The organism is Neobacillus sp. 114 (genome assembly GCF_030127045.1).
GTDB classification, from domain to species: domain Bacteria; phylum Bacillota; class Bacilli; order Bacillales; family Cytobacillaceae; genus Neobacillus; species Neobacillus rhizophilus.
Genome location: NZ_CP126144.1, coordinates 910,857 through 1,141,542 on the forward strand (window position 1 = coordinate 910,857; position 230,686 = coordinate 1,141,542).

The 230,686-nt window shown below is 38.2% G+C and carries 233 protein-coding genes and 10 pseudogenes (2 of these 243 only partly in view); 163 read left to right on the forward strand and 80 right to left on the reverse strand.

The window, feature by feature from the left end; translation table 11 throughout:
* The 4 genes and pseudogenes from QNN06_RS04390 to QNN06_RS04405 form a co-directional block, all read right to left on the reverse strand.
* Positions 1 to 162 carry the 5' portion of a GNAT family N-acetyltransferase gene (locus QNN06_RS04390; protein ID WP_284037093.1) on the reverse strand. It extends 12 nt beyond the left edge of the window, so the window shows 162 of its 174 coding nt (coding positions 1–162); it begins with the start codon at positions 160 to 162; the stop codon falls past the left edge of the window.
* 303 nt (positions 163 to 465) lie between these two features.
* Positions 466 to 1,317, reverse strand: a complete 852-nt coding sequence (locus QNN06_RS04395; protein ID WP_249366708.1) for a polysaccharide deacetylase family protein — start codon at positions 1,315 to 1,317, stop codon at positions 466 to 468.
* A gap of 70 nt (positions 1,318 to 1,387) precedes the next feature.
* Positions 1,388 to 1,468, reverse strand: a pseudogene (locus QNN06_RS04400) (YrzO family protein); the annotation flags it as partial.
* Between the two features lie 23 nt (positions 1,469 to 1,491).
* Positions 1,492 to 2,460 (reverse strand): DMT family transporter, encoded by a 969-nt coding sequence (locus QNN06_RS04405; protein ID WP_284037094.1) that lies wholly within the window; start codon positions 2,458 to 2,460, stop codon positions 1,492 to 1,494.
* A gap of 134 nt (positions 2,461 to 2,594) precedes the next feature.
* Between QNN06_RS04405 and QNN06_RS04410 the strand changes: the two genes are divergently transcribed.
* The 8 genes from QNN06_RS04410 to QNN06_RS04440 all read left to right on the forward strand — a co-directional run bounded on the left by QNN06_RS04410 (position 2,595) and on the right by QNN06_RS04440 (position 8,465).
* A complete protein-coding gene (locus tag QNN06_RS04410) occupies positions 2,595 to 3,479 on the forward strand; it encodes a LysR family transcriptional regulator (protein ID WP_284037095.1) in 885 nt (294 codons plus the stop codon).
* A 154-nt stretch (positions 3,480 to 3,633) separates the two neighbouring features.
* Positions 3,634 to 3,942 (forward strand): cyclic-phosphate processing receiver domain-containing protein, encoded by a 309-nt coding sequence (locus tag QNN06_RS04415; protein ID WP_307852080.1) that lies wholly within the window; start codon positions 3,634 to 3,636, stop codon positions 3,940 to 3,942.
* A 219-nt stretch (positions 3,943 to 4,161) separates the two neighbouring features.
* Positions 4,162 to 4,554: an Rrf2 family transcriptional regulator gene (locus QNN06_RS04420; RefSeq protein ID WP_213118618.1), complete on the forward strand. Its 393-nt coding sequence runs from the start codon at positions 4,162 to 4,164 to the stop codon at positions 4,552 to 4,554.
* A gap of 79 nt (positions 4,555 to 4,633) precedes the next feature.
* Positions 4,634 to 5,536 (forward strand): NAD(P)/FAD-dependent oxidoreductase, encoded by a 903-nt coding sequence (locus QNN06_RS04425; protein WP_213118908.1) that lies wholly within the window; start codon positions 4,634 to 4,636, stop codon positions 5,534 to 5,536.
* A 255-nt stretch (positions 5,537 to 5,791) separates the two neighbouring features.
* Positions 5,792 to 6,025 carry a YrvL family regulatory protein gene (locus QNN06_RS31340; protein ID WP_213118617.1) on the forward strand — a complete coding sequence of 78 codons (234 nt, stop codon included), beginning with the start codon at positions 5,792 to 5,794 and terminating at the stop codon, positions 6,023 to 6,025.
* Positions 5,979 to 6,206: a hypothetical protein gene (locus QNN06_RS04430; protein ID WP_284037096.1), complete on the forward strand. Its 228-nt coding sequence runs from the start codon at positions 5,979 to 5,981 to the stop codon at positions 6,204 to 6,206. Before QNN06_RS31340 ends, QNN06_RS04430 begins: the two co-directional genes overlap by 47 nt.
* Before the next feature lie 967 nt (positions 6,207 to 7,173).
* The gene (gene ltrA / locus QNN06_RS04435) at positions 7,174 to 8,088 is read left to right on the forward strand and encodes a group II intron reverse transcriptase/maturase (RefSeq protein ID WP_284037097.1); all 915 of its coding nucleotides are present in this window, start codon (positions 7,174 to 7,176) and stop codon (positions 8,086 to 8,088) included.
* 5 nt (positions 8,089 to 8,093) lie between these two features.
* Positions 8,094 to 8,465 carry a group II intron maturase-specific domain-containing protein gene (locus QNN06_RS04440; protein WP_249366705.1) on the forward strand — a complete coding sequence of 124 codons (372 nt, stop codon included), beginning with the start codon at positions 8,094 to 8,096 and terminating at the stop codon, positions 8,463 to 8,465.
* 272 nt (positions 8,466 to 8,737) lie between these two features.
* Here QNN06_RS04440 and QNN06_RS04445 read toward each other — a convergent pair whose 3' ends face one another.
* Positions 8,738 to 9,037: a putative quinol monooxygenase gene (locus tag QNN06_RS04445; protein WP_284037098.1), complete on the reverse strand. Its 300-nt coding sequence runs from the start codon at positions 9,035 to 9,037 to the stop codon at positions 8,738 to 8,740.
* Positions 9,038 to 9,169: 132 nt separating this feature from the next.
* Complete coding sequence (locus tag QNN06_RS04450) at positions 9,170 to 10,180, reverse strand: NADP-dependent oxidoreductase (RefSeq protein ID WP_284037099.1); 1,011 nt, start codon at positions 10,178 to 10,180, stop codon at positions 9,170 to 9,172.
* A gap of 117 nt (positions 10,181 to 10,297) precedes the next feature.
* On the opposite strand from QNN06_RS04450, the gene QNN06_RS04455 reads away from it, so the two are divergent.
* Positions 10,298 to 10,867, forward strand: coding sequence for a TetR/AcrR family transcriptional regulator (locus QNN06_RS04455; protein WP_284037100.1), 570 nt, complete (start codon positions 10,298 to 10,300; stop codon positions 10,865 to 10,867).
* Between the two features lie 1,291 nt (positions 10,868 to 12,158).
* Here the strand turns inward: QNN06_RS04455 and QNN06_RS04460 are convergent.
* Complete coding sequence (locus tag QNN06_RS04460) at positions 12,159 to 12,827, reverse strand: NAD(P)H-dependent oxidoreductase (protein ID WP_213118607.1); 669 nt, start codon at positions 12,825 to 12,827, stop codon at positions 12,159 to 12,161.
* Between the two features lie 40 nt (positions 12,828 to 12,867).
* Positions 12,868 to 13,329 carry an Rrf2 family transcriptional regulator gene (locus QNN06_RS04465; RefSeq protein WP_284037101.1) on the reverse strand — a complete coding sequence of 154 codons (462 nt, stop codon included), beginning with the start codon at positions 13,327 to 13,329 and terminating at the stop codon, positions 12,868 to 12,870.
* 459 nt (positions 13,330 to 13,788) lie between these two features.
* Between QNN06_RS04465 and QNN06_RS04470 the strand changes: the two genes are divergently transcribed.
* From QNN06_RS04470 to nagZ, 3 genes are all read left to right on the forward strand, one after another.
* Positions 13,789 to 14,175, forward strand: coding sequence for a BlaI/MecI/CopY family transcriptional regulator (locus tag QNN06_RS04470; protein WP_213118605.1), 387 nt, complete (start codon positions 13,789 to 13,791; stop codon positions 14,173 to 14,175).
* 17 nt (positions 14,176 to 14,192) lie between these two features.
* A complete protein-coding gene (locus tag QNN06_RS04475) occupies positions 14,193 to 15,977 on the forward strand; it encodes a M56 family metallopeptidase (protein WP_284037102.1) in 1,785 nt (594 codons plus the stop codon).
* Positions 15,978 to 16,199: 222 nt separating this feature from the next.
* On the forward strand, positions 16,200 to 17,981 hold the full coding sequence (gene nagZ / locus QNN06_RS04480) for a beta-N-acetylhexosaminidase (RefSeq protein WP_284037103.1): 1,782 nt from the start codon (positions 16,200 to 16,202) through the stop codon (positions 17,979 to 17,981).
* 206 nt (positions 17,982 to 18,187) lie between these two features.
* Here nagZ and QNN06_RS04485 read toward each other — a convergent pair whose 3' ends face one another.
* The gene (locus tag QNN06_RS04485; RefSeq protein ID WP_284037104.1) at positions 18,188 to 18,637 is read right to left on the reverse strand and encodes a MarR family winged helix-turn-helix transcriptional regulator; all 450 of its coding nucleotides are present in this window, start codon (positions 18,635 to 18,637) and stop codon (positions 18,188 to 18,190) included.
* Positions 18,638 to 18,824: 187 nt separating this feature from the next.
* On the opposite strand from QNN06_RS04485, the gene QNN06_RS04490 reads away from it, so the two are divergent.
* The 5 genes and pseudogenes from QNN06_RS04490 (at position 18,825) to QNN06_RS04510 (ending at position 23,392) form a co-directional block, all read left to right on the forward strand.
* Complete coding sequence (locus QNN06_RS04490) at positions 18,825 to 19,679, forward strand: alpha/beta fold hydrolase (protein WP_284037105.1); 855 nt, start codon at positions 18,825 to 18,827, stop codon at positions 19,677 to 19,679.
* Between the two features lie 298 nt (positions 19,680 to 19,977).
* The gene (locus tag QNN06_RS04495; protein WP_284037896.1) at positions 19,978 to 20,778 is read left to right on the forward strand and encodes a DUF427 domain-containing protein; all 801 of its coding nucleotides are present in this window, start codon (positions 19,978 to 19,980) and stop codon (positions 20,776 to 20,778) included.
* Positions 20,779 to 21,057: 279 nt separating this feature from the next.
* A pseudogene (locus tag QNN06_RS04500) lies at positions 21,058 to 21,801 on the forward strand (ABC transporter ATP-binding protein); the annotation flags it as partial.
* Positions 21,802 to 21,854: 53 nt separating this feature from the next.
* The gene (locus tag QNN06_RS04505) at positions 21,855 to 22,490 is read left to right on the forward strand and encodes an ABC transporter permease (RefSeq protein ID WP_249366704.1); all 636 of its coding nucleotides are present in this window, start codon (positions 21,855 to 21,857) and stop codon (positions 22,488 to 22,490) included.
* Positions 22,487 to 23,392: an ABC transporter substrate-binding protein gene (locus tag QNN06_RS04510; RefSeq protein ID WP_284037106.1), complete on the forward strand. Its 906-nt coding sequence runs from the start codon at positions 22,487 to 22,489 to the stop codon at positions 23,390 to 23,392. The genes QNN06_RS04505 and QNN06_RS04510 overlap by 4 nt, the downstream gene beginning before the upstream one ends.
* Positions 23,393 to 23,472: 80 nt before the next feature.
* Here the strand turns inward: QNN06_RS04510 and QNN06_RS04515 are convergent, their stop codons facing one another.
* The gene (locus QNN06_RS04515; RefSeq protein WP_284037107.1) at positions 23,473 to 24,318 is read right to left on the reverse strand and encodes a sulfurtransferase; all 846 of its coding nucleotides are present in this window, start codon (positions 24,316 to 24,318) and stop codon (positions 23,473 to 23,475) included.
* Between the two features lie 122 nt (positions 24,319 to 24,440).
* Between QNN06_RS04515 and QNN06_RS04520 the strand changes: the two genes are divergently transcribed.
* The 7 genes from QNN06_RS04520 to QNN06_RS04550 all read left to right on the forward strand — a co-directional run bounded on the left by QNN06_RS04520 (position 24,441) and on the right by QNN06_RS04550 (position 32,505).
* Positions 24,441 to 24,611 carry a LysR family transcriptional regulator gene (locus tag QNN06_RS04520; protein WP_213118907.1) on the forward strand — a complete coding sequence of 57 codons (171 nt, stop codon included), beginning with the start codon at positions 24,441 to 24,443 and terminating at the stop codon, positions 24,609 to 24,611.
* Positions 24,612 to 25,676: 1,065 nt separating this feature from the next.
* Positions 25,677 to 25,850, forward strand: coding sequence for a GntR family transcriptional regulator (locus QNN06_RS04525; protein WP_213118595.1), 174 nt, complete (start codon positions 25,677 to 25,679; stop codon positions 25,848 to 25,850).
* A gap of 783 nt (positions 25,851 to 26,633) precedes the next feature.
* Positions 26,634 to 29,384 (forward strand): DUF3289 family protein, encoded by a 2,751-nt coding sequence (locus QNN06_RS04530; protein ID WP_284037108.1) that lies wholly within the window; start codon positions 26,634 to 26,636, stop codon positions 29,382 to 29,384.
* Complete coding sequence (locus tag QNN06_RS04535) at positions 29,377 to 29,895, forward strand: hypothetical protein (protein ID WP_213118593.1); 519 nt, start codon at positions 29,377 to 29,379, stop codon at positions 29,893 to 29,895. Before QNN06_RS04530 ends, QNN06_RS04535 begins: the two co-directional genes overlap by 8 nt.
* A 507-nt stretch (positions 29,896 to 30,402) precedes the next feature.
* A complete protein-coding gene (locus QNN06_RS04540; protein WP_213118592.1) occupies positions 30,403 to 30,696 on the forward strand; it encodes a hypothetical protein in 294 nt (97 codons plus the stop codon).
* A gap of 46 nt (positions 30,697 to 30,742) precedes the next feature.
* Entirely contained in the window at positions 30,743 to 31,705 is a 963-nt protein-coding gene (locus tag QNN06_RS04545) for a S8 family peptidase (protein ID WP_284037109.1), read from the forward strand.
* Positions 31,702 to 32,505, forward strand: a complete 804-nt coding sequence (locus tag QNN06_RS04550; protein WP_284037110.1) for an endonuclease I family protein — start codon at positions 31,702 to 31,704, stop codon at positions 32,503 to 32,505. The genes QNN06_RS04545 and QNN06_RS04550 overlap by 4 nt, the downstream gene beginning before the upstream one ends.
* A gap of 90 nt (positions 32,506 to 32,595) precedes the next feature.
* Here the strand turns inward: QNN06_RS04550 and QNN06_RS04555 are convergent, their stop codons facing one another.
* Both QNN06_RS04555 and QNN06_RS04560 read right to left on the reverse strand, forming a co-directional pair.
* On the reverse strand, positions 32,596 to 32,757 hold the full coding sequence (locus QNN06_RS04555; protein WP_213118589.1) for a hypothetical protein: 162 nt from the start codon (positions 32,755 to 32,757) through the stop codon (positions 32,596 to 32,598).
* A gap of 13 nt (positions 32,758 to 32,770) precedes the next feature.
* Positions 32,771 to 33,610, reverse strand: a complete 840-nt coding sequence (locus QNN06_RS04560) for a hypothetical protein (protein WP_213118588.1) — start codon at positions 33,608 to 33,610, stop codon at positions 32,771 to 32,773.
* Positions 33,611 to 34,099: 489 nt separating this feature from the next.
* On the opposite strand from QNN06_RS04560, the gene QNN06_RS04565 reads away from it, so the two are divergent.
* From QNN06_RS04565 to QNN06_RS04575, 3 genes are all read left to right on the forward strand, one after another.
* Positions 34,100 to 34,237 (forward strand): hypothetical protein, encoded by a 138-nt coding sequence (locus tag QNN06_RS04565; protein WP_284037111.1) that lies wholly within the window; start codon positions 34,100 to 34,102, stop codon positions 34,235 to 34,237.
* On the forward strand, positions 34,231 to 34,524 hold the full coding sequence (locus tag QNN06_RS04570) for a VanZ family protein (protein WP_284037112.1): 294 nt from the start codon (positions 34,231 to 34,233) through the stop codon (positions 34,522 to 34,524). Before QNN06_RS04565 ends, QNN06_RS04570 begins: the two co-directional genes overlap by 7 nt.
* 332 nt (positions 34,525 to 34,856) lie before the next feature.
* Positions 34,857 to 35,060, forward strand: coding sequence for a cold-shock protein (locus tag QNN06_RS04575; protein ID WP_284037113.1), 204 nt, complete (start codon positions 34,857 to 34,859; stop codon positions 35,058 to 35,060).
* Positions 35,061 to 35,340: 280 nt separating this feature from the next.
* On the opposite strand, the gene QNN06_RS04580 is transcribed toward QNN06_RS04575, so the two are convergent.
* Entirely contained in the window at positions 35,341 to 35,613 is a 273-nt protein-coding gene (locus tag QNN06_RS04580; protein ID WP_213118585.1) for an HU family DNA-binding protein, read from the reverse strand.
* Positions 35,614 to 36,312: 699 nt separating this feature from the next.
* Between QNN06_RS04580 and QNN06_RS04585 the strand changes: the two genes are divergently transcribed.
* Entirely contained in the window at positions 36,313 to 38,145 is a 1,833-nt protein-coding gene (locus QNN06_RS04585; protein WP_284037114.1) for a sigma-54-dependent Fis family transcriptional regulator, read from the forward strand.
* Between the two features lie 171 nt (positions 38,146 to 38,316).
* Here the strand turns inward: QNN06_RS04585 and QNN06_RS04590 are convergent, their stop codons facing one another.
* Positions 38,317 to 39,408: an LLM class flavin-dependent oxidoreductase gene (locus QNN06_RS04590; protein WP_284037115.1), complete on the reverse strand. Its 1,092-nt coding sequence runs from the start codon at positions 39,406 to 39,408 to the stop codon at positions 38,317 to 38,319.
* 629 nt (positions 39,409 to 40,037) lie between these two features.
* Between QNN06_RS04590 and QNN06_RS04595 the strand changes: the two genes are divergently transcribed.
* From QNN06_RS04595 to sigJ, 7 genes and pseudogenes are all read left to right on the forward strand, one after another.
* Positions 40,038 to 40,424 (forward strand): VOC family protein, encoded by a 387-nt coding sequence (locus QNN06_RS04595; protein WP_284037116.1) that lies wholly within the window; start codon positions 40,038 to 40,040, stop codon positions 40,422 to 40,424.
* Positions 40,425 to 40,496: 72 nt separating this feature from the next.
* Positions 40,497 to 40,742: a cytoplasmic protein gene (locus QNN06_RS04600; protein WP_284037117.1), complete on the forward strand. Its 246-nt coding sequence runs from the start codon at positions 40,497 to 40,499 to the stop codon at positions 40,740 to 40,742.
* Between the two features lie 196 nt (positions 40,743 to 40,938).
* Positions 40,939 to 41,376, forward strand: coding sequence for a YybH family protein (locus QNN06_RS04605; protein ID WP_284037118.1), 438 nt, complete (start codon positions 40,939 to 40,941; stop codon positions 41,374 to 41,376).
* Between the two features lie 393 nt (positions 41,377 to 41,769).
* Positions 41,770 to 42,302, forward strand: a pseudogene (locus QNN06_RS04610) (cysteine hydrolase family protein).
* 181 nt (positions 42,303 to 42,483) lie between these two features.
* Entirely contained in the window at positions 42,484 to 42,930 is a 447-nt protein-coding gene (locus QNN06_RS04615) for a GNAT family N-acetyltransferase (protein WP_349654932.1), read from the forward strand.
* Between the two features lie 383 nt (positions 42,931 to 43,313).
* Positions 43,314 to 44,615, forward strand: a complete 1,302-nt coding sequence (locus tag QNN06_RS04620) for a phytoene desaturase family protein (RefSeq protein ID WP_284037120.1) — start codon at positions 43,314 to 43,316, stop codon at positions 44,613 to 44,615.
* Positions 44,593 to 45,456, forward strand: a complete 864-nt coding sequence (gene sigJ / locus QNN06_RS04625; RefSeq protein WP_284037121.1) for an RNA polymerase sigma factor SigJ — start codon at positions 44,593 to 44,595, stop codon at positions 45,454 to 45,456. Before QNN06_RS04620 ends, sigJ begins: the two co-directional genes overlap by 23 nt.
* Positions 45,457 to 45,733: 277 nt before the next feature.
* On the opposite strand, the gene QNN06_RS04630 is transcribed toward sigJ, so the two are convergent.
* Entirely contained in the window at positions 45,734 to 46,012 is a 279-nt protein-coding gene (locus tag QNN06_RS04630) for an HU family DNA-binding protein (protein ID WP_213118581.1), read from the reverse strand.
* Positions 46,013 to 46,256: 244 nt separating this feature from the next.
* Positions 46,257 to 46,682 (reverse strand): SRPBCC family protein, encoded by a 426-nt coding sequence (locus QNN06_RS04635; RefSeq protein WP_213118580.1) that lies wholly within the window; start codon positions 46,680 to 46,682, stop codon positions 46,257 to 46,259.
* Positions 46,683 to 47,285: 603 nt separating this feature from the next.
* Here QNN06_RS04635 and QNN06_RS04640 point away from each other — a divergent pair.
* Positions 47,286 to 47,519: a dihydrofolate reductase family protein gene (locus QNN06_RS04640; RefSeq protein WP_284037122.1), complete on the forward strand. Its 234-nt coding sequence runs from the start codon at positions 47,286 to 47,288 to the stop codon at positions 47,517 to 47,519.
* Positions 47,520 to 47,543: 24 nt separating this feature from the next.
* On the forward strand, positions 47,544 to 47,849 hold the full coding sequence (locus QNN06_RS31345; protein ID WP_217034842.1) for a dihydrofolate reductase family protein: 306 nt from the start codon (positions 47,544 to 47,546) through the stop codon (positions 47,847 to 47,849).
* 256 nt (positions 47,850 to 48,105) lie between these two features.
* Here QNN06_RS31345 and QNN06_RS04645 read toward each other — a convergent pair whose 3' ends face one another.
* Complete coding sequence (locus QNN06_RS04645) at positions 48,106 to 48,498, reverse strand: hypothetical protein (protein ID WP_213118578.1); 393 nt, start codon at positions 48,496 to 48,498, stop codon at positions 48,106 to 48,108.
* An 821-nt stretch (positions 48,499 to 49,319) separates the two neighbouring features.
* Complete coding sequence (locus QNN06_RS04650) at positions 49,320 to 49,664, reverse strand: winged helix-turn-helix transcriptional regulator (protein ID WP_284037123.1); 345 nt, start codon at positions 49,662 to 49,664, stop codon at positions 49,320 to 49,322.
* Between the two features lie 111 nt (positions 49,665 to 49,775).
* On the opposite strand from QNN06_RS04650, the gene QNN06_RS04655 reads away from it, so the two are divergent.
* The 5 genes from QNN06_RS04655 (at position 49,776) to QNN06_RS04675 (ending at position 53,357) form a co-directional block, all read left to right on the forward strand.
* Positions 49,776 to 50,438, forward strand: a complete 663-nt coding sequence (locus QNN06_RS04655; protein WP_213118577.1) for an MBL fold metallo-hydrolase — start codon at positions 49,776 to 49,778, stop codon at positions 50,436 to 50,438.
* A gap of 357 nt (positions 50,439 to 50,795) precedes the next feature.
* Positions 50,796 to 51,332 (forward strand): GNAT family N-acetyltransferase, encoded by a 537-nt coding sequence (locus tag QNN06_RS04660; RefSeq protein WP_213118576.1) that lies wholly within the window; start codon positions 50,796 to 50,798, stop codon positions 51,330 to 51,332.
* 196 nt (positions 51,333 to 51,528) lie between these two features.
* Complete coding sequence (locus QNN06_RS04665) at positions 51,529 to 51,816, forward strand: DUF4440 domain-containing protein (RefSeq protein ID WP_249366703.1); 288 nt, start codon at positions 51,529 to 51,531, stop codon at positions 51,814 to 51,816.
* 190 nt (positions 51,817 to 52,006) lie between these two features.
* Positions 52,007 to 52,780 carry an alpha/beta fold hydrolase gene (locus QNN06_RS04670; protein ID WP_213118575.1) on the forward strand — a complete coding sequence of 258 codons (774 nt, stop codon included), beginning with the start codon at positions 52,007 to 52,009 and terminating at the stop codon, positions 52,778 to 52,780.
* Between the two features lie 343 nt (positions 52,781 to 53,123).
* The gene (locus tag QNN06_RS04675; RefSeq protein WP_249366702.1) at positions 53,124 to 53,357 is read left to right on the forward strand and encodes a hypothetical protein; all 234 of its coding nucleotides are present in this window, start codon (positions 53,124 to 53,126) and stop codon (positions 53,355 to 53,357) included.
* Between the two features lie 205 nt (positions 53,358 to 53,562).
* On the opposite strand, the gene QNN06_RS04680 is transcribed toward QNN06_RS04675, so the two are convergent.
* Positions 53,563 to 53,877, reverse strand: coding sequence for a hypothetical protein (locus tag QNN06_RS04680; protein WP_284037124.1), 315 nt, complete (start codon positions 53,875 to 53,877; stop codon positions 53,563 to 53,565).
* A gap of 173 nt (positions 53,878 to 54,050) precedes the next feature.
* Positions 54,051 to 54,206 carry a sporulation histidine kinase inhibitor Sda gene (gene sda, locus QNN06_RS04685; protein WP_213118573.1) on the reverse strand — a complete coding sequence of 52 codons (156 nt, stop codon included), beginning with the start codon at positions 54,204 to 54,206 and terminating at the stop codon, positions 54,051 to 54,053.
* Between the two features lie 447 nt (positions 54,207 to 54,653).
* Between sda and QNN06_RS04695 the strand changes: the two are divergent.
* Positions 54,654 to 54,971, forward strand: a pseudogene (locus QNN06_RS04695) (alcohol dehydrogenase catalytic domain-containing protein); the annotation flags it as partial.
* A 125-nt stretch (positions 54,972 to 55,096) separates the two neighbouring features.
* Here QNN06_RS04695 and QNN06_RS04700 read toward each other — a convergent pair.
* Positions 55,097 to 55,195, reverse strand: a pseudogene (locus QNN06_RS04700) (transposase); the annotation flags it as partial.
* 674 nt (positions 55,196 to 55,869) lie between these two features.
* On the opposite strand from QNN06_RS04700, the gene QNN06_RS04705 reads away from it, so the two are divergent.
* The 6 genes from QNN06_RS04705 to QNN06_RS04730 all read left to right on the forward strand — a co-directional run bounded on the left by QNN06_RS04705 (position 55,870) and on the right by QNN06_RS04730 (position 61,835).
* Positions 55,870 to 58,452, forward strand: a complete 2,583-nt coding sequence (locus tag QNN06_RS04705) for a PBP1A family penicillin-binding protein (RefSeq protein WP_284037125.1) — start codon at positions 55,870 to 55,872, stop codon at positions 58,450 to 58,452.
* 221 nt (positions 58,453 to 58,673) lie between these two features.
* Positions 58,674 to 58,868 (forward strand): hypothetical protein, encoded by a 195-nt coding sequence (locus QNN06_RS04710; RefSeq protein ID WP_213118570.1) that lies wholly within the window; start codon positions 58,674 to 58,676, stop codon positions 58,866 to 58,868.
* A gap of 68 nt (positions 58,869 to 58,936) precedes the next feature.
* Positions 58,937 to 59,587 carry a nitroreductase family protein gene (locus tag QNN06_RS04715; RefSeq protein ID WP_213118569.1) on the forward strand — a complete coding sequence of 217 codons (651 nt, stop codon included), beginning with the start codon at positions 58,937 to 58,939 and terminating at the stop codon, positions 59,585 to 59,587.
* Positions 59,588 to 60,293: 706 nt separating this feature from the next.
* The gene (locus QNN06_RS04720) at positions 60,294 to 60,605 is read left to right on the forward strand and encodes a hypothetical protein (RefSeq protein WP_284037126.1); all 312 of its coding nucleotides are present in this window, start codon (positions 60,294 to 60,296) and stop codon (positions 60,603 to 60,605) included.
* Positions 60,606 to 60,791: 186 nt separating this feature from the next.
* Complete coding sequence (locus QNN06_RS04725) at positions 60,792 to 61,301, forward strand: GNAT family N-acetyltransferase (RefSeq protein ID WP_213118568.1); 510 nt, start codon at positions 60,792 to 60,794, stop codon at positions 61,299 to 61,301.
* A gap of 201 nt (positions 61,302 to 61,502) precedes the next feature.
* Positions 61,503 to 61,835: a cupin domain-containing protein gene (locus QNN06_RS04730; RefSeq protein ID WP_213118567.1), complete on the forward strand. Its 333-nt coding sequence runs from the start codon at positions 61,503 to 61,505 to the stop codon at positions 61,833 to 61,835.
* A 273-nt stretch (positions 61,836 to 62,108) separates the two neighbouring features.
* Here QNN06_RS04730 and QNN06_RS04735 read toward each other — a convergent pair.
* A pseudogene (locus QNN06_RS04735) lies at positions 62,109 to 62,615 on the reverse strand (SDR family NAD(P)-dependent oxidoreductase); the annotation flags it as partial.
* Between the two features lie 192 nt (positions 62,616 to 62,807).
* On the opposite strand from QNN06_RS04735, the pseudogene QNN06_RS04740 reads away from it, so the two are divergent.
* The 3 genes and pseudogenes from QNN06_RS04740 to QNN06_RS04750 form a co-directional block, all read left to right on the forward strand.
* Positions 62,808 to 63,284: pseudogene (locus QNN06_RS04740) on the forward strand (DinB family protein); the annotation flags it as partial.
* A gap of 259 nt (positions 63,285 to 63,543) precedes the next feature.
* Entirely contained in the window at positions 63,544 to 63,963 is a 420-nt protein-coding gene (locus tag QNN06_RS04745) for a VOC family protein (protein WP_213118565.1), read from the forward strand.
* Positions 63,964 to 64,114: 151 nt separating this feature from the next.
* Positions 64,115 to 64,552, forward strand: a complete 438-nt coding sequence (locus QNN06_RS04750; RefSeq protein ID WP_284037127.1) for an ester cyclase — start codon at positions 64,115 to 64,117, stop codon at positions 64,550 to 64,552.
* A 556-nt stretch (positions 64,553 to 65,108) separates the two neighbouring features.
* Here QNN06_RS04750 and QNN06_RS04755 read toward each other — a convergent pair.
* Positions 65,109 to 65,576 (reverse strand): VOC family protein, encoded by a 468-nt coding sequence (locus QNN06_RS04755; protein WP_284037128.1) that lies wholly within the window; start codon positions 65,574 to 65,576, stop codon positions 65,109 to 65,111.
* A gap of 318 nt (positions 65,577 to 65,894) precedes the next feature.
* Here QNN06_RS04755 and QNN06_RS04760 point away from each other — a divergent pair, with 318 nt between their 5' ends.
* The 5 genes from QNN06_RS04760 (at position 65,895) to QNN06_RS04780 (ending at position 70,388) form a co-directional block, all read left to right on the forward strand.
* Complete coding sequence (locus QNN06_RS04760) at positions 65,895 to 66,326, forward strand: SRPBCC family protein (RefSeq protein ID WP_213118562.1); 432 nt, start codon at positions 65,895 to 65,897, stop codon at positions 66,324 to 66,326.
* Between the two features lie 272 nt (positions 66,327 to 66,598).
* Positions 66,599 to 67,117, forward strand: coding sequence for a YfiT family bacillithiol transferase (locus QNN06_RS04765; protein WP_284037129.1), 519 nt, complete (start codon positions 66,599 to 66,601; stop codon positions 67,115 to 67,117).
* Positions 67,118 to 67,559: 442 nt separating this feature from the next.
* Complete coding sequence (locus tag QNN06_RS04770; protein WP_284037130.1) at positions 67,560 to 68,093, forward strand: cysteine hydrolase family protein; 534 nt, start codon at positions 67,560 to 67,562, stop codon at positions 68,091 to 68,093.
* A gap of 207 nt (positions 68,094 to 68,300) precedes the next feature.
* Positions 68,301 to 68,897 (forward strand): DJ-1/PfpI family protein, encoded by a 597-nt coding sequence (locus QNN06_RS04775; RefSeq protein WP_284037131.1) that lies wholly within the window; start codon positions 68,301 to 68,303, stop codon positions 68,895 to 68,897.
* Between the two features lie 327 nt (positions 68,898 to 69,224).
* Positions 69,225 to 70,388 (forward strand): acyltransferase family protein, encoded by a 1,164-nt coding sequence (locus QNN06_RS04780; RefSeq protein WP_213118558.1) that lies wholly within the window; start codon positions 69,225 to 69,227, stop codon positions 70,386 to 70,388.
* Positions 70,389 to 70,716: 328 nt separating this feature from the next.
* Here QNN06_RS04780 and QNN06_RS04785 read toward each other — a convergent pair whose 3' ends face one another.
* Positions 70,717 to 71,049 (reverse strand): hypothetical protein, encoded by a 333-nt coding sequence (locus tag QNN06_RS04785; RefSeq protein WP_213118557.1) that lies wholly within the window; start codon positions 71,047 to 71,049, stop codon positions 70,717 to 70,719.
* Between the two features lie 264 nt (positions 71,050 to 71,313).
* Here QNN06_RS04785 and QNN06_RS04790 point away from each other — a divergent pair, with 264 nt between their 5' ends.
* From QNN06_RS04790 to QNN06_RS04805, 4 genes are all read left to right on the forward strand, one after another.
* Positions 71,314 to 71,799 carry a DinB family protein gene (locus QNN06_RS04790; protein WP_213118556.1) on the forward strand — a complete coding sequence of 162 codons (486 nt, stop codon included), beginning with the start codon at positions 71,314 to 71,316 and terminating at the stop codon, positions 71,797 to 71,799.
* A gap of 400 nt (positions 71,800 to 72,199) precedes the next feature.
* A complete protein-coding gene (locus QNN06_RS04795; protein WP_213118555.1) occupies positions 72,200 to 72,904 on the forward strand; it encodes a hypothetical protein in 705 nt (234 codons plus the stop codon).
* Positions 72,905 to 73,230: 326 nt separating this feature from the next.
* The gene (locus QNN06_RS04800) at positions 73,231 to 73,671 is read left to right on the forward strand and encodes a cell wall hydrolase (RefSeq protein WP_213118554.1); all 441 of its coding nucleotides are present in this window, start codon (positions 73,231 to 73,233) and stop codon (positions 73,669 to 73,671) included.
* Positions 73,672 to 73,881: 210 nt separating this feature from the next.
* Positions 73,882 to 74,220: a DUF5655 domain-containing protein gene (locus QNN06_RS04805; RefSeq protein ID WP_213118553.1), complete on the forward strand. Its 339-nt coding sequence runs from the start codon at positions 73,882 to 73,884 to the stop codon at positions 74,218 to 74,220.
* A 517-nt stretch (positions 74,221 to 74,737) separates the two neighbouring features.
* On the opposite strand, the gene QNN06_RS04810 is transcribed toward QNN06_RS04805, so the two are convergent.
* Positions 74,738 to 75,727, reverse strand: coding sequence for a DUF3231 family protein (locus QNN06_RS04810; RefSeq protein ID WP_213118552.1), 990 nt, complete (start codon positions 75,725 to 75,727; stop codon positions 74,738 to 74,740).
* Positions 75,728 to 76,106: 379 nt separating this feature from the next.
* Here QNN06_RS04810 and QNN06_RS04815 point away from each other — a divergent pair, with 379 nt between their 5' ends.
* Together QNN06_RS04815 and QNN06_RS04820 are read left to right on the forward strand one after the other, a co-directional pair.
* Complete coding sequence (locus tag QNN06_RS04815; protein WP_284037132.1) at positions 76,107 to 76,547, forward strand: SRPBCC family protein; 441 nt, start codon at positions 76,107 to 76,109, stop codon at positions 76,545 to 76,547.
* A gap of 369 nt (positions 76,548 to 76,916) precedes the next feature.
* A complete protein-coding gene (locus QNN06_RS04820) occupies positions 76,917 to 77,321 on the forward strand; it encodes a VOC family protein (protein WP_217034862.1) in 405 nt (134 codons plus the stop codon).
* Positions 77,322 to 77,534: 213 nt separating this feature from the next.
* Here the strand turns inward: QNN06_RS04820 and QNN06_RS04825 are convergent, their stop codons facing one another.
* Positions 77,535 to 78,119 carry a DUF6241 domain-containing protein gene (locus tag QNN06_RS04825; RefSeq protein ID WP_284037133.1) on the reverse strand — a complete coding sequence of 195 codons (585 nt, stop codon included), beginning with the start codon at positions 78,117 to 78,119 and terminating at the stop codon, positions 77,535 to 77,537.
* Positions 78,120 to 78,611: 492 nt separating this feature from the next.
* Between QNN06_RS04825 and QNN06_RS04830 the strand changes: the two genes are divergently transcribed.
* Together QNN06_RS04830 and QNN06_RS04835 are read left to right on the forward strand one after the other, a co-directional pair.
* The gene (locus QNN06_RS04830) at positions 78,612 to 79,004 is read left to right on the forward strand and encodes a hypothetical protein (protein WP_213118548.1); all 393 of its coding nucleotides are present in this window, start codon (positions 78,612 to 78,614) and stop codon (positions 79,002 to 79,004) included.
* Positions 79,005 to 79,197: 193 nt separating this feature from the next.
* Positions 79,198 to 79,803 (forward strand): hypothetical protein, encoded by a 606-nt coding sequence (locus QNN06_RS04835; protein WP_284037134.1) that lies wholly within the window; start codon positions 79,198 to 79,200, stop codon positions 79,801 to 79,803.
* 914 nt (positions 79,804 to 80,717) lie between these two features.
* Here QNN06_RS04835 and QNN06_RS04840 read toward each other — a convergent pair.
* Together QNN06_RS04840 and QNN06_RS31350 are read right to left on the reverse strand one after the other, a co-directional pair.
* Positions 80,718 to 82,646, reverse strand: coding sequence for a fructose-1,6-bisphosphatase (locus QNN06_RS04840; protein ID WP_284037135.1), 1,929 nt, complete (start codon positions 82,644 to 82,646; stop codon positions 80,718 to 80,720).
* Between the two features lie 1,353 nt (positions 82,647 to 83,999).
* Positions 84,000 to 84,155, reverse strand: a complete 156-nt coding sequence (locus QNN06_RS31350) for a hypothetical protein (protein ID WP_481819241.1) — start codon at positions 84,153 to 84,155, stop codon at positions 84,000 to 84,002.
* Between the two features lie 716 nt (positions 84,156 to 84,871).
* Between QNN06_RS31350 and QNN06_RS04850 the strand changes: the two genes are divergently transcribed.
* Positions 84,872 to 85,018: a group II intron maturase-specific domain-containing protein gene (locus tag QNN06_RS04850; RefSeq protein WP_249366753.1), complete on the forward strand. Its 147-nt coding sequence runs from the start codon at positions 84,872 to 84,874 to the stop codon at positions 85,016 to 85,018.
* A gap of 282 nt (positions 85,019 to 85,300) precedes the next feature.
* Here the strand turns inward: QNN06_RS04850 and QNN06_RS04855 are convergent, their stop codons facing one another.
* Positions 85,301 to 85,747, reverse strand: a complete 447-nt coding sequence (locus QNN06_RS04855; RefSeq protein WP_213118902.1) for an exosporium protein C — start codon at positions 85,745 to 85,747, stop codon at positions 85,301 to 85,303.
* A gap of 732 nt (positions 85,748 to 86,479) precedes the next feature.
* Between QNN06_RS04855 and QNN06_RS04860 the strand changes: the two genes are divergently transcribed.
* Positions 86,480 to 86,851 carry a hypothetical protein gene (locus QNN06_RS04860; RefSeq protein ID WP_284037136.1) on the forward strand — a complete coding sequence of 124 codons (372 nt, stop codon included), beginning with the start codon at positions 86,480 to 86,482 and terminating at the stop codon, positions 86,849 to 86,851.
* Between the two features lie 92 nt (positions 86,852 to 86,943).
* On the opposite strand, the gene QNN06_RS04865 is transcribed toward QNN06_RS04860, so the two are convergent.
* On the reverse strand, positions 86,944 to 87,123 hold the full coding sequence (locus QNN06_RS04865; RefSeq protein ID WP_213118541.1) for an aspartyl-phosphate phosphatase Spo0E family protein: 180 nt from the start codon (positions 87,121 to 87,123) through the stop codon (positions 86,944 to 86,946).
* 440 nt (positions 87,124 to 87,563) lie between these two features.
* Between QNN06_RS04865 and QNN06_RS04870 the strand changes: the two are divergent.
* From QNN06_RS04870 to QNN06_RS04880, 3 genes and pseudogenes are all read left to right on the forward strand, one after another.
* Positions 87,564 to 87,674: pseudogene (locus QNN06_RS04870) on the forward strand (SMI1/KNR4 family protein); the annotation flags it as partial.
* A gap of 265 nt (positions 87,675 to 87,939) precedes the next feature.
* Positions 87,940 to 88,686, forward strand: a complete 747-nt coding sequence (locus QNN06_RS04875; protein WP_284037137.1) for an alpha/beta fold hydrolase — start codon at positions 87,940 to 87,942, stop codon at positions 88,684 to 88,686.
* 390 nt (positions 88,687 to 89,076) lie between these two features.
* Positions 89,077 to 89,298: a cyclase gene (locus tag QNN06_RS04880; RefSeq protein ID WP_213118539.1), complete on the forward strand. Its 222-nt coding sequence runs from the start codon at positions 89,077 to 89,079 to the stop codon at positions 89,296 to 89,298.
* 208 nt (positions 89,299 to 89,506) lie between these two features.
* Here QNN06_RS04880 and QNN06_RS04885 read toward each other — a convergent pair whose 3' ends face one another.
* Together QNN06_RS04885 and QNN06_RS04890 are read right to left on the reverse strand one after the other, a co-directional pair.
* Positions 89,507 to 90,421, reverse strand: a complete 915-nt coding sequence (locus QNN06_RS04885) for an NADP-dependent oxidoreductase (RefSeq protein ID WP_213118901.1) — start codon at positions 90,419 to 90,421, stop codon at positions 89,507 to 89,509.
* Between the two features lie 101 nt (positions 90,422 to 90,522).
* On the reverse strand, positions 90,523 to 90,861 hold the full coding sequence (locus QNN06_RS04890; RefSeq protein ID WP_213118538.1) for a VOC family protein: 339 nt from the start codon (positions 90,859 to 90,861) through the stop codon (positions 90,523 to 90,525).
* Positions 90,862 to 91,103: 242 nt separating this feature from the next.
* Between QNN06_RS04890 and QNN06_RS04895 the strand changes: the two genes are divergently transcribed.
* Positions 91,104 to 91,988, forward strand: a complete 885-nt coding sequence (locus tag QNN06_RS04895) for a LysR family transcriptional regulator (protein WP_284037138.1) — start codon at positions 91,104 to 91,106, stop codon at positions 91,986 to 91,988.
* 433 nt (positions 91,989 to 92,421) lie between these two features.
* Positions 92,422 to 92,784, forward strand: coding sequence for a GNAT family N-acetyltransferase (locus QNN06_RS04900; protein ID WP_284037139.1), 363 nt, complete (start codon positions 92,422 to 92,424; stop codon positions 92,782 to 92,784).
* Between the two features lie 149 nt (positions 92,785 to 92,933).
* On the opposite strand, the gene QNN06_RS04905 is transcribed toward QNN06_RS04900, so the two are convergent.
* The 5 genes from QNN06_RS04905 to QNN06_RS04925 all read right to left on the reverse strand — a co-directional run bounded on the left by QNN06_RS04905 (position 92,934) and on the right by QNN06_RS04925 (position 97,116).
* On the reverse strand, positions 92,934 to 93,086 hold the full coding sequence (locus QNN06_RS04905; RefSeq protein ID WP_284037140.1) for a hypothetical protein: 153 nt from the start codon (positions 93,084 to 93,086) through the stop codon (positions 92,934 to 92,936).
* Between the two features lie 14 nt (positions 93,087 to 93,100).
* The gene (locus QNN06_RS04910; RefSeq protein ID WP_284037141.1) at positions 93,101 to 93,763 is read right to left on the reverse strand and encodes a DUF3995 domain-containing protein; all 663 of its coding nucleotides are present in this window, start codon (positions 93,761 to 93,763) and stop codon (positions 93,101 to 93,103) included.
* A 19-nt stretch (positions 93,764 to 93,782) separates the two neighbouring features.
* The gene (locus QNN06_RS04915) at positions 93,783 to 94,853 is read right to left on the reverse strand and encodes a hypothetical protein (RefSeq protein ID WP_481819242.1); all 1,071 of its coding nucleotides are present in this window, start codon (positions 94,851 to 94,853) and stop codon (positions 93,783 to 93,785) included.
* A 537-nt stretch (positions 94,854 to 95,390) separates the two neighbouring features.
* Positions 95,391 to 95,834 carry a hypothetical protein gene (locus tag QNN06_RS04920; protein ID WP_284037143.1) on the reverse strand — a complete coding sequence of 148 codons (444 nt, stop codon included), beginning with the start codon at positions 95,832 to 95,834 and terminating at the stop codon, positions 95,391 to 95,393.
* Positions 95,835 to 96,492: 658 nt separating this feature from the next.
* Positions 96,493 to 97,116: a CGNR zinc finger domain-containing protein gene (locus QNN06_RS04925; RefSeq protein WP_284037144.1), complete on the reverse strand. Its 624-nt coding sequence runs from the start codon at positions 97,114 to 97,116 to the stop codon at positions 96,493 to 96,495.
* A gap of 175 nt (positions 97,117 to 97,291) precedes the next feature.
* Between QNN06_RS04925 and QNN06_RS04930 the strand changes: the two genes are divergently transcribed.
* Together QNN06_RS04930 and QNN06_RS04935 are read left to right on the forward strand one after the other, a co-directional pair.
* Positions 97,292 to 97,759, forward strand: coding sequence for a hypothetical protein (locus tag QNN06_RS04930; protein ID WP_284037145.1), 468 nt, complete (start codon positions 97,292 to 97,294; stop codon positions 97,757 to 97,759).
* A gap of 72 nt (positions 97,760 to 97,831) precedes the next feature.
* Complete coding sequence (locus QNN06_RS04935; RefSeq protein WP_213118531.1) at positions 97,832 to 97,972, forward strand: YrzI family small protein; 141 nt, start codon at positions 97,832 to 97,834, stop codon at positions 97,970 to 97,972.
* Between the two features lie 184 nt (positions 97,973 to 98,156).
* On the opposite strand, the gene QNN06_RS04940 is transcribed toward QNN06_RS04935, so the two are convergent.
* The 3 genes from QNN06_RS04940 to QNN06_RS04950 all read right to left on the reverse strand — a co-directional run bounded on the left by QNN06_RS04940 (position 98,157) and on the right by QNN06_RS04950 (position 101,492).
* On the reverse strand, positions 98,157 to 99,497 hold the full coding sequence (locus QNN06_RS04940) for a sensor histidine kinase (RefSeq protein ID WP_217034867.1): 1,341 nt from the start codon (positions 99,495 to 99,497) through the stop codon (positions 98,157 to 98,159).
* Entirely contained in the window at positions 99,494 to 100,168 is a 675-nt protein-coding gene (locus QNN06_RS04945; protein ID WP_213118529.1) for a response regulator transcription factor, read from the reverse strand. Before QNN06_RS04945 ends, QNN06_RS04940 begins: the two co-directional genes overlap by 4 nt.
* Positions 100,169 to 100,529: 361 nt before the next feature.
* Positions 100,530 to 101,492 carry a helix-turn-helix transcriptional regulator gene (locus QNN06_RS04950; protein ID WP_213118528.1) on the reverse strand — a complete coding sequence of 321 codons (963 nt, stop codon included), beginning with the start codon at positions 101,490 to 101,492 and terminating at the stop codon, positions 100,530 to 100,532.
* A gap of 108 nt (positions 101,493 to 101,600) precedes the next feature.
* Between QNN06_RS04950 and QNN06_RS04955 the strand changes: the two genes are divergently transcribed.
* Positions 101,601 to 102,080: a GyrI-like domain-containing protein gene (locus QNN06_RS04955; RefSeq protein ID WP_213118527.1), complete on the forward strand. Its 480-nt coding sequence runs from the start codon at positions 101,601 to 101,603 to the stop codon at positions 102,078 to 102,080.
* Between the two features lie 220 nt (positions 102,081 to 102,300).
* Here QNN06_RS04955 and QNN06_RS04960 read toward each other — a convergent pair whose 3' ends face one another.
* On the reverse strand, positions 102,301 to 103,218 hold the full coding sequence (locus QNN06_RS04960; RefSeq protein ID WP_284037146.1) for a LysR family transcriptional regulator: 918 nt from the start codon (positions 103,216 to 103,218) through the stop codon (positions 102,301 to 102,303).
* A gap of 235 nt (positions 103,219 to 103,453) precedes the next feature.
* Between QNN06_RS04960 and QNN06_RS04965 the strand changes: the two genes are divergently transcribed.
* The 4 genes from QNN06_RS04965 (at position 103,454) to QNN06_RS04980 (ending at position 107,254) form a co-directional block, all read left to right on the forward strand.
* Positions 103,454 to 104,662: an MFS transporter gene (locus QNN06_RS04965; protein WP_284037147.1), complete on the forward strand. Its 1,209-nt coding sequence runs from the start codon at positions 103,454 to 103,456 to the stop codon at positions 104,660 to 104,662.
* A gap of 138 nt (positions 104,663 to 104,800) precedes the next feature.
* A complete protein-coding gene (locus QNN06_RS04970) occupies positions 104,801 to 105,265 on the forward strand; it encodes a DinB family protein (protein ID WP_284037148.1) in 465 nt (154 codons plus the stop codon).
* A gap of 141 nt (positions 105,266 to 105,406) precedes the next feature.
* Complete coding sequence (locus QNN06_RS04975; RefSeq protein WP_213118523.1) at positions 105,407 to 105,970, forward strand: glycine/sarcosine/betaine reductase selenoprotein B family protein; 564 nt, start codon at positions 105,407 to 105,409, stop codon at positions 105,968 to 105,970.
* 360 nt (positions 105,971 to 106,330) lie between these two features.
* A complete protein-coding gene (locus QNN06_RS04980; protein WP_284037149.1) occupies positions 106,331 to 107,254 on the forward strand; it encodes an RNA polymerase sigma-70 factor in 924 nt (307 codons plus the stop codon).
* A 253-nt stretch (positions 107,255 to 107,507) separates the two neighbouring features.
* On the opposite strand, the gene QNN06_RS04985 is transcribed toward QNN06_RS04980, so the two are convergent.
* Positions 107,508 to 107,813, reverse strand: a complete 306-nt coding sequence (locus QNN06_RS04985) for a hypothetical protein (protein WP_284037150.1) — start codon at positions 107,811 to 107,813, stop codon at positions 107,508 to 107,510.
* A gap of 139 nt (positions 107,814 to 107,952) precedes the next feature.
* Positions 107,953 to 108,744 carry a YwqG family protein gene (locus QNN06_RS04990; RefSeq protein WP_213118521.1) on the reverse strand — a complete coding sequence of 264 codons (792 nt, stop codon included), beginning with the start codon at positions 108,742 to 108,744 and terminating at the stop codon, positions 107,953 to 107,955.
* Positions 108,745 to 108,973: 229 nt separating this feature from the next.
* On the opposite strand from QNN06_RS04990, the gene QNN06_RS04995 reads away from it, so the two are divergent.
* The gene (locus tag QNN06_RS04995; RefSeq protein ID WP_213118520.1) at positions 108,974 to 109,309 is read left to right on the forward strand and encodes a hypothetical protein; all 336 of its coding nucleotides are present in this window, start codon (positions 108,974 to 108,976) and stop codon (positions 109,307 to 109,309) included.
* A gap of 543 nt (positions 109,310 to 109,852) precedes the next feature.
* On the opposite strand, the gene lspA is transcribed toward QNN06_RS04995, so the two are convergent.
* Both lspA and QNN06_RS05005 read right to left on the reverse strand, forming a co-directional pair.
* Entirely contained in the window at positions 109,853 to 110,290 is a 438-nt protein-coding gene (gene lspA, locus QNN06_RS05000; protein WP_284037151.1) for a signal peptidase II, read from the reverse strand.
* 287 nt (positions 110,291 to 110,577) lie between these two features.
* Positions 110,578 to 112,038: a S8 family serine peptidase gene (locus QNN06_RS05005; protein ID WP_284037152.1), complete on the reverse strand. Its 1,461-nt coding sequence runs from the start codon at positions 112,036 to 112,038 to the stop codon at positions 110,578 to 110,580.
* 230 nt (positions 112,039 to 112,268) lie between these two features.
* Here QNN06_RS05005 and QNN06_RS05010 point away from each other — a divergent pair, with 230 nt between their 5' ends.
* Positions 112,269 to 112,544, forward strand: coding sequence for a group II intron maturase-specific domain-containing protein (locus tag QNN06_RS05010; RefSeq protein ID WP_284037153.1), 276 nt, complete (start codon positions 112,269 to 112,271; stop codon positions 112,542 to 112,544).
* Between the two features lie 715 nt (positions 112,545 to 113,259).
* On the opposite strand, the gene QNN06_RS05015 is transcribed toward QNN06_RS05010, so the two are convergent.
* Entirely contained in the window at positions 113,260 to 113,838 is a 579-nt protein-coding gene (locus QNN06_RS05015) for a CBO0543 family protein (protein ID WP_213118517.1), read from the reverse strand.
* A gap of 289 nt (positions 113,839 to 114,127) precedes the next feature.
* Here QNN06_RS05015 and QNN06_RS05020 point away from each other — a divergent pair, with 289 nt between their 5' ends.
* On the forward strand, positions 114,128 to 114,466 hold the full coding sequence (locus QNN06_RS05020) for a DUF5655 domain-containing protein (RefSeq protein ID WP_284037154.1): 339 nt from the start codon (positions 114,128 to 114,130) through the stop codon (positions 114,464 to 114,466).
* Positions 114,467 to 114,623: 157 nt separating this feature from the next.
* Positions 114,624 to 115,736 carry an L-dopachrome tautomerase-related protein gene (locus tag QNN06_RS05025; protein WP_284037155.1) on the forward strand — a complete coding sequence of 371 codons (1,113 nt, stop codon included), beginning with the start codon at positions 114,624 to 114,626 and terminating at the stop codon, positions 115,734 to 115,736.
* A 142-nt stretch (positions 115,737 to 115,878) separates the two neighbouring features.
* Here the strand turns inward: QNN06_RS05025 and QNN06_RS05030 are convergent, their stop codons facing one another.
* Genes QNN06_RS05030 through QNN06_RS05050 form a run of 5 tightly spaced genes read right to left on the reverse strand, consistent with a single transcriptional unit; the run spans position 115,879 to position 118,194 of the window.
* Complete coding sequence (locus tag QNN06_RS05030) at positions 115,879 to 116,178, reverse strand: spore coat protein (protein ID WP_213118515.1); 300 nt, start codon at positions 116,176 to 116,178, stop codon at positions 115,879 to 115,881.
* A gap of 18 nt (positions 116,179 to 116,196) precedes the next feature.
* The gene (locus QNN06_RS05035; protein ID WP_213118514.1) at positions 116,197 to 116,391 is read right to left on the reverse strand and encodes a hypothetical protein; all 195 of its coding nucleotides are present in this window, start codon (positions 116,389 to 116,391) and stop codon (positions 116,197 to 116,199) included.
* Positions 116,392 to 116,408: 17 nt separating this feature from the next.
* Positions 116,409 to 117,545, reverse strand: coding sequence for a zinc-dependent alcohol dehydrogenase (locus QNN06_RS05040; protein WP_213118513.1), 1,137 nt, complete (start codon positions 117,543 to 117,545; stop codon positions 116,409 to 116,411).
* Positions 117,546 to 117,563: 18 nt separating this feature from the next.
* Positions 117,564 to 117,932: a spore coat protein gene (locus QNN06_RS05045; protein ID WP_213118512.1), complete on the reverse strand. Its 369-nt coding sequence runs from the start codon at positions 117,930 to 117,932 to the stop codon at positions 117,564 to 117,566.
* A gap of 16 nt (positions 117,933 to 117,948) precedes the next feature.
* Entirely contained in the window at positions 117,949 to 118,194 is a 246-nt protein-coding gene (locus QNN06_RS05050; RefSeq protein ID WP_213118511.1) for a spore gernimation protein GerQ, read from the reverse strand.
* A gap of 326 nt (positions 118,195 to 118,520) precedes the next feature.
* Here QNN06_RS05050 and QNN06_RS05055 point away from each other — a divergent pair, with 326 nt between their 5' ends.
* From QNN06_RS05055 to QNN06_RS05105, 10 genes and pseudogenes are all read left to right on the forward strand, one after another.
* Entirely contained in the window at positions 118,521 to 119,639 is a 1,119-nt protein-coding gene (locus QNN06_RS05055) for a GerAB/ArcD/ProY family transporter (RefSeq protein ID WP_284037156.1), read from the forward strand.
* 188 nt (positions 119,640 to 119,827) lie between these two features.
* Complete coding sequence (locus QNN06_RS05060; protein WP_284037897.1) at positions 119,828 to 121,276, forward strand: spore germination protein; 1,449 nt, start codon at positions 119,828 to 119,830, stop codon at positions 121,274 to 121,276.
* 59 nt (positions 121,277 to 121,335) lie between these two features.
* A pseudogene (locus QNN06_RS05070) lies at positions 121,336 to 122,484 on the forward strand (Ger(x)C family spore germination protein).
* 20 nt (positions 122,485 to 122,504) lie between these two features.
* Positions 122,505 to 122,729 carry a hypothetical protein gene (locus QNN06_RS05075; RefSeq protein WP_213118507.1) on the forward strand — a complete coding sequence of 75 codons (225 nt, stop codon included), beginning with the start codon at positions 122,505 to 122,507 and terminating at the stop codon, positions 122,727 to 122,729.
* 5 nt (positions 122,730 to 122,734) lie between these two features.
* A pseudogene (locus QNN06_RS05080) lies at positions 122,735 to 123,061 on the forward strand (Tn3 family transposase); the annotation flags it as partial.
* Positions 123,062 to 123,364: 303 nt separating this feature from the next.
* Positions 123,365 to 123,670, forward strand: a complete 306-nt coding sequence (locus QNN06_RS05085; RefSeq protein WP_213118506.1) for a DUF4870 domain-containing protein — start codon at positions 123,365 to 123,367, stop codon at positions 123,668 to 123,670.
* A 71-nt stretch (positions 123,671 to 123,741) separates the two neighbouring features.
* Entirely contained in the window at positions 123,742 to 124,200 is a 459-nt protein-coding gene (locus QNN06_RS05090; RefSeq protein ID WP_213118505.1) for an NUDIX hydrolase, read from the forward strand.
* A 174-nt stretch (positions 124,201 to 124,374) separates the two neighbouring features.
* On the forward strand, positions 124,375 to 124,806 hold the full coding sequence (locus QNN06_RS05095) for a MarR family winged helix-turn-helix transcriptional regulator (protein WP_284037158.1): 432 nt from the start codon (positions 124,375 to 124,377) through the stop codon (positions 124,804 to 124,806).
* A gap of 287 nt (positions 124,807 to 125,093) precedes the next feature.
* Entirely contained in the window at positions 125,094 to 126,464 is a 1,371-nt protein-coding gene (locus QNN06_RS05100) for a DJ-1/PfpI family protein (protein ID WP_284037159.1), read from the forward strand.
* Positions 126,465 to 126,586: 122 nt separating this feature from the next.
* Positions 126,587 to 127,093: a hypothetical protein gene (locus QNN06_RS05105; protein WP_284037160.1), complete on the forward strand. Its 507-nt coding sequence runs from the start codon at positions 126,587 to 126,589 to the stop codon at positions 127,091 to 127,093.
* A gap of 190 nt (positions 127,094 to 127,283) precedes the next feature.
* Here the strand turns inward: QNN06_RS05105 and QNN06_RS05110 are convergent, their stop codons facing one another.
* Positions 127,284 to 129,350 (reverse strand): cation:proton antiporter, encoded by a 2,067-nt coding sequence (locus QNN06_RS05110; RefSeq protein ID WP_217034895.1) that lies wholly within the window; start codon positions 129,348 to 129,350, stop codon positions 127,284 to 127,286.
* 331 nt (positions 129,351 to 129,681) lie between these two features.
* Here QNN06_RS05110 and QNN06_RS05115 point away from each other — a divergent pair, with 331 nt between their 5' ends.
* Positions 129,682 to 129,840, forward strand: a complete 159-nt coding sequence (locus tag QNN06_RS05115; protein WP_156431331.1) for a hypothetical protein — start codon at positions 129,682 to 129,684, stop codon at positions 129,838 to 129,840.
* A 265-nt stretch (positions 129,841 to 130,105) separates the two neighbouring features.
* On the opposite strand, the gene QNN06_RS05120 is transcribed toward QNN06_RS05115, so the two are convergent.
* On the reverse strand, positions 130,106 to 130,726 hold the full coding sequence (locus QNN06_RS05120; RefSeq protein ID WP_213118499.1) for an NAD(P)-dependent oxidoreductase: 621 nt from the start codon (positions 130,724 to 130,726) through the stop codon (positions 130,106 to 130,108).
* A gap of 343 nt (positions 130,727 to 131,069) precedes the next feature.
* Here QNN06_RS05120 and QNN06_RS05125 point away from each other — a divergent pair, with 343 nt between their 5' ends.
* From QNN06_RS05125 to QNN06_RS05175, 11 genes are all read left to right on the forward strand, one after another.
* Positions 131,070 to 131,279 (forward strand): YjcZ family sporulation protein, encoded by a 210-nt coding sequence (locus tag QNN06_RS05125; protein ID WP_213118498.1) that lies wholly within the window; start codon positions 131,070 to 131,072, stop codon positions 131,277 to 131,279.
* Between the two features lie 231 nt (positions 131,280 to 131,510).
* On the forward strand, positions 131,511 to 131,933 hold the full coding sequence (locus QNN06_RS05130) for a collagen-like protein (RefSeq protein WP_284037161.1): 423 nt from the start codon (positions 131,511 to 131,513) through the stop codon (positions 131,931 to 131,933).
* Between the two features lie 232 nt (positions 131,934 to 132,165).
* Positions 132,166 to 132,513, forward strand: coding sequence for a VOC family protein (locus QNN06_RS05135; RefSeq protein ID WP_213118898.1), 348 nt, complete (start codon positions 132,166 to 132,168; stop codon positions 132,511 to 132,513).
* A 719-nt stretch (positions 132,514 to 133,232) separates the two neighbouring features.
* Positions 133,233 to 133,877 carry a GntR family transcriptional regulator gene (locus tag QNN06_RS05140; RefSeq protein WP_213118496.1) on the forward strand — a complete coding sequence of 215 codons (645 nt, stop codon included), beginning with the start codon at positions 133,233 to 133,235 and terminating at the stop codon, positions 133,875 to 133,877.
* Between the two features lie 49 nt (positions 133,878 to 133,926).
* Positions 133,927 to 135,126, forward strand: a complete 1,200-nt coding sequence (locus tag QNN06_RS05145) for a CaiB/BaiF CoA transferase family protein (protein ID WP_284037162.1) — start codon at positions 133,927 to 133,929, stop codon at positions 135,124 to 135,126.
* A 65-nt stretch (positions 135,127 to 135,191) separates the two neighbouring features.
* Entirely contained in the window at positions 135,192 to 136,094 is a 903-nt protein-coding gene (locus QNN06_RS05150) for a hydroxymethylglutaryl-CoA lyase (RefSeq protein WP_284037163.1), read from the forward strand.
* A 148-nt stretch (positions 136,095 to 136,242) separates the two neighbouring features.
* Positions 136,243 to 137,301 (forward strand): TRAP transporter substrate-binding protein, encoded by a 1,059-nt coding sequence (locus QNN06_RS05155; protein ID WP_284037164.1) that lies wholly within the window; start codon positions 136,243 to 136,245, stop codon positions 137,299 to 137,301.
* A gap of 89 nt (positions 137,302 to 137,390) precedes the next feature.
* Positions 137,391 to 137,897, forward strand: a complete 507-nt coding sequence (locus QNN06_RS05160; RefSeq protein ID WP_284037165.1) for a TRAP transporter small permease — start codon at positions 137,391 to 137,393, stop codon at positions 137,895 to 137,897.
* Positions 137,894 to 139,174: a TRAP transporter large permease gene (locus QNN06_RS05165; RefSeq protein ID WP_217034909.1), complete on the forward strand. Its 1,281-nt coding sequence runs from the start codon at positions 137,894 to 137,896 to the stop codon at positions 139,172 to 139,174. The genes QNN06_RS05160 and QNN06_RS05165 overlap by 4 nt, the downstream gene beginning before the upstream one ends.
* 310 nt (positions 139,175 to 139,484) lie before the next feature.
* Positions 139,485 to 139,685 (forward strand): cold-shock protein, encoded by a 201-nt coding sequence (locus QNN06_RS05170; protein WP_027322326.1) that lies wholly within the window; start codon positions 139,485 to 139,487, stop codon positions 139,683 to 139,685.
* A gap of 290 nt (positions 139,686 to 139,975) precedes the next feature.
* On the forward strand, positions 139,976 to 140,116 hold the full coding sequence (locus tag QNN06_RS05175) for a DUF3934 domain-containing protein (RefSeq protein WP_213118490.1): 141 nt from the start codon (positions 139,976 to 139,978) through the stop codon (positions 140,114 to 140,116).
* 242 nt (positions 140,117 to 140,358) lie between these two features.
* Here QNN06_RS05175 and QNN06_RS05180 read toward each other — a convergent pair whose 3' ends face one another.
* Entirely contained in the window at positions 140,359 to 140,571 is a 213-nt protein-coding gene (locus QNN06_RS05180) for a YkvA family protein (RefSeq protein WP_372447608.1), read from the reverse strand.
* Between the two features lie 284 nt (positions 140,572 to 140,855).
* On the opposite strand from QNN06_RS05180, the gene QNN06_RS05185 reads away from it, so the two are divergent.
* Positions 140,856 to 141,242 carry a hypothetical protein gene (locus QNN06_RS05185; RefSeq protein ID WP_213118489.1) on the forward strand — a complete coding sequence of 129 codons (387 nt, stop codon included), beginning with the start codon at positions 140,856 to 140,858 and terminating at the stop codon, positions 141,240 to 141,242.
* Positions 141,243 to 141,477: 235 nt separating this feature from the next.
* Here QNN06_RS05185 and QNN06_RS05190 read toward each other — a convergent pair whose 3' ends face one another.
* The 3 genes from QNN06_RS05190 to QNN06_RS05200 all read right to left on the reverse strand — a co-directional run bounded on the left by QNN06_RS05190 (position 141,478) and on the right by QNN06_RS05200 (position 144,793).
* A complete protein-coding gene (locus QNN06_RS05190; protein ID WP_284037166.1) occupies positions 141,478 to 142,701 on the reverse strand; it encodes an IS110 family RNA-guided transposase in 1,224 nt (407 codons plus the stop codon).
* 1,038 nt (positions 142,702 to 143,739) lie between these two features.
* Positions 143,740 to 144,045, reverse strand: coding sequence for a heterocycloanthracin/sonorensin family bacteriocin (locus tag QNN06_RS05195; RefSeq protein WP_213118488.1), 306 nt, complete (start codon positions 144,043 to 144,045; stop codon positions 143,740 to 143,742).
* Between the two features lie 214 nt (positions 144,046 to 144,259).
* On the reverse strand, positions 144,260 to 144,793 hold the full coding sequence (locus QNN06_RS05200; protein WP_284037167.1) for an alpha-helical endospore appendage domain-containing protein: 534 nt from the start codon (positions 144,791 to 144,793) through the stop codon (positions 144,260 to 144,262).
* 472 nt (positions 144,794 to 145,265) lie between these two features.
* Here QNN06_RS05200 and QNN06_RS05205 point away from each other — a divergent pair, with 472 nt between their 5' ends.
* Entirely contained in the window at positions 145,266 to 145,445 is a 180-nt protein-coding gene (locus QNN06_RS05205; protein ID WP_213118487.1) for a hypothetical protein, read from the forward strand.
* Positions 145,446 to 145,606: 161 nt separating this feature from the next.
* On the opposite strand, the gene QNN06_RS05210 is transcribed toward QNN06_RS05205, so the two are convergent.
* From QNN06_RS05210 to QNN06_RS05225, 4 genes are all read right to left on the reverse strand, one after another.
* Positions 145,607 to 145,774 (reverse strand): hypothetical protein, encoded by a 168-nt coding sequence (locus QNN06_RS05210; RefSeq protein ID WP_213118486.1) that lies wholly within the window; start codon positions 145,772 to 145,774, stop codon positions 145,607 to 145,609.
* 377 nt (positions 145,775 to 146,151) lie between these two features.
* Entirely contained in the window at positions 146,152 to 146,748 is a 597-nt protein-coding gene (locus tag QNN06_RS05215) for a dienelactone hydrolase family protein (RefSeq protein WP_284037168.1), read from the reverse strand.
* A 95-nt stretch (positions 146,749 to 146,843) separates the two neighbouring features.
* Positions 146,844 to 147,413 carry a histidine phosphatase family protein gene (locus QNN06_RS05220; RefSeq protein WP_284037169.1) on the reverse strand — a complete coding sequence of 190 codons (570 nt, stop codon included), beginning with the start codon at positions 147,411 to 147,413 and terminating at the stop codon, positions 146,844 to 146,846.
* A 150-nt stretch (positions 147,414 to 147,563) separates the two neighbouring features.
* A complete protein-coding gene (locus QNN06_RS05225; RefSeq protein ID WP_213118483.1) occupies positions 147,564 to 148,172 on the reverse strand; it encodes a TetR/AcrR family transcriptional regulator in 609 nt (202 codons plus the stop codon).
* A gap of 194 nt (positions 148,173 to 148,366) precedes the next feature.
* Here QNN06_RS05225 and QNN06_RS05230 point away from each other — a divergent pair, with 194 nt between their 5' ends.
* Both QNN06_RS05230 and QNN06_RS05235 read left to right on the forward strand, forming a co-directional pair.
* Complete coding sequence (locus QNN06_RS05230; RefSeq protein ID WP_213118482.1) at positions 148,367 to 149,104, forward strand: SDR family NAD(P)-dependent oxidoreductase; 738 nt, start codon at positions 148,367 to 148,369, stop codon at positions 149,102 to 149,104.
* A gap of 122 nt (positions 149,105 to 149,226) precedes the next feature.
* Positions 149,227 to 150,012 carry an SDR family oxidoreductase gene (locus QNN06_RS05235; protein ID WP_213118481.1) on the forward strand — a complete coding sequence of 262 codons (786 nt, stop codon included), beginning with the start codon at positions 149,227 to 149,229 and terminating at the stop codon, positions 150,010 to 150,012.
* 193 nt (positions 150,013 to 150,205) lie between these two features.
* Here the strand turns inward: QNN06_RS05235 and QNN06_RS05240 are convergent, their stop codons facing one another.
* Entirely contained in the window at positions 150,206 to 150,478 is a 273-nt protein-coding gene (locus QNN06_RS05240) for a DUF4190 domain-containing protein (protein ID WP_213118479.1), read from the reverse strand.
* A 320-nt stretch (positions 150,479 to 150,798) separates the two neighbouring features.
* Here QNN06_RS05240 and QNN06_RS31355 point away from each other — a divergent pair, with 320 nt between their 5' ends.
* The 5 genes from QNN06_RS31355 to QNN06_RS05260 all read left to right on the forward strand — a co-directional run bounded on the left by QNN06_RS31355 (position 150,799) and on the right by QNN06_RS05260 (position 161,752).
* Complete coding sequence (locus QNN06_RS31355) at positions 150,799 to 151,032, forward strand: GNAT family N-acetyltransferase (protein WP_213118478.1); 234 nt, start codon at positions 150,799 to 150,801, stop codon at positions 151,030 to 151,032.
* 14 nt (positions 151,033 to 151,046) lie between these two features.
* Positions 151,047 to 151,280 (forward strand): hypothetical protein, encoded by a 234-nt coding sequence (locus QNN06_RS05245; protein ID WP_213118477.1) that lies wholly within the window; start codon positions 151,047 to 151,049, stop codon positions 151,278 to 151,280.
* A gap of 694 nt (positions 151,281 to 151,974) precedes the next feature.
* On the forward strand, positions 151,975 to 159,324 hold the full coding sequence (locus QNN06_RS05250) for a glycoside hydrolase family 2 TIM barrel-domain containing protein (RefSeq protein WP_284037170.1): 7,350 nt from the start codon (positions 151,975 to 151,977) through the stop codon (positions 159,322 to 159,324).
* Positions 159,325 to 159,829: 505 nt separating this feature from the next.
* Positions 159,830 to 161,005, forward strand: a complete 1,176-nt coding sequence (locus QNN06_RS05255) for a GNAT family N-acetyltransferase (RefSeq protein WP_284037171.1) — start codon at positions 159,830 to 159,832, stop codon at positions 161,003 to 161,005.
* A 192-nt stretch (positions 161,006 to 161,197) separates the two neighbouring features.
* A complete protein-coding gene (locus QNN06_RS05260) occupies positions 161,198 to 161,752 on the forward strand; it encodes a GNAT family N-acetyltransferase (RefSeq protein WP_213118474.1) in 555 nt (184 codons plus the stop codon).
* 189 nt (positions 161,753 to 161,941) lie between these two features.
* Here QNN06_RS05260 and QNN06_RS05265 read toward each other — a convergent pair whose 3' ends face one another.
* From QNN06_RS05265 to QNN06_RS05275, 3 genes are all read right to left on the reverse strand, one after another.
* Positions 161,942 to 162,949, reverse strand: a complete 1,008-nt coding sequence (locus QNN06_RS05265; protein WP_213118473.1) for a DUF3231 family protein — start codon at positions 162,947 to 162,949, stop codon at positions 161,942 to 161,944.
* A 187-nt stretch (positions 162,950 to 163,136) separates the two neighbouring features.
* Positions 163,137 to 164,153, reverse strand: a complete 1,017-nt coding sequence (locus tag QNN06_RS05270) for a DUF3231 family protein (protein WP_284037172.1) — start codon at positions 164,151 to 164,153, stop codon at positions 163,137 to 163,139.
* A gap of 280 nt (positions 164,154 to 164,433) precedes the next feature.
* Entirely contained in the window at positions 164,434 to 164,658 is a 225-nt protein-coding gene (locus QNN06_RS05275) for an SHOCT domain-containing protein (RefSeq protein ID WP_213118471.1), read from the reverse strand.
* 384 nt (positions 164,659 to 165,042) lie between these two features.
* On the opposite strand from QNN06_RS05275, the gene QNN06_RS05280 reads away from it, so the two are divergent.
* From QNN06_RS05280 to QNN06_RS05290, 3 genes are all read left to right on the forward strand, one after another.
* A complete protein-coding gene (locus QNN06_RS05280; protein ID WP_284037173.1) occupies positions 165,043 to 166,509 on the forward strand; it encodes a sensor histidine kinase in 1,467 nt (488 codons plus the stop codon).
* Complete coding sequence (locus QNN06_RS05285; protein ID WP_213118469.1) at positions 166,487 to 167,179, forward strand: response regulator transcription factor; 693 nt, start codon at positions 166,487 to 166,489, stop codon at positions 167,177 to 167,179. Before QNN06_RS05280 ends, QNN06_RS05285 begins: the two co-directional genes overlap by 23 nt.
* A 164-nt stretch (positions 167,180 to 167,343) precedes the next feature.
* Positions 167,344 to 167,967 (forward strand): DUF2306 domain-containing protein, encoded by a 624-nt coding sequence (locus QNN06_RS05290; RefSeq protein WP_284037174.1) that lies wholly within the window; start codon positions 167,344 to 167,346, stop codon positions 167,965 to 167,967.
* A gap of 93 nt (positions 167,968 to 168,060) precedes the next feature.
* On the opposite strand, the gene QNN06_RS05295 is transcribed toward QNN06_RS05290, so the two are convergent.
* Both QNN06_RS05295 and QNN06_RS05300 read right to left on the reverse strand, forming a co-directional pair.
* Complete coding sequence (locus QNN06_RS05295; RefSeq protein ID WP_213118467.1) at positions 168,061 to 168,519, reverse strand: CBO0543 family protein; 459 nt, start codon at positions 168,517 to 168,519, stop codon at positions 168,061 to 168,063.
* A complete protein-coding gene (locus QNN06_RS05300; RefSeq protein WP_217034929.1) occupies positions 168,519 to 169,013 on the reverse strand; it encodes a CBO0543 family protein in 495 nt (164 codons plus the stop codon). Before QNN06_RS05300 ends, QNN06_RS05295 begins: the two co-directional genes overlap by 1 nt.
* A 268-nt stretch (positions 169,014 to 169,281) precedes the next feature.
* On the opposite strand from QNN06_RS05300, the gene QNN06_RS05305 reads away from it, so the two are divergent.
* A complete protein-coding gene (locus QNN06_RS05305) occupies positions 169,282 to 170,271 on the forward strand; it encodes a glycine-rich domain-containing protein (RefSeq protein WP_284037175.1) in 990 nt (329 codons plus the stop codon).
* 63 nt (positions 170,272 to 170,334) lie between these two features.
* Here QNN06_RS05305 and QNN06_RS05310 read toward each other — a convergent pair whose 3' ends face one another.
* The gene (locus QNN06_RS05310; protein ID WP_284037176.1) at positions 170,335 to 171,351 is read right to left on the reverse strand and encodes a DUF4179 domain-containing protein; all 1,017 of its coding nucleotides are present in this window, start codon (positions 171,349 to 171,351) and stop codon (positions 170,335 to 170,337) included.
* Positions 171,348 to 171,917 (reverse strand): sigma-70 family RNA polymerase sigma factor, encoded by a 570-nt coding sequence (locus QNN06_RS05315; protein ID WP_284037177.1) that lies wholly within the window; start codon positions 171,915 to 171,917, stop codon positions 171,348 to 171,350. The genes QNN06_RS05310 and QNN06_RS05315 overlap by 4 nt, the downstream gene beginning before the upstream one ends.
* A gap of 342 nt (positions 171,918 to 172,259) precedes the next feature.
* Between QNN06_RS05315 and QNN06_RS05320 the strand changes: the two genes are divergently transcribed.
* From QNN06_RS05320 to QNN06_RS05330, 3 genes are all read left to right on the forward strand, one after another.
* A complete protein-coding gene (locus QNN06_RS05320) occupies positions 172,260 to 172,598 on the forward strand; it encodes a PadR family transcriptional regulator (protein ID WP_213118462.1) in 339 nt (112 codons plus the stop codon).
* Entirely contained in the window at positions 172,588 to 173,265 is a 678-nt protein-coding gene (locus tag QNN06_RS05325; RefSeq protein ID WP_284037178.1) for a DUF1129 family protein, read from the forward strand. Before QNN06_RS05320 ends, QNN06_RS05325 begins: the two co-directional genes overlap by 11 nt.
* Before the next feature lie 153 nt (positions 173,266 to 173,418).
* Positions 173,419 to 174,336, forward strand: coding sequence for a ketopantoate reductase family protein (locus tag QNN06_RS05330; protein WP_284037898.1), 918 nt, complete (start codon positions 173,419 to 173,421; stop codon positions 174,334 to 174,336).
* Positions 174,337 to 174,584: 248 nt separating this feature from the next.
* On the opposite strand, the gene QNN06_RS05335 is transcribed toward QNN06_RS05330, so the two are convergent.
* Positions 174,585 to 174,887 carry a winged helix-turn-helix transcriptional regulator gene (locus tag QNN06_RS05335; protein WP_284037179.1) on the reverse strand — a complete coding sequence of 101 codons (303 nt, stop codon included), beginning with the start codon at positions 174,885 to 174,887 and terminating at the stop codon, positions 174,585 to 174,587.
* Positions 174,888 to 175,058: 171 nt separating this feature from the next.
* Between QNN06_RS05335 and QNN06_RS05340 the strand changes: the two genes are divergently transcribed.
* The 5 genes from QNN06_RS05340 to QNN06_RS05360 all read left to right on the forward strand — a co-directional run bounded on the left by QNN06_RS05340 (position 175,059) and on the right by QNN06_RS05360 (position 179,689).
* Complete coding sequence (locus QNN06_RS05340; protein WP_284037180.1) at positions 175,059 to 175,466, forward strand: DoxX family protein; 408 nt, start codon at positions 175,059 to 175,061, stop codon at positions 175,464 to 175,466.
* Between the two features lie 15 nt (positions 175,467 to 175,481).
* The gene (locus QNN06_RS05345) at positions 175,482 to 176,330 is read left to right on the forward strand and encodes a VOC family protein (RefSeq protein WP_213118458.1); all 849 of its coding nucleotides are present in this window, start codon (positions 175,482 to 175,484) and stop codon (positions 176,328 to 176,330) included.
* A gap of 35 nt (positions 176,331 to 176,365) precedes the next feature.
* Entirely contained in the window at positions 176,366 to 177,430 is a 1,065-nt protein-coding gene (locus tag QNN06_RS05350; RefSeq protein WP_213118457.1) for an LLM class flavin-dependent oxidoreductase, read from the forward strand.
* A gap of 25 nt (positions 177,431 to 177,455) precedes the next feature.
* Positions 177,456 to 178,055 carry an NADPH-dependent FMN reductase gene (locus QNN06_RS05355; protein ID WP_213118896.1) on the forward strand — a complete coding sequence of 200 codons (600 nt, stop codon included), beginning with the start codon at positions 177,456 to 177,458 and terminating at the stop codon, positions 178,053 to 178,055.
* A gap of 287 nt (positions 178,056 to 178,342) precedes the next feature.
* The gene (locus tag QNN06_RS05360; protein WP_284037181.1) at positions 178,343 to 179,689 is read left to right on the forward strand and encodes an amino acid permease; all 1,347 of its coding nucleotides are present in this window, start codon (positions 178,343 to 178,345) and stop codon (positions 179,687 to 179,689) included.
* 139 nt (positions 179,690 to 179,828) lie between these two features.
* Here the strand turns inward: QNN06_RS05360 and QNN06_RS05365 are convergent, their stop codons facing one another.
* Complete coding sequence (locus tag QNN06_RS05365; protein ID WP_213118455.1) at positions 179,829 to 180,044, reverse strand: spore germination protein; 216 nt, start codon at positions 180,042 to 180,044, stop codon at positions 179,829 to 179,831.
* Positions 180,045 to 180,261: 217 nt separating this feature from the next.
* Between QNN06_RS05365 and QNN06_RS05370 the strand changes: the two genes are divergently transcribed.
* Entirely contained in the window at positions 180,262 to 181,149 is an 888-nt protein-coding gene (locus tag QNN06_RS05370) for a YitT family protein (RefSeq protein WP_213118454.1), read from the forward strand.
* A 476-nt stretch (positions 181,150 to 181,625) separates the two neighbouring features.
* Here the strand turns inward: QNN06_RS05370 and QNN06_RS05375 are convergent, their stop codons facing one another.
* On the reverse strand, positions 181,626 to 182,414 hold the full coding sequence (locus QNN06_RS05375; protein ID WP_213118453.1) for an HAD family hydrolase: 789 nt from the start codon (positions 182,412 to 182,414) through the stop codon (positions 181,626 to 181,628).
* A gap of 252 nt (positions 182,415 to 182,666) precedes the next feature.
* On the opposite strand from QNN06_RS05375, the gene QNN06_RS05380 reads away from it, so the two are divergent.
* Together QNN06_RS05380 and QNN06_RS05385 are read left to right on the forward strand one after the other, a co-directional pair.
* A complete protein-coding gene (locus QNN06_RS05380) occupies positions 182,667 to 183,038 on the forward strand; it encodes a MerR family transcriptional regulator (protein WP_213118452.1) in 372 nt (123 codons plus the stop codon).
* Positions 183,039 to 183,053: 15 nt separating this feature from the next.
* Positions 183,054 to 183,365: a thioredoxin family protein gene (locus tag QNN06_RS05385; RefSeq protein ID WP_213118451.1), complete on the forward strand. Its 312-nt coding sequence runs from the start codon at positions 183,054 to 183,056 to the stop codon at positions 183,363 to 183,365.
* Between the two features lie 468 nt (positions 183,366 to 183,833).
* Here the strand turns inward: QNN06_RS05385 and QNN06_RS05390 are convergent, their stop codons facing one another.
* Positions 183,834 to 184,694, reverse strand: coding sequence for a polysaccharide deacetylase family protein (locus QNN06_RS05390; RefSeq protein ID WP_213118450.1), 861 nt, complete (start codon positions 184,692 to 184,694; stop codon positions 183,834 to 183,836).
* A gap of 355 nt (positions 184,695 to 185,049) precedes the next feature.
* On the opposite strand from QNN06_RS05390, the gene QNN06_RS05395 reads away from it, so the two are divergent.
* The 15 genes from QNN06_RS05395 to QNN06_RS05460 all read left to right on the forward strand — a co-directional run bounded on the left by QNN06_RS05395 (position 185,050) and on the right by QNN06_RS05460 (position 199,712).
* Complete coding sequence (locus tag QNN06_RS05395) at positions 185,050 to 185,607, forward strand: DUF4240 domain-containing protein (RefSeq protein ID WP_213118449.1); 558 nt, start codon at positions 185,050 to 185,052, stop codon at positions 185,605 to 185,607.
* A 4-nt stretch (positions 185,608 to 185,611) separates the two neighbouring features.
* Positions 185,612 to 186,139, forward strand: a complete 528-nt coding sequence (locus QNN06_RS05400; protein WP_284037182.1) for a hypothetical protein — start codon at positions 185,612 to 185,614, stop codon at positions 186,137 to 186,139.
* The gene (locus tag QNN06_RS31360; RefSeq protein WP_481819258.1) at positions 186,079 to 186,207 is read left to right on the forward strand and encodes a VanZ family protein; all 129 of its coding nucleotides are present in this window, start codon (positions 186,079 to 186,081) and stop codon (positions 186,205 to 186,207) included. Before QNN06_RS05400 ends, QNN06_RS31360 begins: the two co-directional genes overlap by 61 nt.
* A 233-nt stretch (positions 186,208 to 186,440) precedes the next feature.
* Positions 186,441 to 187,139, forward strand: a complete 699-nt coding sequence (locus tag QNN06_RS05405; protein ID WP_284037183.1) for a GntR family transcriptional regulator — start codon at positions 186,441 to 186,443, stop codon at positions 187,137 to 187,139.
* A 144-nt stretch (positions 187,140 to 187,283) separates the two neighbouring features.
* Positions 187,284 to 188,252 carry an aminopeptidase gene (locus tag QNN06_RS05410; protein ID WP_284037184.1) on the forward strand — a complete coding sequence of 323 codons (969 nt, stop codon included), beginning with the start codon at positions 187,284 to 187,286 and terminating at the stop codon, positions 188,250 to 188,252.
* 104 nt (positions 188,253 to 188,356) lie between these two features.
* Positions 188,357 to 189,463 carry an extracellular solute-binding protein gene (locus tag QNN06_RS05415; RefSeq protein WP_284037185.1) on the forward strand — a complete coding sequence of 369 codons (1,107 nt, stop codon included), beginning with the start codon at positions 188,357 to 188,359 and terminating at the stop codon, positions 189,461 to 189,463.
* 31 nt (positions 189,464 to 189,494) lie between these two features.
* The gene (locus tag QNN06_RS05420) at positions 189,495 to 190,604 is read left to right on the forward strand and encodes an ABC transporter ATP-binding protein (RefSeq protein ID WP_213118445.1); all 1,110 of its coding nucleotides are present in this window, start codon (positions 189,495 to 189,497) and stop codon (positions 190,602 to 190,604) included.
* Positions 190,568 to 191,500 (forward strand): ABC transporter permease, encoded by a 933-nt coding sequence (locus QNN06_RS05425; RefSeq protein ID WP_213118444.1) that lies wholly within the window; start codon positions 190,568 to 190,570, stop codon positions 191,498 to 191,500. The genes QNN06_RS05420 and QNN06_RS05425 overlap by 37 nt, the downstream gene beginning before the upstream one ends.
* The gene (locus tag QNN06_RS05430) at positions 191,500 to 192,285 is read left to right on the forward strand and encodes an ABC transporter permease (RefSeq protein ID WP_213118443.1); all 786 of its coding nucleotides are present in this window, start codon (positions 191,500 to 191,502) and stop codon (positions 192,283 to 192,285) included. The genes QNN06_RS05425 and QNN06_RS05430 overlap by 1 nt, the downstream gene beginning before the upstream one ends.
* Before the next feature lie 1,239 nt (positions 192,286 to 193,524).
* The gene (gene ftsZ, locus QNN06_RS05435; protein ID WP_213118442.1) at positions 193,525 to 194,706 is read left to right on the forward strand and encodes a cell division protein FtsZ; all 1,182 of its coding nucleotides are present in this window, start codon (positions 193,525 to 193,527) and stop codon (positions 194,704 to 194,706) included.
* A gap of 360 nt (positions 194,707 to 195,066) precedes the next feature.
* The gene (locus QNN06_RS05440; RefSeq protein ID WP_213118441.1) at positions 195,067 to 196,251 is read left to right on the forward strand and encodes an ABC transporter substrate-binding protein; all 1,185 of its coding nucleotides are present in this window, start codon (positions 195,067 to 195,069) and stop codon (positions 196,249 to 196,251) included.
* 155 nt (positions 196,252 to 196,406) lie between these two features.
* A complete protein-coding gene (locus tag QNN06_RS05445) occupies positions 196,407 to 197,285 on the forward strand; it encodes a branched-chain amino acid ABC transporter permease (protein WP_284037186.1) in 879 nt (292 codons plus the stop codon).
* Between the two features lie 10 nt (positions 197,286 to 197,295).
* Positions 197,296 to 198,231, forward strand: coding sequence for a branched-chain amino acid ABC transporter permease (locus QNN06_RS05450; protein WP_213118439.1), 936 nt, complete (start codon positions 197,296 to 197,298; stop codon positions 198,229 to 198,231).
* Position 198,232: 1 nt separating this feature from the next.
* Positions 198,233 to 199,012, forward strand: a complete 780-nt coding sequence (locus tag QNN06_RS05455) for an ABC transporter ATP-binding protein (protein ID WP_213118438.1) — start codon at positions 198,233 to 198,235, stop codon at positions 199,010 to 199,012.
* Complete coding sequence (locus QNN06_RS05460) at positions 199,005 to 199,712, forward strand: ABC transporter ATP-binding protein (protein WP_213118437.1); 708 nt, start codon at positions 199,005 to 199,007, stop codon at positions 199,710 to 199,712. Before QNN06_RS05455 ends, QNN06_RS05460 begins: the two co-directional genes overlap by 8 nt.
* 180 nt (positions 199,713 to 199,892) lie before the next feature.
* Here QNN06_RS05460 and QNN06_RS05465 read toward each other — a convergent pair whose 3' ends face one another.
* On the reverse strand, positions 199,893 to 206,654 hold the full coding sequence (locus QNN06_RS05465) for a DUF4350 domain-containing protein (protein WP_284037187.1): 6,762 nt from the start codon (positions 206,652 to 206,654) through the stop codon (positions 199,893 to 199,895).
* A gap of 281 nt (positions 206,655 to 206,935) precedes the next feature.
* On the opposite strand from QNN06_RS05465, the gene QNN06_RS05470 reads away from it, so the two are divergent.
* The 9 genes from QNN06_RS05470 (at position 206,936) to QNN06_RS05510 (ending at position 213,346) form a co-directional block, all read left to right on the forward strand.
* Positions 206,936 to 208,168 (forward strand): HupE/UreJ family protein, encoded by a 1,233-nt coding sequence (locus QNN06_RS05470; RefSeq protein WP_284037188.1) that lies wholly within the window; start codon positions 206,936 to 206,938, stop codon positions 208,166 to 208,168.
* 18 nt (positions 208,169 to 208,186) lie between these two features.
* Positions 208,187 to 209,218, forward strand: coding sequence for a permease (locus QNN06_RS05475; protein ID WP_284037189.1), 1,032 nt, complete (start codon positions 208,187 to 208,189; stop codon positions 209,216 to 209,218).
* 37 nt (positions 209,219 to 209,255) lie between these two features.
* Positions 209,256 to 210,200, forward strand: a complete 945-nt coding sequence (locus tag QNN06_RS05480; protein WP_213118434.1) for a TIGR03943 family putative permease subunit — start codon at positions 209,256 to 209,258, stop codon at positions 210,198 to 210,200.
* A gap of 29 nt (positions 210,201 to 210,229) precedes the next feature.
* On the forward strand, positions 210,230 to 211,093 hold the full coding sequence (locus tag QNN06_RS05485; RefSeq protein WP_284037190.1) for a hypothetical protein: 864 nt from the start codon (positions 210,230 to 210,232) through the stop codon (positions 211,091 to 211,093).
* 144 nt (positions 211,094 to 211,237) lie between these two features.
* A complete protein-coding gene (gene bacA / locus QNN06_RS05490) occupies positions 211,238 to 212,041 on the forward strand; it encodes an undecaprenyl-diphosphate phosphatase (protein ID WP_213118429.1) in 804 nt (267 codons plus the stop codon).
* 207 nt (positions 212,042 to 212,248) lie between these two features.
* Complete coding sequence (locus QNN06_RS05495; RefSeq protein ID WP_213118428.1) at positions 212,249 to 212,530, forward strand: hypothetical protein; 282 nt, start codon at positions 212,249 to 212,251, stop codon at positions 212,528 to 212,530.
* A 3-nt stretch (positions 212,531 to 212,533) separates the two neighbouring features.
* Positions 212,534 to 212,764 carry a hypothetical protein gene (locus QNN06_RS05500; protein ID WP_213118427.1) on the forward strand — a complete coding sequence of 77 codons (231 nt, stop codon included), beginning with the start codon at positions 212,534 to 212,536 and terminating at the stop codon, positions 212,762 to 212,764.
* A 44-nt stretch (positions 212,765 to 212,808) separates the two neighbouring features.
* Positions 212,809 to 213,042 (forward strand): hypothetical protein, encoded by a 234-nt coding sequence (locus QNN06_RS05505; protein WP_213118426.1) that lies wholly within the window; start codon positions 212,809 to 212,811, stop codon positions 213,040 to 213,042.
* A 67-nt stretch (positions 213,043 to 213,109) separates the two neighbouring features.
* Positions 213,110 to 213,346: a spore germination protein gene (locus tag QNN06_RS05510; protein WP_213118425.1), complete on the forward strand. Its 237-nt coding sequence runs from the start codon at positions 213,110 to 213,112 to the stop codon at positions 213,344 to 213,346.
* A 139-nt stretch (positions 213,347 to 213,485) separates the two neighbouring features.
* On the opposite strand, the gene QNN06_RS05515 is transcribed toward QNN06_RS05510, so the two are convergent.
* Positions 213,486 to 214,844 (reverse strand): Nramp family divalent metal transporter, encoded by a 1,359-nt coding sequence (locus QNN06_RS05515; protein WP_284037191.1) that lies wholly within the window; start codon positions 214,842 to 214,844, stop codon positions 213,486 to 213,488.
* A gap of 360 nt (positions 214,845 to 215,204) precedes the next feature.
* Between QNN06_RS05515 and QNN06_RS05520 the strand changes: the two genes are divergently transcribed.
* Complete coding sequence (locus tag QNN06_RS05520; RefSeq protein ID WP_213118424.1) at positions 215,205 to 216,191, forward strand: NAD(P)-dependent alcohol dehydrogenase; 987 nt, start codon at positions 215,205 to 215,207, stop codon at positions 216,189 to 216,191.
* A gap of 78 nt (positions 216,192 to 216,269) precedes the next feature.
* On the forward strand, positions 216,270 to 216,659 hold the full coding sequence (locus QNN06_RS05525; protein WP_213118423.1) for a YybH family protein: 390 nt from the start codon (positions 216,270 to 216,272) through the stop codon (positions 216,657 to 216,659).
* A gap of 271 nt (positions 216,660 to 216,930) precedes the next feature.
* Here QNN06_RS05525 and acpP read toward each other — a convergent pair whose 3' ends face one another.
* The gene (acpP, locus tag QNN06_RS05530) at positions 216,931 to 217,161 is read right to left on the reverse strand and encodes an acyl carrier protein (RefSeq protein ID WP_213118422.1); all 231 of its coding nucleotides are present in this window, start codon (positions 217,159 to 217,161) and stop codon (positions 216,931 to 216,933) included.
* A 402-nt stretch (positions 217,162 to 217,563) separates the two neighbouring features.
* On the opposite strand from acpP, the gene QNN06_RS05535 reads away from it, so the two are divergent.
* Positions 217,564 to 218,589, forward strand: coding sequence for an SDR family oxidoreductase (locus tag QNN06_RS05535; RefSeq protein WP_213118421.1), 1,026 nt, complete (start codon positions 217,564 to 217,566; stop codon positions 218,587 to 218,589).
* Positions 218,590 to 218,639: 50 nt separating this feature from the next.
* Here QNN06_RS05535 and QNN06_RS05540 read toward each other — a convergent pair whose 3' ends face one another.
* Complete coding sequence (locus QNN06_RS05540; RefSeq protein ID WP_284037192.1) at positions 218,640 to 219,521, reverse strand: PhzF family phenazine biosynthesis protein; 882 nt, start codon at positions 219,519 to 219,521, stop codon at positions 218,640 to 218,642.
* Between the two features lie 78 nt (positions 219,522 to 219,599).
* Positions 219,600 to 220,046, reverse strand: a complete 447-nt coding sequence (locus QNN06_RS05545; RefSeq protein ID WP_213118419.1) for a GNAT family N-acetyltransferase — start codon at positions 220,044 to 220,046, stop codon at positions 219,600 to 219,602.
* Between the two features lie 228 nt (positions 220,047 to 220,274).
* Here QNN06_RS05545 and QNN06_RS05550 point away from each other — a divergent pair, with 228 nt between their 5' ends.
* The gene (locus QNN06_RS05550; RefSeq protein ID WP_284037193.1) at positions 220,275 to 220,808 is read left to right on the forward strand and encodes a hypothetical protein; all 534 of its coding nucleotides are present in this window, start codon (positions 220,275 to 220,277) and stop codon (positions 220,806 to 220,808) included.
* 17 nt (positions 220,809 to 220,825) lie between these two features.
* Here QNN06_RS05550 and QNN06_RS05555 read toward each other — a convergent pair whose 3' ends face one another.
* Complete coding sequence (locus QNN06_RS05555; RefSeq protein WP_284037194.1) at positions 220,826 to 222,625, reverse strand: alpha-hydroxy-acid oxidizing protein; 1,800 nt, start codon at positions 222,623 to 222,625, stop codon at positions 220,826 to 220,828.
* 385 nt (positions 222,626 to 223,010) lie between these two features.
* A complete protein-coding gene (locus QNN06_RS05560) occupies positions 223,011 to 223,574 on the reverse strand; it encodes an HAD-IA family hydrolase (RefSeq protein WP_249366696.1) in 564 nt (187 codons plus the stop codon).
* A 333-nt stretch (positions 223,575 to 223,907) separates the two neighbouring features.
* On the opposite strand from QNN06_RS05560, the gene QNN06_RS05565 reads away from it, so the two are divergent.
* The 6 genes from QNN06_RS05565 to QNN06_RS05590 all read left to right on the forward strand — a co-directional run.
* Complete coding sequence (locus tag QNN06_RS05565; protein WP_284037195.1) at positions 223,908 to 225,776, forward strand: V4R domain-containing protein; 1,869 nt, start codon at positions 223,908 to 223,910, stop codon at positions 225,774 to 225,776.
* A gap of 963 nt (positions 225,777 to 226,739) precedes the next feature.
* The gene (locus QNN06_RS05570; RefSeq protein WP_284037196.1) at positions 226,740 to 227,924 is read left to right on the forward strand and encodes an acyl-CoA dehydrogenase family protein; all 1,185 of its coding nucleotides are present in this window, start codon (positions 226,740 to 226,742) and stop codon (positions 227,922 to 227,924) included.
* 33 nt (positions 227,925 to 227,957) lie between these two features.
* Positions 227,958 to 228,437 carry a flavin reductase family protein gene (locus tag QNN06_RS05575; RefSeq protein WP_284037197.1) on the forward strand — a complete coding sequence of 160 codons (480 nt, stop codon included), beginning with the start codon at positions 227,958 to 227,960 and terminating at the stop codon, positions 228,435 to 228,437.
* A 21-nt stretch (positions 228,438 to 228,458) separates the two neighbouring features.
* Positions 228,459 to 229,274: an FAD synthetase family protein gene (locus tag QNN06_RS05580; protein ID WP_284037198.1), complete on the forward strand. Its 816-nt coding sequence runs from the start codon at positions 228,459 to 228,461 to the stop codon at positions 229,272 to 229,274.
* A 30-nt stretch (positions 229,275 to 229,304) separates the two neighbouring features.
* The gene (locus QNN06_RS05585) at positions 229,305 to 230,288 is read left to right on the forward strand and encodes a DODA-type extradiol aromatic ring-opening family dioxygenase (RefSeq protein ID WP_284037199.1); all 984 of its coding nucleotides are present in this window, start codon (positions 229,305 to 229,307) and stop codon (positions 230,286 to 230,288) included.
* 45 nt (positions 230,289 to 230,333) lie between these two features.
* Positions 230,334 to 230,686: the start of an alpha/beta fold hydrolase gene (locus QNN06_RS05590; RefSeq protein WP_213118412.1), read on the forward strand. The gene runs 538 nt beyond the window's last position; 353 of the gene's 891 nt are visible here — the first part of the coding sequence; its start codon is at positions 230,334 to 230,336; its stop codon lies beyond the right edge, outside the window.

Sequence of the window (230,686 nt, forward strand, 5' to 3'; positions counted from 1 at the left end):
TTCTAATACAAAAACGAGCATTGTGTTAATACCCATAGCTTCAAGTTTTCTGATTACTAATTCAACGAGTAATTTTTTTATCCCTTGTCCCTGATACTCTTTTAAAATATAGATAGAACTTAATTTTTCGGGTTTTCCCTGTAGGGAAAATCCGAAAAACAAACAAACTTGTACAAGCTTGCATTGCTTGCAAGTTAACTTGAAGCGCCAATCACTCTCTTGCAGGTTGATTATTTACAAATAGCACCTTTGTTTTGTTCGGATAGCCGTATATAATTATTTCATAAGTTTTGGAAGGGTGCGCACACATGACAGAATATATGTGCCCTGGAAGCGGCAAAAAAATGGGTCATTTCTGAAAGAAGGTACAGAAACTTTGTGAAGAATAACGGATACCGGGTATTACAAAGTTTAGTCGGATGTGGCTTATTCCAAAAAGTGCAGAAAAGCCCTTTGATAAAAGGCTTAAAATGATTTAAACTGAAACGGACTCATCGAATGATTCAGGGGTTGCATGTCATATCCATTATCATGATAATACTTCAACAATGGCTCTAAATGTTCAAAAGTTGACAATTTCTCATGCAATAGTACAATTAGTGGGGATTTGCCTGCCAGCTTCTCCGTTTGCAGTTCTACATTTTGCAAATATTCCCCATTTCTTAATTTCCAATCCAAAGAGTCGATGGTCCAATCCCAAAGTAACAAATTCTCATTGTCCACTGCTTCTTTAAATGAAGGTGTAATATATGGAACTGAACCATATGGGGGCCGAATTAGTCTAGTTTCTTCACCAGTCAATTCCAGCACACATTTAATTCCCTGATTCATCTCCGAAACAAAGCTTTCTGGTGAATGATAAACTTTAGATACCTCATGTGTAACTCCATGAACCCCAACAGCATGTCCATCACGAACCATTTGCTTAACAACTTCTGAGTACGTTCTCATATTTGGTTCCATCATAAAAAACGTGGCCTTTGCATTATACTTTTTTAATAGATTTAAAATGTCATATGAAAATGGACGCGGACCATCATCAAAAGTTAAATAAACGACTTTTCCAGTTTTCAATGGCACTTTTTCATTCAACACACTTTTTGAATGAATTTCCTTGAAATTCTTATGATTCGATACTTCGTGCTCTCCAGTAGTAATAGATTGTGAATTGCTTTTTTTAACTTTTGCCTCCTTTTCATCTATGCTACCAATAATTAAATAGAATAATAGCACGAAGAGTAGAATCAGAGTTCCAACCATTAATTTCCCCAAATGATTTAATTTACGCCGTCTCTTTGGTGTAGATAGTACTAACAATTAATATCAACCTCTCAATATATTCCTATTACTCACCTAAAAAGATTTATCATTTCATCTTGCTATTAGACTTCTTTCGAGCATTTCGATTTATTGCCGCAAGCTCACAGACTATCCCAGTGGCTAATAAAAACAATAAACTTTCGACCATGAAAAATCCTCCCGAATAGTGATTTAGACAACTTTTTGCATCTGTTCATCTTGTAGCATCTGGCTTTTTTGGTTTTCTTCTTTACGCTGACATAGATTATTTTGAATGAGAGCTGCAATGACTAGTAGGGTTCCTACTATATCAAAAATGGTTATTTTATATCCTTGTATCATCATAATGATCAATGTAGTAATTGGAACAAAGTTAATAAATAGAATTCCATTAATAGATGATAAAATTTTCACACCATAGTTCCAACTAAGTAATGCCACAATTCCTGGTAGTACTGCCATAAATACTAGATCATATTTAATATAAGAAATCGTCCCCACACTTGGAGCTGACACAAGCCCTAGCATTGTAAGGATTATCGTAATGATACCTGTGACAAATGTTCCGAATACACAAGTTAATGTAGAATAGCGGAGCGTAGACCAATTAGGAAAAGATTGTCCGCCCATCGTATAAATTACCCACCCTACAACACCAAGGAAAATAAATGCAATAGGAAAAATACTATTTTTCAAAGTAAGAAAGAAAGTCATATCCCCTTTTGTAATAACAAAAAGAGTTCCAACAAATGCAATGATCATACTAATAATCATATACTTTCGTGGTTTCACATGTTTATAACCCCATAGAATGGCAATTGAAATTATTGGCATAAGTGCCTCCATAATTGACGCTACCATTACACCAGCTTTTCCTAATAACATTTGGCCTAAAAAAACAAGTACGTTGTAAACAGTAAAAGCCATGATTCCGAAGAAGACGAGTAACCTTCCTTTTCCTTCTAAATGAAATGCTTCCTTACCTTCTTTCATCCATAAAAGAACAATTAATACTATGGATACTGCTCCATATCGAATAATTGAAAAATAGAATGGATTTATATATTCTAGAGCATGATCGGCAACAGGAAACATTGCTCCCCATGACATACTTGCAATTAAACATGAGATTACTCCCACAATCATTTGCCCTTTTTTCATAAAAAATTCCCCGTTTCTATATAGAGATATATTTAACACTTTGAAATTATAAGAAAGAAGGATGTTTATGTAAAATGATTGAAAGTGATGTAATCCATCACTTATAATGATATTTCAGAAAGGGGGAGGGCTTTTTGGAACTAAGAGACTTACAAATTTTCCAAAGCGTCGCAAGTCAAGGAAGCGTCAGCCAAGCAGCAAAGGAATTAAATTATGTCCAATCCAATGTAACAGCACGTATCAAGCAATTAGAAAAAGAACTTAAAACGCCCTTTTTTTATCGCCATAAAAGAGGAATGACTTTGAATGCGGAAGGCCGGAAAATGCTTAAATACGTTAATAAAATTTTGCAGGACGTCGAAGAACTGGAGCAAGTATTTTTAGATAGTGATTCACCAGCAGGAATGTTAAAAGTAGGCACAGTTGAAACAGTAAGTGAATTACATACGATTCTTGCTTCTTACTATAAGGAATACCCCAATGTGGATTTATCCCTACAAGCAGGTTTAACTGAGGAGCTTATTCAAAAAGTAGCAGATTACCAGTTAGATGGTGCTTTTATAACTGGACCTATTAAACATCCACTTTTAGAACAATATGATGTAAGTACTGAAAAGCTTGTTCTTGTTACACAAAATCAAACTTTTCATTTAGAGGATATTATCACAACACCACTTCTTGTTTTTAATAAAGGATGTGGATATCGTTCTAAGCTAGAACAATGGTTAAAAGACGAAGGCCTAATGCCAAAGAGAATTATGGAATTTAACATATTAGAAACAATTTTAAACAGTGTTTCAATTGGCCTTGGGGTTACACTTGTTCCACAATCTGCGGTTGAACATCTTTCTACGACAGGCAAAGTTCATTGTCATCCGATTCCAAGTGAGTACGGTAATTTTTCGACCATCTTTATACGTCGGAAAGATGTATACATGACAAATTCAATGCAAAGTTTTTTGGAAATAATTTCAGAGCATCGTCGTATAAATAGTGTTGTAGAGGCTAAAAATTATTAAGCAAAATGTACTAGATTAAATACCATTAAAAATGATGTTAATTTAAGAATGGACAACAAGCATCTCCTCACGTTGCAGAGGCACATGAGGCCCCCTTCTACTCGACTAGTAAAAAAGTAATAAAAAGTTGGAAGATGCTTGGGGGGGTGCTCGAATGGCTATTGAAATCATAAATCTATATGTGGATGATTTAAGGGATTGCCCTGACGGATATATAAACATTAAAGAAGCAATACGTTACATAAAAAAATTTAAGGTTCATATTCTCTCTTTAGACCACGATTTAGGTGAAGATATTGATGGAAACTTACTTCCAACAGGATATGATTTGGTCAAGTATATCTGTGAAAAGGGGTTACGTGCAGATAAAATCTACCTTCATACAGATAATGTTGTAGGAAGAGAAAATATGTATCAGACGCTAAAAGCCGCCCAAAGAAGGGAATTATTGAGAAGGATATAGAGATATATCATTATTCAATTACACCCAATAAATACTCAGGATAATTTAGTTACATCTCATCCTTATTCAGCTTAACGGGTGCATTTCAACAATAGGTGGTGACGTTTTTTTACTAACATGGAGTTGAATAAAGCATGTATCTTGACAATCGTTTTTACACAATTATAATGGATATTAGAGAGTCTTATAGTCTTTAATAGATAGGAAGGGATTAATACATTGAAGTACTCAAAAGCAACTAATTATGCTCTTCATACAATGTTAAATTTAGCCTTGTCAAAATCAAGCAAACCAATAGGGGTACAGACACTAGCAGAAAAGCTGAATGTTTCACCAACTTACTTATCTAAAATCCTAACCAAGCTTGTAAAAGAAGGAATGGTATCTTCTGTGTCAGGAGCAAATGGTGGATATTCATTGACAAGAGGCTGGGAATCCATTTCTTTTCTTGATATTATTTTTGCGATTGAGGGAAAGTCATCATTGTTTGAGTGCGGATTAGACCATGGACCTCAATGTCAGATCCAAAAAGTAATGTTGAAGTCCGAAAAAAAAATGGAAGAAGAATTAAGGAGGCAAACCCTGGCTGATTTAGCTAAGACATCTGAATAATTTAATTGATGTCTTTTTTTATCCTGCTATTATAGATAATAAAGGTCTTGAATGTATTTAATTAAAAGGAGTGTATATTATTATGTTAGATTGTGTAATTGTAGGTGGAGGTCCAGCAGGTTTAAATGCTGCACTTGTATTAGGTAGGGCAAGAAGAAATGTGATTTTATTCGACAATAGCTCTCCAAGAAACGCAGTTACCCAAGAGTCGCATGGATTTATTACAAGAGACGGAATTAAACCAAGAGAATTTAGAGAAATTGCTCATCAGGACATAGCCAAATATCCTTCTGTAATGATTAGAAATGAAAAAATTACTGACATTAAAAAAAAGGGAATAATATTTGAACTCGTAACAGAAGAAGGGGAATGTATTCAAACAAAGAAAGTTATTTTAGCAACTGGTCTAAAGGAAATCCATCCGTCCGTGGAAAACCTTATGGATTATTACGGAAAAAGTCTTTTTAGTTGCCCTTATTGTGATGGCTGGGAGTTGAAAGACCGTCCGCTAATAGTGTTATCTGAACTCCCATCTGTGTTTCATATGGTAAAAACTGTTTATAATTGGAGCAAAAACTTAATCGTTTGTACTAATGGACACAAGGTTTTAACTACGGAGCAAAAAGACGTGCTTCAAAGAAAAGAAATAAAGGTATTTGAACAAAAAATTAAAACTCTTGTTGGTGAAAATGGGTTTTTAGAAGCTGTAATTTTTGAGGATGATGAAAAAGAAAAGAGGGATGGTGGATTTGTGACTCCCGAATGGATTCAGGCTTCACCTTTTGGAAAATCTTTAGGTTGCGAAATAAACCAGCTTGGTGGAATCATTACAGATGAGTTAGGCAGGACAAATATTGAAGGTGTTTATGCGGCAGGTGACACATCCGTTATCGCTCCTTCACAAGTGATTATTGCGGCGGCTCAAGGAAGTAGAGCCGCAATTGGAGTGAATACAGATTTAACTCTGGAGGATTTTAATTAAAACATTGTGAAACAATGTACTTAAATGTAGTGTAGTGCTTCATTAAGTGAATACGTCATTTTGAAGTTATTTTTAAATATTGTCGAACCCTCTACTGGAAGTAAGTACAGGCAATTTGTCACTTTACTTGGAGCCTCTGCGGGCATGATTATAAGCCATGAAGCCAGGTGTATCAAGGATTCTGGCTCAGCCAAAACAGGCTATCATGCCCGTCACTCCAAATAAAGTGCACGTCTCTACAAGAACGACTGCACTTTGACGTGGTTAGCTTTACATACAGTAGATGAATATATGAATAGCATTACAATACCATTGAAAACAGAATTTGTCGCCGCTTTATTATTATTCTTTATCGAAATTCCATTTGATAATAGAAAAAACAGTAATTCAACGGTGTATTCTTCAGCTAACGAGTGCAATTGTAAAAAACAATGGAGGACTTATGAAAATAGGAGAAAAAGACGACCTAGTTATTATAGATGGATTTGAAATAGAAGGTTTTATTGATAAATCACAACGTTGTTCTATTTGTAATTTCAACTTGGTTTACTATGAAGATTTTGATGCTTATCTTTGTCCGTATTATAACAACTGGACTGAATCTCAATGCAGTGACCCTAACTGTCATTATTGTCCTAATCGACCTGATAAACCTTTACCAGTTAAATAAAGTCCTTGATCTAACAGGGGCAAGAGTTTAGAACGGTTCTGCTTCCGCAGTTTATTCTTCCTACAAACCTTTAATAATATATGGAGAAAATAAGATATGACACTTTTATATGTAGGAATTAGTTGTATTATTATTGGATTTGGTTTTAGTTCACTTAGTTTTTATGAAGTTAAAGATGGTTTGAAAATTCTATTTGAAGAACGAAGTAAAATAAGGAAGGCTGCTTTTTTTTGGGTTAGACAATAAAATTCACTCCTTAAATATTTTAAATTGGTTTTTATAATTTACTCAATAAAATATTATGTGGACAATACTCTTGTCCATGTTAAAGGTAATAAATGTTGTAAGGATAAAGTGGAAATGAACTGGTCTCTTCAACTTTGTGAAGATTTTCACTTAAACTATCGGGTGCAAGAGTTCAAGATCAAAATGAGTTGCCGCCGCAACTCATTTTCTTATGTGCGCCCGGCATGGGCGATAACTTGGTGGTGAAAGTCCACTACAGGCTTGGCAGTAGGAACTGTTAGCCAATAGCAAGGGTGTCCACCGTGAGGTGGAATCTGAAGGAAGCTGGAGGCAAATTCTCGAACTGACGAACAGAAACTATATACAAGGCTGAATTGGGGCGGATGAATCTGCATAGCAAGATAAAGTCCAATACTGCCCGAGTCCCATACAGTAAATATAGCAGTTACATGAGAAGAAGGTTATCGCCCTTACCCGGGGAGGTCTCACGGACGAGCAAACTCGCTCGGTTGAAACAAGATTTATCGTGAGAAGTCAGCAGAGGTCATAGTAGTTTCCTATGGAAATGAAGGACTGAACAATCTTAAATCTTGGGAAACAAGGAGGTGTAGGCACCCCGCCTAATCGCAGAAAACATCGCGGTATACACCAAAAAGATGGCTACCTATGATGAAATAGGTTGGAAACCGAATGATTCATAGGAGTGCGTAGGGATGCCAACATGGGTATGAAAGAACAAGATGGTATCAAATTGATCAACAAAGTTATCGCAAACGAGAATCTTTGGAATGCATATGAAAAAGTGAGAAGTAACAAAGGCGCTCCCGGGATTGATGGAATTACCGTATATCAATTGAAATCACATATGGAAAAATACTTTCAACCTCTTAAACAGAAACTTATGGAGGGGACTTACCAGCCCCAACCGGTCAAAAGGGTTGCAATTCCAAAACCAGATGGTTCCAAAAGATATCTGGGAATACCTTGTGTATTGGATAGAGTGGTACAACAAGCCATTCTCCAAGTAATTGAACCAATCATAGACCCATACTTCTCTGAGAATAGCTTTGGTTTTCGTAAAGGCAGGAATGCTCACCAGGCAATCCAACTTGCCGAAAAGTATTATCAAGAAGGATACAGAGTAGTAGTGGACTGCGACTTGAAAAGTTATTTTGACACAATTCACCACCAAAGAGTTAGAGCGTATTTGGAGGAGTTCATTTCGGATAAAATTGTCCTTAAACTGATTTGGAAATTTCTTCGTTCAGGCATTCTCGACAAAGATATTTATATTGAAACCAAAGAAGGTGCACCGCAAGGTGGTCCATTATCGCCCATTTTAGCAAATGTATATCTAAACAAACTGGATAGAGAACTAGAAAAGAGAGGACACCGTTTTATTAGATATGCGGATGACTTCGTCATCTATGTCAAAAGTAAACGAGCGGGCGAAAGGGTAATGGCTAGTATCACTGGTTACATCGAAAATGACCTTGGTTTAATTATTAACCAAAGGAAAAGCAATATCTGTGGTGCAACCTCAGCTACATTCCTTGGATTCAACTTACATAATCTCTTGGGAAAGTCGGGTGCCGACCAAGCGAGTCGGCAAAACAACGATTTAAGGATAAATTAAGAAAGTTGACTAGTCGTAAACAGCCAGGAACTTTTGAGGAAATCATCAAAAAATTAAACCAAGTAACCACTGGATGGATTAACTACTATGGGATAACACGAATGAAGAGATTTATCATAAAAACCCAACAATGGTTAAATCACCGACTTAGGCAACTCATCTGGAAAAGATGGAAAAAGCCCAAGACTAGATACAGGATGCTTAGAAAATATGGAATCAACCATGAAGATGCAAGGAAACTAGCTAATTCCCGTAAGGGATATTGGCGAACATCAAGAAATGAAATCCTGCACCGAGCGATAACAAAAGAAAAACTCACAAAGTGGGGATTGAAAGATATCTCCCAACTTTATGAGTTACGATACTTAAAAGATTGAACCGCCGTATACGGAACCGTACGTACGGTGGTGTGAGAGGTCGGGGACTAAAATTCCCCTCCTACTCTATTGAGCAAAAGTTAAGTTCAATGAGCCGATACTTTAGTTCAATACAAAGCAGAAGGATCCGCCTCGGCGGATCCTTCTTACTTCTGTTGCCAAGAGCAGCCCTTATCTCTTTTACCAGAGGCAAATAGGGCTACTGCACGCGATTGGATAACAAGAGCCGAATGAAGGGAGACCTTCACGGTCTGTTCTTTGAGAGACCTCTTTTACTCCATGAACGAGCGCTCGTTAGAGATATCGTATTTTAGAATGTCCATTCTCATCCTGTTTCCCCACTTTTTTAAAAACGGCGCCGACTCATGTCTTTCAACATGGGCCGTCAGCAATTCTTGATCTTGCCACCGCTGGACAGTCAGCATGCGTCCGGCGCGCGCATCTTCCAAAGTAAAGGCATAAAAGAGGCATCCCTTTTCAGCTCTCGTGCTGGAAACGACAGCCTGAACGTCTGCAGTGAACTCATTCACATCAGACGGTTTTAGGTGAACGTAACCCATGAGTATAATCATTGTTGTTCATCCTTTTTTTCTTAATTAAGTTAGCAAATTTCTTCAAAGCTCATTCGCGGTCCTCGCTCTTGGAACGTCGCAAAGTTTTGCGACGTTCCAAGAGGAGTGCGATAATCATTCGAGCTGTCGTCCTTACACGACCGTGAGCACAATCTTGCCTTGAATGTGCCCACCGACGGCTCGTTCATGCGCCTTGCGAGCATCGGCAAGTGGAAACGTGCTGTCGATGGCGACGCGAACCGTCCCGGCATCAAGCAAGCGCCCTAATTCCGCCAGCTGTGGGCCGTTCGAGCGCACTTGGGTCATTGAGACCGTTACGCCCAGTTTCGCGGCCTCCTCGGCGTCGGAGAAGCCTAAGAACACCGGGAACAAAGCGCCGCCACGATTAAGAATACGCAAGAAACGACCAGTGGTGGGACCGCCAAGGGTATCGAGGACGAGATCAACGTCATGCGCGGCGTCCTCAGGAGGGCTCTTGGTGTAGTCGATGAATTCGTCGGCACCGAGCTCGCGCAGGAACGACTCATGCTTCCCCGATGCCACCGCGATGACGTGCGCACCCTTCCATTTAGCCAGCTGCACCGCGAAGTGCCCCACGCCGCCCGCGGCACCATTTATGAGCACCGTCTTGCCGTTGAGCGGCACCGGGAGATGCATCTCCGGTTGAAGCGGGTTCGGTTCACTGTGCCCCAGCTCGATCAGGAACTGCCACGCGGTGAGGCCTGCCATCGGCGCCCCTGCGGCGTGCACGTGATCGATGCCTGCCGGCTTGAGTGCAAGGTCCGATGCTGGCGCGGCGACGTACTCGGCATAAGCAGCGCTCTCCCCAAAGCTAGGAAAGCGAACCATGCCGAAAACTTCATCGCCGACGGAGAAGCCCAGCACATCCGTGGCTACCGCCTCGACGACTCCCGACACGTCCGACCCCAAAATGACGGGAAAGGGCACCTGCGGCCGCCACTCAGGAGGAAGATCCTTATACCCCTCGCGCAGGTACCAGTCGGGGGGGTTGATGCCAACCGCGTGAACGCGGACAAGCACCTCACCCGGTTTCAGTTCGGGAAGCGGGGCCTCCTCGTAACGCAGTACATTAGGGCCGCCGAATTCGTGCAGCCGAATCGCCTTCATTGTGTTTGTAGACATCGCTTTCTCCTTTCACACAAATGTGTTATCCTTATAAGAGCAGTGCTCCACTTAAACGGAACACTGTTCCATTTATTATTATACGGAGCGCCGCTCCGATTGTCAAGGAGGAATCTTATGCGAGCCGATGCGAAGAAAAACTATGAGCACATACTCGCAGTCGCGAGCGTCGTTGTAACCGAGCAAGGCGTCGATGCATCGCTGCGCGAAATAGCTCGCAGAGCTGGTGTCGGGCTCGGCACACTGTATCGTCATTTCCCGACGAGAGAGGCGCTGCTCGAAGCTTTGCTCCGCGCAAGCTTCGACGAGTTTACGACAAAGGCACGTGAGCTCGAAACTGCGAGTTCACCCGATGATGCACTCGTGTCGTGGCTACGCGACGTCGTTGCATTCACGGGCAAGTATCAAGGTGTTGTGGACGCGATGATGGCAGCCAAGGAGGACACAGAGTCCGCACTCCACACTTCATGCGTCACGATGCGCACGGCAGGCACGCGACTTCTCGCTCGCGCTCAGGTCAGGGGTCTGGCGCGTACCGACATGGATGGTGATGACCTGTTCTCGCTAGCTGCTGCGCTTGGGTGGCTCAGCAACCAGCCCTCGTCCGCGCCACGGGCTGAGCATCTCTTCAGCATTATCGCGAGCGCGATCTTGACGAATCGATCGAGCAGCAATTTCAGGGCGTAGCTAAAGTAGTACTACCCTAATAGGGGACTCTAGCACAACGATATCATGCTTAGCTTACAAAAGATTGAACTACCATGGAAGAACGGTTTAAAATTCCATCCTTTGTGGTGAAGCTGTACTTCATGGATGGCTAACGGGATACGATAGTTCAACTTCACTTGCTGCTATGACGAGAACCGGATTCCCTTGTAAGGGTCCGGTTTTTTCTGCAACGCATTGCTTAGCGTACGATTTTTTCCGTTTCGTGAGGTGCCCCCTAAAAGATAGTAAAAGAAAAATTCTTATTATAATTAGTGAAAAAAACAATTATTGTGAAGATTTTCATTTAAACTACCATGAAAATTAACTTCGGTAACCCCGTAAAAAAGCAATACTAAATAGGACGTGGCCCAATCGTTTTTAAAAATGGGGAGAGCGCCTGATTTTGGATTTTTAGATTCGAGTTGAATAGACTTTTGGTTCTTGTAACGTAACTGTGTATCCTAACCTTCTAGTCGTCGTAAAGAATGCAGAACAGTGGATTGCAGTCTCTGCTTATCAAAGAGGGAAACATTTCTTTATATTCGTTCCGATTTCAGCAAATATTTGATTAGCCAAAATCTAATAACACCACATCTTTCTGATAGGCGATACTTTTAGGAGCCTTGAGGCTCTTTTCCTTTTTTGTATGGAAAACTTCGGCGTTTATTGAATGAATTGTCAGGGATTACTAAATGAGTTTTTCGTCTTATTTACGGTAAACAGGCGGGGGATTGTTATTCCTAATCAACAAGAAGGGTTGTGAAATATTTTACTTAAAGTAATGGGGGCGTTAGTGGAAGAACAATTAAGTGATTTTAGGATTCAGACATATCTTAGTTATTCCATTAAAGGGCCAGATTGTTGTATAACTCATTAGAAAAAATCGTTAAAGGTGAAGAGATTGTGAGGATTTTCATTAAAACAAAAGGGAGCAATAGTTTAATAAAAAAGGATAAAACTTTATTATGAAAAATTGATATTTAATCAGACAGGAACCGTCATTTTGATCAATCTATTTTTCAAAATAACGGTTTTTAATACAGCTGTTGTATATGGAAAGAATGGAGTTTTTAATCAATATTTATTTGAAATCTTTAACCATGCCTTTTATATGTATACTTAAAATGAACAATCTCAAAATGTGTAATAAAGCTACATGCAGTAATTGCAACGGAAGATATAGAAAAAACTGATTATTTATAAAAAAATAATTAAGGTAACTCAAAAATGGAGTTACCTTAATCTTTAGCTATCTTTTTATAGTTATTCTTTATACAAATTCTATAATTTCATCTAAATTTCTTCTGGTTTTAGCGCGTTTGGGATCTTCCTTTCTATAGCCAAAAGCTACCATTACTGAAGGCTTCCAATTTTCTCCTTTTATTAATTTTTGTTCTTTTAGGATATTTTCCACTTCATCATAATTAAAGCCTTCCATTGGACAAGAATCTATTCCAATAAGAGCAGCAGATGTCATCATATTAGCCATAGCAATATAACTTTGTTTAGAAGACCAATCGTATAATGCTCGTTCGTTGTTTATAATTCCACGGGCGTCTTGCGTATCTTTTAGAGCATTGGATATAAACTCCATAATTTCATCTGGCATCTTTTGAATGTCTTTCATATGTTTAAAAATATAATCAGAGTCATATCTAACATCAGTGCGACTTAGTATGATTATAAAATGACTTGCGGTATCAAGTTGACTTACTGCACCCAAAGAAACTTCTTTGAGTCGTTCCCTTAATTCAGCATTTTGCACAATTAAAAATTTCCAAGGTTCAAAACCTAATGAGCTTGGAGATAACCTTCCCGCTTCAAGTATAAAGTTAAAATCCTCTTCTGAAATTTTTTTGCTGTTATCGAAATTTTTAGTTGCATGTCTAAACTGTAAAGCATTAATTACTTGTTCTTTTACTAGAAAATCTGTATTCATGATTATTTTCTCCATTCTATGGTTAATTCTGGTTGTTGGTTTATTGGACTAAATTTTGTTTTACCCAATCTTGCAATTCTTTTTCTTTATGCAACTCTGTAAATAGAGAGGAAATAGTCTCACTTTTTAAGACTGTTATCCAAGAAGTTTCCGCTCTTTCCATTAAGTCACTTAGCACACATGCTTCTTTGTCCTTCTTTGGAACCATTTCTCCTAAAACATTATTGGAATAGTACAATGCTTGTTGTCCCTCGATTGCTAGGAAAATATCATATATCCTTATTTCACTAGGGGACTTTTTTAGTTTAAATCCCCCTTTTTTACCAGGAACTGAAGCAATTAGATCAGAATCTGAAAGCTTCCTTAATATTTTTTGAAAATAAGTCGGAGAAGCTCCTATCTGGTTACTTATTGCTTCGCCTGGCAAAACGGACTTAGCAGGTAACATACTAAGTAAACATATGGCATATACACTTTGTTCGAATCCATTTTTAATTTGCATAACAACCTCCTCTTTTCTATAACGAATAAAATACGATAAACAGGATAATGATTATCCTGTTTATCGTATTTTATAAAACAATAATAAAAAAGTAAAGAAAAAAGTGCGGAAATAAAAAAGGAATTGGTTTTTTTACATTATATCGTTATTCACCCTGTCTTTTATGACCCAAATTAGAAACAGCAGCAGCCTTGGAACGATTACTACCCATTGCAGCGAGTTTGCAGAGTTTGCTGCATCTTTTGGAACGCTTTACTACGTTAGTTTAATAAGAATAATTATTTCTTCAAAAAATACGCACTAAAAGTGTGCGTGCTGAGTAGTGTTAAAGGCAAAATAAACTGGCTAAGTTGGAAGGTTCGATTAATTTTTATGATGAGTAAAAAAAGGGACGTTGACAACTCCGTCCTACAAGTGTAGTCTTTATTGTAGATTACACTTGTAGGATGGAGGAGAAAGATGAAGAAAGCAGAGTGCAATATATCTGATGCAGAGTGGATTGTAATGAAGGTGCTATGGGAAGAAACTCCATCTCCATTAACTTCTGCGAAGATAGTAGAGGCTGTAAGTTCTAATAAGAAATGGAGTCCCAAAACAATTCATTCATTAATAAGTAGACTGGTAAAGAAAGGTGCTATAGGTGTAAATAAGGAGATGCCTCTTTATGAGTATTATCCTTTGGTAGATAAAAGAGACTGTGTACTGGAAGAAACAAGGTCGTTTATTCAAAAGGTATACGATGGTTCTATCCACCTTATGCTCGCCAATTTTATAAAAGAAGAGAAGATTTCTGAGAAGGAAATAGAAGAACTGGAAAGATTGCTTCATAAAAAAAATAACGATTAAAAGGCAGGTAATGGGACATGGTTTTATCTGCAGTATTTAAAGAAGTCTTATTACTGTCACTTATGGGTAGTATTCTTGCATTGGGGATACTTGCCGTAAAGGCGATTTTTAGACAAAGGCTTAGTGCAAAGCTTCATTATTATATTTGGATTTTGCTTGTACTTAGGCTAATAGTGCCAATAGACATTCAAAGTCATATAAGCTTTATGAACTTTATTCCAATTGAACAAAAGGAACTTGATCCTCATTTTATAGCAGAACAATATGTTCCTAACATAATACCAAACAGTACTATCACAACCGGAAATACACCGTCTATAGAAGAAAGTAACGCATTAGCTGATCCAGGAATTATAAGTGCTATTTTTAGTTATGATACTGCAGCGGTGCTGTGGATAATAGGTGTTTCATCAATTTTACTGTATATTCTATGTCTAAATATCTTGATGATGGCTAAATTGAAAAAGTGTTCAGCCTGTGATAGAGAAGACCTACTTGAAATTTTAGAAGCAGAAAAAACAAGACTTAAAATAAATTCAAAGATAAAAATTATTTATAGTAATTACTCGAAATCGCCTGCAGTTTACGGGATAATCCGTCCTAAAATATTAATTTCAGAGGAGCTTATAGACAAATTAACCCCAGAAGAGTTTAAGTTTGTGATAAGCCATGAGTTAAATCATATTAGGAATAAGGATTTAGCGGTAAACACCCTGCTTTTGATTGTTAAGGCAATCTATTGGTTCAATCCGTTAATTTGGTATTCACTTAATCAAGTAAAACAAGACTGTGAAGTGGCTTGTGATGCAGCTGTCCTCAGCACTTTAAAGAAAGAAGAAGTCAAAAAATACGGTCAGACTATGATCAATATGCTTAGATTATTCTCAGAAAAAAGGAGTACTACTGGCACACTAGGATATGCAAATAAATACAATAAACGGAGAATTATTATGATTACACGATTTAAAAAAAGTTCGGCAATATCTGCAGTTTTAGCTGTATCTCTTACAATTATGGTAGGCTGCTCAAGCACCATTAAACCAGGTAGTTCAGATGTTATCCCAAATGAAACCAGTGATACAAAAAGTTCTTCTCTGTCAGTGGAAAAAAAATCTCAAGATGAAGCATCACCTAGTAATACAACGCAAGGCAATATAAGCCAAGCATCACAAAGCAATTCAACGCAAGGCAATATAAGCCAAGCATCACAAAGCAATTCAACGCAAGGCAATATAAGCCAAGCATCACAAAGCAATTCAACACAAGTCATCACAAGCAAAGCGACAGCATCGAATAACAATACCACTGCTTCATCATCTAATGGGGATACTCAGAGAAAGCTTCTGTCAAGTATCATGCAATTGGCAAAGCAGGGTAAAATCATAAACTCAGAGTTTCCTGTTAAAACTACTGTTATAGAAGACGTAGAGACAAAGCTAGGAAATCCGGATAAGGTTGATTGGGTACCTAATGCTAAAGGGAATTATGCTGTATTTTCGAAATACAATGTGGTATTTGGATTCAACAAAGGGTCACGAATTTTTGAGGCGAGATCCTTTGATAAGAAATTAAATGAATTATCACTCTCTATGGTAAAGAAAGTATTTGGAATTCCAGCATATGACGTGAAAAGTAAGGATGAGGAAATTATAGGGTATGTTGCAAATTCGGAATACAACATTTTGTTAGTATTTCCTAAGACTTCAAATAGTAATCCGGACCCGGTAATGGACCACTATTCTGTGCTTTACCCTAAGGGTACGGTTAATAATATGTCAAATGATCCGGGAAGACAATGGTGATAAAATATGAAACAAAAAAGCAACGACTGCGGACGAGTTCTGTTATAGGTGCAAACATTATAATTAAAAACTTAAATAGAGGATGAAATGATCATGATTTCATCCTCTTGATTGTTAAAGACTTTCATGAATGGTTTAAAAACAAGAAATAAATAGCGGATGATGAACTCGAAAAAACGTCATAAAAGCTAAAAACGAAAAGTTAGAAAGGGGAATTGGAGTATGAAAAGACATAGGAAATCACGAAATAAACTACTTATTTTTACGATTCCACTTTTAATTTTAGCCTTAATCATTGGCGTTTATTATTATGCAACCAAAGAAAATAGTAGCGAACAGACGACGAAAGGTAAAGAAAGTCCAATTATAACCCAACCCTCCGAAACTCAATCTTCCGGAAAAGTGGATTCGAAGAATGATCAGAATTCAAATCTTGAGAAATTAGTAGAGGAAACGTTTTCCTTATCTAAGGAAGGTATGGTTCAGAATATTCCCTTTGTTTCCGGTAAAACAGAATGGAAGGAAGTAAACAAAGAGTGGGGAAAATCAGATCATATTTCGGAAACGGCTAAAGGCAGGTATGAGGAATACAAAAGTCATCATGCTACAATCGGCTATGCCGATCAGACTGTAAATGATATACGGTCATATGATTCTGAACTGCAAAATATCTCGTTAAATGAAATTAAGAAAACTGGTGGACAACCCGATGCCATTCGATACTATAAAAGTTCAACTGTTGACCAAATGATACTTGTCTATCATGCAACGTCTTCTACTGATTTATTATGGGTTTTACCAGTAAAAACAGAACAGGAGCCCAATCCTAAAGTTGACCATATTTCACTCTTTACACAGCTTGAAAAAACACCAAATCAACAAGCAAAAAAGCCGAATCAACAAGAAAACCAAACCATTTCAGAAGTAATTTCTAAAATGAGTTTAGAAGATAAAATAGGGCAGATGATTCTTGCTGGGGTTTCCGGGACTACAATGGATGCAAGCGCAAAACAATTAATAAGCCAAATCCATGTCGGAGGAATTATTTTTTACAAAAATAATTTTGAAACCCCTGCACAAGCCGTTCAATTTGTGAATCAACTGAAAGCTGGAAATAGTTCAAGTCTACCGCTTTTACTAGGTGTTGACCAAGAGGGTGGACGTGTGACAAGATTGCCGGGTGGACTTGTTAACTTTCCTCCAAATAAACAGATTGGACAAGTAAATAATCCTGATTTTTCTTTTAAAGTCGGAACACTTTTAGGGCAAGAATTAAAAGAATTTGGTTTAAATCTCGATTTTGCACCTGTTCTCGATATTAACAGCAATCCGAATAACCCAGTAATCGGGGATCGATCCTTTGGGAACAATGCGGAAATAGTAAGTAAACTTGGGGTTCAAACGATGAAAGGGATACAGTCTCAGAACGTTATCACGACAATTAAGCATTTTCCTGGTCACGGAGATACATCGGTTGATTCCCATCTGGACCTTCCCATTGTAAATAAAAGCTTTAAGGAACTTAAAGAACTAGAGTTAATACCGTTTGAACGTGCGATTAATCAAGGTGCAGATGTTGTGATGGTCGCTCATATCTTATTGCCTCAATTAGATAAAACGAATCCAGGGACCATGTCAAAAGCTGTCATGACGGATCTTCTTAGAAAACAACTTGGTTTTACAGGAGTAATCATAACGGACGATATGACAATGGGAGCGATAACAGAACATTTTGATATTGGTAAAGCATCGGTAGAATCAGTAAAGGCAGGAAGCGATATTATTTTAGTAGGGCATGACTATAATAATGTTGTAAAGATTATCTCCTCTTTAAAAACTGCTGTTCAAAATGGGGAAATCTCTGAACAAAGATTAAATGAAAGTATAGAAAGAATTATTCAATTAAAAAGGAACTATAGCATTAACGATATGAAAGTAGAAAATCCTAACATAAATGAAATAAATCACTCAATCAATAGTCTTCTGAATAAATATTTACATTAATTATTCATATTGGTTTGTGGTTAACCTTATAATACGAACGGTGCGTTGATCCAAGAAGGATTAATGCACTTTTTTGTTGAAGTTATTTAACTAATGGAGCAGGTTTCTTTAAGAAGAAGTGTAATTGTTTTTAAGGTATCAAAATAGTTATTACATCGTACATAGAAAAAATCCACTCTTATTAGAGTGGATTTTTTCTATTGCCTCTATTTCTCCGAGGTTTTATTCAGTTGATGTAACAGGCGCATGATTGTTTCGTTTATTTCATCCAATTCCTTTTTATTCATGCCAGTAGCGCCGAATAAGGATTGTGGAACACACGATGCCTTTTCCTGTAGGGCTTTACCAGCTTGCGTTATAAAAATGTTCATGACGCGCTCGTCCACTGTGTCACGACGACGCTCGATGAGACCGGCAGCTTCCATACGTTTGAGTAGGGGAGTCAGTGTACCTGTATCAAGATCAAGCACTTCACCCAGCTCTTTAATTGTTCTTTTTGGTTTCTCCCACAGGGTAACTAAGACTAGATACTGAGGATAAGTGAGCTGAAGTTCATCTAGGTAAGGGCGATAAAGTCGTAAGATGGCCCGTGAACAGGCATACAATGAGAAACATAAGTGGTCCTCTAATTTAAGATTATGTGGGTTAGTTTCCATGGTTACACCTCTAATAATAAGTATTTCTCTCATTAATAATTTAACATACCTTCTGAATAAGAAAAAGTGTTTTGCAAAATTTAATTGTTGACAACATTTTAAAATGAAGGTAAGATGAACTTACAAATTAAGTTTTGCACAATACAATTTTGCGAAACTTAAAATAAAAATAATGGAGGAATTTAAAATGAGTAAACTTACAGTAGGATTTGAAAATGGTGCACCGATTGATCTTCACATTGAGGATGTAGGATCTGGAAAACCAGTAGTGTTAATCCATGGTTGGCCACTTAGTGGGAGATCTTGGGAAAAACAAGTACCAGCATTAGTTGAGGCTGGTTACCGAGTAATTACGTATGATCGTCGTGGATTCGGTCAGTCTTCACAGCCATGGAATGGGTATGAATATGATACGTTTGCGGCAGACCTACACAAAATACTGGAGCATCTTGATCTTCGTGACGTAACATTGGTTGGCTTCTCGATGGGTGGAGGCGAGGTTTCTCGTTACATTGGTACTTACGGAACAGAGCGTGTATCAAGAGCTGTACTAGCAGGGGCAGTACCTCCGTATCTTTACAAAACTGAGGATAATCCGGACGGCGGATTTGACGATGCATTAATCAAAGGCTTACAAGATGGAGTAAAGGCAGATCGAATTGCATTCCTCGATAACTTTACGACGAACTTCTTCGCATCTGGGGACAAAACGGATTTAGTGAGCGAAGAATTCCGATTATACAATCGTGACATTGCAGCATTTGCTTCACCAAAGGGCACGCTTGACTGTATCGCAGCGTTTAGTAAAACAGACTTCCGTGGTGATTTAGATAAGTTCAACGTACCAACACTAGTTATTCACGGTGATTCAGATGCCATCGTTCCATTGGAAGTCAGCGGACAAAAGGCGCATGAACGCATTCCGAACAGTCAGCTTGTGGTAATTAAAGGTGGACCTCATGGGTTTAATGTGACGCACGCCGAGGAGTTCAACGCGGAACTGATTCAATTTTTAAATACTACGGAATCAGATTCTAAATAATAAATTTTAATATAAATGAAGGCATCAAATTGCGTGCCTTCATTTATATCAAAATGTATAGCCCCAAAATTCATAGATGTATTCATCTTTGAGTTTTGGGTTTTTTTGCGTTTTTATGTGTATTAAGTTATCTGTTACATACTTATTTTAAAATTTAGGTCCTTTTTTTAATTCTTATTTTTGGTAAAATATACAAATAGTCTTTTTCCTAGGGGTGGCTCAATGTCATTACCTAAAGAAAATGAGGTTTATACTTATGCAAATTTATTCAAAAAGGGTGAAGAGAATGACAGATGACATGGATTCTAAGGCTTGTGAAATTCCCGGAACTGATTGGCATTTTCGAGTGGAACCATCTCCTAGATGGGTAAGGGTGAAGTTCGGAGGGGAAACCATTGTGGACAGCAAACGGGCAGTGTTGGCCTTTGAAGCTGGAAGGTTTCCCGTTTATTATTTTCCCCAAGAAGATGTCCGAATGGATTTGTTGGTAGCATCTGATAATCAAACGGTTTGTTCGCATAAAGGTACGGCCTCCTATTGGTCTATAAAAGTAGGGGATAATATTTCCGAAAATGCAGCATGGAGTTATTTAATTCCTAAACCTGTGGCGCAAGATATCAAAGGATACATCTCATTTTACTGGAGTAAAACAGATGCTTGGTTTGAAGAAGAGACAGAAGTTTTTGTCCATGCCCGTGATCCTTACTGGCGCGTGGATGCAATCCCAAGCTCCCGTCATGTACAAGCTCTTGTAGGTGGTGAAGTGGTTGCTGATAGTCACCGTCCTGTACTTGTTTTCGAAACGGGCTTAGTTACACGTTACTATCTTCCTTTTGAAGATATAAATCAAGATGTTTTATTGCCATCTGAAACTGAAACACACTGTCCTTATAAGGGAATTGCCAATTATTATTCTGTGAAAATTGGCGATGAGCTATTTGAAGATATCATTTGGACCTATAAAGACCCACTTCCAGCGGTTCAAGAAATTAAAGGTCTTTTATGTTTTTATAGTGAGCGAATTGATGCCTTATACATTGATGGGGAAAAGTGGGAGCTGCCTGAAACTAAAAGCTTACCCTATAAAAAGATCGAGTAATAATAGTTAGGCTTGAAATAGAAACGATTATAAGTATGCCCATAAATCCTAAAAACTGCTTCGGCAGTTTTTTTACTACCCGAATAAGGTACAACAGGAAGGTTTAACATTCAAAAAATAGATAGAAACCTTTCGATTGGTTAGATAGATTGAATGGAACAATCCATAAGGTTAATGGTAAAATTTAAAATGCATGTAAGAAATTTTTGAATTAAACGAATTGTAGCGCTTTGTCAGTAAAAATAATGGTTAATTCAAATGAGAGGATATTATGTAAATATGAAGAGCACAGCGGCGGTGGAGTTTGTTAATATCAGTAAATTATTTGAATCTAGGTATGCCATAAAAAATTTAAATTTAACTCTGCCAAAAGAAAAAATTACAACCATTATCGGACCGTCCGGATGCGGGAAATCAACCACACTGAAAATGATTAACAAGCTGATTGAACCCAGTGAAGGAAAAATCCTTATTAATGGACAGGATATCAGTCAAATGGATTCTGTGAACCTTCGAAGAAATATAGGATATGTCATTCAGCAAATTGGACTTTTTCCTCATATGACGATTGAAGAAAATGTTTCACTGGTTCTTCGTTTAAAAGGTGAAAAAAAAGACGAAAAAATGAAAAATAAAGTGACTGAACTTTTAAATCTAATTGACCTTGAGGCCGAAGAATATCGAGATCGCTATCCACATGAACTGAGCGGAGGCCAGCAGCAAAGGATCGGAGTAGCCAGAGCACTCTGTGCCGATCCCTCTATCATCTTAATGGATGAACCCTTCAGTGCTCTTGATCCCATTAGTCGTATCCAATTACAAGATGAGCTTATTCACTTACAAAAAAAGGTGAAAAAGACGATTATTTTTGTTACTCACGATATGGATGAAGCATTAAAAATCTCGAATCAAATGGTTTTACTTAAAGATGGTGAATGTATTCAAAGTGATACACCAATAAACCTGCTTCGCCATCCAAAAAATGAATTTGTCCGCGAATTTATTGGAGAAAAACACTTCAAAGATTCCTTTATCCAACAAATGAATTCACTAGACCCTAACGAGGGTGCACAATGATGAATTGGGTAGAAATTTTAGCCAAAACCGGAGAACATCTTTATTTATCTTTTACGGCACTCTTGATGGCTTGTTTCATTGCGATTCCATTGGGAATTTATTTTGCGAATCACGACCGTCTTGCAACCCCGGTAATTAGAGTTGTACAGGTGATTCAAACTATTCCCAGTCTAGCTTTATTAGGGTTTATGGTCCCTATTTTTGGTATTGGGACACTGCCGGCGATCATCGCGTTAATCCTCTACTCCCTATTACCAGTTCTCCAAAATACCTTTACTGGAATTCTTGATGTAGACAAGTCGCTTATTGAAATTGGAAAAGGTATGGGGATGACAAAGAGACAGATTCTTTGGTTAGTCCAATTACCGATGGCAAGAAGCGTCATTTTAGCAGGTATCCGAATGGCTGCTGTTCAAACCATTAGTATAGCCACGATTGCCACTTTTATTGGAGCCGGTGGATTAGGCGATATCATTATGAGAGGAATCGGAACGCTTGACAATACAACCATTTTAATCGGTGCGATTCCAACTGCTTTACTCGCCATATTTTTAGATCGATTCCTTCTCTATATTGATGAGAAATTAACCCCTAAAGGGTTACGTAAAAAGAATTTGAGGAGAATGAAACAATGAAAAGAAACCTTTCAAAATTCACTCGCCATATATTTGTGGCGATAGCTGGATTAGCCCTGCTTCTTAGTATTGCCGGATGCAGTACTAAATCAGATACAATTACGATTGGCGGAAAAGATTTTGCTGAATCCAAGATTCTTTCCAATATGATGAAACTATTAATTGAAAATAACACGGATGTAAAGGTTAAATTAAAGACCGGGCTTGCGGCCAATATCACTTGGGAGGCCTTAAAAAAAGGAGATATTGATGGCTATGTAGAGTATACAGGTACAGGACTCATTAATATTTTAAAACAAGCGCCTGTAACCGATTCAAAACAAGCCTATAACATCGTAGCGAAAGAATTTCCTAAACAGTACGAAATTAAATGGCTAAAGCCGCTGGGATTTAATAATACGTACGTCGTGACAATGCGTAAAGACCAGGCTGACCAATTGGGTATCAAGACAGTTTCCGATTTAGCAGCGAAATCAGATCAATTAATATTTGGTACGGGCCAAGAATGGCTTGGACGCAAGGATGGCTTCCCTGCTTTTGAAAATACGTATCATGTATCCTTTAAAAAGGTTGTCACCATGGATTATGGATTATGGTATCCTTCCATTTTAAATAAAAAAGTGGACGTGATTATCCCTTACTCAACAGATGGGATGATTGCTAAATATGATTTAGTTCTGCTTAAAGATGATAAGCATTTATTCCCTCCTTACGATGCAGTACCGATTTTTAAAGAGAAAGTGCTTAAAGATCATCCTGGATTGGAAAAGGCAGTCAATGAATTAGCCGGCAAAATTAATGAAAAAGAAATGCAGAAATTGAATGCAAAGGTTGATATCGATAAGGAAGATCCGGCAAAAGTAGCACAAGATTGGTTAAAAGCAAAAGGTCTTATTAAATAAGAACGGCCAATAAGAAGATAGGCATTTGCCTATCTTCTTTGATATTATTGGGATCTCAATACTAGTCGATGGAGCTTGCATTATTTATTGGATTGACTCCATTCCATCCATCCGCCATCATATACACTAATATTTGGCCATCCCAACAGATGCGCAATAAAGAATGCTTCGCTGGCTCTCCATCCGGTACCACAATAAAAAATAACTTTTTTCTCTGAGGTAATTCCTGACTCTCCCCACAAGTTTTCAATTATGTCAAGGTCTTTGAGAACTCCATTTTCCTCATAATCTTCCATGTGGTGGGGATCAGAACCAGCATAGCCCCATACCGAATTGGGGATACGGCCCTTCTCTTTCATATAAGCATAACCAGCAGTTTTACCAGAAAATTCATTCCAAGAACGAACATCAACCACAATGGTGTTTTGATCTTGAATATTTTTTTCAAGATCATTCATTGTCGAAAGATAGTTTGCTTTTGGTAGAAAAAGTTTAAAACTATCCTTGCATTCTTGTATATTTGAAGGATGCTCTTCTAAGCTATATCCAAGAGCTTTCCAAGCATCGATTCCTCCATTAAGTAAACGAACATCTTCTATACCTGCATACATGAATGCCCATGCTGCTCGAGCAGCGGCCATTATTTTTTTTCCGTAAACAATAACGGTTGTTTCATAACTTATTCCCAATTCATTTATAACCTTTTCTAATTGTTCGTTGGAAACAAGATTCCATAAAGGCCCATCTTCTATCGAATTTATATCTAAATACAGTGAACCTGGAATAAATCCATCCCTATATTCAGACTGTTGACCAAACTCAACAAAGACCATAATTAACTTTTGGTTAGATTGATATTTAGGATCATTGATAAGTTCCTTAAGCTCCACGGGTGAAAGTATCTTATGTTGATTTTTATATGGCATGTAAAACTCACCTCTGAATAGTAGCTTGATCGCTATACGATAAAAGCAGGCTTTTCTAAATTAAACAAACAAAACCCTTTAAACAATCATATCCAAACGGATAAAACGGTGCAAATTTATTAATCAGAAATCACTGCCATGGGGCTGCCCTTGGCCAAAAACACAAGGCAGCAGAGGATCTATTCTTGAGTCAATCCACCATAAGCACGCCTATACAATCATTAGAAAAATCCTTGAATATGAAACTGTTTGATCGGGTCGGGCCTGGGTCCGTGAGGGTTCGCTTTTTTTAGTTGGGTAGGAAGCAGAATAATGAAGAAGAGGATGGAAAAAATTCTAGTTGAAGAAAGCTGTTTTTGGTCACGAAATAAGCGGAGAAATTTCTCTTAATTTGGAAATCGCACTGAAAATACCTTAAATAGACGGAAGGATTCCGACTATTGATTCAAAATGGGTAATTTTGCTTTGCTTAATCGGAAAACCTCCGCTTATATCCCCCGAACCGAGCTTTATTCTGCTGTCTAACCGGAAAATCTCCGCTTATTAGCAAAACTAAAGCAGCCCGCAATCGCCTCACATAACCCCTAAATCCTCTTCATCGGAGTCGATTTGGAACAATATTAACGGTTCCTTTTCGTCGACAAATAGATCTTCAAACACATCGTTTTGAACATTAAATGGTTCTCCTCAGAGTATGAAGCTTGTTGAAACAAGATTTATCGGAGAAGTCAGCAGAAGCCATAGTACGGAGATGTTCTAGACATCGGTAGAATCGCTATTTTTGCTAAAGATCAGGTTCCTGTTTAACAAGAGATATTTTGCATGTTTCAAGTGCCTAAATTGTCACCCGGCAGTCACCGTAGAGTCATTTTAGGCAGATATACTGAAGGCAACATAAAAGTCTAGTCACTTTTTAGAAAGGAGAACATATTAGATAAATGGATAAACGAAGAAATCACGCTAGAAAGAGAACGGTAAAAAAGCTATCACTGATAATCGTCTTTCTTATTATTTTTGCAATATGCGGATCGATATTTAGTGGAAGAACGGTCCCATTCATTTAAAATTAATGGAACTATTGGAAGATGGACGGTTTCATGTTTTTGAAAAGAATCTTTTATCTGTGCCCTTGATAAAACAAAAGCCAAAACATCAGAAAGCTGCTTAAAACTTTAAATGAAGAAGGAAAAACCATTATATTAACAGCCATAATAATGAGGATATAGAGATTCTCTGCCAGCATGTGTTTAGAATTCGAAATTATAATTTAGAGCAACTTAAATAATCGAAAAATATTGCTTTTGATCAAGTACCGTTTAAACAGCCACCCCCAATAATCAAGATAATGGAGAGGTTATATGATTAAAATTAAATTAGATGAGCGAAGTAGAATCCCGAAATACGAGCAGCTAGTTGAAGAAATAAAAGATTTGATTTTTAGTAAAGTAATAAAATCGGATGAGAAAATGCCGTCAATTAGAGCGCTATCAAAGGAAATTATGATTAACCCGAATACAGTACAAAAATCATAATCTCAACTTGAAAATCAAGGATATTTATATTCTATAAAAGGAAAAGGTTATTATTTTTCACCTATTGATATAATTCCAATAGAACAAAGAATCGAGAATGAGTTAAAACCACAGATTTAATTCATAAGTCTGATAAAAATAAATAGGAAATTTTTACCTTATAATCCATATTTTTAATCTGTAAACTAATACGTAGTTGATAAGATCATTTTTTAGGGAGAAAAAGGAAAAAATGAATTTATCCCTCAAGGATCTATAAGAGCTGTTTCTGTTTATTTTATGCTCTTCAATGCTTTTTGCATTTTCGGCACAGTCTAAGACCAAAAAGCATCATCCCCCTAACACGTTTCATATTAACGGTTGGGGAGCGAAACGGGATTCATTCATTGGTTTACAGGCAGAAAATATATTGTGTCAAAGATTCATTTATTTTCGGTAAATTTAAAAAGACAAGAAACTTAAATATTAGGTGTCTTTCTGATTTGACATATTTTCGGAAAATTCAGTCTATACATTGTTTAGGATATATTACCATCATTTACTTGTGATAGGTACCAACTAGTCGCTAATAGAAAAATAACACTTGTAAAGGAGGCGATTTAATGACATTATCTCAAGGATTTTGACAATATATATTTGGATGGGAACCATTATTTCGTATGTCTCGATCATTAAACCAAATAAGTTTTATTAGTATCCAGCATAGTAAATGCATGCAGCTTCTCTCAATATCGTTATATTTTTATAGGTTAAATTAATATTTTTATAGAGGAGATTTTTATTTTGAAAAATAAAATAAAAAGTATGCTGAGTATTTTATTGAGCTTTGCAATTGTTTTCGGCGGAATTGGGCAAACAGTGGTGGCTAAGGGTATTAACGATGCTAATCAAGGCCAACAAAAGAATTCTAGTGAGGAAAGTGTAAAACAGTGGTTAAGTGAATATGAATTCTATGAAGATACCAGAGATGGAAAAATCTATGATAAGGTGGCAATAAATGAATTAAAGCGTTTCACAAAAGTAATAAAAGATACGAATGCTAAGTTTGATTCAAATGCACTAAGAGGAGAATTTGATAAAACCGGTGACTTAAAGCAAACAGGTATGAATGACCTTGATAGGTTTGAACAATTGATTAACCAATATGAACAAGCAGTTCAAGAGGAGTATATAAAAGAAGTGGTTCTTAAAAGTGATCTGCTCTTGGAAATCAAACATAGTTTAACAGTATATCTATGGGGGTATATCTCAAAAAACGATTTTAATAAACCAACTGAAGTATTACTTGCGGATATACTCTTTAATTTTTATTTATCGGATAAAATTGTCAATAAAAATGCGATTGGCATCTTAAAGGATATCGCCGATCAATCAGATGACCAAGGAAATAGAATAAAAGCTCATTTGAATAACGCAGTAAAAATGACTGAAAAAGGGAATGAGTTTCTAGAAAAGGATCTAGCTATCCCTGCAGCAAAATCCTATCAAAATGCATATAAACAAGCGTTATTCGGACTTGAAAAAGCAGGCTATTCATTTAACACAGAATTCTTTGATTCTACCTCTGACACGGATGGTGACACGATAACAGATGGAATAGAATTCCTAGAGGGAATGAATCCATTTAAAAAGGATACAGATGGTGATGGATTAAAGGACAATATTGAATATGAAGTTAAATCATTTATTTCCCCGACAAAATATGATACAGATGGTAATGGCATAAGTGATGCAGATGAAGATATCGATAAAGACGGCCTGAGTAATAAAGACGAGCAAGCTAATCAAACAAATTTGATGAAAGGAGATTCAGACCAAGATGGTTTAACGGACGGATTTGAAGTACATCAGTTTAAATCATTACCTACTAAGTATGATACAGATGGCGATGGATTAAGTGATGGAGATGAATATGCGTTAAAGACAAATCCGAATGCTGCAGACAGTGACAATGACGGAATCGAGGATTCACAAAAACTCTATAAACAATCGATTAGTAAATCATTGATTCAGCCTGATAAATCAGAAATTAAAAGCGTAGAAGTTGAGTTTAGTGCAAAGGGTAATATTAATAATACCACTAGAATTAGCAGCACAAACAACGTTAAAACAACTAATTTACACGGTATTATTGGTTCTCCTGTAAGCATCACAACCAAATCAGAATTTGAGAAAGCAAGTATTACGTTTACTTATGATGAAGCGAAGCTAGGAGACACAGCGGAAAATGATTTAGGCATCATTTGGTACAATGAAGAGAAGGAAATGTATGAAGGCCTTAACGCTGTGTTAGATGCAAGTAAAAATACAATAAGTGTGGAAGCTGATCACTTTGGCGAATTTCTGGTGGTTGATAAGAAAAAATGGCTGGAGCTTTGGAGCAGGGAAATAGACTACTCAAGGACGCATGGAAAGAATGATCAAGCTGCAAGCAATGATAAGTTGAATGAGTTTGTCGCTAGCGATGATCCAGGTGATGGAGGGATCGATACAACAGATTCCGATGGGGATGGCCTATACGATATCTATGAAATTAACGGAATGAAAACACCATACGGTATCATCTACTCAGATCCTAACAAGAAAGATACTGATGGAGATGGATTAACCGATGGGGAAGAAATGGGTCCGTTCAAATCATTCACGGCAACCATTTTTGGCGTTACGATTCATTTTGAAGGTTTCTTTCCAACGAGTTTTCCTGACCGAAAAGATAGTGACGGAGATGGAAAGTTAGATAATGTGGATTCAAGACCGTTGGACGCTAATTTTTCCGATACAGTCATTTTCCAATCAGCTCGGCCAGAAGGCTATGATGCAAATGGAAATGTAGCGAATGATATGAAAACAAATGATTACACAGAAGATGAAATCAAAGACCTTAGCTGGATGTTCAGACTCCAATTACTTGAATCTTCTTTCCCAAATATTCTCTTTTATGAGTTCGAGGATATGTCAACAAGCTTGTTTGCCATGGGAGATATGGAAGATGTAATTTTAGATATGATCAATCATTTTAGAGATGGAACTGGAACAGAGTACAGAAACCAGACTTTAACAAAAGAAGCAAGTGAGCATGAAACAACGAAAGCTTATGTTGAATTTGTCAAAACGGCCTTAGTGGATGAGCTAAAGAAAAATGGAGGTAATTTGGCAGCACTTCAGTTTGATAAAAGTACAAAGGAAACTAATCAATTTTATCAATATATACAGGATAAAGCTAGTTACCCGACGTTTAGCACTTGGAGTGATCGAATAGGCGGACTTACCATTACAGTAAATGATACTTGGGGAAATACGGTATCCGTAAAAGATTTTTCAGTAGAGAAGAATCACTTTAAAGGAGTCATGCATGTTCGTTTATATGATCATTTTGGGTTGGATCAGCCAGATGTAGAGAAGGTGTATAAGAACTTAGCAGGATTCCGCTCCTGGTTTGTCCTACAGCATTATGATGAATATAATAGTAAATATAAGCCCTTTGTTACTGTAATGGAAATGGATATACCATTTGAAGGAGATTTGAGTGATTAAAGTTAATGTAAAAATAATCGTTTTGATGATTTGTATACTCTTCATTTCACTAAACTTAATGGGATGTACCAAGAATGAGGAATCAAGCGGGGAAACAAAGATTTTCGAAATTGCCAATACAGAAGAGGTCATTGGTAAAAAGGATGAAGGAGTGGTGACTCTTAGAAAGCATTATATGATTCTAAATCCACCAAAAGATTTAATAGAATTGAAAGAATTAGTTGAAAAATACAGTAAGGATCATCCAGTTGAAGGAGAAATGAAAGTAATAGAAGGAAAAAACAGGACTTTTTATATGTCCTTCTATAGGGAAAGTGACGATTTGCCGAGAGACTGGCAGCCTGATGAAGGTTACATGAATACAGATCGGATAGAACACCATAAGGCTAATCTAATTGCATCTATAATTTGGTCTGATGCTGAACCACAAAAAGAATACAATGTTTATGGTGAAAGTAAAGAAGGAAAAATTAAGCGGATGCGTTTTATTGAGGATCAGCTTGTTGAGTGATACACTATCATACACTAAAAAATAAAGAAATGGAAATTGTTAGAAACTACAACAGGAACACTACATGATAGACTAGGGATCACTATGAATGTTTCCCATAGTGGCCCTCATTACTCGAATCGTTTCCATACCCTATTAAAACTTTAATATTCCCTAATACCAGCTAATATAATTTTTTCTTTGTTCCGTTAAAGGGCGTGTTGAAGTTCATTAGTCTAATTCCTTGGAAAAAATGCAGAGGAATTAGACTTTTTTTATCTCTCTATATCCCTAACGTTGTAAATCCATACTTTTTTTACATTACACCATTGGTAAACACGTTGGCCCCAAGTGGTGAATCTTGTGGCAATCGGCGGGAAAAAACATGGCAGAGTGGTACATTCCTATGGCCGTAATCACACTAGATTACTTATCTAGTGTTTATTTTATTTAACGGATCAAGTGGAATACTAAAGTTGCTTTCATTAGGATAAAAGCTTAGATTGTAAGTAGGAATTGGGGATTTATATGGAAAAATCAAAAAATAATCAAATTAAAATAACTGCTGGCTTGGTGGCTGTATATTTATTTGTATTAACATGGATGATCCTCTTTAAAATGCATTTTTCATTTCAAGACTTGCGTCATTTCACGGATTTTAGGGGAATCAACTTAATCCCTTTTGCTGGTTCAGTTAGTAAAAACGATCAAATAGATACAACTGCCATAGTAGTCATCAAAACTGAGATAAAGCATAACGGCTCAACCGAAAACACTCCAAAAGTATCTATTAAAATAAAGTCGCAATTGTTAAACTATTAACAACATCACGGGTTGGCTTCAATTTAATCCTATAGGAGGGAAGAAAATGGAGCGAAAAGTACAAGTGATTCCGTTTCAAGTGGTAGAACAAGTAGAAAAAGTCAACGAAATTCCCAAAGGGATCGAAATGATCCAAGCGCCGAAAACCTGGAACCAAACAAAGGGAGAAGGAATAACAATTGCCATTTTGGACACCGGCTGTGATTTAACCCATCCGGACTTAAAAGAACGAATTGCCGGCGGAAGAAACTTCACGAATGATGATAACGGAAACCCTGATGTCTATCGGGATTACAATGGACATGGCACCCATGTTGCCGGGACAATTGCCGCTATACAAAATAATAGCGGGGTTGTAGGTGCAGCTCCTGAAGCAAATCTACTTATTATCAAGGTACTGGACAAGAATGGTTCAGGACAATATGAATGGATTATTAATGGGATTTATTATGCCATCGAACAAAAGGCAGATATTATCTCCATGTCGCTTGGCGGCCCGGAGGATGTCCCTGAACTGCATGAAGCGATACAAGAAGCGGTTGCCAATAACATTCTTGTGGTTTGTGCCGCAGGAAACGGGGGTGACGGCAATGCTTCAACAGATGAATTCGATTATCCGGGTTCATATAATGAAGTAATTAGCGTGGGGGCCGTTGATTTGGCGAGAAGCCCTTCAAGGTTCTCCAATTCAAATAATGAAGTAGACTTAGTGGCTCCCGGGGAGAAAATTCTATCAACCTATTTAAATGGAAAATATGCCGTTTTAAGCGGAACTTCAATGGCCACACCACATGTATCCGGAGCGATGGCGCTGGTAAAAAACCTTGCCAATAAAAGCTTTGAACGGAAGCTTACAGAGCTCGAACTTTATGCTCAATTAATTAAAAGAACGGTACCATTAGGAAATTCGCCAAAGCTTGAAGGCAATGGAATCGTCTATTTAACGGTAACCGACCAATTATCGGAAATCTTAAATAATCAAGTCGTTCCTGAAGAAGTGAAATTATGAGAAACAGTCTCGAACTGTTGACGACAGAACGGGAGGCAGCAAAGTCAGCCTATTTGGAATACAGCAATAACCACAGCTACTATGAGGAACAAAAAGATATAGAAATCCAGCAAAACTATTATAAAAATACTTCACTTGAAAAAGACAGTATCCATCAATTAATAGAAACGACACACAGGAATAAGCTTAATTACGCTCCACATCGATATGTTTATCCATGGGTGGATCTTCATGAGAATGGCAAACTCAAAAGCATCTATTCAGGGAAGGAGATGGATCCTCTTACTGTTATTGAGGAGGATATTCATATTCTAGAAACCATATCAAGCGGCAGTATGACAAGTTTAGCTGATGAAATCACATTGAATTGTGAGCATGTCGTTCCGCAGTCATGGTTTCATAAGAATGAGCCAATGAAGGGGGATTTGCACCATTTATTTGCCTGTGATCCTGCATGTAACAGCCGCCGAGGAAACAATCCTTATGATGATTTTCCCGACTATGTCCCGAAAAGCCATGCTTTAGGATTGAAGGAAGGCTGCGGTATGGCCGATGAAGGGAAGTTTGAGCCTGAATATGGCAAGGGAATTGTTGCAAGAGCTACCTTTTATTTTTTAACCCGATATCCAGGGATCATAAGTAATAATCTTGTTAATCTGCAGGTATTAATGGATTGGCATATGCAGTTCCCCGTGTCTCTTTACGAAAAACACCGGAACTTGGCTATCTTTGAGCTGCAAGGGAACCGGAATCCGTTCATTGATTTTCCGGAAATGGCGGAACAATGGATTAGGAAATAAATAATGTCTTCAGGTGAATTTTTCTCTGCCAGCTGTATTTAAATAGTTCAAATAGGAAAAACAGCACGTTCATTCGTGCTGTTTTTCTTTTTAGGCATGATCTTTTGCCTCTTTTTTATGTTCTTTTGTGCTCTTATGACTCTTAGGATTGCCAAGTTTGGCAATCCTATTACCTCTGGTCCCTTTAACAATGGAACCATTTCGTTTAATGGTGCATGAACCAAAGGTTTTTTCTTGAACTGGTTCTTCCATAAATCCTTTTCTCCTAGTTTCCTATATTCTTTTTCCTTCTGATTTGCCGCAAAAATCGGCTATTCGTTCCTAATAAAATCATTTTCGATGTGTAGTAGGTAAATTCCTTCAAGTTTTCAGCAGTAAAGATATTATCTTTTAGTATAAATACACCTAAACCTAATTTCAAATTCCCGTAATTTCGAACCGTAATAAACTGTTTAATGGGACTTTCCCACAATTCCATTCTGCTATTGACCGCAGGTTCTTTTACCCGAACGTAAGGCATGTCTAATGAAGAGTTCAGCAGCTTTGCTACTCCGTCCATGTCAGCCGGTGGGTTTAAGTAAACTAGTTCGACGTCGTTGTCTTTTCCTTCGAAGTACCAAACAAATTCAATTTGCCGTTCTTTAAGACCGAAAATCCGCTGGATCTCTGTCTGATGACTAATCATGAAGATCGTCACTTTCTCGTCGATGACTCTAAGAGGAGAGTGCTGATCAAGTGCTGTCAATACATCCCCTAACTTGTCCTCAAGATTTAAATAGGAATCGTAATCATGAATGGTACAGGCAATCAGTGCGGAAGGCTTTTGAAAAATGACCTTTTTCACTATTAAAAAAGCATTTACGAAACCCACGGTAAATAAACCATATATAAAAATTAAAAGAATAAATTGTAAGGCCTGCAGTAAAGGGCTATTTTTTGTACGATACTTTAAAAAATCAGCAGTAAGGAGAATCGACATTTTTCTGTGGAGATCCTTCATTATTTCGGCGTCATTCGACATAAAGTAGAAAGAAAATAACGTGATTAATAGAAATAAAATTAAGCCAGGTACGCCAAATTTTTTAAACCTCTCTTTCCAAGCCAAATAAGCACCGCCCCCCTTATTTGGCTCATATTTTACAAAAGTAATTTTGATTTTACAAGATATTTTAGGAATTTTAGTTATTATTTACCAGTATTGATTGGTCTAGATCTTTTTAAAGTAGTACAGAATACCTTTACCCCATTGCTAAGGGTTTCCACACTCTCCCTTGAAAGTGTAACTTCGATGTCAATGTATAAAAGTCTTCTGATGTAGAAATATGTCATCCCACTACTCCTTTCCATTGGCAATATATATTGTTCATTTTCCCTACATAGAACAGATTATTCAAGTTGGGCTGCAGATTAATGGATACTCCTTGTATACACTCCAATAGTTGGCCCTCTAGTCTATACTAAGTTTGTGCCTGTCACTACCCACAACTACCCACAATTTGTCGAATTCTCCTCGACAAGATTCGGGTGGTGACACAGGCACACTCTTTCTTCGATAGTCGTTTATACTGTGAATATTGTGGAAGGTGTACCACTTATGCACGGAGAAAAATTAATTCAACATGGTGGAATAACTTTTGAAACTCAAGCTGCTTCAGGAGCTATGGAGTTTGAAGGGTTTGGGGATATTATTCTTTTGCATTTATCCCATTTGGGATTTATATCAGTATGCTAAAACCAAGTTGGTCTTTCTTGAAAAAGATTGTACCAATAGCGGGAGTTAGTTTGTTATTCGAAGTATTGCAATTCATCTTTGCTATAGGAGGCAGCGATATAACTGACCTTATGGGAAATACATTAGGTGGAATGATTGGAGTTGGAGTTTATATTGTATTTCGTAAGCTGTTCAGTACAAAAGCAAATAAAATCCTGAATGTTTTAGCTTCAATCGGAACAATAGGCATTTTGGCATTAGCGTTGTTATTAATTATTGGTGTGATTAGGTACGGGAATTATGGCTAATAGATGAATTGAACCATCGGACATTATTAACAGAACGCAGAGTGACAACGATTGTAAATTATTGACGTGTTGAGGCGGCTGTTCCTCTTGCTGTATGCGAGCACACAGAATATGGAGTGAATCCTGATACAAAATATCCGGCAATGATTATCATAATGAAGTAGTGAGCTCAATGGGTTTTTTTTTATCTTTCCATTTTTTACAAAAAATGTTATGATTAAAAAGAATTATTTTTGTTCGGTGTAAAGGATTTGTAACTTTTCATCTTGATGATCACTGAGAGCAAGGATAGTATTACATTGTGTGTGTTTACACACTAGGAGGCAATACAAATGGAACAAGGTAAAGTAAAATGGTTTAATGGCGAAAAAGGCTTCGGATTCATCGAACGTGAAGGTGGAGAAGATGTATTCGTTCATTTCTCAGCGATTCAAGGCGAAGGTTACAAAACTTTAGAAGAAGGTCAAGCAGTGACTTTTGACGTGGAGAAAGGTCAACGTGGACCTCAAGCTTCAAACGTACGTAAAACTGCTTAATTTTACAAAACAAGGAAGGCAGGCTCTTTTATGGGGGTCTGCTTTTCTTTTTTCCTGTGAAACAAAGAACCCCCACTCGTAAAGGAGTAGGGGACATGAAAACAGTAAATCAAATGGTAAACCAAGTGTAGCATATAATTAAGGATTATCCTAATTTAATGAGAGTGGCTTATAAAATGACTCTTATTTTTATGAGATCCTTAAAGGATATTTTCTGCTTCGATTCTAATCGACTATCAAAGTGAGGATGTCCTAATTTCTTTTTAACTCTTTTAAAAACTCATTTAACTGCATCTTTTAACGCTTTACCTGGCTTGAAGGCAGGAACTTTTCCAGCAGCTATCTGAATTTCTTCTCCAGTTTGTGGGTTTCGCCCTGTACGCGCAGCCCGTTCACGAACCTCAAAGCTGCCGAATCCAATCAATTGAACGTTGTCGCCATTTTTCAATGCTTCTGAAACTGTATTAAAAATGGCATCTACTGCTTTGGATGCTTCTTTTTGTGTAAGTTCTGCGGATGTAGCTACTTGATTAACTAATTCTGTTTTATTCATTTTTATAAACACTCCTTTATACAATCCGTATGGAACGTACCTTAGTTGTAACATAGCGTACATAAATTCACAACTGTAAGCCTTATTTTCTTTATTTATTGAACTTGGATATTAACGTATGTATATTACAGTGCAACGGCTTTTTTGTATCATTTCATTATGTTGTTATCCTCATGTACCCAAGCATGGAACAAAAACCGGCATTCGCAAATTGATGCAAGAGAACCGTCCCCACGCATCAAAAAATTGACTCTAATGAAAAATCAACTTAACATAAACTAAAAAGTTAACACCTGAGTCCATGATCTTGCCTACCTCGTGCCGTTTGAGACGGTTAAGGCCATCAGCAATTTTATCAAAGGTAATTTGTGAAGTTCTTCCGATAAAAGAATCTCCCTGTATTAAATACAGATAATTATGAAAATTCACTTTACCAGACAACTGTATCTTGTTAAAGTAAAAGAGACAGCATTATTTAGTGGTTAAGCCCTTTTATTAACGTGATACATAAGCTAATTTCACTGTAGATAGAAGTTAGAAAAAATGCACCCTATAATATTGGTTTTTACTATTCCAATTCATTTTCCGTCTGTTGTAAGCGTTACCAAAAATAAAAAGTAATTGTTTTCCACTTGGAAAGGGGGAGGGGAGCCTAAGATGGATCATACTATTCTTTTGAATCGCACTTGGGAGAGATTTGTGAAAGAAGATGTATTGGATTCGAGCAGAATTTCTAAACAAATTCTTGAATCTTGGTACAGATGTAAAGAGAGTAACGTAGATCCCTATTTAGTCAAAGGCAAGACAGTGGTGTTCGGTGACGAATATTTCAGTAAAGTATCAGAAAATGAAACGCTATTAAAAATAGCCACTCCTTATATTCAATCCTTATGGAGGTCCATCAAAGATAAATCTAGAATTATTATGCTTACTGATGCTAACGGTTATGTTTTAAAGGTGATAAGAGATAGCCTAATCGATCCGATCTGTAACCAATTAAACCTAATTGAGGGTGTAAAGTGGACCGAAAAGGAAGTCGGGACGAATGCAATTGGAACTGCACTGGCAATAGAGGAACCCATTCATGTCGTCGGGAAAGAACACTATTCACTCCTATCACAAAACTGGACTTGTTCAGCTGCACCGATTAAAAACTCACGTGGTGAGTTAATTGGGGTTCTGGATATATCTAAGAACCAGCCTTATTACGAATTCGATATTTATAGTCTCACTGTATCGACATCATATGCCATTGAATCTGAGTGGAAACTGCAGGAGCAAAGAGATCGGATCACCCTGGTAGAACAATTTCTGCAGTTTAAACAAAAGGGCAATGAACAAATGATGATCTCAGATATAAATGGTTATTTGGTTACCGCTAGTGATTCCATCATGAAAATCATAAGAGATGGTAATAACCCTCATGATTTTGAAGTGAAAAACCTGAAAGATTTTGGAATAAAGATTTTAACTAAGCAGCCTCTTTACTCAGGGGATCATCGATTAATTGGATTCAAACATTTTGTGAAGCATGTAAATGAGAATTCTAATCATTATTTTTCTGCAGTAGAAAACTTTACATTTATGGGGGAACAAGGAAATAGTATCGCTTTTAGAAAGATTCTATGTGAGATGAAAAAAGCGGCAAAATCCAATGTTACGGTCTCTATTTATGGAGAAAGCGGAACAGGGAAAGAAGTGGTGGCTAAGTCGATCCATGTAAATAGCGACAGAAAGGACAAGCCCTTTGTTGCCGTTAATTGTGGAGCTATTCCAAAGGAATTATTAGAAAGTGAATTATTTGGTTATGTAGAAGGTGCTTTTACAGGGGCTAGAAAAAAAGGGTACGAGGGAAAATTTGTTCAGGCCAATAGAGGAACCATATTTTTAGATGAAATTGGAGAAATGCCATATTCCATGCAGATAGCCTTATTAAGAGTCCTTCAAGAGAAAGAAGTGGTACCAATTGGTTCGGAAAAGCCTATACCTGTTGATGTAAGAATTATCACAGCGACCAATAAAAAATTAGAAGAACTAGTTAGGCGTGGTGAATTTAGGCAAGATTTATACTATCGTATCCATGTATTTGATCTTAAAATACCGCCCCTAAGTGAAAGGAAACAGGATATACCTGAGCTGGTTAAGTATTTTTTAAAGTCTAAAAATATAAATCTTACTATCTCATCAACTATTATGGATAAATTGACGACGTATTCCTGGCCCGGCAATATCAGGGAATTATTTAATGTCTTGGAAAAAATGATGATCTTATCTGAAGGGAAATCTTTGAAGCTTTCACACTTGCCTTCTTATATTAAAGAAAGCAATGACAATCCCAGCACACCGATAGAACCTAAAGTAGAGTCAACCAATAATGTAGAGGGGGGATTCTATTCAAACAATCATAAGCTTCAAAAAGAAAACATGATAAAAGCGCTTCAGAGTACGAATGGCAATATAAAAGAAGCTGCCTCGTTAATTGGAATGCCTTTAAGTACGTTTTACCGTAAAATGAAAAAGTTTAATATTTAATGAAAAAATATGTTCTATAGCCAAAGCCAGTATATATGGTTTTTGCTGATAAGACAATCCAAAAAGAAAAGGGCCAATCTGGCCCTTTTCTTTTTGTGTACAGAGTTAACACATGAATAGGGTAGCATATATATTTCGTGTATCGGTTTTTTAAAACAATAAAGGTATTGCCTATATTTTCACTTTAGCTATTTTGTAGTTCACTCTTGGCATAACCTCTTCTTGAAGTAATCTCATTGATTTTTTCCAAATATCGGGTGTCTCGCTATAATCATAGCCTGTTACGAGTAAGGCCCCAAATCCGCCAACCGTTTCATAAAGATTTACTATTTTGTTTGCTACAGTTTCTGGAGAGCCGACAAACCAATTGTGTTTGGCAACATATTCAGGTGTAATTTGTGATTCATCAACAGATTCTTCATGCTTGAATACAGATACTGCACGAAGACTTTGGAAAAGGGGAATCCAATATTCGCGATGCTGTCTTCCCATCATTGAATTTAGTGATCCTTCAATTGCTTCCTCATCCGTATCTGCTACAAACACATCACGTGTAATCCTCCAGTCAGATCTCGATGGTGTTTTTCCGCTTCTTTTTGCACCTTCCTCAACAGATTTCCAATGACCGGCTATATACTCATTGTTAGCTCCAAGACTCATTGGAATAAACCCTTTCTCACCAGCGGTTTTTAATGTTTCAGAACCAGGACTTAATCCGGTAACACCAATTGGCGGGTGTGGTTGTTGATAAGGATAAATATGGTAGCTTGCATATGGATTGCCTTCAATTTTATTTGCCTTCCAGTAAGCTCCTTCAAATTGGAAAGGCTCTTTCTCATTCCAAAGTTTCAGCATGATTTCTAAAGCTTCTGCCATCATGGTTCGATTCTCGCCATTTGCAGCATCAACACCAAAGGTTTCACTATCTGTCAGCAGGCCTCCCGCTCCAACTCCCAGCATTAAGCGCCCTTGTGAGAGATGATCTAGATACGCCACTCTATGAGCGAGCTCAACAGGGTGATGGTATGGCAGTAAATGAGCGCCTGGTGCAAGTCTAATCTGCTTAGTTGACGTTAAAGCCTGAGCAATCATTAAATCCGGAGCTGGAATAGGTTCCCATGGTGCAGTAAAATGCTCTCCGATCCAAGCCTCTTGATATCCAAGCGTATCAGCATACTGAATCATCTCTAAATCCCATTGCGTTGCATCATATAAACTTCTTTCCGGTGGGTGTGAGGGCATTAAAAATAAACCTAATTCCATACATTCATCTCCTTTTTAAATACATGTACACTTATTCATAGTGCAAATTTCGTGCCAACTTAAAAAAAGGAGAAATGTGCTGATCCTATCCATATTTTCAAAAATTCAGCCGTAATATTATTGCTAGAAATTTCTCATTTTTCTCATCGCAGCCAGTAAATCTCAAATTCTATTCTATTTCTCAGCTTCTCACTTTTCTCATTTTTCTCATGATGCATGGGTGAAGCATGGGGACGGTTCTTATGCATCATTTCAATCGTAGTTATCCTCATACACTTAAGCGTGGATCATAAACCTGTTTTTAGGGTCAGTCCCCCGATACTTTAAAGCATTACCTGATTGGTGGCCTGACTCCGTTTTTATAATATAGGTGCAGGTTAGCCAAAATGGTCTAAAATCATTTCGTTAAATCGTTAACTCCAAATCAAGGGATGTGAAATCCTGCGAATAAGCGAGTATTCGGGAGAAAATCGTATTAAACTGAGGGAGTTGAACAAGATAAAGTACCCTATGGGGGCATAAACCAAGGAGGATTCATACCTTTTTTGTTGAATCTTCTATTAAACTTTAATCAGTAGGGTGTGTGGCAGCATCAATATTAATCAAAAAAATGACGGAAGGGGAAGTTTATGATTTTTAAATCTCCACAAATTAATCTATATGTTGATAATTTGGAGAAATCAATAGGATTTTATCAGAAACTGGGCTTTACACAAACCTTTGTAGCGGAAATGGATGGTAAGCCAGTACATTATGAATTATTATTGGATGGTTTCAAGATAGGTATAGCCTCTAAAGAATCTGCAAAAGAAATTCACGGGTTAAACCCTGGTCAAAATATGGGCTGTGAAATTGTGGTATGGACAGAAGATACCGATTCAGCCATCCAGTATTTAATCGAAAATGGTGCTACGATGTTATCTCATCCTCATAATTTTTTAAATGATCTAAGGTCGGGTTGGGTAACAGACCCTGATGGAAACCCAATACAAATCGTTTGTAAAAGAAAAAAATAAGTTACTTCAATTAAAGGTGCGTTAGTTAAATGGAGATTAACATTGAAATCCAGTTAAAGATGGTGAAAAGAAGTGGAGAAACAATTTGAAATTGCACACCGTTTTAGTAGTCATCATCGAAAGCAATTAGTAAAGGACAAAATATGTGGTTGCTTTTATTGTGTGAAAACCTTTAATCCCTCTCAAATCACCGAATGGTGTGATGATGAAAATACAGCATTATGTCCTTATTGCGGAATAGATTCCATAATTGGTGAGAGTTCAGGTTTTCCCATAACTGAACAATTTCTAAAAGGAATGCATAAGGAATGGTTTTAATATCGGCTAATTCAACTAACAGGGGCGATGCTTTAACTAGGCATCGCCCTTTTCCTTGTTTGACTAACTGAGCAGGATAGTTTAATAAGAAATTGGAAATCAAGAAGGAATATGGATATCGATACAACATTATGTTAAACTCTACGATATATTATCCCATTATTTTACATTATCAGAGAATTATGGAGGTTAGAGTATGAATGATGGATTTACAACGGTTCAGGACGTTATAGAAAATTATAAGTCTGCTGTTTATGAACAGGATGTTGAGAAGTTTGTATCAGCATATGCAACTAACATTCAAGTTTATGATTGTTGGGAAGACTGGGCGTATAAAGGTATTTCGAAGTGGAAGGAAGCTGTGAATGGTTGGTTTAACCACTTGAAAGAGGAAGGTGTTCAACTCAAAGTAGAGTTGAATGATTTAGTTGTTGAAGAAAATGCGGGACTTGCCTTCATATATAGTAATATGTCTTTAATAGCTTACAATGTGTCTGGAGAGAAACTACGCCAGATTACTAATAGATTTACATTTGGATTAAAAAAGGAAAATAATTCTTGGAAAATAATACATCAACATTCATCATTACCAATCAGTATGGAAACGGGAAAATGCATTTTTAACTTAAAGTAATAACCAGAATTAACTAAAATATAATCATTCCTTAAATTATAGGGGTATTCTTTAAATAGAATATCAATGAAAGCTAAGCACCGTCCTTTCTCTACATTTTATAATAAGGGAAGGGTGGTGTTTTATTATGGGAATTACAGCAAACGGATCTTGATAGAAAAAATTGTAACGTTTTATCTTCTTTTGTAGAAAACAACCAACTAATTCCTCAATCATGCTAAAGTGAACAAAACATATCTGAGGAGGAAGGGTAGTGCAGTATATTGATAGTTTCGGTTGGGTCCTAAATATAATTCTATTGATTTGTTTTGTTATAGCATTATTGACGCTAATGAGAAAACCGAAAGAAAATAGAAAGAACACAAAGAAGAAAATGTGAAGGGACGATATTTTATGAGTAATAGTGTTTTGTTAGTTGTTGATGTTCAAACAGCATTGATTAAAGAACATCCATATAATGAGAAAAAGGTAATTGGGAATATCAAAAAACTTATCTCTATTGCAAGAGATTCTAATAAAGAAGTGTTATATGTTCGGCACGATGATGGTATAGGTGAAGAATTAGAATATGGTACTGATGGATGGCAGATTTATCATGAAATAGCACCTAATAAGGATGAAAGGGTTTTTGAAAAAAATGTAATAGTGCATTTTTCAAAACTGGCTTAAAGGAATATTTGGAGAGTAAAAAAATAGATACTATTATTTTGACAGGACTTCAAACAGAATATTGTATTGATGCAACTTTGAAAAGTGCATTTGATAATGGATATAGTGTAATTATTCCAGAACAAACAAATACAACTTTTGATAATGAGTATCTATCCGGTGAAAAACTTTATGAGTTTTATAATTATAAAATATGGAATAATCGTTTTGCCAAAGTTCTATCTGTTGATGAAGTAAGCAAAATTTTGTTTAGGTAAATTATTTTTTGGGTTAAATAGATTTAATAAAGTCACAATATCCTTATTTCACAAACGGGGTGCCAACCCTCAAGAACCAATTAACGGGAAGCAAAAACTGAAGATTTGTCAATTGAGCTCTGGCTATTTCCTTCTTTAAACAATTGAGACAGCCATCAGTAAAAGGGATTTATATTAAAATATGAATATTAAGCAATGGAGGAAAAGGATGCAAATTTGTAAGCAGTGGATTCAAGAAGATAGTGATTTTATACGAAAGAAGGTAATTGAATACAACCTTTCGATACTACCTGATGAAGTAAAGCAGCCTTCAATGAAAGTTAGCTCCGTACTTAGAAATAATGAGGGCAAAATTGTTGGGGGGATTACTGGAACGATTGTCTGGTACCATCTACATATTGAGTATCTATGGGTTGATCATTCGTTAAGAGGAAAAGGATATGGAAAAGAGTTATTAAATCATATTGAAAAAACGGCAATAGAGAATAATTGCAGGTTAATCTTATTAGATACCTTTAGCTTCCAGGCACCAGACTTTTATCAGAAATGTGGATATAAGATTGTTGGAAAAGTTGAAGATCACCCAAAAGGATATAACCAGTATTATTTAGAAAAAAAATTGACCTAATAGACATTAACAAAAAATAAATTTACGATGCTTCAATAATGAAGACCGCTTTTGCATATTCATGTAACGGGGGCGTTAGTTATACAAGCATAAGGCAACAATCATAATCAGGATCTTAATCTTCCACTATCGGGCGCTATTCCTTAGTAAAGAGTAGTTCCCGTTTTGCATATAAGATCCAGATTGTGGAGGATGTAGTTTAGCATTAATAGTGGTGAACCGTATCACAAATAGTGGTAAAGCGAAGAGTAGTAATCAGCATTAGGGAACTAATTCGAAAACCCGGTTAACCGAGGAGATTTCCTTTAATTTTTTTTGCCTTTTTGTCACAAATCAAATCCCTTGCCCGTCATACAGGTAAAATTTGAAAAGGATGATGAGCAATGCAAAAGGTTGATGTGGTCGTGGTTGGTGGAGGTATTGCGGGTTTAACCGCTGCAATTTACGCAGCCATAGCAGGAAAACAAACGGTGGTCATTGAAAAACAGAATCACTTAGGAGGCAGAGCCATTTCTAATAAGAAAAAAGGAGCTTACTTCAATCTGGGTGCGCATTCCTTGTATAAGGGAGATGCGTACGCGACTTTCCAGGAATTGGGGCTGACCTTGCAAGGAAAGCTGCCTTCATCGTTCGCTTATGGCGTTTGGAAAGGAAAATTGAACACCTTGCCTTCGGATATGAAATCCTTGTTTACGACTCCGCTGTTGTCTTGGAAAGGAAAGATGGAGTTTGCTTCCTGTCTTATGAAACTTTCAAAAGTGAATACTCGTCAATTTGACCGGATTAGTATCCGCGAATGGGTAGAAGGGAATTTGCGAGATCCCATGGTGCGCAATATCTTTTATTCGTTACTTCGTGCCGCCAGTTATGTGGTCGGGCCGGATTTGCCTGCCGCAGGTCCTGTATTGAAACAGCTGCAGAATGCCCTTAAAGGCGCGTTGTACCTGGATCGTGGCTGGGGCGAATTGATCGAGGAATTGCAGAAAAAGGCATCCGACCTGGGAGTACGGTTATTAACAAATACCAAAGTCTCGTCCATCGATACCCGTGACGGGATCGTGCGGCGGGTTCTCTGTAAAGACGGAACGAAAATCGATACACACCATGTTATCCTTGCCACAGCACCTTCTATCGCAAATCAGTTGGTGCCGTTTGCAGAGAAAACCGCCCTTCATACCTGGAAAGAACAAGCGATTGAGGTCACCGCGGCTTGCCTGGATGTGGCCTTGAAACGACTTCCCAAGCCTAAACAACAATTTGCTTACGGGATTGATCAAACCGTGCTTCTTAGCAATTATTCGCGTGCGGCTTATCTAAGCGACGATGGCGCGCAAGTCATATCGCTCATTAAGTACCAAGGGAAAGAAACGGACGCGGATAAAGATTTGCAAGAACTGGAAGGCCTGCTGGATTTGATGCAGCCGGGATGGCGGGAAGAATTGATTGTCAAGCAATACCTTCCTAAAATGACGGTTTGTCACGACTTTATGCATATGAAACGTCTCGAGAATCCCGGACCCGCTGTACCGGAAATACAAGGATTATATGTAGCAGGAGAATGGGCGTCGCACGGTGAAGTATTGGTTGATGCCGCGACGGCAAGCGCCAAAAGAGCTATACAACACATGCTCTCCCTTGAGGATAAGGAGAGGAATGCCAATTATGAGCACAGAGGAATTATATAAACGTTATAAAACGGAGCTGTTTTCGTTAGCCTATCGAATGCTCGGTGGCGTCATGGATGCAGAAGATATCGTACAAGATGCTTTTTTGAGCTATGACGGACTGTCTGACATCGGGACAATCCGAAACGAAAGGGCATTCCTATACAAAATCGTAACGAATCGTTGTCTTGATCTTCTGCGCTCTTCAGCAAAAAAACGGGAAATGTATGTCGGTCCATGGCTTCCGGAGCCCCTGATTGGAAAAGGGGCTTCGGACGACGATCCATCCAATAGGTATTTGCGGGCGGAGTCGATTTCCACGGCTTATCTTCTGCTTCTGCAGCAATTGAATGCGACGGAAAGGGCGGTTTTTCTTCTTCGAGAGATTTTTCATTATTCGTTTGAAGAGATTGCCGATATAGTCGGGAAAAGCAGTGCGAATTGCCGGCAAATTTTCCACCGCGCCAAAAAAAGCATCCATTACGACCCGGACCAACAACCGTCGGTTTCCATTGCGGAGGATAAGATTAAAGAGTTTGTGAATTCGCTGTTGCAAGGAAATACGACGAAGCTTCTTGAACTGGTTAGTGAGAATGTTGTGCTCTACTCGGACGGAGGAGGTAAAGTAAGCGCGGCACAAGTGCCTGTTGTCGGGTTTGAACAAGTGCTGAAGCTTCATCGAAATATGATCAATATGCATGCGGGTAAATTTACGTACTCGTTCCTCATGGTGAACGGGCTCCCCGGAATCCGCCTTCGTTTGGATGATGGGATTCAATATGTTTATTCCTTTGCTTATCGAAATCATATGATCGAAGCGATTTATACTGTAGCAAATCCGGAAAAGTTACGACATCTATAGAATCACTACTTAAAAAGAGCTTGAAAGGAGCTGCCGAGGCACTCCTTTCGTTTTTTTACCATTAAACCCTTTATGCTGAACCGTACCATAAGTAAACTAGGTTTTCTCAAAAACGTATGTTAAATGAAACAATGCCTAATCCATAAGAAAAGATATGAGAATGTCAAATTCTGAAATATTGAACTAACGGGTGCTTTAGTAGATTAACAATGTAGAGCCCGAAAAAAAAGTGATGGATCAAGACCATCACTTTTTTTGTTATGTAGTATGATTGTACTTATTTACCTGCTACAGCATCCTTTAATTGCTTTCCAGGCTTAAATGCAGGTATTTTTCCACCTTGGATTTCAATTTCCTCTCCAGTTTGTGGGTTTCGTCCTTTACGAGCAGCACGTTCACGAACTTCGAAGTTACCGAAACCAATTAATTGGACTTTATCTCCATTTTTTAATGCTTGCGAAATAGAATTGAAAATTGCATCTACAGCTTTACTAGCATCTTTCTGTGTTAGTTCGGAAGTTTGAGCCACTTGACTCACAAGATCTGTTTTATTCATTGATAACACTCCTTTAAAATACACTGAACCCTTAATGGGCGTACATCATTTTTACCATATCGTACATAAGTTCGCAAGATATAAATATTTTGTATCTTGTTACTTTTTGCTAGAACAATACTTTAACTAACGTGGCAGGTTAGTAAAAATTTAAAAAATGGCGGTTTCTGTGGTTATTGAATATCCACAGAAAAGCCGCCTATTATTTTGATGACTTATAATAATGATTAAACGAAGAAACTTTTTAATTGTTTGTTTGCTCGACGTATTTTTTAAAATTATTTAATATCGCCTGCCACCCTTGTTGTTGTAACTCAATTGAATTCGTAGTCTCGGCATCAAAAATTTCAATTACTTCGGTTTCGTTTCCTCGGTTGTTAAAGGTGATTTTAACTTTTCTTCCATCGTCCATTGTATAAGCAATTAACTTATGTAGTTTTATTTCATCATAAACTCCTCCAAAATCGAAACCAAAACTACCATCTTTGGCTTCCATTCGGGAAATGAATTTCCCGCCCTCTCTTAAATCATTTTCAGCAAAAGGGGAGTGCCATTCATCTGAAGCAAAGTTCCATTTTGTCATATGAGTTGGTTCTGTCCAATATTCCCATACCTTTTCAACGGGTGCTTGAACAGTGGTTTCTACTATAATTTCCTTAAATGCTTCCATTGTTATCTGCCTCCTTTTAAAATAAATAATTTAAGCGATTTGTTTCTAAAAGTTACCTTGTTATATTATAATATATTTTGAAAAAAAAATCTATTCTGACAATTAGTTAATGGATGGGTAAGATTTATATGTTCATTGTGAAGAAATGTGCTTAAACTAAAGGGTGCGATTGTTCAACAAGGGTAGTCGCTTTTTTGCTACCGGAACAAGTTAAGGAATAATAATAAAATAAGGAGTTGAATAAGTCTTGGTAATTTACGCAGAAGCCCTACGTACAATTTCCATAGTAATACTTATGATTTGTTCTTCTTTCTATCTTCGGCATTTGGTAAAAACCAAAAAACAAAGGAAACTTTCAGCCTTTGAATTTATAATGTGTACAACCATTCAGATAGCATATATCTTCTTTGCAATTAGTTTATTGATTTCTATATTCGTTAAGTGATGGGAAAGGATAGAAAAGTTTGTGAAGAATTACACTTAAACTAACAGACAGAATACTTCTAATATGTGTTAATATAAAAATTGATTTTTCTTTGTTCAACTTCAGAAGGGGCAGGCATTGGTTGCTTTGGAAACTGAAGATTGGAGGGCGTTATTAAAATGGCTAAACTGATCTACCCTATTAACATATCTTTGGACGGTTACATGGAGGACGAGCGTGGCAATATCGAGTGGACGATCTCCGATGACGAGGTGTTTGCGTTCTGGACTGACTTCCATCGCCCTATTGGCACCTACCTATACGGGCGTCGAATGTACGAGTCGATGGTGTACTGGGAAACGGCGAGCGCCAAAAAAGGCGATCAACCGGAGGTAATGCGGGAATTCGCGTAGATCTGGCGAGCTACTGAGAAGATCGTGTATTCCCGGACGCTTCAGGCGGTTTCAAGCGCCAGGACTAGGATCGAGCGCGAATTCGATCTTGATGCGATTCGGAGGCTGAAAGAGTCTTCAGAAGCCGACATTACGATTGGCGGCCCCGAGCTTGCTGGGCAGGTGATGAGTGCGGGACTGATCGATGAGTGTCATCTGCTTGTTAATCCGATCGTCTTGGGTGGAGGTAAGCGAGCATTGACGGACAACCTCCGCATGCGGCTCGAGCTGATCGGTGAGCGTTGCTTACGAAGCGGCGTTGTTCATCTTCACTACCGCGTGATCGTCTGACCGCGACGCTAGAGTGAGATTCAGGAGATACGCTTTCGAGCTTACTAAAATCAAGTGAAATTACGAAAGCCGGAAGTTATGAGCGTCTTCCATTCAACTATAGGGCAGTTTAATTTAAGTGTAATTATTCACAATCTGTATTATTAAATGTCCTTTTCTCCACACCAAAAGACTCCCACCACATGAAAAAGGAAATGAATTCATTATGAAATCATCCCCTAAAATAGTTTGAAACTGCTTATAGTGATATTACTCCTCAATGACTAGCTAAACGTTTTTCAAAATCCGCCTTAAACAACAGAATAGCATCAATATTTACAGCAAAATCGTGGTCACTGATATTAAAATTAGTTATAAATTCGTCAGACCTCTCACGAACCATAATTGTCGGACGGATATTGTCTCCAATAGCGTCCTGAGTTACACCACTTCCATAAATATACCAGTTAGTTTCAGTAGGCTTATTTGCTGCATTTTTAGATAAATCATTTTTTATTATATCGCATAAATTAGCCATAAAATCTTCATTAAGATTCATGTTTTTTCCAAATTCACCATCAACAGTTATATCAGCATCTCCGTACCAAATATTCCTGCTTGTTCGCTTTCCGTCTTTTGAAGTGTAAGTTTCATCAAACAAAATCTTCATTTTCATTACCACCCCGTTAAAGTACAATTTCTTCACACTATTATACACCAATTAGAAATTGCAAAATAGCTTGCTGTTAGTCTCACTAAACTTGTAAGAGTTAGGCAAGCTAACTTCATAGTAAGGTTCCTCCTAAAGTTGTGAGTTGGAGTGGTGTCTATACTCATATCTTACTGAGTAGCCCTATTTTTTCAAAATCGAAAAATAACGATCTAAAGGAATGCTAAAGTGCAGGTTATTTCAATAAAAAGTTAAAAGTAAATAAAAATATGTTAAAATTTAGAAAAGGGTGTGGTTTAAATAGAGGTTATATTACTTTTAATAATCGTGATTGCCTTATGCCTAACAAACTTCATCGCTTTCAAAATTTCTGGAAAAAACAAAAAGAAAAGAATTTGGGCTGGAATAATTATCTTGCTTTTAACTCCTTTAGTCTTCTTTGTTACAGGGATAAGTGTAAGTCCGTTCGACCCAGGTGGATTTGGAACTGGAATGTTAATGGTATCATATAGTTTTTTATTTGCTGTAAACGGTATTATCATCATCCTAATTGGTATATTTACAAAAAAGTCTCTAATCAGCTAATTAGGGGAAAATAATAAGTTATTTTCATCAACAACAGGTGCGTTCCAAGAAGGAATTACGCACTTTTTTGTAGGATTTTTTCAAGGTAAAAGCTGATTGTGAAAAAGTGTAGTTAAACTAATGGGTGCATTACTTGAAGATCCGGCTGCTAATGGCAGCCTTTTTGTTTATTCAACTATAGGATGCAGTTTAGTTTAAGTTGCATAGATTGATCATTTGAACAAAAAAATGAGATTTTAACCCATATATTGAATTCCCCAAATTCTCATAGATGCAATAATAGGAGATAACTTTTCACCTTGTTCAGTAAGAGAATATTCCACCTTCTTTGGTATTGTATTTTCTACTTTGCGCTTCACAATTCCATCTGCTTCGAGTTCCCTTAGTTGTAACGTCAACATCCTTTGTGAAATACCTGGTATTAATCTTTTAAGTTCATTAAACCTGACAGAATTATTAGATAGGATATCGATTATAATTCCTTTCCATTTTCCACCTATAATGTGTAAAGTCATTTCTATAGGACAAGCATTTTTAACTTCTGTACTACAGGCTCCAAACCCATTTAAACGGTTACCCAATTTAGTCACCTCATTTAAGTTACAAAAATGTGCGTAATTACATTACTAACTATTTTTTAATATAGTAAGTTTATCAGATATTCTAAACCAGTCTAAAGGAAGTGCTTTTACATGAACCTGATTCAACTATCTCAACATGTATTTAAATGTGAATTTGAAATCGATGTACCCATCCATATTCCAGTTAACATTTGGTTCATTAAGGATAACGATGATGTTTATCTCATTGATACAGGTATAGAAAAATTAGTAGATGATCAAATGAAGGCAGCCTTAGCAATAGGAAATCCAAAAGCCATTTTACTTACCCATGGTCACAGTGATCATATACGAGGTGCTGCAAAGTGGTTAGAGAACTTTAACATTCCCATTTATGCACATCATAAGGAACTGATTTATATCAATGGAGAAGCCCCCTATCCGAACAAAAATATTCTTGAAAAAACAGGTGTAGCAAATATTGTTCAACCATTAACAGAGCAAACACTTCAACACTTGCCTGTACAATACTATTTAACACCCGGGCATTCTCCAGGGCATGTCGTCTACCATCACGAACTTGATAACATCCTATTATCAGGGGACCTTTTTATCACAAGTAAAGATGATTTACATCCACCCATTAGAAAATTTAGCGTTGATATGAATGAGAACATAGATAGTGGAGCAATAATAGATGAAATCAAGCCAACTCTAATCAGCTCTTCTCATGGACAAGATCTTCTCTACAATAAAGATTTATATAAAAAATATGTATTAAGGTATAGAGACTAAAGAAGAGTCACAGATAATTCAAAAATAAAACAATCAAACGGTAAGTGTAACCCAAGTAGGGAATTAAACACTACCGAACTAGGAATTTTTCAAATACCGAATCAATCAATTGTGTTTTTGAAAAACAAGAACTCTTTTTTCTGTTGCATTAATATTTAAAGGTATATTTTTTAATTAAAGATTTATTAAGTTTGGAATAAAAATACTTAAAGTAATGGGTGCTAGAGTTTAAGAAGGATCGTAAATGCTGCGGTTCTTTTCCTTATTGTAGTAACGGGGCAGGATGGTTGAAGAAGGAGTTTCTTTAAACTTAGAAGAATTTGTATTTAAAAATATGTCTAGGAGCTTGTGAATTATATGGAATCCATTAGTAAAAGCGAAGTGAAGCTACGAGATATCACTGAGGAAGATCTTCCTATTTTTTTCGAACAACAACTTGATTCAACGGCGAACTATATGGCTGCATTTACAGCTAAAGACCCCACTGATAAGGACGCATTTTTTGAACATTGGACAAAAATTATCGCTGACGAGACCATCATAATAAAGACCATATTATTCAATGGAATTGTCACTGGACACGTCTCGAACTTTGAACAGTTTGGCGAACTCGAAGTAAGCTACTGGATTGGGAAGGAATATTGGGGTCAAGGTATTGCAACTAAAGCGTTGTCAGATTTTCTGGAGTATATTAAGGTAAGACCGCTCTATGCTCGTGCCGCTAAAGATAACCTAGCCTCCCTCAGAGTATTGGAAAAGTGTGGGTTTAAAATCATTTCTGAAGATAAGGGTTTTTCCAACGCAAGAGGCAAGGATGTTGAAGAATTTATTTTGAAGCTTGAAACTTATGATATGCAATTTAATACCGTAATCGAATGTAGGGTTCTTGACTAGAAACCTTCTGTTGTTTAACTTACGGAGCAGTTTACTTTAAAATATGTGTTCTTAGTAGCAGGGATTATTATTATAGGTACCATTAAATGATAGGGAGGAATGAGAATTAAACATTATAAAGGAAATATTAAATGGCTATTTTATCGCTTGGAATGAAGGATTCATTAGCAAGAATGGTGATGGAATTAGAGCTTATATGTCAAAGAGTTTTGTAGGATATTGGGCTCATTCAAATATAGATAAACCTGAACCGTACTATTATGACTATGACCTCAATAGTGTATTGAGACAAATGGACAATGCTGAAAAAAGTTTTGAAGTTGTTTCAATCACTGAACGTAAAAATGGAGAAGAATATTTAATTTTAGGAAGAGAAACTAACTTAATAAATAGTAAACCTTTTACTGCTCAATGTATGTTTGTATGGAGAAATGAAGATAATGAGTGGAAATTATTGAGAGAATATATTGAGTTGGAAAGGTAGATTCTTCTTTCACTAACAGGGGCGTTGATCCAAGAAGGATTAACGCTTCTTTTTATTGAACTTTATTGAACGGGTGAGGTTTGTTTAAGAAGAAACTCTATTAAAAGATTATAGAATAAATTTAAAACTTAAAAAAGGATAAATTCATTAATTATAGAATACTTTTAGAGAATATTCCTGAAAGCAGAGAGTGGAACGCGTAACACTTCAATCAGAAGGAGAAACATTAATGGATAATGAATTATTAAAAAGTATTAGGAAGTCGGATCATTTACCAATCATTCTAGTGCCTGGATTCTGGCTAGGTGCGTGGGCTTGGGAAGAAGTTGCAGGAATTCTCCGTTCAAGTGGTTATAATGTTAGTTCTCTAACTCTTCCTGGCCTTGAATCAGTAAACGTAGACCGTTCCACCATTACACTATCTGACCATGTTGACTCCATTTGCGAAGCTGTGAAGGCAGCCAAGGAACCTGTGGTACTTGTTGTACACAGTGCAGCAGCGATCTCTGGATACGCGGTGAGTGATCGCATCCCTGAACAAATTGCAGCTATGGTATATGTAGACACATTCCCTGCAAAAGATGCAATGAATCCGGAGTTCGACGCCAACGAGATGCCACTTCCTTCGTGGGAGGAACTAGATGAGGCAGACATCCGCGGGATGAGTGACGAACACCGCAACCTCTTGAAACAACGGGCAATTCCCGTTCCGGGTAATGTTGTACGCGAGACACCTGTATTGGTTAACGATAGGCGGTTGGTTGTACCGAGTACAGTTGTTTGCACGTCTCACTCATCTGATGAATTGAAATCAGTTGTTAGAGAAGGCTATACGTGGATAAGAGGTCTTTCGGAACTTCAAGATGTCACATACATTGATCTAGCAACACATCACTGGCCAATGTGGTCTCGTCCGAAAGAGCTTGCAACCATAATAGGAAATGTTGCACAGCGTAAGCATTGAGGGCTTTTATAAAAAATATTTAGTAACATTTTATTTTGAAGCTATATTGAAAAATGACCTTAAAGTAAAGAAGGCGTTGATCCAAGTAGGATTGATGCCTTTTTTCGAAATGTTTTCTTGTGCTAAAGAGGCAGCATACCTGTAATAACTGAAATTCTAAAAAATTTGTGAAGAAATGTACTTAAACTAAAGGGTGCGTTACTTTAATATCCAGCTGCCATCATTGGTAGCTTTTTTGTTATTCAATTAGAGGGGCAGAATACTTCAATAAGGATTTTGGTTTTTTGTGGTAAAGTTAGAAAAGATTCAGTAAAAAATTTTGTTCAAAAAGGGGATATTACAATTGGGAAAAAGGAAATTATCAATTACAGTATTTATAATAAGTCTTTTTTCATCACTAATTTCGGTTAAATTATTTTGGAATTTAGGTATTTTTGTTGATGAGTATGGTTTAAGCCCTGATATTGTTAATGGAGGCGACTTTTGGCTTGCTATGGATTGGTTAAGATTATTATTACTATTATTGCTGTGTGTAGTATCTGGTATTAGTATTTTTAGAGATAAACAAAATAAGTGAAATTAAGTAAATAAACATTGGGAAGAATTACACTTAAAGTAACGGGTGCAAGAGTTGAAGAACAGGGCTGTTGTTTCGGCAGCTTTTTCTTGTTGTGCTAATGGGGAAGGATAGTTCAATAACTTCGTATAAACATATAGTAAACCAAAAAGAGACATTATACCAACGCTGCCTCTTTTTATATGTTCATAAAGAAAAGGAAGAATTATTTAATGTCATCTGGTGAAATGATTCTATGTTTTAATTCTGAATTCATATCTAAAACACCTATTACAATTTGATTATCTTCCGTCACTGTTATATATCTAAAATAATCATCATCAGAAATCAACAAATCAGTGTCATTCGACGTTTTCTCCATTTTAGCAAAGACATCTTCTGTGTATTCAAGGTGAAAAAAATCATCCAATCCTTTTGTTGAGCTACCTACCCAGGTATACAGAAATTCTTTTAGTGTGATTTGTTCAATTAACGATAACTGTTTCTTGAATTGTAATTTATTTACTGTTACGGTTTTCATCCTCTATCACTCCTCAACGAGTATCTATTGTATACATTGAGGTCCACCACATCAATGTTATTGGCGTAACAATCTGTTTACATTTAAGTTACTTTACTAACGGAGCAGGTTAATGGAAGGAGAGAAATTACTCCATTATATCGTAATCGACTCAAAAGGCTAAAAAAATAAGACTAGGATTGTAAACTAGTCTCAAGTAATAAGTCGTATATGTCTCTTTCCACAATTTCGTCTAACAACATTTTTAAAAAAGAAGCATTTATTTTTTGTTCATAGGCCCTTAAATAACTATCAATTAACTCTTCATTAGACAGTGTTTTAAATCGCATTACTATCTCCTTGTTATTCAATCCAATTTTATTACATAAATTTTCCACACTAACCTTTTAAAAAAGATTTCGAACAACATCTGCTTTATTATAGGGTAATTCTAGAAGTTTTTTAAATTTCTTTGTTAAATTAAAGAGAAGTCTACCCCTTTTTATTATTCCAAAAGCAACAATGTGAAATATTTGTACTTAAACTAACGGGGGCTTTAATACAATAAGGAACAAAATTAAAGAGCCTAAAATATGCAAGTTTTTATCCATTTCTTGCGTATTTTGGCTCTTTTTACATACAAAAAAGATACTGCCATTTATAGCATTTTTTAATACGAGATACCGGTGTTATTTTAATGCGTAAAGAAGGGACAAAAAACTTTTATTATATGAATGTACGTACAGAATTAGGTTTATTAAGAACGCTTGTGACGGATATTGATCAGTTCATGAAGACAATATAAAATGCCTCTTATCTTAGGGAATGACTTTTCTGGTGTCGTTGCAAAGGTTGGCGCAAAAGTGACTCGTTTTAAAGTTGGTGACGAAATATATGCACGTCCACGTAAGAGTAAAATCGGTACTTTTGCTGAATATATCGCAATTCATGAAGATGACATCGCCTTAAAACCTAAAAATTTGAGCTTTGAAGAAGCAGCATCGATCCCGTTGGTTGGGTTAACCTCCTATCAAGCCCTAACAGACATATTGCAATTACAAAAGGGGCAAAAGATTTTCATACAAGCTGGGGCTGGTGGTGTCGGTACCTTTGCTACTGTCGCTAATTTTTGATATGGATGGAACACTCTTTTGAACATTTACGGTCAATGTATAAATGGAATACAATAACGCCTATTGATAAATACTCAGTTAATGCAGATCATACATACTTATTTCCTTTTTTGGGATTTAGTTGATTTTCTTTTTGCAGCACTTTCATTATGTCCAGGTACGAGAGCTGCCCAGGAACAAAGATGTGCCGCAGTTGGAAATTGGTTTTTAACATCAAGATGGAAAATCACCTTTTCCATTTTCCCATTTCCATGTAAAGATTAATTTTTTCATTTAGGAATTTCTAGATACTGCTCTGTAAGGACATGTGTATTCCCGTTTGGAGCATGCATGTTGAACCTATAAGTTCTCTACGTTCTTCCCATCAATAGTCGTCGCGAATCCCTCAGGGCCACAACATTTTTTCAACTCTTCCGACTTTACCCTGCACTGAAAACTCGCTCATTTTTCACAGGATACGTGCTTTAATTGCAAAGTAAAATTATGGACGCTATTCATTATAATCATTATTATTTTCTCCGGTTGCCTCTTCATTTAATAAATATTTTTCCATACTTGAAATTGACTTTCCCATAATGACTGTAATTAATTTAGCCAGCTGGCAACCCCATAAATAGTGTCGGGGTTGGGATAATAATACTTATACCTTCCCGCTTTTCTGAAGGAAACTAACCCAGCATTTTCTAAGACCTTCAAGTGCTTAGTAAAAACTAGTAAAGATATATCAAAAGGTTTCAGCTAATTTTTTTACGGTTTTCTCACTCATTGAAAGTTCTTGGATGATAGCAACTTTTATTTTAAAAACACCACAGGAACGGTTCGCCTTGTTCAAATCGGGCCACAGTCTTGTCCATGGTCTTGAAAGGTAGGAGAAAGGAACATGTCAGAAAATGATCGGTCTCGGTCTGAGCGGAGAAAAAACATACAAGAGCAACAAAGTTCTTCAAAACAGGATGAGAACAAGATGCCAAGAAGAGGATTTTGGAAAAAATTTTTATTTATTTGCCTTACACTTGGAATTGTTATGATCTTGTTTGGAGTGGGCGCTTTTTTCTGGATCATTAAAGACGCTCCGAAGTTTGATGAAACGCTATTAAAAGATCCTTTATCTTCCAAATTTTATGCTAGTGATAGCAAAACCGTCATAGCCGAGATCGGTAAAGAGAAACGGGATGAAATTAATATTAAGCAAATACCTGGATTCTTAAAAAATGCTGTTTTGGCAACAGAGGATGCCCGTTTTTATCAGCATCATGGTATCGATGTGAAACGTACACTCGTCGCCATTTGGACGAATATTACGACTGGTTCTTCTCAAGGAGGAAGTACGATTACACAGCAGGTGGTGAAAAATTCTTTCTTAACCATAGAAAAAACCCCTAAAAGAAAAGTGCAGGAATGGTATTTAGCCATTCAATTAGAAAGAAGGTTCTCGAAAGATCAAATTTTGGAAATGTATTTTAACAAAAATTTATATGGCAATGATGTTTATGGTGTCGCAAAGGCGGCCCAAAGATTCTTCGGACTTGCTCCTGATGAGTTGGATAAATTAACACCGGAACAAGCTGCACTCCTGGCGGGGATTCCACAAAGTCCTAATAACTATACGCCTACTGTTGAAAGTAATCTTATTGCAGCAGAAAAACGCAGAAATATGGTTCTTTATTATATGAACAGGCATGGATATCTTTCCAAATCAGGAATGAAGAAAGCACAAAGCAAACCCATTGAAGATACATTAAATATTCAAAAACCAACCACAAATAAATATCAGGCCTTCGTTGATACTGCCATAACAGAAGTACAAGAAAAAACAAAAGCAAATATTTTTGAAGATGGATTGGAAATATACACAACCATTGACCCAAAAATCCAACAAATAACGGAAAATGTTCTTTCAACAAATGATTATATCAACTATCCAGATAATGATAAGCTGCAAACAGCTGTTATCATTGCCGAGACCCAGACTGGAGCCATTAAAGCCGTTGGCGGAGGAAGAAATTATCAAACCGGCAAATACAACTATGCAACAAGGATTAAACGTCATCCTGGTTCTACGATTAAACCAATTCTTGACTACGGGCCAGCCATTGAAAAATTCAAATGGTCAACTGGACACATAATAAAAGATGAGAAGTATCAATACTCAAATGGAGCCCCTATTCGAAATGCAAGTCATACCTATGCAGGAGATAAAACGATTAGAGATCATCTGGCCTGGTCACGTAATATTCCTGCATTAAAAACATATCAGGAAGTAGGAGCAGACTATGCCACTGATTTTGCCAATAGCCTTGGTTTTCCTATTACAGAATCTCAAAAAGCAAATGAATCGAATGCAATAGGCGCCATTGATGCAGCATCTCCTTTAAATATGGCTGGAGCGTATGCAGCTTTCGGGAATGGAGGTTACTATGCAGAACCATTTACTGTTTCCAAAATAATCTATCCCGATGGAACGGAAAAGAACTTAGCTTCAAGTAAAAAGAAAGTAATGGAAGACTCTACTGCCTTCCTCATCACAGATATGTTACGTACAGTGGTGGATTCAGGTACTGGAACCATGGCAAATGTTAGCAGTCTTGATATAGCTGGAAAAACAGGAACAACCAGCTTCGATCAATCAGCAATAAAGAAATACGGTTTACCTAATAATGCGACAAGAGATGCATGGTTTGTAGGATATACACCGCAGTACACAGGTGCTGTTTGGACAGGCTACACAGAAACTACTTCTTCAGATGACTATTTAGGAAGCAAAAGTGAGCACTTCTCTAAATTAGCGTTTAAAGAGATTATGTCACGAGCAGCTACCAGCACGGAAGGATTTATACAACCAAGCAGTGTTGGGAAATTAGGCAAGGAATACTATGTACAAGGCGGAGAAAAGCCAGCAGCATCTAAGATTGATAAACCAACCAATGCTCAGGCGAAATATGATGAAGCTTCAGATAGCATTCAATTATCATGGAATTATGCTTCTGAAACCAGTTCAGAAACGACCTTTGATGTTTCTTATACAGTGGATGGAATTACAACAAAACTAACATCCACAAATGAAAGCCAAGCAGTACTTCAAAGCCCGGAGAAAGGAAAATCATATACACTTACAATCGTTGCCATTTCTGATGAGATAAAAAGTGATCCAGCATCTGTTTCCATAACAGTTGAAGAAAAAACAGAAGTGCCAAACAGTCCAACCAATTTGCAAGCTTACTTTGATAAAAACTCTAATAATATAGTTATTAGCTGGGACAACAATAATACCATTACTCAAAATGTCAAATTTACCGTTTGGTTTACTGTGAATGGCCGTACGTTTAGATTGAGGCCCATCTCAGAAACCCAAGCAACGTTAAGTAAGCCTAAACCAGGTCAGACTTATGCCATTTCTGTTACAGCATCAAATGATGCAGGTACCAGTACCCCGGCCGCTACTTCAGTTACAGTTGAATACTAATACTGAAAGTAGTAACGAGAAACACCACAGGGACGGTTCTTAACGGGGGCAATCGGAAGTTTTGCGTGCAAAAAGGCACATCTAGTGGTTCTTAGCTAGTTGTGCCTTTTATATCCGGCTGTGGGATACGTTTCAACATTGTTTTTTTTTGAAATACAAATCCAACAAAATTGCCGCTCTTTTGCATTGAGAATGGAAAACCAGCCAGCGATAGGTCCTATATGAATACTAAGTTTCAGGATGGGAAATTAAAAATTAGTGATAAACTGGAAAAAAGCGAAGAACATCATTACACGCATCTTGTCATGGATGAATCTGGTCGTTTAAACGCTGTGGAATTCAAAGAAGATGAAGAACTATATGAACTATACAAACTATACAACCAACTTTTAAAAGAAACGAAAATTATAAAATAAAAAGTCGAGTTCTTTTTCTTCTGTTATAATATATTTACAATTTTAAATGGTTCAAAAGGGAGATAAAAATGACTAGTTTTTTAGAAGTAAAAGAATTGATCCAAAATCGAAGAAGCATCCGTAAATATAAAGACATCGACGTATCCAACGAGGACATCATAGATGTCCTCGATTGTGCACGATACGCACCGAGTGATACAAACTCACAGACCTGGGAGTTCATTGTCATAAAAGACAGGGAGAAAATCAAAAAGATAGAAGAAATGACGTGGGATGCACTTCGCGAGCGGGCGGGCGAAGCGGAGGAAAAAGGGCTTGAAAAAGAATCAAAGCTTTTGCTTCGTTCATTCGGTCCTTACGCCACCGCCTTTTCAGGCGCGCCGGTGCTGATTATTTGTTTGGCTACACCATACAATTCAAAGTTCAAAGAAAAAATATTCGAGCCCATCGGACTCGTGGACGAGTCCGTCTGGCGTGAAGAAGGAATTAAATCGAGTTGTTTAGCATCGCAGAATCTGATGCTCGCAGCATACGCGAAGGGTTTGGGAACATGCCCAATGACAGGTCCGGTATTATTAGCCCAAGATAAAATACGGGCATATTTGGGGATAGAGGGTGAGAAAGAAATAAACATGGTAATTGCACTAGGATATCCGCAGGAAACGCCGAAGAGAATAGCACGGAAAGAAGTAAGTGAGATTTCTATCATTATCGAATAAGGTTCGCAGTTGCGAGCCTTATTTTTTTGTTGTTACAAAAACTACGATAGATGCTAAAATCAAACCATTCATTTTACATTCAGATTTGCTAATGTTTATAAGAATAAAGAGACTTACTAAAAGGAACGAGAAAAATATCTTAGTCTCTTTATGGTGTCTTTTGTAATTAGAGGTAAATAGTGTAACATTTTCCTGAGATTATACGTCTAAAATATATAAGAATTTTCACGATAAAAGGTGGATGAAGCAGCTTTATAATTCTATCTAAAATTAGGTAAGTCCCCATGGGCTTACAAGTTTTTTAATGGGCGACAATCACATTTTATCTTATTACATATTGGTGGGTAAAAAAATGATGTGGCTGCGGCGGTCATTCCTTGTTGAGCTAACGGAGGGAGGTTAGTGTAATAATCATCGTTTAAATTACAAATAAAACAGAACGGATTAATATATGGTAATTTTAATAAGTGCTGTAAGTAGTACAGGTAAAACCTTTATGGCTCAAAAGTTACTAGAAAAATACCATAATTTCTTATCTCTCTATAGACCATATAAAAATGGGCTTGTACAGAGGAGATAAGAATTGTGGATTCACACCACTAGATAGTACCGAAGTCATTGGAGATAAACTCTGGCCAATATTAAAAGGGATTATTATGACAAATATCGAGAATGAACAACATATATTATTGAAGGATGCTATATATTGCCTCACTATATAAAGGATTTTGGCATAAATTATTCAGAAAAAATTATTCCAGTATTCTTAGGTTTTTCAACGAATTATATTCAAGAAAACTTCGAAACAAGAATAGTGAAACATAGGAATGCTGTTGAATTCCGTAATTGGCCGGAAGAAAGAACGATAAAAGAACTAATCAAGGAACATAAAGAATTTAAAGCACAATGTTTACAAGCAGGTGTTAGGTATTTTGAAATCGAAAACGACTATGACAAAGAAATATTGAATGTTTATGACTATATAGAGGCCGAAAAAAGTAGAATCGATCCTATATAAATTGGGGATCTCAATTATAGTTATTGAAGTAACGTGTGCTTTTGTTAAGGATGATGGTCGCTGCGGCGGTCATTTTTTCTTGTCGAACTAACGGGACAGTTTAGTAAACAACAATATGATAATAAGAGGATTTTTAGCTTTCTTAAAGAAAGAGTAAACAATAAGTGGTGAGGGGATGAGGGGAATTTGGAAGCAAGTAACCAAATCATTCAGATAAAGCCTTGGGAGGATAATGACCTTGATTTACTTTTTCTTATAAACGCTCCAGAAATGATGCAGCATCTTGGAGGTTCAGAGAGTAAAGAGCAGATTTTGAATCGACATAAACGTTATCTTGAGCTGGGAAATAGAGGACGTATGTTCAGCATTAAATTCTTACCAGAATTAGAACCAGTAGGTTCTGTGGGGTATTGGCAAACTACTTGGAATAATGAGAGTGTATATGAAACTGGATGGAGCGTTCTACCCTCTTTTCAAGGGAAAGGAATAGCTACAAAAGCGGTAAAGTTAGCAATTGAAGAAGCATCTAGTGAAGACAAATATAAATACATCCACGCATTCCCATCGATTGATAATCCTGCTTCTAATGCAATTTGTCGGAAGCTTGACTTTCAGTTTATCTCTGAATGCGAATTTGAATACCCTCCAGGAAGCTTTATGCGTTGTAATAATTGGCGTTATAACTTAATTGGATAATAGCTGAATTTTTAGTTCTTAATTTTTAAAAAATTTGTGAAGAAATGTACTTAAGCTGACGGGTGCAAGAGTTGAACAAAACGTTGTTTCGGCAGCGTTTTTTCTTATGAGCTAAAGGGGCAGTTTAGCTGAAGAAGGATTATTTGAAATTGTTGTCGAATTTAGTCTAAATAACAATTAAATTTCTAAAGGGGAAAGAGTATGAAAAAAGGTCAATTAGAAGTTTATAACCTACATAAATTAATTCAAGACCAAACGGATTATACCAATTTTATCGTAAGCGAAGTTAATGATCACGCTCTTAGAATAGCCGTTATAAATGGGGAATTCCACTGGCATAAACACGAGGATTGCGATGAATTATTTTATGTACTAGAAGGTGAACTTTTTATAGACTTAGAGAACAATGAAACAGTTTCTCTGAAACCGGGTGAAATATTTACTATTCCTGCCAATACAATGCATCGAACTCGTTCAAACGAACGCACAGTTAATATATGTTTTGAAAAAACCAATAATGATATAAACGGATAGCTAATTAGACAATAATCTATTCCATTAACAAGGCTGTCGAAACAGCCTTGTTTTCTTCAACTAACGGGGGCAAGAGTTGAAGAACGGTTGCCGCACTTTTTCTTGATTGAACTAACGGTCAGTTAAAGAAGAAGTTGGATATCTTTCAAAAGAAAACTCGCCACATGCGGCGAGTTTTCTTTTGAATTCCCTGATATCAAACGACTGCTGTTTTCTTAATAAATAATTTCTGATAAGGATTTAAACAATTTAGTAACTTTTCACAGTTGATGATTACTCAATTAAGTTCTTCGTTGCTTGGTACATTTTTTCGACGTAATCGTCGATTTCATCCCGTGACATACGTAATCGATTCACAGAGGTACCATATCCAATTTCCTTTTTACCCTCTTCTAATCCTTTGAAAATGCCATCTGCGAATGCATCTAATGGTTCTCCAGGCAGACCTGCACCGTCTAAAAAATCTGTTTTCACCGCTGGTGGAGCAACTTCAATGACTTCTATAGATGTATTAGAAAGTTGGTGTCTGAGACTCAGTGTAAAGGAATGAAGAGCTGCTTTAGTTGCTGAATAGATAGGTGCAATTACAAATGGAGTAAAAGCTAACCCAGATGTCACGTTAATAATAGTTGCTTCTTCACTAGTTGCAAAAAATGGTGCGAATAACATAGAGAGTTGGATCGGCGCTTCAAGATTGGTTGTGATTTCTTTACTAAAATAACGCCAATCCTTTGAGTCCGACGTTAACACGTTAAAACTTTGTTGGATTCCTGCGTTGTCTTCAATAGCGAAGGATCGCTTATTCTTATTGAAGTAACGGGCAGCTTAGTTTCAACAAGAGGTAGCGTTTATAGATTCAATTAATATTGTTATTTTTTGTAAACTTATAGGTAATTTAACTGGAATTATAGAATATAATTGTGGAGTATTTAAGTAAGGAGGATGAGTATGTTTCAAATAGTAGATTTTTAAAAATTATGGGAATTTGAAGCCGCTGCTACTCAGAAACTTTTAAATCAACTTACGGATGAATCACTACCACAAGAAGTTACCTCTCAAAATTGGACATTGGGACGAATTGCTTGGCATACTGTAACGGCTATTGGGATTATATCATCCCGAATAGGTCTTTCTTTTGACGCACCAACTAATGATTATCCTGTTCCTTCTTCCTCAGAATTCATATCTAACAGTTATCAACAAGCAAGTGATGCATTAGTTCAGGCAGTAAAAAATCAGTTAGCTGACAAAAACCTTAGAGAAGAATTGGACATCTATGGACAGAAAATCACCAAGGGAGAACTATTATTTTTTTTAATACAACACCAAATTCATCATCGAGGACAAATGACTATTCTTATGCGTCAAGCTGGTTTATCGGTTCCGGGTCTTTATGGTCCATCAAAAGAGGAATGGGCTGAGATGGGTATGGAAGCTCCTGAAATGTGATTGTAATTATTGAACATTGGTAATAAGAACAGGGTTATTATACATTCCTGTTCTTATTTAATCTAAAAGAGATAACGTATATAAAAATAAGATTGTGAAGAATTACACTTAAACAAACGGGGGCAAGAGTTAAAGATTGGAGCTACCATATTGGTGGCCTTTTCTTATTCGACCAACGGGGCAGTTTAATTCAATGGAGGAGAGAGGTATATAACAAGGGAATTGTTTAATATATCAGAATTTGGAAGGAGTTTTTAAAATGAGTGAAAAATTATTGAGGGTTGGAACTACTTATATTCCAGTGACAAATGTAGAGCTTTCATCTGAATGGTACGTAAATAAATTAGCTGCAGATTTATCTTATAAAGATGAAGACAAGGCGATTTTAAACCTTGCAAACCAAAGTATTTTTCTTGTGAAGTCAAATGAAAGTCAAACTTCTAATTTTATTGATATTTATGGTGAAGAACGTTTTTCTTTAACTTTTGAAGTAAATGGGTTAGATGCTTTGGAAGCACTACATAAGGATTTTATAGAAAATGAGATAAGAGTTGGAGATATTGAAAACAGAGGACATTCTGGAAGGAATTTTGTTTTTTATGATTTAGATGGGAATAAATTCGATGTATGGAGTGAACTTAGTCCAATTTTCAAAGAAAAATATTTAGTCTCAAAATAATCAAGTATTATTTTTAATTGTCGTGCTAAAGGGTGCTTGAGTTTAAAAAAGGGTTGCAGTCCTTTTTTCTAGTTGTACTAACGGGGCAAGTTAGTTTAATAAAATCACCTATACTATGATAGTATTGGATTTATTATAAGGGGGTTTTTAAATGACACCAGAACAAATTGTTAGAGAATTTTTTGAAGAAGTACGATCAGGTAATAATCCTGAATACTCAAATCAATTAATGGAAGAACAAGTATTGGCACATCAAATTGTATCTGAAGAAGAACAAACAGTGTTGAGGACACCTAAAGATTATGCTGAACACGTAAGAGAAATGATTGAAGCATATGGTAATTTTTCATTAGAAATTCAAGAATTTTTAGTAGACGGAAATAAAGTATATGTACGATGGAAACAAAAAGGTACGCACGTAGGAGAAATCGATGGATACCAACCTACAGGGCTCCCAGTAATACAAATGGCAAGTGCGGTGTATAGAATAGAAAATGGAAAAATTTCAGAGTATTGGATTCAGATTGATAGGTTAGGTATTCAAAAACAATTAGAGTACAATAAAAATATTAGCTCTGTTATAGCTTAATGTTGATTTCAATGTATTTGAAATAAACGTAAAAATTCCGTTTAACTTGGGGAATACCCTTATTTCCTTAAAAATAAAGGAAGTTTTTCCGTTTATATGATCCAAATCTTTGGATTTTGTCTAATTTAGAGCAGTTAATCGGAATTTCTACGCTTATATCTGCTTCTTAATCTTCATCTATATACATTAGCCGGAAATCCTCCGCCTATGAATACTCATGCCTACACGAAAATCAACAATGAATAATAACAGAGCCAAAATATTAAAAGTGTTTAATTTTCAATGTATTAATTAATAAACTCTTGTTCAACTAACTGGTGCGATTGCTAAACAACAGTAATCGCCTTTTGTTATTGAAGTAATGGGGCAGAATAGTGTATTTGGCAATTAAGAAATGCTATAAATGGCTGTATCTTTTTTGAATGTAAAAAGAGCCAAAATACGCATGTCGTGCATAAAAACTTGCATATTTTAGGCTCTTTAATTTAATTCTTAATTGCGTTAAAGCCCCGAAAGTTTAAGTAAATTCCTTCGCAATCTGAAGGAAAGGGTTTGATTATTTTAATTTACTATTAACTAAGTTCTCCCATTTCTCAAATGACAACTTTTCCGTAATATTTTTTAATTCATTTGGAACATCAACATAGCAAATCAATTCTAAACTATTGCCATCTGGGTCATTAAAATATACCGAAGCATTTCCTTGATTTGGTCTTATAAATGGTTCAATTGATGTTCTTCTTCCAAACGGTACAGGTTCAACTTTGATGGATTCAAGCCATTTTATAGATTCTTTTAAATCTTGATATGTGACTCTAAATGCAACATGCCTTAAAGAAGGATGGTATGGAGTTTGGTATTCCTTTCCTTCCCACAATCCCAACCAACTTTTTCCTTCTTCTATCCAAAAGAATGCAGTGTCTTCATTACGCCAAGCTAATTTCAAACCTAATTTCTGATAAAACTCAATTGAATTTTGTAAGTTACTAACAGGTAAGTGAGCTTCGTATAATCCTTTAATCACTATGTATTCTCCCTTCTAAATCAAAATAATAATAATTATAATAAAATTATAATTATTATTAAAAACTTTTCAACTAAGTTGCCCCGTTAATACAATAAGTTCAGCTTTACAATTATGCATAAACATAAGTGTTTATGCAGGTTTGCATTAAGTTATGATTCAAAATGATTAATAAACATACTACCAAAATCTACAACATCTAAATGCCAGAAACACAGAATAGTTGAACAAGACAATTTGTTTCTTTAAAAGAAAATAGAAATACTATGAACGAATAGGACAACATTAATTACTAAATAAGTGGAAGGTGAGAATTTTATGAACAATATTACGAAAATGAAAATATTGAAGCCAGTTAATGAAGTGTTTGAAGCCTTCGTTGACCCTTCAAAAATAGGGAATTTTTGGTTTTCAACAAGTTCTGAAAGATGGGAACAAGGTAAGACGATTACACTGAGATATGATGAATATGATGCAAAAGGCGATATAAAAATAAATGAAATCGAGTTAAATAAGAAAATAGTGTTCCACTGGGGTGCAAATGCAGAAGGGCATAGGGTTACGATTACCCTGAATGAATTAGGTAATTCAGAAAGCATCATTGAAATCGCTGAAGAAGGTTTTAATGAAAATGATGAAAATATAATAAGTCAGATGTTAGATAATAAAGAGGGTTGGGTCTATATGTTGACTTGTTTAAAGGGTTATTTGGAATATGGTGTTAATTTGAGAGCTTCATTGCTTCATTAGTCTTTAATTAGTAAGGAAAGGCTGTCAAACAGCCTTTCCTTATTCCTTTGACTGTAAGATTGTGAAGAATTGAACTTAAACTAACGGGTGCGTTCCTTGAAGATCGGACTACCATTGAGGTGGTCTTTTTTTTATTGAACTACAGGGGCAGTTTAGTTGAAAAAAAATATAGGTGTAAAGGACTTAAAGGAAAAGATGAAGAATTACATATTTTTAGACCTTTAATTTAGTTAGCCAAAAAAGTACAAGTGATTTTATGGGAGGAATAGTAGATGGATATGAATTATCCAATTGGAAAATTCAAATTTAATGGTGAGATTACCAACATCATTACAAAGGATTGGATAAATGAGATTGAAGAGTTACCAAGATTATTACAAGATGCTGTAAAAGACTTAGATAATGAACAGCTTGATACACCTTATCGTTCAGAAGGGTGGACTGTTCGACAAGTAATACATCACCTTGCGGATAGTCATATGAATGCATACGTTCGCTTTAAATTGGCTCTAACAGAAGAAAAACCTGTAATAAAGCCATATGACGAAACGGAATGGGCGGAACTTTCTGATTATAAATTACCAATTGATATTTCACTATCCCTGCTCGAATCATTGCACAAACGCTGGACAAACCTTTTACGTAGTCTAAGTAGGGCTGATTTGGAAAAGACATTTATCCACCCAGATTCAGGTGAAGTTTCAGTGGGTAAAAATATAGGAATTTACGCTTGGCACGGGCGACATCATCTTGCACATATTACTTCTTTGTGTAAGCGTAAGGGCTGGTAACGTACTTTGTGAAGGATTACGCTTAAAGTAACGGGTGCATTCCTTTAATAAGGGATGCTAATTGTAGATAAAACATTGGTGTTGCTACATTAACTTACCTTGACGAAAATAAATAATGAAAGCTAAGCACCGTCCTTTCTCTACATTTTGTAATAAGGGAAGGGTGGTGTTTTATTATGGGAATTACAGCAAATGGATCTTGACGGAAAAAATTGTAATGTTTTATCTTCTTTTGTAGAAAACAACCAACTAATACCTTAATCATGCTAAAGTGAACAAAACATATCTGAGGAGGAAGGGTAGTGCAGTATATTGATAGTTTCGGTTGGGTCCTAAATATAATTCTATTGATTTGTTTTGTTATAGCATTATTGACGCTAATGAGAAAACCGAAAGAAAATAGAAAGAACACAAAGAAGAAAATGTGAAGGGACGATATTTTATGAGTAATAGTGTTTTGTTAGTTGTTGATGTTCAAACAGCATTGATTAAAGAACATCCATATAATGAGAAAAAGGTAATTGGGAATATCAAAAAACTTATCTCTATTGCAAGAGATTCTAATAAAGAAGTGTTATATGTTCGGCACGATGATGGTATAGGTGAAGAATTAGAATATGGTACTGATGGATGGCAGATTTATCATGAAATAGCACCTAATAAGGATGAAAGGGTTTTTGAAAAAAAATGTAATAGTGCATTTTTCAAAACTGGCTTAAAGGAATATTTGGAGAGTAAAAAAATAGATACTATTATTTTGACAGGACTTCAAACAGAATATTGTATTGATGCAACTTTGAAAAGTGCATTTGATAATGGATATAGTGTAATTATTCCAGAACAAACAAATACAACTTTTGATAATGAGTATCTATCCGGTGAAAAACTTTATGAGTTTTATAATTATAAAATATGGAATAACCGTTTTGCCAAAGTTCTATCTGTTGATGAAGTTAGCAAAATTTTGTTTAGGTAAATTATTTTTGGGTTAAATAGATTTAATAAAGTCACAATGTCCTTATTTCACTAACGGGGTGCTTTAGTTGAAAAATGGGTTGCTACGGCAGCCCTTTTTCCTGTTCAACAACTAAAGGGGGTTAGTTAAACAAAGATATGTTCAAATATGGTAAAATTTCTATAAAATCACAAGGTTGGAAAAAATAATCACTAAGGAGGAACGTTTATGAATGCCAAACAGTGGAGAGTGGGAATATTTTTGTTTAACGACGTAGAGGTTTTGGATTTTGCAGGTCCTTTTGAAGTTTTTTCTGTCGCAGCATTAGAGAATGGTCAAAAACCATTTGTAGTTGAAACGGTATCAGAAAAAGGAACAATGATATATGCTCGTAATGGATTGAAGGTTCAACCAGATTTCAGTTTTGATACTATGCCAAAATTTGATATATTGGTTATTCCTGGTGGTCCAGGTGCTAGGGAACGAGAAATAAATAATGATAAAGTAATAACCTGGATTGAAAGTCAAATGAAAAATGTACAATTAATGACTTCTGTTTGTACGGGTGCCCTTCTGTTAGCAAAAGCAGGTTTACTTAAAGATAAAATGGCAACAACCCATTGGGCAAGCTATGAAAGATTAGAAAAAGGATTTCCAGAAGTTGAAGTTCAGAGGGATGTTAAATTTGTAGATGAAGGTAATGTTATTACATCAGGTGGAATCTCAGCAGGTATAAATATGACTTTTCATATTGTGAAACGATTGGTGGGTCCTCAAGTTGCACAAGGAACCGCTAAGCGAATGGAATACGATATTATTATTTAAAAAAATGTCCGTTTTGGCGAACTTTTTTATGAGCTAAATGTATACATTTTAAAAAGTTTATTAAGAAATACACTTAAACTAACGGGTGCAAGAGTTAAAGATTGGGATGGCTACGGCGATTCCTTTTTTCTTGTACTAACGGGGGCATTGATCCAAGAAGGATTAACGTTCTTTTTGTGGAACTTATTTAGCTAAAGGCTACTGAGACTATTCCGATATTCGTTAAAATCTCAACAGTTTTAGAAGGGGCAGGCTTTTTAAAAAATATATGGTTATCTTGGAAAATGTTGTATAATTTAACAGAAATTATTCCGATGGAGGAAATTTATGAAGAATAACAATCAATTTATAAGACAGTACGATTTAGATTGGATAAAGGTATTGGCTACTTTAACTGTGTTTCTTTATCATTGTTCAATGTTCTTTAATCCTTTTGATTGGCACATAAAGAATAACGTCATTAATCGGTCTTACATTGACTTTTTTTCCCTCTTTGTCGGAAATTGGATTATGCCCATATTCTTTATGATTTCAGGAATTAGTACATATTATGCCTTACAAAAAAGAAATTCTCAAAGGTTTGTAAAGGAAAGGCTTGTCCGTCTTGGAATCCCTTTACTTCTAGGAATTTTTATTTTGTCACCCCCTCAAGTATATATTGAAAGAATAACTAACAATCAATTTGACGGCTCATTCTTTAAATTTTTTCCTCATTATTTTGATGGGTTATATTTAGAAATCGGCGGAACAGGTAATTTTGCATTTTTCGGACATCATCTTTGGTATCTATTGGAGTTATTACTTTTTTCAATGATCACATTACCTTTCTTCCTGAATGTCAAAAAAGGTGTAGGACATAAAGCCTTTGGGACTTTTCACTACTTAGTTATGCCAATCCCTTTAATGATAGTGGCTTTGACTGCCAACAACATTGTGAATTTAGCTAGTTGGGGAATTATCTTTTATTTAATTTTATTTATTTATGGCTACTATTTCTTTTCAAGAGAATCTTTAAGGGAATTTGTACGTAGAGTAGGAGTTTTTGCTGGGTATTTAAGTGCAATTAGTACAGCCGGGTATATATTCTGGGCTATGTATATTGGGTTTCCAATGAATGTCTCGTTAAATTGGGGTATTTTTATGATACTTCGAGTTATTTTGGTGTGGAACGTTCTTTTCTTTATCTTATATCTAGGTGATAAATACTTAAACTTCATTAATAGCACGTTAAAATATACAAGCGAAGCATCCATGCCTTTTTACGTGCTTCACCAACCTATCATTATTATGTTGGGATTTTTCATCTATAACTTAGAATGGGCAGTTCCTGTTAAAGTGGTATTTTTAGTCCCTGTAGCATTTACGATCATTATGATTTTATATCACTTTATCATTCGAAGATTTAATTTGTTAAGAGTTATGTTCGGTTTAAGAATAGCCAAAGAAAATAAAATTATGACAGAAAAAATAAGAACGAGTCTAAAAAATTAACCCTTGTAATGTCATGTCATACTCTCAGTTGTATATAAAGGAAATATACAAAGTTATTTTTATAATTATGATAATTATAATCGGGACGGATAAGTAAAACGAGGAAGGTCATGCTAATTTGCTAAAGTCGTTTATGTCTAACTAAAAGGCTTCCTCCTTATTGAGCTAACGGGAGTTTACTTTAAGAAGGTTAATGGGAAGTGGTGGGTAAGGATGGTCTTTCTTTCAATCGAATCATTTATTATCATTAGTTTCAAACGTATTATAATGTAATATTAAAATATTTAGATGCTCTAAATAAAGTGAAAATGCAGCAGGGCTTGCCCAGCTACATCTCATCCATCTTATTTAACAAATAACAGCTTCCATCTTCCGCAAACCATAAAAATTCTCCAAGTTTAATATTAAACTCAACGGTATTTTTATTATAAATTAACTTTGATACTTTTTTAAATTGCTTTAGTAATTCCATCGGGGGATTTGTGGTGATGTCCTGAGTGTCGTTAGTAATGACAAATCCTTTTGGGTCTAATCTTCGATCAGGTTTTACTTCTGTCGTCCAATTGCCGTTAAGCAAAATAGATTTAGCCGTTATCTTCCTTTTTCGATTCTGTATAGACCAAACCTTTCGACAATTACACCGATATATTTTACATTTCATCCCATAACCCTCTTTTCTTTTAAAATAAGGTCATGGTTAATTATATTTAAACTTGTAGCAAAACATTATGATAAGAAGGTTGTCTTTGATTAGTTTTTTTAGTTAACATGTGATATAAATCATTTACATAATGATGAAGGAGTTTATTTGTATGGCATCAAAGGTTGTAATTTTAGATATTGACGAAACCATTCTCCCACATGGAAAAACGATTAGTCCGGGACGAGCAGCTAAAAGCGTATCTTTCATAGGAGGTGGGGTATTATGACGAACGATATGTTGCTGAGACAAGTGGAAGTGGTTCGAGCCATTACTCTCCAAAAGGTGGAATCTATCACAGAAGATGTAGCTGATATTATGCCTAAGGGATTTAACAATACGATTCGTTGGAACGTTGGTCATATTTTAATTGTTCAGGATCAGCTTGCTTCGAACTTTGCAGGATTACCGCAACAGCTTTCTCTAGAATTTGTCACCCTTTTTGGCAATCGGACGAGACCAAGCGAATGGCAAGTAGAACCTCCAACGTTGCAAACCTTATCCTATGAATTAAAAAAGCAAACTGCGTACATAAAGGAATCTCTAGGCAACCGTCTGCAGGAAAAAGCAATAAAACCCTTTGTACGGCTTGGTTTTAAGATGGAAACAATCGGAGAAATTCTCTCGTTTAGTTTACACCATGAAGGAATGCATACGGGAGTTATTTATGCGATTCAACGGGCAATTGAAGGTTCCAACAATTCTTTTTAAAGTAATACTTATGCAGGCTCATGAATGACTCATGGGTCTGTTTTTTTAGCTAATCAGAAGTTGGACCGAAGATAAAGTCGAACGTGTTTAGGATATTCTATGGGAGCATTTCACTTTTGGAATTACCAGAATTGGGATACAAATATTTACTCTAAATTAGGGAATGGTTGTAATACCTGTTACTATACCTGATGGTTTTGATAAAAAAATATACAATTTAGAAAGTTAGATGGTGGGTAGTACGCTTTGTATCAATATTATGATACTTCTGGTATGTTGAATATTAGAAATAAACATATGTATGAACAATGGAATGGTTTCCAAAAAGCGACTTTGAACTTAATTACATAAGAAAAATACCCGTCTAGGGATTACAATTGAAGAATGAAGGTGGAAGTGAATGTTTAATCGAAAAAAAATCAATGCTGATGTGAATGAACGTTTTCCAATTGAACGAAACAAACGGCTGACGGCAATTGCTGCTACTGTTCTTTTTGTTCTCATCATAGCGGAGTTTGTCACTATGGCGAACCTAGTTGAACTGATTTCTTACCATATTTATGTCGGTATCTTAATAGCTGGACCCCTTGTGGTCAAAATGTGTAGTATCAGTTACCGATTTTTTCGTTACTATACAAAATCTCCTGATTTTGTAAAAGCAGGTCCACCAATTATATTACTTCGACTCTTAGCCCCGTTCCTTGTTGTCATTACCGTGATGGTAATGGTAAGTGGGTTTGGACTCGTATTGGGCGGACATGTCCATGAGGGATTATTTCTTAAAATCCATGCTATTAGTGTAATTTTATGGTTGCCGTTACTGGCTGTCCATATTTTCGCCTATATTCGTAAGGCTTCTGGTCTAATTGCAAATGATTGGACCAGAAAATCCAAATACCGAGTACCAGGTCGCCAAGGGCGAATTGGTATTAACGTTGCAGCATTAATAGTGAGCGGAATTGTCGCTAACATCCTGACTCCGTTGTATCGGGGGGAGCCTGAACATGGAATACCTCCACTTGTTTTAGGAATTGTGGCTACCGTAATTGCGGTCATCATCGCTAGACCACACTTAGGTATAACTAATAAAGGACCACGGTTATAGGTAGCTATAATGAAGCGACTTCTTTAGGTATATTGGTTTTTATGATTACTCTTTTGGAAATGTCTTTTTTTAACTAGAGTGGGGGCTTGATTATACTTACTTTTTATTCAAGTAACGGGGGCTTTTGTTCAGGATGATGATCGCTGCGGCGGTCATTTTTTTCTTGTTGAACTAACGGGGCAGTATAGTTGAATAAAGGTATAAAAAGAATGCAATAGTTTTCATTTTACTAAAAAACTGTATGCTATAAAAACTAAGCATTCTTTTTATATAAAAAAAACATGAATGTAGGCTTTTTTTCATAACTATATTTTTGGGGTGATAAAATGCCAAGAGTAAATTATCGAAGTTATGAAGTGGACGAAATGGCAAGGATGATGAGAGCAGAAGCTGAAGGTGAAGGAAAGCAAGGAATGTTATATGTTGGGAATGTAATAGTAAATCGGTGTGTAGCAACCTGTTTAGACTTCAAAGATGTAAGAACTATTCATGATGTAATATTTCAAGTACAAGGTGGAAATTATTCTTTTGAAGCAGTTCAAAAAGGAAATGTTTTTTATCAAAGAGCAAGAACATCTGAAAAAAGATTAGCAAAACAAAATTTGAATTATTGGAGAGATCACCCAGCGAAATTTGCACTATGGTATTTTAATCCACATGGTCCATGTCCTCCAACATGGTACGGTCAACCTCATTCTGGTCAGTTTAAAGAACATTGTTTTTATGAACCAAAACCTGGAACATGTGATAGTGTTTATAGCGGTTAAGCTTACTCTTTGAGTAAGCTTTTTTCATGTTCGGAATATTTACACAAAATAAACCTTTAGTAATAGTTTTATACACGAAAACAAGATTGTGAAATATTGTACTTAAGCTAACGGGTTAGTTGAATAAAGGTAATGGTAAAATGATGTGAAAAGAGGAAAAATAATGGTAATGCAATTTTAAATGTTAAGGTGAAAGTAGGTAATGGCAATATGTCAGAAGATGAATTATTCTTAAAAAAGGCACCTAATGTTTATGAAATATATTCAAAAATCCTCGATTTATTAAAAGAAATAGGACCATTTGAAATTGAGTTAAAAAAGACTTCTATTCATCTTTTGAATAAATCTTCCTTTGGAGGAGTTCATCCAAAAAAGAAATGGTTAGATTTTAATTTAGTATCAAACCATCACATTGAACACGAGAAGATTACTAAAATTGAACAAGTTTCCAAAAACAGATTTCACAATAACTTTAGATTCGATAGTGTAGATGACCTCAATCAAAAGTTTTTAATTCTTTTAAAACAACCATATCAATTGATGGGTTAGTTAGAGAAATCAAATTTATTACCAATGAACAGCATTTTCTTAGGAATTATTTCTGGTGTAATATTTGGTTTATTATCTGTACTAATAATGCTCCCCGTACTGCTATTATTGGTTCAATTATTAATCGTTTTACGATTGGATTCTTAATAACAGTAACTGTTCTTCCTATGTATGGTTGGACCAAAGGAATTTTAATAGGGTTGTTAATTAGCCTTGGTAATATCGGCATGGTAAAGTTAAAATTCAAGTATACGAGTACGGGAGCGCATATAAGGCATGGGCATCAACAGGAAAGATATCTGCCTGGAATTGTTACGGGAGCACTCCCGAACAAGCTAAAGAAATGGCAGAGTTTAGAATGAAGAATGCATTGGAAGAAGTGAATTTTTTTAATACTTCCGGATATTTACTCAATCCACCTTGTTGGCTTTTTTTCTTATTGAGCTAACGAAGCGGGTTTGTTGAAAAACAATAATAAAAACCAACCCAATATTGGATGGTTTTCAGTGAAACTTTATCAATTAGATAATTCTCTACGATCAACCGAATGCGGTGGTTTCTCGAACCATTCATTAGCAATCATGATTTCCGCACAGTCTTCCGCGAGTTTGACATCATTTTTAATTGCAGAAGCATATTTGAGTCCTAGATCGCGCCGCATGGAACCGGACATGGCAGTTCCATAATATGCCATGGCAGATTGAATAAGAAAGGCACAATGGAAAATCATCAATTTATCGGAAAAAGGTGCTGTCTCGGAATCGGTGATATGGGTATCCCAGGAAATCGACGAACTGATAAAGTCCTCTTGCAGGATTGAACGAAAAATCGAAAGATGCTCTTCTGTCTGTTCCACCACCCGTTGGAAAAATGTCCGAATTTCTTTCGACTCAGCAGTTTGGCTAAAACCTAAGATTAAATCTTTTGCGAGTGTACTCTTCTGTAAATTAAAATAAAGACTGCTGATTTCAATAACGTTCAAGGGTCGATGGTCCCCTAACCAACCGGCAAGAAAACTTTGTTTTTTAGCAAATTCCACTTCTTCTGGCAAGGAGATGGTAGGAACCCGATCCGATAGTCCCTTAGATTTTAACATTTCTAAGGTCGTATCATATATCTCAGAAGCGCCTTTGAATGCTTCTAAATAAAATCTTCGTACGTCCAGCCTGTGAGATATGGTTATTCCGAGTGAATAAGCGGTTAATCCATGGGTAGTCATTCCGTGAAGATAAAACAGCCAAAATTCATCAGAAAATAAGCGAGGAGCATCAAGATGGACATCTTTCTCCGTAAATCCATGCGGAATCGGAAACTGTTCTTTTTGGAAAATCTCAGTGATCATTTGAAGGAGATGATTGGACAGTTGTTGTGCTTTTTCAAAAATGGAATAGATGTCGGAATCCATAATGGTTTTTAAAGCATAGGAATTGACGCACCGTGCCATCGCGTTGGTGAGATAGGGGGTCCAAAGATTCGATACATCCAGTTCTACGATTTTTTTAATCATTGCTATGCCTCCAAAATAATATTTTTAACCCTATCAAAGCCATGATAAAAACCAATTTATTTTGCACTTTTTTATTAGCTTTTATAGGTATTAATTTACGGCTACTTGCTTTATTGACAGGACATATTGTACACAATTATGTGAAGTAATATACTTTAACAAACGGGTGCTTTAGTTCAACATGCAATCGTGTTCATTATCTTGTTCTTCAGCCATCGGGCCAGATTGTGGAGGCTTGGTAAAATTCAGATCTTCAAATAATAAGATTATTAGAAGAAAGAAAGCTATGTGTAATTAGTGATGTAAGTTTATGTCTTATATGTAATAATTATATAGAAATATAAATTTACATTCATACGTAGTGAAAGTGGGAATCATAATGGCAACGGGAATACATACAGTAGAAATTCCAGTAGATGTACAAGCAGTTTGGGATTATGTCAGTGATCTTGAAAAATGGGCAACGACAGTACCAGCCTATAAAGAACATGAAATCATAAATGACAAGCAATCTATTTGGACATTTGAAGGTAGTGTGAAAGGTATTAAAAAAACAATACAAGCGCAGGTAGATATTACCGAATGGAATGAACCTTCAAATATTAAGTTTGAACTAAAAGGTTTATCAGATAATTTTACAGGAAGCGGTCACTTTACTGAAGAAGATGTTTATGGTAAAACAACAATGACTTGTAGGGTGGAAGTCCATGCAGGCGGATTATCGGGTGCGGTGTTAACGCCAATTATTAAATGGGCTGTTCCCAAAGTAGCATCACGTTTAACAGAATCTATCGCACGTAAAATTGCAGTATTCTCATAGTTGTATTCAATTTTGCTGTTTTGGGATATGTTGCTGACTTTTCTACAACAGCTATCTCTGGTTAATAAACTTAATAAATAATACTTAAAAAGAGTACTAATCAGTGGGTGAAACAGTAAAAGATTAATTCAATTAAAGGGCGCTTTTCATTAGTATGAAGGCGTCTTTTTGATATGCCCGTACACATTAAGAAATTAGATTTTGTTAAGGTAAAAAAGAATATGAAGATTTTTACTTAAACTATCTGCCGCTTTACTTCAATAAAGAGTAAAGTTTTTTCTTTTCAAGTAACGGGGCAGAATAATTTCAGAAGAAAACTGGAAATAAAGTGTTATCCTTGATAGAAGTAGTAAACTAAAGGAGAGAAAAATGACAACAAAATTTGTTCACCATATTTGTATCCAAACAAATAATTACGAAGAATCCTTAAAATTTTATAGGGATATTCTTGGTTTTGAATTAATCGAAGAATTTCCTAATTTCCATAATCGTTATTATAACTCTTGGTTAAAATTGGGTGCATTCTATATAGAGCTTCAAACTGGTAAAGTAGGTGAGAAACTTAATAGTGTAAAGCCAACCACACAAGGAATCATTCATTTTTGTCTTTGGGTCGATGACTTAGTAAAAGAAGTCCAAACTATTAAACAATTGGGTTATGAATTCATACTGAAAAATGGAGAAGAAATTTATCAAGTGGAAAATGGCTGTTTGTGTAAATTAATTGCACCTGAAGGTACAATAGTTGAACTAAGGGATAATAGAGGAATATAACCAATTATACAGATAGTTTCTATTCAAGAAATTAATTGGAAAATAAACATTCCCTGTTACCAAATAGTTTGTGAAGAAACGTACTTAAACTATAGGGTGCTAGTTTGTTTAAGAAATTGTTTCGGGACCGATAAGGGACTTTTTTTTGTTATAATATTGATTTATAAAGCAATAAAATAAGCCCTGGGAGGACCCAGAGCCTATCTATATGTCTTATTGCCAATCTTTTTTATTAATTTGTAATCCATTTTCACCAAAGAAGTGCTGGATGTATTTCTGTTCTTCTTCAGTAGTTCTTACTTTTAATACTGGACTTTCGCTTGGTTGTGTGGGGTCACTTTTTAGGTTCCTAATTGTCAGATAATCATTTTCTAAATTAGAAAAGTCTCCTTTTAACCATTTGTCTAAGATTTTCTGATACGGTTCGGAAGCTTTTAAATTAACTGCCCTGTTTTTCAAATATTGAAGGTTCGCTCGATCAAACTGAATTCTTTTGATACTATCAGAAGTATTTGGTAGATGGTAATTTTCTTCTCCTTTGAACTCAAGCTTCTGAATAGCCATTGTTATCATTCCGTAGTAAAAGATGTCATCACCCTTCACATTAATCTCAATTTCATAAAAGTTTTTAGCTGCTTTATCTAATTCAGCTTGGCTTACTTTATGTACTGGTTGAGTGACTAAATGTTTAGTAGTTGTTGCTGCTTCTATTTTATCCCCCTCGTAGGAAAGGATTGCATACGAACCTCCAATCACTAATGCTAATCCAAACCCTGCTACAATTAAAATCTTCTTCATTGCTGCTCCCCCATAAATGTATTCAACTTTCTTTGGAAAGTCATTTTTTATCAAGTTTACCATATGATTCCTCTGGGAATGTTTTTAATGATGAAAAATCGACCAAGGGAGAAAAAACTCGGTGGTTTATTTATAATTGGCTTTCCGGTTGTTTAGGAGTTGGTTGTACAATTCCGTTACTTTTCTTTTTAACAGTAGTAGGATTTGTGTTTTGGCTACTATAAAGAGATAGAGAAAGGAAGATTGTGAAATATTGTTCTTAAGCTAAAGGGGGCAAGAGTTAAAGAAGGGGACCGCTGCGGCGATCCTTTTTCTTGTTGTACTAGCGGTGCAGTTTAGTTTAAGATTTGTTGAAAAAATTAATTTAATTATTCGACAGATTCTACAAGTATTTAGAGGAAAATTACGGTATACATTGAGTGATTGTATTCTAACTATGCCTTAGAGGAAATTGTGATTTCGAGGCAATGATATTGATCCTAAGGGGGAAACATGGGTAAATATAAAATGTCTAAAACGATTGGAATGATTTTAGGGACAATAATGATAGTAGCTACCTTGGGGTATGGACTCCTATATTTACTAGGAACCTCTTTAGGGAAAGCTCTCGGTTCCGAAATGGAGACAACAGCCAGAAATCAGTTCACTTTTGTAATTTTATTTAGCATAGGCTTAGGTAGTGTAATAACAGGAGCAGGTTCTTTTGGAATCAAATTTAAAGGATGGAGATACATTTACATTGGTTTTTGTATGTTAATTGGTGTCGTACTACTATTCACTTTTTTTATTTCAAGAGGAGCCATAGGAACAACGTATGAATTTCTGATTCTATGTTTAAGTATCTTGTATTTTTTATTAGGTTATTTAGTAATAAAGGAGAAATGAAGTTCAAAAAAGTAACATTCCAGTCTTTATGGCAGTTCTGTTGCATGGGTGGCTAACGGGGGCAAGAGAATAAGAGCCAGCTGCCATTTTTGACGGCTTTTTTCTTATGCAAACGGGGCAGTTTAGTGCAATAAGGATTTTATTTCCAGTTGATGTTAAAATAAATTAACTACTTTATCTTTGGAGGCGGACTATGAGACGATTGCCATTCCAACCACCAATAAAACACTATGATCAACGAATTGAAGCAATAGATGAACATATTTGTAATTTAATAAATCAACGGAAGGATATTACAAATAATAACCCTGGCTTTCCAACTAAAAAACTTATAACTACCTGGTCAGAAAAATATAACTTATATGAAGAATTCTTAAATAGTGTATTTACAAATTTTTTAAACGAAGATATGTATAAACCTGTTGTAGAGCCAAAAGGATTTCTTAAAAATATCCCAATATTAAAGTCCTTTGAAAAAGATGATGTATTCTATTCGGTAACATTTGTACGTCAGTACGAAAATGCCAGTGTCGTTCATTTTAATATTGATAGAGAAGATTCTGATGATGAAGTGCATAGAAGGATACGAGAACCTATCCTTTTTGATCTATCAATTGAAGGTAAAGAGGCTGATTATAACTGCCGAAACGAAGGAGGGGGAGGTTCTGGAGGACACGAATCTTATACATTCATCGTATCACCAGCATTACCCGATGATCTTTCTGAAATCAATTTGGTTTTTAAGAAATATAAACGCCCATTCTTTAATAAACCGACGGGTGTTGAATTTGTCATATAGATAGACAACCTTTTGAATAAATGTACTTAAGCTAACGAGTGCGTTAGTTCAACAAGTCTGGACTGCTTCGGCAGTCTTTTTGTGTTCCTAAAAAATAATTATTAAATAATCTCCTTAACTCATATGGTGAAATGTGGATATTTAAAATTAGAATTTACTAATTGATAATAAAAATTATGTACACAAGGAGGATTACATGACGAAACTACTTCTTATGTTAATACTGATAATTTCAATATTATCTGTAAATTTAATAGCATTTTTTTACTATCGAATAACGAAAAATATATACTTCTCTGCATTTATTATACTTATATCTGCAGGAGTTTTAGCAATTGTTGAAGGCTTCTTTGCAATGATCATTCTTGACGATGCTTTTGGATTTTTTTTCGGATTGAATCTCGTGGGGCCTTATCTATTAATAAATAGTATAATTGTACTCCTAATCGCAGTAGCTGTAAGTATTATAAAATTTTCCAAACGCTTGTAGCGGTTAAAAAACCAGTTTTTAAAGAGAAAGAAATTTGTTCGGAGAATTAAAGAATAGAAATAGTTTGTTCTTTTTAAATTTTATTTTCGTATTCAACTACCGGGGGCTTATGTTCAAAAACGGGATGGCTGCGGCTATCCCGTTTTTCTTATTTTGCCTGCACCGTTAGTGGAATAAGAAAAAGGCTGCCGCAGCAACCCCCGCTGTTGAACTAAACTAAATTTATCTTTTATACAGCTTTTTATACATTGTTGATTTATCAACGTTTCGAGATTTTGCTCATACGTGCTGCATAAAAAAGGAGCTATTTATGTATCTCACTTGTTAGTGAAACTTTCCCATCCATACTTATAGAATTTTTCTTTTTTCGATATTCTTCTAAATCTTGTTCGCTTTTATTGGTAGCCCAAGGCTTCTTCGCACTTTAGCTGTAGCGATATTTCCTCAGATCATTCAAAATTGAGATTTCCTGTAATAATTTCTCTCCAACATTGGTTTCCAGAACCTTTTTTCTCTCCAGTTCTCTATCCACCACTCTTTTAACTGATAACACATCTGTTCCGTTTAAGAGGATATTTTCTTTTGAATTAAAATGTTTATGAGCAACTAGTAGCATACCGCAAGAATTATATAATAACGTGTATCCAGCTATACCTGTTTTGGATTGATACGCTTTTGAAAAACCACCGTCAATAACTATCATCTTTCCATTTGCTTTGATTGGATTTTCTCCTTCAATTTCCTTAACGGGTGTATGACCATTTATAATATGACCTTGATCAGGATTAAGATTAAATTCAGCTAGGATTTTACGGCAAATTTCCTCATTTTCACGTAAATGATAATATGGGTTCTTTTTCTCTTTATGGGTTTCCTTATTTTTAATGAAATACCTCTCGAAAGTTGTCATTGCTCTTTTCCCAAAGAGTGATGAATATTCTCCTGTCCATAAATACCAGACCATATCTGTTGCCAGATCATCTGTCACTTCTGGATGTGCAAAAGCATAGCGCAGATATTCTTCAAAAACATCAAGTAAATTACTTCCTGCATAGGTTTTATCTTCAATCACCATTTTTTCCATATTTCCTTCTTTATCTAAAGGAATGCAGCCATGTATTAATAAGTTCCCGTTATATTTTAAATAAAGGCTTCCTTTCTTCATAAGAAAGTTCATGTGTCTAGCTAGCTTTTCCGAGTGCTGCACAGCCAGTAATAACCTTTCCATCACCTGCTCTTCTTCCTCTAATAATTGATCCGGCTGCAATGGATTAACCGTTGCAAAGCAGCTATTTTCTAATGGATACGTTTCCCCATGTATCGATATTTCGTTTTTGTCATAATCAATTTTCTCAAGTAACAGCCTTTCCGACATATTAAAGTAAGGACGTCTTTTGATGATCGGCATTTCAAGTTTGAACTGAATCATGGCAATGGCTTGATGAATTTTCGTAATCTGCGATCGTTCATGATCAGATAAGTTTTCATCTGAACTTATTTTTGGTCTAAAGACTGGATTGTCATCATAGTATTTCTCCGCAAGATTAAGTAGAGGTATAAGATTGATGCCATATACATCTTCAATAATATCCAAATTGTTATATCTAGCACAAATACGAATAATATTAGCAAGACACACCTTTGAACCAGCAAATGCACCTAACCATAGTACATCATGATTTCCCCATTGAATATCAACGGAATGATAATTGATTAGAGTATCCATAATTTTATCAGGTTCAGGTCCACGATCATAAATATCCCCCACTACATGCAGATGGTCCACAACCAATCTCTGCGTCGTATAAGCAAGGCCTATAATGAGGTTATCAGCCTGATTTAAAGAAATAATTTGCTGAACAATTTTTGCATAATACTGTTCCTTATTTGTGAATTCATCCGTTTTGTATAGCAGTTCTTCAATAATATAAACAAACTGATCGGGCAATGCTTTACGTAATTTAGAGCGTGTATATTTAGAGGAAGCATACGAAATCAGATGAATCATATGATCAATGATTTCTATATACCATTGATAGAGTTCTTGTTTATTTCTGCAGTTAGCCTTAATCAACGATAATTTTTCTTTAGGATAATAAACTAATGTAGCAAATTCATTAATTTCTTTCTCAGATAACACATTTTTAAAAAGGTCTTTGATTTTCTCCTTTACATTCCCTGAACCATTTCTTAACACATGTTGAAAGGCTTGATACTCCCCATGTAAATCACTGACAAAATGTTCCGTCCCCTTGGGGAGATTAAGGGTGGCCTCAAGATTTATAAGTTCAGTTACCACTTTTTCTTCGCTATCATACTTTTGGGCAAGCAAATCTAGATATTTTGTGTTCAAAATTATGTATCCCCTTCCAAAATTCATCATTTATTTTCCATTATTCCACAATAAAAACGTTTTATTTCCATCTTGAATGCTTAACAACTCAATAATGTCTATTCAGAGGGCTCAGCTACAAGGGTTCTTTTTTGGTTGGGTTCCGGGAAGGAGGCATTATGGTAGGTATTATGGTTTCTATAAAAACAAAAAGCGCAAACCACTATATGTAAATTGTGCTTCTTTGGCTAAGGAGTAACACTAAAAGAAAGATTGTCTAACAACACGGTGACAATTTAACACTTTAAAGTGAATGGGCAAATTGTTACCTGTTATATTTGTGATTATTTAAGTAACTTAACTTTCGCTGTTAAAAATCATTATTAAACCATTGGTATAGCTTTTTTCCTTATTGAAGTAACGGTCAGTTTAGTGAAAGAAGGAAATATCAACTACGAGGTGAAATTTATATAACAGAGGTGAGTTAATGAATAGGCCATTTGAAATTCAACCACTAAGATTACTGGGAGGATGGACAGTAGAATTTAATAACTTTTATGAATGCGAACCTGATAATTGCAATGATTTTGGAGAATATTTTGTTGAAGATTTATTGCAACTCACCAATAGTAAACATAAACTTGTTCTCGACGTGGGTTGGTATCCAGATAGCGATAAAAACGGTACATATAAACTATTCTAGATTAAGGATTTTAATTGGGAAAAACCATTAGAGTATTTTGAAAGTAGGAATACAAAAGAAATTGTAGAGAAAATTGAGTATTGGACGAACTATGGCTTCTATCAAAAATATCTTTAAGGATAATCTGTATTTTAGGCATTTATATATATTATGTGAAGAATTGTACTTAAGCTAACGGGTAGCTTTACTTGAAGAAACTGAATTTCCGGACCTAAATGTGGTCTTTTTTTGTGCTGTTCTCATTTTCTTAAAGATTGTATTTTTTCAAACTTTAAGGTTAAAGTAATAATTCTATACCAATTTTTCATTTCGCTCTTTTTTTCATTAGCTTTTGATTGCTTGATTTTGCATTTTTTTAGGGATCCTTAACCCAAATTGTTTTACCGGTATGATTTACTTAATTTTGTATCATCATCTTAGATTTAGGCTATATTAAATCCTGATGTTGATGTTTACGATAAGAAAACCGCCTCGTTGAAGAGGCGGCTTATTGAGCTATCGTATCCGTCGTAATCTGCTTTAGGAGAAAAGGTCATCTAACCGTCTGGTAAACGAGGGCTATGGCTCCAGAATCAAATGTCTTGTTTTCAATCAGTTTAAGATTGATCTTCTCCTTGAGACCTTGAAATAACGGCAACCCGCTGCCGATCAGGACGGGAGAAACCGTAATTTTATCCCCATATGACAGTGTCGGCAGTACTCAGAATTTCTTTCGCGTGTTTCTCCAAGTCAGCATCGTATGAAACCCAGCCAATGTCCATTTCACCGTTCGGACCTTCTACAAAACCGTCAAGCGATGCGTGCAGAAATAGAACGAGTTTTCTCATTTTTAGTCTCCTTTGTTCATGAGGGATATTATTTTCATACTTCTTTACCTCCAATGTAAGTATAACCATTTTTTATAAAATTCAGTAAATAATTCCATAAGTTACACCAATTAAAATAAAATGGGACGGTGCTAGCATCAGTCCCGTTTTGTTTTGTTAAAGTGAAGATTGTGAAGAACTACACTTAAACAAACGGGTGCTTTACCACAATAATGAATAAAAATAATTAGCCTAAAATATGCAAGTTTTTATACATTACATGCATATTTTAGGCTTTTTTAAATTCATAAAACATGCTTCATTTTTTAATTTCCAAATACAAGTAGAAATGTACTTTAATCAACTCCATGTGCAATTTAGCTCTGGGTGTGGCATATGACTGTGCTCAGAAATCTCGTGCAACAGCGTAGAAGATGAAATTTTTAAAAAATAAAGCCTGCGAAGGCTTATTTGAATATGTCTAATAATCATGTTGAATACCGGAAGTTTAGGGAAAAAAACTCTATTTTATTATATTTTTTTTGCAGTACTGTTAACTTGATGGGCATGGGGTACAGCCGAGATACGTGTAAAAATGGGCCACAGGTTGGATTGTATTTCCAGTATGACTCATTTGATTTATTATAGAGGTCTACCAACAGAAATGCGGAAAACACCGATGCTAAGATAATTTTTGAATAAAAGGCATCAGGTTGCATTTCCCCATATATTCCAATTTGCAACGCTCACTAGTAGGTTATTACAACTATTATTGCATCACAGATAATACCCAAAGTGTAAACAAATTCAGAGACAAAATCGGGTACTTACTGTTTAAATGGCTCAATAGAAGAAGTCAAAGGAAATCATTTACTTGGGATTAATTCAGACTCTTTCTTAATAAATATCCATTACTTTACGCAAGAGTTAAGGTTAATATATACGACTTAAGAAAAGAAATTAGCTATATTTTGTAAATGATAACTAGGAGGAGCCGTGTGCGTTAATAGCGCAAGCACGGTTCTGTGAGGGGAGAGGAGAACAATTTACCGCAAGGTATAAAGGCTCCCTTCTACTCGACTAAGTAAAAAAAATATACCCCTCAACAATAAGGGGTATAGGAGTCCTTCGATTATTAGAAGTCTAAGATCTGTTTCTGTTTGAATCTATAAATCACTTTTACTGTCATCATGAGCTACGGCTAAACCACTAAACGAGATTGGCCCTACAACAGCTGCTTCTGTGCCATTTGTAATATTTTCAGCGGTCAATTCATAAAAATGTGATCCTTTTGCTAAATTCGTATCAATAGCTTGGAATGTCGCAATATAATTAACCTCTGATGTAGGATCCGATTCCACTCCCTCTTGAGCAGTAAAGATTTGTTTTCCATCACGAAAGATTTTAAATAAAATTTGTGATGTACCACTTACCCCACGGACGCCTATTGTCGCAATTAATTCAACATGATTTTTTTTTGCATTCTTTCGAGGTATAGTTATATGAATGGTTGCAAGTACTGTAAGACTCGGAGTATGAGGAATAGCAATTGGGTTATTATTGTTAACCATACTAATAGGTTCTGATGCTTGATAATCAATAAGACGAACCATTTTCATTAAATCACTCCCTTGTTTGTTATGTTATAAAGTATGCAGTAAAGAGAAATTTAGTTTGGACCACCTTTTAATTTTAAAAAGGTTTATTACCTTAAAAGATAAAATACTTCCTTTTCCAAAAATTTTTTTGTCGATGTCACAAAAAGATAAGCCCAAATTGTAACGAAGGCTAATGTTAAGGTAGATTGATAATTGTTTGCCAAATATCTATATGTGAAGGAATGTACTTAAACCAACGGGTGCAAGAGTTCGACCAAGGGGCTGCGGTGGCGGCTCTTTTTTGTTCCGCTAACGGGTATTAGTGTTGAGGGAGTCAGGTATTTTGGCGAATCAGGGGAATCTAGGTTTATTGATTTTAGGGAATGCAATCAAAACTGGATACAGTATAGAAGCAGAACTGAGAACCTAAAGGATAATGAAATACAAGATGTTATAAGGAAAGACAAAACCATTGGACAAAGGGATAGTGATGCAAATCTACCCTATTTTGAGTTTTTTACAAGACCCTTTACGCGAATTGAATTTGATTCAAAAAATACATTTAAACAGTTTAGAGAAACTATTGCTGCTACTGGATGGAGTACAATCGATTTAACTTAAGGCAGTTCCTATTATAAAGCTTAAGGGCGTTCGGCGATAAGCTGGGACGCTTATTCACTAATGGACAGTTTAATAAGGAACTTCGCCAAAATAGACTTAAAAAGCTTGAAGGTTAGGTGGACAAATATGGATAGTGAGTATTTCGTAAAAGGAATAGTTTCGAGTGTAAGAGATTCTGCGGTTAACGATACGTTAAGTCTAATGGAAGAACCGCCAGGAAGAAGACCAAGAAAAAAGGTTATAGAACTTTCAGAATGGTATAACGAACAGTCCATAACTAATAAAGAAATGATAAAAAAAGCACTATATGAAGTCGTAGATGCAAGTTTATTTGGCATATTTGCTGTTATTGATGGTGTTAGAACTATTGAAGATACAGAGAATAAAGGGGTTTTTAAACTATTTTTTAATAAAGACGGAGAAAAAAAGTTGATAAATGAAGAGAGTAATGAGTACCTTCACGATATATACAATTCCATCACAAATTCGAGAGAATAATCTATATGCTTCTTAAACTATCAGAGTGCTTGAGTTGAACATGGGGTTGCTGCAGCGTTGGATGTATTCACATTCTAGAGGTGATATTTCCCTTATTTTCTGTGTAATAATTTTTCATATTCGTTTAAAAGTTTGTTTAAAGCTTGACTCAATGATAAAACTTCATCATCAAGAAAATCTAACTTCTTATTGTAAGCTGTTCTAACCATTTCTTCACGAAGTAGGTAGATTTTATTCCAAAGTTCTTTCTCTTTATCAAATTTCTCATCCATTTTTGCACCAACTATGTGATAAATCTAAACATTATACATTGTGCCGTTAATGCATGGCTATTATGTATTAGAAAATATAATTGTCCCGAAAATTATATACTTGGCACTAATAGCTGGATTTCTGCCAAGAGTCTAAAGTGGCGTGATGCTAGTTCTTGGATGGGAAAACAAAATAGATTATGGGTAATTAACGAGGGCTAAAAAGAAAGATTCTTATTCAACGGGTGTTTTAATTTAATAAGGATCCGGTATTTTTAATAAAAAAGCTCGCTAATTGGAGTGACTCCCTTGAGTTGGATTAAACAATCCAACTTAGGGGGGTTTTTTGTATAGTTAAGTTTTCGAGTGAATACAGAGCAAAAGTTGTTTTAGAGGAGGGGGAGGATCAATAGAACTGGCTATATGGATCTTGTAAGCTTGAAAGATGCTTATTCCATCTGGTATTAGCAAACCCGGTAATTATCGGTGAAAGAGCTGAATATGATCTATCTTCAAATTGGTACATAATTGGCGATGATATGAATGGTGATTATATAACAATTGACTTGGCAGTTAAGTTGAATAATCTTTATTAGCTTTTATTCAACATGAGCCATTTATTGGAGTAAGCTATTTGAATTAAGGAAGTTAAATAGCTGAAACAAAGGGTCTCTTTTTTGAAAATTCAGCATTTACTTTACTTCTATGTGGTAAAATATGTAATGTGTGTAGGATTGGGGGAGGGTGTGAGTGAAAACTTAACTTCATGGTTATTTTTCGGTAATCCTATCGCACGTTCAAATGAAATATTAAATTATGTTAGGTGGGGGAATATCAATGGATTTGTATTACGAAGTTTATGGGGGTGGTCAACCTGTGGTCCTCCTCACTGGTGGGGCTGATGTACGAAATTGGACATTTGTCGCACCTCTTTTAGCGAAACACTATAAGGTCGTTGCTTTTGACGGACGTGGTACCGGGAAATCACCGTCTCCTTTAGAAGATGTCAATCCTGTTGAAGATTTGTTGTCACTGCTTGATCATCTAGAAATCAATCAGGCAACGCTCATCGGTCACTCAATGGGCGGCCAAATTGCCACTGAATTCGCTCTGAATTATCCTGAGAGGGTTTCTAAACTAATTTTGCTTGCGCCAGGTTTATCTGGGTTTAGCTATTCGAAGGAATTTGGAGAGAGAATGAAGAAGATTCATGAAGCTGCCCCCGATATCGAAAAGATGATTGAGCTTTTGCTCTGTGATCCATCGAATCGTGTTGTAACGGTGAGTCCGCACCGGGATTTGATGGTTCAAATGCTTCGGCACCATATGAACCGAATGTTTGAATGGCCTCCTGTTAAATTGATTTGGCCGCAACCACCGGCCATCGAAAGATTAGGAGAATTGACGGACAAAACATTATTGATAATCGGCAAGGAAGATTCACCCGACAACCTTCGTGTTGCCAATTACTTTCGAATGCACTCAGATGCTAGAATCATAGAAATTCCGGGTGCTGACCATATGGCTAATCTCACCCACCCTGAGAAGCTGTATAGTCAAATTACTGATTTTATGGAGGAATGAAAAGCCTACTGCAATGGCTTTGGAAGAGAATGAACGCTTTCTAGATAATATACTGACTTTCGATGAACCCACTTTTTCCATATTGATATAACAATACTTTGGAGTACACATTATTAAACTATCAGCAGTTTAACGCAACAATGAATTAAATTAATGAAAAGTAGTGCACAGATATTTTATTTATGAAAAACCAAAGAACCCATCAAATGATTTATGAAAATATGCAATATATTATTCCGAATAGAATGCAAAAGCGTGCGAAAAAGAATTTCGATAAGGCAAGTGCCTGTCCTACCCACAATTTGTCGAATTCTCCCCGACAAGATTTGGGGGGGGGCCAGGCACCATAGCCAATATCGACCCAAAACAATATATAAGGTGGATTTTAAAATGGATAAAAGAGTCCAGTTTGATTTTGAAATAGAGTTTACCAATGGCGGTGGATTGCAGGGACAGGATTTTCGTCTTGATATTTATGGAGATGACATTTCTGATGAAGATTTAGCAAAGTGTATAGTAGAGGATATGAGGTTACTAATGGTTGGGGAAGTCAGGATACTAAACAAAAAAATAATCAATGAAAAACATAAACGAAAATCTGTTGATCAGTAATAACCCCTAGAGAAAAACAATAATTTGTTTTAAAATACGTTTGGGTAAAGTTGAAAATGAGATAGACATTACTTCAGAGAGTAAGCTATTCCATCCTTACTTAGAAGATGTAAGAATGAGAATAATTTAAATAAAAAGAGGCAACCTCCAAAATAATGGGAGGAGTAACCTCTTTATAAATTACCTAAATCCATTACAATAGTATGTTCTATCCTATTGTAAGAACCACTTTTCCTCGACCATGGCCACTCTCGATCTCTCGATGGGCGTCTGGGGCTTGGTGTAATGGAAATGCCTTTCTGATAAGGATCTGCAATTTACCTTGCGAGTATAGTTCTACTATTTCAGTAAGCCTATTCACGGACCTCTGGCTGCGTATAGGACGAACACCAAGTTTTTCTGCAAGATCGAACGCAACAATTGTGCCAATTCGATTTTTATTTTCGACAAGTTCCAATGATGCGTGTAGAGCTTCATCCCCAGCGGCATCGAATGCTACGTCCACGCCATTAGGTGCTAACGCACTGACTCTGTTGGCAAGATCGTCACCATAAGTGACTGGAATGGCACCGAGCTTTCGAAGGTATTCATGGTTGCATTTACTAGCGGTTCCGATGACAGTTGCTCCCCATGCCTGAGCCAGTTGTACTGCGAATGTACCAACTCCACCAGCTGCAGCGTGAATCAAGATGGTGTCTCCCTTGTCAACGCCAAGTTCCTGTAACGCGGTGTGTGCGGTTTGACCAGAGGCTGTTATTACACCTGCCTCCTCCCAAGGCATGTTCTTTGGTTTATGCACAATCTGGTCAACGCTAACCACCACATATTCGGCATAGCAGGCCAGTAAAGCCCATCCTAGTACTTCATTGCCGACAGAGAAATTTGTTACCTTATCACCGACTTGATCAATAATTCCAGCGAATTCGTTACCGAGTATCTGTGGATACCGTACCTCCATACCTGGTGGCGCCCAGCCACTACTACGCACAGCCAAGTCGAACGGCTGGATACCAGCAGCCTTGACTCTGACCCGAACCTGCCCTGCACCTGCATGGGGTTTATCAAATTCCATTACTTGCAAAACATCTGGAGGACCAAAAGTAGTAATGGCAGCGGCTTTCATGTGATCTTTAATCATTATTATTTGTCCCTTCATATTGATTATATTTAATCCTAGAATTACAAATTAACATTTTTGTTTTTAATGATAATTGATGTTTGCATTCAACAAAAAACCTCGATTGTAAATCCACCCGGTGCTTTAACATAGAAAGTCCAACGATGAGCCCTTTTTGGAGGTTTTACATCAAATCCATCATTCTTCAAGTGTAGATAGATATCGTTCACCTGTTCTTCGTTCTTCTGTGAAAAACCTATATGAAAGGTCTTAGGGTAATTGACTTGGGTACCTTTCATCAATGCCAGCAACAATCCATCTTCGTCTAACAATACAGCGAATGAATCATCATGTGTACTCTTGGTTTGTAGGCCAAAATATGTTTCTAAAAACTCACGAGCAGCGCTAACGTCAGTCACAGTTAGATTGATATGATTTAGTTTCAAAGGTTACACATCCTTTCTTTACTAATCATTTTTTAATACCTTAATTCACTTTTAATAAATGATCTCTTGAAACTGAGGGTTTTTAAGCAACAATATTCACAACCAGAATATGCAATCTTATTCAGTTTTTGAAAGCATTTTTTACTTTCAATTAATATTCTATATTTAATTATTAATATATAAAAAGACATATTTATATATCACTATATATACTCTGGTATATGAATGAAGGAGTGACGAACTTGGAACTACTGCAACTACGATATTTTCTAAAAGTTGCTAAGTTGGAACATATGACAAGGGCGGCGCAAGAACTGCGTATAGCTCAGCCAGCTCTCAGCAAAACCATCGCAAGGCTGGAAGAGGATTTGGGTGTACCGTTATTTGATCGTAAAGGAAGAAACATTCGACTCAATTCGTTTGGAAAAGTGTATCTGAAGAAAGTAGAAAAGGCACTCATGTTGCTTGATGAAGGTCGAAGAGAAGTTGAAGATCTTGCGGGATATGAAAGAGGGCGTGTTTTTTTAGCGACAACCACTCATAAATGTTTTTCTGATGTAATAGGTTCTTTTATATCCTTACACCCTGATGTCAAACTTCAAATCACTCAAGCTTCAAAAAGGGAAAAGATACAACAGCTTCGAAATGGTGAAATCGATTTTTGTATCACTTTCCCTCCCATTGAGCAGTCAGGAATAGAGGGATTGTCCTTTCTCACTGAAAAAATTTATCTTGCTGTTCCTCATACACATCGCTTTGCTAATCGGAGAAACATAGACTTGAGTGAAGTGGCTGATGATCCTTTCATTTGTATAAAGAAAGGTAATCCATTCAGAGAAATGACGGATGAATTTTGTCAACTAGCAGGGTTTACTCCGAATATAATTTGTGAGGTCGACGAACATACTGCTGTAGTTCACTTCATGAGTATGGGAATTGGTGTTGCTTTTATTCCGGAAACCCTAATTGGAAATATAGAGACTTCATTTCATTTATTGCATATTGATAATCCTATTTGTCAGCGTACTTATCAAATCGCATGGCTTGAAGGAAGATATATGTCCAAGGTGGATCGTAAGTTTCGAGATTTCTTTGTCCGGAGCTTTACTGATTTACCGATCAGTTGAGAAGTTTAGAATGGATTTGTTTTATTACTGTTTGTTTAATGTAAAAGGCAAAATACTAAAAAAAACGCAGAGGATGCTAAAACCTCTGCGTTTTTGTGTGTGATTTTGTTGTCTAAATTTATGCGATTCACCCTGATATTAACCTTATTAATTCAGTTTTTTTAAAACTTATTCTGTAATAGATTCGTTAAAATAGTAAAGTTGTTACTATGATTGATGGTTAAAGGGTGAGGCTGGAGTCCGACAAAAGGCAGTACGAAAATCCCGGAAAACTGCTTACATCTTTGTCCTAATTTCTGCTGCAGATAAACAGGTAATCATATAATTTTCAGTCAAAGAAACGATTATTGAACGGAGTATTCTTATGGTCACTATGATGGAATGGAGAACAGATGATACCGTTAGTTAACGCTAAAAGCAGAGTTTTAATAGAATGGGGGGGCTTTTTTGGACAAATTGTCCTTTAAAACAAAAAGACGGTCAAGTTGTTGGTTGGATTGTATTTGAAAGTATCCAAAATAGGAAACGATTGTCACATACGGGTTCATTCGGAATGTTAATCAGAAACAATTACAGAGGAATTGGGATTGGTAAAATGCTGCTCCAAGCATTATTAGAGTGGGCAGAAAAGAATCCATTAGTTGAGAAAGTAAGTCTAGGGGTTTTTTCAACAAATCATAGAGCAATATCCTTATACAAAAAGATGGGGTTCATTGAAGAGGGACGAAAAATTAATGAATTTAAATTTAATGATAATAAATATGTGGATGATATTCTAATGTATAAATTAGTTTAGATGCATTAAATTAGCTTTTTTTACGAATGCTTTTCTACATTGTGAAAAAAAATTAATGAGCAAATATGCAAGTTTTTATACATTGCTTGTTTTTAGGGTCAGTCCCCGATATTTTAAGGCTTTACCTGATTGGGGGGCTGACCCAGTTTTTACATTCCTGAACATGTACTAGGGAACGTATTGCGCATTACACCAAACACTACAATTTTTCCACAGGCAACATTAGGGCAAAGCTTTTGTACGCCTCCTAAACCTCCGCCAAGTGACGCTAATAATATCCCGATTGTTAGAAGCAGTAGCAAGAAATACATCCCATTTATGCGAGTTTAAAAATGATATAGAATACACAAAACATCGTTAATAGAAAAACGAAAATGAAATAGATGGCCAGGCTTCGTCTAAATGCAGAAAGTGAAATGCCGGAAGCTTGCGCGTAATGGGAGGCGGTTAAGCCGGACAAAATGCCCATTATCACAAACCACGGCTCATAAAACAAAAGAGACCATAACGCCAGGCTGTGAACATCAAGTGAAATCCAGCCATTGAATTGTAAAGTAATGACATTAGCCAGAAGGAGGGCTTTTGTAATGATCCCGCTGATTCCATGTGCAAGTAAATAAGCAGTACAGGAAAGGGTAGGGATTAAGATGATGACACGGTGGATGTTTTTCCCTCCAATGAACGGCACCCATGCTGGGACTACTCGTCCCCATGGCTTGACAAGGGCAATTAAAATGAACCCACAGGTCATGATCAAGACGCCTGCAAGGTAACTTGCCATGTACATCGCTTTAGGATCCTCCAGCTGCCCGGGGAGACCTATCGTCCCGCCTGCAGCTTGATAAAATCGGACGAAAACAGCATACATGACTGCCCAAAAGCAACCGAGGTATGCTGGCCATACCGCTTCCTTCGTCCATTGCTCAAAGGCAGTTAGCCTTGCCGGTTGAGCTTTCACATTGTTTGTTTTTTCATTCATGGTCACGCAGTCCTCCTTTTTAACCTCTTCCACAGCGGGAACATCGGCTGCGCCGACGATAATAATAGGCAATCGCAGCTAGCCCAAGTGCCACTCCCCATGGCACCCAAAAGATCATCGGTCCCATAGCACCCCAGCCCTGACTGTGTAAAATATTTTCCATCGGCCCGAGATGAAGTGCCGTGGCAATGATACCGAATGTAAAGACAAAACCTGCTGCGGTTACAGCTATGGCCACAATGGAAGCAGGAATCACTGCTAGCATGATGGGAACTCTTTTTCCACCAATGAACGGGAACCAGCGCGGAAAGACTTCACCCCATTTTTGGATTAAACCAAGTGTAAGGAGACTTCCGATTATACATACAGATCCAAAAACCCATTCCGTCAGACGAGCCATCGGATTAGCGGTCGAGAAATCCTTAAGGAATTGCGGATCAATCCCTAAAGGGATATCGAGTGCCCACGAGAAGCGTATTAAGGCATAAGGAATGGGAGCCAATACTGCGATCATGGTCATCCATCTTCCCCAACGAATCAATAAAGATGTTTCTCCGTCATCGGTACGTCCGCAATATTCACATGCATGACGAGTTTTTCTTTGATAAACAACAGCGGCCATCATCCAAAAAAGGGCTCCGATAATACAAATAATTTGGTTCAACATTTCCCAGTTAAAGTCGAATTTAAATAAAAAAGCGTAAGCCATAGCGGCAATTAACCTGGTATCAGGAATAAACAGGAGCAGAGCAACTGAGAACCCCCATGAATAGGCAATGGCAAACCGCCGAGAAAAAGCCCTATAATGTGGTTTCTGCATGACAAGACCTATTCCAATGCCCATGAGACATAGAGTGACAAAAACAATACCGCCAATTTGTACCGGAAGATTGGTAACCATGGCGGCGAACAATCCCATACCCTCATTTTTAAAAGGATATCCAGCTCCACCCAATAACCAGTAAAGATGTAATGCTCCGTACAGCGCCGACCATAGCATGGCGGTATAACCGATCCATGAGGGCCAGCCGTTCCTGTTTGTTTTTGCCTCTTTTTTCATTAAAGTCGATGTGACATTCAACGTAATCATCCTTTCTTTTTTTATTCAAGGCTCTGTTATTAATCATTGTTGATTTTCGTGTAGGTATGAGAATTCATAGGCGGAGAATTTCCGGCTAATGTATAAAGAGGAAGCTTAAGAAGCAGATATAAGCGGAGATATTCCGTTTACATGCTCTAAATAAGACAAAATCCAATGATTTGGATCATATAAACGGAAAAACTTCCTTTATTTTTAAGGAAATAAGGGTATTTCCCAAAATAAACGGAATTTTACCGTTTATTTTTCAAACACTGTAAAGCAACATTCAGTTATAACAGAGCCTTATTCTAAAACAAATAACCTCACTTTCATCCTAATCCGTAAAGGTTAAAATGAAGGTGAGGTTTCGTTTAAATTTTGTTTAATTCGGGGTTTTCTTTTTCTATAATCCTAAAATCAGTTAATTCTTCTTCAATGGCCCCGTTACTATAAGTGTAATGAATCCAATCCCTAATATATGTTGGATTATATACCGGAACATAACAAAAACACGCGTTCTTAAGGTAATACCTGAAAGGGTTAAATTTATCCTGAATTTAACTCCTTGAATATAAATTTTTTTATCAACAGTCCTAATGTAATACCAAAAATCATGGCACTGAAAATATGGGAATAATAATCATTTATGGGCCTAATAGGTATATACTTACCTTCTATTAATGCTGAGAATAAAACTTCACATACTAACCAGGCCAGTAAACTGGATAAAGTAGTTTTAATAACTAAATGAGATGAACCAAACTTTTCAAATATAAAGTAAATTAAGATTGCAAAAAAACTACCAACTAAAAAATCTACAATTAATCCTATGGTAAATACAGGCCTGTTAATTGTAACAATAAGGCTTGCTAATTCATAAATACCATACTTACCAAAGCCAAAATAAACAAGTATCCTCGAAGCAATCTCTCCTGGTATTGTTGACAGAACACCTAATAAACTAATTTTTAACACCTTATCTTCGATCATATCATCAATTCCTCAGTCTTTATGTAGGTAAATTTAGTTTACAAATTATAGATAATTTTATACCTAATAAAAGAAGACACCTTTTTTTCAAGAAAGGCACCCGATTGTAGAATATTGAAAATACGAAATCACCAGATGCGTAAAGGCTGATTGACACTCATTTTTTATTGGTGCAAATTCATTTGGGTGGAAATTACTTAAAAATTTGTATAGGGAAATGCACCACAAATAGTAGGGATACAATGGCTGTTGTACCCCCACAATTTGATATACAATTTATCTTACAAAAAATGCTTAGAAACATAAGTAGTCTAATCCTTAATTGAGTAACCAATGATATTAAAAATAAGCGGAGATTTTTCGGTTAAACTGTAGAATAGAGCTGGGTTCGGGGTATATAAGCGGAGGTTTTCCGATTAAGCAAAGAAAAATTACCCATTTTCACGTTTTTTGATTCATTAGTCGGAATATTTCCGTCTATTTAGGCTATTTTCAGTGCTATTTCCTAACTAAGAGAAATTTCTCCGCTTATTTATCAAACTCGGTGCTCATTTTTAATTGTAAAAACGGATACAAATTGCAGTACAAATTGGGCTACATTTTCGATTGCATTTTCGGTTTTTCGACGGGAAACGGAACCCGTTAGTGTTAGGAGTTATTATCTTTTATTATGATAAAATCTTTTTGCTTTTGCACGATTCCCGCAGTCTGCCATCGAACACCAACGTCTGCTGCGATTGCGGCTTGTATCCAAAAACAGCCAACCACACGGATGCCCTTCACACTTTTTCACCCTGCTTAGTTCTTTTTCAGAAGTAAGAATGTCTATAGCAGATTGAACAATCGGTGGAAGCATTCCGTCTAATGTTTCTTCACCATTCAAAAATTCCAATGAAAATTTATTTTCACCAAGCACTACTCGCATCTTCCCGTAAGCATTGCTTAGGGCTTCATTCAAAATAGCAAGATCTTTAGAGGCTGGTGTTTCATTTTTTGTTACTAGACTAAAAATTTGGTAAATCGATTCCCGCAGCTCAATAGCTTGTTGGAGAACTTCTTTTGCCTTAGCGAATTGATCTTCTGCTTTTTTTAGTAGTGAAAGCGATTGTTGTTTATTAAGAATATTGGCATGCAAACTCCAGTTTACCAGCTTCTCGTAACTCGTCAGCAACTCCTGTGATTCCTCACTGCTATCGTGCCAGCTTACTGTATTGGCAAAATCCAAACACAAACGTCCGCCGAGCAAATCATGCTTGTGTACATCTTTATTTATATCAGACATGTGACTTCTCCTTTGACAGTCCGGGCCATATAATTTTGAAATTTTCCTATAACCATTATAAAAGGTATTGACAGTTAGAATCAACCACATCATAATATAACCATCAAAACAATTATAGAAGGTTATATACAAAAACAGACGTATGCATAATAAAAATTTATTGGAGGGGCTAAACATGAATGAAACGTTAAGAAACTCGGTTAAAACGATGCTAAGGGAAACATTCGAAGGACCCCTAGTTCCTGGAAAAGGAAGTTGGTTCACAAATTCTGAATCGAATTCTGGAATTTTCGGTGTACTAGAGGGGATGTCTTACGACCAAGCCTCCATGTCAGTTCATGGAACAACATTGGCTGCACATACTGATCACATCCGCTATCACATGTGGGGAACCAATGAAATCTTAAAAAAAGGGAAACAACCGGAAATGGATTGGGGAAAGAGTTGGGATATTCATTCGGTAGATGCACAACAATGGAACCGAATTCAGGAAGGATTGCGAAATGAATACTTCACACTTTTGGAATCGATTGACGCTATTGAATGGAATGAACTACTGGCCAATGAGGTGTTGTCTTCCTTGGCTCATTCAGCCTATCATCTTGGAGCCATTCGACAAATGTTAAAAGTAGTCAAGGTGTAACTTTGACATAAAGTCTGATCATTAGCCGAGTATTGGTACAAGTAGACGTAAATGTGCTTAGGGAGGTTAGCGATGATCTTTAATATTATATTTTTTACTATTGAAATTAGAAAAAGGGAAGCGAATTTGGAAGCGGCTATCCATCAAGAGCAAGTTGAGAAGCTTTATGAGGAAATCAAGGATCGGCAAATAGCTTTGTATCGTTATATGTAACTTCATAATTTTCAGGGTTTCAAGAAGCAGCCCAAATCAATTCCCCCGATATTCAGCCATTTCAGCGTATTTCGGGGGATTTTCACCTCGGAAAATAACGGTAAACAGTCTGTCATCCATTGGTATAATTTTTGTCTTTCAGTGTTAAAAACTTTTGTCAAGTATGGTATTTCATTGCCTATTATCATTTTTCGTAAAGATAGATGGCCGTGCCCTTTGGTGAACTTGTTATGTTCCACCCCAATTGCATTTCCTGAAGCATGAGTGACACGATGGAGAGGCCGATGCCGGCCCCTTTTTTGTCTGTTGTTACATCCAATCCAGGGCCTTTGTCTTCAATCAGAATCGCTGTTCTCCCTTCATAATCCACGATTCTGACACCGACATACTGCCCCGACTTAGCGTGTCTGATCACGTTTTGGTAGAGATTATCTAGGATGCGCATGAACCAATGGGGATCGATATTCCAACTTAAAGCCTTTTCGGGCAGACTAACATCTATTTTAAAGCCTTCTTTCTCAAATACCGGATACCATCCTGCCATGGATTCCCGGATGAATCGAATGATGTCCGTTTCTTTTCTTTGTAATGTGTATTTTCCGGCTGATAATAGCGTGTAGGAAAGGAGATTTTCCAGCAGATGGCTTAAGAGATCTACCTTGTTTTCAATTAAATGAAGCGAATCTTTCCCTTTGGACGATAAAGGTTCTTTTTGCAATGAATAGGCATGCCAGCGAATGGCTGTGAGCGGTGTTCGTAAATCGTGGGATATATTGGCAATCAGCTGTTTGCGCAGCGCTTCTTCTTCTTGTTCGTGATGCCTGCTCTTTATCAGTTCATCGATCATATGATTAAACGCTTTGCCCAATTCACTGATTTCGTCTTTTTTGTTGATAACGATCTTTTCGGGAATCCCGTTTTCCTGCGTTTCCGTCATGGCGGTTTGGAGATGAATGAGCCGTTTCCGGATCTTGAAGAAAAATAACCAAGAGACAAAGAGAAAGAGACCGAATACGAGAAAGGCATATAGCGCCAGCAACTTGTCATCTATAATGGAAAGGGTCGGAAGTTTTGTAACGGAGGGCGGTATTTGGAAAACCATAAATCCGTTGCTCTGTTTTCCGCCAATAAAAGACACAAAGGTAATCGGATCTTCATCACTTTGATTCATAAACTCAATACTGTTCTCTAAGGTCCACTGTGCTGGAATATTCTTTTGCTCGGAAAGTATTAGTTTGGTTTTCCCCGTCCCGTCCACCCAGAACATCCAAGCAAGCGGATATTGTTCCCTTACTGTGTGAAGCTTCTGATTTACCTGCTCTGGAGTGGCTCCATCCAGCTTTGCCGCCTCATGATGCCACATTTTCTTTAATTTGTTCGTATCCATATACTGAGCTCTTTGTGGAAAATCCTTGTTCAGAAAATAGGAGGGTATGTAATAGGCAGGTAAAACAAACGGCCATATGATAAGGGCTACGATAATGATCAGTAAATATTTCGCCAACAGTGAATGTCGAAACTTCATTGCTTCACCCTGTATCCGATTCCCCGGATCGTTTCAATAATTTGCGGCTGGCTCGGATTTTCCTCTATTTTTTCGCGTAAATGACGAATATGGACCATCAACGTTTTATCCCCAACAATATAAGGAGTTTCCCATACCGCTTCGTAGATTTGTTCCTTTGTCAGAATTTGGTTTGGATGACGAAGCAAATACGTGAAAATTTGAAATTGCTTTGCCGTTAGGGCGATTTCTGTATTCAATCTTGTATCGATAATACGGTTTTGGTCTAAATAAATGCTAAGATGAGATAGTTGAATGAGTGGTTGTGACATCTTCCCAAATCGTCTTAACAGCACTTCTACACGTGCCGTCAATTCATCGGGATGAAAGGGTTTCGTTACATAATCGTCGGCAAAATGAAGACCTTGCAATTTATCGTCAATAGAGGTTCTAGCAGAAAGTAGAAGAATCGGTGTCTCTGGATATTCTTTTTTTAACCGCTGGCCGATCGAGAATCCGTCCAATCCAGGAAGCATGATGTCAAGGATGACGAGGTCGTAGCCCTCCATATAATGGGACGCATGATCCCCCGAGGTAAGCCAGGTCACATCATAGCCCCTTCTAGTTAAATCTTCGCTGACCCATGAGCCGATTTCCTTATCGTCTTCAATGTACAAAAGTTTATTTTTCATGTTCCCCACCTAATGGATTTTTTTTAAAAGGATTAAGTGAACGATTATAGCCTCATCTGTCACAGATAAAGATATTTCGTCCAGCTTTTTCGTCGATTTTACCCATAAGTTATCCATTCCACTCTTAAGTTTGATTTTCCTTCTTCGTCGACTAATACGCTCTTTAATGAATGGTAAAAAAACAGTTTCGAGTATTACTAAATTAGATAAATAGCATTCTAGTAGTTAACAGCATGAAAGATGAAAATTCAACAATCGGGTGCTTTTCTTGAGTGCGTTCGGTTGAGAGATGCAAAACGCCATATCGGATTTGTGATACGGTTACCGTAACGCAGCCTATATAAGGTTTAACGGGCACTGCTTAAGTGCAGAATAGAAATACTCTTTCTTGTAAAACTTCCAAGACTTCTTCGGGAACTTCCCTGATCTTGATATCCCCACCTAGGAAAAGCAGCCAATTTGTTATTTCGGTCAATTCTTCTGAATGATTAACATTGATAAAAGTCTTTAGGATGGCTGTGGTTTGGTAAGGATTCGTAAAGGAAATTGAAACTTTTAAAGGATGGTATTTTTTGAACTGGGCAATCGCCTTTGGACCAAGTTCAAGGACAAGGTTGATTACTTCTTCCTGTTTCCTTAGTTTTTCTAAAATCTTTTTCTTACTTAGTCTTTTTTCCGTGGAATATGGTTGTACATCGGTGAGGTTGTCGACAGGGAAAATTTGTCTCTTTTCCTCCTTTAAGTTAAAGCCTTCAATCAGCCAAAGGCCTTTTTCATGATAAAGGTGTAAAAGAAAAATTGGATAAGACTTTATGACCTTGCCTTCTTTAATGGTAATCAATAAATAGCTATCCAAAAGCAGGATTTGAATAAGTTTTTCTAACATCGGATGGGGAAGGTCTGACAGTTCAAGCAGGTCGGGATTATTGGGATTGGTCCCTTCAAAAAGCAGGATTTGATTTAATAGAACCAGGTCATCTTGCTGGTTTTCTGAAATAAGGCCTAGTAATTTTTCAGCTAAAGACTGACGGCTCTTTAGATAAGGGAGTTGTTGATTTCTTGTGGCCATAAAGGCAATAAAGAGAGCTTTAATCTCATTATCGGTAAAGCGGACGGTGGGCAGGACCGAATTGTTCATGACAAAATAACCGCCATCCCTTCCAACTTCAGCGACAAGCGGCATCCCCATGGCTTCAATTTCTCGAATATCTCGAATCGCGGTCGAACGAGAGATGTTAAATTCCTGCATGATCTCAGAAATGGTAAAGTGGGAGCGGTTGTTGATATACCGCATGATGGTGTTAATCCGTTCAACTTTTTTCATCGGGACTCCTAAACAGTTTCATTTTTTGACATGATTAAAGATTATTATAAACTTATCAATTGAAAAGATAAATCATTTGATAAATTTAAAAAAAAGGATGGTTTGAATATGACAAATTATACGTTAGAAGAAAAAGAAAGCTTCACCGTTTTAGGTATTGGAACAGAGCTTACGAGCCACTACACAGACTATGCTGGCATAACCAAAGAAAAGGCAGACTTTTGGTCGGACGTCAATCAAGATGGAAGGCTTGCCAAGTTAAAAGCCGTTGCCACAAATGACTACATTTTTGTCGTGAATGAAGCAGTGAATAACAAGATGATGCATTATGCCGGCGTAATGACAGAGCAATCTTTACCAGAAGCATCCAGAGTGATTCAATTTCCTAAAAGTGAATACCTCGTTGTAAAAGGGGAAGCGGAGACGGCTGAAGCGTTGAGTAATATGGTTACTGGCATTGCCTTTGGTCAAGTATTGCCTGAAGCAAAGGATTTTGCCTATGTTGGCGGGCCAAATACAGCGGTTATCATGGGGCAACGAAACGGCTCAGTATTCGGTGAAATGTGGATTCCGGTTGTTAGAAAATAAAGAGATAACCATAGGGAGATCAAAAGTAAAACCACTATAAATTATATATGGCTATTCAACAAATGGGCGTAATTGTTGAATAAATGAATCCCAATTTCTCATTTATATCACTGAGAGATTGGGATTTTTAATTTTTGAATATCCTTAACGCTGTAAATCCGTATATAAAACGCTGAGTATTGAATGACAATAAAGTGGTTTAAAATTTTGACTTTACTTTTCAGTTCGTGTGATCATTGATTACTTCTGCATGATTTATCGCTGTTTCGATATAGGTATTCAAAGTGTCGATAAACGCTCGGGCTGCAAATCCCAAGTACTTTTCAGTGCGATAAACTATACAAATATTTTGACTCGGTGTGGGATTAGTTAACTTAATAATTTTAATATTTTTGTTATCAAGATTTTCAAGTAACAATTTTGGCAGAACACTTATCCCAATTCCTTGCTGTACCATGTTAATCAGAGAGGATATTGTTGTAGTTTCGATCTTTGGATGTAGATGAAATCCTAGTTCCATGCAAAATTTATCAACTAATTTACGACACTGATGATTAGAAGGAAACATCACGGTTTCCATGAATTGTAGATCTTTTAGTTGTACAGTCCTTTTATTTGCAAAGGAACTCTCTATTGCAACAGCTAAAGAAAACTCTTCATTAAATAGAGGAATTTGCACAATTCGATCATCATGAAAGGAGGAAGTGGTTACGCCGATATCGATATTTCCCTTTATGACTTGTTCTGTCACTTCGGTTGTTTCTATTACTGATAAAGATAATTTAGGGTAGGTTCGGTGAAATTCTACGAGCAAAGCATTAAATAACAGATCCGCATCACCCGGCAAGACACCGATCGTAAGCGTTCCACCTTGAATATTTTTCATTTCTGCAATCGCATCACGAGCGTATTTAATATGTGAAAAAACATGATTACTTTGTTCTAACAACACTTTTCCGGCATCTGTCAAGGTAATGCGTTTTCCCATGCGATCAAATAAAGGAACCCCTAACTCCTTCTCCAAAAATTTAATCTGTTGGCTGAGATTGGACTGTGTGGTAAAAAGTTTCTCAGATGCCCTTGAAAAATGCATCTCTTCACAAATGGCAATAAAATACTCCAATTGTCTTAGCTCCATTAATACATCCCCCAACGGTGATCATCATCACTTTTACTTATCATTATAATCGGAAATACATGATTGTTGGAATTTTTTACAAGAGGTAAACTTATTTTGACATTAAGCGCGCGCAGTAAATAAAAGGAAAAGAGGTTTTCTCATGTTGTAATTGAGAAATATTTAGCAAACTTATCCATGTCTGCTTGAATCTTTATTAAATTGTTATCTAACTAATAAACATGGAGGTGGAAAGGTGTACACTAAATTAACTATATTTTTCTTATTGATGTTTTTAATCGCATCTAACTCATTTCTCCTATCACCGCTTTTACCCGTTTTACAGATTGAATTTCAGATTACAACCGTGCAGGCTGGATGGATGATTAGCTCCTATGCCTTAACTTATGCTGTTTTCTCTTTGTTATTTGGTCCTATTTCAGACAAATGGAATCGCAAGAAGGTTATGATTTATGGTCTGGTTGGTTATGCAATGGCTATTTTCTTATGTGGATTTTCTTCAGGTTGGTTGGAAATAATCCTATATCAAGCCATAGCTGGTTTATTTGCTGCTTTGATTACTCCTCAAGTGTGGGCATCTATCACTATACTAATTCCTCCTGATCGTTTAGTTATGGGGATGGGGGTTGTAATAGGAGGTGTGGCAGCAGCCCAAGTGTTAGGACTCCCTCTCGGAAGTTTTTTAGCAAGCATAAGTTGGTCGATTCCTTATTTTGTGCTCTCCCTTGAAGCGATAGTAATCATTATATTGCTTATTTGGTTGATTCCTAGTTTACCCCCGCCATCGGTTGAAAAGAAGCCGAACCCATTTGTCGAGCCTTATCGTCAACTATTGAAATCGAGCAAAGCACGCTTTGGTTTTTTGGCTTACTTGGTCTTTGCCATCGGTTATTATGCAACTTTCACCTTTTTTGGCAAGTGGCTTGCTGATCGTTTTCAGCTTGATGTAAAAACTGCAGGGATGGTGTTTCTTTTTTTCGGATTAGGCAGTTTAATCGGCAGTCTGTTTGGCAGTCCTTTGGTGACAAAGTTGACCCGTTTCCATACATTAAATATTGGGGCTGTAATGATGTCTATTTTGTACATTATTCTGCCTATGTCGAAAACGGTTTTGTATGTTGAAGTATTGCTTTTTACGATCGCTGCCATCGGTGGTGTCTTAATTTCGGTTATCCTTAGTTCCCTACAAACTATTTCTAGTACGCAAAGAGGAACGGTTGCGGCATTATCTAACTCTTGCCAATATTTTGGTTCAATGATTGGAACGGGAATGGCAGGTGTATTATATAGCACATTGAATGGTTTTTTCTCGGTCAGTTTATTTGCATCGCTTATGTTTCTCTTATCCATTTTTCTTTTCATAAAGAGCAAGATAACTAATGATAAAACTTTTGAGCAAAAGGGGATAAATGAAGCAGAGGGAATAACTGGTTTAATTAAATAAATAGGTATACTCATTATGTATTTCATCTATAAAATAAACAACTTTTATTTTGCAGAGCAAGAGGTACCTTAATTATATTCCTTGCTATTTATTAATATTATAAAATGGACGATTGTATCAGAGAGAGGAGAGAAAGAAATGAACAAACTTGTGTTCAAGCAATTTGAAATGACAAGAGAGTACTTCATCAAGATCATAGGGTCTGTTCCTAAGGGCCAAACTGATGTCCAGCCAGATGGTTTCAACAACACAATTCACTGGCATACAGGTCACGTTTTGACAGTTACTGAACAAACTATGTTTGGTTTTCCTCAGGCAACAACACATCTTCCCCCAATCTATATCGAATTGTTCGGGAATGGTACTAAACCAGCTGATTGGACGGGGAATGTACCTACTATGGATGAGCTTATGGTACAGCTAAAAGATCAATTGGATCGTCTTCAGCAAATTCCAGCTGAACAACTAAACAATTCCTTGGAAACACCATTCATGGGATGTAAAACCTTTGGAGAGCTGGCAGGTTTAACACTAATGCATGAAGCAGCCCACATGGGACAGATTCAGGCAATGAATCGAGTCATTGAACATGTGAGTGTATAATGTATAAGGCTCTTAAAGAGTTACCTATCTGATGATCGGTTTTTTTAATAAATCCTTATAGCCATGTCACAAATCCCCCTCCTATTTCGTCCCTATGTGTGAAAGATAAAACAGGTTGAAAATGAAAAGGAGGCATATTTGATGGCAAATATTCATTCATCTTCCAAGGTTGGCTTTGGTAGAAAGGTAGTATTCAAGCTTGCTCAATCGAAATTGATGGGTAAATTGATGGAGAAATACCCCAAATTTATTGATCGAATCAGTATGAAAAGTATGAAATTGGGCAGTGAAAGAAGTGAAGATGTTCCCTGGACTCCATTAAAAAGGCCGATTGAGGAAAGTCGGGTGGCTCTCATTACCACGGGAGGCATCATCCTGAAAAGCCAACCCCCATTTGACTTGAACGATTCCAAGGGGGATTGCTCCTATCGTGTGATTCCCTCAGATACACCCTCAAGTGAAACGGTGATCAGTCATTTATTTTATGATCATAGCGATGTAAAGGTTGATTTGGAAATTATGTTTCCTTTAGCCACTCTACACCGCTTGCAACGGGAAGGTAAAGTAGGGAGTATCGCCCCGCGTCACTTCAGTTTTCAGGGAGGAATTCATGATCCCTCTCCGTTGGTTGAAAAAACAGGACCGGAAGTTGCGCGCAGTCTTGTGAAGGACCAGGTGGATTTGGCCATTCTGACCCCTGCCTGAAGCCACTGTCATCGGTCCGTTGGACTGATCGCACGAGAATTGGAAAAGCAGGGAATAGCGACAATCACAGTAACCCTGTTACCAGAAACGACAAATGCTTTGGGAGTACCCCGATCGATTTATTTCCCCAACAAACTGGGGAGTCCGATCGGTCGTGCCAACAAAAAGGAGGAACAGTACTCTGCTTTGTTACAATGTTTGGATGCATTGGGCAAAGCAAAAAAAGGGGAGATGATCACCGGGACGAGATGAAACAAACTCGTCCCAACGGACAGAATAGCCCTATTGGTCTGAAATTTATGGTAAAATATAGAAAAGAGTGTAATGCAGGGTGCTCACAAACAAAAGGGTGTGCTTTGAATGCCGGACGGTTCTAAATCTAAACATCTTCCACCTGATGATGATATGACCAATATGGCTTATATGACCGAAGTTTACTCTTCTTATAAATCGGCTCTTTTTTCGCTTGCTTATCGTATGTTGGGAAGTGTGACCGATGCAGAAGACATCGTGCAAGAAGCTTTTTTGAATTTGAATCAAGTTTCTTTGCATTCGATTCATCATGTGAAAAGTTATTTATGGAAGGTCACAACAAACCTTAGCATTGACTTTCTGCGTTCTGCCCGAAAGAGGAGAGAAGTGTATGTCGGCTCTTGGTTACCGGAACCGATCATTAACGGAAAGGGGGCGGATCCGGCAGACCGGGTGATTGCCAATGAGGAGTTATCCATCGCTTTTTTACATCTACTTGAAAACTTAAATCCGGTGGAAAGAGCGGTGTTCCTTCTGCGGGAAGTTTACTCTTATTCTTACAATGAGATTGCGCAATTAATAGGTAAATCTCCTGATAACAGCCGAAAAATCCAAAGCAGAGCGAAACAAAAAGTCGGCGATTTATCCCCCAAAGAGGGGGGAGATAGGAGTAAAAAAGAAGAAACTGTGCGTGACTTTATGGAGGCAGTTCAAAGCAACAACACCGAAAAACTTATGTCCATTTTATTAGATGACTTCACTATTTATTCCGACGGAGGAGGTAAAGTAAAAGCAAACTTGCGTCCTATCTTTGGAATTAAACGAGCCGTCGCCGCTTTAAAGGGTGTCAACAGTAGAATTCCATCCAATTTGATTGTCATGGAAGCGGATGTGAACGGACAACCGGGAATGATTATGAAGGCGGACGATCAAATTTTTTATGTATTGGCATTTCAGTTCGATGACGATAAACTTTCTGCTCTATACAACATAGTTAATCCAGATAAACTGAAGCATTTGAAAAAAAGCTGAAATGACAGTGGGAGTGAATCTTTATAGGGTGGTTTGACCACCTGGGGAGAGGCTTTAATTTTATTCTTCAACTATCGGGTGCTATCCTTGAACAAGGATAGCGCTCTATTTGTTGGAATATGGATGGCTAAATACCCTCGAAGGTCAGAGTATGAATGACGCAAATGCAATCATCATGGCAACTTCTGCCTATAATCCTTTTTTTAGTGCCCCACTAAGGACGAGTTTTCTTTGTTTTTGACAGCTTCTTCAATTAAAAACCCGGTACATCCACACATTTTCTAATCGCATCCATGATCTTATCTACTGCATCCTCAATCTTGATCTGTACTTCCTCATTATATAGACCAAGTGATGAATAAGCCGCAGCGTAGAAGTCAACGAACATATTCGCAGCTTTCTTTGGAATATGGTCAGATTCGGACCATTCTTCCGAAAGGTAATGAAGAACCTCAATAATTTGAATAACCTTTTCTGTCTGTAAACCATATCCCAATCGAAGAGAAATTAGTAGCCCATCGTCTCCCAAAAGCAAATCTACCAAAGTATCTACATTCATTTTTATCACCTCTTTATGATGCATGGGGACGGTTCTTATGCATCATTTCAGTCGTTTTCAGCCCATGCACCTAAGCTAAGATGGAACCTGAACCGGCACCGCGGAATGAGACAAGAGAACCGTCCCTATGCATCTAGTTTTAAAAACACTGCAAGGTGAACCTTACTTTATCAAATTGCTTATTCGCTAATTCCTCTTTATCTATGCAGAAGTAAAGCAGCCCGCAATCGCCCCACATGACCCCTAAATCCTCTTCATCGGAGTCGATTTGAAACAGTAATATCGGTTCCTTTTCATCGTTATATAGCTCTTCAAACACATCGTTTTGCACATTAAATGGTTCTCCGAGCATATAGTGGGAGGGGGAGGTGTTACCTTCTTCATCTTCCAGCTCCATTAATTCTTGGCGAAAGTTCCAAAAGTTCTCTTCTTCGTCTTCGTTTTCAAATGTAAGATTAGCAGGATTTTCAGATATCGTAGAGATGTTCTTGAAATTCACCTGGTATGCATTTAATGGATAATAGTTATCGCTGATCTCCGGATACTCTTTTCTTTTCAATGTGGCCAAATCGCCATCAAAATAAAGTACCTTAAAGCATCCCTCTTCCTCTTCAAAGCCCCAAGGCTGCTCAACGACATCATAAAAAAGATACAAGATCCCGCTGTTTGGAAGCAAACCATCTTTATCATATGGTTTCATTTCTTTCAGTTTAAATTGCCCGATGAACGTTAAATAGCCGTTATCATATTTGGGAAATTCCATTTCATCAGGCATATCTGGCAAACCGCCTAATTTCGAAGAACCAATTGGAATATACTCTTGGTTTACCTTTATTTTTTCTATTTTAATAGAATTCTTCAAAGCTGAGATAATATCTGCTTTTTTATGGTACAACTCATGTTCGCGAAGTAAATTGTCAATGTGCTGCATAAAACAGAATCCCCCTTTTTTTGCCGTTTTTTTACACCAACCAAACAAAAAAACCTGCTTTAAAGCTATTATATAAAAAAATTCAAAGCTCGTTTGTTAAGATATGGTAAATGATGAAAACTGTTGAAGTATATACGTCCTATGAACTAATCCATCTGATACATATATCAAGCTATTTGCTATAATAATACTATAATTGGAAAATTTATGCTTTAAAGGAGATGGGAATATGGACGCAAAAACATTATGGGAGAAGCTTATTAATAAAGCTAGAGTAACAGAGTTCGAAATACATACTGTTCCGCAAAATAGTAGTACCCCTTTGTGGTTTCAGGTCGGGGGCCAAGGAAGCTATTTAGTAATAAGTAAAGCAAGGTCTAATAGCCCAAGTGTCAATCTTTCAAATGACAGAAGGATTAGCTTTAAAGACTTTGAGTTTGTTCACGGGTTTTATGAGCGCTGGCAAAAAGGCGAAACCGGTGTTCGGCAGGAGGTCTCCAGAAAGTCACAGAATACGGCTTACATTTTTGCATTAATTGCTCATGCTACTAAAGTGTTGGTTTAAATGCTTTTAAGCAATATGGAGGGAGTTCTATGCAAATAGTTAAAAAATACAAAAACGGGCACATCTCCTTGTTAAGGAAATAATGCCCCTGTTTATGGGATAGAGTATTTTTCGTACCACTTTCCCTATTTTTTTATATTCATCTACTTATGTGTATATACCCAAATAACTTAACTAAAGAAAGAGCCTTTAACAGGGCTCTTTTCCAAAATTCATTATTTCAAGGTTTCATATCAATGCCTCTGACCTTACTTAGGTCTGATGAAATAAAGAGAAGCGTATCAAACGAACGATACGCTTCTTTGGAGGTGGGAGTGCCCTATGTGCAGGAGGCGTGGCGGTGAGAGATTTCCGTCTCTCTATGTTAGAATATGTAAAGAGAATAAAGAAGATTGGACAAGCATGGAAAATAAGAAAATTATTTTAAAAAAATTCTTCTCTTCGAGACAAAAAAATCTTATGTGTTGGCAGGTGACCGTCAACGATTTATGATTGGTCAATATCAGCTAGAAGGGGAAAGAAAATGTGTATTTGTAGGAAAATCTAGTGCTTATTTTTAAACCATCTAACGACCCCATAAATAATAAACAGGAACACCCCTATTTCAATCGCATGGTCGGCCAAGTTAAGAATTCCGCCAGAGCGAATGATAAAATCTGTCACTTGCCCAAACAAAAGTCTATCAATCCCATTTCCAATTGCTCCTCCGACCAGGAATCCAAAACTGCAATCGATGAGAGCACCCTTCATTTCTCCGGTTCTGCGAAAATATAAAACACCTATTACGAAAAACACAGCCACAACTCCGAAAAGCCGTGCATTGCCTTGAAATAAACCTCCTGCCATCCCGCTATTTTCGATATGTGTGAGATGTACTCCCCACAATGTAAATGTTTCATTGAGATCAATGTAGGCCCGAATTAGATATTTAGAAAGCTGGTCCATCACAATAACGAGGATTGCAATTACATAAAATAGCATATAATAGTCCTTCTCTCTTGCAGAATAACTTGCATCCTAATCACCATTATAATTGGAAGCTTTTTTCTATACTATTATGAAGCTCGCCTTTTTACGCGTAAAACTTCTGATTTTCACCTCCAGGACCGCGCAATATTCATTGTCCTGAGTTATGATGGTTTAAATGCTTTGTGGCAGTACGGAGAGACTTATATGCCAATAGTTAAAGAACAAAAAAACGGGCACATCTCCTTGTTAAGGAAATATTGCCCCGTTTATGGTATCGAGTATTTTTCGTACTACTTTCCCTATTTTTTTATATTCATCAATGCTCGATAAGCATTTGCTTCCCCAGAACCATATAAGGCATCTTGGCCTGGTTTTCCGTAGTCGATCGCTGTTTGTTTAATGACGGCTGATACTTGCGAAGGCTTTAACTCAGGGTGTGCAGCTTTAATAACGCCCGCAATCCCAGCGACTTGAGGTGTTGCCATTGAAGTACCTGCATTATAATTGTATGGCGTACCTAAGTAGGTTGGCCATGTGCTTAGGATTAAGTTAGAAAAATCCGCCGCGGCTGGATCAAAGGTTTCGGCATATTTCGAACCAAAGTCCCCTCCAGGAGCTGCTACATCAATCGCACTGTTTCCATAATTGGAGTAAAAGGCAAGTTCTGCTTTAGACCATTTGTTTGAGGCCGATACATTGATCACTCCAGGCATTTGTGCAGGTACAACTGTAGTTGGTCCTTTAAGTGAGATTCCATATGGTTCATAAAGCGAGTTTAAGTAATTAGTAACCTCATTCTTGTCATCCAGGTTCAAGCTTTCATTTCCACTACCCGCTACTACGGTTACGTCGTTCTTCAGAGCGTATTGGATCGCGCGCTTCCACAATAACGTATCGGCCGTTGTTTTATAGGTTTCTCCTTCAATGATTGTTTTCGAAGTATTATAGAGTCTTAGAGACATATTAATGACGTCTACCTTATCATTCGCAGCTTCTATGATGCCATCAATGATAAAGGATGGGAGAGTAAGAGCTTGGTCCGAAAAGAATACACGATAGGTGCGAATTCCTAGGTCTGGTCCTACACCTTTAACATTTCCATTTGCTGCAATGATACCAGACACATGTGTTCCGTGACCGTTACGATCCACAATGTCATTTGGGTCACCAGTTTCTGTTTCATCCATTCCGGCAGGGACCAGATTCCGTCCGCCAATAAGATTCTTCTGTAAATCTGGATGTGTTGGGTCAATCCCAGTATCAATAACCCCTACCACCGCTTTATGTACAGTTTCTCCTTTTTCATTTTCATATCCGCCGGTTTCAATTTCATATGATTTCCCATTGTTCGTTACCCGTTGGGTGTCCCACTGCTCCTCCCAAAGACTTCCTTGTTGGTTGAGAGCTGTTGTTTGGGCAGTGTTTTGAATCATCGCCGGCTGGTTTAATGCAAGTGGTATCTCTTTACTAGCAACCTCAATGGAAGGTACTTTTTTGAGATTACTTAGAAATGCAGGATTATCGGACTGTGCTTCGATTCCTCCCACTTCCGGGAGTGCTTTTACCACTCGGCCGCCTGCTTTTTTGATTGCTTCTTCGTAGCCCTTTGGCAGCTCGTTTTTAAATGCAATCACATACAGGCTTTTTCCTTCTGATTTCGATAATTGGTTTTCAGCAGCCAGGCTAGGTGCTGCACCTCCTGCCACAATTCCGAACCCTACTGTAACGGAAAGCATGGTTTTTACTAAAACTTTCTTCATGATAATCCTCCTTTTGTTATGGAATATATTTCCTTGCCTATCACCATATTAATTTACCATTGTTATTCTAGTTTTGGAAATAAATTGTATTAGACGCATCAATCAACAATGCAAAATAGGTGAAATTGCTTATTGGATAGGAGGATGTTTTTGGGGGACAAGCACTTCCAACGGAAGCAGCCAAAACAGTAATAGAAAAATGGTTCTTTTGTGATGTTTATAAGGAATGGTTGAAGATTAATAGAAATAAAGATATTCATATAATTATGGATAGATTTAGACGCTTACTGATAGGTTATTGCAATTATTATTGCATCACAGATAATACCCAAAGTGTAAACAAATTCAGAGACAAAATCGGATATTTACTGTTTAAATGGCTCAATAGAAGAAGTCAGAGGAAATCATTTACTAGGGGTAAATTTAGACTCTTTCTCAATAAATACCCATTACCTTACGCAAGAGTTAAGATTAACATATATGACCTAAGAAAAGGGATCGACTAGCGGAAGAAGGAAATAGAAAATAAAGTTAGAATCTATTAAAAGGAATTAAATTTGTTATTCCAAGTCAGAATAGTTAAACAAATATTGATTAATTGGGAGTTATAAGATGAAAAATAACAAAAGAAATAGAGACGGCTTTTTTTAAGATACCCTAATTGAATTTATATTTGAAGTGGTTTGGAACATCTTAATGTTTATACCAAGAATGATAATTCGCTTTATAGGGAACATTTGGTGAAGTGATTAGTCAAAATAGAGCTAACGAGGGCGTTTGAAAATAAGAACAGTCGCTTTTTTACAAACGGGGGAGCATCCCTGTAATCAATGAAAGTGCTGGTCAAGTTTGTGAAAAAACGTACTTAAAGTAACGGGAGTTTAGTTGAGAAGAAAAACTAATAATGCGTATTTGACTCAAAATGAGAAGCAAGAAGGTGACTGAATGTTTGAAAATTGTAACGGAAAATGAAGTCGTTTAGATGCTTTTGAAAAATGATAAAGAAAAGTATGTTAATAGTGACATTCTATACTTCAAACTATGCTTTCTTGAGTTCGGTTATTGGAAAGACCATAATCGGACTGATAAGTGTGAAGAGGATGAACAGGAATATAGGATATGGCCCTTCGCTTATGTTGGACTGATAATAGACTATTATTACGTATTAAGTGTATGAACTGAAAAATATAGAAAAAGCACCCATATTTTGTGAGTACTTTACTATTGTCTATTCTGAGCTGAGAATTTAGGTTTATGTAATATATGAAATAACCAGGTTATAACTTTTGCTATCAAAAGTACAAATACGTATCCAAAAAATAAGTGAAAATAATTAATTTCACCGTACATTCTAAAAAGACCAGTACTTACTAAAATAGGCTTTAAAATAAATGCAAATATAGCAGCAGTTATTATAGCATATAGGTAATAATTTTTATGATTATTTAATGTCCATTGGTAAATGAGCATGAAGGCCACAGGGACCATGGAAGTGTCCAATGAGATGCTTGGCAGTGCAGGGATAATCTGATAAGGGTAATGCCAATACCCTCTATTTATACCGTATAAATCGATAAATGTAAAAAAAACATGAACGTTATATCCATAAAAACCAATTAGAAATACTTTACTTCGGTCAATCTTAATATAAAGAATAACCAATGGGACTAAAAGAATAGCGATTAAAACCCAAAACTGCCACGTAGAAGGGTTAGAATAGTCTGTCCAATAATTAATTAAAGAATCGGTATTCTCTTTTCTACCGTATAGAATCTTGTCAAATTCATGTAAACGTTCCATTAAACTTCCTCCCTAATGTTTGCCAATTATACAGTTAGAATAACCTAATATATTTAGTTTATTAGTAATTAAATTAAGAAGATAATTATTTCGCATTTGATGATATTGTGAAGAAATGTACTTAAGCTATCGGGGGCAATCCTTCAAGATCGGCTGCTTGAAAAACAGGCAGCCGTTATTGCGTTAACGTGGGAGGTTAGTGAATAAAGAAATGGTAAAAGGATGTAAAAAGAGGCAAAATAAAGGTAATAAAGTTTAATATTTTAAAGTGAAAGCAGGAGATGGTGATATGTCAGAAGATGAATTATTCTCAAATAAGGCATCTAATGTTTATGAAATATATTCAAAAATACTCTATTTATTGAAAGAAATTGGACCTTTTGAAATTGAGTTTAAAAAGACTTCTATACATCTTTTGAATAAATCTGCCTTCGGAGGAGTTCATCCAAAAAAGAAATGGTTAGATTTTAATTTAGTAACAAACCATCAAATTGAACACGAGAAGATTACTAAAATTGAACAAGTTTCAAAAAACCGATTTCACAATAACTTTAGATTTTATAGTGAAGACGAACTAAATCAGGAGTTTTTAGTTCTTTTAAAAGAATCATATCAATTAATGAGTTAGTTAACAGGAGACCTTTAAATTAAAATGTTTCCTTTCTTCTGACAGACTTATTAAATTTCGAAAACAATCCATTCAATCATCTTTTCGTATAGAAAAACTTATTAAGAAACATGCACTAGAAAAAATATAAATCATATATAGGTGATATCCCGTTTGTATGCTTGAGGAGGATATTAAACCGATGTTACCTAGTGAAAAATATTTCGGTAATTTAGAATTAGTTTATGAATTTTATGGGGCTATGCCTACAGGTGTTACTGTTTCAGAAACCGGTCGTATTTTCATTTGCTTTCCGAAATGGGGAGACGATGTTAGATTTACGGTGGCGGAAATTGTTGAGGATAAATTGCAGCCTTATCCTAATTTACAAACCAATATGGTTAACCCCGCGAATATCACAATGACTTTCATCAGTGTCCAAAGTGTAGTTGCTGATGGAAGGGGAACGCTTTGGATATTAGATACAGCGGCACCTAATTTTTCTGAACCTATTAAAGGGGGGGCAAAATTAGTCGCTGTTGATTTAGAAACCAATACAATAAGAAAAGTATATACCTTTACAGAAGATGTTGTCCTGCCTACAACTTATCTGAATGATGTCCGTTTTGATTTTCGTGTTGGAAAAGCAGGTTATGCCTATATAACGGATTCTTCTTCAAGAGGCCCAGGAGCTATTATCGTCGTAGATTTATCAAATGGAAACGCGTTTAGACGGCTAAATGGGGCAAATTCAACTTCACCCGATCCCTATTTTTTACCGAAAGTAGAAGGTCAAATTTTAATGAATCGAAACAAAGACGGTTCAACTTCTCCATTTAGATTGGCGTCTGATAGTCTTGCGATTTCTCCCGATGGAAAGATATTATTTTTTGCTCCACTAACCAGTCGTCATTTGTTCTCGATCTCAACAGAAGCCCTGAGAGACATAACGATACCGGACATAGATTTACCTTATCATGTGGAGTATTGGGGAGAAAAAGGTGCGTCTGATGGAATGATCACCGATGCAAAGGGAACTGTTTATGCTGGAGATTATGAAAACAACAGTATCCGTAAGATATTGCCAAATGGCATAATGGAAACTATCGCACATGATCCGAGAATTTTGTGGCCGGATACTTTTTCAATTGGTCCGGATCAATATTTGTATGTCATTGTGAACCAATTACATCGACAGCCTAGATTTCATTATGGAAAAGACTTACGACAGAAACCTTATAGTTTACTTCGTATCAAAATTGATGAATTTCCTGCTCCGACCTTTTCATAATAAAAATAGTCAATTAATTGTTTTCATTATATATTGTAAAACAAACACGAGTAAGCAAGAAGTATTAACTTTATTTACTTCCGCCAAATAAACTCATAATGGTTTAAAAGGAACAGTTTGTTAAACTGTTCCTAGAAATTTTTTATAATGTCGGTAAGTTCAATGCTGTATTGATATTATTTAAATCCAAACTGATCTGTTCGTTTGTATCCCAAGCATGGTACCATCCTTTTTCTACCATATATGTGGATATTTGTTCATGCATATCAAGAGCTTCCACTAAATGGCGAGTGAGCATTTCTTTAATTTCCGGTGTTCCTGCCTCCGTAGCTGCCATGGCATAATTTCTAATTCCACTTTTGGCTGAAATGAGTAGATCCATTGCAACGACTTGATCCGATAGTCCGTCCATGCCCGTTAAATTTTCAATGATTGGATTCATGTTCATTCATCTCCTAATTTACTGCTTAGCGTTGGAAAGGATAGAAGCATATTCTTGTAATTGTTTCGTAGATACATCAATGTCTTGCTGCATAATATCTTTTAATAGCTGATCTGTAACTAACGCTTTCATCGTTTTTGATTTAGTTAAACAAGTGGTCTTAAATGCAGCCATCTCATGGACCTCAAGAACTTCATGTAAGGCGTAGTTCATTTTTTATACCTCCTTCCTCAAGGTTTCAACACGACTTTTATACAATCATCCATTTTTGTGTCAAAAATCTCATAGCCACGCTTTGCTTCACTAAGTGGAAGGACATGACTTACGACATCTCCTGGATCAATTTTTCCGGTCGAAACTAATTCAAACATATATGGCATATAGTGGATGACAGGTGCTTGACCGGAGCGGATATTGATATTTCGCTGCATAATATCTCCAAGAGGGAAACCATTATATCTGCCGCCGTAAACGCCAGTAACTTGAATTGTCCCGCCTTTACGCACTGCTTGTGAAGCCATGATAACCGCACTTAATGCTCCGCCATGAAGCTTCATTCCGCTTGCAAGGAACTCCATATCAGTCATTTTACCGTCCATACCAACTGCATCAATGACAACATCAGCGCCGCCTTTGGTGATTTCCTTCAGGTAACTTCCTACATTCTCATGGTCCTCAAAGTTAACAATTTCTACTTTGTTGGTGCGCTTGGCGTGCTGCAGGCGATAATTGACATAATCAACGGCAATGACTCGCTTTGCCCCTTTTAACCAACAGAATTTTTGAGCAAAAAGACCAACCGGACCACAGCCAAGAACAATAACTGTATCTCCATCCTTTACACCTGCATTGTCAACACTCCAAAAACCAGTAGTCATCGCATCGGCAATAACTGCTAACTTTTCATCTGGTTCTTCACAAGTCTCCGGAATTTTGAAATGAGTAAAGTTGGCAAATGGCACTCTTAAATATTCAGCTTGCCCACCTGGATAGCCACCCGTCGTACCAGAATATCCGAAATAGGCACCCATATCACCATTATCATTTGAATTATCACATTGGCTTTCCAAATGGTTTTTACAGTACTGGCATTCACCGCATGCTATATTAAAGGGAATAATTACTCGATCTCCCTTTTTTACTTTAGTCACTCCTGGACCAACTTCTTCGACGATTCCCATTGGTTCATGGCCAATAACATAGTTTTCCTGCAGGTTAGGAATCATACCATGAATTAAATGTAAATCAGACCCACATATAGCTGTACTCGTTACTTTAATAATCATGTCATCTGGTTTTTCAATCTTTGGATCTGGAACTTCTTTGACTACAACATTTTTAATACCTTGATACGTTACTGCCTTCATTGGTTACAGCCTCCAGTGTTAGTGTTCATCAGGTGTCCGATCAAACATACCTTTTCTATTGGTCTCAACAGGGAATAGATTCATTTTGCCAATCATCAAAGTATTGTTGGCAGAGAGTTGATCTAGTTTATACTGTTCACTTAGTTCGTATGGATGGAACCATTTTTTATTAATCATTAATTCTGTAATTTCTTGGTGCATGGCAATCCCTTGCATTAACTGGTTTCGTAAAAGGGTTCTAACATCAGGTGATGCTGACTCCGTTAATGCAACCGCAATATTGCGCACACCTTCTTTGGCACGAAGAAGTAAATCCATCGCAAAGGTCGTATCTGCTAGCTCTGGTACGTGTAGCGAGTTTATAGGGTCTAAATAGTCCTGGTTCAATGAATTTGCCTCCTTTTCAATTTATTATTGGTGTTGGCCGGTTTTGAGGAACTGGAGCTTCAAAAGGTGCGCGTTGATAAACTGCCTGTAATTCTCCAAGCGCTTGCATGGATTGTTCAACATCTTTTTGCATTAATGCTCTCAAATCATGATCAAATACGAGTCCTTGCATTAGTTTTGATTTCGCTAAGCATAGGGTTTTAAAATTAATAACCTCATGTAGATCCAAAGACTCATGATCGGCTAATTTTTGAATATCCATTTTGGTTCCCTCCTTTTTGACTAGCTATAATACAAAGGTATTATTCCAAATTTTTAATGAATCATTCTTTAATAGTTTTTTTAAGAGGTGGGAAAAACGCTGATTAAATGGGCTGGAATAATCATATTGTAGTGAAAATTCATTCATAAGGTATCGCTAATAAATACTCGATATATTTTTTGATTAAAAGGGCATAGGTTTAACCCATACAACTTAGGAAAAGAAAATGAAAACTTTGTTATTTTCATCTAATTAGTTTTTTACAACCTGCATTTTTTATTTTTTTAAAGAGATACTATATAAAAATAAATAAAGAGGTAAGAGTTATGCACGATAAAGGGAGGATTACAGCCTATCAAATGGCACTGATGATATATCCAACCATTTATGCCACAGCTGTTCTAATGGTTCCAGAAATTACAGGACAATATGTGGGACGCGATAGTTGGGCAGCACCCATTTTAGGTTCCTTAAATGGATTTTTTACTGCTTATGTCCTTTATAAATTACATAAGATGTATCCAAATGAATCACTTATTCAATATAGTAAACATATTATTGGACCCTTTCTAAGTAAAATACTTGGATTATCCTACCTGTTCTTTTTCTTGTTTATGTGTGGGTTCATTTTAAAGGAGTATTATTTTTTCATTGGAATTTCCCTTTTACCAAAAACTTCAATGATTGCAATTATAGGAAGCGTTGTTATTATGGCATCCCTCGCTATAACTGGGGGAGTAGAGGTGCTTGGGAGAGCTTCCCAACTATTCATTCCTATTTTCATTCTCCCTATACCGATATTTACAATCATGCTTCTTAAAGACTTTGATCCAAAGAATGTTCTACCGATCTTGGAACATGGTTTGTTACCTGTGCTCCAAGGTGCCGCTGCCCCACAGGCTTGGTTCAGTGAGGTATTCCTTATATCTATGTTTCTTCCCTTTTTAAAAGATCCTGAAAAAGGATTGAAATGGAGTTTTATCTCAGTATTTGCGGTTATGCTTAGTCTTGTTAGTTTAAATTTACTGACTATTTTCCTATTTGGAGAGATGACTGCTAGTTACACTTTTCCTGTTTTCAAGGCTGTACGGTTTATCAGTCTTTCTGATTTTTTTGAACATTTAGAAGCGGGAATTATCACTATTTGGATTTTAGGTGCGTATATCAAAATTACAGTCTTCTATTATGCATTAGTTTTGGGTACCGCACAATGGTTGAACCTTTCAGACTTCAAGCCAATCGTTTTACCATTCGGTTTATTAATATCTCTATTTGCTATTTGGGAATTCGCAAATTTACAGGAACAGTTTGAATTTTCAAAGTTCATCTTCCCGTTTTATGTTCCATTTATGTTAACTGTTCTACCAACAATATTATTGATTATTGCTAAGATACGGACAAGAAATACTATGAAGAAAGAGCCACCACGTATATCCAATTATTAGAAAAGGTTGATTTTCAAATATTTTATCTCAGACCCTTCCTTTTCTGTTTTGATCTTTTTGATCGAAAATCAATCAGTCAAATAAAAAATGATGTTTTAATAAATAGGAAATTCGCTAACAGAAAGGACTTGTTCAACTTGTTTCGAATTTTAAAAAAACGTCCTCAAAAACAACATCCTATTGAAGAAATGAGTAACCGAAATCTTCCTCTGTCAACAGAGTTGGATAAAAATCTTCAAATTCTAAAATCCATTTATAAGGGTTGCATCGATGTAATCTATCATCCTTTTTTAATTGCCGGAAAAACAAACCTTGTATATATTGATGGCTTATCTGATACAGAACAAATAGATTCTAGCGTCCTTGCTCCTTTAATGTCTAAAACAATTGATAAATCGATTAACCTTCAAGAGACATGTGAAAATATACAATTATCAAATATACGAGTGGTCAAGACATATGATGATTGTATAAAGAACATTTCTAATGGAAACCCTTTAGGACTAGCCAAATGGGATAAGAGGTCCATTAAAGAACCTGATTCCGAAAGCGTAATCCGGGGACCAAGAGAAGGATTTGTGGAAACTTTGGGAGTCAATATTTCCATGCTTCGGCGAAAAATCAGAAGTCCTAACCTAAAAATGATTAAAATGAATATCGGGAGTTATTCTGATACAAGTATAATCATTGCTTATATAGAGGGAATTGCTAATCAGTCATTAATAGATGAGGTTCAAAACAGACTACAGAAAGTCGAAATCGACAGTGTTTTGGAAAGCGGATATATCGAGGAATTGATAGAGGATAATGTTTTTTCACCGTTTCCGCAGTTACTTGATACGGAACGACCAGATGTCGCCTCAGCTAACCTATTGGAAGGACGTGTCGTCATATTAGTAGATGGTACTCCTTTCGTTCTAATTGCTCCTGTAAGCTTTTTTTCTTTTTTTCAGGCACCTGATGACTATTACCAACGTTATTTGATTAGTTCTGTTATAAGAATAATGCGTCTTTTCTTTATGTTAATTTCTGTATTCTTACCTTCGCTCTATGTCGCAGTTTCCAGCTTCCATCAGGAGATGGTACCTACAACCTTGATATTAAGTATGGCATCGTTACGGGAAAGTGTCCCATTTACTGCCTTGATAGAGGCAGTAATAATGGAGATTGTTTTCGAAGCGCTTCGTGAAGCAGGGCTCCGTCTACCTAAACAAGTCGGAGCTGCAGTAAGCATTGTAGGGGCATTAGTTATCGGGCAAGCTGCTGTTCAAGCAGGCCTTGTTTCTCCTCTCATGGTAATTGTTGTGGCGATTACAGGCATTGCTTCTTTTATGATTCCTCGCTACTCAGAAGGAGTTGCTTTAAGATTGATTCGCTTTCCCATCATGATGCTTGCTGGAACGATGGGGCTATATGGATTAGCGCTTGGTTTTATTGCGATAGTCATCCATTTATGTAAATTACGCTCTTTCGGTGTTCCATATCTTTCACCAATAGCCCCAACAATAGGACGAGATATGAAGGATGCTTTTATACGTTCTCCTTGGTGGATGTTAAATACACGACAACATTTAACTGGAAGAATTAATAAGTACAGACAGGCTCCCAATCAGCAACCAAAGCCAAAAAATAGATGAAACTTACTGAAATTAAAAGGAAGGGAATTGAAAGAATGAATGATACTTTGTTTCGAATAATGAAAGCTATTCTTTCCTTCTTTCTTATTCTTTCACAGTGTGTTTTGCTAACTGGTTGCTGGGACAATAAGGAACTAAATCAATTAGCCATCATAGTAGGAGCAGCCATCGATAAAGAAAAAAATAATAAAATTAAATTAACTGTTCAAGTCTTCATTCCTCAATCACAAAGTGGTGGCCAACAAAGTAGTTCTGGTAAGGCCCAAGTAGAGATCAAATCAGCTGTTGGAACAAACCTGGCTGATGCTGCATCCAATCTTCAACGGGAATATTCACGCAAACTTTTTTGGGGACATTGTAAAACATATATTTTTGGCTGATCCCTCTCTGAAAAAGGGAACCTCGGAAGACAAATAGACTTCATAGACCGTCACCCAGAGCCTCGCGAGGATTCTCACTTATATGTCAGTGATGGAAAGGCATCTGACATTTTACAGCTATCAGCTTCATTAGAAAAATATGTAGGAGATGTGCTTAGAAAGATGTCGGAAATGCATGTTGGTGCAAATATGACATTGAAAGATTTTGAACTGATGGTTACAAGTGAAGGAGGAGGTGCACTATTACCGCTTATTAAAATCAAGCATCAAAATAATGATGATAGGAAAATGAATGTCTCTCCCATTATTGGTGGCACAGCTATTTTTATGAGAGATAAAATGATTGGGAGAATTAATGAAGTTGAATCAAAAGGATTATTATGGGTAAGAAATCAAAATGAATTACCTGAAATAACAGGGTATCCCAAAAAAGGGCAAACCATTTCACTATATCTGAAAAGAACAAAGACAAATCTGGTTCCAAAAATTGAAAACGGAAAATGGAGTGTCACTATAAATATATCAAAGGAAGGGATGATTGTTCAAAATGGAAGCAAAATAAATATTATGAGTAAGAAAAATACAAAAAGAGTAGAAAATTATATAGAAAAAGACGTTTCTAATTCCATAGAGAAAGCCCTTAAGCAGGTAAAAGATGGAATGAAGGTGGATCCCTTTGGATTTGCTACTGCTTTTCATCGTAAATACCCAAAAGAATGGGAAAAAGTAAAAGATCACTGGGAAGTTGTTCTTCCAGATATCTATGTAGAAACGAAAGTTAAGGTACATGTACTAGAGCCTGGGTTGTCGACCACTACTTTGGAGTGAAATGAAAAAGGAGCAAAAAAATGAAGATATTTGAGCTTATAGGAATATCCATATTAGTTTTTCTGATCCTCTTACTTGAATGGCGGAAGTTATATCCAAATCAAAAAAAAGAAAAAATAATACTTGTGACCTTAACAGGAATAAGCTTGCTAGTTGCTATCTTACTTCTTTACTTTCCAGAAATTCCGGGTCCAACTCAAATGATTAGTTCCCTCTTTTTCCCGCTAGGGAGGATGCTTAAATAAAATATCAATCACTAGAATATCAATCTATCCAATCAGCCAAGTCATTGATGGAAGCACTAGATATTATTAAAAATATGAATGATACCGGTAAACGGAAGGGGTCCAGAAGGAGCTCCTCTTAGTTTTGTCTCTAATCGGGAGTAGAAACATGTATATGACGATGATGGAAGTATCAATCGTCATTATTATGAAATGGCAGCATTAACTGAATGACGAAATCATATTCGGTCAGGAGATGTATCTGTTCGAGGCAGTAAACAAATAAAGATTTTGAAGAGTATCTAATTCCAAAAGAAGAATGGTTAGAAACTGGTTCCCATCATAATCGGCTTGAACTTCCTCTAGTTAAATTCTGAGCGGCAGCTGCGATCTCTTTTCTTTTTGTGCTAACGCGGCAGTTAAGTTGAAGAAAAAATTTTTAACTTGCTCCACAATCGGGGCATATAGTGGAGTAATCTCAGTAGCTGAAAAAATGTAAAAGAATAGTTCGCATACTGGAATTTTGATTTGGACTACGACCAAAGTCGTATAACGATTTAGTTCATAGCCTGATGTAATATTCTAACCAAAACTTTATAATGATTAATGAATAAAGGTTTGGTAAATATTACGATACAAAGAGGAGTAAATGTTAAATGGAAAATAAGGGATTCAAAATATTGATTCATGCTAGTACTTGGTTTGCACCTATACTAGTTCCCATTATCACATATTTTATTATTTCAGATCGAGAAATTAAAAGCTTATCCTTACAGGCTTTGGTATTTCATATTGTGATTGGTATTTTAATCTCAGTGTCTGCTTTTTTTTCTTGGATATTAATCGGGATTCCATTCCTCATTATTTTTGGACTCATTGCTATAATAGCTCCGATTGTTGGAATTGTTAAAGCATTTAATGGGCGTCCTTTTCGATATCCTATTATTGGATCATGGTTTTGATTAAATCTAAACGAATCTAATCGTGTTAAATAGAGGTAAATTAATCTCCAAAGAGAATTGAGGAGGAATGGATGTCGCAAAATGGAATTGTTTTAGTAGCAAGTGTGTCAATCTTTAGTGATGAAAAAGTCTTGATTATTAGAGAGAATAAACCAACTGCTGTTGATAAGTGGAACTTTCCGAGTGGACGTATCGAATATGGTGAGGACATTCTCTATTCAGCTCGAAGGGAAGTTAAAGAGGAAACGGGGTTGGACGTAAAATTGATTGGCACTACTGGTGTATATAATTTTATCAGTAGTACGAACAATCAAGTTATTTTATTTCATTTTATTGGTGAAGTTACTGGAGGATCATTAAATCTCGAAGAAGGTGAGATTTCCGACAGCAAGTGGATAAAAGTAAATGACCTTGTAACATTTGAAAACGAAGACTTAAGAGAACCGAATGTAATAAAGCAAATAATCGATAACCTATTAAAAGAGAATTTACACTCGATTAGTGTGTATAATGAGCAACTTATTAAATAGTTTTTAATGAGCTCTAACGGGTGCAAGAGTTGAAGATGGGATCGCCGCAGGCGGTCCTTTAAGTATTTACAACTATAAACCAAGTTTCTTATGTCTGCGGTAAGTAACAACTATTGCAAAAGTACAATAGTTTTGATATACAAGTTATAAAACACAATAAACAGGTGATGAAAAATGAGACAGGAAATATTTGGGGAATTCTTATTGTCTATTATTAAAATGTCGGGTGTACTCGGTGGTGATAAGTCTTTTGTTGAAGGGCTGACCCCAAAACAATTGCATCTTTTAATGGAAATAGGCTCCAATACATACCGTCACGGAGATTTGGCTGGCATTCTTGGTGTGGAGCCTTCCACGTTGACAAGGACACTGGATCCACTTGTGAAATCCGGCCTGGTGGAAAGGCAGCACAACCTGGACAATAGAAGGGAAGTACTTATCAAACTTACCGGAAAGGGCTTGGAAGCAGTAGCGAATGCTCATGAGAAACATCATCAGTTGTTTGCGGACATTTTAAAACAAGTTCCAGAAAACAAGCGAAAGCAAGTAGATGAAAGTGTGTCTATTTTGTTGGAGATTATCAAGAAGACAAACGTTAAGCATTAAAAAATAGAACGGCTGCCTGGATATTGAACCGAGTTTAATTTTCAGGCAGCCGTTTTTATATAAAATAATTGTAAAAATACAACAATTGTGTATTGACAACGGATGAAAATGTTTTATATTTGTATATATACAACATTTATAATTAAGCAATTAAATCAATGATCTTGGTTATAATAAAATTGGTCTAGTCTGGCATCATATTGTCTTGAAAAGGCGGGTGTTTATTTAGATGGAGTAGTTTTTCTTAGTGAAAAAAATAAAAAAATATTATTCAGAGGAGAATCAAAATGAAGTTATTATTACGTGTAGTTGTCTATATAATGACGTTCGTTATATTTTTGGGAGGGGTTGGTGTGTATGGATATATTCGCACCAATCAGGAATATTGGAATCCTACTCGACAAACACCAATCCCTGCTTTACAACGCGTGAGTGTGCCGGAACATAATCCCCAAAAACCAACAGTAGCTGTGATTTTATCCAATCAGACCACTGAAGTGTTTGATTTTATGGTTCCCTATGAAATGTTTGCGATGACTGAATCTTATAACGTGTATGCAGTTGCTCCAGACAAAAATATGAAAACCCTCTCTGGGGGCTTGGATCTGATTCCGCACTATTCTTTTGATGAACTGGATCGATTATTAGGAAAAAGTCCAGACCTTATTGTAATCCCCGCCATGCCTATAGTTGACGAAGTAAAGTATAAACCTGTCCGGGAATGGATTCGAAAACATTCTGATACAGAGTTGTTAAGCATTTGCGCTGGAGGGTTGAATCTGGCGGATACAGGTCTATTAAAAGGGAAAGAAGCAACAACTGACTGGAAAAGTTTTGATTATCAAGAAGTTAATAAATATCCTGATACAAAGTGGAGAAGGGATTTGCGTTATGTTGTAGACGGGAACATGGTTTCTTCAGCTGCAATTACTTCTGGAATCGATGCCGTCCTCTATGTGATTTCAAAGCAATTAGGCGAACCAATGGCGGAGAAAATAGCAAATAAGATCCATTACCCTTCTTATCATTTCGTGAAAAATCCAAAGGTAGATCCATATTATGTGGATGGAAGTGAATTGATTTATACGTTCAACACAGCATTCCAATGGCACAAAAAAACAGCAGGGGTATTGTTGTATGATGGGATGGATGAGGGGGCACTTACCACGATTTTTGATACGTATGCAAATTCAGGAACAACAAAAATCTACACCGTCTCAAATGCTAAGCAGCCTATTGTTACGAAGTATCACCTTAACCTAGTTACTCGATATCACATGTGGAATGTGCCGAAGCTAGATCGAATGTTCGTTCCGGGGGAAGAAGCGAAGTCTTTAGCTGCAGAAGAAGTCAAGGATTGGAACGTAAGGGGTAACAAAGTAAACCTCGAGTTTATTCACAGCGGCTACTCAGACAGATTTATGTTTGATGTGACACTCGAAGATTTAGCGAAGCAAGAGGACGTCCTAACCGCTAAATATGGTGCCAAGCGAATAGAATATCGTGCTGAAAATCTAAAATTCCAAGGCAGTCCGTTTTCCTATGAATCTTTCGGGATACCAGTTTTAATCAGTTTAGCTGCAATACTTACAGCTTTCTTTATTGATAGAAGATTCATTCGAAAAGAGAAGAAAGGGCGTCAATCATTAGCACTTTGATCAGTCGAAATCTTCGCTTTTTATGTATCTTAATGTTGGTACATTGGTTTGTGTAGGTACTATTTTTTATCTCTCAAAGTTTTCTGAAATCTTATTGCGCATAAATACTGGGAGGGTTTCTTATGAATTCTTTTCTTTTGAATTGGGCAATATTTATTTTTATGGCTGGTCTTATACTATCTTTGCCACTTGGAGCGGTATTTTACTTGAAAAATAGTCAACTTAACGATTTTTTTACGAATCCGAGAAAACTTAAAGCGGCACATTTGGATTATATTATGCAATCCTTTTCGATAGGTTTGGTCTTGCTATTAGAATTTACGATGGAGATTGAATTGCCTATATATATGGTTATTTCTTTAGCATTTGGAACGTTTTGTAACCCGTTTATTTTTTTATTAGAAGCCACTCCATTATATAAAGCAGAAGTCAGCAAAATCATTTATCGAATACTGAAAGTCATAAGCCCTGCATCCTTATTTTTTGCTTGGATTGCCATTACGATTACATCCTTGCCTGCTTATATTTCTTGGCTGCTGTTATTTTTCACACTTATGCTTGGACTAGGAATCATAACAAATAAAAAGAAACTTGCCCTCGTTACAAAGGGTACTCAATTGAAAAAATGAAATATATGCCTTCCATTTAAGGCGTACAGCCTAAGTTCATAAGAATTTGGGCTATTTTTTTGTAAACAAAAAGCACCGCAAATACGGTGCAAATTGAACTGCATTTTAAGGTTCCCTGTATTGTAATTGGTATTTTAATCATGGTATTGTTATCAGTTTTTTTCAGTAAATCCAATATTAAAAGTATCATTTAATCATCATAATCTTTTTTAAAGAGTAATTCCTTTGGGACCTCAGTACCCCGAGAACCACGAATGTCTGTTTCCTTCATTTCTGTTGGGTAGAACACGATGAAGTTTTCAAGATTCATTGAAGCTATTTTTTTTGGTAAAGCCTCTAGTTGTGGGTGCCATGCTACGGTCCCCCTTCTGGCACTTAATACAATCACAAGATCAGTTGATTTAACATGATTTAAATGACTTTCATATAAGGAATTCCAGCTATCTATTGATTGGAACTCGATTCTTAAATTAGGGTGTACTTGCTTAGATGTCTTTTCGTACATGTCTAAATTATCACGAATGACAAGACCCGTCATTGTAGCACTGAGCTGTGAGGCAATGCTCTTAATAATGGATATGGAATCGCCAAAACCCGGTTTGTGCACGATATTATTTGGCAATATAAGAATGACCCTTTCCAACGTATTTAACGGTTGCTTGATATGGGTTATAAACGAGCGTTGATACGTATGTTCAAGGAAATTATCAATTACTTTCCCGAATATTTTTCGGCCGCCTTCGCTTTCTCCATCCCACCCCACAATGATTGATGTGCTTCGTTCTTCCGTAGCAGCGCGTTCTATCCCCCTTCCAATATTATAATCCACCCGTGTCAACAGCTTAACAGAAACATCTGCCCCTGACGCATAGATGACGGAGCGCTCAAGCTTTCTTTCTGCTTGAGCTACTCCATTGTTTGCTTGTTTTAAATCTTTTTGAACGACTGATAATGGGTAAAGCGGCTCATCAGTCTTTATTGCCTTTTTTACGACAAATCCTAAATCCAGCAGGGATTCCATTGTATGTGGATTCGCCATAGGGATTAATATGCGTTCAGGAAGTGTTTCATCCATTATCGTATCCTCTTGTGCAATGGCTAATTTTCTGCCATATTTTTCGCAGAAGTAGGGGCCCATAATACAAGTAACTAAAATAATAATAATGACAGCATTTATGATTTGCTGGTCAAATAAACCAAGGCGATATCCAACAAGTGTTATGGCTAATGTTGCTGCCGCATGTGATGTAGAAAGCCCAAACATTACCTTCCTTTCCGCTTTGGAATAACCATATACTTTACCTGTTGTCCAACTGGCAAACAGTTTACTGCCTATCGCTACTATGGGGATTAACAAGGTTAGTAGTAATGCATTGGAGCTGGATACAAGAACACGAAGATCCATTAGCATACCCACGGATAACAAGAAGAATGGAATAAACAATGCATTTGCCGTAAATCTGATTCTGTTCATTAATGGACCATGATCATAAATGTATCGATTAAGGGCTAGACCGGCCAAGAATGCGCCAATAATTGGTTCCAAGCCCACAAATAATGATATGGCCCCGGCGACGAATAAAATGGCCAGGACAAAATTAAATTCTATCGTTCCTTCATTATTGGAGCGTTTAAAGAACCACTTTGTCAGGTGAGGGGTGAAAATGAGAACAACTACAGCAAAGACCGTTGTTGCAATAATCAAGTACATCCAAAATCCAAGTGTTAAATTTCCTTCAGCTGCCCCTGTTATGACAGCAAGAAAAAGCATAGCTAGACTATCTGTTAATAATGTACCGCCCACCACTGTTGTAACAGCTTTGTTTTTCGCAATACCAAGCCGGCTTATGGCGGGGTACCCTAAAGGCGTATGTGAGGAAAAAATGGTGCCAAATAAAATGGCCGATAGTATACTGAGATTCAGCCATAAACCTAATATGACTCCAAGAATTAACGGGATTGAAAACGTGAGTAAGCCAAATAAAATACTGCGATTTCTGTACCTTTTGAAACCATCTAGATCCAGCTCAAGTCCTGCTATAAACATAATAAACAATAATCCGACTGTTCCAAGCAATTGGATTGTTGAATCACGTGCCAATATTTCCAGCCCGTTTGGTCCGATAATAATTCCCGCTATAATGGGACCGATAATAGCAGGTACTTTTAATTTTCCCATGAGTATAGGAAACAGCAAAAAAATTAACACGGCTAAACCAAATATGAGAACTGGCTCCTTCAGTGGTATATGCAGCATAAATCCTCCTCACTTTCGTCAAACATCAGCTGTTTTTATTGGATATTTATAAACCTATTAGAAAACCACTGGTATCATTCGTGAAAATTCAATAGCTGACTTTTTTAACTTTGTAACGAGCGGTTTACTTAAAGTGGAAGGATTTTGATCAAAAGGGCACATTGTGAAGGTATGTACTTACGAACGGGGGCAAGAGTTAAAAGATGGGATCGCTGTGGCGATCTATTTTCTTGCGGAGCTAACGTTGTAGTTTTGCTTTAAAATATTGTAAAAAATGGTTAAATTTGTAATATAATATTAGTAACTCATTGGTTATTTTGGAGGTGTTATGATGATTTGGATTTATATATTTACACCTGTCATTATATTGGCTGGAATAGCCATCTATTTTGATAAAAAATCTGGGGCGACATCACCAGATGAAAGAACAGCTGATAAGTTAGAGGAATATCCACCGGAAAATCCTTTCGGACCCTATTTTGGACCTTAAAATGATTCAAATACAACATTTCAAAGACAATGTGAAGGATTGTACTTAAACGGATGCTTAAGTTCAATTTGGTGCGGGAAAGTAACCTAATGATCGCTGCGGCGGTCTTTTCTTTTTGAAGTAACTTCACTTTAGTTCAAAAGGTAAACTTATGGATTTGCATAAATAACCTATAATTTTCTTAAAGAGGGGGGATTATTGCTGCATCCCCTTTTCTTTGTCAATAAACCAGTTAATCCAATATGAAAATAGTATAAGAATAATATTAATAGGCGATACCTACACGTGATTTTATATAATCGCTTGCATTTATCTGTTTAAAGGTAAATTCTGCTGTATCCGGTACGGATATTTCAGCTCCACCCTCCGGCAAAAAGTTTCGCTCTATTCGATATTTGCCTACCCTTTCTCCATCCGGCAAGTACGTAGGACAGACAATCGTCCAATCGAGGGTTGATTGTTTGAGCATATCGTACACTTTATGATGTTCTATCGCTGCACGGGTTGACTTCCGCTTCGATTCGATTGATTGATAACGCAGAGAATTTGGCGTGGTTCTGCTTTGCAAAATACCCGCAGTTCCTATAGTTATGATTCGTTTTATACCTTCGTTTTCCATTGCTTCGATAATAAATGGCATACTTTCTGATAGAGTAGTTGTGCCATCAGTATTTAATGCACTAATAACTACATCAATCCCGTGCATTACACGTACGATATCATCTTTGTTTAAAACATTCCCTTGAAAAATGGTTAAATTTTCATTATTTATTTGAAACTTCTCTGGAGTGCGAACTAATACAGTAACATGATGTCTGTCATGAAGGGCATAAGTCACTATTTGACTTCCAACTCGTCCAGTTGCACCTAAAATTAAAATATTCATAAGAATGAGGCTCCTTTTGTGTCTTGTTCAACAGGGGCTTGAGTTATACAAGGGGGTGCAGCGGCAGCTCCTTTAATTATTGAGCTAACGAAGCAGTTGAAGAATATCTGAAGAAAAAAGCACCTTTTTTACAAAGGATGCCACTCTAGTTATTTCCTTTGGCTTTAATCTTCTTCTTTTGAAATCAATTGCCTGCCGCCATATGGTATTTTCATTACTAAAAAGTGATCGTCACTATGTCATGCCTATATATAATATAGACGGGCTCCAATTTCCTCTCTGAGTGTAATATATATTGTAATGTCATTTTAGCTCGCCATACATTCGAAAGGAAGTGTAAAAAATGAATAATGCCTTCCCGATTTCAAATGCCTTACCAAATGCCTTACCGAATGCCTTGCCGATTACTCCTCTTCCCCAGCCATTGTCTTACTCCTATGCAGCTCCTGTTTATGCAGGTTGTTTTCCTGTACATGGGTGCGGTGAATTTATACTCATAGTGGTGTTGTTTATTTTATTAATCATTGTTGGTGCAGTTTGTTTCTGTGGTTAAAAGATATGACTGTATTTATTAATAATCCTCATCTTTACTACGGATGAGGATTATTTTTCTTTAAACTTATGCAAATAACATACTGCCATAAACAACATTTTTTTATTGCCAAATACAATATTTTTCGAAAGCAAATGGGAAGTAAATTAGACTGTGAATAAGCTTCACAAAAGAACAGTATACCATACTAATACTTTAGAGATTTATTTAAGAAAGGTGGTGATCTATTAAATGTATAATCAGACAGTATACTCCTATATAAATTATGATCAGCAATTGGAGCGTCAATTTCCAAGTTTACCAGTGCCATCGTTCCCAGGATTACCAAGTTTACCAGGTTTACCAGGACCTGAGTTTGGGGGGCCATCAAGATTACCAGGTCTACCCGGATCACAAATTCCACAAGCCCCAACTGCTCCTCCTCCATCATTTATTCCTCAACAAGTAGCTGCTACACCATATGCTGTTGATCCAGGAGCAATTAGATTGTGCCAGTTTCGTAATACCTTTATATGGCTCAACAATGGAGAAGCGTTTTGGTTTTATCCCATTTTAATAGGTCCAAGATCTGTTGCTGGTTTCAGATGGAATGGTTGGTCCTGGACGATTTTTGGTATTGATACAAGGAGAATTATTTCGTTTACGTGTTATTAAAAACAATAATTTTTCGAGGGCGATGCTTGAATAAGGGCATCTCCTTTGGCTTGTTTGATTTTAAACCGATTGTGAAGAATTACACTTAAAGTAAACGAGGGCGTTTCTACAATAGTGGAGACGCCTTTTTACTAACGAAAGCTGGTTGAAGAAGGAATTTATTTTTATTTCTTGAATTTCTAATTTAATAGAAAAAATAATAGAAATTAGAGAAGGGAGCGAGGTTATTATGATAATAAAAGGTTTCGGGGGAATATTTTGGAGGACTAAAAATCTAGATGCTATAAAAAAATGGTACAGTGAAGTGTTAAAGATTGAAATTGATGAGTGGAATGGGACTATTATTAAACCCGATTCAGGAAATGAAACGATCTTTTCTTTCTTTACTGAAGATGACCCTTACTTCCCGACAGAGCAGCAAGTGATGTTAAATTTCCAAGTTTATAATATAGAAGAGACTATTAAGCATCTTGAAAAGATTGGTGTACCTCTTGCTAAGGAAAAAGAGATTAGTGAATTTGGTAAGTTTATTTGGATTAAAGATCCTGAAGGTAGACTGGTTGAGCTATGGGAGAGATAAAGGGTTGGAATTATTCATATTTTCTTGAATAAACGGATGTGAAACAAGGAGCTGTAGTTGCGGCTCCTTTTTCTTGTTCCACTAACGTTGCATGCTGAATACTTCATTAACGAATTGGGTTGTTTGTGGTAAAATTTAAGTGATAGGAGGGATTTTTTGGAATTTGTTATGATTTTAGTCGCTTTTATAGTTTGTATGGCTATTGGTTCGGTACTAAATATATTATTAAAGACCACCAAAAAATTAAATTGGCTCATAACCTTCTTGATAAGTCTGTGTGTATCATTATTTGTTCAAATCTTAAACATGATCTAAAAAAGTCCAATTAAGATAAAAAATAAATTTCAACTAATGGGTGCGGTGAGACCTGAACTGATACCGCGGAATGGGACAAGAGAACCGTCCCTATGCATCATCTTGCAACAATTGGTTTATTAAAAGTTAAAGAATAAGCGCAAATGATCTCCTCCTATAATCAGGATAGGGATTATTTACGCTTATTTTTTTTGTAATTATAGATATATTCTGCATTCCTGGCATTAGCCAGTTTCGATATTGGGAGTATTTATATAAACTTTGTAGGTTTATTTCCAGAAAAAATATTCAGAAGATATTAAATAAACTGATTGTTAACCGTTGACAGTTAACTACAATTATCCTACTATTAAAAATAGTTTGATAAAACGCTTGAAAAGTGTTCGGAAAAGGAGGCGCTTTCATTGGAATCGATTGTTAGAGATACACTAAATACCCAAATCTATCAAATATTAAAAAAACGTTTATTGGAAGGTGACTACTTTCCTGGTGATAGATTGGTAGAAGCAAAACTTGCGGAAGAATTCGGTACTAGCCGCGGACCGGTGCGTGAAGCTTTAAAAATCCTTATTCAAGATGAGTTGCTTGTGCAAAAGGGGAACGCAATACATGTGTTTAGCCCTTCAACATCCGATATGATTGATATTTATCAAGTTCGGCAGCAAATGGAATCGCTCGCAGCTAAATTAGCTGCTCAAAAAATTGAATCTTCAGAATTAAAAATGCTTGAAAAGATCGTTGAAGAAACTAAAACAGCATGGTTAAAACAGGATAAAAATCAAGTAGTGGAATTGAGTATCAAATTTCATGAGATTATCCTGAAGGCATCCGGTAACCGCCAGCTGATTTCATTAACAAATATGATTCGGGATAAAGTTACCTATCTAAGGAACAGTGTTGTTAAAGAAGCCATGCGAGATGAGAGTCCTATCGAAGAACATTCACGCATCCTGTCAGCACTTAAAGAAAGGAATGGGGATAAAGCTGCAAAGGTAATGCTTGAACACATTGAGCATGATTTATTGGCACTTATATCACTCTATAAGTAGAATTCTTCTTTAACGTTAAATAGGTTTAGATTATGGGAGCTGAATACAAATGGGAAAAAAAGCATTGGAAGGTTTAAGAGTGCTGGAAATGGGACAGCTAATTGCCGGTCCATTTGCCTCTCGGTTATTAGCTGAATTTGGTGCTGAGGTTATAAAAGTCGAACCTCCAGCTAAGGGTGATCCAATCCGAACATGGCGGGTTATGGAAAACGGTACAAGTCTATGGTGGTATGTTCAATCCAGAAATAAAAAGTCCATTACAATCGACCTGAAGCACCCTGAAGGACAAGAGCTGATACGCGGGCTGGTGAAAGAAATTGATATTTTAATAGAGAATTTTCGCCCTGGAACATTGGAAAAGTGGGGTCTCGGATACGAGGAATTAAAAAAAATTAACCCAGGTCTGGTTATGATTCGGGTGTCCGGGTATGGCCAAGATGGTCCGTACAAAGATAAACCGGGTTTTGGATCGATTGGGGAAGCAATGGGAGGTCTTCGCTATATCACGGGATATCCAGATCGTCCGCCGGTACGAGTAGGTGTAAGTCTTGGAGATTCCTTGTCATCGCTTTATGCTGTGATAGGTGCATTAATGGCGGTTTACCATCGTGATGTGAATGGTACAGGTGAGGGGCAGGTAATAGACGTTGCCCTATATGAATCGGTGTTTAGTTTATTGGAAAGTGTTCTTCCTGAATACGACCGTGCAGGATTGATTCGTGAAAGGTCGGGAAGCATGCTGCCGGGAATTACACCATCGAATACATATGTTTGTGCGGATGGTACGTATATCGTTATTGGTGCGAATGGAGATGCCATTTTTAAAAGGCTTATGTATGCAATGGGACGAGAGGACATTGCCGAGGATCCGCGCTTTGATAACAATGCCAAACGATCTGAACATGCTGTATTCTTAGACGGTCTTATCGAAGAATGGACTAAAAGTTTGCCATTCGCGGTAGTAAAGGAGAGTTTGGATAAAGCGGGGGTCCCGGCGGGTTCCATTTATTCTGTGGAGGATATAGTAAATGACCCGCATTATCAAGCCAGGAAAATGATTCAGGAAGTAGCCGTTGATGGTCTTGGCATGTTGAAGATGCCTGGAATTGTACCAAAGATGAGTGAAACCCCTGGTGAAATCCAGTGGGCAGGACCAGAATTGGGGCAGCACACCGATGATGTTCTCGGCGGGAAGCTTGGCATGACTGAAGAGCAAATAGAGGATCTAAAAGCAAAAGGGGTTATTTAAGAGAAAAACGATCCCATCCAATTGATAAAGTTTGGAATTTCTTAAAATAAAAGAGGGGATGTCTTATGAGCCTTCCGGATAAAGTAGAAATAATAGAAGTCGGACCCAGGGACGGGATTCAGAATGAATTTAATTTTATCCCGACCGAAAAGAAAATAGAGCTAATCAATGCACTTAGCAAAACTGGAATCAAACGGATGGAAGCAGTTTCTTTCGTTCATCCGAAATATGTGCCGCAAATGAAGGACGCAAATGAAGTTCTAAACGGCATAGAAAAAAGCCCTTCCGTTCAATATATGGCGTTGATTCCTAATAAGAAGGGGTATGACCGGGCGATAGAGAGCGGCGTCAATTCACTATCACTGGTAGTAGGTGCAAGTGACAGCTTTAATTTAAAAAATGTAAAAATGAGCCGGGAGCAATCTATTACTAATCTTGCAACGGTAATCGAGAAAGCAAAAGCAAATGATATTTTTATCCGCTATAGTATTGCAACTGCTTTTTGGTGCCCGTTTGAGGGAAAAGTAGATGCTGACCTGGTTCTCAAAATGGTCGAGGAAGCAGAAATGCTCGGTGCAGATGAAATTGTTCTTGCCGACACCATAGGAAGAGCGAATCCAAAGCAGGTGTTTGAGTTATTTCAGGCTGCCCTTTCATTAAAAACAAAGTCAAGTATTTCGGCTCATTTTCACGATACATATGGCATGGCACTGGGAAATGTAATGGCTGCATTAGAAGCGGGGATCACTCGTTTTGATGCTTCTATCGGCGGTCTTGGCGGGTGCCCATTTGCTCCAGGTGCAGCTGGCAATGCGGCAACAGAGGATCTTGTTTTCATGCTGCATGAAATGGGCATTGATACGGGAATTGACCTCGGGCAGCTTCTAGCTTGCATCGAATTACTGAAACCATTTACAAATCGCGAATTGACGGGTCATCTTCATAAAGTAAAAGGTTGCCAATCCTAAATAGAGGAACACGATAACCTTTTGAGTTGTTTTTAGCAAGGGTAGGAGGGGTGAATACGAGATTAGTTTAAAATGTTTAATAGGATATCTCTATTGGATAAGGCGGGTTTTGCAAAAAGAAAAATAGTTGAAGGGGAAGGGATATAAAATGAAAAAGGTAATTTCAAGTTTTCTAGCCTTAATTTTATTAATGGGAATTTTGACAGCTTGTGGGGGAAAGGCAACAAATCAAGCAGCTTCTACAAAAGGGGAAAAAGCTGAAACCAACAGCGGCGGAGACGGGTACGAAGAAGCTACTATTCGTTTAGCGTACAATCTTCCTCAAGACCATCACATTTCTGTTGGTATTGAAGAATTTGCAAAAAAGGTTACTGAAAAATCCGGCGGTAAGGTAAAAGTGCAAGTATATCCAGCTGGACAGTTATTAAGCGATAAGGAAATGAACCAGTCGATCCTGACAGGCGGGGTAGAGATGGGATTAAACTCGGCAACACTTTGGGCTTCAACAGTTCCTTCCATGGGTATCTTTGATGTCCCTTATGTTTTCCATGATTATGACGCTGCTGGAAAAGCACTTTCAGGTGAAATGGGTAACAAACTAAAGTCTGCTATGGAACAAAAGGGTGCAAAGGTATTATTATTTGCTGACTATGGTTACGCTCAATTTGCTAATAATGTTAGACCGCTTAAATCGCCTGGAGATTTTAAAGGCTTAAAAATCAGAAGTATTGGCGAAATTCCATCAGAACTAATTAAAGCATATGGAGCTTCTCCAGTGTTTATGGGCGCCGGGGAAGTTTATATGGCATTACAGCGTAATACAGTTGATGGTGCAACATCCGGAACAACTGCGATGCTTCAAAGAAAATATGATGAAGTGGTTAAATATTTAACCATTAACAATTATGCCTATTTGGAGTTTATTTTAGCCGTAAATAAAGGCTATTGGGATAAGCTTCCAGCCAAAACACAAAAGTTAATTGAGGAAACTGCTGCAGAAACAGAACAATGGATTCGTGAACAAGCTAAGGCTGAAGATACTAGAACTGCTAAAGAACTAGAAAAGAAGGGTGTGGAAGTTTACGTTGTTCCTAAAGAAGAACTAAAAGTTTGGAAGGACGCGGCTAAACCAGTATATGATATTTTCGAAAAACAAGCAGGAGATCTTGGTAAGGAACTTCTAGACCTTGCTGAAAAACAAAACTAAATTAGTAGAATTATATCATCACCTGGGAGGATATGTCTCCCGGGTGAATTTTTAAATAATGTCGTTTCTGACATAGTTTGGAGGAAAAAATGGATTTATTTAAGACGCTTTATAAATTCATCGATAGAATCATTCGTCTTGGGGGAATCATTTCAGGCATATTCGTAGTGCTTATGACAGGAATGATCTTTTATGAAATTGTGTCTCGTGCTATTTTCAATTCCCCAACGATATTTGCGACAGAATTATCCATTTATTCGTTGATTGGAAGCTGTTTTATCGGAAGCGGATACGCGTTAAGAACCTTTTCACATATTACAGTGGATCTTTTAACAAATGCGGTACCATTAAAAGTAAAAAATATTTTGGAGGTGATCTCCAATATTTTAGGGCTCCTTTTTAGTGTCATTTTCACATTTTACTCAATCCTGCATGTCCAAGGGACTTATACTATCGGAACAACATCCTCATCACTTTTAAGGGTGCCGATGTATATACCGGAAATGATGCTTCCTATCGGCGGGGTATTGCTTTGCCTGGCATTTATTTTACAAATCATTGATGGTTTTAGTCAGAAAGGAGAGACTCACGCATGAATATATTTTTCCTTGGAGGAATGGGGACTCTCCTATTAATTGGTCTGCCCGTTGCCTTTACTCTAGGTTTACTTACGATAGGCGGTATGTATTTCTTTAATGGCGGAACACTAGCTTTCAATCAAATACCGATTATTTCATATAAGGCATTAGATTCATTTGAGCTTACGGCTCTTCCATTATATGTATTAATGAGCCAGATTTTATTAGTTTGCGGTGTAGGGAAAGATTTATATGAAATGGCAAGCAAATGGTTCAGACATTTGCCTGGCGGGCTTGCTATTGGAACTATTTTCTGCTGTGCCATTTTTGCTGCTATTTCAGGCTCTAGTGTCGCAACAGCTATAACGGTTGGTTCAGTGGCTCTTCCAGAAATGGTTAAACGAGGCTATACGAAAAAATATGTTTTAGGTTTAGTAGCAGCAGGCGGTACATTAGGGATTTTGATCCCGCCTAGCGTTCCGATGATTCTTTATGGAAATATCACTGGAGAATCTGTAGGTAAACTTTTCATTGCAGGTATTGTACCTGGAATAATCCTTACATTACTTTTCACCATTTTTGCCTCCTGGCAGACAAGACATATTAAGGAAGAGCCTGCTACATGGGGGGAAAGATTCGAAGCCTCCAAAAAGGCTGTATGGGGGCTAGTCCTGCCAATTATCATTATCGGCGGTATTTATTCAGGCCTGTTTACACCAACTGAAGCTGCGGCAGTGGGGGTAGTCTTTAGCTTATTAGTCGCTGGGTTAGCCTATAGAAATTTAACGTTTAAAAATATGAAAGAAATCTTATTTTCAACCGTTCAAACAAATGCAATGATTCTTTTCATTATTGTTGGTGCCATGCTGCTTGGCTTTATTTTAACGGTTCTAAGAATCCCACAAACTATTACTGAAATGACTACATCATGGGATGTTTCCCCTTGGGTCATTTTTATATTAATAAATATAGTATTGTTGATTCTAGGGTGTTTCTTGGAGACGGTTTCCATTATCGTGATTACTGTTCCAATTTTATATCCAATTATTACATCTTTAGGTTTTGATCCAATCTGGTTCGCTATTATTTTGGTTGTTAATATGGAATTAGCATTAATTACACCACCTGTCGGATTAAATTTATTCGTATTAAAGGGAGTAGACAAATCTGCCTCCATGTCAGAAATTGTTAAAGGTGTTTTTCCATATGCGATTATCATGATAGTATTCATCGGACTGCTTGCGTTATTCCCAGAAATAGTCACATTCCTTACTAATACCGGAAATATAAAATAGCAAAACAACACTTGACCGGTATCTTTAGGATGCCGGTTTTTGCGCGATGCGCAGTCGCTTGGATTAATCTATTGAAGGTCATTTTCCTACGTTTAAAACTAAAGATTGTGAAGGATTGCACTTAAACGATCGGGTGCTTTAGTTAAAGAATTATGGTTCCTTGCAAATAATTTCAAAAAATGTTATTCTGATTATGAATTATTTTTGTTCGGTGTAAAGGATAGCATTAGTAAAACTTTTCGTCTTGATGATCACTGAGAGCAAGGATAGTAATACATTGTGTGTGCTAACACACTAGGAGGCAACAAACATGGAAAAAGGTAAAGTAAAATGGTTTAATGGTGAAAAAGGCTTCGGATTCATCGAACGTGAAGGTGGAGAAGACGTATTCGTTCATTTCTCAGCTATCCAAGGCGAAGGGTACAAAACATTAGAAGAAGGTCAAGAAGTGACTTTTGATGTTGAGCAAGGTCAACGTGGAGCACAAGCAGCTAACGTTCGTAAGGCTTAATAATAGTGCCAAACATGGACAGACTCTTTTTTAGAGTCTGTTTTTTATTTTTCTTAGAAAAACAAATAACCCCACTCAGGTAATGAGCAGGGTACTTGAAAACAGTAAATCAAATGGTAAACCAAGTGTAGCATATAAATTGTGGATTACCTAATTTCTTCTTTTTATTTTTTTAGAAAGAGAAAGACTCTGTTGGCAACATTTATTGCAATATGCTTGGTTAATAACCGAGTAAAATGACTAAAACTAACCAGATAGGTAACTTGACTAGATAATAATGGGGTGATTTTATGAGTAAAGCTAAAGGAAAAGGTGGAACAGGGAGAGGAACAGACAAGAAGGGTTGGAATCGTTGGCAAGCTAGTACAAACAAAAAAAAGAGTGCAAAACCTTATATAAGTAAAGGTACAAAAAAAACGGATGTTGAATGACCCCACGAGCAATAGTTAAAGTCACTTATCCGAAATAAAGCGAATACTGAATAAACGCAATTATTCAACGTGTGCGAGCTCCTTTAAAGGAGTTCGCTTTTTTCCTTTTTCAGCTAACGGGTGCTTTCCTTAAAGATTGCTAATCGAGTCGGCTTTTTTTATTGAACTATATTATTATTAAACCGCCTTTCCAATTCTTCGGCTTACCATTTCTCATTAGTTCTTCTGCCTTAACCTCACAGTCAGATAATACATCTTTTGGTATCATCTTCAACCAACATTATCCCAAACGGAAGAAGAACTACCTCATCTAAATAGCCAAGAATGGGAATGAAATCTGGAATTAGGTCAATCGGACTGAACGCATAAGCGACAATACTAGCAGTAAATACTTTTGCAAACCAAGGTACTCGGTGATCTGAATAAATATCTGTCGTTTTAAATTTTTCGCCCAAGCCTTAATTTTTTTAAACATTTTATCTCCTAAAACAATTAAAGATTTTGCTTTTATTATAACAAAAGGGATTTTTTTTATTGAACTAACCTCCGTATGGGCTGTTATAAAAATTTATCCACTTTTCAGCTAATGTGTGCTTATATTAAGCAAGATTGTTACGGCGGTCATTTTTGTTATAGAGCAAATGTCCCAAGTTATAATAGTTAATTAGACATAGTAGACTCTAATAAACAGACTATGTTAAAAATTAATGAACTAAAAACGGGCAAAGGGTGTTCGGATTTGGCAAAATTTAAAGAGCAGACTGTTCTTCTAAGAATCAGCTGGATGTTCCTTCTATTTAACGGAATTGGGATCTTGATCTTTGGAATATTAGTTGTAACGTATCCAAGGATTGCTGGTCCATATGATTTAGGATTGCTTCGAGCTCTTGGTGTTGCAACGACAGGAATGGGTTTTTTCGGTACCGTGATAACTCTTACGTCGTACAGAAGAAAAGAAAGATGGGCGTGGCTTACACTCTGGTATTATCCCACCTTTTGGACTTTGCACTTGGTTGGCGGACTGCCGCCAGGGAATGATCATATCCATCAAGTTGTTTTCATTGTTGTATCTCTCCTGGGATTGATGCTACCTTTTAGATATTTCTTCCCGCGAGAAACCGTCTAACCTTGATGGTTAAAAAACGGGATTGCTAAAGCGATCCCGTTTTCTTATTGTACTACGGGGGCTTTACTTGAATAACAGGGGCTGTTCGGCAGCTCCTTTTCTTATTCAACTACCATGAAAATTAACTTCTGTAATTCACAGAAAAAGGCAATACTAAAGAGGACGCAGCTCATTCGATTTTCAAAAAAGGGGAGAGCGCCAATTTCATGGATTTATGGTAATAAGGTGGACTGGATTAAGAGACTTTAGGTTCTTCCAACGTAACGGTATATCCTAAGCTTTCGAGTCGTCTCAGAGAATGTCGAACAATTGACTGTTGTCTCTGCTTATCAAAGTAGTCTTCGCCTAAGTCTACATACATTTCTTTTCGAGTTAAGAGATAATAGGAGATACGTAACATTGCGTGAGCGACTACAATACCAGCACGTTTCTTACCCTTTCGGGATGCTGTACGCCTATACAGTGCTCCAAGATAGTTTTTGGATCCTCTGACTGAATGAGCTGCTTCGGTTAACGCCGATCTTAAATACTTATTTCCTTTTTTAGTTTTTGCTGATTTTCTTTTTCCTGCACTTTCGTTTTGCCCAGGAACTAATCCTGCCCAAGAACACATATGAGCTGCAGTGGGGAATTGTTTCTTCACATCAGTCCCAATTTCAGATAAGATTTGTTCAGCCATTCTGGTCGCTATACCTGGAATCGAATCTAATCGTGCTATATCTTCTTGATGAGAACTGACTCTGTCCGCAACTTCCTTATCAAGCATCTCGATTTGCTCAGTTAAAAAGTCGATATGACCTAAAATGGTTTTTAACATAAGGCGTTGATGTGACCTTATATAGCCTTTTAGGGCGAGTTCCAATTCTTCTTTCTTCTTTTTCATAGTGCGGCGTCCAAAGTTTGCTAGTTTTTCAGGATCCTCTTCACCGTCGGCAATGGCATGAAGCATATCCCGTGCTGAAACGCCCAACACATCTGAAACAACTGACCCCAACTTAATGTTCGCTCCTTCTAACACTTTTTGGATTCGATTATGTTGTCTGGCACGTTCTTCAATAACACTTCTACGATAGCGAACGAGTTCACGCAATTCACGTTGATTCCGGTCAGGAATATAACTGGCTTTAAGTAGTCCGTGGCGAAGAAGTTTGGCAATCCATTCTGCATCCTTCACATCTGTCTTTCGTCCTGGAACGGCCTTCATATGTTGGGCATTAACCACTAAAAACTCAATATCCTCAGCTTCTAGTAAATTCACAATAGGCTTCCAATAAACACTCGTGCTCTCCATGGCGACATGGGTACAATTATGTTGTTTAATCCAGTCAACCAACTGTAAAAGAAATACAGTTTTAGTAGAGAACGTTTGAATCTCCTTTCCTTCAGGTGTCAAAATACAGGCAGTAATATTGTCCTTATGGACATCCATACCGCATGCTCTTTCAATGACTATTTCCATTGAAATCATCCTTTCTACGGCTCACATAATATTAGAGGCTGGTGCATCAACCAGAATAGGATTAATCTACCATGTGTGCTTCCCGTAAGGGAGCGACAGTCAGTGGTGCACCGTGGTCGTTGGAGTCAGACTAACGGATGGGCTCTAACGCACCATAGTTCATCGACCTTCCTCTCCCAGCCGTAGAATCAGTATTGACGGTTTAAAACTATTTTCATTCTCTGTGGTGAAGCGCTGATTTTTGCGCTTCATGAATGGCTAACGGGGCAGGTGTGCGGCCGAGCCTAGGTCGTATCATATAACGGGTGGGATTCCCGTCGAGTAAGAACTAGCCATTCGCTCGTAGCGAGTCTTGGAGGACCAAAGGTAACTTTAGTCTTTAAGCGTAGACAGTTAGGTGGCGGGCCGAAAGCCAATTGGTTGAAGGGATTGAGCTCCATAATGTTAGTAAAACGAGAGGGCTGATGTTTTACCTGCAACAGAAAGCTACATTTTATCCATCGTTTAAGGCAAGATGGATAAAACCTCTCTGGAGTCAGAGACCTTGGCACGTTACACATTGATATGATACGGCAACTCGGGAGACTCTATTGGTCTTTTCTTAATGGAAGAGTATGGTGTACAAGCGATAACAAGCAAGGAAGCCAAATGCCGAATAGGGAGTCGGATAGCAGCGTAGTACCAGTGAAGTTGAGTAATGCCGATGGAGGAAAGGCTAGCTACCAGTTATCAACCTTAATAGGGACACATTTACTACACTCTGAGGTAGGAATAATGATGGAAACAAAACTATTAAGGATAGCAGAAATGTGAATGGTAACTAGGAGGAGCCGTGTGCATTAATAGTGCAAGCACGGTTCTGTAAGGGGGTGGAGTACAATCTACCGAAAGGTAGAAAGTCTCCATTCTACTCGACTAATTGAAGCAACGAATTTCAACCGTTAAGATTGTGCATTTTTAGTTTATGTACGACTTTTTGTCAATTATGATCACCAGTAAGGAAGTGCCCTACAACACACAATGCAGGGGCACTTCTTTTTATATAACAATGACTGTATCATTATAACCATAGCCATAACCATAATCATAACCATAATAGCCACCACAGCCACCACAACCGCCACAACCTACACAGCCGAAGCAACCGAAACATCGGAATCCTCCGCAACGGAAGCCGCCACATCGCATTCCACCACCACATCGCATACCTTCAAAATGACGAGGATCATTGAGGTTTGGATCAATAGGAATTAACGCACCCACTTGAAATTTATCCATTCCCAACGTTTGTAGTTGGTTTTGAAGATTCTGCGTTTTTACCCTCACCATGTATCTAATAATCACTTTAATTCAACATATGAATAGAGAGTCGGGCATGGTAATTTGTCAGATTTGTGTGAACAAAATTTTTAATGATTACGTGTACTCTCTACAACAAGTTATGATTCCTTTTAGGTCGCTGTTACCGATTTAATAGTAAGAGGCGTAGTACCAGCGCCTGTTCCTAAAGAACATAATACGTCTGTACCACTGCTCAAGGTAACTGTTCGGTAGCTGGCTAACCAAACGAACCAGACGAACCAGACGAACCATGAGAACCAGACGAACCAGACGAACCAGACGAACCATGAGAACCAGACGAACCAGACGAACCAGACGAACCAGACGAACCATGAGAACCAAACGAACCAGACGAACCAGACGAACCAGACGAACCATGCGAACGATGCGAACCAGACGAACCAGACGAACGATGCGAACGATGCTTTACGGAAGGACTAAGTGCGATTAAATCCAGAACGTTTTCAAACTTGAACTCAAGCAGCATTTCTTTCTTGATGACATCACGAAGAGTTCTTTGAACACTTTCATTAATAGCAATAAGATCTGACAAAGAAACAGTTGCAGGGGAAAACTTAGTTTTTGTATGGGGTAATGTACCTAAAACAAATTGAAGTTTCTCTGCTTCTGCATTTATCAGGTGAGCGAGAGCTATTTCCTCAAGTGCGATGGAAGACAATAGCAACGGTATAGTTTGAGCGGTGCTAAGCGAAATAGTAGGCTTAATATTTGGTATGGTTGGATTTGACAATATTATTCAACTCCTTAAAATTTGTAAGTCGTTAGTCGGTACAATTTATTCATTTTACTATTAAGTGGAGCCTGTATTCCTGTTCCTGCAGGAAATATATGGGTGCAGTGGAAATGTTCTTGCCTCGTTTTGAAGATGAACAGGAAAAACTTCCTTGTAATGAGGGGGAAATTTATTTGTTCAATATTGTGAAAGTTTTCACTTAAACAAACGGGTGCTTTAGTTGAAGATCAGAAGCTGCCAGTAAGGAAACAGGCCTGTTTAGTATAACAAGAAGGAAGTAAAATTCTAGACTTTTGCTTAATACAAATACAATGAAGAATAGTTTAATAAATAGGCAAATATCTATTCCTCTGTAAATATGGACACATACACTATTTTTGAAACAATTTGAGGAGGAGATATAAAATGGAAAGACAATTCTTTAGAACCGGTATGGGTTATGGTATGGGATATGGAGGATACCCTGGTTATGGTATGGGATATGGAGGATATCCTGGTTATGGTATGGGATATGGAGGATATCATGGTTACGGTATGGGATATGGAGGATACCCATTCCATCACGGATTTGGCGGTTACCCATTCCATCACGGGTATGGCGGCTATCCATTCCATCATGGTTGCTGTTAGAGATGGTTTGAATTTTTAAGCAAATGTTTAGTAACAAGACGCAAAAAATAATTGCAAAATTATGTTAAAGATGGGATGTCTGCGGCGATCCCGTTTTCTTATCGTGCTAACAGGGCAGTTTTGAAGAATCAATTAATGATTAACGTTGCACTTGACAAAAAATTGCGAAGCAGGGGGGAGTTATCTCCCCCATAGTCTTGTGGTATTAAGTGGTACTATAACTCGTCCGTTTATTTGTTTATGAATGATTGGGTTTTTAAAAGGATCATATTCCTCACTATCATTAACAGAGGAACGAGCCCGTACATCTATACCTAATATGCTTCGGATGCCATTGCTGTTTGTCATTTAATCATCTCCTTCTATAGGTATTGATGTAATTATTTTCTTTTAAACAATAAAAAATACCTAAAAGAAGATGAATAATTTAAAGCAAAAGTTATCCTTATTTACCTAAATAGCGAAGTAAAAAAAGAAGCGTCTTAAGGCGCTTCAATTAAAAGAAACTTCTTCATGTCCTATATTATGCATATGAAAAATTTATGTAGTTGCTTCTACAATTTAAATATTTTCTTTGGGGATTTGCCGGAGATGGAACCTGAACCGGCACCGCGGAATGGGACAAGAGAACCGTCCCTGTGCATCATATGACGTTCTCTGGCAATTTTTTCGTGTGACTACAGATGGAAACTTGTTATATATTAAGGATTGATTCACCCATTTTATCATTGATGTTTCTTTAAAAAGGTTAACATTTCGTTGAGGGCATTTTGAAACGATTTTTTATTAAATTTAGCAGAGTAAGGGTCGCTAAATCCGTGCTGTCCATTAAATTTATGTATTTCGATATTTTTTTTATCAAGAATTGAAATTAACTGATCGACATTAAAGGATTGTTCCTCTTCTGGAAAGAATAAAACCACAGGGCATTGAGGGACAATCTGTAGGTAATTTCGAATTCTCGAACCATAATAGGCAACGACCCCATCCAGACTATCTTCCTCACTGCACAGCCAAGCAACAGTTGCGCCAACGCTGAATCCAATCAAATATATTTTTTCGTAATTATTTTTAACCTCTAACAATAGATTCTTTATTTTGTGTACAGCTTCGGAAAACCCTACATTGTTCATAAAATGATGGTAGGCAATCTCCTCTTCAGAATAAGTAAAAGGTTGTTGCCGCTCTAAGAGGTTCGGGCAGATTACATCAAAATCCTGTTTTGATAATAATTCACAAAAGTTCTCCATATGTTGATTAATGCCATAGATTTCGTGTATGACAATAATCAAATGACTTGAATTCTTCAGTATTTGAAGCATTTTATCCCCCATAAAGTGTCCATATAAAAACATGAAAAATAATCAGAACACTGCACCATAACGATTGACGGCAGTGACGGTAATCAGATTGCCAATTATATATTAAATGAATAAGTGGTTGAATGCCAGTGCTTAGAACTTGTTTTTGCTTTACCTATCCAACCTGATTTTAAAAGTTCTTTTGCTATCAACATATTAAAAAATCCGTGTCCGACTAGCGCTACAACGTCCTTTTCTTTCGCAAATTCTATTAAACGTTCAGATGCTGCCTTCGCTCTGTTTTTTGCATCACTAAGAGATTCGCACTCAATGGAATAGCCACTGAACCAAAGACATCTAAAAAAAACCGCCCAAAAATTTGGTTTGAGTTTTAAGCCCCCAAAATTATTTGAAAGAGAAGGAAGTTCTGTTTCGCGGAACAACGGGTCGGAGATAGTTTTTATGTTTGAGTTTAAATAACTTGCAGACTCGATAGACCTTTTTAAGTCGCTTGTAATGACAATATTTGCAGCAGACATCAATCTTAGAGTTTCAGATGGATAGGAGTTTTCCGAATATACCCCACTGCCCTCATACTGTTCCACCCATTTTTTAAATTCCTTACATGTCATTGGATTATTTTCAGTCCATAAAGATCTGCCGTGTCTGATTAATGAAATTTCCATTGCGGGGACTCCTATTCATTTCATTATAATTCTAATGGTCTCGAACGGTCCTTGTATAACATTTCAATTGAAGTTAGCTGATAAACACAATGATGGAACCTGAAACCGGCAATCGCAAAATGATGCATGAGAACCGTCCCCATGCATCATTTATTTGTTATGTCCAATATATTGAAATGAGTAAATATGAGTTTTCGTTAGTTCAATGGCTTCTTGGATAAAATGTTCTGGCGGTTCTTTGAAGCCATTTTCGATCCAATTTTGGAGGAGCCCGTAAAAGCCGTAGGCTGTGTAACGTTTAAAATAATCCATATTCACTGGGATATTGTTGATGGTTTCGAAAATAAATTGTTCCTTATAGATTTTTATGATTGTTTGAGGGAACCGTGTATGCAATCCTGGTAACGTGTCATCGTAATTGATCAATGTGAAAAAATTCTGATTTTTGTAGATATAAGAAACGATATTAAAAGATGGGGCATTTAGCTTGGCTGTCTGAACCTTTTGTCCAGTTACATATGCTTTGCCTACGGAATCCTCCAATCCCTCAAGCATGGAAACAAGTAAATCCTCAGCCAATTCCACTTTATCTATGTAATGGATATAAAAGGTGCTGCGATTATAGGCGGCATGATCGACAATGTCTTTTACTGTAACGGAATGGTACCCCTTTTCTTTTATGAGTTCAATTAATGCGTGCTTTAAATGTGCTTTTGTCCGATTTTGCCGTTGAGATGTTGTATTTTGTTCATTATTCATGAAAAAAACTCCCTCAATATAGACAGATTTAGCATAAGTGTCTAGCTAGTAGACACTTAATGATATCTTAATGATTGTATAATGTGAACAAAATAGTACAATTTAATTGTGAACAAAAAAGCACAGATAATAGATATATCTATTATTTTTCTCAATAATGTGCTAAAGAATTCTTAATACGAGGAGGATTTAGTATGGGTAAATTACAAGGCAAAGTCGCTGTGATTACCGGTGGAGCATCTGGTATTGGGGCAGCAACAGCACGTTTATTCGTTTCAGAAGGAGCCAAAGTGGTTCTTGTTGATTTAAATGAGGAAAAAGGTAAAGCTTTTGAAGCAGAATTGAAAACGCTTAATGCGGAGGCTCTTTTTATAAAAGCCAATATTACGAGTGAAGAAGAAGTCGCAAATATCTTTAAACAAACCGTTGAAACATTCGGCAAAGTGGATGTGGTCTTCAACAATGCCGGTATTGGCCGTGTTCATCCTTCACATGAATTAGAATACTCAGAATGGCGCAACACTGTAAATGTTGACTTAGATGGCGTCTTCTTGGTAGCACGTGAATCCATCCGTGAAATGCTAAAAACAGGCGGTGGTACGATTGTGAATACAGCATCTATGTACGGTTGGGTTGGGTCACCAGGTTCAGCAGCCTATAACGCGGCAAAAGGCGGCGTGATTAACTTAACTCGTTCCCTTGCACTTGAATATGCTGAACAAAATATTCGTATTAATTCATTATGCCCAGGTTTTATTGATACACCAATTATCCCTGAAGAAAGCAAGCAGGCTTTAGCTGCTGTCACACCGATGAAACGTCTGGGGAAAGCAGAAGAAATGGCAAAAGCAGTGTTATTCATGGCTTCTGATGATTCTTCATTCATGACTGGTAATAGTTTGACTGTTGACGGCGGGTATACAGCGCAATAATAAATCAAGGGGATTATGTAGAAAAGATCCCCTTTCAAAGGCGCATATATCCTTAATGTGAGATATTTTAATTAAAAATAATTTTTAAAAATATGCTTTAGACTTAAAGGGAGGAATTACTAATGAGTAATCGTTTTGATGGGAAAGTAGTCTTAATTACAGGTGCAGGTTCTGGTTTAGGTCAAGCCTCTGCCCTGCAAGTTGCAAAAGAAGGAGCAAAACTTTCACTTGTTGATTTAAATGCTGCTTCATTAGAAGAAACAAAAGGCAAAGTGTTAGAAGTTGCACCAAACGCAGAAGTGTTGCTGATCACTGCGAACGTGGCAGATGAACAAGCCGTTGAAAACTATGTAAATGAAACAGTTAAGAAATTTGGTAAAATCGATGGTTTCTTCAACAACGCAGGAATCGAAGGAAAACAAAACCTTACAGAGGATTTTGGCATTGAGGAATTCCAAAAAGTAGTTGGCGTCAATTTAAATGGTGTGTTTTATGGTATGAAACACGTATTGAAAGTCATGAGAGAACAAGGCTTTGGCTCCATTGTTAATACTGCTTCTGTTGGCGGTATTCGAGGAGTAGGAAATCAATCTGGTTATGCAGCTAGTAAACATGGCGTGGTAGGCTTAACAAGAAACTCTGGTATTGAATATGGTCAATACGGAATCAGCATTAAAGCCATTGCACCAGGCGCTATCATGACACCGATGGTCGAAGGTTCATTAAAACAAATGGATCCAGATAACTGGGAAGAGGTAGGAAAACAATTTGTTCAGCCAAACCCAATGAAACGTTTCGGTAAACCAGAAGAAGTAGGTTATTTGGTGGCATTCTTATTATCAGATCAAGCCAACTTCATCAACGCAACCGTCATTCCAATTGATGGCGGACAATCTTATAAATACTAAGAAGTGTGGAGATCATTCTCCTGCTTCACCTAATATTAGGCGCATTTCTACTAAGAAGAAATGCGCCTAATTTGTGATGCATGGGGACGGTTCTTGTGCATCATTTTCAGTCGTTTTCAGCCCATGTATCAATCCTAGAATCAGGACTTGCACAGCAGAATGGGACATGAGAACCGTCCCCACGCATCATTCTTTAGTTGGTTATATAACTAGATACTGAGAAAAAGGCAACATACCCCAGAATCATTAAAAGTTGCAGAATGACTCCAACAATACTACAAATTAAACCTGCGGTTGCCAATCCTCTACCATTTTCATTTGTTTTTTTAATCTGTTTTATAGCTATTCTTGAAAATACTATTCCAATAATACCTAAGATTAAACCAATAAAAGGAATAAATAATGATAAAATACCGGCAGTTATAGAAATTACTGAACTATTGTTTGTTTGATTTTTTTCAGACATTCTCTTCCTCCCCTTTTTTTGATAATTTTACCATTAGTTATTTTTCTTAGATATAAAATATTCTCTATCCCAAACTGGAACGTTTTTTTTATACTAAAGCAGTATGCCGCTAGGACTACTTTTCTAACTTCCTCTATGGTAATAATATTTGGGCTCTAATAATACATACTGTGCTTAATACATCCTTCGGCAAATTTTTCCTTAAGTACAAGGAGAGGACCTGTGAATTAGCCGGTTTTATACAAACGTTTGGTTAAGGGCATTTCCCTGGAAATTTGTCGAATTAAAGGGGGAAAGTAGGCCTATAATACATATCCTGATTGGCAGAAGCAGCCAAACTTCATATTATCCCGCTAAGCATATACATAAAGGATGCAGAATGGAATATGGGCGGTATAGCCGGAGCCGCCACCTATCCCGAATATAGACGAACCGGTTATGTGAAATCATTTATTCTCGAATCCTTAAAACAGATGCGGGACAATGTTCAGATAGTATCCCTTTTGCACCCATTTGATATTGGCTTTTATCGGAAATATGGGTGGGAGATTTAAGTGATAAGAAAAAAATGACGATTGAAAAAATCAACCTTAAGTTCCTCGAACCACAGCAAGGTTTTATAAGACGATGCTCAAAAGACTCCCATAACGGAAGAGATAGAAAGGGTTTAATGGTAGTTTGCAGTCAATATACAGGGATGCTGAAGCGCGATACCAATTGGTGGGGAAGCAGCAAATTTATGACGATCATTCTTTGGAAGTTCCATTGTCACGGTGCCCTTATTTTATGGCAAGAGTCGTGAATACCGAGGAATGCTTAAGGCACTGCAATCATACTGTTCCACCCATTTTTAAAATTCTTTACAAGTAATTGGATTATTTTCAGTCCACAAGGATCTACCGTGTCGGATTAATGAAATTTCCATTGCGGGACCTCTATTCATTTCACAATTAAGTGTAAAAAAACTAAAGAATTTGCAAAATATTCTAAAATCAATAGATAACTACAAATTTACAAATGTGCTAGAATTTTTATGAATTCATTCTATAAGCGTTTAACTATTGCGGTTTGAATGAAAACAAAATGGGCTGCTAGTTTGCATAGCAACTAGAGGGAGGGTGAGTAAGGCTTTTCACGGAAATTTAAAAATATATGAGGGAGGAGTGAAAAAAATGAAAGCGCTTTTTTGTCCGAACCATGCTTGCTCCGGTGCTGTTTTTTATCGACTGTCAATCTATTGACGGTCAAACAATCAGCAGTCGGATAGCATCGGTAGAAGGCACTAATGCATGGAAGAACAATATTTCCAATTCAGTAAAAGGGGAATTAAGCACCAAAAGTTCAACAGCTGAAGGATTATAGGAAAAATCTACTTGATAAACAAACACAAACAAATAAATAACAAAAAAGACCAACAAGACAAAGCGACCATTTAAGAGTGTATTCTTGTTGTGTCTTCTCACCTTTTTTATCGGTATGAGAGGAGGAATGATTTCATGTTTTACAAGTTTAAAAGGGTTATTTCCATAATGCTTGCGTTTGTCTTATTTTCATCAACCCTGGCTTCCGGTGCATTCGCCCAAACGTCAGGAACGCAAGGATTATCGCAAAGTATGGCACCACCGAGAATCACTTATACAGGAAATGCTGAAACTTATACAGTGGACAGAAAAGTGAACATTAAATGTGACGTTAAATCTGGTGCGGAACTGGTATCTAATACGTGCAAAGATATTGTTGGAAATGCTTATACTTTTAAAATTGGCTATAACAAGTTTTCCGCTGTGGCTGTAGATAAGGAAGGCAATATCGGAAACGGTTCTACAAACTTTACCGTTACTGTCACCTATGATGGTCTTATGAAGTTAACGGAGCAATTTATCAGCAATAAAGGAGTGGCCAATTCGTTAACCTCTAAACTGCAGGCCGCTAAAGCTGCAGATGCCAAGGGCGATACGAATGCAAAAGAAGGCACGCTTGGAGCATTTGTTAATGAAGTAAGTGCCCAGGAAGGGAAGATGTTAACTGCAGAACAGGCAAAAATATTGAGAGATTTAGTGGGGTATCTGTCAGCACTGGGTGCAGGCCGAACTGTTACAAATATAGACAGCAGCTGGAAGTTTAATTATGGAAATGTTGCTGGTGCAGAAGCTGGATCATTTGATGATTCTGCTTGGCAGAATATTAACCTGCCGCATACATGGAATGCTGACGATGCTGCATCTGCCAATTATAAGCGCGGCATCGGCTGGTACCGCAAAACGATTGACTTTGACAGCGCAACTTATTCAGGCAAGCAGATTTATCTTGAATTTGGAGCGGCTTCAACTAGAGCCGATGTGTATGTAAATGGTGTTCATGCTGGTGAGCATCTTGGAGGATTTGGAGCATTTCGATTTGATATTACATCTTTGATTACTTTTGATGTTCCAACTGTCATTTCTGTTAAGGTCAATAACGCAAATGATCCGGCTATAGCTCCTCTTGATTCCGGAAGTTTTGATTTCTCGCTGCAAGGCGGTTTGTATAGGGATGTATCGATTATTGCAACCAATCCGATTCATATCGATACAATGGACCATGCTTCTCCCGGTGTATATTTGACTGCCACGAATGTTTCACAAGACAGTGCAAGCCTTAATGTAAAAACAAAAATTGTAAATAACTCGAATGCAGATAAGCCTATTAAAGTAACAGCAATGCTTAAAGACGCAAACGGAAACATCGTTAATACAATTGAAGATTCTGCTAACGTCCCTGCGAACGGAAGTTATCAATTTGATAAAAATACAACTGTGAAAAATCCTCACCTTTGGAATGGATTAGCGGACCCTTATTTGTACCATGTCGATGTTCAGGTTACAGATGATAAAGGGAAGACAAAATTAGATTTTGTCACACAAAATTTGGGATTCCGTTACTATCGTGTTGACAAAAATGATGGATTTTTCTTAAACGGAAAATATCTTGACTTGCATGGAGTAGGTTACCATCAAGACTATGTGAATGGAATCGGTTGGGCAAGCACTGAACAAGACCGAAAGTCTGATTATACTGGCATCATGAAAAACATGGGGGTTAATGCCGTAAGGATGGTTCATTATCCACATGCTGCGTGGGAATATGATACAACCGATGAATTAGGTTATGCTGTCTGGACCGAAATTCCTCTCGTAAAACAATTTACGGAGACTGCGGACAAGAAAAATATTGATCCCGCCTTTGAAGAAAATATTAAACAGCAATTAACGGAAATGGTCCTCCAGCATTACAACCACCCTTCGATTATGTTCTGGGGTATGAGTAATGAGATGCCAAATTATGATACGGATAGTGCGGGCAATTATTTAGGCGGAATTTTAATGACGACGCTGAGCAATCTTGCCCATCAATTGGATCCGACCAGACTGACAACCCTTGCGACGGACCAAGGAAGTAACGATTTATATTATCAAGTCCCAACAGATCTAAAGGCCATTAACCATTACAGTGGTTGGTATGTATCTGATATTAACGAGTTTACTTCGTATTACAATGGCAGAAATGCGGTTTCTACTTCACCGCTTGGTGTCAGTGAATACGGGGCAGGCGCTAATGCGTTCCAGCATATGGATAACCCGACAAACACTGACGTATTGCCGTCAACAAGCGGTTGGCATCCGATGGAATATCAGTCATTGGTACATGAAGGCGATTGGGCACAGATGAAAAAGCGACCGGAAATTTGGGGTAAGTTCATTTGGAATATTTTTGACTTCGCTTCTTATAAAAAAGACGAAGGAGGCCAGATTGGGATTAACGATAAGGGTATGGTAACCCGAGATCGTCAAACGAAGAAAGACGCTTATTATTTTTACCAATCCGTTTGGACCGATAAGCCAATGATAAAATTAACTTCAGAAGGATTTGAAAATAGACCGCACAGTATTCCTGTAGTAAAGGCATACAGTAACTGCGATGAAGTTACTCTGTATGTAGATGGAGTTAAGAAAGGTACGGTTAAGAGGTCATCACTTAAAGATTCGCAAAATGATACGGTATTTACCTGGTCAAATGTTGATATCGGATTAGGTGAGCATACAATCCGTGTAGAAGGTACTAAAAACGGCAAAACCGTTTCGGATAAAGCAAAATGGAACGGCATTCTTGGCAACGATACAAGAGTTACATCCGAAAAATATTTGGTTTTAGAATCATCTCCATTTGATTCTAAAGGAAAACCACATAGTCCTATGCCAGATTCTAAAATTGAAGCACCAGGAGAAGCTGCCACCTTAGCTGAATATCTAAAAAATATTAATCTTCCATTTGGATCCACTGTAAAACTTTATCAAAAAGATGGTGTAACTCTTGTAAGTAAAGATACACCAATTGCACCTGATATGAAGTTAGTTGTTACATCTGAAGATGGAAAAAATAAGCGGGTCTATAATCTCTTTATCCGTAACATCGCTTTATTAAAACCTGTCAGTGCAAGCAGTGTAAAAGGCGGCAGCCAATACGGCTCTTTTGTCACTGATGGAATAACCGATAATAATACCGCAACTGGCGTATGGGCACCATTTAGAGATGCAAGCAGCAATTACAGCTTTCCTTCGTGGGTGATCACCGATTTAGGTGATGTGTACAATCTTTCCGCGATTAAAAATTATTTTGTTGAAAACGGAAAGTCCTTTGGATACAAAATATATGCCGGAAACGAATTGAATGGTAAGGATTGGAAGGATGAAAGCTCGGAGTTAGACTTAAAAGACGGCGGAACACTGATCGTGGATAAAGATTCCAATACCGATAAGTCCGGTTTGTATGTCGATCAATTTTCTTCAGCAGCTCCGGTGACCGCTCGTTATATTAAGGTCGTCATGACGAAGATGGACGGAAGTTCCGCACCTACAAAAACACAGCCGGGGATTCGCGAGATTGAGGTCTACGGTTATAAGCTAACTACTTCTTATCCGATTGACCGAGAGACAAAGGCCATTAAAGTTCCGTCCTCCACAACTGTAAACAAGGCCTTATCGAATATTTCAATCACCGGAAATGTAAAAGGTATTGCATTTACGGATCAAGGCAAAGCTCTTATAGGGACAGATCTTTTAACGAATGGCAGCATCCTTGAAATTACCGATTATAATGGCAGCAGCGTCAATTATGTAATCTATGTCGATGGTTCAACCATCCCTGTTGAAAAAGTTACATTGGACGCTGAAAAGGTAACACTTAATGTCGGTGATACAAAGCAGCTGACAGCTGCTGTAACTCCGTCATTTGCGACAAATAAAGATTTAACATGGTCTTCCAGTGATGAATCGATTGTTAAGGTGAAGAATGGTCTAATTGAAGCTGTAGGTGAGGGGAAGGCAGTCATCACGGTAACTTCTGTTGATCAAAACAAAACAGCAGCCTGTGAAGTCAATGTTCAGCGTGTGATTCAGGGTGATGGCCCTTTTGCAGTGCTTAATGATACGATGACGGAAGGAACTACGCGCGATTTGGAAGTTGATTTTTCCATTAATCCCGAGGATAAAAGGCCAAATGATGCAAATACAGACGGAATAAGAAATACGTCTGTTACCATTAACCTGCCAAAAGGAATATCCGCAAATGGGGATGATGAAGTAAGTATTATTGGACAGGACCGCATCAAATTAAATGATACTGCCGGTTTTGAAACCATCAAAAAGAATGGCACCGATGTGGTAGGTGCGAGTAAAAGCGCTCCAACAGCGGTCATTAGCAATGGCGGGCAAACCATCACCTTTACAGGACTGGATCTTTTGCCAAACAACGGTGTGGATATTCAGCTTTTCCTGAAAAATAAAGTGGTTCCTTCTTTCGGAGACTATGAATTTAGTGCCTCCTATACACCTAATGGAAGGAATCGAGTGGTCTTAAAAAATGCACCGTTTCATTCCGTCAAGACCGTTACCGATTTCCACAGGGTAATTGATACGAGTCTCACTTATAAAGAAACGGGCGAAACCTACAATAGCCTTTCTCTTAACTGGACTGCACCTGCAGGAGCAAAAGGTGTAGCGATTAAACAAACAACCGACGGCATTAATTGGACGGATGCTGTTCTCGATAAACCTATTACAGCATCTTCTACAAGTGCACATATCAGCAATTTGCCGTCAAATAAACTGTATCAGTTTAAGTTAGTTGTGACAGGCGGAACGAACGCTGGTGATTCAAATATTGCCAAATTTTATACAGGAAAGTTTGATGTAAAAACGTATGGACATGCAGCTGGGGATGGTTTAACAGATGATACGAAAGCCATTCAAAAAAGTATAGATGATGCTGCAGCTACGGGCGGAGGCATGGTTCTCTTTAGTAAAGGCGATTATTTAACCGGCACCATACATCTACGAAGCAATGTGTACCTATATCTGGATTCAGATGCTACCATTCTCGCAAAATTACATGGAATCGATACGCCGGAGCCGTATTATCTAGCCAGCCCTTATATTCCATATACACCGGATAATTCCAAATCTGGCCCATATGGAGGAAATAATAATGCACAAGACATCGGACATTCTTTCTTCAATGATGCGTTGTTTGTCGGATTAAGAATTGATAACTTTAAGATTTTGGGCTCAGGTGTCATCGATGGTAATGGTGCGATTACAGCCCAGGATGCGAATAAGGGCGATACACCAATTATTGATGTGAACCAAAATACGGTTAACAATTTTAACGAATCCTTCGATCTTGGTGATAAATTAATATCTTTAAAACTATCAACCAATTTTGAATTGGGTGGACATATCGAAAATCCGACTAATAATTTGCCGGATGATATTACAAATGATGGACCTACTATTAACCCGCAGACAGGAAAGTATTATGACGAAGGGGATACGAATAATCCGGTCATACCATATGCGAACTATAATCCTAATCTAAACTCAGATCCGAAAGGGATTCCTGATGCCCTTCATTTTAGACGGGGCGGGCATTTTGTCCTTCTTGCAACAGGTGTTGATCATATGAATCTTCACGATATTTATTACCTGAATGGAACTGCGAAGAATAAGAATGGGATTGAAAGTGCGCTAAGCTATGGCCAAAGACAAAGGGATTTATTTGACTTAATGTCAGATAATCATGTAACAGTTAAAAACATCTATACTGCTGTACAAACAGACGATATTGTAAAATTGGGCTCAGACTTTTCGTTAGGTTTTAGAAGAGCAAGCTCAGATTTTCTTGTCGATAATATTGTTGGCCGTACAGAATGTAATCTTTTCAAGATCGGTTCAGAAACAGCAGCAGACACATCAGATATCCATGTTACAAATTTACATGGTTATGGTGTTTATAAAGCAGGATTTAACATAAATGAAAACGATGGTGCTACCATATCAAATGTCACTTTAGATGGTGCTATTTTTACAAATACAAGTATTCCGATTTCGATCAATCTAACCGGAAGAAATCGAAACGGAGGCGACTCAGGGAAAGCATCCACGCGTCCAATCGGCAGCATCAAAAACGTTCGGGTAAATAATGTGACACATATTGGTCAAGACTATTTCGGACTAGTCGGGACACATATAAATAATATGGGTCCGGCAGTTGTAGTGGGATATAAAAATGCATCTTCAGTACGGGATATCACACTGAATAATATTAAATTTATTCAGAAAGGCGGCCAGCCATACAGTAATACCTCCATTGTCCCAAAATATGAGTTAGGCAATAACTACGATCCGGGCGGATATTTTAACAATGGCTCACCTGTTTATGGTCTGCTTGTAAAATATGCAACGAATGTGGTTGTCAATAATCTGACGACCGAGTTCCAGAATAATGATGACAGGTATGCGGTTTATGTTGATGAGTCGGATAAAGTTTCTATTCATAACGCGTCTTTAGAAAAGGGGAGTGACCCTAGCGCTGCTTCTATCGCTGTAATGAAGACGAATAATTTCGAATTTACAAACGTCAAGTATAAGACTGGAGAAGGAATGGAAGTAGCAATTCCTGATGTCAGTCCGGCGGTTAACATTACAAACTCACAAGTGAATCGCGTAGTATATCCTGCACCAGCACCTGCTTCAGGTGATAAGTCTTCAACAGAAATTAAGGAAGCCAGTGATCATGAACATCTTGTTAATGTTGATACTGGTCAATCGGCGATTGATTTAACAAATCGTACCATTACAGCAATAGTTGGAACAACTGATACGGATCTTAAAAATGAAATTACAGCTGCTGACAATGGTTCACAACAAATTTATGAGTTTACAGACAGCAGCCATAATAAAAAATCTGGTGTCTTGAAATCTGGAGATTTATTGTTGGTAACATCTGAGGACCATTCCAAAACGACCGAATATAAAATTGTTATCCAAACCACTATTCAAGGAGAAGGCAGTAATTCGCCAAATCTTCAATTTGTCGGTTTGAAAACTTTTGCTGTTTCCGGCAAAGCTAGTACATCTACAGATAGTAACCCATTAATGGGATTTGGTATATTCCAACAAATAACAGGTGCTACCGCTCCAGGTTCTTATTTGGAATATGAACTGAAAAATATTCCAGAAGGTACCTATTCAGTTGAGGTTACCTCGAAGAAAAAAGCGGCTAGAGGCACTATGACATTATATGTTGATGGCGAAACACAGCCAACCCTTAATCCCATTGATGAGTCGGTTTCAGGATCAGCGACTGTCTATGATTCCATTAAGGCAGGAACGGTGACAATTACAGGGGCTGGGAATCATACCTTTAGATTCTTGGTAACTGGTTATAATCAAACGAATAATCCTTCAGGAAGCGGCAACAGTTTATATGATGTAAACATAGGTTACTTTAGATTGACACCTATCAACTAACCCAACCTATGAGAACAATCAACTTATCGTAAAAATAGGAAAACCATAAAAATAGAAATTGAAAAGCACTAAATACTCTAAAAGGTTTAGTGCTTTTCTTCATGTTTGTGAAAACTCAGTCAATATTTCGTTTTATATATAAAATCATTGGTTGAATTTTCGGGAAATATTATCCTTATTAAAATAGAAATTTTTGTTGTGTGTAGGATACTATTTTAATATAGAGGCTCAAAAAGAAGGAAAAAGATGAGACTCCATCAAAATTCAACTTTAAATAAGTATTTAGAAAGGTTTTACAGTGGGGGGTTATGATGCATTCGATTTTGCTTATTGATGATGAGAGATGGGTCAGGACTTTTATCAAATAACCAATTGATATTTTGAAAAGAATCTGCCAGGTGAACGGTCAAGGTATTCTGTGCAAGGTTTGCTAACTTTTGGTAAAATTATGAAAGGAGTCATTTTTCTAAGCAATACATGCAATGAACAAAAAGGGGTTGGCCAAATGTTAGTAAGAGAAGTGACCGAAGCTGAATACCTAGAATCTATGAAACTATCAGAATACGCATTCCAATACAAGGTTCCGGTGGAAAGCATACCTGCTCGAGAAGAAGCATTGAAAAACCACAAAGTTTTAGGAATATGGGATGAGAACACCCTTGCTGCCAAACTACATATTATCCCGCTAAGCATTTATATGAAGGATGCTGTATGGAAAATGGGCGGCATTGCCGGAGTGGCCATCTACCCAGAATACCGAAGAACCGGTTACGTCAAATCACTCATGATCGAATCCTTAAAACAGATGTATGATGATAATCAGATCGTATCTCTTTTACACCCGTTTGATATCGGTTTTTATCGAAAATATGGGTGGGAGATATTAAGTGATAAGAAAAGGGTGACGATTGAAAAAATCAACCTTAAGTTCCTCGAACCACAGCAGGGTTTTATAAAAAGATATTCAAAAGATACCCATAATGAGGAGATAGAAAGGATTTATCAGCAGTTTTGCAGTCAGTATACAGGGATGCTGAAGCGTGAGACCGATTGGTGGAAGCGGAGCGTGTATGATGATCATTCCCAGCTTGCTGTCTATTACCGTTCCAAAAACGAGGCTTTAGGTTATATGCTGTACGAGGTGAAGGAACATAAGATGGAGGTTCAGGAGTTCGTTGTGATTGACCATGAAGCGAGAATCGGGCTATGGAATTTTATCTGCCAGCATGATTCCATGGTTAATACCGTGACGATGGAACTTGCCAGCCAGGATCCTTTCTCATATTTCCTGTTGCAGCCCAATGTGAAGCAGGAGATAGTTCCTTATTTTATGGCAAGGGTCGTGGATGCTGAGGAATGCTTAAAGAGATTTCCGTTCCTGCATGAAAATGAGTCCCTTTTCTTGCATCTCGAAGATTCACACGCACCGTGGAATAATGGCAGCTATTTACTCGGAATCGGAGAAATAAAGGTGTTTAAAGAAAAAACAGGCGGCCAATGTGTTCATCCCCCTAAAAAAGGAATTCAACTGAACATCAATGCCCTATCAGCCATCCTATTTGGCTACAAAAGGCCAATGGAACTTTATGAAATGGGCTACTTAAAAGGCTCCAAGAATGAGATTGAACTTTTTGAGAAGAAAATCCCGCCAATCAAATCAGCATTTTTTGACTTCTTTTGATGCATGGGGACGGTTCTTGTGCATCATTTTTAGCCTCTACTTCGAAGATCCTATGGGTGTTCGCCGCGGGTTGAAGACAAAAGGCATCCAAATGAACAATGTTGGATGTTTTTTTGTTGTTATACAAGATGCTTGAGAAGGATAACAGAAGTATGTTGGAGAAGTGAACTAGGAATAAGGAAGAGTTTTGGGGTGCTTAAAGTGGAGATAAGAAGGCCAAACCTTGAGGACACAAAAGAGTTACACTTATTTTTTAAAACCGTGATTACTGATACGTTCATGAAAGAAGGATTAGCAGATAGGCAGAAAGATATTAAGGATGAAATCGAAGCGAAGGAAAAATATTTAGCAAGTGATTTTGAAAGCAATGGTGATCATCGATATTTCTTGATTGCTTTAGATGGAGATAAAATTATTGGTTCAATAGAATTTGGTCCTGCAAGTGATCTTATCTGTAATTGTACAAACAACGCTTTCAAAGGGCTAATTGAGGTGGGTACAGTTTTTGTACACCCTGACTTCCAGAGAATGGGGGTAGGGAATTTGTTGTTGAATGCCATGTATATTACAATGAAGAAGAAGGGCATAGAAGTTTTTTGTTTAGATAGCGGATATACTCGTGCACAAAAGATCTGGATAAAGAAATTCGGAGAACCTACTTATTTGTTAAAGGACTATTGGGGAACAGGAAATGATCATATGATTTGGAGAATCAAGGTCAGTGAATTGAGCGGAGATTTAGGGTGAGAAGCAATAAGAACATAATTTCAAGGCTCTGAAATACTCTCGGTTAGGGCAGAAATACTCTCGGATAATCCGGCAATTCTCTCAAGAAACAAGCGGATGGCTCTTATGCATCAATTTCAGCCTTTTCATGCACCCAACAAGGTCCAAGGGCCAGCAGGCAGAATGAGGCAGAAGAACCGTCCCCATGCCTCATTTTTTTGATAACTCATCCCTATCAGCAGCCATAGGGGGTTGTTCTAACCAACCGTTTTTGATCATAATGTTTGCTCCTTCTTCTGCATACTTTGCTATTTCTGCAGAAAGCCTGACATAGTGCAGGCCTAAATCCTTCCTAGGGCTCATTGCCATACTTGTTCCATAAAATCCAATGCTAAGGGCGATTAGTGTCGTAGTATAAAACATCATCAGTTTATCAGAAAAGGTAGATGCGGTTGAATCAGTTACTTCGGTACCCCACGACATAGGCGTAGGGAGGTCACCCTCAGTTAGAATGGAACCAAATAGTTCACAGTGTTTTTTAGCAATGTCCTTTCCCCTAACCAAATACTCGGCAACCTCTTTTGACTGAGCGACCTGACTAAATCCCAGCAAGGTTGCCACCCCAAAAGCATTTCTTTGAAAGTTGGCAAAGAGGTTTGTAACTTCTGTACCTATTAAAGGTCTCTTTTCTCCAAAAAAACCCTTTAAAAAACTTTTCCTTTTAACAAAATCAATTTCATCTGGTATTGGTAAATAGGGAGACCGAATATAAAGACCTTTTGATAATAAGAGTTCTTTTACCTCTCTTAGAAATGTTGTTAATTGTGAAATACACTCATTAAAATGACTATAAACATCTCCCCTGACAGATAAGGTCAGATTCATGCTATAACCTTGAAGAGCGATTTGAGACGATTGATGGAGGTAATGTAACACATATGAATCTGAATACAATCTAGGAGCAGATATATTTACATCTTCATCGAGTTTAAAACCATAGGGGATCGGATACTTTTCTTTATTGAAAATTTCAGTTAGAGTTTTAAGATTTCCTTGGGCAATATCAAAGGCCCTTTTAAGGATTGGTTTAATCTCTTCATCCTCTACTATGGATAAAAAATACTTGAACTTGCATGAAATAGCGGTGTCATTGATATATGAAGCCCATAAAGATGTAATCTCTGCTGAGGTAAGTCTCACCTGATTTCCAATCTCCATAATCTAACCTCCAGTAAATTTAGACAAAAATTCTCTAATATCAATTTCCCCAATACACCCTGATATATGTAGCAGATGTAAAGACAGCTGCGAAAGAAAACAGGGGTCAGCTTAGTTAGAGAAAAGGAAATTCCGTTAATTTTTTATAATGAAAAAAGCGTTTTAACGTACATTTGGCGGCCTCAGATCACGAATCTTGCATCAGATGATCCCTGTCAATCGCTTCAGGTTGTTTTTCTAACCATCCATGTTTAACCATAATATTGTATGAAATTGCACCAGCCTCCAAAGCGTGGGTAAATACTTTAGTATAGTTTACGATTATATCCGATCTAAAGCTGGAACCTAATGATGCACCATAATAAGTAAGGGCTGCATTTACTAAAAAGCCTGCGTGAAACATAATCAATTTGTCAGAAAATGGACTTACAGTAGAATCGGTAATCTCTGCATCCCATTTCTCAGGTATTGGCAAATGATCCTCTTGCAATATAGTGTCAAAGCTTTCAGCATCTTTCCCTGCTAATTTAACGTTTTTTAACATAAAATTACGAACATCTTCATGCACTGCTACCTGACTAAAAGCCAAACTTAATGAACTGATAAATCCAGTTTTCGTTGAATTAAAGAAAAGGGTGCTGATTTCCGAGCTATTTAGTGGCCGTTTTTCTCCAATTAAATTTGAAATGAATCCCGGTGTTTCCATGAATTCCGCCCAAGGAGGCGAAGGGATGGAGGGGACACTTGAATATTTTGGATCACTTTTAGCCAATTTCACTATTTTTTGAAACAATTCCTTAGATTCTTCCGTACATTTAAAAAAATAATTTTGAATGTCTTCTCGTTCTGTATTTGTAATCGCTAGGCTATAAGCTGTTAACCCATGAATGGTCATAATATAGGAGTAAAATAGTAAAAATTGATCGGAGAACAGACGTGGGGCATTAACATTCACGTCATTCTCTGTAAATCCGATTGGGACTTGGAAATTTGCACTTTTCAAGAATTCGGTGATTTTCGCAATATGACTCTCAGATAACTGTAAAGAGAATTCTAAGATGGGTTTAATCTCATTATTTTCAACAATTTTAAGAAAATATTTGTAAACACAGATCGCCATACTATCGCCCATATACTGAAGCCAAAGAGCGGATACTTCTGCTGCGGTTAATTTATTTGCCGATTTCTGCTTAAAAATCCCCAACAAAATACCTCCAGTTTTTCCATTTATTATCCTGAGATTATTTTATGGTATTGAATATGAAGTATACAGATAAATTGAAGTTGATGCATGGGGACGGTTCTTTTGCATCATTCCAAGGTCCAGTTTAGTTTCTTTTCCGGTAATGATCCAGCATTATTGGTGAATAATCAAAAAACCTCAGTTCCAGACAACCGAACTGAGGTTTTTTGTAGTGGTCGGGCTTGTCAGCTTTTATAAAAAAAGACAACTGTAGCCTCCATTTAATGAACTATCCCAACGTTTACTTCTGTTTCCCGCTCAAGAAATCCTTCAGCTTTGTGTATTCTTCGATCGTGATTTCTCCCGAGGCCAATCGCTTATCTAAAATAAGCAGGGGATCATGATGATGCCTGTCTTGATAACAGAAACCTCTTTTACCTCGCCATAATCTGAAATTGGCAAAAATCAATCCAAGTAATAATAAAAAGAAGATAAAACCAAATGGGTGAAAATAGCCCCAATGCATAAACATCGTCTCCTTTAGGTAAATTCGTTACATGTTCAGAATACATTCCGTTTCTAATCAAACTTTGAACAAAACCTAAAATATTGATAAAAATGTTCTGTGAAGAATTGGAATGTAGATATAGAAAAAGCTTTACCAAATGATATTTAAAGTACCTTTTTTTGAATTTTATACTTTTTTTAGAATTGATTTAGAAGTGTTTTAGACATATGGAGTAGGATGAATTATAGAAAGCTTCGGCAAGCTGAATTCGCTGGTGTATAGAATTGGGGGAAGTTTTTCAAACACTTGTGAAACTTATCAATACGTTCCTACTCCTGTTATCATAATGTTTAAAGCCGGCTTGATTTGTTTGAGAAAAAACAGCTCTAAGGAGATTTGCCCATGTCTATCAAGAAGAGACTATTGCTTTCCTATATCGCGATGACCTTTATTCCCATCGTCTTGTTTGCCTTGATTGCAACAGCACTGTTCTCAGCCTTCTACACAGATATGGCGGGAACAGGGGGAAGGAAGGGGATGCCGGCCTTTTGGGAGGAGTCTGCTCAGCGCCGCGACCTGATTGCCGGGGTGAAATTTATGGCTCAAACAGAACCTGAGCGTTTCATGGACCGTGACTTTTTGAAAAAAACAGACGAACAATTGAATCGTTTGCAGACGGGACTCGTGGTCTTAAATAATAATCGGGTATCATACACATCTCCTTTTGTGGAAAACCTTGAACTTAAACAGCCAATCCAAGAGATGAAAACGAGCTGGACCCAAAATCGCCGGGAAAAGAGTCGTTTTTCAGTGGAAAAGTACGATATAGCATTCAGTGATGGAACTTCTGGGACGGTATATTTCGTTTCCGATTTGAAATCGTTTTTCGCCGAAGCTAGAAAGTTTTTTCCGTTGCTTTTTTTATCGCTGCTATTGGTCATTGGGCTAACGAACGGATTCCTTACCTATTTAGTTTCCCGCAGCTTTATCCAACCATTGTACATGTTAAAAAAAGCTGCGAATCACTTTAAGGAAGGAAACTTGGATCATGAAGTTAAGTTAAAACGAAAAGACGAAATTGGGGAGTTGGGGGCGGCGTTTGAAGAAATGCGTGCCCGCTTGCATGAATCCATACATCTCCAGCTGCAATACGAAGAGAACCGCAAAGAACTCATCTCTAATATTTCGCATGACTTAAAGACACCGATTACTGGGATAAAAGCATGTGTTCAGGGCATCCAAGATGGTATTGTGGATACGGCCGCCAAACAGGATAAATATATGAAGATGATTGCGAAAAAAGCCGAAGATATGGATGTTTTGATAGATGAATTAATGCTGTATTCCAAGCTGGATTTAAATCGGATGCCATTTCATTTGGAACCGTTGGATATTCGCTCGTTCTTACGGGATTATGTCGAAGAGCTGCGTATCGACCCGCGAATGAAAGGCATCAAGCTTACGTTTTCCACCTCCAATGATAATCCAGTTCCTGTAATGGCCGACCGTGAAAAGTTGAGCAGGGTGATGGTGAATATTATCGGCAACAGCCTGAAATATATGGATAAACAAGAAATGGAAATCCTGGTGGAATTGTTTGCGGATGAGGAGAAAGCGACGGTTCATATTCGGGATAACGGACTGGGAATTGACAGTGAAGCGCAGCAGCATATTTTCGACCGTTTCTACCGAGCAGACCCGTCCCGGAATACAGAAACGGGAGGGTCCGGCCTTGGTCTTGCGATTGTCAAACAAATCGTAGAAGGACAAGGTGGAACCGTTTGGGTGGAAAGCCAATTAGGTGAAGGGACCGGCATTTATTTTACGCTAATGAGGGTGAAGACGATTGAAACGAATTCTGATCATTGAGGACGACGAGGTCATTGTTGAAGTAGAAAAAGATTATTTGGAGGCAAGCGGGTTCGACGTGGAAATTGCCACAAGCGGAGATGCCGGTCTTAAAAAGGCACTTGAAGAGGAGTATGACCTAATCATCCTCGATCTCATGCTTCCAAATACGGACGGATTTGAAATCTGCCGGCAAGTCCGCCGGGAGAAAAACATTCCTATCTTAATGCTTTCTGCCAAAAAGGAAGAAATCGATAAAATCCGCGGTCTCGGACTCGGCGCAGACGATTACATGACCAAACCATTCAGTGTCGGCGAGCTGGTGGCACGGGTCAAAGCCCATCTTGCTAGATATGATCGATTGATGACAGATAACCTGATGAGACAAAAAGACGAAATCCGTATCCGGGGGATTCGCATTGATAAGCTGTCCCGTAAGGTATTTTTGAATGAAAAGGAAGTCTCGTTTACCTTGAAAGAGTATGACCTGCTCTTGTTTCTGGCGATGCACCCGAACAGGGTTTTCAGCAAAGACGAACTGTTCGAAAAAATATGGGGACTGGATTCTCTGGGTGATAACGCCACGGTAACCGTGTTTATCGGCAAACTGCGCGAAAAAATCGAACCGAACCCATCCAAGCCGCAATATATCGAAACCATTTGGGGCGTCGGATACCGGTTTAATGTTTAAATGATGCATGGGGACGGTTCTCATGCATCATTTTAGTCGTTTTTTTATTAGAAGTTTGAGTGATATTATTTTTATACTTTTTTTAGATTTCGTTTAGAATCCATTTAGACACATCCATTACCATTACTACAGGAGATAGTAACAAAATTGGAGTGTGAATTAGATTGAAACCTAAAAAAAGCTGGTGGATTTTAGTCATTTTATCCTTGGGAGTCAGCATTCCCTTTGCGGCCCCCTATTTGACATTTAATCCCGCAAATAGCCGTGTTTCTTTCACAGCGGCGGCCATACAATTTCCTTTATTAGTTGCTCATATTATTACAGCATGTGTTGCACTGCTATCGGGCTTTTTTCAATTTCTGGAGCCGCTGAGAATAAAGGCACCTAAGGTCCATCGTTATCTTGGAAGAGTGTATGTAGGCAGTGTTTTCATTAGCGCGATTCTCGCATTGGTATACACATTTTACGTTGAGGATTTTTCAAAAGCTACTTCCTTCTCAGTATTAGCACTTTTATGGCTTTTCACCTGCTGGAAAGGTTATCGAACCGCTGTGAGAAAAGATTTTGACGAGCATCGCAAATGGATGATTCGCAGTTTTGGTATCACGCTAGTAGCAGTAACCGGACGCCTTGTCGTACCGGTATTGCTATTAACCTATGGCATTTTAAACGGCTTCTCTCTTCCGGAAGGCAGGGAGGCAATGGTAGAAAAGGTGCTGAACGTGAATATATGGGTTGGTATCATTGTTAATTTCATCGTTATTGAGTGGAGGATACTCAAGGAATGATGGATGATGCATGAGGCTTCCGCACAGCTCCATGCAACCATCATGGAATTTGGACCGACACTACGGATGAGGCAAGAGAACCGTCTCCATGCATCATTTTGCGAAAAACCAGTTACAAAATAAACGTGATATATAGAACGCAAGGCAAATGGAAATCCAAGATATATACCAGGCCCAGTGTATGTATGTAATGAGGTCGGTGTATTTTTCGATAATAATTTCGCCGATCGTCAACACGGAGGTAAAGCCTACATAATAAGCCAATTGAAAAATAGTACTTCGGTTATTGGGATACCAAACATTAAAGGCGGCACATATGACCGGAAAAGCAAAGTACTCATATGTGAAGCTCGTCCGATTGACAGAAGGAAATAATCGAACAGGATATTCAAGCAGTCCAAGCTCCACGACTACTAAACCTATAAGAAAGGTAATAACCTGTTTGAACAATATAGCCACGACGGCAAGGCGAAATTTATTTTTCGGTATGAAGAAAAGTATCCCTGTTGACACTGCGTAGACGGAAATTAAGATCCACCATTCCATTCTCATCAGATACCCCGCCGTTCTGTTTGAAACACAGCTTTGTCTTTAAAGAACCAATTGCACAAGACTTGACTCACGTAAAAGAGAAACCAAATGTAAATCCACATCCCCCACCAAGTCAACCATTTATATTCTAATAAATCAGTAAATCTCTCGAGGGTAATATCAAACAACGTGATGGCAGAGACCCAAACCAAAAAGTATGTAAATCTGGGCCATCGGCTGCCCTTCACTTTCTTATGCACGTAATATAGGGAAAACAAAATTGGATAAAACCAATAATCGATTGTAATGGGGAGATGGCTCGCTTTAGGGAACTCCCGAACAGGCGCACTTAACAAACCAAGTTGAAACGAAGGCATATCGCAAAGCCAGATGATGGCTTGAAACATCATGAAGGCCAAGATTCCCTTGCGCCAATCTTTTCGTGGAATAAACAAAAGAAAGCCAGCAAAGCCGAACAGCCACATTGCAGCCAAGATCAAACGCTCCATCTGCATGTCTAAGAAACTCCATCTCTCGTGTAGGATAATTTTAGAATGATGCATGGGGACGGTTCTTATGCATCATTTCAAGGTTATTCACTAAATAGGAACCCTGATTCGGCACCGCAGGATGAGGCAAGAGAACCGTCCCCATGCATCAACAAGGATTGTTAAGTTTGGGTAAATTTTCTGAAAAAACCTTAAAAACTATATTATCTTTGTATTATAATTTTTATTGGTTAGGAAATTTTTCCAAACAGGACATCCATGAGGGGGGATTGGAATGACTGCGGGTGTGATTATAGCAGGGGTAATCGTAATAGGTGTTATCGTCCTATATAGTTTGTCGGCGGATAAAAGGCGGCCAAAATTAGCCAAAGAGAACATCCCGGCCAACCTAGGTGTACTAAGTCATGTCCCGATACAGCCTTTAATTGATCAATTGAACACCGCACTAGACGATGACTACATACAGCAGGTAAAACAGCGCTTTTTAAAGGATTTTCCGAATCGGAGTGAAGATGAATTTGAATGGCTGCTGTTTGAATTAAAGCGGTATTTCATCGTGGCCAATATTTTAAAGAAGGCGCCGATGTTTAGTGAAGACGTCGATGAAATCTGGCATGAAATGATTCTTTTTACAAAAAATTATCAGGCGTTTTCCGAGAAATTCTTAGGAAAAATGCTGCATCATACGCCGAACACCAATCCTGAACCGGCACCACAGGAAAGAGCCTTTTTTGACTGGATTTTTTCACAGCTGTTTGAAATTAATCAGTTCAGCTGGAAAACGTGGGGGAGTTTTTTCAAGTACCCAATGGAAAGCGCAGTTTTAAAGGAATTTAAGGAAAATAGTACGGAAGCCTTGATAGAAAAATATTTTCAGCGGAGCGAGGAAAACAAGGATCTTCTTGAATATTTGGTTAATCGGCTGAAAAAGCAATTAAGCGAAGCTGATAATATGTATCGTGCTAACCCGAAAGGTTCATTTTCGAAGCAGCGGACATATGGCGATATGGCTCCACTCGCGCTGGGGATGGTTTTTTTCTCGTATTTTTATTTTGATCATTATTGGGACTACATGAGAACGATTGCCTTTGCTGAAGCGGCAAAGTATACAAGCGGCTGCACCACCGCTGTTTTCTGCGGATCCGCCTCTTCGGACGACTCTGGGAATCATTCCGGGAATTGCGGCGGGGACAGTGGAGGAGGAGATGGCGGGGGAAGCAGCTGCTCATCCTGCTCGAGCTGCGGAAGCGGATGTTCTTCTTAAGATGAAGCATGGTGACGGTTCTTGTGCCTCAAAAAAATGAGGCACAAGAACCGTCCCTCTGCATCACTGTAGCTCGATAGTGATGGGGTCCATTTCTTTTGTTTCTAATCCTTTTCCTGAGCCAAGGGAATAGTAGATGACTGGTACAAGTGTTAGTGATTTTGCGTTTGGATTGATGGATTTGATTGTACTGCTCCATTCAAAGGATCTCCCGTTGTCACGGCTAACACCGCCGTTTCCATCGGCGCTGTAGCTGTTGCCTAAATCATCTTGTACATTTTTAATGTCTGCGGTCACATGCGGCCATTTGTCTAGAATACGGGGATCTACAACCTGTTCGTAGTGGATTACTGTCGACAAACCATTCGTTTCAATGGACTTAATGTTAACTGTCACACCATGATTGGTAACGGACCGATTCACAAGTTTCGTTTTGTTTTCCAAAGCGGACACTTCAAATGCGAAATGCCAATCCCCTGCAACAGATTCTTTTGTTTCAAGATTAACGAATGCAGTCGGTTCCCAGCTGATTTCAATACGGTCGCGTTTGTTCCCACGAAACGTTGGCGTTATTTTTTCCGTCCCTACATACGTGGTGGCATTCACTTTTTTCATCGTACCAGTTGACCCAATTGCCTCGGCTCCCTTTACGTTAAATGCTGATGACATGCCAGGATTTGTTCCTAAATCTTTATCGGTTTCAATCGCATAAGAAACAGTAATCGAAGATCCATCGAATACAGCATCCTCAATCATGATGGATACACCATTACTTGACTGGGTTTGTGAAATGTTTGTTGCGAATTTCGAATAGTTGCTAGTATAAGAGTTTTCATCTTGAAAGTAACTCATAATATTATTCATAAATGGAATCTGGGATGCGAGTGATGGTACGGCAAAACTAGCACCAATCGTGGCCCCAAGTACAATCGTTGCTGCCACTGCCATATATTTAAAAACCTTTATTTTCTTCTTTGTTCCCATTACATGCTGTTTCACGCGTTTTTTTTCCATTTCACTGACTTCCACAGGTTCGATTCCTTCAATATCGATATCTGCTAACTTTATATAGTCATTCATATAATGAATTGCTCCTTCAATTTCATATTTTCCGCTAATTTTTTCTTCCCACGATACAATCGATTATCGACTGCAGCTTTTGATAAATGCAGGGAATCGGCAATTTCACTATTACTCATCTCTAAAAAGTATTTCATGATAAAAATATCACGATCTATTTCAGCTAGCTTGCATAGTTCAAAAAGCAGCTCATTTTTTTGTTCCCTATCTAATACGGACTTTTGTAAACTCGTAGGTGAACTAATTTGTTCAAGCCCAGCGGGAGGAGCCTCGCGTGCAGTCTGTTTTTCAAAGATTCGATAGTAATCGATTGCTTTATACTTTGTGATGGTGCCAATCCACTTTTTGAAATCTGCCGTATCTCCATTAAATTGGTGGCTGTTTCTCCAAACCTCTAAAAACACATCATTTATGCAATCATCTACGGCATCACGTTTGCCAAGCGGCTGTAATATTTTTAGTGAAATGGCTTTAACCAAGGGCAAATATTCATCAATGACATACTCTAAGGCATCCTCTTTTTGCTTTTTTAAACGTTTAATAAAATTCTTGTTAGAAACGGCCATATTTTATCTCCTTCATTTTTTGAAAAAGCTTTTTCACTAACTATAACGAAGCAACCATCGGCATATTCTCAACTATTTTGAATTTATTTTACAATAATGAGGCATGGGGACGGTTCTTTTGCATCAAAAATATGTTGCATCAGGTACCGAATACGGACCTTGGGCCGGACACGATATGGGGCGGGAGAAGTGTCCCGTGGATGTTCCCACTCCATGCATCAAGACTTGACCGATTTCCAAAAATGGGTTATGCTGGGTATAATAAGCTATCTTGTTTTGCAAGGTAGCTAAATTAAAACATAGTATCTTGTATTACAAGATACCGATAAGGACGAAACGTTTATGTCACTGAGAAGCCAATTATTAAAAGGGATTTTGGAAGGATGCATTCTATCAATCATTGAAAAAGAAACGGTTTATGGTTATGAACTATCACAGAAGCTTCAACAATTTGGCTTGAATGATGTAAGTGAAGGATCCATTTATCCCATTTTGCTTCGGCTCCAAAAGGAGGGATTAATTAAAGGTGAAATGCGCGCTTCCCCAACAGGTCCTAAACGGAAATACTACCAACTTACCATCGAAGGGGAAAAGGCAATAGCTGAATTTCGAGAAGAATGGGAAAATATTCAGAAACCTGTAGATAAATTGTTAAATAGGGGGTTTAATGATGAACGCTAAAGAGTTGATTGAACTAAATAATCGAAAACGAAAAGAATTGACGAAAGAAAATGAAGAATATTACGGTAATATGCTCGTTTATATTCGAGCGAGTATGGCCGTTTCGGAGCAGCAATCAGAAGAATTATTAATGGAGCTTTTAGATCATATCATTGAGGCACAGAAAGAAGGAAAACGAGCTGTGGATATATTTGGAGAGAATCCATCAGCTTATTGTGATGAAATGATCAAGCAGTTACCTAAAGAATCGGGGAAAAGCACAGCCTATTTTATAGTCTTTTTGTTAGTGAAGCTGGCAGGCTTAATAGCTGTAGTCAATGGGATAGGAGACATCATTATCCACTATTTTAAAGATAACGATCAGACTGTGTATGTCGGGACAGCCATTGTTACGTTTATAATCGTTGCTTGTATCATTTTTCTTGATGTGGTTGTAATCTTAAAATGGCTGCAACAATCTGTTTACAAAGTATCAAATAAAGTAAAAGATTTTGTCTTACTTTCTTTCATTATGACACTATCTATACTCGGTATGATTTTTCTGCCTAGACTGCTTCCTAACTTTGGATATGCAATAGAAGTTGGAGGCTTTGTATACCTAATTGTCGGAGTCACGGCACTCGGCATTTCCAAATGGGTAGACCGCAAATATTGTATTACAAAATAAAATTGAGGCAAGGGGACGGTTCTTATGCATCAATTCAGTGGATTTCGTTCGGAAGTATGCTGCAATATATACCGAATGCGGACCTTGAGCCCGACCGTGGAATGAGGCAGAAGAACCGTCCCCATGCATCACAAGAAAGGAATTAAGGTTGTTATGGAAATAAAAAAGGTATCGATTATTGGATTAGGAGCTTTAGGGATTTTGTTTGGCCATCATTTGACCAGGAAAATGGCAAAGAATGATGTAAGGATTATTGCCGATCAGGCTCGAATTGTGAGGTATCAAACTGACGGGGTTTATTGTAATGGCGAACGCTGTGAATTTCATTATGTAACACCTGAGGAAAAATGCGAACCTGCTGATCTATTGATTTTTGCTGTGAAATATGATGGGTTGGAGGACTCGATCCAAGCTGCAAGAAATCATGTCGGAGAAAACACAATCATTTTATCACTGCTAAATGGCATTAGCAGTGAAGCAGTAATTGGCGAAGCTTTTGGAATGGATAAAATCCTATATAGTGTCGCCCAAGGCATGGACGCCGTTAAGATTGGAAATGAGCTAACTTATGCCAATAAGGGAATGATTTGTTTTGGGGACCGGGAATTTGGAGAGATTTCAGATAAGGTCAAGAGTGTAGCGGCATTTTTTGAAAAAATGGAACTCCCTTATCAGGTAGACACAGATATGAAGAAGAGATTATGGGGCAAATTTATGCTCAACGTCGGTGTGAATCAGACCGTTGCTGTTTACGGGAGCGACTATGGTGAAATCCAGCGGGAAGGACAAGCAAGAGATACGATGATTGCTGCTATGCGTGAGGTCATTGCACTGTCTGAGAAAGAAGGAGTCCATTTAACGGAGGCAGATTTAGACTATTGGTTAACCGTGCTGGGCACATTGAGCCCTGAAGGAAAGCCGTCAATGGCTCAAGATGTCGAAGCAAAACGATTCAGTGAAGTCGATTTATTCTCAGGCACGGTTTTGGAATTAGGGAAGAAATTTGGAATTCCTACGCCTGTCAACAGTGAGCTTTACGAGCGGATTAAATTGATGGAAAGTGAGTATTAATTAGTAAACACAAAGGGGTGGACTCCCATTACTATGAAGTAGCGGAAGTCTGCCCCTTTGTTTATAGGTTTCAACTCTGATATTTTCGAAAAGTATTTGAGGCAAAAGAACCGTCCCCATGCCTCAAAAAATAGGGCAGACTCCCATTATAATCAAGCGGAAGTCTGCCCTTTGTTTATAGGGTTCAACTTTGATATTTCGAAAAAAATATTTGAGGCAAAAGAACCGTCCCCATGCATCCCCATGCATCACAACCAGTTTTGTGACCAGTCTTCTATGCTGTTCATGAGTGGCTTTAGTGCCAGGCCTTTGTCGGTTAATGAATACTCGATTCGGACTGGAGTTTCCGGGAAGACTTCCCGTTTTACGATTCCCTCATTTTCCAAATCCTTTAACCTTTCTGAGAGCACTCTGCCGCTTACACCAATTGAAGATTCAATCGTGCAAAACCGCTGCGGACCAGATAAAAGTTGGTAAATAATCATACCAGTCCATCTTTGGCTCAGAAACCCCATGGCTTTTTCAAAGCGAGGACAAATCGATTTATCCAATTGAATCAACTCCTTATTAATTATTATAAACATATTTATAAATAATTAAATTGTTTTTTACAAATTACATACTTGACACTACTAACATATCACAATATACTTACTTACATAAAGTAACTAACTAACAAATTGTTTTTAAAACAAAAACAAAATCAAAGGAGTGCATAGTAAATGGCAATAAAAAATGAAATGGTAACAACTATCTTACGAGTATTTTTGGGGGCAACCTTCTTAATACATGGGGTTGCAAAATTCCAAGGCGGCATTGAAAATACGGCTGGCTTTTTTGAAAGTTTAGGTCTTCCAGGCTTTTCAGCGTATGTGGTTGCTCTAATTGAATTGATTGGTGGCATCGCGGTTATTTTAGGAATAGGAACAAGGGTAATTTCGATACTATTTGCGATTGTTTTAGCTGTTGCCATTGTAAAAGTAAAAATTGCTGTCGGATTTCTTGGCAATGGTCAAATGGCAGGCTACGAGCTTGACTTAGCTTTAATGGCAATTTCTATCTATCTTGCTGCAGCAAACAAATCTGTTCTAGCTTTGGATAACGTCCTGTTTCGCTCTGAGAAAGCCTAAAAGGAGGTAACAAAAATGAACTTTCATCGTGAACCTATTACATTTGTAGGCCAAGTGAACCTAAAGGTAGAAAATTTACAACGTTCATTAGCTTTTTATCAACAGGTGATTGGTTTTAAGGTATTGGAACAATCTGAAAGGTCCGCTAGCCTTACTGCTGATGGAAAGACCGTTTTATTATCCATCGAGCAACCAACGAACGTGGTACCTAAGCAGGGAAAAACAACCGGATTGTATCACTATGCCCTGCTACTTCCGAAACGTTCTGATTTAGCAAGAATCGTGCAGCATTTTGCAGAAATCGGCTTGCGGTTCGGTTCATCCGATCATCTTGTGAGCGAAGCTCTTTATTTATCTGACCCTGATGGAAATGGAATTGAAATTTATATCGACCGTGACCCTTCCTTATGGAATTGGAATAAGGGAGAGGTGGCAATGGCCGTTGACCCGTTGAATTTCTCCGACCTGCTTTCTGGCGGGAAACAGCCAGCATGGGAAGGGCTGCCTGCGGGCACGGTGATGGGACATATCCATTTACATGTTTCCGAATTAAAAAAGACAGAAGAGTTTTATATAAAAGGTCTTGGATTTGAAGTGGTAAACCGATTTGGAAGTCAGGCACTTTTCATTTCTGATGGCAAATACCATCACCATATTGGTTTAAATACTTGGAATGGGGTAGGAGCGCCTGCACCTTCTCCTAATAGTGTTGGGCTTGAAACATTTACACTCATGCTGGCAAATGAGGAAAAGAGAAATAATATAATAATTCAACTGAAGAGTATTGGAGCATCCCTTGCTGAAGAAAATGGTTCGTTCATTACTTCTGATCCTTCAGGTAACCGCATTATCCTGAAAGTATGAAAAATTATTCATCATAACTGGAGGAATTAGCTGTTATGGGACAGGAAAGAAATACTGGAATAGAAATTGGCCTCTATACACTTGGAGATATATGTGTAGATCCTACTACTGGTCAAACGGTCAGTGCAGGACAAAGAATAAAGGAAATAATGGCTGCGGCAACACTCGCTGACGAAGCTGGACTTGATGTGTTTGGAGTGGGTGAACATCACCGCTTAGACTATGCCACGTCTTCCGTTCCGGTCGTATTGTCCGCCATTGCCCAAAAAACTAAACGAATTAAATTGACAAGTACCACGACTGTATTAAGCACGGTTGATCCTGTTCGCCTGTTTGAAGATTTTGCTACGCTGGATTTGCTTTCAGATGGAAGGGCAGAAATCATGGCAGGCCGCGGGGCATTCATAGAATCCTTCCCTCTATTCGGGTATGACATAAATGACTATGACGCTTTGTTCTCTGAGAATATCGAATTATTTTTAAAGCTAAATGAAAACGAACGAATTACTTGGGAGGGCAACTTTCGTTCATCTTTAAAAAATGCAGAAATTGCCCCGCGGCCTCTGCAAAATCAGATTCCTGTTTGGGTGGGAGTAGGAGGAACGCCGCAAAGTGCGGCCCGTGCTGGAAGGTTAGGCGTTGGGATGGCTTTGGCAATACTTGGCGGCGACCCAGTACGATTCAAGCCACTGGTAGAACTGTACCGTAATGCGGGCACTGCAGCGGGGCATGATTTGGAAAAATTAAAGGTAGGCGTTACAGGCCACGGGTATATTTCAAAGACAACCCAGCAGGCCAAGGATGAATTTTATCCTTACTATTCAAACTACTGGTATTCTGTAAACCTCCAGCGTGGGATGACAGGTGAAAAAATATCAAAATCGGATTTTGAATATATGACAGGTCCAGATACCGCCTTATTTGTGGGAAGCCCACAACAGATTGTGGAGAAAATCCTTCGACAACACGAACTGTTTGGACATCAGCGGTTTATGGCTCAGATTGATATAGGTGGTATTCCATTTAAGAAAATAGCTGAAGGAATTGAATTATTAGCGACAGAAGTTGCGCCAATTGTTCGGAGAGAAACAAGTAAATAAAAAATTTATAGGCGGTGTAATTAAGATGGGCTTTATAGGTAAACTATTTGGGAAAGAATCTAAGGAGGAAGTTGCTATGACTACAGAAAAATTAAATATTGGAATCATTTTAGGGAGCACACGCCAAGGGCGTGTAAGCCCACAAGTCGGCGAATGGGTTAAAGGAATTGCCGATAAACGTGGGGATGCCAACTATGAAATCGTCGATATTGCGGACTTTAATCTTCCATTCTTAGGTACAACAGATGGTTCAGAGCCAGGCATTGCAGCTTGGAATGAGAAACTGGCAAGCCTTGATGGATTTGTGTTCATCGTTCAAGAATACAACCACAGTATTACGGGTGCGTTAAAAAACGCGATCGATTTTGCTCGTGAAGCTTGGTATAACAAAGCTGCTGGTATAGTAAGCTATGGCTCAACTGGCGGTGCTCGTGCAGCTGAACATTTGCGTGGAATTCTTGCCGAACAAAAAGTAGCAGATGTTCGCACACATCCAACTTTAAGCCTATTCACAGACTTTGTAAATGGATCTGAATTTAAACCACAAGAACTACATCTCAATAACGTAAATGCCATGCTTGAAGAAGTTAATGCGTGGAGCGGAGCTTTAAAAACATTACGATAAAATAGAAAATCACCAAAGAGGCTGACTCAACTTGAGCAGCCTCTATTTTTTTGAGGCATGGGGACGGTTCTCATGCATCAATTCTTGTTTTTTCAGAATGCGGTACTATGTTCGAACACGGGGCTTTAGCAGGCACTGGATGAGGCAAAAGAACCGTCCCTATGCATCATTTAATACAGTAAAGCGTTAATTTGCTTCATTGCTTGAAAATTCTTATGTAATTATAATCTCTTAAATAAGGTAATAGAAGCAAATTAGTAGAGGCATAAAGGCAGGAGGAGTAATGGTTGGGGAAAAATCATCAAAGTGAGAAGTTGCAGCGAGGTTTAGATAATAGGCATATCCAGTTAATTGCACTTGGAGGTGCGATTGGGGTTGGGCTGTTTTATGGCTCAAGTGCCACGATTCAAATGGCTGGTCCGTCTGTTCTGTTGTCATATTTAGTCGGAGGCCTGGTCATTTTCACGATAATGAGAGCGCTGGGGGAAATGGCTGTAGATGAACCGGTTTCAGGTTCATTCAGTTCATATGCAAACAAATATCTAGGTCCGTTTGCAGGTTTCTTTACCGGGTGGACTTATTGGTTTATGTGGGTTGTCGTCGGAATGGCGGAAATAACGGTGGTTGGTGTTTATGTGAATTACTGGTTTCCGGATATTCCGCAATGGCTGACAGCACTGTCTGTACTTGTCGTGATTACGATCATAAATCTTGCTAATGTAAAAGCTTTTGGCGAGTTTGAGTTTTGGTTTGCGCTGATAAAGGTTGTAGCGATTATCGGGATGATCCTTCTTGGATTAGGAATCATTTTCATAGGAATCGGGAATGGCGGTCATCCGATTGGTTTTGACAATCTTTGGACGCATGGAGGATTCGTCCCAAATGGAATCAAAGGAATATTAATGTCCCTAGTTCTCGTGATGTTTTCATTTGGCGGTGTAGAATTAGTCGGAATTACGGCAGGGGAGGCAAAAAATCCCCAAAAGTCCATTCCCTCAGCCATCAACAATGTAGTCTGGAGGATTTTGATTTTTTATATTGGCGCATTAGGAATCATGATGATTTTATACCCTTGGAATGAGGTAGGCACGAAGGGAAGCCCCTTTGTGTTAATTTTCGATAAGGTTGGAATCCCGGGTGCTGCCCATATCATTAACTTCGTAGTCATAACAGCAGCACTATCGGCTTTTAATAGTGGGTTATTCAGTTCGGGAAGAATGCTTTACAATTTATCACTCCAAAATAACGGCCCGAAATATTTCGAAAAGCTTAGCAATAATGGCAGCCCAAGACGCGGAATTCTGTTCTCGTCCATGTTTTTACTAGTGGCAGTAGTATTGAACTATATTGTTCCTGAAAAAGTGTTTCTGTACATTTCATCCGTTGCCACAGTTGCGGTAATTACAAGTTGGACAATCATCCTGATTACGCAATTAAAGTTCAGGAAATCCAAAACAAAAATAGAAAAAGAAAAACTAGCATTTAAAATGCCGTTATATCCAATCTCCACCTATTTATCATTGACGTTCCTAGCACTTATCATCGTCTTAATGGCATTCATCCCAGAAATGCGAATCGCATTATTCGTCGCACCCATCTGGTTTCTGAGTCTTTATATCGGATATAGGATTTAATAATGGTGCAGAGGGACGGTTCTCGTGCATCAATTTAGGCGTTTTAGGAATCTGCGGCACCATGAATGAACATGGACCATGAGCCGGCATCGTAGAAATAGAGCATGAGAACCGTCCCCATGCATCACCCAATGTACCACTAGGAATCCTGGCCTGAGTTTTCGTTTGAAACGGTAATGGTGCCGTTATTTATATTTGTGAATGTGCTTGAGGAACCATCTCCGAAGCTGAAATTGCCGCCGATTATGGTGTTGTTGGAGGTATGGCTGTTTTGGGTGGTTCCTTCAAAATTAATGTTTGCATTATTTGAGAGTGCTTGTACCTTAAATCGGCCGATATTGATTGAGGACGACATTTCAATCACCTTCCTTGCTTCATTTTATTTTGAGGGAAGGGTTGTGATTGTCCACGTGCCTAGAATTAGTCCGACAAGGGAATATTATGTTACAAATAGAAAGGCGGCTTTTTATTTTGCTGCCTTTTTTTGTGCTAATGAGAGGTTTGTTTTGGAAAAAATCTCATTTCTTTTGGTATATTAATATAAGGAAAACAATGAAATAGGGAGGAATCATATGGATACATCTGTAGAAAAAAAGAAATTAAATCATAAAGGATTAACGCTTAGTAATATTGTTAGAAGGTTTTTGTTTATTACGCTTGGAGCCGTTATTATGGCATATGGGCTGGAAGCCGTGCTTATTCCAAACAATATGATTGACGGCGGGGTAACGGGCTTGTCTATGTTATTGAGTCACGTGACAACATTTAATCTTAGTATATTTTTAGTGGTTTTAAACTTACCTTTCTTTTTCTTAGGGTATAAGCAGATTGGTAAAACCTTTGCTGTTAGTATGTTGTATGGGATTATTGCTCTATCTGTGGCGACTTCTTTTATGCATCATGTCAAACCGATTGTAAATAATGAATTGCTGGCTGTAGTTTTCGGCGGTTTAATTTTAGGATTAGGAGTAGGTTTGACCATAAGAAATGGTGGGGTCTTAGATGGTACAGAAACATTGGCCATCTTAATTGAGAAGAGGGTACCATTTACTGTGGGCGAAATTATCATGTTTGTAAACGTGATTATCTTCTCGGTTGCAGCCTTTGTATTCTCTATCGAAAATGCTTTATTTTCAATGCTTACATACTATATTGCTTTCCGGACCATTGACGTTGTGGTTAAAGGGTTGGATGACATGAAATCCGTGTATATCATAAGTGACAATACCGATGAGATGGCAGAAGCTATCACTGAGCGGCTAGGCCGGGGAGTGACCTATCTGCACGGAGAGGGGTCTTATAGCGGCGAGGACAAACGCGTTATTCTATGCGTCTTCACAAGGCTGGAAGAAACAAAAATGAAAGACATCATTAGAGAAATAGATCCCCAAGCATTCATCATTGCCACAGACGTCTCGGCAGTACATGGCGGCCGATTTAAGAAAAAAGACATACACTAATGAAGCATGGGGACGGTTCTGCGTCATTCAAGCGTTTTTTTCAGAAATAAGTGTAACGATGCAGCGTTACGGAATCTGAACAGGAACCGAAGGTGAGGCAGGAGAACCGTCCCCATTCATCAATATTGAATATGATGCATGGGGACGGTCGTCCTGTCGACCTTGTGGCACCAGATCGAGAAACTGGTAGTTGATAGTCATTAAGTAGTACCGTTTAAATGAGGATTTCTAAATAGTGGTAGGGATTTAAAGAGAAAATATATATTTTATCTGGCAGGAATTATTATGGAAAGTTGAAGGTACGTCTTGCTAATGAGTTCCCTAAAGATATTGAAGGATATAGTAGAGGTAAAAATGATTTTTGTTAAAAACTTGGAACAAAGTGCAAGAAAAGCTTGAATACAAAAGGTTGCGGTGATTAACTTTCTATTTTTTTGACAAAAAAAAATGTGAGGGATCGTTATTTTAAAATAATCCTAAACCACATTTGATTTATAAAGATAACGTTCTATAAACTCAGCTAATCCATCATTTTCGTGGTGTCCAGTAACAAAATCAGCAGCTGCTTTAACCTCTTCACCAGCGTTCCCCATTGCCACACCAGTACCGACTTGACGAAGCATCTCTATATCATTCGGCCCGTCTCCAATCGCTACAGCTTCTTTTGGACTAATTCGATAAGCGCGAAGTAAGCTTTTTATAGCGGACCATTTGGAAACATTAGGAGCAAGCAGTTCAAATCCATTATTCCAATCGATGACTTCTGCTTCCTTTTTAAACAAAGCTGAAATTTTCGGGCTTGGTGCACCTGTTAGTACACTATATTTAAGAACATCTTGATAATCTGCCTGTCTTAAATCTCCAATATACCGTGGCGGGATTTGCCCAACATTTGTCCAATATTCGATTTCTTCATTTGTTTCCTTACAATAAAGTCCATCTGCTGTATGGATAATAACATTACAAGGATTATCAGCGGTCAGATGGTGGAATCGTTCTTCGTTTACTCGGACGGTTTTCATTTGCATAGGTCTTCCAGTCTCTGCATCGTGAATAGAGGCACCATTCAAACAAATCATCGGAGTTCGTAATCCAATTTCTTTATGGTAGGGTGCGGTTACTTCAAAGTGTCGACCAGTAGCTAGAAAAACCTTGATTCCCTGATTCATGAGCCTATAAATGGCTTCCATATTTCGTTGGGAAATGTTGTTTGAGGCTTTTAGTAGTGTTCCATCCATATCAATAAACATCGCACGCACATTCATTTATTCTGCCTCCTCATTCGTTGATAAACCAATCATAACATCTGATTATTAAATCCTTGTAAACTCAGTGTATAGTTTAAATGAAGTTTATTGGGAGACTAGGGATGGTTCTATGCAAGAATCATAATAGCATTCCATTAACGGGTGCTTTCCTTAAAAATTTTTATGTTTTTTTCTTAAAAAACCATTGACCTTAACATTAATGTGAGGGTTTATAATAACCATAACATCATTAAGAAGGGGGGTTCCCCAATGAAAATTAGTGAGTTATCCAGGCTAACTGGGGTGAGTGTTCGTTCATTACGGTATTACGAAGAACAAGGAATTCTAATCCCAATGCGCTTGCCAAACGGATATCGCGAATATCATGATTTGGCAGTAGAACAAGTGAACACCATTAAGTTTTATTTAAATTTGGGACTCACGATTGAGCAAATTTCTGGGTTTTTGAATTGCGTCCTGAAGAACAAAGAAGCTTTCTGTAATGAAATTCTCCCTATCTACGAAGAAAAACTGCAGGAGCTGGATCATCAAATTCGTTTGCTTACGATGATTCGCTCTAATTTAATTGAACGGATAACCTCAATAAAGGAAGAACGTACCCGTATTGATGGTGGAAATTAGAGGGAGGTTTTACAGTTGATTAAAGAATTAGAATTTCATAATTTTTATAAAGAAATTGAAAAAGGGATTACACTGGTTGAGTTTGGTGCTAAATGGTGTCCGCCATGCCGTATCCAGGAGCCTATTCTAGAGGAGTTATCATTGGAGTGGGGAGACAACATTTCAATCGCAAAGGTTGACACAGATAAAGAATCGGACCTGGCAGCGAAATATGAAGTTCAAGGAATTCCCACACTTGTGATATTTAAAGACGGTAAAAAAGTAGATTCTCTTCGAGGACTCCATTATATAGAACAAATAAAATCAAAAATAAGTAGGGTACTTTAAACCGAGAGGACAGTTTAACAGGATAATACTTACTGGTGATTGAATTGAAAATCTGCTGGGCAAGCAAAGTCAACTTTTTTGATGAACGGGGGAAAGAGTTTAAGGTCGGAGCTGTCGATTTGACAGCTTTTTCTGATTGAGCAAACGAAAGCAGGATAGATGAGATGGTCTAGCCGCTGCAGATAAATTGCACTTACTGCATAAAACAACCGAAGGCTTGGGAATCATTCCAAAAATAAGAGAAAAAGTTTAGAATTACAATAAAATTATTGCATTTCTTCTTGTGATATCCTTGGTTGTAGTAAGGGCGGGGAAGAGTTGAAACAATATAAAGGTGATGGAATGAAATAAAGCCATCTTTTAAGCAACACACTGTAAAAAAAGCGCGTGGGTGAAGTAATTTGTTTTACTGCTAACACGGGCCAGGTCCGGCACCGCAAAATGATGCAAGAGAACCGTCCCCATGCATCATTTTGATTGAATCCAATTTTTAACGTCATCCCAATCCTTGTAAGTTAAAAGTATTCTTTTCACAAAAAAAGTTGGGTCGTTTGGTTTATTTAGTCCATATCGTAATGAAAAGATAAGTTTATATCCATCATCCATTAATACTTTGTCTGTTCGAGGTGTTCCAAACCCGTAAGGATAGGCAAAGTAATCTGGTTTAGACCCAAAATGCTTCTCATATTTTTTTATGGATGATCGTGCATCCTTTTGAAAAGCATTAATGTTCTTATTTACTAAGAATGGGGGACGGCCATTAGATTTTAAATAATGCAAGTCATAGGTATGGGTTCCAACTGTCGCCAATCCCGACTTTTGCATTTCCTCGATTTGTTTCCAATCAGCCAAACTTACTCCATTATAATCTTTGTTTCCCACCTGCCCCATTATTAGGAAAACAGTAAAAGGGATTTGATAATTTTTTAAAATAGGGAATGCATTCTGATAGACAGATTCATCTACATCATCAAATGTGATAAGTACACATTTGCGGTTTGAAGGTAAAGTCTTCTTTTTAGTCATATATTCTTGTAAAAATTGCGGTGTAATAAATTCCACGTTATTACGTTTTAAATCTTTCATCTGTTGATCAAAGTCACTTTTATATATATTGTATGTTGTAAGCTGAGGGTCATTAGTAATAAATCCATTAAACTTGTCAAAAAAACTATCTTTATTAATCCTGTGGTAGGTCAGAACTGCACAACCTTGTCCGCTTAAATTTTCATGTGCTTCCACTGGCGAATTATCATGGTTAATACCGAACTTTATAACAAAAAATGCTATTAATAACGCCGCTAAAAGGAACAAAATAAATCTTTTCACAAGGTACTCCTTTTTTATAAAAAAATCTGCTGTTTATTTTTATGTAATCAAATTCTATATGTCATAATACCATTATTCTTCCAAAATGTTTTAAAATTGTCCATCCTTTTTACTATGAATCTATCTTCGAATATAACCTTCTATAAAAAATCAGGAGGAAATGTCCATAAGGAGCGGTCTAAAGGACAAACCTAGCAAAAAATTAGGTGAAAATGTCCTTGAGGAGCGGTCTAAAGGACAAAACTAGCAAAAAATCAGGCGTGGGTGTCCTTAAGATGGAGTAAAAACGAGCAGGATTTCATTGCTGCCGCCAAGAATACAACCTTTGATAGCTATTCGATTTGGAGGGATTGAAATGGATAAAATACAATTTTGGAATTTACTAGAGCAATCAAAGACGTATGAAGAAGACCAGGTACAATGGATGTCAGAGGCATTAAGCAATAAAGAAGAGGACGAAATACTGGATTATGAGTTTATTTTCCGAAGCTACATGAATGAAAGCTATCAATCACGACTTTGGGGAGCGGCCTACCTCATTATGGGAGGATGTTCAGATGATGCTTTCGATTATTTTCGAGGCTGGCTTATTTCGCAGGGCAGATTTGTTTTTGAACAAACACTGGAAAATCCTGAGTTCTTGGCAGACTATATCTCCGATGAAAATTTGGGAGAAGAAGGCGTTCCGGAAAATGAGGATATTCTGAATGTTGGATTTGATGCCTACACCTTGAAAAAGGAAGGGGATCTGGAGGACTGGGACGGGGAGTTGTATGACGAAATGTTAGACTTGCTGGTTGAAAGAGGTCTGGACCGTAATAGTGACATTGAATTTGATTGGGAAGATGAGGATGATTTAATGGAGATGTTCCCGCTATTATGGGAGCGTTTCGGAGAAAATCCATTAGGTTAAAAAAATGAAACGAAAAAACTTTTCGTTTTGGCTGGCGGCTGGACTATCCCAGCTGCTCTTTGCTGCCTTTTTGCCTGTCTGGCTAAAACTATTATCCTATCTGCATCCTGTGGTTTTAGTAGTAGTTTGGGTATACGTGAATCTGCTTGTGTATTTTTTGGTTTATTATATTCGAAAAGAATCAATCCAGCTTCCGAGGTATATCATTAGAATTGCTCTAGCAATATACAGCGTAGGCTTACTCGTTTTGTTATTTTTTCGGCCATCCTATCAAGAATATAACCAGATTAACTACATACCGCTCAAAACAATTACTTCCTTTTTTGTAGGGCATGGGAATTTTCTTGTTGCTTTTTATAATCTCACAGCGAATTTGCTGCTATTTTTGCCGTTTGGAGTGGCGGCATTAATGCATATAAAGACCTATCAAAGAGCCGGCTCTTTCTTATTTCAACTGTTGTTATCCTGCTTATTGAAACGGCACAGTACTTTTCCAAACGCGGAAGTATGGATATTGATGATTTGTTATTGAATCTAGTAGGGGTGGGGTTCGGATATTTTGTCTATCCAGTCATACAGAAAGTGATAAGGATAGTATAGTTTGGAGAAAACATTTCAAATTACTAAGGCATCAAAAATATTAAACCGTCTTTTTTCAGAGACGGTTTTTATTGTAAAATAATATAGTGAGTAAATGTGTTATTTTTGTAAAATAATAAAAATAAAAAATATTCAATATTCTATAGAATATTGTATTGACAAAATATAGGCCCAAAAATAATAATGTATTTAAGAATTATCTGAAAACGGATACATACAGAGAGGTGAAGCAGTTGAGCCAGGGTTACTTGGATCTTTCGAAAGTAGAATCAGTTGAAAGGCAGCCTTTAAATGTTAGGATCTATGAGAATTTGAAGTCCGCTATCATAAAAGGGGATTTGCAGGCAGGCAGCAGATTAACCGAGACAGAAGTGGCGAAACAAATGAAGGTAAGTCCAACGCCAGTTCGGGAAGCATTTCGCCGCTTGGCCGCAGAAGGTTTGGTGAAAATAGTCCCTTGGAAGGGGGTCGTCATCCAAAGCTTTTCCGATGAGGAAGTGAAGGAATCGTATCAATGCCGGGAAGCATTGGAGACACTGGCGATTAGGCTCGCGGTCGAGAATATCGATGAAGAGGGGATTGAAAGGGTGCGGGTATTGCTCGAACAATCTTTCGAGGCAGAAAATGAAACCGAAATAGTCCGGTTAAATTCCGAAATACACTCGGTCATCATTGAGTACGCACGAAATGCGAAATTAAAGATGCTCTTGGGTTTGGTCAGTGACGTGATTTATCATGACCGCAATATTTCTGCTTATAATTCAAGCCGAAGAGAAAAGATCAATGCCGAGCATTTAGAAATCTTCCATGCTCTGAAAGAGAAAAATGCGGACAAAGCGGAACAAGCGATGAGAGTTCATATTCAGAATGGACTCGAATATATCAATCAAGAAAACTTGTCAAAAAAGAAGGGAACCAAGTCTCCAGAATAAGGGGAAATCGTGAGAAGTACCAACCTCTCACTTTTTATTAAATATAGATTCTATAGAATATATTTTTTTAAGTACAAATTCTATAGAATATAGAAAAGTGGAAAATTTTATCAATCCAACCAGAAAAAAGGGGAGAAGAATCAGATGAAAACGATTTTGATGAGCAAAGGGGCCCGAACGATTGTAGAAGTGTGCGCGGGTGTCCAACCAAATGAACAAGTATTGATCGTGACAGAACCAAAAATGATGAATATTGCCAAGAGCATTTCCGCAGCCGTTGTCGCTGCAGGGGCAGAGCCGACAATGGCCATGATGCCGCCGCGGACCTCAGATGGGCAGGAGCCGCCAGCACCAATCGCCGCCGCCATGAAAGCTAGTGATGTGTTTATCAGTGCAGTCTATACCTCTATTACCCATACTAGTGCAGTCCGCAATGCTGTAGATGCAGGCTCAAGAGGAATCATGCTGACCCAGTTTCATGATGAAATGTTGATTGAAGGCGGCGTTCATGCTGATTTTAAAGCCGTTGAACCGATTTGCCGGGCCGTCGCCAATGCCCTAGAAGGAGCCAACGAAATTAGACTGACGACTCCTTATGGAACAGACCTTACCCTTTCCGCGACAGGAAGACGCTCAAACGCCATGCCATGTATGGTCAAGCCGGGTGAATTTGCTCCAGTGCCAACGGTTGAAGCGAATGTGTCACCAATCGAAGGATCCGCTCACGGCGTCATTGTGGCAGATGCCAGTATTCCTTACATAGGGATTGGATTGCTTGATGAACCGGTGACAGTAAAAGTAGAAGATGGAATGATTGTTTCCATTTCAGGAGGTAAACAGGCCGACATGCTGGCTGAAAATCTGGCTTCAAAGAATGATCCAAATGTTTATAACATCGCAGAAATCGGCGTTGGGCTCAATCCTAACTGTAAATTCATTGGCTCGATGCTTGAAGATGAAGGTGTATTCGGTTCCGTGCATATCGGGATTGGCACCAATATTACGTTAGGGGGAAATGTAAAAGCGGCTTGCCATTACGACCTCATTATGACCAAACCGACAGTAGTAGCAGACGGGAAAGTAATTTTAAAGAATGGGGAAGTTCTCGTCTAAAAAAGTCGGAATCTTTTGAAGGGACTGACTTTTGTAAGCGTTCGCTGCCTATTGGAAACGGGATGAATTTTTCAAATTAGAACTGATATAGGGGGAAATTTACGATGAAAAGAATGTTTAGTGTAGTTATTCTTTTAATGGTCATGATGCTGGCAGCCTGTGGTGTTCCAAACCCTTCTTCTAAAGAAACAAGCAAGGAAAGCGGTACGAAATCAGAACCGCAAACAGAGACGAAAGAAATTACGATTGCAGCCAATGGTGGAAAAATTGAAAAGTTAATCCGTGATGATTTGGCGCCAAAGTTTAAAGAAAAGTATGGTATTACGATTAATTTTGTAGCCGGTTCTTCCAATGAAATATTAACAAAAGTCCAGCTGCAAAAGGATAACCCGCAAATCGATATCGCCATGTATGATTCCCCTGTAGCGGTTCGTGCTGAAGAAGAAGGCTTGACTGAGGCCATTGCGAAGGAAAGCATTAAAGGCTTAGATAGTATTGATGAACGTTATTTAATTGATGAACATAGTGTTCCTGTCTTAGGCTACTCCGTTGCGGTCGGCTATAACACGGATATTTTTAAAGAAAAGGGCTGGAAAGCAATCAGTTCCTGGAATGACCTAATCAGCTCTGATTATAAAGGGATGACAGCTTTCCCTGATGTATCCAGCAATTCAGGATTTACCATGTTTTTGAGCTTGGCAAAAGCAAATGGCGGCGGCATTGACAATATGCAGCCTGGAATGGATAAAGGGAAGGAATTAGCTGCCTATTCCGATACGTTCTATAAAAACTCAACACAGATTCAACCGGCTATGCAGCAGGGCGCGGCCGTGACGGTACAAGCCAGCTATACGATCGCAGGCTTACATGATGCCGGTGTTCCGGTCAAAATGGTGATCCCAAAAGAAGGGGCTCCATTGCAAGCGATCGTCGCGACAGTCGTGAAGAATTCTAAGAACAAAAAGGCTGCTGAAGATTTCATTAATTTCATGGTAACAGAGGATTCTCAGAAGAAAATCGCTGAAATTGCCTTCTATCCGGTAGTGAAAAATGTAAAACTCCCTGAAAACTACGATTCTATTATCGGTTTTAAAGATAGCGATCCTGTCTATAAACCTGATTTCGCCGGCATCGCCAAAATTCAACCGGAATGGACCGAAAAGTGGACGAAGGAAGTGACTCCTGAGCTTGGGAAAAAGGTGAAGAAGTAATTAGCATCAACGAACATAGGAGGGTTTAGTAATGACTACAAGTGATGTGACGATTCGCGGTGTCAGTAAAAGATTTGGAACAAATGTCGTTTTGCAAAATATTGACTTGGATATCAAGCAAGGTGAGCTTCTTACCTTGCTTGGCCCCTCCGGCTGCGGCAAAACTACGACTTTAAATGCCATTGCAGGGTTCCTTGATCCGGACGAGGGAGAACTATATATAAAAGGAAAAAAGATGAATGGCGTCCCTCCCTATAAACGGGACCTTGGGATGGTGTTTCAAACGTATTCTTTGTTTCCGCACATGACCGTGCACGAAAATCTTGTGTTTGGTCTTAAGCTGCGGAAGTTAAAAAAGGATGAAATGGAAAGCAGAATTAAAAGAGCACTAGAATTGGTAAAATTGACAGGCTTAGAAAAGCGGTATCCACGGGAGTTATCAGGCGGACAGCGGCAACGGGTGGCGATTGCCCGTGCGTTGGTTGTGGAACCAGAGTTATTGCTGTTGGATGAGCCGCTCAGTAACCTAGATGCCAAACTGCGCCACGAGCTTCGGGCGGAAATTAAGCGTTTGCAAAAAGAGGTCGGCGTCACCACGATTTTTGTAACGCATGACCAGGATGAGGCCCTATCGATGTCAGACCGGATCGTTGTCATGAACCAGGGAAAGATTGAGCAAATTGGCACACCGACCGAAATCTATCAAAATCCACAGTCCGAATTTGTCTTCCAGTTTATCGGGAAGTCGAATCGTTTTGAAGGATTGGTGGTAGAGGCTGACGCTGACCATACCGATATCGAAATTGAGGAAGGCTGGGTCATCAAAACGAAAAAAGATAATGTCATCGGCAAGGACCGAACATTCCATGCTCACGATGTCGTCAATCTGTATATTAGGCCGGAATTAATTTCGATAAAGTCAGTTGACCAGGGGCTTGGGGCGGTCGATTCAGAACTCGTCCAGCAAAAGGCCGTCATCAAGCAAATGAATTATCTCGGTTCGCAATGGGAAATTGAGGTATCCGTTAAGGGGCAGCACCATGTGCAAATTATCGGACCAACGATTGAGAATTCCTGGTCGGTAGGGACGGAGGTGTTGGTGGAATGGAAAACCTCGGATATTCGCCTGACCAAAAGATGAGCACAGGTTTTAAACTGGCGCCAAAAAGAAAAGTTAACGTTTTTCGAAAATACATGGCAGCGATGCTGCTTCTTGCACCACTGCTCTTATTTATCCTTGCATTCTTTGTCGTTCCGATGATTTACGTGTTTTATTTAAGCTTTATCGAGGTGGAAGGGCTCGATGTCTCCAATGCCAGTTACAGCATTGGCAACTATCTGACGTTTTTTACAGACCCCTATTTTTTAAGATCGCTTTGGATGACGATTAAGGTGAGCGTCTATGCGGTTATCATCGCTCTTATCCTAGGCTACCCCATTGCTTTGACAATGGCGAAAAGCTCAGCCCGGGTGAGAGGCTACCTCACACTGCTTGTGGCGTCACCTTTATTGATTAGCGTGGTGGTCCGCAACTTTGGCTGGTACTTGCTCCTTGTGCCGAATGGAGTCATTGACCAATTTTTAATGGGGATTGGAATTACAGATTCCCCGTTAAAACTTCTGTTTTCTGTACCAGGGGTCGTTATCGGCTTAGCCAATTCGTTCCTGCCGTTCATGGTTCTGTCGATTGCCACAAGCCTGTATAATATCGACCCATCTTTAGAAAAAGCAAGCAGTATTATTGGCGCAAGTCCGTTAAGAACCTTTTTCACGGTGACGCTGCCGCTAAGTCTGCCGGGTGTTGTGGCCGGAATAGTTCTTGTTTTTAGTATGTCGATGAGCTCATACGTAACGCCTGCGCTGATGGGTGGCGCTAATGTGCCGGTTCTTCCGATCGTGATTTATGAGCAAATCAATACGTTATTCCGGTGGACGTTTGGTTCGGCGATCTCTTATATCTTACTCGGGGTTACGTTAATTTCTGTGACGATTTTTTCAAGGATTTTTGAAAGGAAGTTCAAGGAGGTGTTCCGATAATGAAGGGCGTAAGGATTACTGTTACCATAATCGGTTTGATTTTTCTGTTGATCCCTCTCATTGTGACCATTGGAGCATCGTTTACCACCGCAGGCTACCCGACGTTTCCGCCAAAAGGCTTTTCCCTGCAGTGGTATGAAAAAATATTGGACCGACCTGAATACATGGATGCCTTTTTCAATAGTGTCAAGTTTGCTTTCCTAGCGGCGTTCTTTTCTGTGCTGCTTGGTACCATTGCAGGCCTGGCATTGGCCAAATATGATGTGCCGGGTAAAACCTTTATCGTATCTCTGTTGACATCGCCGTTGACGATCCCGCACTTGGTCCTGGGAGCAGCGTTGTTGATTTATTTCACGCCGATGCTGCTGGCGGGCAAGCCGACTGGCTTTCTGATTGCCCATATTGTCATTTGTGTGCCCTATGCAATACGGTTTGTGTTAACAGGGTTGAGCGGCTTTGATTATACGCTGGAGCGGGCGGGGGCGGTGCTTGGCGCTAATCCGTTCGTGGTATTTTGGAAAATCACGCTGCCGATTATCCGGCCTGCGATTTTGTCCGGTGCGATGTTTGCCTTCCTGATTTCGTTTGACAACGTCACCGTCTCGCTATTCATGGTATCAACCGATATGAGAACCCTGCCGCTTGAACTATTCTTCCATATGCAGGATTCCTATGATCCAATGGTCGCCTCCGTATCAAGTATTGTTATCTTCATATCTGTGATATTTATAGTGATATTTGAAAAAATCTATGGAGTCGGAAAACTGTTTGGCGGGTCGCATTAACAAATTTGAAAAGAACCTTGGGTGCTTTTTAGCCCAGGGTTCTTTTATTGATGCATGGGGACGGTTCTTATGCATCAATTTTAAGGTTTTTAGAAATATCCGTGGAATTATGCACCAGGCACGGATCCTGAAAATGGGACACCACAGGAATGACACACGAGAACCGTCCTAGACTACTGAAAAACACTATTAGTTTTGCTTATTAAAGACAAAACCGCCCCAGCAGAAGGTCAAAATGTCTTTGATTCGGTTTATTAAAGACAAAATCGCCCTAGCTAAGGGAGAAAATGTCTTTAATAAATCCATTCTTTTTTGCCCGTGGGCGCAAGAAAAGTGTGGCACCGGTAAAAATAAGCCGCCTATTTTGCCCGTGGGCGCAAGAAAAGTGTGGGACCGGTAAAAATAAGCCGCCAATTTTGCCCGTGAGCGCAAGAAAAGGGTGTCACCGGTAAAAATAATCCGCCAATTTTGCCCGTGAGCGCAAGAAAAGGGTGTCACCGGTAAAAATAAGCCGCCTATTTTGCCCGTGGGCGCAAGAAAAGTGTGTAACTGGTAAAAATAATCCGCCTATTTTGCCCGTGGGCGCAAGAAAAGTGTGTCACCGGTAAAAATAAGCCGCCTATTTTGCCCGTGGGCGCAAGAAAAGTGTGTCACCGGTAAAAATAAGCCGCCTATTTTGCCCGTGGGCGCAAGAAAAGTGTGTCACCGGTAAAAATAAGCCGCCTATTTTGCCCGTGGGCGCAAGAAAAGTGTGTCACCGGTAAAAATAAGCCGCCTATTTTGCCCGTGAGCGCAAGAAAAGTGTGGTACCGGTAAAAATAAGCCGCCTATTTTGCCCGTGAGCGCAAGGAGTCGCACCGGTAAAGATAATCCAGCAATAATGCTATGAGCCCTAGATAAATAGAGTTCCAGCTTCTTAGGATGTATTTTCAGTGGTCTCGAACCGTCCCCATGTCTCAAGCTTTTTAACGAAAATAGGCTATTCTTAACTGGACAATAAGATTATGGTTAAGTAGACTATTAAATAATCTATTTGGAGTCTGCTGGAAGTTTTTTTACTAGTTTTTACTCTCTGATTTCTTTTTTTCTTGAGGATGCTAGAAAACTGCTGCAATATCAGCCTCCTAATCTATTAAATATACACAGAATAAAGATCGATCTGACAATTACATAGGAGCCCTTTGGGCAGCCATGATTAGTATGAAGCAAGGGAAATTGGATGAATGAGGAGGAATAAAAATGTTTAACTTTGAACCAAACTTGGACCAATTTGCTAGGATTAAAGTCATCGGTGTCGGCGGCGGAGGGAACAATGCTGTGAACCGAATGATTGAGGATGGCGTTGGCGGTGTAGAATTTATAGCTGTAAATACGGATGCACAAGCACTCCACCAATCAAGAGCAGAGGTTACGATGCAAATTGGATCATCCTTGACAAGAGGCTTAGGAGCGGGGGCCAATCCGGAAATCGGCAAAAGAGCAGTGGAAGAAAGCAGACAGCAGATTGAAGACGTGCTGTCAGGTGCAGACATGGTTTTCGTTACAGCCGGAATGGGCGGCGGGACAGGCACTGGGGCAGCGCCTGAAATTGCGAAGATTGCTCGAAAAATCGGTGCCCTGACTGTTGGAGTTGTCACGCGTCCGTTCAAGTTTGAAGGACACAAGCGCTCCGTAAATGCTCTGAATGGAATTAGCGCCATGAGAGACGCGGTGGACACGTTAATTATTATCCCAAACGACCGCTTGTTGGAAATCGTCGATAAAAAAACACCGATGATAGAAGCATTCCGTGAAGCGGATAACGTGCTTAGGCAGGGGGTTCAGGGGATTTCCGACTTAATCGCTGTTCCGGGTTTAATCAATCTTGATTTTGCCGACGTGAAAACAGTCATGTCCCATAAAGGCACTGCCCTCATGGGAATTGGTGTAGCAAAAGGGGATAATCGCGCTGCGGAAGCTGCCAAGAAGGCCTTAAATAGTCCGCTCTTGGAAACGTCCATCAATGGTGCGCAAGGTGTGATCATGAACATTACCGGAGGAGCCAATTTAAGCCTTTTTGAAGTTCAAGAGGCAGCCGATTTAGTTGCTTCTGCTTCTCATGAGGAATTAAATATGATTTTTGGATCGGTTATTAACGAAAGCCTGAAGGATGAAATCATTGTAACGGTCATTGCGACAGGATTCGATGAGCAAGTGCCTGAAGTTCAACAGCCTGCCCCTCAGCCAACAAGGACCTTTCAGCGGGAAGAGAGTTTTCACCGCACGCCGATAATACGAGAAGAGAGTTTCGGGCGCACTCCAATAAAACGCGAGGAGCCGGTTCACGAACCAGAACAACATGAACAAGAACGATACTATGAACAGCCAGAAGAAGAATCTCTGGATATTCCATCGTTCCTGCGCAGACGGAGAAATCGATAAATAAAGGATAACCAGGGGGGACAGTTCTAGCGGCCGTAATGGTCAAAAGAACTGTCCCCTTTTTTTGTTATTCGATTTTGAATTTTTTGATAATTTTTATCTAAAATTTTATTATTCTAATTTAAGTAATTTATGGAAGATGCCCTCACTTTTCTTATGTTTTTTCGTATGAAAGCACTATCATTTCCATAGAATACGCAAGTTTCTGAAATATTAAAATAATATACTAGACGAAAATAAAAAATTGTTTTAATATACTAATAGTTAAAAGATTTCTAACTATCATTTCCCGATACTCATATTCGGTTGATAATGTCAGAAAAATCAAAAAAGAGAAAACAACAGAGGGGGAACCTAGAGATGAAAAAGAAATTTAGTAAGGTATTTATGGTATCAGCATTAGCTGCTGGAATCCTTGCCGGCTGTGGGACAGGAAACCAAAGCGCCAGCGGCGGAGGAGGCAATTCAGATGCCTTCAAACTTGGAGTAAACATGGAGCTATCCGGTAACGTTGCTTCCTACGGTGAATCCATGACGAAAGGGATTGAAATGGCCGTAGCTGAGATTAACAAAGCTGGCGGTGTTGAGGGCAAAAAAATCGAAGTTATTAAAAATGACAATAAATCGGAAGCAGCTGAAGCAACAAACGGAATTATTAAGCTGACAAGCCAAGATAAAGTAAATGCGGTGATCGGTGCAGCAACAAGCGGAAATACCGTTGCCCAAGCACAAATTGCCAATGATACGAAAACCGTTCTAATCGCACCAGGCGGAACAAGCCCGACTGTTACTGTAGATGAAAAAGGAAAAGTAAGAGAATTCGTTTTCCGTACATCTTTTATTGATCCATTCCAAGGCACAGTTGCTGCCAACTTTGCCTCCAATAATTTAAAAGTAAAAGATGCAGCCATTTTTTCCGACAGCTCAAGTGACTATGCAAAAGGGTTATCCGATGCTTTCAAGAAAACATTTGAAAAAGCTGGCGGCAAAATCGTTGCAGAAGAGTCTTATGTAGGTAAGGATACTGACTTCCGTGCCACATTAACTCGTATTAAGGCGAAAAATCCATCCTTTATTTTTATCCCTGGATATTATGAAGAAGTTGGCTTAATTGTTAAGCAAGCACGCGAGCTTGGCATCACTGCTCCTTTAATGGGTGCTGACGGATGGGATTCACCAAAGTTAGTTGATTTAGCAGGTGCAGACGCATTAAATAACACGTACCTAATCAACCACTATTCAACTGAAGATCCTGATCAAAAGGTTCAAGACTTTGTTAAAGCATTCAAAGACAAGAACAATGGCGATGCACCTAACGCTTTCAATGCCCTTGGTTATGACACCGTTTATTTCTTAGCAGATGCCATTAAACGTGCAGGCAGCACAGACTCTGTCAAGATTCAGCAAGAATTAGCAAAAACTAAAGATTTATCACTTGTAACTGGAGTATTATCGATTGATAAAAATCATCACCCAATTAAATCTGCAACAGTTCTAGAATACAAAGACGGTAAACAAGTATTTAACTCAAAAATTAATCCTTAATATTTAGACCAGTAAAATGGAAGGATTATCCTTCCATTTTACTTTTTTAGAAAAAGGCTTGTTAAAAATAATTGTTGGTTTGCACACTATATTTATAGAAGCGAAAAATGAACAGATAAGTCTAACACAGCCTTATGAAAAAGGAGCAAAAACGTATGGATTGGTTACAACAGCTGATTAATGGAATTTCACTCGGCAGCATCTATGCCTTAATCGCATTAGGATACACCATGGTGTATGGGATTATTAAATTAATTAACTTTGCACACGGCGATGTATTTATGGTAGGTGCCTTTATTGGGTTCTATGCGATTAAGGGATGGGGATTAGGCTTCTTGCCTGCACTCATCATTTCAATGACTTTCTGTGCGGTATTTGGCGTATTAATTGAACGGATTGCCTATAAACGGCTTCGGAATGCTACGAGAATCGCTGCATTGATTACAGCGATTGGTATGTCTTTGTTGATTGAATACGGAATGATCTATATACGCGGCGCCCAGCCGGAAGCGTATCCTGCTGACGTATTGCCAAATAAGGCCATCAATTTTTTGGGTGTCCATATTAACAGCCAGTCTTTATTTATCCTATTAACATCGATTATTTTGATGATTATTTTACAATTTATTGTTCAACGTACGAAAATGGGGAAAGCGATGCGAGCTGTTTCTCTTGATATGGATGCTGCCCGCTTAATGGGAATAAGCGTTGACAAAACGATATCCTTCACGTTTGCCATTGGGTCGGCATTAGCAGGAGCAGCAGGGGTCGTGTTTGGTGTTTATTATACAAAAATTGAACCGCTGATGGGTGTGATTCCTGGGTTAAAAGCGTTCGTTGCAGCCGTATTAGGGGGCATCGGCAGTATACCGGGAGCGATGGTTGGCGGGATTTTCCTTGGTGTCATCGAATCTATTGTCAGTGCCGCAGGATTTTCTTTATGGAGAGATGCAGCCGCCTTTGTCATTTTGATTCTCATCCTTATTTTCAGACCATCGGGCATCTTTGGGAAAAATACAAGAGAGAAAGTATAGGTGAAAAATAATGAAGAAATCAAAATCATTTTGGGCATTTCTGATTCTAGCGGCGGTTGTGTACGTAGTCGTCCAATTTTTCATCGGCTCAGGATTAATAAATATATATTATAGTAATTTGTTAATTACAATTGCCATTAATATTATTTTGGCAGTGAGCCTCCATTTGGTCATTGGCATCACCGGTCAGTTCTCAATCGGCCACGCTGGTTTCCTGGCAGTCGGGGCTTATATTTCGGCGATTGCCACGATGAAATTAGAGTTGCCATTTATTCTAGCCGTTGTGATTGGCGGGGTTATTGCCGCTTTGGCCGGTCTGATTGTCGGCATTCCGACCCTAAGGCTGCGCGGTGACTATTTGGCGATCGCCACTCTTGGTTTTGCAGAAATCATTCGAATCGCGTTATTTAATATTGACTATGTAGGCGGGGCCGCTGGTATGCAGGTGTCTCATTTGACGACTTGGACCGTCACATTTGTCTGTCTGGTCATTACGATCCTGGTGATTACGAACTTTACGAATTCTAGGCACGGCCGGGCGTGTATTGCCGTGCGGGAAAATGAAATTGCTGCTGATGCAATGGGAATCAACACCACGTTTTATAAAGTTCTTGCTTTTGCAATTGGATCATTTTTTGCAGGAATTGCCGGCGGGCTATTTTCACATAATTTCTATATCATCCAGCCGGGAAATTTCGGTTTCTTAAAATCATTTGATATCCTCATCTTTGTTGTCTTGGGCGGCCTTGGCAGCCTTACCGGGTCAGTGATTTCGGCTATTTTGTTAACCGTTATATCAGCATTTTTGGCGCAATATCCTGAAACACGGATGATTATCTATAGCTTAGTTTTGGTCATTGTGATGCTTTACCGTCCTCAAGGCTTGATGGGCACACGTGAAGTCACAGATTTATTCAAGTGGAAACCGGCTAAAGGAGGCAATTAAGATGGCATTACTTGAAGTGAAAAATGCCGGCATTCAGTTTGGCGGATTAAAGGCTGTTTCCGGCTTTAATATGAGACTAAATCAAGGAGAACTGGCCGGCCTGATTGGGCCGAATGGTGCTGGAAAAACCACAAGCTTTAACTTGTTAACAGGCGTCTATGTTCCCACCGAAGGTGAGATTTTGTTTAACGGAAAGCGTCTGAACGGACTGCCTCCCTACAAAGTGACGCAAAGCGGGATCAGCCGTACCTTCCAAAATATTCGCCTGTTTAGTGAATTATCCGTGTTAGACAATGTAAAGGTTGCCTATCATTCCTTAGCAAAAAACTCCATCTTGAGCTCCATTTTCCGTCTTCCCTCCCATTTTTCTGAGGAGAAAAACATGGAAGAAAAAGCGCTCGAGTTTTTAAAAATTTTTAACTTGGAAAGATTTAAAGATGAAAAGGCGAAAAATTTACCATATGGCCAGCAGCGGAGATTGGAAATCGCCCGGGCGTTAGCGGCCGGTCCGAAACTATTGCTGCTGGATGAACCTGCAGCAGGGATGAACCCGCAGGAGACCCATGAATTAATGGAACTGATTGCCTTTATTCGTGAACAGTTTGACCTGACGATTTTATTAATTGAACATGACATGCAGCTTGTCATGGGTATCTGTGAACGGATTTATGTCCTCGACCATGGCCAACTGATTGCGGAAGGTACACCAGAGGAAATCCGGAGCCATCCGAAGGTCATCGAGGCTTACTTGGGAGAGGAGGTTTCTAACGAACATGCTTAAGGTCAATGATATTAATGTATTTTATGGAAACATTCAGGCGCTTAAAGGCATTTCATTAGAAGTGAAGGAAGGGGAAATAGTAACCTTAATTGGGGCAAATGGAGCAGGGAAAAGTACGCTTCTGAAAACCTTATCCGGACTGCAAAAGCCAAAATCAGGGACGATTGAATATTTAGGCGAGACGATCTCCACCAAGGCACCGCAAGCGATAGTCAAGGCCGGCATATCTCATGTTCCAGAAGGACGACGCGTGTTCTCCAATATGTCAGTAGAGGAAAATTTGGAGCTTGGCGCTTTTACAAGAAAGGACACCAGCGGAATTCGCAAGGATATGGAAAAAGTCTATGATCTGTTTCCACGGCTGCTGGAACGCCGCAAGCAGCTATCTGGAACACTTTCTGGCGGGGAACAGCAAATGCTGGCAATGGGACGGGCCATCATGGCGAAGCCAAAGCTGCTGCTGCTTGACGAGCCTTCGATGGGCTTGGCGCCGCTGATCGTTAAACAAATTTTTAACATTATCGAGCAGATTAATAAGGAAGGAACGACCGTCCTGCTCGTCGAACAAAACGCAAACATGGCCTTATCAGTTGCCGACCGGGCCTACGTCATCGAAACCGGCCGCATCCAAATCTCAGGCACCGCAGCCGAACTCCAAGCAAGCGAAGAAATCAAAAAAGCCTACCTTGGGGGACATTAGGTGAGGCATGGGGACGGTTCTTATGCATCAAAAAAACTAATTTTAGTGAAATTCCCAAAATTATTTCCGAATTAGCAGATTGCTTAAACATACTTCCAACCAAGTTATACAAAAGCAAATACAAAACAAAGAGCTAGGAAATATCCCTAGCTCTTTTGTTATTGAACCATTTTGCGATAATTATGCTTGTTTCCTTCTTTTTGCTAAGAACCATACGGAACCTAGTAACAGTAGCAGTAATCCCACAGCCAAAATATTAAAGGAATTTGTAGCTGTATTTGGCAAGCCATTTTCTTTTAGTGCGTTAGGAGCCTTTGCGTCATTCGGTGCTTTGTCTCCAGCTACCTCGAATACGGTAAAAGTACTGAAGTGATTGGTTTTCACTGTTACCTTGCCGTTTGCATAAATTGAACCTGGCATCAATTCCCATTTTTTAGTTTTCTCATTGTAATAGAAGACTTTCAAATTACTACTGTTTTTCACTTTGTTCATATCGATATCAAATGTCAGCGTAATCGGTTCAGTAAATTGATGGATTACTTTTCCATCAACGATGATAGTAAAATCATAAACCGGACTTTTAGCGCTGTTAATGATTTCCATTGGTTTTAAGACAATATCTGCATTTCCTTTAGTAAAGATACTTGAAGGGATTGACAATTTTACCTCATCATTTTGAACGGTGAGCGGAATATTTTTCGCTTTCAAAAGTTCAATTTGCTCTTTTGTTAGCTTCAGCTCAGAATCATGTTCATTTCCAAGGTCAATAGAAAGTTCACCATTATTAGAAATTTTGACAATCGCTGCTTCAAATTCTTTTTTATCAATGGTTATTACTTTTCCATTTTTGGCCTTAGCCGGTAGTGTCACGACAATTTGTTTAGAACCGTCGTTACCAGGTTTTGAACCATTCCCGCCGTTGCTATTTCCAGGTTGAGAGCCTTGATCGCCGCCGTTGTTATCTCCCGGTTGAGAGCCTTGATCGCCGCCGTTGTTATCTCCTGGTTGAGAGCCTTGATCGCCGCCGTTGTTATCTCCTGGTTGAGAGCCTTGGTCCCCGCCGTTGTTATCTCCCGGTTGAGAGCCTTGATCGCCGCCATTGTTATCTCCCGGTTGTTGACCTGGGTCTGTATTGACAGTGCCAATCAGTTCTCTTGTGTCTCTGACACGGATGCGCTCACCTTCAGAGAATTTACCTGAAAGCCCAACAGCTTCCAATGTGTCACCTGCTTTTAAATCAGGGACAGGTCCGCTTTGATTAACAATATAGCCATCCGTAAATACCAAGGTAGGTCCAGATCCATCGTCAATGATATAGGAGTTATCATCATACTTGGACACTACTTTACCTTTTACTTTCACAAGAAGACCTTGGTTTTCGTCAGCGACTGAATCCTTTGTACTTACTAATTTAGGTTCGACTGGTGTTCCAGTGCCAAGCTTCACAACACTGTCGGCGAAGCTTCCGAATTCTAATTCAAAGTTATTTTCAAAAATCTTAATGTGTCCGTAAATACGAACTTTGTCGCCAATTTTTAGGCTGCCTGCCGGGACCTCATTAAAGGCCATTATACCGCCAGTCTCATCTTGAATATATGCCGAATCAAAGAACTGGGTAGCTGTAACTGTACCTTCCACCACAGCATTTGTTTCTTCAGCCAGTTTACGTGCATCGCCAATCGAGATGATTTGCGGCTCGAGATGAGCTAACCAGTTGACCGCATTTATACCAAACCTTTCATTGCCTTTCGGACTAAAAGTTTGGTCGATCTGCTTGTCATTAAAGATATTCATCCCGGAAACAATGACTCTGCCCTTTCCAATCTGTTCTGATGCAATCATCGGAATGACCGAACCGCCTGTTACATCTTCAAGCGGTGTTTTACCGTCTGAAGTACGGACATTATAAGATGCAGAATCCGATTTGATCGTTGGAGAGTCTTGGAATGTTGACTCATTTCCCCAAGCGAGAACTGTGACTGTACTGCTGTCTGTCAATGCTGCTTTCTTACCAGTTCCATCATTTTTGGCCAGACTTGAACCACTATAATATTCGATTGTTGATACAAAATCTGTTAGTGCATTTTTAACAGGAGTTGGATGCAGTCTTACTGCGAAATTAGATGGCAATGGTGTACCCCAGAAGTTTCCTTCTTTTGTTTCATCAAAGACGCCATCGTTGTTTACAAGAATACTAGATCCAACACTGGATAAGATATCGTTTAAATTTTGATTGGTACCGCCAAAGTTACTCTTTTCAGTTACTAATAATGATCCGCCGTTCGCAACAAAATCCTTGATTGCTTCAATTTCAGTTGGCGAATAGGCTGTAGTAGGGTGGGTAAGCATCAACACACTTACATTTTTTAGCACGTCAGCAGAAAGTGTAACTTTATTCTCTGCAATCGTGTAACCTTGTTTCTTCATTGATGTTGTAAATAGTTTAAGGTTATCAGCGTATTTGCCTGGATCACCTGTCGTATTTTCATTGCCATGTGTTGTATCTATCAAGATTGTTTTTCCTAATGGCGCTTTAATCACAAAGCTTTGTTCAAACTTATTGCTGCCAAGATCATGTCCGTCATCCGCGGAAAGCAGGACAATGATATTATGTGTACCCGCAGCCGGATTTGCCCATGTGACACTCGCATTAGCCGAATTGTTGGCAGGAAGTGAATCAATGGCAGATTCGCCGATAAAGTGGTCCGCATCAATACTATCATAATAGAATTGTGCTTTTACTTTACTTACATTTACAGATCCCAGATTTGTAACACCAGCAGTTAGAGTTGTAGAAACACCACCGATAATGGCGCCATCTGGCGTGCTGACATTACTTACATTTACAGCCAAATCCTTAGCTGGAGACCAGATAGGTGCGGAATAAATTTGATCACCGTCTTTTTGGGTAACCTTTACCACAAACCATTGCTGCCCGCCGGCTACTGTTACACTTGGCTCCCATGTTAACGAAGGAGAATCATCTTTAGGTACATATGATTCAATTACCTTGCCGTGGTTGGTAATCAGTTCCACTTTGGCAATAGCATCGTTTGAAGGAGTTTTTACATAACTATAATCTGGATTTGATGGGTCTTCTGACACTGGATCCTTACCCGTAATCGTAAAGTCCAATGTATCTGTATCAACTGTTGACCCCATGTAGAAGCCGCTTGCAGACACATCTAGCTGGAAGTTTGGATCTTCACTCATATACACGCGCATATTTTTCATGGCATCAAGAAGTGATTCTTGAGTTAGATCTTTTGCAACGATTACAGTCCGCTTTTTCGTTTGACCCCAAGTAGCATCATGGTTGTCCTCACCATAAGTAGGTGCAACATGCCAGCCTAAGTCGAGCGCACTATAGTATTTATCTTCTGCATTCGCATAGGAATACTTCCCTGAGCCATTTCCTACTTCTAGCATCGTGAATAGCTTATCAACATTTTTATCATATGGGATAAAATTATCAAAAGCATTAGCCGACATTTTCGGATGGTTAAATTGAGCAACAATATTGTCGTACGTTAACGTCCAAGCATAATAGTTCTGAAGCTTTTGATATGCTCCTCCATCAACAACACGATCAATAAAGTTGTCTGTTCCAAATACATTTGAGTGTCCCCACGTAGTAGATGTCATTTCAAAAGCAGGGAAGACAACAAATTTTCCATCCTGAGTATATTGTTTTGCTAAATCTTTCGTTAATTGCCAATCAGATCCGCCCGTTCTTTCTTTCATTCCGTTGTGATCAACCGTATCCTTATTGACAAGACTTGAATCGATGTCATGGGAATGATCAGAAAAGGCAAAGTAATCATAGTGATATTTTTGTGCATCTTTTAGTGCCTGCTCAGGTGAACCGGCAGCATCGTGAGAGATGTTTGTATGGTTATGAGTTGTTCCCCGGTAATGATTTCCGCCAGTAAATCTTTTCGCCACTGTAAATTTCCATGTGAACGTAGAAGGATTATCCAATTTATCTTTGGCAGATACAGTTACCGTATGTTCATCTTCAGTTAACTCATCACTTTTTGTAAGCACCAATTTAATTTCTGTTTCGCTAATGACTGCTTTTGGAGTGAAATCTTTTCCATCAATTTTAATCGATACTGCTGAAGTTTTTACTCCATTCGGGTCATCCAGTTTAACAGATATCGATGGGTATCTGGAATTGACGATTTCTCCATTCCCCGGAAGCTCATTCATAAATGCAGGGCCATCGGTATCTTCTACTACATCAATTGTGATTGGTTTCGCAGCGGATCCTTCCGATTGTTTGTCGTCACCAGAAACGGCTTCAATATAATAGAGTAATTTCCCTGTCGGCACATCTGCCCTAACAATTTTCCCATTATAATTTCTAGCATCAGCCGAATTCATGATCACTGTTTTGTATGCTGAATCAGCTTCACCTTTGTAGTAAAGAGTAACGGAATCGGCATTTTTCGCCATCGCAGTGAAAGCGACATCGACTCCAATATAAGCTTTCTTTAACGGAGTATGTGTCAGCACTAATTGGCCTTTAATATCAGCCGTGCTTCTTGGCAATAGATAGTATCCGTTTGTAAAAGGTGCTATTTTCTTGGATTGATGAACAATTCCGGTGAAAGTATAGCTAGAACCTTTCTCAAGATCGCCAAGCTCTCCTTGAATACGGACAATCGCTAAATTGTCACCTGATTCATCACTTACAGTAACATCATAATCTGGACCATTTGCCGGTATGTTTGTCACCTTGCCGGTAAATGAAACTAAATTACTCTCATTTGCTTCGTTTAGCCCAGTGATAGCAATGGACTCAGGTGTCGGTAAAGTATCAGGTCCTGCATTTTTAATAGAGGTAGGAACAAACTGTGTCATACCTGCTGTAAAAACAACCCGTCCATCGATCCGATACTTATTGCCAGATTCAATAGGAAGAGACGGATTAAGGCTATTCACTACGTTAATTGCACCAGAAGCATCCTTAATAAAGAAATTCGTTTTTACGCTGCCATCTGGAGTATTGCCAGTTGTAGCTGTTCCTTCAATCGTTGTTGTATATCCAAGATTAATAGGGAAGCCCTTTGCATCATTCTTACGCAATTCATCCAATGATGTAATCGTCTTAGCTGTCCCGGAAACATTGATTCTTGTGTAGCTGCTTTCTAATGAAAAAGGCTGTGATGAATCAGTATGAGTCAAGTAAACTACTGAACTAGAATTCTGGAAGTTTAGTGAAAAAGAACCGTCAGCCGCAGCTGCAACTTCTTGTACTTTCGTTAAAACGCCAGCCTTCTCCACATAAGCTTTTACAGTAGCTGAAGCTGGTACAGAACCAGGCTGCCCCGAAACCGTTGCCGCACCACCGTCATTTTTATACTCGATTTTTGAAGCATCCGGTTGAAGCATGAATTTTGAATTATGAACAACCATCTCTTCTGGAGTTTCTCCACCTGATGGTTTATTAAACACGAAATCGTTAGCTGGATTCTTTGTAAACCAGCCATTGCCCATTCCGAAGGAAGTCAGCGGGTCTGATCCGATATTTGTTTTACGTAAGAAAGTCCCAGCTTTCATGGTAGCATCGGAAATCGGCTCGCCCCAGTATAATGGATTTGCAAACTTGGCTGTACCATCTGTGTACGCTAATAAATCGATTGCGTCTGGGTCATCTGCTCCAGTAACTGCTGTTTTCTTCTTGGCTAATACTAAGGCTCCGCCTGTTGAACCACTTGGATTTAATGTGGTTTTGGCATCTGGTTGTACAGGTAAATCTTGTCCTGTCGCGCCTGTGTTGCCAGTAATCAGATAATAGCCATGAGCTTTAATGATGCCAGATAGGGCTTGGCCAGCGCCAAATTTCATGGTGGAGGCTGATGTGTAAGCGATTGACCAATCTTTTAAATCGATATCTTTATCTGTATTGTTATAAAGTTCGAAAAACTTTGTTTTGTAAAACGCTCCGCTGTTTCCGCCGTTTACGTAGATTTGGCTAAATACTACGTCACCAGGCTTAACTGCTGAGCTTGAGTTGGAACCAGTGTAGTTAATCGCTACTTTATCACTAGGTTCTTTCCCAGTCTCTTGTGCTGTAAGATTCACGACTGGTTTTGATTGTGGGTTAGCAAATGAGATACTAAACGATCCATCTGCACCTGCAGGAGCAGTCGCAACCACTGTGTTATCGTCAAAATATAATGATACTTGTGAATTATTGGCTGCTGCACCTGGCGCTCCTGTTACTTGTGTATAGGAAGCATACGTGATTTTAGTAGCGGCCGGTGCTGCTGTTTTTTCAATTACTGGATCCGGATTTGGATCTGGATCTACAGTCGACCCGGAAGGTACACCTGTAAATGAGATTTCTCCGAAACGGCTTGTACCAGTTCCTGCTACCGTGCTGCCACCTATTGACGTATCAGAAGCTTTGAGCCATCTAACATAGATGAGATCTTGATCAGCCGCATCACTTGGCAGTGCTACATTCGTTATAACACCGCTGGTCCAGTTAGTCGCTACGGTAATATCTCCACCGGCAACATCCGCCCAATTGCTATGATCCAAGCTGTATTGAAGCTTAAAATCTCTTGGGCCTGTACTAGAACCGTATTGTTTAGATGATACCGCAATAGATTGATAGCCTTTAGTTGATAAGGAAACTTCCCAGTATGATGGGTTGTTTGTCCAAGTATTTGCGTTAGGAACACTAATACCTGAAGTAGGTCCGGCATTATAGCCAGTCATTGTTGCACCTGTTATGGATAATTGCTTGTCAAGATTAACATTCAAACCACCAGTGGCTGTTAGGCTATTCCCATTACTAAAATCCCATTTTGCCAATGAAACAGGTTCTGAAACAGCTTTTGCCATATTGGGATTGACCAGTGATAACAACATTAGCGCTGTTAAAAATAGGCCAACCCATTTCTTGTGTTTTCTCACAATTCCGTACACCTACGAAATTCCTCCCCTTTAGTCATTTTTGATGAAGCGCTTACTTCCCTATTTTATAGCTAAGCACCTCCATTTGAATAATGGTAAAAAAATCCTCAAGTTCCTTTTATCACCGCTTTTAATTGATAAAATGGACCTAATATAATCTTAGTATGTGATTCGTCAATATTCTACAAAATTTTCGATTTTTTACATGAATTTTACACGGATGTTACAGGACTTATGATATATTTAACCTGATTCTCTAGGAAACTATGACTTCGCACCACATGGAGGCTACAATGAGCAGAATATTCCCATCAAAATTTTTAACAAATTTCTTTTTAAATAGACAAAAATTTATTATTTTGTTGCTCCCATTAGTTATCTTTTTTTCTTCCATTCAATCAGCACAAGCACATGCCTATAGTGCCAGTTTTACCACTATAAATCTTTTAAAAAGCAAAATCATCATGACGTTTGCATTAGATGAGGTTTCTGTCATCGAATTAACCCATGGAGACGTTAACCAAAACGGGATGCTGGATTCGGACGAATTCGAAGCAATCAAAAATAAAATCGAAACGATCATTAAAGAAAATGTAGGGGTTAAAATTGACGGCGAGCATAAGGATTGGTCCAAATTACTTGAAATGAACTTAAACCGAAAAGGGGATGCAACCCAGCTCGTGCTTAAGGTTGAGTATCCACCCTTAACACCGTCACAATCTATTTCATTAACTGACAGCCTTTATCAGGATGATATAATCACAAACTATGTGAATCTACTAAAGGTTAATTATGGAAAACAAAACAGTACTTCGGCATTATCAGGTAAAGACCGAACTTGGTCGATGATTTTAAGTGAATCTGAATATGCCGGGTTAAAATCAGACGATACGGGTGTACAAACCGGTGAAAACAAGCAAGCCAGGACAACAAGTGATACAACAAAACAACAAGAGGCAAAAACACCTCAAACTTCTTCACCATCCGGCTGGATCACATTTTTAAAGCTAGGGATGACTCACATTCTTGAGGGCTATGACCATTTGCTGTTTTTGCTGGCACTGTTGATTGCAAGACAAAGCTTCAAACAGTTTGTCAAAGTCATTACTGCGTTTACGATTGCTCACAGTTTAACCTTAACGTTAACCGTATTGGGCATTATATCAGTCCCTGCGAGTATTGTTGAGCCGGCTATCGCACTGAGTATTTGTTATGTGGCCATCGAAAATATTTTTAGGAAATCGGTCAGCCAACGCTGGGCCTTGACGTTTATATTTGGTCTTATTCATGGAATGGGATTTGCGGATTTATTAACTGAAATGAAGATTCCAAAAGGGGAGCTTGCCATTGATTTAGCGAGCTTTAATATTGGCATTGAAATCATTCAGCTCATCATCGTTGTGATTCTTTTGCCATTATTAACACTTTTACACCGTTCAAACATATCAAGGAAGGCCGTTATTAGCGTTTCGACAATAGCTTTTGTGTTAGGCAGCTTTTGGTTGATCGAACGAATAGTGGCTTAAAAAAGGGGGAGGACTTCTTTGCGGAATGCTGCGGTACAGAAAAGCTCGCCTGTAGGTTCAAATCGCCATCTAATTATATTAGGAAGTTTGATTTTCGTTATTCTCTTATATATTGCTTCTACTTATGGTTATAGTGCTATTATTAGCAGTCAAAAAGTACAGGTTTTTAAAATGGTCTTTATCAGCATCATTATTGAGGCAATGCCCTTTATCTTAATCGGTGTGTTTATCTCGGCGCTGCTTCAGGTTTTCGTGACTGATCAAATGATGCGTAAATTTATCCCCCAAAATCCGATTTTGGGAATCATAACAGCAAGTGTGCTGGGCATCATTTTTCCCATTTGCGAATGCGGTATGGTCCCAGCCATACGGAAGCTGATTAAAAAAGGAATGCCTTTATATGTAGCAACAACGTTTATATTAGTTGGCCCTATTTTAAATCCAATTGTCTTTTTATCGACATTTACAGCCTTTCAAAATCAGCCTAGTGTCACATTCAGCCGGATGGGGCTGGCATTTCTGGCAGCTCTTGTGATTGGCCTGATTGTTTTTCAATTCGTCAAAACAAATCAATTAAGAGAAGAGTTAAAGCAAGAGAAAAATCATCATCACCACACCCATGAGCATCATTCAGAAAAACAAGTGAAGAATAAAGTAATTGAGGTCATGGGCCATACCGTCAGCGAGTTTTTTGATATGGGGAAGTATTTGCTGTTTGGTTCGATGATTGTAGCAATACTCCAGGTATATGTTTCGCAAAATAGTCTAATTGCCATTGGAAATAGCGGCCCCTTTGCCAATTTAGCCATGATGGGGATGGGGTTTGTGCTTTCTTTATGTTCTACTTCCGATGCTTTTGTCGCTCAAAGCTTACAATCTGTTTTTTCAAAGAGCTCATTGGTTGGCTTCATGGTTTTTGGACCGATGATCAATATAAAGGGCGTTCTCATGATGCTAGCCGTTTTTCGAACGAAATTTGTTTTATTGCTTTGCACATTGGTTTTCGTTCTCGTGTTTGCCGGAACGCTCGTATTACAGTTTATCCTTTAACATCTTGACTTGAAAAATTACGTAAGGTAGTGATTCGATGGGGCATAGACTCAATTCTGCCAGCATGCATCATTTTTTGAAAGCAGCCATTTTAATTGGATTTTCCATTTATATTTTTTGGTTAACCTTTTCAGGTGACATTCTGCAATTTGTTGTCCCGCAGCTGGTTATCTATATTAAAATCGCAGCTGGATTCTTGATCATTGTGGCTGCTTTTCAATTTTATATTGCTTTTCTATCCTTAAAAAAGCAGGTTATTATTTGCGACTGCGGACATGACCATGATCATAGTCATGATCACGATTCGGTCTTCGGCCACGAACATCATCATTTATTAAAGAATTCAATCGGTAAGAATATTCTTATATACGGTTTATTTCTGTTACCTCTTTTACTTGGATTCGTATTGCCGAATAACACACTTTCTAGTTCGCTAGTTGAAAATAAAGGGATGAATCTAGGCGGGATATCCTCCAAAAATGGTGACAAAGGAGCCGTTGTTGAAGTAGACGGAAATGCAGATCCTGCCCTAAAAAAATTGTTTAAGACCAATGTGTATGACAAAGATTACGCAAAACTCGGAATGAAGTTATATAAGCAAAATGTGATTGAAATGAAGGATGAATGGTTCATTGAAAAACTGCAATCAATGAACACCTTTGTGGATAATTTTCAAAGTAAAGAAATAAAAATAAAGGGTTTTATTTATCGTGAACCAGGACTTTCAAATAACCAATTTATTATTGCCCGAATGGGTATGACCCACTGTATTGCTGATATTTCACCATTCGGTATTATTGCTGAAGCGGATAATCCAGACCAATTTGCCAATGATTCATGGTTTATGATCACGGGAAGGATTAGCAAAACCAATTTCAATGGGCAAAATGTTATAAAAATCGAAGTAGAAAAAGCGGAGCCGGCTGTTTCTCCAAGCGTGCCATATGTATATCCTGATTGGAAATTTGGTTCCAAACTGTAGTAATATCGCAATGTAAAAGAGGTGTATTCATGTTATTAAAGATTGGAAGTCTTTTGTTAGTACTTCTAATTACAATCTATTGTATTTACCATTTTTATCGGAACAAAGATCGGTTTTCGGGAGTAATCGGAATTATAACAGCACTAATGATTGGCATTTCATCCGCTGCAATCGGCTTTTTATTGATGTTAGCCACAAATTATCAAGTTCTAATCACAACGTTAATTTGTCTGGTCTATACAATTGGTAACGGCTTGTTGGTTCGCCGATTATTCCCTCCGGAAAAAGGAATGAATGATATTCTTTCCGGTCTAATTGGCGCTTTAATTGGGTCAGTACTGGGGTATTCGACGTTTATTTCAAATAAACCATTTCTAGTCATTGATATTGCTTTTATCGTCATCACCTACATTGCTTTAATGTATTTTGATCGACAGCTTGCTTCAAAATCAACAGAGAATCGTTCGAAAAAAAAGAATCAGAAACAAGCTTCAAATGTATCGACTATATCACTTTCAGCCATTTTGATTGTTATCATTGTTGTACTTGGGCTAAATGTGAACCAAATAAAGGTCGGGGTTATTGGCCAGCCGCAAACTCAAACTGCCTCCATTGATGAAGAAAATGATATGCAGGTGGCGACAATCCGAGTTACCGCTTCAGGCTTTAACCCTAAAAATACAACCTTTCAAGCTCATAAAATGATAAAGGTTAATTTTGAAGCTTCGATTCCCAAAGGCACCCAGATAGTATTAAAATCCGAAGACTTAAAGCTTAATATGAATTTAAAAAACGGAAAAAACATCCTCCTGCTGGATAATCCGCTTGAAGGAAAATACCAACTAACAATAGAACCGACCAATGCAACCGGAACATTTACCATTAAAAAGTGAAACATGGGGACGGTTCTCATGCATCAGAAACATGAGAACCGTCCCTATGTTTTATGTTAAAATATTAACGAAAAATTAATACTGCTTTTTAGTCATTAACGGGTATTATTAAAAGGTAGCATTTAATTAGGAGGAAATATTTTTATGAGTGAGCACGTAATAGCTTTTATAATGGGAATCGTAGAAGGGTTAACAGAATATCTTCCCGTTTCATCAACAGGACATCTCATCTTAGCCGGTCATCTATTAGGGTTCGAGGGAGATCGGGCGAAAACATTTGAAGTTGTCATTCAATTAGGATCGATCCTAGCGATTGTGGTTTTATATTGGAGAAGATTTTTTTCACTTTTAGACTTTAAGAGTTTAAATATAAAGGACAACAACAGAACAAAACTGAATCTTCTTCACGTATTTTTAGGGGTGCTGCCTGCCGTGATTGTAGGCTTCGTCCTCCACGATTTTATAAAAAATGTACTGTTTTCTACAACAGTGGTTTTGGTTGCTTTAGTAGTCGGGGCCTTTTTATTAATTTATGCTGACAAGAAGAAAACAACGGTTACGGCACACACCATTGATCAATTATCTTATAAGCAAGCCTTATATATTGGTCTGTTTCAATGTCTAGCTGTTTGGCCAGGATTTTCACGAGCCGGCTCTACCATTTCTGGAGGATTACTAGTGGGTGCTAGCCAAAAAACAGCTGCCGAATTTTCCTTCATTCTGGCATTGCCTATTATGGTAGGAGCAACAGGATTAGACTTATTGAAAAATATGGACGCCATCACTTCAGGAGACATCACAACCTTTGTCATCGGTTTTGTAACAGCCTTTGTAGTTGCATTGCTATCCTGTATCGGATTCCTAAAACTGCTCGACAAAGTAAGGCTATCAACATTCGCCTACTACCGCATAATCCTTGCAATCGTCTTTGCGTTTATTATCCTATAAGGTAAATCATGGGGACGGTTCTCATGCATCAGATGCATGAGAGCCGTCCCTGTGTTTCGTTTATTAGCCATTTAATGCACTCCAGATTGTAGACAAAAGGCATCTGAATATGTCATTCGGGTGTCTTTTATTATGTATCTTCATCCATTGTACATAATTTCGTCTATTTACACATAACAATAATAAAGGTGAAAGGAGAGGTTGATGATGGTTCGAATACCAATCCCTGCTCAGTTTAATATTAATATTCATATTATCAAAGTGAATTCTTTTGAAAATGCCTCTGCCATAAATGTCGGTAACAATTTATTGGCTGAATGGCATAATTCTGATAAGAAAAATATGGGACTAGGACAGAATATGGGGGACGGCAGCTGTTTTGTAGGAACGAGAAGTATGGTAGACGACCGGGATCAGATCGACTCAGCTTCAACCTTTGAATCGGAATGGCTTCCCATGCCGGATATTATCCATAGAGGGGATGAGTAAGCCATGTTTTTTAAACCAATAAATGTAACTATTGACGATTTTAAGGTGAACAACTTGGACCATTTGAGTTCTATTTCCTTTGGAACAACTGTGAAAGTCGGAAGAAATGTTTGTGCTAAAAAAACACAAGGGTATGGCCAACAACATGCAGACTATTGTGTTCGAACTTTTAATTCTCATTATGTTTTAGATGATGATGTGATCGATCAATTTTCAGCAAAATTTAACAAGTAAGTCATGTTGGACAATAGATCCATATTTTTGGGGGAGGCGGACAGATGTATTTTGGACCGGTGAATATTAATCTATTATCCTTTAAAGTCAATGCCATCGACCATTCCGGAATTATTAATTTAGGTCCAAGTAAACATATTGATATATTTGTATCCTATAAGCGGAGTCAGGGCATTGGTGAACAAAATGGCGACTTATCCCCCATACTGCTGACCAATTCTAATGTCTTTGATAATGATATAAGTGATAGTCCTTCCGTTAAAAATAGTTTGTTATAAGCGAAGAAAACGCATTCCGGTGGTCGCTCATATTCGATAAAACGGAAAAAATTAAAGGAGTGGTAAAATGGTCTTTTTTACACCCTTAGCCGTAAATCTATTAGCTTTTAAAGTCAATGCCATCGATAATTCCTCCGTTATTAATATTGGTCCCGTCGCTTACGTTGACCAGTTTGTATCCTACAAACGAAACCAAGCTGTCGGAGAACAAAACGGAGACTTCTCACCAATCAACATCCCAATAAGCAGTGTCATCGACCCAGACATCGTCGACAGCACATCCGCCAAAAATAGCGTGATATAAAGCATGAAGCATGGGGACGGTTCTTCTGCTTCATGTTAGGGGGGATGCATGCAGGTATCCCCAGAATAAATAGAAACGGTCGCCAAATGGTGTTGGCGACCGTTTTATTTTTATAGGATTGGTTACTTGCTTTTTCCAGTTACCCTAAATCTTGACCCGTAACAACAATATATCCAATTAAGAATATATTCAATAAGACGATCACAATGGTACAGACCCATGCTGCTATTTTCACTGGCATTTTGTTTGCAAATTCGCCCATTTTCTTTTTATCACTAGTAAATATAACTAAAGGAATGACGGCAGATGGAAGCGCCAAGCTTAAGACGACTTGACTCCATAGCAGCAATTCACCTGTTCCTTTGGATCCAGCCAGCCAGGTCACGATAAAAGCAGGTATGACCGCTAGTAAACGTGTAATCAAGCGCCGAAGCCATGGTGATATTCGCAGGTTGATAAATCCTTCCATAACAATTTGACCGCTAATCGTTCCAGTAATGGTCGCATTTTGACCGGAAGCAAGTAAGGCAACCGCAAATAAAGTACTAGCTATCCCTACTCCAAGCGTTGGACTAAGTAATTCATAGGCTGCTTCGATTTCGGTTACATCTAAATTCGTTCCATAAAAAGCGGCCGCTCCCAAAATCAAAATGGCGGAGTTAATAAGAAAAGCCACGGTTAACGAAAAGGTTGAATCAATGAGGGAGAATTTAATGGCTTCTCTTTTTCCCTCTGTTGTCCGCTTATATTGTCTACTTTGCACGATGGACGAATGCAAATATAAATTGTGCGGCATCACCGTTGCCCCTAATATGCCTAAAGAAATAAAGAGCATTTGTGGATTTGTGACAATTTCTGGTTTAGGAACAAACCCACCGAATAAAGCGGCAATTTCCGGTTTTGAAACAATGACTTCAAATGCAAATACGATAAAGATCGTAACCATTAAAACAATGACAATCGATTCAATAATACGGAAGCTTTTCTTTTGCAAATAAAGTAATAAAAGCACATCTAATGTTGTTATGGCAATACCTAATAATAAGGGAATACCAAATAATAAATTTAAAGCAATGGCTGAACCAATTACCTCAGCTAAATCTGTGGCAATAATGGCTAATTCTGTTAATATCCAAAGAACGAAGGCTGTTTTCTTCCCAGTTGCATCCCTAGTGGCCTGGGCAAGATCCCTTCCTGTGACGATTCCAAGTTTTGATGATAATGCTTGTAGCAGCATAGCAATTAAATTGGATAGTAAAATGACAATCAACAGCGTGTAACCAAAACGGGCTCCGCCTGCAATGGAAGTTGCCCAGTTTCCTGGGTCTACATAGCCAACTGCCACTAATGAGCCAGGGCCCATAAAGGCTAATAGCTTACGCCAAAAACCTCCTTTACTTGGAACACTTACTGTATTATTTACCTCTTCTAAGCTTATATTAGAGCTTTGCTTTAACCTTCCATGCTCTTTCCCCACATATTCTGGTTGATTATTCATCAAATATCCCCCCCTTAAATATGCGCTAAGTTAAATAATTTTCCTGAGGGCAATTTTTTGATTAAAAGGCCACTAAATAATTTATGTAATTATTTTACTGCAGTTTTTTGTCCTTGTAAACATTTTTTGCACACATGCAACTTTTTGGGATTGGATAAACTTTCGATAAAATTTTCTGTTGCCAGACCTCCAAGTGGTTCTAGGTACTTTCCAGGTGTCGATAACGGCTTGTAGCAGACAAAATAAACGGGGACTGTTCTCATGCATCAAAGGCATGAGAACCGTCCCCATGTGTCTTTTGTTCTATTTATCAATATGATTCGTATGATTTAATAAAACAAACGAATTGGAGGAGGATTGATGAGAGCTATTGTATACACAAAGTACGGTCCCCCTGATGTTCTTCAACTGAAAGAGGTTGAAAAGCCTATTCCAAAAGAAAATGAAATTTTGGTAAAAGTAAAAGCGACAACCGTAACAGTGGCGGATATTCGTGCACGGGGTTTTATCGTTCCTCCCGCTTTTTGGCTGCCTGCCCGAATAGCCCTTGGTTTCAAGCAACCGAAAAAAGAGATATTAGGGATGGAGTTAACTGGAGTAGTGGAGTCCGTTGGGAAAGATGTCAAAAGGTTTAAGGAAGGCGACGAGGTTTTTGCCGCATCCTTGGCGAGTTTTGGCGCTTATGCCGAATATAAGTGTCTGCCGGAAGATGGCCCTGTATCTATTAAACCTTCCAATTTAACCTTTGCAGAAGCCGCCGCCATACCACTTGGAGCACGTACAGCCTTGTTTTTTCTTAAAAAAGCAAATATACAGAGCGGCCAAAAGGTTCTAGTTTATGGTGCTTCTGGTAGTGTAGGAAGTTATGCCGTTCAACTTGCCAAGTATTTCGGAGCAGCCGTTACAGGGGTATGCAGCACCGCAAATTTAGAGTTGGTTAAATCTCTGGGAGCTGACCAGGTCATTGATTATACGGCGGGGGATTTTTCGAGGATAGGCGAGACCTATGATGTGATATTTGAAGCGGTCAACAAGAGCTCTTTTTCAGATTGTATGAAATTGTTAAAAAGGGATGGAACCTATATCAATGTCACTGACCCACTGCCAAGTGGTCGAATGCTTTGGACTCAATTGACGAGCCGTAAGAAATTATTATTGAGTAGAAATTCCCCTGAAACTCCTGAAGCATTAGACTTCCTTAAAGAACTTGTGGAGATGGGAAAGTTAAAAGTGGCCATTGATAGATATTATGAGTTTGAAGAGATCGTTGAGGCGCATAGGTATGTTGAGAAAGGACACAAGAAGGGAAATGTCGTCATAAATGTGGATCCTACCATTAAGGAATAATATATTTCCATTTTTTACAACTCAACAGACTAGAGGCGTGCTATACACTTTGTAAAAGGTTTTACAGGAGGATTTTAGATGGAGCACGAGTTGAAAGAGGTTATTAAGAAGTGTGATCTTGCCATTAAGCAAGAGGATTTTGATACACTGATGAATTACTATACAAACAACGCCAATTTAGTTGTGAAACCTGGAACTATTGCACGAGGGAAAGAGGAAATCAAAAAAGCTTTTATAGCGATAGCAAAATACTTCAATAACACCCTTGTGCCAACACAGGGAGAAATGATTTTTTTAGAAGCCGGAGACACAGCCTTGTTTATTTCCCAAACTCTGCTTGACGCTGATAAAAATGATAATGACTATTCAATGGAAAGACGGGCAACCTATGTGTTTAGGAAAAATTCACAAGGGAAATGGCTTTGTGCGATCGATAACTCGTATGGTACGGAATTAATTAATAAATAAAGAAGGAACGGTAAATCTAAAAAAACTCCCCTGCAATGCAGGAGTTAAGAATTTATTAAGAATAATGAGCTACTATTAAGACAGTCTTTTTCAAGACCCCCCTTTTATATTATATCTGGAAGCCCTCGAGGATTGTTTCGAATAGTCTTGAGGGCTGCTTTTTTTTAAAAATCGAAAGGTTTCCAAACAGCAATTTTATAAATATGGAAAAAGCGGACGCCATCTGCCATACGTTCAAGTGTCCGTCTGCGTGGGCTATCCGCCTTATTTGTTAACGATTTTTTTCAATAAAGTTTACGACATCTCCGACAGTTTGCAACGTCGGCGCCACTTTATCACTAATTTCAATGGCAAATTCGTCTTCAATTTCCATCGTCAGGTCCACCATATCAAGTGAATCAGCTTCGAAGTCATCCTTGAATGATGCATCAAGTCTGACCTCCTCCATTTTAACCCCCAGTTGATCTGCAATAATCGGCTTTAACTTTTCAAATGTGGTCATTGCGGCATCTCCTTCCTCACGTTTCATACCCACCATTATAACAACCTGATTCCGAACGTAAAACATAAAAGTATTTCCAATATTCGGCGAACATTTAACCAAATAGAATCGTTTTTACTCTCAGTTAGGGCACTAAACAGTTCGGAGTAATCCTCATTTATAAGGGGGCATCTTATCAGAAGATTTGCTGTGAGTATAGCCTCTATGTAGAGGAATTTTGACTCATCGATTATAAAACCTGCTTTGGAAACTACCATAACGAGTAAATCACGGGGACGGTTCTCGTATATCTGATGCATGAGAACCGTCCCCGTGCGTCATTTTTTCTCTTTTCCCCCGTATCTTTTTATAAAAATTAATCGTTATATAAGTTAAGAAAGTTAATCGAAATGGGGGAGAAGGATGAAGGTTCTTGTATTAGGCGGGACTCGTTTTTTAGGAAGGGCGTTGGTGGAGGAAGGATTGAAAAGAGGCCACGAAATCACCTTATTTAATCGTGGAACCAATAAAGATGCATTTCCTGAGTTGGAGCAGCTTGTCGGTGATAGGGATGGTGATGTATCCCTTTTGAAAAACCGTAAGTGGGATGTGGTGATGGATACATGCGGGTTTACTCCAGGGCAGATTAAAAAAATTGCGGAGGCACTTGGGGAACAAATCGAACATTATACGTATATTTCAAGTATCTCTGTTTATAGAGATTGGATTCCGCTCCATATTGCCGAAGACTACCACCTACAAACTTTGTCCCTGGATCAATTGAGAGCTGTTGAGGAAGGAAGCACTTCCCCTTATGAGCATTACGGAGCGTTGAAGGTTCTCTGTGAGGCGGAAGCAGAAAAGCACTGGCCGGGGCGTGTGTTGAATATACGAGCAGGGCAGCTTGTCGGACCGTTTGACTACACGGACCGTCTTCCGTACTGGGTCCAGCGTGTGGCTCAAGGCGGAAAAGTATTGGTACCCGGGCGTCCGGACCGTCTTGTTCAACTGATTGATATCAAAGATATCGCCAAATGGGTGTTTGATATGGCGGAAAACAGAAAGGCAGGAACGTTTAATGTGACAGGTCCAAACGAAAAATTGACGATGGAAGAACTGTTGGATACCTGTAAAGCTGCCGCTAATAGCGAGTGTGAATGGGTATGGGCAGATGAACAATTTTTGCTGGAGCGTAATGTGCAGCCATGGACGGAAATGCCGCTGTGGGTACCTGAACACTTCCCGCTGGAGGGAGAAACAGAACCTTGGAAAGGCTCTTTTTCTATCAATATCGAAAAAGCAGTAAACGAGGGCCTTACCTTCCGAGCTCTGGAAGAGACGATTAAAGAGGTTTATGAATGGTTGCAGGCGCACAAGGCTGCCAACTTAAAAGCAGGAATTTCACTAGATAGAGAGCAGGAACTATTAGAGGCGTGGGCTGAAAAATGATACGTAGGGACGGTTCTTGTGCATTTGTGCATGAGAACCGTCCCCGTGCATCAAAGCAGCCATTCACCCTGGGCGATTTTTTCAACCTTTCCTCCAACAGAAATGTTGATTTCGCCGTTTTGCTCATCCGCCTTTAAAAACAATAAAGAGGGTCTGCCCATTTCATATCCCTGTTCGACCCTTATATTGATTTCGCTTGTTTGGAAAAATCGGTATTTTACCAGGTAGGCAGCCAAGCATCCATTTGCACTGCCCGTAGCAGCATCTTCCGGCGCCCCAAAATAATCTGCAAAGTCACGAACATTTACCTGATTTTCTGGATGATACGTTTCAGGAGCAAATACCATAATCGCTTTTGCCTCCGTATTCTCAATCAACTCATAATATTTTTCTAAATTAATCTTTACTCTTTTGACAGCGTCCAGATTTTTTAAAGGGACAAGAATGACAGGAAGCCCAGTGGAAACCTCTTGGATGGGGAATCGCTCATCAATCGCATCCTTCTCAATCTGTAAGACACCACAAACTGGGTCGGTCTCTAATATCTTTCCGAAGACAGGTTTATTTTGTTTCATCGAAATAAGGCCTTCGTTTGCAACAAACGAGACGGGAATCGGGCCAGCCTTATAATTTAGCGTAAGCGATTCTGCAGGTTCCTTTAATAGCTCATGTTGGATAACATAGGCAGTTCCCAGCGTCGGATGACCGGCAAAAGGCACCTCTTCATTGGGGGTGAAGATGCGAACATCATAGCCGCCGTCTTTTGTTTGGTCAGATAGAATAAAAGTAGACTCCGAATAATTCATTTCCTTCGCGATTTGCTGCATTTCCCGGTCTGAAAGATTACCCGCATTTTTGAAAACAGCAAGCTGGTTCCCTGTATATTTCCCTTGCGAAAAAACATCCACGATTGAAAAATTTATTTTGTTCATAGAAATCTCCTATTCTATAAAAATTGAATCATGGGGACGGTTCTCGTGCATCTGATGCACGAGAACCGTCCCCATGTGTCATCCTCGAAATTTTTCCATAAACCGTTCTGGGTGATCAATCGCTTTGAAACCGAATTGGCTATACAGGGTGTGGGCATCATTTGTGACTAACATAAACCTGCGGACGTTTTGCAGGTCTGGGTGGTTGGTGATCACTTCCATTAACCATTTGGACAAACCTAATTTCCGGTATTCGGGTACAATGAACACATCTGCGAGATATGCAAATATCGTCAAGTCTGAGACGACCCTTGCAAAGCCAACCTGCTCTACATCGCCTTTGCTGACATCCCCTTTATAGACGCCAAAACATAAGGTTGTATTGTCAATGGACTTTTTTATAGTTTCCTTTGGCCTGCCCAATGCCCAGTATGCTTCTTCGCTTAAAAATTTGTGAATGGCATCAATATCTAAATAGTCTTTATTAGTAGATATAGAAAATCCGTTTTTTATCCATGTATTCATTGGTGTACCTCCTTCATTTTTCAAAAAGGTAGAAGCGCATTGGAAAAAGATGTCTCTTAAATAAATTTTAACATAGGATGTCTTTTTCTGTGAGATTACTGATTGGGACAAATATCGTAGGAATGAATAACATTTTTATAGGTGATGCCCATTTTTGAGAGAACAAGTTGATAGGTCAATGACTAAAGAATATGATGATGTAGGTCTTTAAAGAAAGGAGTGCATTTTATGTATCCTAATTCTATAACTCAGTATAATAACAATCCATATGCTCAGGAAATTCATGTGTATTCAACTCCATTTCCAGAGGAGTATTATTACCAAATGAACCCTTATGAAAGACAATTTGGCCCACCAATGGGACCACCATCAGGGGCACCTGGCTTTTCACCACCATTTGCCCCACCCGGTCAAGGTCCAGGAGCGGGACCGCCTACGGCCCCACCGGGTCAAGGCCCAGGAGCAGGACCGCCCATGGGACCACCAGGGCAAGTCCCGCAAGTTGGACCGCCAGCGTCACCACCGCCATCCTTTGTTCCCACACAGACACAACAGCAAGTTGAAGCATTTGCAGTTGATCCAGGCGGTATTAGAAGATGTTTGTTCAGATACACCTATATATGGCTAAGAGGTTTTGAGCAATTTTGGTTCTATCCAATATTTGTCGGACGTAACTCAGTCGCAGGGTACAGATGGACTGGATTTAGATGGATGTATTTCGGAATAAACCTACGGCAAATTCAATCGTTTACTTGCGTTTAGACACATGGGGACGGTTCTCATGCATCAGAAGCATGAGAACCGTCCCGGTGCATCAATAAAAACGGAGCAGTGCAAATGACTCCTAGCATGTAAAGAATAACTGCAATATATGCAGGTAATAAGTGGACAAAATCGGTATAGCCAATAATAAAATGAGTGATCAACCCGGATAAAAAGGCGGGGATGGCCCCGATGGTGAAGGTCCACCAGGCCCAGCGTTCCCCTTCGCGAATTCCCCACAGGGCAAGCATCAATACAAGCAGTCCCACACTTAGCAGGGCACTGCCAAACCCAGCCCGGTCATGGGCGATAACAGGGATTAAACGTTCATTAAATTCATTCAGCAAATCTGGCGAAAGGCATATATATTCAAGATCAGTCGGCACAAACACACTGGATGCGCCGATTACGGAGATGACGACTCCGCCAACCGTTAAAGCAAACCCTAATATGACGAAGGATAGCTGCCCGATTAAGCTCCATTTCCAGAATCGATGATTGTATAGGTTGGTACTGGATGGCGCTTCTTTGGCATTTCTTGTTTTTACAAATCCAAAAATAAATAACGGCAATAAAATAAGCCAAAACAGTCCATGAAGCCAATCGAAATACCCGTAGCCGATAAATAGAAAAATTCCAAGGAAACCAATAATCCCCGCAATATTCACAGCTTTTCTGGCCCAATGCAGGCCGTTTCTTATGCCACGCCTCGCCAGCTGCATGTAGATGATTCCGCCCGATATCATGGTCCCGGAAAGAGTCATCCGGTCGTGCGCCATGAAGTATAAAATGGCAGGATTGAAATTTAAAATGTCGCTTCTCATGATGCCTAAAAAGCCTTCATCATATGGAAGGATAATTGCTGTCATACTGAAAAATAGGGCAATGAACCCTGCAATGGTAATGGCCAAACCAAATAGCCAATACCAAAGCCATCCATGAATCTGCACTGATTCTTTCGGTAACGTGTGGGAGTACACTTCATTAATCCGCTTAGGGAGACCGGGTCCAGCAAATACATATTCATAGCCTAACATGACAAGGGAAGCACCGTTTTCCAATAATGTAACCGCATCTGCCGGCTCGCGGATCCCGCCTGAGGTGATAATCGGCACGTTGTCACCAACTGTTTTCCTTATAGCAGCAAGTGCATCAAGTGAAGGAAAACCTTCAAGTAGTATTCCGCTAGGTTGGTAGTATGTTAGTTTTTCGATTTGTTCCGCTGAACAAGACAGTATAACGGGTTTATTAAATTTTTTTTGAAAAAGTTCATATTGGTTGGCTGATTCAAACGTATGGCAGTTGATAATAAAGGCATTGCTATAAGGGAGGAGTTCTTCGCATATCTGCTCTATCTCTGTAGAGTTCCCATCAGCTCTTATAAAAAAAGGTACCTTCTTTTTCTTAACAGAGTGTAGCTGCTTCTTAACTGTAGTTAACATTATCGATAAGTCAGGATTTCTCGATATTTGTTTCTGTTTTAGGTCAATATGAAGTTCTTCTGAACTTGCTGAACCCTGTATCGAAACCGGGCCAATCTCAATGAAGCCAAAGCCAAGGTTCTGAAAAGCCTTCAGTCCCGATAATTGGGGATCGATTTGCCCGCTTAGACCAACAGGCGAAGCAATTTGAACACCGAACAATGTTTTCTCCAGTTTTTTTGAAGTGGCCATGTGGCCAAGAAATTCTATCAATGCTTCACCTATTCTTGAGGACGATAACAGGCTCATTCCGCGGTGAATAAACTCCCGGCTGAACGACGGCGGAAGTTTTTGAAGAATCGGCTTGAAGATGGTGTGATACGACCAATCTGGCATGGTGGAGTTTCCTCCTTTCAAGCAGTAAGTTATTACCTAAATTTTACTATATTTCCAGGGGTTTGAGGTTGGGTTTAATGATAATTTAGCTTTTTTGGGGAAAAGAAAAAAAGCAAATGGCCCAGTCGACTGAGCCATTTGCTTTTACAAAAAAAAGACTGTAAAGTTTGAGGTCAAATTTCATTTAAGGATAGCTTTTTCTACGTTATCACAAGGGAAGACAGAAACAGTAAAGTATCGGCTCCACCTACGCCAAATACCGTGATGGCCACGCATGCCATCCCCTCTACTGAATACTATAACGGTCCGATGTTAATAAACAGTGTTATAGATGTTAGCAAATTGTTAAACCTGCATTAAAAAAATATGAACAGAATTCGTTTTCCTACAGCCTATTGAGAACCATCGGAATAAAATCCGCATAGCTCTCAATATGAAAATCCGCTTCAATGTTTCGATTCTGAAAGGCGACAGTTTTGATCTGTAACTCTCTTGCAGGAATTAAATCCAGTTCCCGGTCTCCAACTACCAAATCAATGTGATGGCTTTTAAGGACATATTCATATGACGAGCGATGAGGTTTTCTAGTAAAGCCCTGTTCTTCAACGGAAACAATGTCCTTAAAGTATTTTAATAAATGAAATTTCTCCAGTAGATAAATGGTGGATTCCTTATCGCGGTGAGTCACAATTACATTGTTCTCAACAGCTGCTAAAGCATCCTCAACGCCATCAAATGGCCTGCTGATCCTTTTGGAAAAATAATTAAAAGACGTTTGGTACTCACCCCTCCGGCTCTCATCAATTCCATAATGTTTAAAGGCCGTTTTAGAATCCTTTTTTAGCCATTTTAATACCTCACCGCGGTCAAGTTCCTGCTGGGCCAACTGAACAAATCCTTCGACCAGTGCTGGATAGGTGTCAAAAAGCGTTCCATCGAAATCCCACAAAATGTTAATAATGATCCCTCTTTCTAATCACTGTCTCTACAGAGAGTACCATATGACCCTTTAAAGTGGAACAAAAGGGTCATTACAATACTCTATTAACGTTTTTTCATTATTTTCCTCTTTATGGTGTTGGAATATTCCAAGTTCATAGTAAAGGCAATATTAAACTTCCAGGTATAATTATTTTGATATATTCGAATTTTTCTAATAGAATAATGGTATATGTTTGCGCTTACAATCCTAAGTTTTGTAATTAGCGGGCAAATAATAGGCAAGTCACAATTTCCTTTTTTAATGAAATGTTCACTTTATTATCAAACAGGATGTGATGGCATGAGCGTTAGAATTTCAGCAGAAAATTATAGCCAAGAGGCCGTTATAGAAGACCGCAAGATTATCACATCTGCGTCTGTCTTTGGGATCCTTAGGAAGCAGCTTGCAAAAAATATTGGCATTAAACGGATTAAGGGATTCTTGTTTCATTATGGCTGGGAAATGGGTGTCAAAGTGGCGAAAGAAGCCCTCGAATCCGGATCATCGTTGGAATATCTCATTAAACATGGACCGATTATTCATATCCAAAATGGCCATATTAGCGGGATTAAACATGATTGCACCTATGAATTAGATAAAAATAAGAGAATCAAGAATTTTTATTCCTATGGAACTTGGTACGATTCCTATGAGGCTGTCGAGCATCTAAAAGGAATCGGAAAGTCAAATGGTCCCGTGTGTCATACACTGATTGGTTTTGCGAGCGGTTTTATGTCAACGATATTTGGGGAGACACTTTTGGCGAGAGAGACCACATGTGTAGGTAAGGGAGATTCAGAGTGCCGCTGGGTGATAAAGCCAAAGAAAGAATGGGAACAGGAACTTCAGGAAGAGGATGCACTCGATTTTTACAATGAAACCCCAATTGTAAAAGAACTTGAGTTGACCTATGATCAATTGCTTGACCAGAAAAATATCGTCACCCGTTTAGCCCATTTCCAAAATCAGTTAACTGAAGAAATTATCAACGGCACTGACTTGCAAACCATTGCCGACATGGTCTATGAGACGGTAAAAATCCCGATTATTGTTGAAGATGCAGTCCATAGCACGATTACCTATTCAGGCTTGGAACAAGAACAATATTTACTTTTAAAAACTGATATGGAAAATTACCTTCAAAAAACACAATTTCACACAAACCCGTTATTGCCTTTTAGAAAAAAAATCATTAAAACATCCATTCAAGAACGTCTGATTACGCCGATTCTATTACAAAAAGAAGTCATCGGTTATTGTTCCTTTCTCTATGAAGATATCAACAATCATTATCAAGAAGAAGATTATTTGTTTTTAGACCGGTTTGCCAATGCATCCTCACTGATTCTCTTAAATGAAAAAACGAAGTTTGAGACATTTGAAAGAATGAAAGGCAGTTTCCTCGAACAAATCCTGGAGGGGAGACTTCCTGCCAGTGAGATGATCAAGCGGGGGAAATATACTGGTGTAAACCTCGAGAAACACTATTATATAGCCGTAATGGAATATGGGAAAACGCAAGGCTCGATTGAAGATGACTTTCTTTTAGAGGAACAAATTTTCGAATCGACATTCCGTTATTTTAAAAATAAAAAGCAAAATATCTTGGCTGGACACCGGGACGGCAGCATGGTTTTACTAATCACAACGGAGACCCTCCAAAACAAGACAATCGATGACGTCATGCAACAATACTTCAATTATATGAATCAGAAATTTCCCCAAGGTCATTTTAAACTGGGCATCAGCCGCCGAGGAGAGGATATTGGCCAAGCGTCCAGATGTTATGAGGAAGCGGCTATAGCTATAAGACTAGCAGTTAAGAAGAAGATTGTGCAGTTCCAGTCATTAGGGATCGTAGGGGTGCTGATTAACTCAAAGAATATCAGCGGGATCAAAATGATTGCCGAGCAGGAGCTTGGTCCGCTTTATCGTTTTGAGGACCCTAAAATGCTGGAACTACTGAAAACATTGTATAGCTTTCTGCTGAACGGAGGTAAGCTTGAGCAAACAATGCAAGACCTGGCCTTGTCGATGAGCGGTCTCCGGCATCGTATCAGCCGAATTGAAAACTTGCTAGAAAAGGATATTAGAGAACCCCATGAAATGCATCAACTGCTTCTAATCATAAAGTCATTAATCGCAATAGGGGAAATTACATTTGACTAAAATGCCATCCGGCTCAATGCCGGATGGTTTTTTTACGTTCTAATTTTAGGCTGTTTCCTATTAGATTGTCGCTTCACCGCTTTAAAAAGGAAGGAATAGTTTATTGCTTTGTACGGGTGCCCATAGTCATGAGGAATCAGGCGGTGCGGTAACCAATAAGGGGAATGGGTGCCCGAAGCGAAGCAAAACCCGTCGATACGGTAATCAATAAAGGGAATGGATGCCCCAAGCGAAGCAAAACCCATCAGTACGGTAACCAATAAGGGGAATGGATGCCCCAAGCGAAGCAAAACCCATCAGTACGGTAACCAATAAGGGGAATGGGTGCCCGAAGCGAAGCAAAACCCGTCGGTACGGTAATCAATAAAGGGAATGGATGCCCCAAGCGAAGCAAAACTCGTCGGTACGGTAACCCATAAGGGGTATGGGTGACCAAAGCGAAGCAAAACCCGTCGGTGCGGTAACCCATAAGGGGAATGGATGCCCGAAGCGAAGCAAAGTCCGTTGGTGCGGTAACCCATAAGGGGAATGGATGCCCGAAGCGAAGCAAAACCCGTCGGTACGGTAACCAATAAGGGGAATGGATGCCCGAAGCGAAGCAATACCCGTCGGTACGGTAATCAATAAAGGGAATGGATGCCCCAAGCGAAGAAAAATCTGTCAGTCGGGTAACCAATAAAGGGGTCGGGTGACCATAGCCAAGGTCAGTACGGTAAAAATTCCATGCTCTGTTTTACTCAAATTGCTGCCTTATCGCTAATGAACAATTTTTGTCTATTTAAATCAAAAACATGAGCAATTGTTGTTCTAGTCGGAATATTTGAAATTGTATTAAACTTTATTTATAAGTTGCTAATAGTAAAAACTTTGTCGAATTACAAATGTAAGCGATGCCAAATTTTATTTACCAACGGACACGGTCCATAATTAAATTTTTAAAAAAATATAAAGGGGTGTAGAAAAATGGCAAGTCAATTATTAAAAGGAGAATCCCTTACTGTGGAGGATTTACTAGCTGGCGCGGAACGAATCGGCCAACTAGCTGAACAGGAGGCAGCCGAAGCGGAGAAAAACGCCACCATTTCGCAAAACGTGGTGGACCTGATGAAAGAAACACAAATTGCACGGATGATGCTTCCAAAAAAATACGGCGGCCCACAGGCAGATTTGAAAACGTTCGCAAAAGTTGTCCGTAAGGTGGCCAACTATAATATTTCTGCCGCATGGCTGACGTATCTGTACCCGCTTCACAACATGCTGCCGGCATTTCTTCCTGAAAAAGGCGCAGACGAAATCATCAATTCGGGCGGATTAATTGCCGATATCTTTGCGGCACTAGGAAAAGCAGAACGAGACGGTGACGGTTACCGAATCAGCGGTAAATGGAGCTTTGTCAGCGGGATTAGCTATAGTGACTGGGTCGGTGTCGGGGTTATGATTCAGTTCCCAGAGACGGAAAAACCAGTCTACTGCCTGCCAATGTTAAAAACATCTGAAGTAGAAATTGTCCAGAACTGGGATACATTCGGACTCAGAGGTTCGGGCAGCAACCAAATCATTGCCGATAATGTATATGTGCCAATGGAGCGCATCTTAAGGCTGGATCAGGCCGAGCAGAATAGGAGACCGCCTTTAGATGACTATGATACAGAATATCCTTTCTATCATATTCCATTCTTCCCATCCTTCTATATTGGATTTGGTTACATGGCACTTGGCGGAGCAGAGCGGATGCTGAAGGAGTTTAAGACCTTGACGGAAAAACGCGTCCGCTTAATGGATGGTGTAAGGGAAAGTGAGTCACCAAGAAGCCAGCGGGTACTTGCTGAAATGACAACTGATTTCCATGTTGCTGAAAGCTTAATGGATAAATATATTAATCTGCTTGTCAATTATGAAAAAGACGGCTGCCAAACACCGCCTTCAGAATTCTTCGCGATTCGTACGAAAGCCATTAAGCTATGTGTCGATATTGCCGTTAGATCATTGCTGACACTTGGCGGTGGCGCATTGTATAAAGGCGGCCCAATGGAATTGTTCTTGCGGGATATCATGGCTGTTGCTACACATAAAACTTCACTTTACGAAGATGCTGTCGCTGCGTACGGCAAAGACCTGTTTGGTTTTGAAAGCGGCGTAAGGGGATAATTTTTCTAGGACATTTAAAAGGAGGATTTTAAAATGGATGATCGTCAATTTCGCACAGCAATGGGCAAGTTTGCAACTGGGGTGACCGTGATTGCAACCGAACTAGAAGGGGACATTCATGGAATGACAGCAAATGCGTTCATGTCCGTGTCGCTGGATCCAAAGCTCGTTGTAGTTTCTATCGGTGAAAAAGCTAAAATCTTGAACAAAATCAAGGAAAGCAAAATTTTCACAGTAAATATCCTGGCAGCCGATCAGCAGGAGTTATCGATGATTTTTGCTGGACAGTTAAAAGAGCATAAGGAAGTGGCCTTTGGACGCCTTGATGGAAAGCCAGTATTGGCTGGGGCTGTGGCACAGGTGGCCTGCGAGGTTTCTGCTGAGCATGTGGAAGGCGACCACACCTTGTTTATTGGCAGGGTAACCGATATTCATCTCGAAGATAAAGAGCCGTTGGTTTTCTACAGCGGCAAGTACCGTTCATTAGTTGCCGAACAGCCAGTAACCATCTAGAAAACTTGGGAGGAGACCATTATGGAAACGATTCATTTAAACCAGCGTAATTTGGCAGAATGGCAGAAAAAGGCGAGTCCGAACGTTATGGCACTTGGCTGTTTCGATGGTCTCCATCAAGGCCATTGTGCAGTGATTAATGCTGCCTATCAAAAGGCGAAAGAACAACAAGTGCGGCTTTCCGTCATGAGCTTCTTTCCCCATCCAAAAACAGTGATTTCAAAGGGAAAAGTTCATGTGCATTATCTAATGCCGCTTTCGGAAAAACAGGCAATGCTTCAGGAAATGGGCGTCGATACTTTTTATATAGTGGAATTTAGTGAAGAGTTCGCGGGGCTTTCACCGGAGAAGTTTGTATCGGAATATTTGAATGGTCTTCAGATTATTCATGCCGTGGCCGGATTTGATTTTTCCTATGGCTCCCGCGGTGCCGGCAATTTGGATCGTTTGAAACAAGACTCCGGCGGCCGGATTGACGTTACGAAGGTAGCAAAAGTAGAGCTGCGGGGCGAAAAAATCAGTTCGACCTGCATTCGGGAGCGGCTGTTAGGCGGCCGGGTGGCAGAACTTCCAGAGTTTCTTGGCCGATTCTATGAAACACAGTGTGAATGGAATGGAGCGGCCTTCACGGTGCAAACGCATTACACCCTCCCGTGTCCCGGCTGCTATCAGGTCGTATTAAAAAATAACAGCGGTACGGTCCATCGGGAAGTGACCGTCATGGCTGATGGAACAACAATCAAACCTACAGATGAGATTCCTTTATTTTTCAAAGGAAAGCTTTCGATTGTCTGGCAGCAGGAAATCACACAATCTAGGAAATTACGAATTTCTTAAAAATAATGAAACGAAAAGGAGCGGAAGCAAATGGCTAAAATTGTTGCAGGTGTCGCGATGTCGCATAGCCCGATGATTATGACCAATGAAGCAGGAGGCGGCGAGAAAGGGCAGCGTTTCATCAATACGGCAGCCGAAATGAAAAAGTACCTCGAACAATCCGGTGCAGATGTGATTGTCTTAATATCTGACGACCATTTTAACAGTTATTTCTATGACCATATGCCATCCTTTACGATTGGGATTGGTGAATGTGAAGGCTGGGGAGACTGGCTGATTCCTAAGTACCAAATCTCGGTCCAGCAGGAATTAGCGAAGCACATTCTTCACACCAGCCTAGAAAACAACGTTGATTTCGCGTTTACCTTAAAAATGAAGGTCGACCACGGGCATACGCAAGGAATTTATTTCTTAAATCCGGATTTGCAAATTCCAGTTGTTCCGATTGCGGTCAATACGTCAGCACCGCCGCTGCCAACGATGGACCGCTGTTTCCAAATCGGCGAAGTTGTCCGCAAAGCGATTGAGTCATGGGATCAGGATTTGAAGGTGGCGATTGTCGCATCAGGCGGTTTATCGCACTGGGTGCCAATTCCGAAAATCGAGAGCGAAAAGCCGGAAGATCAATTCCTGGTGAATGTTTTAAAAAATGGGCGCCAGGAAATTGACCAGCTTGACCAGTATTTAAAGCTGCGGGAAACCAATGTAACTAAACTTAAATCAGGTCCTGTTAACGAACAGGTTGACCGCGAATTTTTACGACTGGTGACCGAAAAGGACTACTCCACATTAAGAAACTGGAGTGCTGCTTTTATCGAGGAGAACTTAGGCAACGGCGGTCAGGAAATCCACAACTGGCTTGTGCTGCTTGGTGTGCTGCAGAACTTTGATGCAAGTGTGGCCTGCTATGAGCCAATTCCAGAATGGGTAACAGGGATGGCGATTGTTCAATTCAGCCAGCCGGTTGACCAGAAACAACCTGACACATCAGGCCAGCAAGAAGTCGGAGTTTAATAGCTATAGTTATCATGCCAATTTACTACAAAAGGGGAAATTGAAATGACAATCTGGACAGAATTAGCAGATTTAGAATATAAGCTCTATTATGTAGACGCTAATGGAATTAAAACAAGAGTGCTGGAATCCGGAAATGGGGAGCCGTTGATTCTCCTGCATGGCACCGGCGGTCATATCGAGGCCTATGCACGAAATATCAGAGGCTTACGAGAAAACTTCCGTGTCATTGTCATTGATATGGTAGGACACGGTTACACTGCGAAGCCAGACCGCCAATACGGGATTGATTTTTACAGCGAGCATTTATTAGGCGTGATTCAAGCATTAGGCTTATCAGAAGTATATCTTTCAGGGGAGTCGTTAGGCGGCTGGGTGGCAGCCTGGTTTGCGGCTGA

Coding starts and splice junctions, on each gene's coding strand:
- QNN06_RS04885 (WP_213118901.1), bottom strand. CDS start 90,421: ATGAAAGCCGCTGCCATTACTACTTTTGGTCCTCCAGATGTTTTGCAA.
- QNN06_RS04920 (WP_284037143.1), bottom strand. CDS start 95,834: ATGATCGAAGATAAGGTGTTAAAAATTAGTTTATTAGGTGTTCTGTCA.
- QNN06_RS04775 (WP_284037131.1), top strand. CDS start 68,301: ATGAATGCCAAACAGTGGAGAGTGGGAATATTTTTGTTTAACGACGTA.
- QNN06_RS05095 (WP_284037158.1), top strand. CDS start 124,375: ATGAGACAGGAAATATTTGGGGAATTCTTATTGTCTATTATTAAAATG.
- QNN06_RS04470 (WP_213118605.1), top strand. CDS start 13,789: ATGAAGAAAGCAGAGTGCAATATATCTGATGCAGAGTGGATTGTAATG.
- QNN06_RS05155 (WP_284037164.1), top strand. CDS start 136,243: ATGAAAAAGGTAATTTCAAGTTTTCTAGCCTTAATTTTATTAATGGGA.
- QNN06_RS05265 (WP_213118473.1), bottom strand. CDS start 162,949: ATGGAGATTGGAAATCAGGTGAGACTTACCTCAGCAGAGATTACATCT.
- QNN06_RS04665 (WP_249366703.1), top strand. CDS start 51,529: ATGTCAAAGAGTTTTGTAGGATATTGGGCTCATTCAAATATAGATAAA.
- QNN06_RS04660 (WP_213118576.1), top strand. CDS start 50,796: ATGGAATCCATTAGTAAAAGCGAAGTGAAGCTACGAGATATCACTGAG.
- QNN06_RS04815 (WP_284037132.1), top strand. CDS start 76,107: ATGGCAACGGGAATACATACAGTAGAAATTCCAGTAGATGTACAAGCA.
- QNN06_RS05550 (WP_284037193.1), top strand. CDS start 220,275: ATGTATCCTAATTCTATAACTCAGTATAATAACAATCCATATGCTCAG.
- QNN06_RS04615 (WP_349654932.1), top strand. CDS start 42,484: ATGAATATTAAGCAATGGAGGAAAAGGATGCAAATTTGTAAGCAGTGG.
- QNN06_RS05520 (WP_213118424.1), top strand. CDS start 215,205: ATGAGAGCTATTGTATACACAAAGTACGGTCCCCCTGATGTTCTTCAA.
- QNN06_RS04575 (WP_284037113.1), top strand. CDS start 34,857: ATGGAACAAGGTAAAGTAAAATGGTTTAATGGCGAAAAAGGCTTCGGA.
- QNN06_RS05460 (WP_213118437.1), top strand. CDS start 199,005: ATGCTTAAGGTCAATGATATTAATGTATTTTATGGAAACATTCAGGCG.
- QNN06_RS05165 (WP_217034909.1), top strand. CDS start 137,894: ATGAATATATTTTTCCTTGGAGGAATGGGGACTCTCCTATTAATTGGT.
- QNN06_RS05400 (WP_284037182.1), top strand. CDS start 185,612: ATGAAACGAAAAAACTTTTCGTTTTGGCTGGCGGCTGGACTATCCCAG.
- QNN06_RS04515 (WP_284037107.1), bottom strand. CDS start 24,318: ATGCCATATAAAAATCAACATAAGATACTTTCACCCGTGGAGCTTAAG.
- QNN06_RS04655 (WP_213118577.1), top strand. CDS start 49,776: ATGAACCTGATTCAACTATCTCAACATGTATTTAAATGTGAATTTGAA.
- QNN06_RS05515 (WP_284037191.1), bottom strand. CDS start 214,844: ATGAATAATCAACCAGAATATGTGGGGAAAGAGCATGGAAGGTTAAAG.
- QNN06_RS05300 (WP_217034929.1), bottom strand. CDS start 169,013: ATGCAGATGGAGCGTTTGATCTTGGCTGCAATGTGGCTGTTCGGCTTT.
- QNN06_RS04795 (WP_213118555.1), top strand. CDS start 72,200: ATGTTTAATCGAAAAAAAATCAATGCTGATGTGAATGAACGTTTTCCA.
- QNN06_RS05315 (WP_284037177.1), bottom strand. CDS start 171,917: ATGGCCGTTTCTAACAAGAATTTTATTAAACGTTTAAAAAAGCAAAAA.
- QNN06_RS05580 (WP_284037198.1), top strand. CDS start 228,459: ATGGAAACGATTCATTTAAACCAGCGTAATTTGGCAGAATGGCAGAAA.
- QNN06_RS05570 (WP_284037196.1), top strand. CDS start 226,740: ATGGCAAGTCAATTATTAAAAGGAGAATCCCTTACTGTGGAGGATTTA.
- bacA (WP_213118429.1), top strand. CDS start 211,238: ATGAGTGAGCACGTAATAGCTTTTATAATGGGAATCGTAGAAGGGTTA.
- QNN06_RS05525 (WP_213118423.1), top strand. CDS start 216,270: ATGGAGCACGAGTTGAAAGAGGTTATTAAGAAGTGTGATCTTGCCATT.
- QNN06_RS05225 (WP_213118483.1), bottom strand. CDS start 148,172: ATGAATAATGAACAAAATACAACATCTCAACGGCAAAATCGGACAAAA.
- QNN06_RS04465 (WP_284037101.1), bottom strand. CDS start 13,329: ATGCAAATTAAAAATGGATTCGAACAAAGTGTATATGCCATATGTTTA.
- QNN06_RS04925 (WP_284037144.1), bottom strand. CDS start 97,116: ATGTCTGATATAAATAAAGATGTACACAAGCATGATTTGCTCGGCGGA.
- QNN06_RS05575 (WP_284037197.1), top strand. CDS start 227,958: ATGGATGATCGTCAATTTCGCACAGCAATGGGCAAGTTTGCAACTGGG.
- QNN06_RS05540 (WP_284037192.1), bottom strand. CDS start 219,521: ATGAACAAAATAAATTTTTCAATCGTGGATGTTTTTTCGCAAGGGAAA.
- QNN06_RS04450 (WP_284037099.1), bottom strand. CDS start 10,180: ATGTCTACAAACACAATGAAGGCGATTCGGCTGCACGAATTCGGCGGC.
- QNN06_RS05160 (WP_284037165.1), top strand. CDS start 137,391: ATGGATTTATTTAAGACGCTTTATAAATTCATCGATAGAATCATTCGT.
- QNN06_RS05110 (WP_217034895.1), bottom strand. CDS start 129,350: ATGCTGCATATACCACTGAAGGAGCCAGTTCTCATATTTGGTTTAGCC.
- QNN06_RS05455 (WP_213118438.1), top strand. CDS start 198,233: ATGGCATTACTTGAAGTGAAAAATGCCGGCATTCAGTTTGGCGGATTA.
- QNN06_RS04705 (WP_284037125.1), top strand. CDS start 55,870: ATGTCAGAAAATGATCGGTCTCGGTCTGAGCGGAGAAAAAACATACAA.
- QNN06_RS04565 (WP_284037111.1), top strand. CDS start 34,100: ATGCACGGAGAAAAATTAATTCAACATGGTGGAATAACTTTTGAAACT.
- QNN06_RS05305 (WP_284037175.1), top strand. CDS start 169,282: ATGACTGCGGGTGTGATTATAGCAGGGGTAATCGTAATAGGTGTTATC.
- QNN06_RS04805 (WP_213118553.1), top strand. CDS start 73,882: ATGTCAGAAGATGAATTATTCTTAAAAAAGGCACCTAATGTTTATGAA.
- QNN06_RS04825 (WP_284037133.1), bottom strand. CDS start 78,119: ATGAAGAAGATTTTAATTGTAGCAGGGTTTGGATTAGCATTAGTGATT.
- ftsZ (WP_213118442.1), top strand. CDS start 193,525: ATGTTTAACTTTGAACCAAACTTGGACCAATTTGCTAGGATTAAAGTC.
- QNN06_RS05365 (WP_213118455.1), bottom strand. CDS start 180,044: ATGTCGTCCTCAATCAATATCGGCCGATTTAAGGTACAAGCACTCTCA.
- QNN06_RS04880 (WP_213118539.1), top strand. CDS start 89,077: ATGGATAAAAGAGTCCAGTTTGATTTTGAAATAGAGTTTACCAATGGC.
- QNN06_RS05040 (WP_213118513.1), bottom strand. CDS start 117,545: ATGAAGGCAGTAACGTATCAAGGTATTAAAAATGTTGTAGTCAAAGAA.
- QNN06_RS05380 (WP_213118452.1), top strand. CDS start 182,667: ATGAAAATTAGTGAGTTATCCAGGCTAACTGGGGTGAGTGTTCGTTCA.
- QNN06_RS05420 (WP_213118445.1), top strand. CDS start 189,495: ATGACTACAAGTGATGTGACGATTCGCGGTGTCAGTAAAAGATTTGGA.
- QNN06_RS04445 (WP_284037098.1), bottom strand. CDS start 9,037: ATGATTATACTCATGGGTTACGTTCACCTAAAACCGTCTGATGTGAAT.
- QNN06_RS04975 (WP_213118523.1), top strand. CDS start 105,407: ATGGCAAATATTCATTCATCTTCCAAGGTTGGCTTTGGTAGAAAGGTA.
- QNN06_RS04765 (WP_284037129.1), top strand. CDS start 66,599: ATGGATATGAATTATCCAATTGGAAAATTCAAATTTAATGGTGAGATT.
- QNN06_RS04590 (WP_284037115.1), bottom strand. CDS start 39,408: ATGGAATTAGGTTTATTTTTAATGCCCTCACACCCACCGGAAAGAAGT.
- QNN06_RS05235 (WP_213118481.1), top strand. CDS start 149,227: ATGAGTAATCGTTTTGATGGGAAAGTAGTCTTAATTACAGGTGCAGGT.
- QNN06_RS05345 (WP_213118458.1), top strand. CDS start 175,482: ATGAACTTTCATCGTGAACCTATTACATTTGTAGGCCAAGTGAACCTA.
- QNN06_RS05545 (WP_213118419.1), bottom strand. CDS start 220,046: ATGAATACATGGATAAAAAACGGATTTTCTATATCTACTAATAAAGAC.
- QNN06_RS05445 (WP_284037186.1), top strand. CDS start 196,407: ATGGATTGGTTACAACAGCTGATTAATGGAATTTCACTCGGCAGCATC.
- QNN06_RS05025 (WP_284037155.1), top strand. CDS start 114,624: ATGCTTGAGGAGGATATTAAACCGATGTTACCTAGTGAAAAATATTTC.
- QNN06_RS04985 (WP_284037150.1), bottom strand. CDS start 107,813: ATGAATGTAGATACTTTGGTAGATTTGCTTTTGGGAGACGATGGGCTA.
- QNN06_RS05325 (WP_284037178.1), top strand. CDS start 172,588: ATGAACGCTAAAGAGTTGATTGAACTAAATAATCGAAAACGAAAAGAA.
- QNN06_RS05395 (WP_213118449.1), top strand. CDS start 185,050: ATGGATAAAATACAATTTTGGAATTTACTAGAGCAATCAAAGACGTAT.
- QNN06_RS04955 (WP_213118527.1), top strand. CDS start 101,601: ATGACAAATTATACGTTAGAAGAAAAAGAAAGCTTCACCGTTTTAGGT.
- QNN06_RS04710 (WP_213118570.1), top strand. CDS start 58,674: ATGAATACTAAGTTTCAGGATGGGAAATTAAAAATTAGTGATAAACTG.
- QNN06_RS04680 (WP_284037124.1), bottom strand. CDS start 53,877: ATGAAAACCGTAACAGTAAATAAATTACAATTCAAGAAACAGTTATCG.
- QNN06_RS05425 (WP_213118444.1), top strand. CDS start 190,568: ATGGAAAACCTCGGATATTCGCCTGACCAAAAGATGAGCACAGGTTTT.
- QNN06_RS04595 (WP_284037116.1), top strand. CDS start 40,038: ATGATTTTTAAATCTCCACAAATTAATCTATATGTTGATAATTTGGAG.
- QNN06_RS04935 (WP_213118531.1), top strand. CDS start 97,832: ATGATCTTTAATATTATATTTTTTACTATTGAAATTAGAAAAAGGGAA.
- QNN06_RS04810 (WP_213118552.1), bottom strand. CDS start 75,727: ATGATTAAAAAAATCGTAGAACTGGATGTATCGAATCTTTGGACCCCC.
- QNN06_RS04620 (WP_284037120.1), top strand. CDS start 43,314: ATGCAAAAGGTTGATGTGGTCGTGGTTGGTGGAGGTATTGCGGGTTTA.
- QNN06_RS04640 (WP_284037122.1), top strand. CDS start 47,286: ATGGCTAAACTGATCTACCCTATTAACATATCTTTGGACGGTTACATG.
- QNN06_RS05015 (WP_213118517.1), bottom strand. CDS start 113,838: ATGGAACGTTTACATGAATTTGACAAGATTCTATACGGTAGAAAAGAG.
- QNN06_RS05175 (WP_213118490.1), top strand. CDS start 139,976: ATGAGTAAAGCTAAAGGAAAAGGTGGAACAGGGAGAGGAACAGACAAG.
- QNN06_RS05320 (WP_213118462.1), top strand. CDS start 172,260: ATGTCACTGAGAAGCCAATTATTAAAAGGGATTTTGGAAGGATGCATT.
- QNN06_RS31350 (WP_481819241.1), bottom strand. CDS start 84,155: ATGAGAAAACTCGTTCTATTTCTGCACGCATCGCTTGACGGTTTTGTA.
- QNN06_RS04745 (WP_213118565.1), top strand. CDS start 63,544: ATGAGTGAAAAATTATTGAGGGTTGGAACTACTTATATTCCAGTGACA.
- QNN06_RS05565 (WP_284037195.1), top strand. CDS start 223,908: ATGAGCGTTAGAATTTCAGCAGAAAATTATAGCCAAGAGGCCGTTATA.
- acpP (WP_213118422.1), bottom strand. CDS start 217,161: ATGACCACATTTGAAAAGTTAAAGCCGATTATTGCAGATCAACTGGGG.
- QNN06_RS04820 (WP_217034862.1), top strand. CDS start 76,917: ATGACAACAAAATTTGTTCACCATATTTGTATCCAAACAAATAATTAC.
- QNN06_RS05295 (WP_213118467.1), bottom strand. CDS start 168,519: ATGAGAATGGAATGGTGGATCTTAATTTCCGTCTACGCAGTGTCAACA.
- QNN06_RS05510 (WP_213118425.1), top strand. CDS start 213,110: ATGGTCTTTTTTACACCCTTAGCCGTAAATCTATTAGCTTTTAAAGTC.
- QNN06_RS04475 (WP_284037102.1), top strand. CDS start 14,193: ATGGTTTTATCTGCAGTATTTAAAGAAGTCTTATTACTGTCACTTATG.
- QNN06_RS05440 (WP_213118441.1), top strand. CDS start 195,067: ATGAAAAAGAAATTTAGTAAGGTATTTATGGTATCAGCATTAGCTGCT.
- QNN06_RS04490 (WP_284037105.1), top strand. CDS start 18,825: ATGAGTAAACTTACAGTAGGATTTGAAAATGGTGCACCGATTGATCTT.
- QNN06_RS04405 (WP_284037094.1), bottom strand. CDS start 2,460: ATGAAAAAAGGGCAAATGATTGTGGGAGTAATCTCATGTTTAATTGCA.
- QNN06_RS04785 (WP_213118557.1), bottom strand. CDS start 71,049: ATGAAATGTAAAATATATCGGTGTAATTGTCGAAAGGTTTGGTCTATA.
- QNN06_RS05005 (WP_284037152.1), bottom strand. CDS start 112,038: ATGAAGAAAGTTTTAGTAAAAACCATGCTTTCCGTTACAGTAGGGTTC.
- QNN06_RS04505 (WP_249366704.1), top strand. CDS start 21,855: ATGAATTGGGTAGAAATTTTAGCCAAAACCGGAGAACATCTTTATTTA.
- QNN06_RS05310 (WP_284037176.1), bottom strand. CDS start 171,351: ATGAATGACTATATAAAGTTAGCAGATATCGATATTGAAGGAATCGAA.
- QNN06_RS05230 (WP_213118482.1), top strand. CDS start 148,367: ATGGGTAAATTACAAGGCAAAGTCGCTGTGATTACCGGTGGAGCATCT.
- QNN06_RS04550 (WP_284037110.1), top strand. CDS start 31,702: ATGAGAAACAGTCTCGAACTGTTGACGACAGAACGGGAGGCAGCAAAG.
- QNN06_RS05105 (WP_284037160.1), top strand. CDS start 126,587: ATGAATTCTTTTCTTTTGAATTGGGCAATATTTATTTTTATGGCTGGT.
- QNN06_RS05145 (WP_284037162.1), top strand. CDS start 133,927: ATGGGAAAAAAAGCATTGGAAGGTTTAAGAGTGCTGGAAATGGGACAG.
- QNN06_RS05555 (WP_284037194.1), bottom strand. CDS start 222,625: ATGCCAGATTGGTCGTATCACACCATCTTCAAGCCGATTCTTCAAAAA.
- QNN06_RS05205 (WP_213118487.1), top strand. CDS start 145,266: ATGGTATGGGATATGGAGGATATCCTGGTTATGGTATGGGATATGGAG.
- QNN06_RS05020 (WP_284037154.1), top strand. CDS start 114,128: ATGTCAGAAGATGAATTATTCTCAAATAAGGCATCTAATGTTTATGAA.
- QNN06_RS04510 (WP_284037106.1), top strand. CDS start 22,487: ATGAAAAGAAACCTTTCAAAATTCACTCGCCATATATTTGTGGCGATA.
- nagZ (WP_284037103.1), top strand. CDS start 16,200: ATGAAAAGACATAGGAAATCACGAAATAAACTACTTATTTTTACGATT.
- QNN06_RS04900 (WP_284037139.1), top strand. CDS start 92,422: ATGGGGGGGCTTTTTTGGACAAATTGTCCTTTAAAACAAAAAGACGGT.
- QNN06_RS05035 (WP_213118514.1), bottom strand. CDS start 116,391: ATGAACTACGCCTTACATGAAGTTCTTGAGGTCCATGAGATGGCTGCA.
- QNN06_RS04750 (WP_284037127.1), top strand. CDS start 64,115: ATGACACCAGAACAAATTGTTAGAGAATTTTTTGAAGAAGTACGATCA.
- QNN06_RS04485 (WP_284037104.1), bottom strand. CDS start 18,637: ATGGAAACTAACCCACATAATCTTAAATTAGAGGACCACTTATGTTTC.
- QNN06_RS05050 (WP_213118511.1), bottom strand. CDS start 118,194: ATGGATATTCAAAAATTAGCCGATCATGAGTCTTTGGATCTACATGAG.
- QNN06_RS05450 (WP_213118439.1), top strand. CDS start 197,296: ATGAAGAAATCAAAATCATTTTGGGCATTTCTGATTCTAGCGGCGGTT.
- QNN06_RS05500 (WP_213118427.1), top strand. CDS start 212,534: ATGTTTTTTAAACCAATAAATGTAACTATTGACGATTTTAAGGTGAAC.
- QNN06_RS05245 (WP_213118477.1), top strand. CDS start 151,047: ATGACGATTGAAAAAATCAACCTTAAGTTCCTCGAACCACAGCAAGGT.
- QNN06_RS04970 (WP_284037148.1), top strand. CDS start 104,801: ATGAACAAACTTGTGTTCAAGCAATTTGAAATGACAAGAGAGTACTTC.
- QNN06_RS05370 (WP_213118454.1), top strand. CDS start 180,262: ATGGATACATCTGTAGAAAAAAAGAAATTAAATCATAAAGGATTAACG.
- QNN06_RS05350 (WP_213118457.1), top strand. CDS start 176,366: ATGGGACAGGAAAGAAATACTGGAATAGAAATTGGCCTCTATACACTT.
- QNN06_RS05085 (WP_213118506.1), top strand. CDS start 123,365: ATGGAAAATAAGGGATTCAAAATATTGATTCATGCTAGTACTTGGTTT.
- QNN06_RS05120 (WP_213118499.1), bottom strand. CDS start 130,726: ATGAATATTTTAATTTTAGGTGCAACTGGACGAGTTGGAAGTCAAATA.
- QNN06_RS04910 (WP_284037141.1), bottom strand. CDS start 93,763: ATGAATGAAAAAACAAACAATGTGAAAGCTCAACCGGCAAGGCTAACT.
- QNN06_RS05220 (WP_284037169.1), bottom strand. CDS start 147,413: ATGGAAATTTCATTAATCAGACACGGCAGATCTTTATGGACTGAAAAT.
- QNN06_RS04645 (WP_213118578.1), bottom strand. CDS start 48,498: ATGAAGATTTTGTTTGATGAAACTTACACTTCAAAAGACGGAAAGCGA.
- QNN06_RS04830 (WP_213118548.1), top strand. CDS start 78,612: ATGGGTAAATATAAAATGTCTAAAACGATTGGAATGATTTTAGGGACA.
- QNN06_RS04835 (WP_284037134.1), top strand. CDS start 79,198: ATGAGACGATTGCCATTCCAACCACCAATAAAACACTATGATCAACGA.
- QNN06_RS05240 (WP_213118479.1), bottom strand. CDS start 150,478: ATGTCTGAAAAAAATCAAACAAACAATAGTTCAGTAATTTCTATAACT.
- QNN06_RS05340 (WP_284037180.1), top strand. CDS start 175,059: ATGGCAATAAAAAATGAAATGGTAACAACTATCTTACGAGTATTTTTG.
- QNN06_RS04630 (WP_213118581.1), bottom strand. CDS start 46,012: ATGAATAAAACAGATCTTGTGAGTCAAGTGGCTCAAACTTCCGAACTA.
- QNN06_RS04730 (WP_213118567.1), top strand. CDS start 61,503: ATGAAAAAAGGTCAATTAGAAGTTTATAACCTACATAAATTAATTCAA.
- QNN06_RS05275 (WP_213118471.1), bottom strand. CDS start 164,658: ATGCATTGGGGCTATTTTCACCCATTTGGTTTTATCTTCTTTTTATTA.
- QNN06_RS04715 (WP_213118569.1), top strand. CDS start 58,937: ATGACTAGTTTTTTAGAAGTAAAAGAATTGATCCAAAATCGAAGAAGC.
- QNN06_RS04860 (WP_284037136.1), top strand. CDS start 86,480: ATGGATAGTGAGTATTTCGTAAAAGGAATAGTTTCGAGTGTAAGAGAT.
- QNN06_RS05410 (WP_284037184.1), top strand. CDS start 187,284: ATGAAAACGATTTTGATGAGCAAAGGGGCCCGAACGATTGTAGAAGTG.
- QNN06_RS05055 (WP_284037156.1), top strand. CDS start 118,521: ATGCACGATAAAGGGAGGATTACAGCCTATCAAATGGCACTGATGATA.
- QNN06_RS04930 (WP_284037145.1), top strand. CDS start 97,292: ATGAATGAAACGTTAAGAAACTCGGTTAAAACGATGCTAAGGGAAACA.
- QNN06_RS05125 (WP_213118498.1), top strand. CDS start 131,070: ATGAATAATGCCTTCCCGATTTCAAATGCCTTACCAAATGCCTTACCG.
- QNN06_RS05115 (WP_156431331.1), top strand. CDS start 129,682: ATGATTTGGATTTATATATTTACACCTGTCATTATATTGGCTGGAATA.
- QNN06_RS04495 (WP_284037896.1), top strand. CDS start 19,978: ATGGATTCTAAGGCTTGTGAAATTCCCGGAACTGATTGGCATTTTCGA.
- QNN06_RS05585 (WP_284037199.1), top strand. CDS start 229,305: ATGGCTAAAATTGTTGCAGGTGTCGCGATGTCGCATAGCCCGATGATT.
- QNN06_RS05505 (WP_213118426.1), top strand. CDS start 212,809: ATGTATTTTGGACCGGTGAATATTAATCTATTATCCTTTAAAGTCAAT.
- QNN06_RS04915 (WP_481819242.1), bottom strand. CDS start 94,853: ATGATTACGTTGAATGTCACATCGACTTTAATGAAAAAAGAGGCAAAA.
- QNN06_RS05100 (WP_284037159.1), top strand. CDS start 125,094: ATGAAGTTATTATTACGTGTAGTTGTCTATATAATGACGTTCGTTATA.
- QNN06_RS04460 (WP_213118607.1), bottom strand. CDS start 12,827: ATGAATACAGATTTTCTAGTAAAAGAACAAGTAATTAATGCTTTACAG.
- QNN06_RS04555 (WP_213118589.1), bottom strand. CDS start 32,757: ATGGAAGAACCAGTTCAAGAAAAAACCTTTGGTTCATGCACCATTAAA.
- QNN06_RS04580 (WP_213118585.1), bottom strand. CDS start 35,613: ATGAATAAAACAGAATTAGTTAATCAAGTAGCTACATCCGCAGAACTT.
- QNN06_RS05470 (WP_284037188.1), top strand. CDS start 206,936: ATGAGCAGAATATTCCCATCAAAATTTTTAACAAATTTCTTTTTAAAT.
- QNN06_RS05495 (WP_213118428.1), top strand. CDS start 212,249: ATGGTTCGAATACCAATCCCTGCTCAGTTTAATATTAATATTCATATT.
- QNN06_RS05355 (WP_213118896.1), top strand. CDS start 177,456: ATGGGCTTTATAGGTAAACTATTTGGGAAAGAATCTAAGGAGGAAGTT.
- QNN06_RS04865 (WP_213118541.1), bottom strand. CDS start 87,123: ATGGATGAGAAATTTGATAAAGAGAAAGAACTTTGGAATAAAATCTAC.
- QNN06_RS04760 (WP_213118562.1), top strand. CDS start 65,895: ATGAACAATATTACGAAAATGAAAATATTGAAGCCAGTTAATGAAGTG.
- QNN06_RS05280 (WP_284037173.1), top strand. CDS start 165,043: ATGTCTATCAAGAAGAGACTATTGCTTTCCTATATCGCGATGACCTTT.
- QNN06_RS04855 (WP_213118902.1), bottom strand. CDS start 85,747: ATGGTTCGTCTTATTGATTATCAAGCATCAGAACCTATTAGTATGGTT.
- QNN06_RS05330 (WP_284037898.1), top strand. CDS start 173,419: ATGGAAATAAAAAAGGTATCGATTATTGGATTAGGAGCTTTAGGGATT.
- QNN06_RS05430 (WP_213118443.1), top strand. CDS start 191,500: ATGAAGGGCGTAAGGATTACTGTTACCATAATCGGTTTGATTTTTCTG.
- lspA (WP_284037151.1), bottom strand. CDS start 110,290: ATGCTATTTTATGTAATTGCAATCCTCGTTATTGTGATGGACCAGCTT.
- QNN06_RS04945 (WP_213118529.1), bottom strand. CDS start 100,168: ATGAAAAATAAACTTTTGTACATTGAAGACGATAAGGAAATCGGCTCA.
- QNN06_RS04800 (WP_213118554.1), top strand. CDS start 73,231: ATGCCAAGAGTAAATTATCGAAGTTATGAAGTGGACGAAATGGCAAGG.
- QNN06_RS04980 (WP_284037149.1), top strand. CDS start 106,331: ATGCCGGACGGTTCTAAATCTAAACATCTTCCACCTGATGATGATATG.
- QNN06_RS05075 (WP_213118507.1), top strand. CDS start 122,505: ATGAAGATATTTGAGCTTATAGGAATATCCATATTAGTTTTTCTGATC.
- QNN06_RS05150 (WP_284037163.1), top strand. CDS start 135,192: ATGAGCCTTCCGGATAAAGTAGAAATAATAGAAGTCGGACCCAGGGAC.
- QNN06_RS04525 (WP_213118595.1), top strand. CDS start 25,677: ATGATTAAAATTAAATTAGATGAGCGAAGTAGAATCCCGAAATACGAG.
- QNN06_RS04540 (WP_213118592.1), top strand. CDS start 30,403: ATGGAAAAATCAAAAAATAATCAAATTAAAATAACTGCTGGCTTGGTG.
- QNN06_RS05375 (WP_213118453.1), bottom strand. CDS start 182,414: ATGAATGTGCGTGCGATGTTTATTGATATGGATGGAACACTACTAAAA.
- QNN06_RS05485 (WP_284037190.1), top strand. CDS start 210,230: ATGTTATTAAAGATTGGAAGTCTTTTGTTAGTACTTCTAATTACAATC.
- QNN06_RS04790 (WP_213118556.1), top strand. CDS start 71,314: ATGACGAACGATATGTTGCTGAGACAAGTGGAAGTGGTTCGAGCCATT.
- QNN06_RS05090 (WP_213118505.1), top strand. CDS start 123,742: ATGTCGCAAAATGGAATTGTTTTAGTAGCAAGTGTGTCAATCTTTAGT.
- sda (WP_213118573.1), bottom strand. CDS start 54,206: ATGCGATTTAAAACACTGTCTAATGAAGAGTTAATTGATAGTTATTTA.
- QNN06_RS04430 (WP_284037096.1), top strand. CDS start 5,979: ATGAAAATAGGAGAAAAAGACGACCTAGTTATTATAGATGGATTTGAA.
- QNN06_RS04940 (WP_217034867.1), bottom strand. CDS start 99,497: ATGAAGTTTCGACATTCACTGTTGGCGAAATATTTACTGATCATTATC.
- QNN06_RS05030 (WP_213118515.1), bottom strand. CDS start 116,178: ATGAATCCAATCATTGAAAATTTAACGGGCATGGACGGACTATCGGAT.
- QNN06_RS05210 (WP_213118486.1), bottom strand. CDS start 145,774: ATGACAAACAGCAATGGCATCCGAAGCATATTAGGTATAGATGTACGG.
- QNN06_RS04990 (WP_213118521.1), bottom strand. CDS start 108,744: ATGCAGCACATTGACAATTTACTTCGCGAACATGAGTTGTACCATAAA.
- QNN06_RS05060 (WP_284037897.1), top strand. CDS start 119,828: ATGAGTAACCGAAATCTTCCTCTGTCAACAGAGTTGGATAAAAATCTT.
- QNN06_RS05415 (WP_284037185.1), top strand. CDS start 188,357: ATGAAAAGAATGTTTAGTGTAGTTATTCTTTTAATGGTCATGATGCTG.
- QNN06_RS04960 (WP_284037146.1), bottom strand. CDS start 103,218: ATGGAGCTAAGACAATTGGAGTATTTTATTGCCATTTGTGAAGAGATG.
- QNN06_RS05250 (WP_284037170.1), top strand. CDS start 151,975: ATGTTTTACAAGTTTAAAAGGGTTATTTCCATAATGCTTGCGTTTGTC.
- QNN06_RS04570 (WP_284037112.1), top strand. CDS start 34,231: ATGCTAAAACCAAGTTGGTCTTTCTTGAAAAAGATTGTACCAATAGCG.
- QNN06_RS04875 (WP_284037137.1), top strand. CDS start 87,940: ATGGATTTGTATTACGAAGTTTATGGGGGTGGTCAACCTGTGGTCCTC.
- QNN06_RS05130 (WP_284037161.1), top strand. CDS start 131,511: ATGTATAATCAGACAGTATACTCCTATATAAATTATGATCAGCAATTG.
- QNN06_RS04605 (WP_284037118.1), top strand. CDS start 40,939: ATGAATGATGGATTTACAACGGTTCAGGACGTTATAGAAAATTATAAG.
- QNN06_RS05190 (WP_284037166.1), bottom strand. CDS start 142,701: ATGGAAATAGTCATTGAAAGAGCATGCGGTATGGATGTCCATAAGGAC.
- QNN06_RS04770 (WP_284037130.1), top strand. CDS start 67,560: ATGAGTAATAGTGTTTTGTTAGTTGTTGATGTTCAAACAGCATTGATT.
- QNN06_RS05170 (WP_027322326.1), top strand. CDS start 139,485: ATGGAAAAAGGTAAAGTAAAATGGTTTAATGGTGAAAAAGGCTTCGGA.
- QNN06_RS04780 (WP_213118558.1), top strand. CDS start 69,225: ATGAAGAATAACAATCAATTTATAAGACAGTACGATTTAGATTGGATA.
- QNN06_RS04415 (WP_307852080.1), top strand. CDS start 3,634: ATGGCTATTGAAATCATAAATCTATATGTGGATGATTTAAGGGATTGC.
- QNN06_RS04950 (WP_213118528.1), bottom strand. CDS start 101,492: ATGAAAAAAGTTGAACGGATTAACACCATCATGCGGTATATCAACAAC.
- QNN06_RS04545 (WP_284037109.1), top strand. CDS start 30,743: ATGGAGCGAAAAGTACAAGTGATTCCGTTTCAAGTGGTAGAACAAGTA.
- QNN06_RS04455 (WP_284037100.1), top strand. CDS start 10,298: ATGCGAGCCGATGCGAAGAAAAACTATGAGCACATACTCGCAGTCGCG.
- sigJ (WP_284037121.1), top strand. CDS start 44,593: ATGAGCACAGAGGAATTATATAAACGTTATAAAACGGAGCTGTTTTCG.
- QNN06_RS05215 (WP_284037168.1), bottom strand. CDS start 146,748: ATGCTTCAAATACTGAAGAATTCAAGTCATTTGATTATTGTCATACAC.
- QNN06_RS04635 (WP_213118580.1), bottom strand. CDS start 46,682: ATGGAAGCATTTAAGGAAATTATAGTAGAAACCACTGTTCAAGCACCC.
- QNN06_RS05480 (WP_213118434.1), top strand. CDS start 209,256: ATGGGGCATAGACTCAATTCTGCCAGCATGCATCATTTTTTGAAAGCA.
- QNN06_RS05535 (WP_213118421.1), top strand. CDS start 217,564: ATGAAGGTTCTTGTATTAGGCGGGACTCGTTTTTTAGGAAGGGCGTTG.
- QNN06_RS05255 (WP_284037171.1), top strand. CDS start 159,830: ATGTTAGTAAGAGAAGTGACCGAAGCTGAATACCTAGAATCTATGAAA.
- ltrA (WP_284037097.1), top strand. CDS start 7,174: ATGGGTATGAAAGAACAAGATGGTATCAAATTGATCAACAAAGTTATC.
- QNN06_RS04995 (WP_213118520.1), top strand. CDS start 108,974: ATGGACGCAAAAACATTATGGGAGAAGCTTATTAATAAAGCTAGAGTA.